At 62.8% G+C, this 226,652-nt stretch carries 202 protein-coding genes, 7 tRNA genes, 3 rRNA genes and 3 pseudogenes (2 of these 215 only partly in view); 115 read left to right on the top strand and 100 right to left on the bottom strand.

Annotation, left to right across the window (positions count from 1 at the left end; genetic code table 11):
• From quiC to PST29_RS26240, 3 genes are all read left to right on the top strand, one after another.
• A protein-coding gene (gene quiC, locus PST29_RS26250; protein ID WP_060844696.1) for a 3-dehydroshikimate dehydratase QuiC crosses the window boundary here: on the top strand, positions 1-1,465 show its 3' portion. Its footprint begins 446 nt before the window's first position; 1,465 of the gene's 1,911 nt are visible here — the last part of the coding sequence; the start codon falls outside the window, past its left edge; its stop codon occupies positions 1,463-1,465.
• 104 nt (positions 1,466-1,569) lie between these two features.
• Complete coding sequence (locus tag PST29_RS26245) at positions 1,570-2,247, top strand: TetR/AcrR family transcriptional regulator (protein WP_060844695.1); 678 nt, start codon at positions 1,570-1,572, stop codon at positions 2,245-2,247.
• Positions 2,248-2,346: 99 nt separating this feature from the next.
• On the top strand, positions 2,347-2,571 hold the full coding sequence (locus PST29_RS26240; RefSeq protein ID WP_060841204.1) for a hypothetical protein: 225 nt from the start codon (positions 2,347-2,349) through the stop codon (positions 2,569-2,571).
• Between the two features lie 121 nt (positions 2,572-2,692).
• On the opposite strand, the gene PST29_RS26235 is transcribed toward PST29_RS26240, so the two are convergent.
• Together PST29_RS26235 and aroQ are read right to left on the bottom strand one after the other, a co-directional pair.
• On the bottom strand, positions 2,693-3,547 hold the full coding sequence (locus PST29_RS26235; RefSeq protein WP_060844694.1) for a shikimate dehydrogenase: 855 nt from the start codon (positions 3,545-3,547) through the stop codon (positions 2,693-2,695).
• Positions 3,544-3,993: a type II 3-dehydroquinate dehydratase gene (gene aroQ / locus PST29_RS26230; protein ID WP_016967261.1), complete on the bottom strand. Its 450-nt coding sequence runs from the start codon at positions 3,991-3,993 to the stop codon at positions 3,544-3,546. The genes PST29_RS26235 and aroQ overlap by 4 nt, the downstream gene beginning before the upstream one ends.
• A 340-nt stretch (positions 3,994-4,333) precedes the next feature.
• On the opposite strand from aroQ, the gene PST29_RS26225 reads away from it, so the two are divergent.
• The 6 genes from PST29_RS26225 (at position 4,334) to PST29_RS26200 (ending at position 10,451) form a co-directional block, all read left to right on the top strand.
• Positions 4,334-4,756, top strand: coding sequence for a hypothetical protein (locus tag PST29_RS26225; protein WP_060844693.1), 423 nt, complete (start codon positions 4,334-4,336; stop codon positions 4,754-4,756).
• Positions 4,753-5,211 carry a DUF2442 domain-containing protein gene (locus PST29_RS26220; protein ID WP_060844692.1) on the top strand — a complete coding sequence of 153 codons (459 nt, stop codon included), beginning with the start codon at positions 4,753-4,755 and terminating at the stop codon, positions 5,209-5,211. Before PST29_RS26225 ends, PST29_RS26220 begins: the two co-directional genes overlap by 4 nt.
• Positions 5,212-5,321: 110 nt before the next feature.
• Positions 5,322-5,843: an RNA polymerase sigma factor gene (locus PST29_RS26215; protein WP_060841202.1), complete on the top strand. Its 522-nt coding sequence runs from the start codon at positions 5,322-5,324 to the stop codon at positions 5,841-5,843.
• A 63-nt stretch (positions 5,844-5,906) separates the two neighbouring features.
• The gene (locus PST29_RS26210) at positions 5,907-6,914 is read left to right on the top strand and encodes a FecR family protein (protein WP_060844691.1); all 1,008 of its coding nucleotides are present in this window, start codon (positions 5,907-5,909) and stop codon (positions 6,912-6,914) included.
• 131 nt (positions 6,915-7,045) lie between these two features.
• Positions 7,046-9,751, top strand: coding sequence for a TonB-dependent receptor (locus PST29_RS26205; RefSeq protein WP_060844690.1), 2,706 nt, complete (start codon positions 7,046-7,048; stop codon positions 9,749-9,751).
• Positions 9,752-9,833: 82 nt separating this feature from the next.
• Positions 9,834-10,451 (top strand): heme acquisition protein HasA, encoded by a 618-nt coding sequence (locus PST29_RS26200; RefSeq protein ID WP_060844689.1) that lies wholly within the window; start codon positions 9,834-9,836, stop codon positions 10,449-10,451.
• A gap of 236 nt (positions 10,452-10,687) precedes the next feature.
• Here PST29_RS26200 and trmA read toward each other — a convergent pair whose 3' ends face one another.
• Both trmA and PST29_RS26190 read right to left on the bottom strand, forming a co-directional pair.
• Entirely contained in the window at positions 10,688-11,767 is a 1,080-nt protein-coding gene (gene trmA, locus PST29_RS26195; RefSeq protein WP_060841198.1) for a tRNA (uridine(54)-C5)-methyltransferase TrmA, read from the bottom strand.
• Positions 11,764-13,056 carry an NCS2 family permease gene (locus PST29_RS26190; protein ID WP_060841197.1) on the bottom strand — a complete coding sequence of 431 codons (1,293 nt, stop codon included), beginning with the start codon at positions 13,054-13,056 and terminating at the stop codon, positions 11,764-11,766. The genes trmA and PST29_RS26190 overlap by 4 nt, the downstream gene beginning before the upstream one ends.
• A gap of 207 nt (positions 13,057-13,263) precedes the next feature.
• Here PST29_RS26190 and PST29_RS26185 point away from each other — a divergent pair, with 207 nt between their 5' ends.
• Together PST29_RS26185 and PST29_RS26180 are read left to right on the top strand one after the other, a co-directional pair.
• Complete coding sequence (locus PST29_RS26185; RefSeq protein WP_060841196.1) at positions 13,264-13,713, top strand: DUF4879 domain-containing protein; 450 nt, start codon at positions 13,264-13,266, stop codon at positions 13,711-13,713.
• A 62-nt stretch (positions 13,714-13,775) separates the two neighbouring features.
• A complete protein-coding gene (locus PST29_RS26180; RefSeq protein WP_060841195.1) occupies positions 13,776-14,327 on the top strand; it encodes a DJ-1 family glyoxalase III in 552 nt (183 codons plus the stop codon).
• Positions 14,328-14,330: 3 nt separating this feature from the next.
• Here PST29_RS26180 and PST29_RS26175 read toward each other — a convergent pair whose 3' ends face one another.
• Positions 14,331-14,621 (bottom strand): HigA family addiction module antitoxin, encoded by a 291-nt coding sequence (locus PST29_RS26175; RefSeq protein ID WP_016966170.1) that lies wholly within the window; start codon positions 14,619-14,621, stop codon positions 14,331-14,333.
• Between the two features lie 15 nt (positions 14,622-14,636).
• A complete protein-coding gene (locus PST29_RS26170; RefSeq protein ID WP_060841194.1) occupies positions 14,637-14,915 on the bottom strand; it encodes a type II toxin-antitoxin system RelE/ParE family toxin in 279 nt (92 codons plus the stop codon).
• A gap of 334 nt (positions 14,916-15,249) precedes the next feature.
• Between PST29_RS26170 and PST29_RS26165 the strand changes: the two genes are divergently transcribed.
• Positions 15,250-15,546 carry a hypothetical protein gene (locus PST29_RS26165; protein WP_060841193.1) on the top strand — a complete coding sequence of 99 codons (297 nt, stop codon included), beginning with the start codon at positions 15,250-15,252 and terminating at the stop codon, positions 15,544-15,546.
• A 34-nt stretch (positions 15,547-15,580) separates the two neighbouring features.
• Here PST29_RS26165 and PST29_RS26160 read toward each other — a convergent pair whose 3' ends face one another.
• Positions 15,581-16,819 (bottom strand): MFS transporter, encoded by a 1,239-nt coding sequence (locus PST29_RS26160; protein ID WP_060844688.1) that lies wholly within the window; start codon positions 16,817-16,819, stop codon positions 15,581-15,583.
• 573 nt (positions 16,820-17,392) lie between these two features.
• On the opposite strand from PST29_RS26160, the gene PST29_RS26155 reads away from it, so the two are divergent.
• The 3 genes from PST29_RS26155 (at position 17,393) to PST29_RS31335 (ending at position 20,086) form a co-directional block, all read left to right on the top strand.
• Positions 17,393-18,832, top strand: a complete 1,440-nt coding sequence (locus PST29_RS26155; RefSeq protein WP_011063588.1) for a cytochrome ubiquinol oxidase subunit I — start codon at positions 17,393-17,395, stop codon at positions 18,830-18,832.
• A 3-nt stretch (positions 18,833-18,835) separates the two neighbouring features.
• A complete protein-coding gene (gene cydB, locus PST29_RS26150) occupies positions 18,836-19,843 on the top strand; it encodes a cytochrome d ubiquinol oxidase subunit II (RefSeq protein WP_060841191.1) in 1,008 nt (335 codons plus the stop codon).
• A gap of 75 nt (positions 19,844-19,918) precedes the next feature.
• Entirely contained in the window at positions 19,919-20,086 is a 168-nt protein-coding gene (locus PST29_RS31335) for a DUF2474 domain-containing protein (protein ID WP_082729298.1), read from the top strand.
• Between the two features lie 66 nt (positions 20,087-20,152).
• Here the strand turns inward: PST29_RS31335 and PST29_RS26145 are convergent, their stop codons facing one another.
• Positions 20,153-21,277, bottom strand: a complete 1,125-nt coding sequence (locus tag PST29_RS26145; protein ID WP_060844687.1) for a methyltransferase — start codon at positions 21,275-21,277, stop codon at positions 20,153-20,155.
• Positions 21,278-21,491: 214 nt separating this feature from the next.
• On the opposite strand from PST29_RS26145, the gene PST29_RS26140 reads away from it, so the two are divergent.
• Positions 21,492-22,268 carry a ferredoxin--NADP reductase gene (locus tag PST29_RS26140; RefSeq protein ID WP_060841190.1) on the top strand — a complete coding sequence of 259 codons (777 nt, stop codon included), beginning with the start codon at positions 21,492-21,494 and terminating at the stop codon, positions 22,266-22,268.
• 49 nt (positions 22,269-22,317) lie between these two features.
• On the opposite strand, the gene mscL is transcribed toward PST29_RS26140, so the two are convergent.
• On the bottom strand, positions 22,318-22,731 hold the full coding sequence (mscL, locus tag PST29_RS26135) for a large-conductance mechanosensitive channel protein MscL (protein WP_060841189.1): 414 nt from the start codon (positions 22,729-22,731) through the stop codon (positions 22,318-22,320).
• Between the two features lie 287 nt (positions 22,732-23,018).
• Between mscL and PST29_RS26130 the strand changes: the two genes are divergently transcribed.
• The 4 genes from PST29_RS26130 (at position 23,019) to PST29_RS26115 (ending at position 27,363) form a co-directional block, all read left to right on the top strand.
• Positions 23,019-24,560, top strand: coding sequence for a catalase (locus PST29_RS26130; RefSeq protein WP_060844686.1), 1,542 nt, complete (start codon positions 23,019-23,021; stop codon positions 24,558-24,560).
• Between the two features lie 67 nt (positions 24,561-24,627).
• On the top strand, positions 24,628-25,188 hold the full coding sequence (locus tag PST29_RS26125) for an ankyrin repeat domain-containing protein (RefSeq protein WP_060841187.1): 561 nt from the start codon (positions 24,628-24,630) through the stop codon (positions 25,186-25,188).
• Between the two features lie 45 nt (positions 25,189-25,233).
• Positions 25,234-26,601, top strand: coding sequence for a DNA repair protein RadA (gene radA / locus PST29_RS26120; RefSeq protein ID WP_011063580.1), 1,368 nt, complete (start codon positions 25,234-25,236; stop codon positions 26,599-26,601).
• A 33-nt stretch (positions 26,602-26,634) separates the two neighbouring features.
• Positions 26,635-27,363: a hypothetical protein gene (locus PST29_RS26115; RefSeq protein WP_060844685.1), complete on the top strand. Its 729-nt coding sequence runs from the start codon at positions 26,635-26,637 to the stop codon at positions 27,361-27,363.
• A gap of 16 nt (positions 27,364-27,379) precedes the next feature.
• Here the strand turns inward: PST29_RS26115 and PST29_RS26110 are convergent, their stop codons facing one another.
• The gene (locus tag PST29_RS26110) at positions 27,380-27,748 is read right to left on the bottom strand and encodes a PilZ domain-containing protein (protein WP_060844684.1); all 369 of its coding nucleotides are present in this window, start codon (positions 27,746-27,748) and stop codon (positions 27,380-27,382) included.
• A 239-nt stretch (positions 27,749-27,987) separates the two neighbouring features.
• Here PST29_RS26110 and PST29_RS26105 point away from each other — a divergent pair, with 239 nt between their 5' ends.
• The 3 genes from PST29_RS26105 to yjiA all read left to right on the top strand — a co-directional run bounded on the left by PST29_RS26105 (position 27,988) and on the right by yjiA (position 31,352).
• The gene (locus PST29_RS26105; RefSeq protein WP_060841184.1) at positions 27,988-30,054 is read left to right on the top strand and encodes a carbon starvation CstA family protein; all 2,067 of its coding nucleotides are present in this window, start codon (positions 27,988-27,990) and stop codon (positions 30,052-30,054) included.
• Between the two features lie 15 nt (positions 30,055-30,069).
• Positions 30,070-30,267, top strand: coding sequence for a YbdD/YjiX family protein (locus PST29_RS26100; RefSeq protein ID WP_007937254.1), 198 nt, complete (start codon positions 30,070-30,072; stop codon positions 30,265-30,267).
• Positions 30,268-30,380: 113 nt separating this feature from the next.
• Positions 30,381-31,352: a GTPase gene (gene yjiA, locus PST29_RS26095; protein ID WP_060844683.1), complete on the top strand. Its 972-nt coding sequence runs from the start codon at positions 30,381-30,383 to the stop codon at positions 31,350-31,352.
• Between the two features lie 23 nt (positions 31,353-31,375).
• Here yjiA and PST29_RS26090 read toward each other — a convergent pair whose 3' ends face one another.
• From PST29_RS26090 to PST29_RS26070, 5 genes are all read right to left on the bottom strand, one after another.
• Positions 31,376-32,089 (bottom strand): GntR family transcriptional regulator, encoded by a 714-nt coding sequence (locus PST29_RS26090; protein ID WP_060844682.1) that lies wholly within the window; start codon positions 32,087-32,089, stop codon positions 31,376-31,378.
• A 37-nt stretch (positions 32,090-32,126) separates the two neighbouring features.
• On the bottom strand, positions 32,127-32,840 hold the full coding sequence (locus PST29_RS26085) for a FadR/GntR family transcriptional regulator (protein ID WP_060844681.1): 714 nt from the start codon (positions 32,838-32,840) through the stop codon (positions 32,127-32,129).
• Positions 32,841-32,919: 79 nt separating this feature from the next.
• Positions 32,920-34,233 carry a C4-dicarboxylate transporter DctA gene (locus tag PST29_RS26080; RefSeq protein WP_060841180.1) on the bottom strand — a complete coding sequence of 438 codons (1,314 nt, stop codon included), beginning with the start codon at positions 34,231-34,233 and terminating at the stop codon, positions 32,920-32,922.
• 353 nt (positions 34,234-34,586) lie between these two features.
• The gene (gene glyA, locus PST29_RS26075; protein WP_060841179.1) at positions 34,587-35,840 is read right to left on the bottom strand and encodes a serine hydroxymethyltransferase; all 1,254 of its coding nucleotides are present in this window, start codon (positions 35,838-35,840) and stop codon (positions 34,587-34,589) included.
• Between the two features lie 215 nt (positions 35,841-36,055).
• A complete protein-coding gene (locus PST29_RS26070) occupies positions 36,056-39,904 on the bottom strand; it encodes a sensor domain-containing protein (RefSeq protein ID WP_060841178.1) in 3,849 nt (1,282 codons plus the stop codon).
• A gap of 282 nt (positions 39,905-40,186) precedes the next feature.
• Here PST29_RS26070 and ettA point away from each other — a divergent pair, with 282 nt between their 5' ends.
• Positions 40,187-41,851: an energy-dependent translational throttle protein EttA gene (gene ettA / locus PST29_RS26065; RefSeq protein ID WP_060844680.1), complete on the top strand. Its 1,665-nt coding sequence runs from the start codon at positions 40,187-40,189 to the stop codon at positions 41,849-41,851.
• A 322-nt stretch (positions 41,852-42,173) separates the two neighbouring features.
• The gene (gene gdhA, locus PST29_RS26060; protein WP_060844679.1) at positions 42,174-43,511 is read left to right on the top strand and encodes an NADP-specific glutamate dehydrogenase; all 1,338 of its coding nucleotides are present in this window, start codon (positions 42,174-42,176) and stop codon (positions 43,509-43,511) included.
• Between the two features lie 6 nt (positions 43,512-43,517).
• On the opposite strand, the gene PST29_RS26055 is transcribed toward gdhA, so the two are convergent.
• The 4 genes from PST29_RS26055 to PST29_RS26040 all read right to left on the bottom strand — a co-directional run bounded on the left by PST29_RS26055 (position 43,518) and on the right by PST29_RS26040 (position 46,973).
• Positions 43,518-44,012, bottom strand: a complete 495-nt coding sequence (locus PST29_RS26055; protein WP_060841176.1) for a GreA/GreB family elongation factor — start codon at positions 44,010-44,012, stop codon at positions 43,518-43,520.
• Between the two features lie 70 nt (positions 44,013-44,082).
• Positions 44,083-44,439, bottom strand: coding sequence for a hypothetical protein (locus PST29_RS26050; RefSeq protein ID WP_060841175.1), 357 nt, complete (start codon positions 44,437-44,439; stop codon positions 44,083-44,085).
• Between the two features lie 99 nt (positions 44,440-44,538).
• On the bottom strand, positions 44,539-46,392 hold the full coding sequence (locus PST29_RS26045) for an Lnb N-terminal periplasmic domain-containing protein (protein ID WP_060844678.1): 1,854 nt from the start codon (positions 46,390-46,392) through the stop codon (positions 44,539-44,541).
• A 92-nt stretch (positions 46,393-46,484) separates the two neighbouring features.
• A complete protein-coding gene (locus tag PST29_RS26040) occupies positions 46,485-46,973 on the bottom strand; it encodes a DUF3015 domain-containing protein (RefSeq protein ID WP_016967017.1) in 489 nt (162 codons plus the stop codon).
• 276 nt (positions 46,974-47,249) lie between these two features.
• On the opposite strand from PST29_RS26040, the gene PST29_RS26035 reads away from it, so the two are divergent.
• Both PST29_RS26035 and PST29_RS26030 read left to right on the top strand, forming a co-directional pair.
• The gene (locus tag PST29_RS26035) at positions 47,250-49,688 is read left to right on the top strand and encodes a Lon protease family protein (protein WP_060841173.1); all 2,439 of its coding nucleotides are present in this window, start codon (positions 47,250-47,252) and stop codon (positions 49,686-49,688) included.
• A 213-nt stretch (positions 49,689-49,901) separates the two neighbouring features.
• Complete coding sequence (locus tag PST29_RS26030) at positions 49,902-50,225, top strand: PA4575 family protein (protein WP_060841172.1); 324 nt, start codon at positions 49,902-49,904, stop codon at positions 50,223-50,225.
• 21 nt (positions 50,226-50,246) lie between these two features.
• Here the strand turns inward: PST29_RS26030 and PST29_RS26025 are convergent, their stop codons facing one another.
• Positions 50,247-52,079 (bottom strand): hypothetical protein, encoded by a 1,833-nt coding sequence (locus PST29_RS26025; protein ID WP_060844677.1) that lies wholly within the window; start codon positions 52,077-52,079, stop codon positions 50,247-50,249.
• A gap of 162 nt (positions 52,080-52,241) precedes the next feature.
• Between PST29_RS26025 and PST29_RS26020 the strand changes: the two genes are divergently transcribed.
• The 3 genes from PST29_RS26020 to PST29_RS26010 all read left to right on the top strand — a co-directional run bounded on the left by PST29_RS26020 (position 52,242) and on the right by PST29_RS26010 (position 53,915).
• Complete coding sequence (locus PST29_RS26020) at positions 52,242-52,730, top strand: TIGR00645 family protein (protein ID WP_015637095.1); 489 nt, start codon at positions 52,242-52,244, stop codon at positions 52,728-52,730.
• A gap of 134 nt (positions 52,731-52,864) precedes the next feature.
• Positions 52,865-53,170, top strand: a complete 306-nt coding sequence (locus tag PST29_RS26015; protein WP_060841170.1) for a DUF6482 family protein — start codon at positions 52,865-52,867, stop codon at positions 53,168-53,170.
• Positions 53,171-53,297: 127 nt separating this feature from the next.
• Positions 53,298-53,915, top strand: a complete 618-nt coding sequence (locus tag PST29_RS26010) for an FKBP-type peptidyl-prolyl cis-trans isomerase (protein ID WP_044465159.1) — start codon at positions 53,298-53,300, stop codon at positions 53,913-53,915.
• 90 nt (positions 53,916-54,005) lie between these two features.
• On the opposite strand, the gene PST29_RS26005 is transcribed toward PST29_RS26010, so the two are convergent.
• The 3 genes from PST29_RS26005 to PST29_RS25995 form a co-directional block, all read right to left on the bottom strand.
• Positions 54,006-54,275, bottom strand: coding sequence for a PA4570 family protein (locus PST29_RS26005; RefSeq protein ID WP_016967029.1), 270 nt, complete (start codon positions 54,273-54,275; stop codon positions 54,006-54,008).
• A gap of 205 nt (positions 54,276-54,480) precedes the next feature.
• Positions 54,481-54,822, bottom strand: a complete 342-nt coding sequence (locus tag PST29_RS26000; protein ID WP_016967028.1) for a zinc ribbon domain-containing protein YjdM — start codon at positions 54,820-54,822, stop codon at positions 54,481-54,483.
• 114 nt (positions 54,823-54,936) lie between these two features.
• Positions 54,937-55,905: a polyprenyl synthetase family protein gene (locus PST29_RS25995; protein WP_060841169.1), complete on the bottom strand. Its 969-nt coding sequence runs from the start codon at positions 55,903-55,905 to the stop codon at positions 54,937-54,939.
• Between the two features lie 263 nt (positions 55,906-56,168).
• Between PST29_RS25995 and rplU the strand changes: the two genes are divergently transcribed.
• The 5 genes from rplU (at position 56,169) to PST29_RS25970 (ending at position 59,975) form a co-directional block, all read left to right on the top strand.
• Positions 56,169-56,480: a 50S ribosomal protein L21 gene (gene rplU / locus PST29_RS25990; protein ID WP_003228361.1), complete on the top strand. Its 312-nt coding sequence runs from the start codon at positions 56,169-56,171 to the stop codon at positions 56,478-56,480.
• A 35-nt stretch (positions 56,481-56,515) separates the two neighbouring features.
• Positions 56,516-56,773 (top strand): 50S ribosomal protein L27, encoded by a 258-nt coding sequence (rpmA, locus tag PST29_RS25985; protein ID WP_003228360.1) that lies wholly within the window; start codon positions 56,516-56,518, stop codon positions 56,771-56,773.
• A gap of 194 nt (positions 56,774-56,967) precedes the next feature.
• A complete protein-coding gene (cgtA, locus tag PST29_RS25980) occupies positions 56,968-58,191 on the top strand; it encodes an Obg family GTPase CgtA (RefSeq protein WP_016967026.1) in 1,224 nt (407 codons plus the stop codon).
• 184 nt (positions 58,192-58,375) lie between these two features.
• Positions 58,376-59,494 carry a glutamate 5-kinase gene (gene proB / locus PST29_RS25975; RefSeq protein ID WP_060841168.1) on the top strand — a complete coding sequence of 373 codons (1,119 nt, stop codon included), beginning with the start codon at positions 58,376-58,378 and terminating at the stop codon, positions 59,492-59,494.
• A 19-nt stretch (positions 59,495-59,513) separates the two neighbouring features.
• Positions 59,514-59,975 (top strand): CreA family protein, encoded by a 462-nt coding sequence (locus PST29_RS25970; protein WP_060841167.1) that lies wholly within the window; start codon positions 59,514-59,516, stop codon positions 59,973-59,975.
• A gap of 109 nt (positions 59,976-60,084) precedes the next feature.
• Here PST29_RS25970 and rpsT read toward each other — a convergent pair whose 3' ends face one another.
• Positions 60,085-60,363, bottom strand: a complete 279-nt coding sequence (gene rpsT / locus PST29_RS25965; RefSeq protein ID WP_016967023.1) for a 30S ribosomal protein S20 — start codon at positions 60,361-60,363, stop codon at positions 60,085-60,087.
• Between the two features lie 251 nt (positions 60,364-60,614).
• Here rpsT and murJ point away from each other — a divergent pair, with 251 nt between their 5' ends.
• From murJ to ispH, 6 genes are all read left to right on the top strand, one after another.
• The gene (gene murJ / locus PST29_RS25960) at positions 60,615-62,153 is read left to right on the top strand and encodes a murein biosynthesis integral membrane protein MurJ (protein ID WP_060841166.1); all 1,539 of its coding nucleotides are present in this window, start codon (positions 60,615-60,617) and stop codon (positions 62,151-62,153) included.
• 129 nt (positions 62,154-62,282) lie between these two features.
• Entirely contained in the window at positions 62,283-63,227 is a 945-nt protein-coding gene (gene ribF, locus PST29_RS25955) for a bifunctional riboflavin kinase/FAD synthetase (RefSeq protein WP_060844676.1), read from the top strand.
• Between the two features lie 13 nt (positions 63,228-63,240).
• On the top strand, positions 63,241-66,072 hold the full coding sequence (gene ileS / locus PST29_RS25950; protein WP_060844675.1) for an isoleucine--tRNA ligase: 2,832 nt from the start codon (positions 63,241-63,243) through the stop codon (positions 66,070-66,072).
• Positions 66,065-66,577, top strand: a complete 513-nt coding sequence (lspA, locus tag PST29_RS25945; RefSeq protein WP_016964296.1) for a signal peptidase II — start codon at positions 66,065-66,067, stop codon at positions 66,575-66,577. Before ileS ends, lspA begins: the two co-directional genes overlap by 8 nt.
• The gene (gene fkpB / locus PST29_RS25940) at positions 66,570-67,022 is read left to right on the top strand and encodes an FKBP-type peptidyl-prolyl cis-trans isomerase (RefSeq protein ID WP_060841163.1); all 453 of its coding nucleotides are present in this window, start codon (positions 66,570-66,572) and stop codon (positions 67,020-67,022) included. Before lspA ends, fkpB begins: the two co-directional genes overlap by 8 nt.
• A 103-nt stretch (positions 67,023-67,125) precedes the next feature.
• Positions 67,126-68,073 carry a 4-hydroxy-3-methylbut-2-enyl diphosphate reductase gene (gene ispH, locus PST29_RS25935; RefSeq protein WP_060844674.1) on the top strand — a complete coding sequence of 316 codons (948 nt, stop codon included), beginning with the start codon at positions 67,126-67,128 and terminating at the stop codon, positions 68,071-68,073.
• Here the strand turns inward: ispH and PST29_RS25930 are convergent, their stop codons facing one another.
• On the bottom strand, positions 68,074-68,598 hold the full coding sequence (locus PST29_RS25930; RefSeq protein ID WP_060841161.1) for a GspH/FimT family protein: 525 nt from the start codon (positions 68,596-68,598) through the stop codon (positions 68,074-68,076). It abuts the gene before it with no gap.
• Between the two features lie 401 nt (positions 68,599-68,999).
• On the opposite strand from PST29_RS25930, the gene pilV reads away from it, so the two are divergent.
• The 6 genes from pilV (at position 69,000) to thiO (ending at position 72,662) form a co-directional block, all read left to right on the top strand.
• Positions 69,000-69,443 carry a type IV pilus modification protein PilV gene (gene pilV / locus PST29_RS25925; protein WP_060844673.1) on the top strand — a complete coding sequence of 148 codons (444 nt, stop codon included), beginning with the start codon at positions 69,000-69,002 and terminating at the stop codon, positions 69,441-69,443.
• On the top strand, positions 69,440-70,150 hold the full coding sequence (locus PST29_RS25920) for a PilW family protein (protein WP_060841159.1): 711 nt from the start codon (positions 69,440-69,442) through the stop codon (positions 70,148-70,150). Before pilV ends, PST29_RS25920 begins: the two co-directional genes overlap by 4 nt.
• The gene (locus tag PST29_RS25915; RefSeq protein WP_232513182.1) at positions 70,150-70,632 is read left to right on the top strand and encodes a pilus assembly PilX family protein; all 483 of its coding nucleotides are present in this window, start codon (positions 70,150-70,152) and stop codon (positions 70,630-70,632) included. The genes PST29_RS25920 and PST29_RS25915 overlap by 1 nt, the downstream gene beginning before the upstream one ends.
• A gap of 175 nt (positions 70,633-70,807) precedes the next feature.
• Positions 70,808-71,089 carry a hypothetical protein gene (locus PST29_RS32015; RefSeq protein WP_148659676.1) on the top strand — a complete coding sequence of 94 codons (282 nt, stop codon included), beginning with the start codon at positions 70,808-70,810 and terminating at the stop codon, positions 71,087-71,089.
• A gap of 15 nt (positions 71,090-71,104) precedes the next feature.
• Positions 71,105-71,506 carry a type IV pilin protein gene (locus tag PST29_RS25905; RefSeq protein ID WP_060844670.1) on the top strand — a complete coding sequence of 134 codons (402 nt, stop codon included), beginning with the start codon at positions 71,105-71,107 and terminating at the stop codon, positions 71,504-71,506.
• Positions 71,507-71,561: 55 nt separating this feature from the next.
• Complete coding sequence (gene thiO / locus PST29_RS25900; protein WP_060841155.1) at positions 71,562-72,662, top strand: glycine oxidase ThiO; 1,101 nt, start codon at positions 71,562-71,564, stop codon at positions 72,660-72,662.
• Here the strand turns inward: thiO and PST29_RS25895 are convergent.
• The 3 genes from PST29_RS25895 to PST29_RS25885 form a co-directional block, all read right to left on the bottom strand.
• Positions 72,659-73,987, bottom strand: a complete 1,329-nt coding sequence (locus PST29_RS25895; protein ID WP_060844669.1) for a sigma-54-dependent transcriptional regulator — start codon at positions 73,985-73,987, stop codon at positions 72,659-72,661. The two genes, thiO and PST29_RS25895, sit on opposite strands and share 4 nt — an antisense overlap.
• Before the next feature lie 255 nt (positions 73,988-74,242).
• Positions 74,243-74,476, bottom strand: coding sequence for a PP0621 family protein (locus tag PST29_RS25890; RefSeq protein WP_060841153.1), 234 nt, complete (start codon positions 74,474-74,476; stop codon positions 74,243-74,245).
• 127 nt (positions 74,477-74,603) lie between these two features.
• The gene (locus PST29_RS25885) at positions 74,604-75,626 is read right to left on the bottom strand and encodes an outer membrane protein assembly factor BamD (protein WP_060841152.1); all 1,023 of its coding nucleotides are present in this window, start codon (positions 75,624-75,626) and stop codon (positions 74,604-74,606) included.
• Positions 75,627-75,776: 150 nt separating this feature from the next.
• Here PST29_RS25885 and rluD point away from each other — a divergent pair, with 150 nt between their 5' ends.
• From rluD to PST29_RS25850, 7 genes are all read left to right on the top strand, one after another.
• On the top strand, positions 75,777-76,739 hold the full coding sequence (gene rluD, locus PST29_RS25880; protein WP_016964308.1) for a 23S rRNA pseudouridine(1911/1915/1917) synthase RluD: 963 nt from the start codon (positions 75,777-75,779) through the stop codon (positions 76,737-76,739).
• Positions 76,736-77,461 carry a peptidoglycan editing factor PgeF gene (pgeF, locus tag PST29_RS25875; protein ID WP_060844668.1) on the top strand — a complete coding sequence of 242 codons (726 nt, stop codon included), beginning with the start codon at positions 76,736-76,738 and terminating at the stop codon, positions 77,459-77,461. Before rluD ends, pgeF begins: the two co-directional genes overlap by 4 nt.
• Before the next feature lie 130 nt (positions 77,462-77,591).
• Positions 77,592-80,156 (top strand): ATP-dependent chaperone ClpB, encoded by a 2,565-nt coding sequence (gene clpB / locus PST29_RS25870; RefSeq protein WP_060841150.1) that lies wholly within the window; start codon positions 77,592-77,594, stop codon positions 80,154-80,156.
• A gap of 295 nt (positions 80,157-80,451) precedes the next feature.
• Positions 80,452-80,527: transfer RNA gene (locus tag PST29_RS25865), tRNA-Asn, on the top strand.
• Positions 80,528-80,536: 9 nt separating this feature from the next.
• Positions 80,537-80,613, top strand: a tRNA-Pro gene (locus tag PST29_RS25860).
• Positions 80,614-80,618: 5 nt separating this feature from the next.
• Positions 80,619-80,694: transfer RNA gene (locus PST29_RS25855), tRNA-Lys, on the top strand.
• Positions 80,695-80,787: 93 nt separating this feature from the next.
• A tRNA-Pro gene (locus tag PST29_RS25850) sits at positions 80,788-80,864 on the top strand.
• A gap of 96 nt (positions 80,865-80,960) precedes the next feature.
• On the opposite strand, the gene PST29_RS25845 is transcribed toward PST29_RS25850, so the two are convergent.
• Entirely contained in the window at positions 80,961-84,611 is a 3,651-nt protein-coding gene (locus tag PST29_RS25845) for a transporter substrate-binding domain-containing protein (RefSeq protein WP_060845177.1), read from the bottom strand.
• Between the two features lie 122 nt (positions 84,612-84,733).
• Positions 84,734-85,909 (bottom strand): EAL domain-containing response regulator, encoded by a 1,176-nt coding sequence (locus PST29_RS25840; protein ID WP_060844667.1) that lies wholly within the window; start codon positions 85,907-85,909, stop codon positions 84,734-84,736.
• A 319-nt stretch (positions 85,910-86,228) separates the two neighbouring features.
• Between PST29_RS25840 and PST29_RS25835 the strand changes: the two genes are divergently transcribed.
• A complete protein-coding gene (locus PST29_RS25835; protein WP_060841148.1) occupies positions 86,229-86,858 on the top strand; it encodes a response regulator transcription factor in 630 nt (209 codons plus the stop codon).
• Between the two features lie 315 nt (positions 86,859-87,173).
• On the opposite strand, the pseudogene PST29_RS25830 reads toward PST29_RS25835, so the two are convergent.
• The 4 genes and pseudogenes from PST29_RS25830 to PST29_RS25815 all read right to left on the bottom strand — a co-directional run bounded on the left by PST29_RS25830 (position 87,174) and on the right by PST29_RS25815 (position 90,973).
• A pseudogene (locus tag PST29_RS25830) lies at positions 87,174-88,384 on the bottom strand (M24 family metallopeptidase).
• 238 nt (positions 88,385-88,622) lie between these two features.
• A complete protein-coding gene (locus PST29_RS25825) occupies positions 88,623-89,921 on the bottom strand; it encodes an NAD(P)/FAD-dependent oxidoreductase (protein WP_060841146.1) in 1,299 nt (432 codons plus the stop codon).
• Between the two features lie 60 nt (positions 89,922-89,981).
• Positions 89,982-90,155 (bottom strand): DUF3094 family protein, encoded by a 174-nt coding sequence (locus tag PST29_RS25820; protein WP_060841145.1) that lies wholly within the window; start codon positions 90,153-90,155, stop codon positions 89,982-89,984.
• A gap of 188 nt (positions 90,156-90,343) precedes the next feature.
• On the bottom strand, positions 90,344-90,973 hold the full coding sequence (locus tag PST29_RS25815) for a DUF1780 domain-containing protein (RefSeq protein WP_060841144.1): 630 nt from the start codon (positions 90,971-90,973) through the stop codon (positions 90,344-90,346).
• 146 nt (positions 90,974-91,119) lie between these two features.
• On the opposite strand from PST29_RS25815, the gene PST29_RS25810 reads away from it, so the two are divergent.
• From PST29_RS25810 to PST29_RS25800, 3 genes are all read left to right on the top strand, one after another.
• On the top strand, positions 91,120-91,587 hold the full coding sequence (locus PST29_RS25810) for a hypothetical protein (RefSeq protein WP_060844666.1): 468 nt from the start codon (positions 91,120-91,122) through the stop codon (positions 91,585-91,587).
• Positions 91,584-92,273 carry an energy-coupling factor ABC transporter permease gene (locus tag PST29_RS25805; RefSeq protein ID WP_016968160.1) on the top strand — a complete coding sequence of 230 codons (690 nt, stop codon included), beginning with the start codon at positions 91,584-91,586 and terminating at the stop codon, positions 92,271-92,273. The genes PST29_RS25810 and PST29_RS25805 overlap by 4 nt, the downstream gene beginning before the upstream one ends.
• A gap of 63 nt (positions 92,274-92,336) precedes the next feature.
• Complete coding sequence (locus PST29_RS25800) at positions 92,337-92,552, top strand: hypothetical protein (protein WP_016968161.1); 216 nt, start codon at positions 92,337-92,339, stop codon at positions 92,550-92,552.
• Positions 92,553-92,571: 19 nt separating this feature from the next.
• On the opposite strand, the gene yacG is transcribed toward PST29_RS25800, so the two are convergent.
• The 4 genes from yacG to PST29_RS25780 are packed head-to-tail and all read right to left on the bottom strand — an operon-like array spanning position 92,572 to position 95,484.
• Positions 92,572-92,775 (bottom strand): DNA gyrase inhibitor YacG, encoded by a 204-nt coding sequence (yacG, locus tag PST29_RS25795; protein WP_060841142.1) that lies wholly within the window; start codon positions 92,773-92,775, stop codon positions 92,572-92,574.
• Positions 92,772-93,395, bottom strand: a complete 624-nt coding sequence (gene coaE, locus PST29_RS25790; protein WP_060844665.1) for a dephospho-CoA kinase — start codon at positions 93,393-93,395, stop codon at positions 92,772-92,774. The genes yacG and coaE overlap by 4 nt, the downstream gene beginning before the upstream one ends.
• Positions 93,392-94,264, bottom strand: a complete 873-nt coding sequence (locus PST29_RS25785; RefSeq protein WP_060841140.1) for a prepilin peptidase — start codon at positions 94,262-94,264, stop codon at positions 93,392-93,394. The genes coaE and PST29_RS25785 overlap by 4 nt, the downstream gene beginning before the upstream one ends.
• A gap of 2 nt (positions 94,265-94,266) precedes the next feature.
• Complete coding sequence (locus tag PST29_RS25780) at positions 94,267-95,484, bottom strand: type II secretion system F family protein (RefSeq protein ID WP_060844664.1); 1,218 nt, start codon at positions 95,482-95,484, stop codon at positions 94,267-94,269.
• Positions 95,485-95,805: 321 nt separating this feature from the next.
• Here PST29_RS25780 and PST29_RS25775 point away from each other — a divergent pair, with 321 nt between their 5' ends.
• Positions 95,806-96,222, top strand: a complete 417-nt coding sequence (locus PST29_RS25775; protein ID WP_060844663.1) for a pilin — start codon at positions 95,806-95,808, stop codon at positions 96,220-96,222.
• A gap of 241 nt (positions 96,223-96,463) precedes the next feature.
• Positions 96,464-96,820: a BON domain-containing protein gene (locus PST29_RS25770; protein WP_060841137.1), complete on the top strand. Its 357-nt coding sequence runs from the start codon at positions 96,464-96,466 to the stop codon at positions 96,818-96,820.
• Positions 96,821-97,009: 189 nt separating this feature from the next.
• Here PST29_RS25770 and PST29_RS25765 read toward each other — a convergent pair whose 3' ends face one another.
• The 15 genes from PST29_RS25765 to dksA all read right to left on the bottom strand — a co-directional run bounded on the left by PST29_RS25765 (position 97,010) and on the right by dksA (position 118,443).
• The gene (locus tag PST29_RS25765; RefSeq protein ID WP_060844662.1) at positions 97,010-99,928 is read right to left on the bottom strand and encodes a DUF748 domain-containing protein; all 2,919 of its coding nucleotides are present in this window, start codon (positions 99,926-99,928) and stop codon (positions 97,010-97,012) included.
• Positions 99,929-100,033: 105 nt separating this feature from the next.
• Entirely contained in the window at positions 100,034-101,050 is a 1,017-nt protein-coding gene (locus PST29_RS25760) for a class I SAM-dependent rRNA methyltransferase (protein WP_060844661.1), read from the bottom strand.
• Positions 101,051-101,194: 144 nt separating this feature from the next.
• Positions 101,195-102,373 carry an acetyl-CoA C-acetyltransferase gene (locus tag PST29_RS25755; RefSeq protein ID WP_060844660.1) on the bottom strand — a complete coding sequence of 393 codons (1,179 nt, stop codon included), beginning with the start codon at positions 102,371-102,373 and terminating at the stop codon, positions 101,195-101,197.
• Between the two features lie 160 nt (positions 102,374-102,533).
• A complete protein-coding gene (locus PST29_RS25750; protein WP_060841133.1) occupies positions 102,534-103,400 on the bottom strand; it encodes an oxygenase MpaB family protein in 867 nt (288 codons plus the stop codon).
• Positions 103,401-103,452: 52 nt separating this feature from the next.
• Positions 103,453-105,390, bottom strand: coding sequence for an acetate--CoA ligase (acs, locus tag PST29_RS25745; RefSeq protein WP_060844659.1), 1,938 nt, complete (start codon positions 105,388-105,390; stop codon positions 103,453-103,455).
• A 117-nt stretch (positions 105,391-105,507) separates the two neighbouring features.
• Positions 105,508-107,172: a glucose-6-phosphate isomerase gene (gene pgi, locus PST29_RS25740; protein ID WP_060841131.1), complete on the bottom strand. Its 1,665-nt coding sequence runs from the start codon at positions 107,170-107,172 to the stop codon at positions 105,508-105,510.
• A gap of 470 nt (positions 107,173-107,642) precedes the next feature.
• Positions 107,643-108,503 (bottom strand): pantoate--beta-alanine ligase, encoded by an 861-nt coding sequence (gene panC / locus PST29_RS25735; RefSeq protein WP_060844658.1) that lies wholly within the window; start codon positions 108,501-108,503, stop codon positions 107,643-107,645.
• Positions 108,500-109,300, bottom strand: coding sequence for a 3-methyl-2-oxobutanoate hydroxymethyltransferase (panB, locus tag PST29_RS25730; RefSeq protein WP_060841129.1), 801 nt, complete (start codon positions 109,298-109,300; stop codon positions 108,500-108,502). The genes panC and panB overlap by 4 nt, the downstream gene beginning before the upstream one ends.
• A gap of 395 nt (positions 109,301-109,695) precedes the next feature.
• Entirely contained in the window at positions 109,696-110,175 is a 480-nt protein-coding gene (gene folK, locus PST29_RS25725; protein WP_060844657.1) for a 2-amino-4-hydroxy-6-hydroxymethyldihydropteridine diphosphokinase, read from the bottom strand.
• A 3-nt stretch (positions 110,176-110,178) separates the two neighbouring features.
• Positions 110,179-111,576 (bottom strand): polynucleotide adenylyltransferase PcnB, encoded by a 1,398-nt coding sequence (locus tag PST29_RS25720; protein ID WP_060841127.1) that lies wholly within the window; start codon positions 111,574-111,576, stop codon positions 110,179-110,181.
• 747 nt (positions 111,577-112,323) lie between these two features.
• The gene (locus PST29_RS25715; protein ID WP_060844656.1) at positions 112,324-113,751 is read right to left on the bottom strand and encodes a sigma-54-dependent transcriptional regulator; all 1,428 of its coding nucleotides are present in this window, start codon (positions 113,749-113,751) and stop codon (positions 112,324-112,326) included.
• 22 nt (positions 113,752-113,773) lie between these two features.
• Positions 113,774-116,728, bottom strand: coding sequence for a sensor histidine kinase (locus PST29_RS25710; protein ID WP_161799193.1), 2,955 nt, complete (start codon positions 116,726-116,728; stop codon positions 113,774-113,776).
• A complete protein-coding gene (locus tag PST29_RS32010; protein ID WP_003176118.1) occupies positions 116,712-116,888 on the bottom strand; it encodes a hypothetical protein in 177 nt (58 codons plus the stop codon). The genes PST29_RS25710 and PST29_RS32010 overlap by 17 nt, the downstream gene beginning before the upstream one ends.
• Before the next feature lie 77 nt (positions 116,889-116,965).
• On the bottom strand, positions 116,966-117,862 hold the full coding sequence (gene gluQRS / locus PST29_RS25705; protein WP_060844655.1) for a tRNA glutamyl-Q(34) synthetase GluQRS: 897 nt from the start codon (positions 117,860-117,862) through the stop codon (positions 116,966-116,968).
• Positions 117,863-118,002: 140 nt separating this feature from the next.
• Complete coding sequence (dksA, locus tag PST29_RS25700; RefSeq protein WP_011063504.1) at positions 118,003-118,443, bottom strand: RNA polymerase-binding protein DksA; 441 nt, start codon at positions 118,441-118,443, stop codon at positions 118,003-118,005.
• A 342-nt stretch (positions 118,444-118,785) separates the two neighbouring features.
• Between dksA and PST29_RS25695 the strand changes: the two genes are divergently transcribed.
• Together PST29_RS25695 and sfsA are read left to right on the top strand one after the other, a co-directional pair.
• Entirely contained in the window at positions 118,786-119,958 is a 1,173-nt protein-coding gene (locus tag PST29_RS25695) for a pyridoxal phosphate-dependent aminotransferase (protein WP_060841124.1), read from the top strand.
• A complete protein-coding gene (gene sfsA / locus PST29_RS25690; protein ID WP_060844654.1) occupies positions 119,958-120,671 on the top strand; it encodes a DNA/RNA nuclease SfsA in 714 nt (237 codons plus the stop codon). The genes PST29_RS25695 and sfsA overlap by 1 nt, the downstream gene beginning before the upstream one ends.
• Here sfsA and PST29_RS25685 read toward each other — a convergent pair.
• Positions 120,668-120,985, bottom strand: a complete 318-nt coding sequence (locus PST29_RS25685; RefSeq protein WP_060841122.1) for a Rieske (2Fe-2S) protein — start codon at positions 120,983-120,985, stop codon at positions 120,668-120,670. The two genes, sfsA and PST29_RS25685, sit on opposite strands and share 4 nt — an antisense overlap.
• Before the next feature lie 219 nt (positions 120,986-121,204).
• On the opposite strand from PST29_RS25685, the gene PST29_RS25680 reads away from it, so the two are divergent.
• From PST29_RS25680 to PST29_RS25665, 4 genes are read left to right on the top strand one after another with little or no spacing between them, the layout of a single operon-like run.
• Complete coding sequence (locus PST29_RS25680) at positions 121,205-122,080, top strand: heme/hemin ABC transporter substrate-binding protein (RefSeq protein WP_060841121.1); 876 nt, start codon at positions 121,205-121,207, stop codon at positions 122,078-122,080.
• Complete coding sequence (locus PST29_RS25675) at positions 122,077-123,114, top strand: FecCD family ABC transporter permease (RefSeq protein WP_060844653.1); 1,038 nt, start codon at positions 122,077-122,079, stop codon at positions 123,112-123,114. Before PST29_RS25680 ends, PST29_RS25675 begins: the two co-directional genes overlap by 4 nt.
• Entirely contained in the window at positions 123,114-123,881 is a 768-nt protein-coding gene (locus PST29_RS25670; RefSeq protein WP_060841119.1) for a heme ABC transporter ATP-binding protein, read from the top strand. Before PST29_RS25675 ends, PST29_RS25670 begins: the two co-directional genes overlap by 1 nt.
• A gap of 21 nt (positions 123,882-123,902) precedes the next feature.
• The gene (locus PST29_RS25665; RefSeq protein ID WP_060844652.1) at positions 123,903-124,769 is read left to right on the top strand and encodes a ChaN family lipoprotein; all 867 of its coding nucleotides are present in this window, start codon (positions 123,903-123,905) and stop codon (positions 124,767-124,769) included.
• A gap of 229 nt (positions 124,770-124,998) precedes the next feature.
• Here the strand turns inward: PST29_RS25665 and PST29_RS25660 are convergent, their stop codons facing one another.
• The 4 genes from PST29_RS25660 to PST29_RS25645 form a co-directional block, all read right to left on the bottom strand.
• The gene (locus tag PST29_RS25660; protein ID WP_060841117.1) at positions 124,999-125,805 is read right to left on the bottom strand and encodes a Crp/Fnr family transcriptional regulator; all 807 of its coding nucleotides are present in this window, start codon (positions 125,803-125,805) and stop codon (positions 124,999-125,001) included.
• 13 nt (positions 125,806-125,818) lie between these two features.
• A complete protein-coding gene (locus PST29_RS25655; RefSeq protein WP_016964849.1) occupies positions 125,819-126,091 on the bottom strand; it encodes a TfoX/Sxy family protein in 273 nt (90 codons plus the stop codon).
• 230 nt (positions 126,092-126,321) lie between these two features.
• Positions 126,322-126,666 (bottom strand): pentapeptide repeat-containing protein, encoded by a 345-nt coding sequence (locus tag PST29_RS25650; protein WP_060841116.1) that lies wholly within the window; start codon positions 126,664-126,666, stop codon positions 126,322-126,324.
• 92 nt (positions 126,667-126,758) lie between these two features.
• Complete coding sequence (locus PST29_RS25645) at positions 126,759-128,315, bottom strand: bifunctional aminoglycoside phosphotransferase/ATP-binding protein (RefSeq protein WP_060844651.1); 1,557 nt, start codon at positions 128,313-128,315, stop codon at positions 126,759-126,761.
• 115 nt (positions 128,316-128,430) lie between these two features.
• On the opposite strand from PST29_RS25645, the gene mrcB reads away from it, so the two are divergent.
• From mrcB to PST29_RS25560, 17 genes are all read left to right on the top strand, one after another.
• Complete coding sequence (gene mrcB, locus PST29_RS25640; protein WP_060841114.1) at positions 128,431-130,755, top strand: penicillin-binding protein 1B; 2,325 nt, start codon at positions 128,431-128,433, stop codon at positions 130,753-130,755.
• A 16-nt stretch (positions 130,756-130,771) separates the two neighbouring features.
• Positions 130,772-131,518, top strand: coding sequence for a tetratricopeptide repeat protein (locus PST29_RS25635; protein WP_047289227.1), 747 nt, complete (start codon positions 130,772-130,774; stop codon positions 131,516-131,518).
• Positions 131,518-131,853 carry a YqcC family protein gene (locus PST29_RS25630; RefSeq protein ID WP_060841113.1) on the top strand — a complete coding sequence of 112 codons (336 nt, stop codon included), beginning with the start codon at positions 131,518-131,520 and terminating at the stop codon, positions 131,851-131,853. Before PST29_RS25635 ends, PST29_RS25630 begins: the two co-directional genes overlap by 1 nt.
• Positions 131,854-132,401: 548 nt before the next feature.
• A complete protein-coding gene (locus tag PST29_RS25625) occupies positions 132,402-134,126 on the top strand; it encodes an acetolactate synthase 3 large subunit (protein WP_060842015.1) in 1,725 nt (574 codons plus the stop codon).
• A gap of 2 nt (positions 134,127-134,128) precedes the next feature.
• The gene (ilvN, locus tag PST29_RS25620) at positions 134,129-134,620 is read left to right on the top strand and encodes an acetolactate synthase small subunit (protein ID WP_016964842.1); all 492 of its coding nucleotides are present in this window, start codon (positions 134,129-134,131) and stop codon (positions 134,618-134,620) included.
• Positions 134,621-134,665: 45 nt separating this feature from the next.
• Positions 134,666-135,682, top strand: a complete 1,017-nt coding sequence (gene ilvC / locus PST29_RS25615; RefSeq protein ID WP_007959661.1) for a ketol-acid reductoisomerase — start codon at positions 134,666-134,668, stop codon at positions 135,680-135,682.
• A 146-nt stretch (positions 135,683-135,828) separates the two neighbouring features.
• On the top strand, positions 135,829-136,686 hold the full coding sequence (gene pssA, locus PST29_RS25610) for a CDP-diacylglycerol--serine O-phosphatidyltransferase (RefSeq protein ID WP_047306129.1): 858 nt from the start codon (positions 135,829-135,831) through the stop codon (positions 136,684-136,686).
• A 63-nt stretch (positions 136,687-136,749) separates the two neighbouring features.
• Positions 136,750-137,763: a protein-methionine-sulfoxide reductase catalytic subunit MsrP gene (gene msrP, locus PST29_RS25605; RefSeq protein ID WP_060844650.1), complete on the top strand. Its 1,014-nt coding sequence runs from the start codon at positions 136,750-136,752 to the stop codon at positions 137,761-137,763.
• Entirely contained in the window at positions 137,763-138,383 is a 621-nt protein-coding gene (gene msrQ / locus PST29_RS25600) for a protein-methionine-sulfoxide reductase heme-binding subunit MsrQ (protein WP_060841110.1), read from the top strand. Before msrP ends, msrQ begins: the two co-directional genes overlap by 1 nt.
• 543 nt (positions 138,384-138,926) lie before the next feature.
• Positions 138,927-140,465: ribosomal RNA gene (locus PST29_RS25595) — 16S ribosomal RNA — on the top strand.
• A gap of 123 nt (positions 140,466-140,588) precedes the next feature.
• Positions 140,589-140,665 (top strand) — tRNA-Ile (locus PST29_RS25590).
• Between the two features lie 10 nt (positions 140,666-140,675).
• A tRNA-Ala gene (locus PST29_RS25585) sits at positions 140,676-140,751 on the top strand.
• A 221-nt stretch (positions 140,752-140,972) separates the two neighbouring features.
• Positions 140,973-143,865: ribosomal RNA gene (locus PST29_RS25580) — 23S ribosomal RNA — on the top strand.
• A gap of 148 nt (positions 143,866-144,013) precedes the next feature.
• A 5S ribosomal RNA gene (gene rrf, locus PST29_RS25575) occupies positions 144,014-144,129 on the top strand.
• Together the 16S, 23S and 5S rRNA genes with 2 tRNA genes alongside form the textbook arrangement of a ribosomal RNA operon.
• A gap of 148 nt (positions 144,130-144,277) precedes the next feature.
• Positions 144,278-144,937, top strand: a complete 660-nt coding sequence (locus tag PST29_RS25570) for a paraquat-inducible protein A (RefSeq protein ID WP_060841109.1) — start codon at positions 144,278-144,280, stop codon at positions 144,935-144,937.
• Positions 144,924-145,547: a paraquat-inducible protein A gene (locus PST29_RS25565; RefSeq protein WP_060841108.1), complete on the top strand. Its 624-nt coding sequence runs from the start codon at positions 144,924-144,926 to the stop codon at positions 145,545-145,547. Before PST29_RS25570 ends, PST29_RS25565 begins: the two co-directional genes overlap by 14 nt.
• Complete coding sequence (locus tag PST29_RS25560) at positions 145,540-147,843, top strand: PqiB family protein (protein ID WP_060841107.1); 2,304 nt, start codon at positions 145,540-145,542, stop codon at positions 147,841-147,843. Before PST29_RS25565 ends, PST29_RS25560 begins: the two co-directional genes overlap by 8 nt.
• Positions 147,844-147,999: 156 nt before the next feature.
• Here PST29_RS25560 and mksF read toward each other — a convergent pair whose 3' ends face one another.
• From mksF to mksB, 3 genes are read right to left on the bottom strand one after another with little or no spacing between them, the layout of a single operon-like run.
• A complete protein-coding gene (gene mksF, locus PST29_RS25555; RefSeq protein ID WP_060844649.1) occupies positions 148,000-150,843 on the bottom strand; it encodes an Mks condensin complex protein MksF in 2,844 nt (947 codons plus the stop codon).
• A complete protein-coding gene (gene mksE, locus PST29_RS25550) occupies positions 150,840-151,547 on the bottom strand; it encodes an Mks condensin complex protein MksE (RefSeq protein WP_047285462.1) in 708 nt (235 codons plus the stop codon). Before mksE ends, mksF begins: the two co-directional genes overlap by 4 nt.
• Complete coding sequence (gene mksB, locus PST29_RS25545) at positions 151,537-152,814, bottom strand: Mks condensin complex protein MksB (protein WP_060844648.1); 1,278 nt, start codon at positions 152,812-152,814, stop codon at positions 151,537-151,539. Before mksB ends, mksE begins: the two co-directional genes overlap by 11 nt.
• 179 nt (positions 152,815-152,993) lie before the next feature.
• Between mksB and PST29_RS25540 the strand changes: the two genes are divergently transcribed.
• The gene (locus PST29_RS25540) at positions 152,994-153,791 is read left to right on the top strand and encodes an energy transducer TonB (protein ID WP_082729295.1); all 798 of its coding nucleotides are present in this window, start codon (positions 152,994-152,996) and stop codon (positions 153,789-153,791) included.
• Entirely contained in the window at positions 153,788-154,240 is a 453-nt protein-coding gene (gene rimI, locus PST29_RS25535) for a ribosomal protein S18-alanine N-acetyltransferase (RefSeq protein ID WP_016963566.1), read from the top strand. The genes PST29_RS25540 and rimI overlap by 4 nt, the downstream gene beginning before the upstream one ends.
• 120 nt (positions 154,241-154,360) lie before the next feature.
• Here the strand turns inward: rimI and PST29_RS25530 are convergent, their stop codons facing one another.
• Positions 154,361-154,693 carry a hypothetical protein gene (locus tag PST29_RS25530; RefSeq protein ID WP_060841103.1) on the bottom strand — a complete coding sequence of 111 codons (333 nt, stop codon included), beginning with the start codon at positions 154,691-154,693 and terminating at the stop codon, positions 154,361-154,363.
• Positions 154,694-154,845: 152 nt separating this feature from the next.
• On the opposite strand from PST29_RS25530, the gene can reads away from it, so the two are divergent.
• A complete protein-coding gene (can, locus tag PST29_RS25525) occupies positions 154,846-155,490 on the top strand; it encodes a carbonate dehydratase (protein WP_060841102.1) in 645 nt (214 codons plus the stop codon).
• Positions 155,491-155,536: 46 nt separating this feature from the next.
• Here can and PST29_RS25520 read toward each other — a convergent pair whose 3' ends face one another.
• From PST29_RS25520 to PST29_RS25500, 5 genes are all read right to left on the bottom strand, one after another.
• Entirely contained in the window at positions 155,537-156,709 is a 1,173-nt protein-coding gene (locus PST29_RS25520; RefSeq protein ID WP_060844646.1) for a hypothetical protein, read from the bottom strand.
• 109 nt (positions 156,710-156,818) lie between these two features.
• Positions 156,819-158,429: a J domain-containing protein gene (locus PST29_RS25515; protein WP_060844645.1), complete on the bottom strand. Its 1,611-nt coding sequence runs from the start codon at positions 158,427-158,429 to the stop codon at positions 156,819-156,821.
• Positions 158,430-158,440: 11 nt separating this feature from the next.
• On the bottom strand, positions 158,441-160,138 hold the full coding sequence (locus PST29_RS25510; RefSeq protein WP_060841099.1) for a molecular chaperone HscC: 1,698 nt from the start codon (positions 160,136-160,138) through the stop codon (positions 158,441-158,443).
• Between the two features lie 192 nt (positions 160,139-160,330).
• Entirely contained in the window at positions 160,331-162,031 is a 1,701-nt protein-coding gene (locus tag PST29_RS25505) for an acid phosphatase (RefSeq protein WP_060844644.1), read from the bottom strand.
• Positions 162,032-162,226: 195 nt separating this feature from the next.
• Positions 162,227-163,645 carry a short-chain fatty acid transporter gene (locus PST29_RS25500; protein WP_060844643.1) on the bottom strand — a complete coding sequence of 473 codons (1,419 nt, stop codon included), beginning with the start codon at positions 163,643-163,645 and terminating at the stop codon, positions 162,227-162,229.
• A 114-nt stretch (positions 163,646-163,759) separates the two neighbouring features.
• Between PST29_RS25500 and PST29_RS25495 the strand changes: the two genes are divergently transcribed.
• The 3 genes from PST29_RS25495 to PST29_RS25485 all read left to right on the top strand — a co-directional run bounded on the left by PST29_RS25495 (position 163,760) and on the right by PST29_RS25485 (position 166,100).
• Positions 163,760-164,017, top strand: a complete 258-nt coding sequence (locus PST29_RS25495) for a Pathogenicity locus (protein ID WP_060841096.1) — start codon at positions 163,760-163,762, stop codon at positions 164,015-164,017.
• A gap of 70 nt (positions 164,018-164,087) precedes the next feature.
• Positions 164,088-165,413: an MFS transporter gene (locus PST29_RS25490; RefSeq protein ID WP_060844642.1), complete on the top strand. Its 1,326-nt coding sequence runs from the start codon at positions 164,088-164,090 to the stop codon at positions 165,411-165,413.
• A 168-nt stretch (positions 165,414-165,581) separates the two neighbouring features.
• The gene (locus PST29_RS25485) at positions 165,582-166,100 is read left to right on the top strand and encodes a hypothetical protein (protein WP_060844641.1); all 519 of its coding nucleotides are present in this window, start codon (positions 165,582-165,584) and stop codon (positions 166,098-166,100) included.
• Between the two features lie 48 nt (positions 166,101-166,148).
• On the opposite strand, the gene PST29_RS25480 is transcribed toward PST29_RS25485, so the two are convergent.
• A complete protein-coding gene (locus tag PST29_RS25480) occupies positions 166,149-166,568 on the bottom strand; it encodes a lysozyme inhibitor LprI family protein (protein ID WP_060841093.1) in 420 nt (139 codons plus the stop codon).
• Positions 166,569-166,821: 253 nt separating this feature from the next.
• Here PST29_RS25480 and PST29_RS25475 point away from each other — a divergent pair, with 253 nt between their 5' ends.
• Positions 166,822-167,718: a cation diffusion facilitator family transporter gene (locus PST29_RS25475; RefSeq protein ID WP_060844640.1), complete on the top strand. Its 897-nt coding sequence runs from the start codon at positions 166,822-166,824 to the stop codon at positions 167,716-167,718.
• A gap of 52 nt (positions 167,719-167,770) precedes the next feature.
• Here PST29_RS25475 and PST29_RS25470 read toward each other — a convergent pair whose 3' ends face one another.
• Positions 167,771-168,445 (bottom strand): heavy metal response regulator transcription factor, encoded by a 675-nt coding sequence (locus tag PST29_RS25470; RefSeq protein WP_060841091.1) that lies wholly within the window; start codon positions 168,443-168,445, stop codon positions 167,771-167,773.
• A 385-nt stretch (positions 168,446-168,830) separates the two neighbouring features.
• On the opposite strand from PST29_RS25470, the gene PST29_RS25465 reads away from it, so the two are divergent.
• From PST29_RS25465 to PST29_RS25455, 3 genes are all read left to right on the top strand, one after another.
• A complete protein-coding gene (locus PST29_RS25465) occupies positions 168,831-170,081 on the top strand; it encodes a TolC family protein (protein ID WP_060841090.1) in 1,251 nt (416 codons plus the stop codon).
• A gap of 197 nt (positions 170,082-170,278) precedes the next feature.
• Positions 170,279-171,463, top strand: a complete 1,185-nt coding sequence (locus PST29_RS25460) for an efflux RND transporter periplasmic adaptor subunit (RefSeq protein ID WP_060844639.1) — start codon at positions 170,279-170,281, stop codon at positions 171,461-171,463.
• A 26-nt stretch (positions 171,464-171,489) separates the two neighbouring features.
• The gene (locus tag PST29_RS25455) at positions 171,490-174,627 is read left to right on the top strand and encodes a CusA/CzcA family heavy metal efflux RND transporter (RefSeq protein WP_060841088.1); all 3,138 of its coding nucleotides are present in this window, start codon (positions 171,490-171,492) and stop codon (positions 174,625-174,627) included.
• Between the two features lie 509 nt (positions 174,628-175,136).
• Here the strand turns inward: PST29_RS25455 and PST29_RS25450 are convergent.
• The 3 genes from PST29_RS25450 to PST29_RS25440 all read right to left on the bottom strand — a co-directional run bounded on the left by PST29_RS25450 (position 175,137) and on the right by PST29_RS25440 (position 177,663).
• The gene (locus tag PST29_RS25450; RefSeq protein WP_060844638.1) at positions 175,137-175,595 is read right to left on the bottom strand and encodes an REP-associated tyrosine transposase; all 459 of its coding nucleotides are present in this window, start codon (positions 175,593-175,595) and stop codon (positions 175,137-175,139) included.
• Between the two features lie 341 nt (positions 175,596-175,936).
• The gene (locus PST29_RS25445) at positions 175,937-176,158 is read right to left on the bottom strand and encodes a hypothetical protein (protein ID WP_060841087.1); all 222 of its coding nucleotides are present in this window, start codon (positions 176,156-176,158) and stop codon (positions 175,937-175,939) included.
• 176 nt (positions 176,159-176,334) lie between these two features.
• Positions 176,335-177,663 (bottom strand): OprD family porin, encoded by a 1,329-nt coding sequence (locus tag PST29_RS25440; protein WP_060844637.1) that lies wholly within the window; start codon positions 177,661-177,663, stop codon positions 176,335-176,337.
• A gap of 331 nt (positions 177,664-177,994) precedes the next feature.
• On the opposite strand from PST29_RS25440, the gene PST29_RS25435 reads away from it, so the two are divergent.
• Positions 177,995-178,327 carry a DUF2790 domain-containing protein gene (locus PST29_RS25435; protein ID WP_060844636.1) on the top strand — a complete coding sequence of 111 codons (333 nt, stop codon included), beginning with the start codon at positions 177,995-177,997 and terminating at the stop codon, positions 178,325-178,327.
• Positions 178,328-178,351: 24 nt separating this feature from the next.
• Here the strand turns inward: PST29_RS25435 and PST29_RS25430 are convergent, their stop codons facing one another.
• Complete coding sequence (locus tag PST29_RS25430) at positions 178,352-178,846, bottom strand: RidA family protein (RefSeq protein WP_060841084.1); 495 nt, start codon at positions 178,844-178,846, stop codon at positions 178,352-178,354.
• A 193-nt stretch (positions 178,847-179,039) separates the two neighbouring features.
• Here PST29_RS25430 and PST29_RS32930 point away from each other — a divergent pair.
• The 4 genes and pseudogenes from PST29_RS32930 to PST29_RS32915 all read left to right on the top strand — a co-directional run.
• Positions 179,040-179,831: pseudogene (locus PST29_RS32930) on the top strand (PAS domain-containing protein); the annotation flags it as partial.
• 114 nt (positions 179,832-179,945) lie between these two features.
• Complete coding sequence (locus PST29_RS32925) at positions 179,946-180,377, top strand: methyl-accepting chemotaxis protein (protein WP_442963176.1); 432 nt, start codon at positions 179,946-179,948, stop codon at positions 180,375-180,377.
• Positions 180,378-180,561: 184 nt separating this feature from the next.
• A pseudogene (locus PST29_RS32920) lies at positions 180,562-181,287 on the top strand (PAS domain-containing protein); the annotation flags it as partial.
• The gene (locus PST29_RS32915; protein WP_442963175.1) at positions 181,270-181,878 is read left to right on the top strand and encodes a methyl-accepting chemotaxis protein; all 609 of its coding nucleotides are present in this window, start codon (positions 181,270-181,272) and stop codon (positions 181,876-181,878) included. The pseudogene PST29_RS32920 and the gene PST29_RS32915, both read left to right, overlap by 18 nt.
• Before the next feature lie 47 nt (positions 181,879-181,925).
• Here PST29_RS32915 and PST29_RS25415 read toward each other — a convergent pair whose 3' ends face one another.
• The 3 genes from PST29_RS25415 to PST29_RS25405 form a co-directional block, all read right to left on the bottom strand.
• Positions 181,926-182,453 carry a GNAT family N-acetyltransferase gene (locus PST29_RS25415; RefSeq protein WP_060844634.1) on the bottom strand — a complete coding sequence of 176 codons (528 nt, stop codon included), beginning with the start codon at positions 182,451-182,453 and terminating at the stop codon, positions 181,926-181,928.
• A gap of 57 nt (positions 182,454-182,510) precedes the next feature.
• Positions 182,511-183,416: a LysR family transcriptional regulator gene (locus PST29_RS25410; RefSeq protein WP_060844633.1), complete on the bottom strand. Its 906-nt coding sequence runs from the start codon at positions 183,414-183,416 to the stop codon at positions 182,511-182,513.
• A 110-nt stretch (positions 183,417-183,526) separates the two neighbouring features.
• On the bottom strand, positions 183,527-184,300 hold the full coding sequence (locus tag PST29_RS25405) for an SDR family oxidoreductase (protein ID WP_060844632.1): 774 nt from the start codon (positions 184,298-184,300) through the stop codon (positions 183,527-183,529).
• Between the two features lie 163 nt (positions 184,301-184,463).
• On the opposite strand from PST29_RS25405, the gene PST29_RS25400 reads away from it, so the two are divergent.
• Positions 184,464-185,069, top strand: coding sequence for a flavin reductase family protein (locus tag PST29_RS25400; RefSeq protein WP_060841079.1), 606 nt, complete (start codon positions 184,464-184,466; stop codon positions 185,067-185,069).
• A gap of 33 nt (positions 185,070-185,102) precedes the next feature.
• On the top strand, positions 185,103-185,609 hold the full coding sequence (locus PST29_RS25395; RefSeq protein WP_060844631.1) for a YbaK/prolyl-tRNA synthetase associated domain-containing protein: 507 nt from the start codon (positions 185,103-185,105) through the stop codon (positions 185,607-185,609).
• Here PST29_RS25395 and PST29_RS25390 read toward each other — a convergent pair.
• Positions 185,599-186,483 (bottom strand): LysR family transcriptional regulator, encoded by an 885-nt coding sequence (locus PST29_RS25390; RefSeq protein ID WP_060841077.1) that lies wholly within the window; start codon positions 186,481-186,483, stop codon positions 185,599-185,601. The genes PST29_RS25395 and PST29_RS25390 overlap by 11 nt on opposite strands.
• A 97-nt stretch (positions 186,484-186,580) precedes the next feature.
• On the opposite strand from PST29_RS25390, the gene PST29_RS25385 reads away from it, so the two are divergent.
• Positions 186,581-187,987, top strand: coding sequence for an MFS transporter (locus PST29_RS25385; protein WP_060844630.1), 1,407 nt, complete (start codon positions 186,581-186,583; stop codon positions 187,985-187,987).
• Positions 187,988-187,994: 7 nt separating this feature from the next.
• On the opposite strand, the gene PST29_RS25380 is transcribed toward PST29_RS25385, so the two are convergent.
• On the bottom strand, positions 187,995-188,924 hold the full coding sequence (locus PST29_RS25380; protein ID WP_060841075.1) for a DMT family transporter: 930 nt from the start codon (positions 188,922-188,924) through the stop codon (positions 187,995-187,997).
• Positions 188,925-189,026: 102 nt separating this feature from the next.
• Here PST29_RS25380 and PST29_RS25375 point away from each other — a divergent pair, with 102 nt between their 5' ends.
• Positions 189,027-189,926 carry a LysR substrate-binding domain-containing protein gene (locus PST29_RS25375; protein ID WP_060844629.1) on the top strand — a complete coding sequence of 300 codons (900 nt, stop codon included), beginning with the start codon at positions 189,027-189,029 and terminating at the stop codon, positions 189,924-189,926.
• A 36-nt stretch (positions 189,927-189,962) separates the two neighbouring features.
• Here PST29_RS25375 and PST29_RS25370 read toward each other — a convergent pair whose 3' ends face one another.
• The 4 genes from PST29_RS25370 to PST29_RS25355 form a co-directional block, all read right to left on the bottom strand.
• A complete protein-coding gene (locus PST29_RS25370) occupies positions 189,963-192,197 on the bottom strand; it encodes an ATP-binding protein (RefSeq protein WP_060844628.1) in 2,235 nt (744 codons plus the stop codon).
• Positions 192,194-192,808 (bottom strand): biliverdin-producing heme oxygenase, encoded by a 615-nt coding sequence (locus PST29_RS25365; protein WP_060844627.1) that lies wholly within the window; start codon positions 192,806-192,808, stop codon positions 192,194-192,196. The genes PST29_RS25370 and PST29_RS25365 overlap by 4 nt, the downstream gene beginning before the upstream one ends.
• Positions 192,809-193,067: 259 nt before the next feature.
• Positions 193,068-193,454: a cupin domain-containing protein gene (locus tag PST29_RS25360; RefSeq protein WP_060841071.1), complete on the bottom strand. Its 387-nt coding sequence runs from the start codon at positions 193,452-193,454 to the stop codon at positions 193,068-193,070.
• An 80-nt stretch (positions 193,455-193,534) separates the two neighbouring features.
• A complete protein-coding gene (locus tag PST29_RS25355; protein WP_060844626.1) occupies positions 193,535-194,344 on the bottom strand; it encodes an AraC family transcriptional regulator in 810 nt (269 codons plus the stop codon).
• A 242-nt stretch (positions 194,345-194,586) separates the two neighbouring features.
• Here PST29_RS25355 and PST29_RS25350 point away from each other — a divergent pair, with 242 nt between their 5' ends.
• The 4 genes from PST29_RS25350 (at position 194,587) to PST29_RS25335 (ending at position 197,306) form a co-directional block, all read left to right on the top strand.
• Positions 194,587-195,228 carry a LysE family translocator gene (locus PST29_RS25350; protein WP_060844625.1) on the top strand — a complete coding sequence of 214 codons (642 nt, stop codon included), beginning with the start codon at positions 194,587-194,589 and terminating at the stop codon, positions 195,226-195,228.
• A 74-nt stretch (positions 195,229-195,302) separates the two neighbouring features.
• Positions 195,303-195,782, top strand: a complete 480-nt coding sequence (locus PST29_RS25345; protein ID WP_060841067.1) for a GNAT family N-acetyltransferase — start codon at positions 195,303-195,305, stop codon at positions 195,780-195,782.
• Positions 195,783-195,827: 45 nt separating this feature from the next.
• Positions 195,828-196,922, top strand: a complete 1,095-nt coding sequence (ddlA, locus tag PST29_RS25340) for a D-alanine--D-alanine ligase (RefSeq protein WP_060844624.1) — start codon at positions 195,828-195,830, stop codon at positions 196,920-196,922.
• A gap of 30 nt (positions 196,923-196,952) precedes the next feature.
• The gene (locus PST29_RS25335; RefSeq protein WP_060844623.1) at positions 196,953-197,306 is read left to right on the top strand and encodes a gamma-glutamylcyclotransferase family protein; all 354 of its coding nucleotides are present in this window, start codon (positions 196,953-196,955) and stop codon (positions 197,304-197,306) included.
• 9 nt (positions 197,307-197,315) lie between these two features.
• Here the strand turns inward: PST29_RS25335 and PST29_RS25330 are convergent, their stop codons facing one another.
• The 8 genes from PST29_RS25330 to PST29_RS25295 all read right to left on the bottom strand — a co-directional run bounded on the left by PST29_RS25330 (position 197,316) and on the right by PST29_RS25295 (position 202,030).
• A complete protein-coding gene (locus PST29_RS25330; protein ID WP_060841064.1) occupies positions 197,316-197,897 on the bottom strand; it encodes a DUF4234 domain-containing protein in 582 nt (193 codons plus the stop codon).
• A gap of 38 nt (positions 197,898-197,935) precedes the next feature.
• The gene (locus PST29_RS25325; protein ID WP_232513180.1) at positions 197,936-198,448 is read right to left on the bottom strand and encodes a GNAT family N-acetyltransferase; all 513 of its coding nucleotides are present in this window, start codon (positions 198,446-198,448) and stop codon (positions 197,936-197,938) included.
• Positions 198,445-199,161 carry a polyphenol oxidase family protein gene (locus tag PST29_RS25320; protein ID WP_060844622.1) on the bottom strand — a complete coding sequence of 239 codons (717 nt, stop codon included), beginning with the start codon at positions 199,159-199,161 and terminating at the stop codon, positions 198,445-198,447. Before PST29_RS25320 ends, PST29_RS25325 begins: the two co-directional genes overlap by 4 nt.
• Positions 199,162-199,294: 133 nt before the next feature.
• Positions 199,295-200,107 (bottom strand): MerR family transcriptional regulator, encoded by an 813-nt coding sequence (locus PST29_RS25315; protein ID WP_060844621.1) that lies wholly within the window; start codon positions 200,105-200,107, stop codon positions 199,295-199,297.
• Positions 200,108-200,185: 78 nt separating this feature from the next.
• Positions 200,186-200,557, bottom strand: a complete 372-nt coding sequence (locus tag PST29_RS25310; protein ID WP_060844620.1) for a helix-turn-helix domain-containing protein — start codon at positions 200,555-200,557, stop codon at positions 200,186-200,188.
• A gap of 5 nt (positions 200,558-200,562) precedes the next feature.
• A complete protein-coding gene (locus PST29_RS25305) occupies positions 200,563-200,865 on the bottom strand; it encodes a type II toxin-antitoxin system HigB family toxin (RefSeq protein ID WP_060844619.1) in 303 nt (100 codons plus the stop codon).
• Positions 200,866-200,980: 115 nt separating this feature from the next.
• Complete coding sequence (locus PST29_RS25300; protein ID WP_016967392.1) at positions 200,981-201,247, bottom strand: DUF3077 domain-containing protein; 267 nt, start codon at positions 201,245-201,247, stop codon at positions 200,981-200,983.
• A 465-nt stretch (positions 201,248-201,712) separates the two neighbouring features.
• Entirely contained in the window at positions 201,713-202,030 is a 318-nt protein-coding gene (locus tag PST29_RS25295; RefSeq protein WP_053153790.1) for a helix-turn-helix domain-containing protein, read from the bottom strand.
• Between the two features lie 774 nt (positions 202,031-202,804).
• Here PST29_RS25295 and PST29_RS25290 point away from each other — a divergent pair.
• Positions 202,805-203,248 carry a hypothetical protein gene (locus tag PST29_RS25290; protein ID WP_060844618.1) on the top strand — a complete coding sequence of 148 codons (444 nt, stop codon included), beginning with the start codon at positions 202,805-202,807 and terminating at the stop codon, positions 203,246-203,248.
• Positions 203,249-203,363: 115 nt separating this feature from the next.
• Here PST29_RS25290 and ggt read toward each other — a convergent pair whose 3' ends face one another.
• Positions 203,364-205,199, bottom strand: coding sequence for a gamma-glutamyltransferase (ggt, locus tag PST29_RS25285; RefSeq protein WP_060844617.1), 1,836 nt, complete (start codon positions 205,197-205,199; stop codon positions 203,364-203,366).
• Between the two features lie 247 nt (positions 205,200-205,446).
• Here ggt and PST29_RS25280 point away from each other — a divergent pair, with 247 nt between their 5' ends.
• The 4 genes from PST29_RS25280 to PST29_RS25265 all read left to right on the top strand — a co-directional run bounded on the left by PST29_RS25280 (position 205,447) and on the right by PST29_RS25265 (position 210,640).
• Positions 205,447-206,439 carry a cytochrome-c peroxidase gene (locus PST29_RS25280; RefSeq protein ID WP_060841055.1) on the top strand — a complete coding sequence of 331 codons (993 nt, stop codon included), beginning with the start codon at positions 205,447-205,449 and terminating at the stop codon, positions 206,437-206,439.
• Between the two features lie 144 nt (positions 206,440-206,583).
• Positions 206,584-207,096, top strand: a complete 513-nt coding sequence (locus PST29_RS25275; protein ID WP_060841054.1) for a sigma-70 family RNA polymerase sigma factor — start codon at positions 206,584-206,586, stop codon at positions 207,094-207,096.
• A gap of 2 nt (positions 207,097-207,098) precedes the next feature.
• Entirely contained in the window at positions 207,099-208,040 is a 942-nt protein-coding gene (locus PST29_RS25270) for a FecR domain-containing protein (RefSeq protein WP_231978981.1), read from the top strand.
• 119 nt (positions 208,041-208,159) lie between these two features.
• Entirely contained in the window at positions 208,160-210,640 is a 2,481-nt protein-coding gene (locus tag PST29_RS25265) for a TonB-dependent siderophore receptor (RefSeq protein ID WP_060844616.1), read from the top strand.
• A gap of 60 nt (positions 210,641-210,700) precedes the next feature.
• On the opposite strand, the gene PST29_RS25260 is transcribed toward PST29_RS25265, so the two are convergent.
• From PST29_RS25260 to PST29_RS25230, 7 genes are all read right to left on the bottom strand, one after another.
• Complete coding sequence (locus PST29_RS25260; protein WP_060844615.1) at positions 210,701-211,540, bottom strand: 5'-nucleotidase, lipoprotein e(P4) family; 840 nt, start codon at positions 211,538-211,540, stop codon at positions 210,701-210,703.
• 180 nt (positions 211,541-211,720) lie between these two features.
• Positions 211,721-211,797, bottom strand: a tRNA-Met gene (locus PST29_RS25255).
• A 69-nt stretch (positions 211,798-211,866) separates the two neighbouring features.
• Positions 211,867-213,339: an amidase gene (locus PST29_RS25250; protein ID WP_060844614.1), complete on the bottom strand. Its 1,473-nt coding sequence runs from the start codon at positions 213,337-213,339 to the stop codon at positions 211,867-211,869.
• A 70-nt stretch (positions 213,340-213,409) separates the two neighbouring features.
• Positions 213,410-214,444 (bottom strand): ABC transporter substrate-binding protein, encoded by a 1,035-nt coding sequence (locus PST29_RS25245; protein ID WP_060844613.1) that lies wholly within the window; start codon positions 214,442-214,444, stop codon positions 213,410-213,412.
• 27 nt (positions 214,445-214,471) lie between these two features.
• Entirely contained in the window at positions 214,472-215,281 is an 810-nt protein-coding gene (locus PST29_RS25240; RefSeq protein WP_060841048.1) for an ABC transporter permease, read from the bottom strand.
• Entirely contained in the window at positions 215,278-216,198 is a 921-nt protein-coding gene (locus PST29_RS25235) for an ABC transporter permease (RefSeq protein WP_060844612.1), read from the bottom strand. Before PST29_RS25235 ends, PST29_RS25240 begins: the two co-directional genes overlap by 4 nt.
• Positions 216,199-216,213: 15 nt before the next feature.
• Positions 216,214-217,332 (bottom strand): ABC transporter ATP-binding protein, encoded by a 1,119-nt coding sequence (locus tag PST29_RS25230; protein WP_060844611.1) that lies wholly within the window; start codon positions 217,330-217,332, stop codon positions 216,214-216,216.
• Positions 217,333-217,559: 227 nt separating this feature from the next.
• On the opposite strand from PST29_RS25230, the gene PST29_RS25225 reads away from it, so the two are divergent.
• A complete protein-coding gene (locus tag PST29_RS25225; protein WP_060844610.1) occupies positions 217,560-218,465 on the top strand; it encodes a LysR substrate-binding domain-containing protein in 906 nt (301 codons plus the stop codon).
• A gap of 12 nt (positions 218,466-218,477) precedes the next feature.
• On the opposite strand, the gene PST29_RS25220 is transcribed toward PST29_RS25225, so the two are convergent.
• Complete coding sequence (locus PST29_RS25220; RefSeq protein ID WP_442966414.1) at positions 218,478-220,013, bottom strand: methyl-accepting chemotaxis protein; 1,536 nt, start codon at positions 220,011-220,013, stop codon at positions 218,478-218,480.
• Positions 220,014-220,861: 848 nt separating this feature from the next.
• On the opposite strand from PST29_RS25220, the gene PST29_RS25215 reads away from it, so the two are divergent.
• A complete protein-coding gene (locus PST29_RS25215) occupies positions 220,862-222,079 on the top strand; it encodes an MFS transporter (protein WP_060844608.1) in 1,218 nt (405 codons plus the stop codon).
• 67 nt (positions 222,080-222,146) lie between these two features.
• On the opposite strand, the gene PST29_RS25210 is transcribed toward PST29_RS25215, so the two are convergent.
• Positions 222,147-223,037 (bottom strand): helix-turn-helix domain-containing protein, encoded by an 891-nt coding sequence (locus PST29_RS25210; protein WP_060844607.1) that lies wholly within the window; start codon positions 223,035-223,037, stop codon positions 222,147-222,149.
• Positions 223,038-223,229: 192 nt separating this feature from the next.
• Here PST29_RS25210 and pobA point away from each other — a divergent pair, with 192 nt between their 5' ends.
• Together pobA and PST29_RS25200 are read left to right on the top strand one after the other, a co-directional pair.
• On the top strand, positions 223,230-224,417 hold the full coding sequence (gene pobA / locus PST29_RS25205) for a 4-hydroxybenzoate 3-monooxygenase (protein WP_060841034.1): 1,188 nt from the start codon (positions 223,230-223,232) through the stop codon (positions 224,415-224,417).
• 202 nt (positions 224,418-224,619) lie between these two features.
• Positions 224,620-226,652, top strand: partial view of a TonB-dependent receptor domain-containing protein gene (locus PST29_RS25200; RefSeq protein ID WP_060844606.1) — the 5' portion only. 22 nt of this gene lie beyond the right edge of the window; 2,033 of the gene's 2,055 nt are visible here — the first part of the coding sequence; its start codon is at positions 224,620-224,622; the stop codon falls past the right edge of the window.

The following is a 226,652-nucleotide window of genomic DNA, read 5'->3' as shown; positions in this document are numbered from 1 at the left end:
GGACATCGTGCGCAGCGCCGATCACCCAAGTCTCGGGGTGCTGCTGGACAGCTTCCACACCCTGTCGCTCAAGGGCGACCCGGCGGCGATTGCCGAGATTCCCGGGGACAAGATCTTTTTCGTGCAGATGGCCGACGCGCCGATCCTGGCCATGGACGTGCTGGAGTGGAGCCGGCATTTTCGCTGCTTCCCCGGCCAGGGCGAGTTCGACTTGCCGGGCTTTCTGGCGCCGATCATCAAGAGCGGCTACACCGGGCCGCTGTCCCTGGAGATCTTCAACGACGGTTTTCGCGCCGCGCCGCCGCGGGCCAACGCCGCCGATGGCCTGCGTTCCCTGCTGTACCTGGAGGAGAAGACCCGCGAGCGCCTGCTGCAGGAAGCGCAGCCGGTTCCCAACCTGGACATCCTGTTCGCCCCGCCGGCAGTTGAAGCCTATGGCGGCACCGAGTTTCTCGAGTTCGCGGTGGACGATGCCCTGGGCGCCAAGCTGGGGAGCTGGCTGGAGCGCCTGGGTTTTGCCAAGGCCGGACAGCATCGTTCCAAGAACGTGAGCCTGATGCGCCAGGGCGATATCAACCTGATCCTCAACGCCGAGCCCTATTCCTTCGCCCACAGCTTCTTCGAGGCCCATGGCCCGTCGGTGTGTGCCACGGCCATCCGGGTCAAGGACAGTGCCAAGGCCCTGGCGCGGGCGGTGGCCTACAAGGGCCAGCCCTATCGCGGCCTGGTCGGTCCCAACGAGCTGGAGCTGGCAGCGGTGCGCGAGCCCGATGGCAGTCTGATCTACCTGGTGGACCTGCAGCAGGGTGGCCAGCACCTGTACGCCACCGATTTCAACTTGTACGAAGGGGTGCAGGCCAAGGGCGGCCTCAAGCGCATCGACCACATGGCCATGGCCCTGCCGGCGGACAGCCTCGACAGCTGGGCGCTGTTCTACAAGAGCCTGCTGGATTTCGAGGCCGATGACGAAGTGGTGCTGCCCGATCCTTATGGCCTGGTGAAAAGCCGGGCCCTGCGCAGCCGCTGCAGCTCGATCCGCTTGCCGCTGAACATCTCGGAAAACCGCAACACCGCGATCTCCCATGCGCTGTCCAGCTATCGCGGCTCGGGGGTGCATCACATCGCCTTTGATTGCGACGACATCTTCGCCGAGGTCAGCCGGGCCAAGCAGGCCGGGGTGCCGCTGCTGGACATTCCGCTCAACTACTACGACGACCTGGCCGCGCGCTTTGACTTCGACGATGAGTTCCTCAGCGAGCTGGCCTACTACAACGTCCTGTATGACCGCGATGCCCAGGGCGGTGAGCTGTTCCATGTCTACACCGAGGCCTTCGAAGGGCGCTTCTTCTTCGAGATCATCCAGCGCAAGAACGGCTACGCCGGTTATGGCGCGGCCAACGTGGCGGTGCGTCTGGCGGCCATGGCCAAGTCCCGCAGTGGCGCGGTGCGTCAGGCCAAGTTGTAGCGGATTGGTAACCGGAGGCGGCAAACCGCCGCCTCTGTGCTTTCTTTCGCGACAGGACGCGGCCCATAATCGCCCGCGTGTGCAGTGATGGCCGTGAGCCCAGAATGACAATGACCAGTGAACGCTCGATTGCGCCCGATGAGCCAGCTCTCGAACCGCGCAAGAGTCGCAAGAACAACCCGGAAAAGACCCGCGAGAACATCCTTCAAGAAGCCATTGTCGAGTTCGTCCAGCAGGGCCTGTCCGGCGCGCGGGTGGATGCGATCGCCGAGCGCATCCACACCTCCAAGCGCATGATCTATTACTACTTCGGCAGCAAGGAGCAGCTGTACGTCGAGGTGCTGGAGAAACTCTACGGCGATATCCGCAGCACCGAGAGCCGCCTGCACTTGGCGGAACTGGCGCCGCAGGAGGCGATTCGCCGGCTGGTGGAGTTCACCTTCGATCACCACGACCGCAATGTCGATTTCGTGCGTATCGTCAGCATCGAGAACATCCACAAGGGCGAGTACGTCAAGCAGTCCGGCGTGATCAAGGCGATGAACAACACCATCCTCCATGCGCTGGGCGAGATCCTCGAGCGTGGCGCGCAGGAAGGGGTGTTCCGCAGCGGCCTGGATCCGCTGGACGTGCATTTGCTGATCAGCTCGTTCTGTTTCTATCGGGTGTCGAACCGTCATACCTTTGGCGAGATCTTCCAGATCGACCTGCCGGACGAAGCCATCAAGCAACGGCACCGGGAAATGATCTGCGAGTCGGTGCTGCGCTACCTGCAAGCCTGACGCCACTGCCGGTAGGAGCTGGCTTGTCAGCGAAAGCGTCCGTAAGATCGCCATCGCCACCCCGGCTCCTACAACATCCCCCTCGACAAGGAAGGCACCATGGGCAACCCCGTTCCCACGCTGAAAATCATCCTGATCCTGATGATCGTCGTTGACTCGTTCTGGTTCGGCGAGCGCCTGCTGTCCCTGACCGGGTTCAGCGTATTCGACTGGCTGCCGAGCGCGCTGATCAATGTGGTGGGCCTGTTCGGCAGTCTGCTGATGATTCTCTTCAACGTGCTGCTGATCGGCCTGCTCTCGCGCCTGCAGCTCAAGCCCGAGTAGGCGCAGTACCTGTAGCCGCTACCCAAGGCTGCGAACGAGCCGCAGGCTCGCCAGCGTCCCGACGGATGCCGAGGCCCCGGCGAGGCCTGTCGCAGCCTGCGGCAGCGGCTACAGGCGCATTTCAGCCATTCATGCTCTGGAAGTGCGCCAGCATCCGTTGCGGGTCGGCGCTCCGGCCGCTGAACAGCTCGAACGCCTTGACCGCCTGGAACACTGCCATGGTGCCGCCGTCCAGGGTTCGGCAACCCAGGGCGCGGGCGTTGCGCAACAGCTCGGTTTCCAGTGGGAAGTAGACGATCTCGGCCACCCACAGGTCTGCCCGCAGCAGTTCCAGCGGCACCGGCATGCCCGGCAGCTTGGCCATGCCCATGGGCGTGGTGTTCACCAGGCCGTCGGCGCTGGCCAGGGTACTGGGCAGGTCGGTGCCTGCCTTGGCCCGACCGGCACCGAAGTGCTGGTTGAGGTTGTCCGCCAGACTCTGCGCCCGCTGGTTTTCCACATCGAAAATGCTCAGGTGTTCCACGCCCTCACTGAGCAGGGCGTGGGCCACTGCCGCGCCGGCGCCACCGGCCCCCATCTGCACCACGCGGCGTCTGGCCACGCCTGGCAGGCCACGGCGGAACCCTTCGGCAAAACCCAGGCAGTCGGTGTTGTGGCCGACCCGCTTGCCGTCCTTGAGCACCACGGTGTTGACCGCGCCAATGCCGCGAGCTTCCGGGGACAGCTCGTCGAGCAGCGGCAGGATGCTCTGCTTGCAGGGAAAGGTGATGTTCAGTCCGGTGAAGTTCATCCGTTCGGCGGCTTGGAGCAGGTCGGGCAGGGCGCTGCTGTCGAGCCCCAGTTGGTCCAGGTCGATCAGCCGGTACAGGTAGCGCAGGTTTTGCGCATCGCCTTCGTGTTCATGCAGGGCCGGGGTGCGCGAAGCCTGGATGCCGGCACCGATCAGTCCGGCGAGTACGCCTGTAGGGCCAGTCATAGACCTTGCTCCTTGAACCGCAGGCTGAAGTGTTCCAGCGCCAGGCGATAACCGTGGCTGCCGAAGCCGCACATCACCGCCAGGGCGATGCCCGAGACAAAGGAGTGATGGCGGAAGGGTTCGCGGGCGTGGACGTTGGACAGGTGCACTTCGATCACCGGCAGCTCACTGGCTACCAGGGCATCGCGGATCGCCACCGAGGTGTGGGTCCAGGCGGCAGGGTTGATCACGATGCCGGCGCAGCGGCCGCGGGCGGCGTGGATCCAGTCGAGCAATTCGCCTTCGTGGTTGGTCTGGCGAAATTCCACGGCCAGGCCGAATTCCTCGGCGGCACGGCCGCATAAGGCAGAGACATCGGCCAGGGTTTCGTGGCCGTAAGTCGCCGGTTCACGAGTGCCGAGCAGGTTCAGGTTCGGGCCGTTGAGCACCAGAACGATAGGACGCATGGGGGTAGATCTCCGTTGTTATTGTCAGCCTCGGGAGAAGGTACGAGGCGCTGGGGAGGTAAATTGTACTAACTGGTTAATTTGGTCAATTGATGGCCGAGAACCGAGGCCGGGAAGGTTGATTAAGTGTTCGATAATCGAACGCTGTTATGGGCGATGGCCGTGGCAAGGCCCTGTCCGGCAATAAATGCTGACGACTTTGCAGCGGCCGTATGGCTGCCCAGGCCCTCTCCGGGGCTAACCTCAAGCAGGTCACCTCCTGCTGCCCTTTCAGGCCAGTGGTCGGATTAATCATGGAAACATGAGTCTTTGGACTCAATAACCTAACGGATGGGTTAGCATGAAAGTGTTCGTTTACAAGGGCTATGCGGTCGTCGTCATGTTGCGTGACGAACATTGCCCACCCCATGTGCATGTGGATGGCGGTCGTTGGAGTGCCCGTTTTCGCTTCAGCTTCTGGCACAACGGCGTCGAGCTCTGGGACGTTGTCCCCCATGGTCGCCGCCCGGCGCTGGCAGTCCTTGAGGGTTTGCGCCAGGCCTTGACGCAACGGGTGCATCTGGCTCGGCGTATCGGGTGGAGCAAGCTGCGTACCTTGTGCCTTGAGCAGCAGTTGTGGGATTGGCAAGCGAACGCTGTGGTGGAACGTTCAAGCGCCGGCTGCAGGGTGTACCTGATCGAGTCGGCGCACTACGTGGAACAACGAAACCTGACGCGCCTGACCCTGGTGGGCGCGGCGCAAGGAGTGGAGATCGAACTATGAAAGTCATCAAAGCAGCGGTGCCGGTCGATGTGCCTTTGACCCAGGCGTTGCTGGATCAAGCGGTCGAACGCGGTGAAGCGCGTCATGACGCGGGTTTGCACGTCAGCACCTTGAGCTATGCCGCCGGGTGCCTGTGCCTGGGCTTTGCCGATGGCAGTTCGATTCATCTGCCGGTGGACAACTATCCGGAGCTGGCGGCGCTGAGCGACACCCAGTTGCAGCAACTGCAGCAGGGCTTTTCCGCCACGGCGGTGTGCCATGAGGCTGTTGACCTGCAGGTGTCGATTGTCGGGCTGCTGTCTGCCAGCGAGCCGCTGATGAAACTGGCGACCCAGTTGGTCGCGTCCCGCAACGGTCGGCAAAGCAGCGCGGCCAAGACTCGGGCGGCGCGCCTTAACGGCAAGAAGGGCGGCCGGCCGCGCAAGGTGGAGGCGCCGGCCCAGGCGCCGGAATGAGGTTGACCGGCGCCAGAGTGGATCGCCAATGAATATTGATATCAATTGAAAATCATTCTCGACTGATCTTAAGATGCCCGGCAATTTCCTTCATGTTCCAGGGAGTAGGTTTGTCGGACGTGGATCTCAAGGGACTGTTTCTCAAGCATGCCGCTGCCTTGCGTGGGTATCTGGCGCGCAAGGTACGGGACCCGCAGTTGGCCGCAGATCTGGTGCAGGAGAGTTTCCTGCGGCTGGCCGAGCATCGGCACGGCGAGCGGATCGACAACTCCCAGGGCTATCTCTACCGCACGGCGAACAACCTGCTGATCGACCATGTACGTCAGGAAGCGCGGCGCAAGACACAGACCGTGCCCCATGAAGTGCTGGCCGACATCGAGGATGAGGCGGCCGGGCTGGAGGCTCAGGCGATGGCGCAGCAACAGCGCAAGGCACTGAAACAGGCGATCACGGAACTGCCGCCGCGGACCCGGGAAATCTTTCGCCTGAACCGCATTGAAGGCATGACCCACGCCGAGGTGGCCCGGCACCTGAACATTTCCGACAGCTCGGTGCAAAAGCACCTGGCCCGGGCACTGGCCTATGTGATGCAACGCCTGCAGGCTACCGACGGTCGGCCGGTTGACCAGTGAGTTACGGTAAAAGTCGGGGTCAGACGTCACTGCTTATGTATAACGAGAAATCGAGATTCACACGTGAATAGCCAGGGTCCGCAAGAGCGCAGTATCACCGAGGCCGCTGCCGACTGGGCGGTGCGTTTGCAGGCGGGAGGGCTGAGCGCCGTCGAGCAGGCGCAGCTTGCCCAGTGGCAGGCCGCCGACCCGCGTCACCCCGAGGCCCTGGCGTTTGCCCGGCAGACCTGGGAGGCCCTGGGAGAGCTGCGCCTGGACCCGGAGCTGGCCGGCACGGCGCCGCCACGGCGTCAGGCAGGAAGGCCGGCGGCGCATCGAGCGCGTCGCCGGCGTCTGCTGCCACGAGTTGCCAGCGCGGCCGTGCTGGTGCTGGCGGTTGCCCTGGGCTGGCTGCAAGGGCCGCAGGTGCTGCTGTACCTGCAAGCCGACTACCTGACCGGAAAAGGCCAGGTGCGCAGCGTGCAACTGGCCGATGGCAGCAGCGTGGAACTGGATTCGGACAGCGCCATTGGCCTGGATTTCAGCGACGAGAAACGCCAGGTCCAGCTGTTGGCCGGTTCCGCGGTGTTTGATGTGGCGCCCATGGTCGGCGAGGAAAAGCGCCCCTTCATCGTACGCAGCGCCGGTGGCCAGACCCGGGCCCTGGGCACCCGTTTCGTGGTCGGTCGGGAGAGCGACCAGCAAGCCTGGGTCGGGGTGTTGCAGCACAGTGTCGCGGTGAGCCTGGATGCTCCGGCGCAGGGTGGCACTGGCGAGCAGGTTGTGCAGCAAGGGCAGAGCGTGCGCTATGACCCGCAGTCAGGCGTGGTCGCCCTCGATGGGCTCGACCTGCAACGGGCCACCAGTTGGCGGCGCGGTGTGCTGGTGTTCGATCGCCAGCCCCTGGGCGTGGTGGTGGAGCGTCTGAATCGCTATCGCCCCGGGCGGGTGGTGCTGGCCAACAGGGCCCTGGCCCAGCGGCAGGTCAGCGCGGTCTTCCGCCTGGACATGCTCGACGCCGCCCTGGTCACCCTGACCCAGGAGCTGCAGGTGCAACGTTTCGACCTGGCCGGCGTCAGCCTGATTTACTGAGGCCTGCGGGCCTCTTTCCCTATCCCTGAAAAATAATCGGAAAAAACCTTACTGAGTTTTCCGGCCTGGCACGTCTAGCTAATTGAGATGCATTCGCATAAGCAAAAATAGCCAGCGCAGGAATCAGGGACATGAGGGTAGGCCGTCGCACTGGAATTCACGCCGCAAGTCGGTTGGCCTTGGCCATCCACTTGGGCGTAGCAGGACTGTTGGCGGGAAGCGGCCTGCTGCACGCGGCGGAGCCTGTCGGAGCTGCCCGGCAGAGTACCCAGCAGCCACGCGAGCTGGATTTCGATATTCCCGCCCAGGCCCTGGGCAGTGCCGTGCTGCTGTTTGCCGAGCAGGCCGGGGTGCAAGTGCTGTTCGACAGCCTGCGCCTGCATGGCTTGCACAGTTCGCCACTCAAGGGGCGCTACGGCGCTGAGGACGGGCTGGCCCGCCTGCTGGGCAATGCCCCGGTGGAGTATCGCTTTAGCGGTGAGCGCCAGGTGACTCTGAGCCGGGTGGAAGCCGCGCGGGATGGCGCCCTGGCCCTGGCCCCCACCACGGTTTCCGCTGACCCTGAAGGTCGCCAGATCGACTGGGTATACAACGCGCCGCGCTCGGTGAGCATGGTCGGCCGCGAGCAACTGGATCGCAATCCACCGCGGCATGCCGCCGAGATGCTGGAGGAAACCTCCGGCGTGTACTCTGCCGTCAGCCAGCAGGACCCCGGCTTGTCGGTGAACATCCGCGGCCTGCAGGACTATGGCCGGGTCAACATGTCGGTGGACGGCATGCGCCAGAACTATCAGCAAAGCGGCCACCAGCAGCGCAACGGCACCCTCTATGTCGACCCCGAGCTGCTCTCCGAAGTGGTGGTGGAGAAGGGCGCGACCTCGACCATGGGCGGCGCCGGGGTGATCGGCGGGGTCGCCAACTTTCGCACCCTTGAGGCCCGCGACCTGCTCAAGCCCGGCCAGGAGCTTGGTGGCCGGATCCGCCTGACCACGGGCCTGGGCGGCCGCAGCAACGGCACTCACTTCATCGGCAGCTCCGCCTTCGCCATCGGCACCCAAGCCTGGGACATGCTGCTGGCCGCCAGTGAGCGGCATCTGGGCGACTACCGGCCGGGGACCCGTGGCGGCATCGGTGAATTGCGCACCGGCAGTTGGATGGACCCGTCGATCAATGACCGGGTGAAGCACTCCAAGGTGGCCTATTCCGCTTCGGTGATGCGCTCACGCCTGGCCAAACTGGGGCTCAACCTGCCCCAGGACCAGCGTCTGCAACTGAGCTACCTGAGCACCGAGGTGGCCTACGACGACGCCAACATGATGAATACCGAGAACCAGGAGCGGCTCTGGGAAAAGCTCGGCAGCAGCAAGGTGCATTCGCAGAACGTCGGCCTCGACTACAGCTACACCCCGGACAACCCGCTGATCGATTTCAAGGCCAAGCTCTACTACGTCGACAACAGCAACGACCAGAGCACCCTGACCCGCCGCAGCAGCCCGGGCTATTCGATCACCTACCAGACCGACACCTACGGTGCGCAAGCGCAGAACACCTCGACCTTTGCCCTGGGCGAGTTGTCCACGCTCAAGGCCAACTACGGCCTGGAGTTCTTCTATGACAAGGTCCGCCCCGACTCCAGCCAGCCGGTGCCCAAGGGTTCGGCGGTCAACGCCTCGCCGGCGGCGAGCATGACCCCCGAGGGCGACCGGGCCCTGGGCAGCCTGTTCACGCGGCTGGATTTCGACTACGACGGCTGGCTGAACCTCAATGCCGGGCTGCGCTACGACCGCTACCGCCTGCGGGGCGAGACCGGGATCAACACCCGCACCTTTGTCATCGGCAAGACGCCGCAGCAGGTCTCGGTGCCGGTGGCCTACGACATCGACAACCAGGAAGGGCGCTTCTCGCCGACCTTCGGCCTGTCGGTCAAGCCCGGGGTCGAGTGGCTGCAACTGTTCGCCAGCTATGGCAAGGGCTGGCGGCCCCCGGCGGTGACCGAAACCATGATCAGCGGCCGGCCCCACGGCGGCGGCTCGGAGAGCACCTTCCCCAACCCGTTTCTCAAGCCGGAGCGCTCCACCACCTGGGAAGCGGGGGTCAACGTCTTCAAGGAAAACCTCTGGTTCAACGATGACCGCCTGGGCATCAAGGTGGCCTACTTCGATACCCGGGTCGACGACTTCATCTATATGGCCATGGGCGTGCAGCCCCCCGGCTACGGTTCGCCCGGCATCGGCAACAGCGCTTACGTCAACGACCTCAGCAGTACCCGCTTCAAGGGCGTGGAATACCAGCTGGACTATGACGCCGGCCGCGCCTACGGCCAGCTGAACTACACCCACATGATCGGCGACAACGATTTCTGCACGAAAGTCGCCTGGCTGGGAGGCGTGACCCAGCCGGTGAAGAGCGGCACCGGGCGTGGCGCGATCGTCACCGGCATGCGCCCCGATGAGGCCGCCAACCAGGCCAGCCGCTGCAATGCCGCGATCCTCGGCTCGGCCGAACACATGCCCATGGACCGCGGCACCCTGACCCTGGGCGCGCGCTTTTTCGAACGCAAGCTGGATATCGGTGCCCGGGCCCGCTACAGCGCCGGCTACTCGATCGCCGGTTCCGCCACCGGCACCGTGAGCCAGACCGGCGTCTACCCGGCCGACTGGAAGCCCTACACCGTCTATGACCTGTATGGCAGCTACCGGGCCACTGAAGACTTGACCCTGCGCCTGGCCATGGAAAACGTCACCGACCGCGCCTACCTGGTGCCCCTCGGCGATGTCCTGGCCTTCACCCTCGGCCGCGGCCGGACCCTGCAGGGCAGCGTGGAATATCAGTTCTGAGCGCTTTTGCCCGTTGCCGGGCAAAACCGCAGCAGGCATTGGCGTGCTGCGGCCATGACCCACCTATGTATTGGAGTTTTGCATGAGCATTTCGATCTCTTACAGCGCTACCTACGGCGGTAATACTGTTGCGCAATACCTGACTGACTGGTCGGCCTACTTCGGTGACGTCAACCACCGCCCAGGCGAAGTGGTCGATGGCACCAACACCGGCGGCTTCAACCCGGGCCCGTTCGACGGCACCCAGTACGCGATCAAGAGCACCGCCAGCGACGCCGCCTTCGTCGCCGACGGCAACCTGCACTACACCCTGTTCAGCAACCCGAGCCATACCCTGTGGGGCTCGGTGGACACCATCTCCCTGGGCGACACCCTCGCCGGTGGTGCGGGCAGCAACTACCACCTGGTCAGCCAGGAAGTCAGCTTCAACAACCTGGGCCTCGACAGCCTGAAGGAAGAAGGGCGTGCAGGCGAAGTGCACAAGGTGGTCTACGGCCTGATGAGCGGTGACAGCTCGGCCCTGGCCGGCGAGATCGATGCCCTGCTCAAGGCCATCGACCCCAGCCTGTCGCTGAACTCGACCTTTGACGACCTGGCCGCGGCCGGCGTTGCCCACGCCACCCCGGCTGCCGCAGTCGCGACCGATATCAGTCTGGTGGGCGTACCGGGCTTGGCCCTGGACTGGGCCCTGGCCGCCTGAGTGTCGGCTTGATACACCGCCGTCGCCCACGTTTTACACAGCCAGGGGGCGGCGGTGGTCAATGCTGGGGCGCGTCAGGCCTGGCCTTGTAGGCGCTGGCTTGCCAGTGAAAGCACCCGCCAGCACGGCGCATGTCCCAGGGGGCCCATCGCCGGCAAGCCGGCTCCTGTGCAGGGGGCGGGCGGCAGAATGCAAACAGCCGTCGCGAGGACGGCTGTTGGTTGACGCAGGGCCGATCAGCGGCGGGTCAGCAGGACCCCGGATTCCATGTGGTGAGTCCAGGGGAACTGGTCGAACAGCGCGCAGCGGGTGATGCGGTGGCTGTCGTGCAGTTGGGCGATGTTGGCCGCCAGGGTCTCCGGGTTGCAGGAGATGTACAGGATGTTGTCGAAACGCCGGGTCAGTTCGCAGGTGTCCGGGTCCATGCCGGCCCGGGGCGGGTCGACGAACACGCTGCCGAATTCGTAGCTCTTCAGATCCACGCCTTGCAGGCGGCGGAACGGACGCACCTCGTTCAGGGCTTCGGTCAGCTCTTCGGCGGACAGACGCACCAGGGTGACGTTATCCACCGCGTTTTCGCTGAGGTTGCTCAGCGCGGCGTTGACCGAGGTCTTGCTGATTTCGGTGGCCAGCACCTTGCGCACCCGGGTGGCCAGGGGCAGGGTGAAGTTGCCGTTGCCGCAGTACAGCTCCAGCAGGTCGTCCTGGCGTTCGCCCAGGGCTTCATAGGCCCAGTTGAGCATCTTCTGGTTCACCGTGCCGTTGGGCTGGGTGAAGGCGCCCTCGGGCTGGCGGTAGCTGAAGGTACGCCCGCCGACGTCGAGCTTTTCCACCACGTAGTCCTGGCCGATGACTTCGCGCTTGCCCTTGGAGCGGCCGATCACGCTGACGTTGAGGTCGGCGGCCAATTGGCTCGCCGCCTTGTGCCAGTGCTCGTCCAGCGGGCGGTGGTAGCACAGGGTGATCATCGCGTCGCCCGCCAGGGTGGTGAGGAACTCCACCTGGAACAGCTTGTGGCTCAGGGGCGCGCTGGCTTGCCAGGCGGCCTTGAGCCGGGGCATCAACTGGTTGATGCGCTGGCTGGCGATGGGGAATTCCTCGATGAGGATCGGCGTGCGCTTGTCGTCCTGGGAGAACATCGCGTAGTGCCGCTCACCGGCTTCGCGCCACAGGCGGAATTCGGCACGCAGGCGGAAGTTCTGCAAGGGCGAGTCGAAGACCTGGGGCTCGGGCGCATCGAAAGGCGCCAGCAGGTCACGCAGGCGCGCGACCTTGTCGTTCAACTGGCTGTTGTAGCTTGCGGCGTCAAAAGTCATGCGGGGTAACCGAGCTTGATCACGAACAGGATCGACAGAATCACCAGGGGCGCGTTCAGCTCACGGGCGCGGCCCGACAGCAGTTTGATCACGGTCCAGGCGATAAAGCCGAAGGCAATGCCGTTGGCGATGGAGTAAGTGAAAGGCATGGCCAGGGCGGTGACCACCACGGGAGCGGCAACGGTGATGTCGTCCCAGTCGATTTCCGCCAGGCCCGAGGTCATCAGCACGGCGACGAACAGCAGGGCCGGCGCGGTGGCGAAGGCGGGCACGCTGGCCGCCAGTGGCGAGAAGAACAGCGCCAGCAGGAACATGATCGCCACCACGATGGCGGTCAGCCCGGTGCGGCCGCCGGCGCTCACGCCCGCAGCGGATTCGATGTAGCTGGTGGTGGTCGAGGTGCCCAGCAGGGAACCGGCCATGGCCGCGGTGCTGTCGGCGATCAGCGCCCGGCCCATTTTCGGCATGTGGCCGTCCTTGCCCATCAGGCCGGCGCGCTTGGCCACGCCGATCAGGGTGCCGGAGTTGTCGAACAGATCGACGAACAGGAAGGCGAAGATCACGCTGATCAGGCCGATGTCCAGGGCGCCCTTGATGTCCAGCTGCAGGAAGGTCGGGGCCAGGGACGGTGGCATCGAGGTCACGCCGCCGAACGGGGTGACGCCCATGAGAATGGAGACGAGGGTTACCGCGAGGATGCCGATCAGCACGGCGCCGCGCACTTTCAGGGCTTCCAGGGCCACGATCAGGGCAAAGCCCAGGGCTGCGAGGATCGGGGCCGGTTTGCTCAGGTCGCCCAGGCCCACCAGGGTCGACTTGTTGCCGATCACGATCTCGGCGTTATGCAGGGCGATCAGCGCCAGGAACAGGCCGATACCGGCGGCAATCGCCGAGCGCAGGGGCAGGGGGATGCTGTTGATGATCCATTCGCGGATCTTGAAGATCGACAGTATGAAAAACAGCACCGCCGAAATGAACACCGCACCCAGCGCCACTTGCCAGGTGTGGCCCATGTGCAGGACCACGGTGTAGGTGAAGAAGGCGTTCAGGCCCATGCCCGGTGCCAGGGCGATCGGGTAGTTGGCGATCAGGCCCATGACGGTGGAACCGATGGCCGCCGCCAGGCAGGTGGCAACGAAAATCGCGCCTTTGTCCATGCCCGTTTCGCCGAGGATGCTCGGGTTGACGAAAAGGATGTAGGCCATGGCCAGGAAGGTGGTGACGCCCGCAAGAATCTCGGTGCGCACGTTGGTGTTGTGTGCCTTGAGTTGAAACAGCCTTTCCAGCATGTCTGCTCCCCGTGGCGCCGCCGGGCGCCGTGAATGTATCGACTCCAACAGCAAAGCACAGACTTTATAAGGTGCCTGCGGATTTGCCCTGGGTCGGAAAAAGCCGCGCATCATACCAGCAGCGTGGGCCAATGGCTGCGATCGTCGGCGATGTTTTGCCCCGCTGGCAAGTAGCGCATACTGCGCCCTGCTTTCAAGGGAGGATTTATGCGCAGCACAGTGAAAATGATCGCGTTGGCGTTGGTGGGAGCAGCGGCCTGCTGGCTGACGACTCCGGCCGTGGCTCGCTCGGCGCCACCCTTGAGCCGGGTGGAGATTCTCAAGGTGCTGTCACCTTCCTGCGGCCTGGAGGACGTTTCCGACGGCCGTGAACGGACCCAGTGCGATCACAGCGGCCCAAACATCAAGGTCTATGTGCTGGAGATCGGCTACGGCCGCGAGCCCCATGTGACCCTGGACGGTTTTGAAGTCGACGGCACCCGTTCGGCCGTGTGCGAGGACGGTTCCAGCTATGTGCCTTGCGGTAACTCCGGAATCACCGTCGGCTACATCTATGTGTTCGACCTGGCGGGCAAGCAGGAAGGCACCTTCAGTTTCCGCAACACCTCGATCAACGCGCCGGGCAATACCCTCGGCGCGCAGATCTACATCAGGTAGCGGCGAACGGTTCGGGGCAAAGCTGACTAAGCTCTGAAGACGTTCCTTGTGGAGTCATCCCCATGACCTTCAGAGCCTTGGTCACCCTTGCCGAAGGCATCGATGATCTGCAAAGCGTGACCCTGATCGATGTCCTGCGCCGTGCCGAACTCGAAGTGCTGGCGGCCAGTGTCGAAAACCGGCGCATGCTCACCTGCGCCCGGGGCACCCGGCTCACCGCCGACGCCATGCTGGTGGATGTACTGGCCCAGCGCTTCGATCTGATCGTATTGCCTGGCGGCGCGGTGGGCGCCCAGCACCTGGCGAGCCACCAACCGCTGATGCAACTGGTCAAGGACCAGGCAGCAGCGGGGCGCCTGTTCGCCGGCATCGCCGAAGCGCCGGCCCTGGCCTTGCAGGCCTATGGCGTGCTGCGCCAGCGGCGCATGACCTGCCTGCCCAGTGCCAGCCATCAGCTGCTGGGCTGCAGCTTTGTCGACCAGCCGGTGGTGGTGGATGGCAACTGCATCACCGCCCAGGGTTCCGGCGCCGCCCTGGCGTTTGCCCTGGCCCTGGTGGAGGCGCTGTGCGGTCGCGCCAAGCGCGCCCAGGTGGCAGCAGAGTTGCTGGTATAGGGCTCAGCCGACATGGGCCGCGATAGGCTCGATCACCGGTTGCAACTCCTGCTCGGTGTGCCAGATGTCGTAATCGGCCTGCACCGCCAGCCAGACCTTGGCCTTGCCGATTCCGGCACGTTCCAGGCGGACCGCCAGTTCCGCGCGGATCGGCGCATGGCCGTTCAACACCTTGGACAGATGCGGGCGGGCATAGCCGATATGCCGGGCCAACTCCGTCACGCTGATGCCCAGCTCAGGCAGGACATCCAGGCGCAGGGTGTCACCGGGGTGGGGTGGGTTGTGAATGGGCATGATCCTGCCTCCTGTTCAGTGGTAGTCCAGATAATCGACCAGTTCGATATCCGAACCTACGAAACGAAAGATCACTCGCCAGTTGCCGGACACCACCAGGGACCAATAGCCGTGCAGGTCGCCCCTGAGTGGGTGCAGCCGCCAGCCCGGCAGGTTGAGGTCTGCCGGTTCGCTGGCGTGATCCATGAACGACAGCTGGCGGGCCAGCCGGCGTGCATGCTCAGCCCGTATTCCACGAGTCGATCCGGTTTCATAGAAGGCGCGCAGGCCTTTGTGCTGAAAGGACTTGATCATGGGGAGCGAGTGTAAGGCGATACCTTACACTCTTCGTAGCGGTTTTGTATTGCAGAGAATGATCAACACGCTGTTACGAGGTGGTTGCGTGCATTGATTGTTGTTGGAGAGGGCCGCCTACAGCGGCCTGACGGAGGGGCTCGAAAGCGGGTAACAAAGGTTAACAGGCCGCTCATTGCACCGTTCGCTCCAGCACTTCTATAGTTCGCGCCGTCGCTGCCAATTCAGTGAACGGGTTTGGTCACCCGAAATTAGAAGGCGCTTTGCATTCAAGTTCGGCGGGCGCTGGGTTGTTATTCAGCCCAGTGCATTCATGACCAAAAAGGATTTCTCGATGAATATTTCAATTGATACTCCTCGCTACCTCCCGCTCAAATCCAGCGCTGGCCTTCCAGGTGTTCTCTTCATCAACGCCAATGCGTCCCCTGAGGCGCTTCACGAGGCGGCCGAGCATCGTATGCGTACCGCTGCCAACCTGCTGGAAACCCTGTGCTGCCTGAACTTCAGCCACGGCGATGTGAAGGACATCCCGCACATCATCGAAGTGCTCTATGTACTGACCCAGGATGGTTGCGACCTGCTGGAGGCGGCGAAATGGCGTGTAGCCGCTGAGGCTCAGCCCGGTCATTGATAACTGAATCTGGCCGCGCCCGTCCGGCGCGGCTTCAGGCCTTGGCCTCTTCCACTCGCTCGATCATCCGATCGCGCTTGGCCAGAGTCGGGAACAGCTTGATCCAGACCCCGGTCACGACCAGCGTGCCGACCCCGCCCAGCACCACCGCCGGCACGGTGCCGAACCAGTGGGCGGTCAGCCCGGATTCGAATTCCCCCAGCTGGTTCGAAGCACCGATGAACAAGCCGTTCACCGCGCTGACCCGGCCGCGCATTTCGTCCGGGGTTTCCAGCTGCACGAAGGACGCGCGGATCACCATGCTGATCATGTCCGCCGCCCCCAGCACCACCAGCACCGCCAGGGAAAACCAGAACGAAGTCGAGAGGCCGAAGGCGATGGTGGCCACGCCGAATACGCCGACGGCGGTGAACATCACCCGCCCGACCTTGCGCTCGACGCTGAAACGCGCCAGCCACAGTGACATCAGTAGCGCGCCCACCGCCGGTGCCGAGCGCAGCAGCCCGAGGCCCCAGGGGCCGGTGAGCAGGATGTCCTTGGCGAACACCGGCAAGAGTGCGGTGGCACCGCCCAGCAGGACCGCGAACAGGTCCAGGGAGATGGCGCCGAGAATGTCCGGGCGGCTGCGGATGAAGCGGATGCCCGCCAGCAGCGAGTCGAGGGTGGCCTTGCCCTTGTTCAGCGGCGTCTGCCGCGCCGGCAGGTTGAGCATCAGCAGGCAGGCGATCAGGTACAGGACCACGGTGGGGCCGTAGACCCAGACGCTGCCGAAGGCATACAGCAACCCGCCCAGGGCCGGGGCGACGATGGTCGCCGACTGTTGCGCCGATTGTGCGGCGGCCACCGCCCGGGGAAACAGCGCCGCGGGCACGATGCTCGGCAGCAGGGCCTGGGTGGTGGGCATCTCGAAGGAGCGGGCGCCGCCGAGGAGGAAGGCCAGGATGAAGATCATTTCCCGGGTGACGCTGTCGGTCAGGCTGCCGACGGCCAGGGCCAGGGCGATCAAGGCTTGCAGCGACTGGCAGATCGCCGCTACCCGGCGCCGGTCGTAGCGATCGGCCACATGCCCGGTGTGCAGCATGAACAGCACGCGCGGGGCGAACTCCACCAGCCCCACCAGGCCCAGGTCGAGGACGTTGCCGGTTAGTTGGTAGAGGTTCCAGCCGATGGCCACGGTGAGCATCTGGAAACCGCTGGCGGTGAAGATCCGGGCCAGCCAGAAAGCGATGAACGGGCGATGGTGACGGAGCAACAGAGGCGTTTGGCTGGGCATCGGGCGGTCAATCTGAGCGGGAGTGCAACGAGGTTATCACCAAGATGTAACCAATGGTTGCGGTGCGCGGGAAAATCGTTAGCTGCGCATCTATCTTCTTTTTTGCTCCCATGCCGGGCCGCCAACCCTTGTAGCCGCTGCCGCAGGCTGCGAACGGCTCCGGAGGAGACGCCAGGATCTTGAATACGCCGCAGGTTCGACGGGCAATCGCCAGGCAAGGCCCTGCGTACCGAACGCGGCCCGGCCTTTCGCCGCGTCGCAGGCTCAGCAGCGGCTACAGGCGTTTTGCGTGGGAAAACGCCGGGAAAACCCCGAACTTGAGAGGGTGAGGCAAGCTGTCACGCGGCAAATAACCACAGAGTTGTGTGCCGAAAATAGGACTACTCTTTTAACGTTGCTTGACCCAGATCAAAACCTTTTCCAGTGGTTTGATGTGGCGGCCCAAGGGCCAGAATCCCTACGTTGCGATGGTTTAAAAAAGAACGAATCCGAATTCGCCGAACTCCATATCCGTGGGGGCAGTAGGCGCTGGCCCTTGGCCCGCAGCCGGTATTACCTGATAGAGGAAAGCTTATGTTCGGTTTAGAGGCGCTTGATCTCGCCCGAATTCAATTCGCGTTCACCATCTCGTTCCACATCCTGTTCCCGGCGATCACCATCGGCCTGGCGAGTTACCTGGCGGTACTCGAGGGCCTGTGGCTGAAAACCCGCGACGACACCTACCGTGATCTCTACCACTTCTGGTCGAAGATCTTCGCCGTCAACTTCGGCATGGGTGTGGTTTCCGGCCTGGTGATGGCTTACCAGTTCGGCACCAACTGGAGCCGTTTCTCGGACTTTGCCGGGTCGGTCACCGGCCCCTTGCTCACCTATGAAGTGCTCACGGCCTTCTTCCTGGAAGCCGGTTTCCTCGGTGTGATGCTGTTCGGCTGGAACAAGGTCGGGCGCAAGCTGCACTTCTTCTCCACGGTGATGGTGGCCATCGGTACCCTGATCTCGACCTTCTGGATCCTCTCGTCCAACAGCTGGATGCAGACTCCGCAAGGCTATGAAATCGTCAACGGCCAGGTGATCCCGGTGGACTGGCTGGCGGTGATCTTCAACCCGTCATTCCCCTATCGCCTGGCGCATATGGCGGTCGCCGCGTTCGTTGCCACGGCGTTCTTCGTCGGCTCGTCCGCAGCCTGGCACTTGCTGCGGGGCCGCGACAACCCGGCCATTCGTCGCATGCTGTCGATGGCGATGTGGATGGCCCTGATCGTGGCGCCGGTGCAGGCGGTGATCGGCGACTTCCACGGCCTCAACACCCTCAAGCATCAGCCGGCGAAAATTGCCGCGATCGAAGGCCACTGGGAAAACGTCGGCAACGAGCCGACCCCGCTGATCCTCTTCGGCTGGCCGGACATGAAGGCCGAGAAGACCCGTTTCGCGGTGGAAATCCCCTACCTGGGCAGCCTGATCCTCACCCACTCGCTGGACAAGCAGGTGCCGGCGCTCAAGGAGTTCCCGCCCGAGGACCGGCCCAACTCGACCATCGTCTTCTGGTCGTTCCGGATCATGGTCGGCCTGGGCATGCTGATGATCTTCACCGGCCTGTGGAGCCTCTGGCTGCGCAAGCGCGACACCCTCTACACCTCGCGCCCGTTCCTGTACCTGGCGTTGTGGATGGGCCCATCCGGGCTGATCGCGATCCTCGCGGGCTGGTTCACCACCGAGATCGGTCGTCAGCCGTGGGTGGTCTATGGCCTGATGCGCACGGCGGACGCCTCGTCCGGGCACAGCTTTGTGCAGATGAGCATCACCCTGGCGCTGTTCGTGGTGGTGTACTTCTCGCTGTTCGGCGTGGGTATCGGCTACATGATGCGCCTGGTGCGCAAAGGTCCGGTCACCAACGAAGGTGCCGAAACCAGCCACGGTGGTCCCGGGCAGAAACGTACCCCGGCCCGTCCGCTGTCCGCAGCCGACGATGACCACGACGCCGACCACGGCACCCGCCTGAACAAGGGGAACTGAGTCATGGGTATTGATCTTCCGCTGTTATGGGCCGTGATTATCATCTTCGGCATCATGATGTACGTGGTCATGGATGGCTTCGACCTGGGGATCGGGATTCTCTTCCCGTTCGTCAAGGACGAGCGCGACCGTGACGTGATGATGAACACCGTCGCCCCGGTCTGGGACGGCAACGAAACCTGGCTGGTGCTGGGGGGCGCGGCCTTGTTCGGCGCCTTCCCGCTGGCCTACTCGGTGGTGCTCTCGGCGCTCTACCTGCCGCTGATCCTGATGCTGGTGGGGTTGATCTTCCGCGGCGTGGCCTTTGAGTTCCGCTTCAAGGCCAAGGACGACAAGCGCCATATCTGGGACAAGGCCTTCATCGGCGGTTCGCTGGCGGCGACTTTCTTCCAGGGTGTGGCCCTGGGGGCGTTCATCGATGGCCTGCCGGTGGTCAACCGGCAGTTCGCCGGCGGCTCGCTGGACTGGCTGACGCCCTTCACCCTGTTCTGCGGCCTGGCGCTGGTGGTGGCCTATGCCTTGCTCGGCTGCACCTGGCTGATCATGAAGACCGAAGGCAAGCTGCAGCAGCAGATGCATGACATTGCTCGGCCCCTGGCCTATGTGGTGCTGGCGGTGATTGGCATCGTCAGTATCTGGACGCCGCTGGCCCACGCCGAGATCGCCGCGCGCTGGTTCACCCTGCCGAACCTGTTCTGGTTCCTGCCGGTGCCGATCCTGGTGCTGGTGACCATGTACGGCCTGCTGCGCGCCGTGGCCCGCAATGCCCACTACACCCCGTTCCTGCTGACCCTGGTGCTGATCTTCCTCGGCTACAGCGGCCTGGGCATCAGCCTGTGGCCGAACATCGTGCCGCCGTCGATCTCCATCTGGGACGCCGCCGCGCCGCCGCAGAGCCAGGGCTTCATGCTGGTGGGGACCTTGTTCATCATCCCGTTCATCCTGGGCTACACCTTCTGGAGCTACTACGTGTTCCGCGGCAAGGTCACCCACGAAGACGGTTACCACTAGGCAGGAGCCGGCTGCTGGCGCTTTCGCTGGCAAGCCGGGCCCTACGGGAATTCGGGTTAGGCAGGAGTTGCAATCATGAGCGGTAAACACTCTTTGCAGGAAATCGAACAGGCGGAAAAGAAACCGCTGTGGCAGCGCCTGGGCTGGCTGGCGATGATCTGGGGTGGCAGCGTACTGGCCCTGTTTGTGGTGGCCAGCCTGATGCGCCTGTTCATGAATGCTGCGGGCTTGACCACCCACTGATCATCCCATCCCGTTGCCTTGCGGCACGGTTTCAACCCTCCGCCTGCGGAGGGTTTTTTTTGCCTGTTACTTGCGTGCCTTGAGGATCACGAACTTGGGCGTCGCCGCCACTTGTTCGACGCCGCGGAACAGCCGCGCCAGCTTGCTGTGGTAGCCCAGGTGGCGGTTGCCGACGATATACAGCGCGCCGCCCACCACCAGCGCCTCCCGGGCCTGCTGGAACATGCGCCAGGCGAGGAAGTCGCCCACCACCTGCTGCTGGTGGAACGGCGGGTTGCACAGCACCACGTCCAGGGACTGCGGCGCCTGCCCGGCCAGGCCATCGCCGGCGCGCATCTCGGCTTCACGGTCACCGAGCAGCGCCTGCCAGTTCTCCCGGGCCGACTGCACGGCCATGAAGGACTCGTCCACCAGGGTGTAGTGGGCCTGGGGGTTGTCCAGGGCGCTGGCGATGGCCAGTACGCCGTTGCCACAGCCCAGGTCTGCGACCCGGGCGCTGCCGAGGTTCTGCGGCAGGTGCGGGAGGAAGGCGCGGGTGCCGATGTCCAGGCCTTCGCGGCAGAACACATTGGCGTGGTTGAGCAGCTCGATGGCCGGCTGCTCCAGGCGATAGCGGGTCGGGTAGGGCGACACCACCGCCGGCCTGGCTTCTGGCGTGGCGATCAGCAGGCGGGCCTTTTTCACCGCCAGGGAGGCCTGCACCGGGCCGATGTAGCGCTCCAGCAAGTCGCCGGCGGCGCGGGGCAGGTGCTTGATCATGGCCGCCGCCACGACCTGGGCGCCTGGGGCCAGTTGCCCTTGCAGGCGGATCAGTTGCTCTTCCAGCAGGGCCAGGGTCTTGGGCACGCGGATCAGCACCCGGTCGAAGGGGCCGTGCAACGGCTCGCTGGCCGGTATCACCCGCAGGGCGTCGAAGGGCAGGCCGTTGCGCGCCAGGTTCTTTTCCAGGGCCAGGGCGCCCAGGTACGAATCGCCGCTGCTGCTGACCTGGACCTTGCCCAGCAGGCTCGCGGCCAGGGCGCCAAAGCTGTCATTGAGGATCAGCACCCGGCTGTCGCTGGTCGGTTGCTGCTCGGCCAGGTGGTTGAGCAGGTATTCGTCCGCCGCGTCGAAGGCTTGCAGCGGCTCGTTCTGCTGTTCGGGCTGGCGGATCAGGTCGAGCTGGGCGAAGGGGCTTGCAAGCAGGGGCATGGGGCGGACTCTAGGTAATCGGTGAATGTCCCGGCGGTGGGGGCTGTCGCGCGCACGGGAACCCTCGAGCAGCGGCGGTGCGGGCCGTTCGAAGCGGGGCTAAATGGTACGTTTTTTTGCCGGGGATTGCCCGCGCTCTATGCCACTACAAACCGCCGGTGTTTCTGTCCGGCGCTTTGCGGGACACTAGAGCATCGCTTTTGTGGAGCCCGTCATGACCGCCAGTGAAGAAAAGTACACGCGCCAGACCCTGCTGGAGGTCCAGCCGTTGACCTCCAGCCTGTTTACCCTGCGCACCACCCGGGACGCGGGTTTTCGCTTTCGTGCCGGGCAGTTCGCCCGTCTCGGGGTGACCAAGGCCGATGGCAGTACGGTGTGGCGCGCCTATTCCATGGTGTCGTCGCCGTTCGATGAGTTTCTCGAGTTCTTTTCCATCGTGGTGCCTGGCGGCGAGTTCACCAGCGAACTGAGTCGCCTGGCAGTGGGGGACAGCCTGCTGGTGGATCGCCAGGCCTTTGGCTACCTGACCCTGGACCGTTTTGTCGACGGTCGCGACCTCTGGCTGCTATCCACCGGCACCGGGATTGCGCCGTTCCTGTCGATCCTGCAGGACTTCGAGGTGTGGGAGAAATTCGAGCGCATCATCCTGGTCTACAGCGTGCGCGAGGCCAAGGAGCTGGCCTATCAGCAGCTGCTCGCCGAGTTGCCCCAGCGTGAGTACCTGGCGGAAGTGGCCCACAAGCTGCAGTTCATCAGCACCGTGACCCGCGAGCAGCATCCGGGCAGCCTCAACGGGCGCATCACCCAACTGATCGAGAACGGCGAGCTGGAGCGTGCCGCCGGCGTGGCACTGACCCCCGAGCATTCGCGGGTGATGCTCTGCGGTAACCCGCAGATGATCGATGACACCCGTGCGCTGCTCAAGCAGCGGGGCATGAACCTGAGCCTGAGCCGACGGCCGGGGCAGGTGGCGGTGGAAACCTACTGGTAAGCAAAACGGCGCCTTGAGGGCGCCGTTCCTTGTAGTGCTGAAGCCTGTATCAGGGCTTGTTGTTCTGCGCCTTGAGCAGATCGCGGATCTCCCCCAGCAGTTCTTCTTCCTTGCTCGGTACCGGCGGCAGTGTCGGGGCCACGGCCTCTTCACGCTTCAGGCGGTTGATCACCTTGACGCCCATGAAGATGGCGAAGGCAATGATGATGAAGTCGATGATGCTCTGGATGAACTTGCCGTACGCCAACACCACCGCTGGCGTATCGCCCGCCGCGGCCTTGAGCGTGACTGCCAGATCCCCGAAGTTCACCCCACCGATCAGCAGGCCGATGGGGGGCATGACCACGTCGCCGACAAAGGACGAGACGATCTTGCCGAACGCAGCGCCAATGATGATACCCACGGCCATGTCGACCACATTGCCTTTGACCGCGAAGGCCTTGAACTCACTTAGCACGCCCATAGGTTATTCCTTGTTACAGATGAGGTTGGTTACGGCAGTGTAATTCAGCAAAAAGCATTTTGCCGACACAACTTTTAACAGCTTGCGGGCTTATTGACCGATAAACAGGCAAAGAGTTTATTCAAAGTGCCAGCAGATCGCGCGCGATATACCCCGCATCAGATGAGATAACCAGAACATTCTGTCAATCGAGTGGTTGCGGGCTTTCTATTTATCATTCAAATAGTTAGCCACTAGCCTCTAGCGAGCGCATCGGGATGCGCCTTATATAACTAGAGGAATTCAACATGACCGCTTCTCTTGGCCTTGGGAGTCTTTCCCAGCGACGCATACTGGGGGTGCTTGCCGCCAGTCTGGTTTCCCTTTCCGTACAGGCTGCCACGCTGACCCGCGACAATGGCGCGGCAGTGGGCGATAACCAGAATTCACAGACTGCAGGCGCCACCGGCCCGGTGTTGCTGCAAGATGTGCAACTGATCCAGAAGCTTCAGCGGTTCGATCGCGAGCGCATTCCAGAGCGTGTGGTACACGCCCGTGGTACCGGCGCCCACGGCACTTTCACCGTCACCGACAGCCTCAGCGACCTGACCCGTGCCAAGGTCTTTGCCGCCGGTGAGACCACTCCGGTATTTGTCCGTTTTTCCTCGGTGGTGCACGGCAACCACTCCCCGGAAACCTTGCGCGATCCACGGGGTTTCGCCACCAAGTTCTATACCGCAGAGGGTAACTGGGACCTGGTCGGCAACAACTTCCCGACGTTCTTCATTCGCGATGCCATCAAGTTCCCGGACATGGTGCATGCGTTCAAACCCGATCCGCGCACCAATCTGGATGATGATTCGCGACGTTTTGATTTCTTCTCTCATGTTCCCGAAGCCACTCGCACATTGACCGAGCTGTATTCCAACTCCGGAACTCCGGCCAGTTACCGGGAAATGGATGGTAATGGCGTGCACGCCTACAAGTTGATCAATGCCAAGGGCGAAGTGCATTACGTGAAGTTTCACTGGAAGAGCCTGCAAGGCCTGAAGAATCTCGATCCGAAACAAGTGGTCGAGGTCCAGGGGCGTGATTACAGCCATATGAGCAACGACTTGGTAACCCACATCAATAAAGGGGACTTTCCCAAGTGGGACTTGTATGTCCAGGTATTGAAACCCGAAGACTTGGCCAAGTTTGATTTCGACCCGCTGGACGCCACCAAGATCTGGCCGAATGTGCCCGAGCGCAAAGTCGGGCAGATGGTGTTGAACCGCAACCCCGCCAACGTGTTCCAGGAAACCGAGCAGGTGGCCATGGCCCCGTCCAACCTGGTGCCGGGAATCGAACCGTCGGAAGACCGTCTGCTGCAGGGCCGGGTGTTCTCCTACGCCGATACCCAGATGTACCGCCTGGGCGCCAACGCCCTGCAACTGCCGATCAACGCGCCGAAGAGCCCGGTGAACAACGGCAACCAGGACGGCGCCATGAACCTGGGCCACACCAGCACCGGGGTCAACTACCAGCCGAGCCGCCTGATGCCGCGTGAAGAGCCGCAAAGCGCGCGCTACAGCCAGATGGCGCTGTCGGGCAGCACCCAGCAGGCGAAGATCCAGCGTGAGCAGAACTTCAAGCAGGCCGGGGACCTGTATCGCTCCTTCAGCAAGAAAGAGCGCCAGGACCTGATCGATAGCTTCGGCGGCTCCCTGGCCACCACTGACGACGAGAGCAAGCACATCATCCTGTCGTTCCTTTATAAGGCCGACCCGGAGTACGGCAGCGGCGTGACCCGCGTGGCCAAGGGCGACCTGGCCCGGGTCAAGGCCCTGGCAGCCAAGTTGAGCGACTGATCGCGCCAGCTTCACCTCGTCACGCCCGTCCGGGCGTGACGTCTTTTCCCGACAGAGGAGTCGCGCCATGCGTCTTTTTATAGCGCTGTTGTCAGTGGCCTGGTCGTTTGTCGCCTATGCGCAGCCGGCGGCCGAACCAGCGGCGAGTGCCGACCCGGTGGCGGTCAAGGTTCAGCTGGAACACTACTATTTCGATGCCGCGCGCCGGGGCGACGTGGCAATGCTCGACACCTTCATCGAGGCCGGTTACGCCCTCGATACCCAGGATGAAAAGGGCTACACCGCGCTGATCCTGGCCGCCTATCACGGCCAGGGCCCGGCGGTGGAGCGCCTGCTGGCCGCCGGCGCCAATGCCTGTGCCCAGGACAAGCGCGGCAACACCGCATTGATGGGGGCGATCTTCAAGGGCGAGGTGCAGATTGCCCGGCGCCTGCTGGCCGCCGATTGCAGCCCCGACCAGCGCAACGGCGCGGGGCAGACCGCCGCCATGTATGCCGGGCTGTTCCAGCGGGAGGAATTGCTTCAGGCCCTGGCGGCCAAAGGCGCGGACCTGAATGCCGAGGATCCCCTGGGCAATAGCGCCACGCGGCTGGCCAGCGGGCAGATACGCACCGCGCCGCCGCGCTGATCCGTTCCAGCTGAGCTATCATCGCGGTTTTTGCCGGGGGTTCAGATGGCCAAGGCCAAGCGCATGTACGGCTGCACCGAGTGCGGCTCCACCTTTCCCAAATGGGCCGGGCAATGCGGTGAGTGCGGGGCCTGGAACACCCTGACCGAGACCATGATCGAAAGTGGCGGCGCCGCGGCACCTGCCGGGCGCACCGGCTGGGCCGGGCAGCAGGCGCAGATCAAGACCCTGGCGGAAGTCAGCGTCGAGGAAATCCCGCGTTTCTCCACCGCCTCCGGCGAACTCGACCGGGTGCTGGGCGGTGGCCTGGTGGACGGTTCGGTGGTGCTGATCGGCGGCGATCCGGGGATCGGCAAGTCGACCATCCTGCTGCAGACCCTGTGCAATATCGCCACGCGCATGCCGGCGCTCTACGTCACCGGCGAGGAATCCCAGCAGCAGGTGGCGATGCGCGCCCGGCGCCTGGGCCTGCCCCAGGATCAACTGCGGGTGATGACCGAAACCTGCATCGAAACCATCATCGCCACGGCCCGGGTGGAAAAGCCCAAGGTCATGGTGATCGACTCGATCCAGACGATTTTCACCGAGCAGCTGCAATCGGCCCCGGGCGGCGTGTCCCAGGTGCGCGAGAGCGCGGCCTTGCTGGTGCGCTACGCCAAGCAGAGCGGCACGGCGATCTTCCTGGTGGGCCACGTGACCAAGGAAGGCGCCCTGGCCGGGCCACGGGTGCTTGAGCACATGGTCGACACCGTGCTGTATTTCGAGGGGGAGTCCGACGGTCGCCTGCGTTTGCTGCGGGCGGTGAAGAACCGTTTCGGTGCGGTCAATGAACTGGGCGTGTTCGGCATGACCGACCGCGGTTTGAAGGAAGTCTCCAACCCTTCGGCGATTTTTCTCACCCGCGCCCAGGAAGAGGTGCCGGGCAGCGTGGTGATGGCCACCTGGGAAGGTACCCGGCCGATGCTGGTGGAAGTTCAGGCGCTGGTGGATGACAGCCACCTGGCCAACCCGCGCCGGGTGACCCTCGGCCTGGACCAGAACCGCCTGGCCATGCTGCTGGCGGTGTTGCATCGCCACGGCGGTATTCCGACCCACGATCAGGACGTGTTCCTCAACGTGGTGGGCGGGGTCAAGGTGCTGGAAACCGCGTCCGACCTGGCGCTGATGGCGGCGGTGATGTCGAGCCTGCGCAATCGTCCGCTGCCCCATGACTTGCTGGTGTTCGGCGAGGTGGGGCTGTCCGGCGAAGTGCGTCCGGTGCCCAGCGGTCAGGAGCGCTTGAAAGAGGCGGCCAAGCATGGCTTCAAGCGGGCCATCGTGCCCAAGGGCAACGCACCGAAGGAGGCACCGCCAGGCTTGAAGATCATTGCCGTTACCCGCCTGGAACAGGCGTTGGATGCGCTTTTCGAATAATCGGCACGGGACTCGCAGGGAAGGAGGCAGGGGATGGGCATGACAAGGTTGAAGCGCTGGATGCTGGGCGCGGGGCTGTTGGGCTGTTCGGCGCTGGCCATGGCCCAGCAGGCTGAAGTACCGGAAGGCTATCGGATCGCCCAGCAGGTGCTGGTGGGGGACGGCTCGGTGCTGGAAGTACTGGAGGATCTGCGTATCACCCCTGAGTTGCATGCCAACAGCTGGGGCAATGGCCTGGACGCCGACAGTCTGCTCCCGTCCGACGACGATCACCCGGTTGCGCCGTTGGGGGCGCTGGCGCGCCTGGTGTCCGATGGCGGCGAGGTGTTGGCGCAGAAGTCCCTGGACTACCCGATGGCCACGGTGGAAAAGGCTCCGCTGAACGGCCTGCCGTCGCCGGCGTTTTTCCTGACCATTGACCAGACCGCGCCCATGGGCAGCTACAGCGGTCCCCTCACTGAAGTACTGACGCCGGAACAGAGTCAGCTGGATCCGGTGCTGTGCCTGGGGGAGGGCGGCGAAAAGCAGCCGCTGGTGTTCGCCCAGACCGGCAAGGCCGCCTGGCAGATCGTGCCCTCGGACAAGGGCGGCACCGAAAGCATCCAGCAGGTGTCGTCGGCGTCGTCGATGGAGAACGAAGAGTTCATCACCACCTATCGCACCTTCCGTTATGTCGACGGCCAGTGGACCGTTGCCTCGCGGCAACAGGCGGGTTACTGGGACATGGAAAGCGAGTTTCCCGAACCGGCGCTGTTTCCCTGAACAGCAGTGGGGCCGATCAGATATCGATCAAGGCCCCGAGCTCCCGCTCCAGTTCCTCGGGGTCTGCCAGGTTCAGCTCGATCAGGCGCCTGAGGTGTTCGATGGACTCCAGGCCGATGTGCAGGCAGACGAATCCCAGCTGGCCATGATTGTCATGGGCCAGTTGCACGTCCATGCGCACATCGGCATCGGGCCCGAGGTGGATATCGGCTTCGAAGATGCGGTTGGGGTCGCCCAGCCAGGGTTCGGGGCGCTCGATCAGCAGGCCCTTGAGGGACAGGTCCAGCAGTTGCACCGGCCAGCGGTGGGTGCCCTGGCTCAGTTTGGTCTTCGCATCGAAGGCGATGCGCTTGAAGCGTCGACGGTCGGCGTATTGCTCGCTCATGGGCTGGCCCTCTGCATGGTGCACTGACTATAGACCGCGGTTTATGACTGTCGCCACAGGCGGCCTGCAAGCGTGCGACGGCGTTATCGGTCAGGCTGGCCTGAGTTGAAAAAGTTTCGAAAAAAAACCTGCTCATTCGTTAAAAGAAGGCTCTAGACCAACGTGGGGGGTGGTCTTTGAGAGCAGTAGCGCTACACTCGAAACGCTGTCTTTCTGTCCACCCTGGCTGGAATAAAAAAATGAAAAATAATAATAGCCTGCTGCGCCATGTCCCCTGGCTGCTGCTGGCAATCGTAGGAGCGTGCGCCCTCGGCGTAGTTGCATTGCGCCGCGGCGAGGCGATCAACGCCTTGTGGATTGTGGTGGCCGCGGTGGCCATCTATCTGGTGGCGTACCGGTATTACAGTCTGTTCATTGCCACTAACGTCATGCAGCTGGACCCGCGTCGGGCCACTCCGGCAGTGATCAACAACGACGGTCTGGACTATGTGCCGACCAACAAACATATTCTCTTCGGTCACCACTTCGCCGCCATTGCCGGCGCAGGCCCGCTGGTGGGGCCGGTCCTGGCGGCGCAGATGGGCTACCTGCCCGGCACGCTGTGGCTGATTGCCGGTGTGGTCCTGGCCGGTGCGGTGCAGGACTTCATGGTGCTGTTCCTGTCCACCCGGCGTAACGGCCGCTCCCTGGGCGACATGGTCCGTGAGGAGATGGGGCGTATCCCGGGAACCATCGCGCTGTTCGGCTGCTTCCTGATCATGATCATCATCCTCGCGGTGCTGGCGCTGATCGTGGTCAAGGCCCTGGCCGAGAGCCCGTGGGGCATCTTCACGGTCATGGCGACCATCCCGATCGCGGTGTTCATGGGCGTGTACATGCGCTACATCCGCCCGGGCCGCATTGGCGAGATTTCGCTGATCGGCGTGCTGCTGTTGCTGGGCTCCATCTGGCTGGGCGGCCAGGTGGCTGCCGATCCGGTGTGGGGCAAGATGTTCACCTTCACCGGTATCCAGATCACCTGGATGCTGATCGGCTACGGTTTCGTCGCCGCGGTACTGCCGGTGTGGCTGATCCTGGCTCCGCGGGACTACCTGTCGACCTTCCTCAAGATCGGCACCATCATCGCCCTGGCGATCGGCATCCTGATCACCATGCCCGAGCTGAAGATGCCGGCCCTGACCCAGTTCACCGATGGCACCGGCCCGGTGTGGAAAGGCGGCCTGTTCCCGTTCCTGTTCATCACCATCGCCTGTGGCGCGGTGTCGGGCTTCCATGCGCTGATCTCCTCGGGGACCACGCCGAAGCTTTTGGATAACGAAGCCAACGCCCGCTACATCGGCTACGGCGGCATGCTCATGGAGTCCTTCGTGGCGATCATGGCCATGGTCGCGGCCTCGGTGATCGAGCCGGGCGTGTACTTCGCCATGAACAGCCCGGCGGCCATTGTCGGCGGCGACGTGGTGGCCGTGGCGCAGACCGTCAGCAGCTGGGGGTTTGTGATCAGCCCGGAACAACTGCAGGCGGTGGCCAAGGACATCGGTGAAAACACCATCCTGGCCCGTGCCGGCGGTGCACCGACCCTGGCGGTGGGGATCGCGCAGATCCTTCACCACGTGCTGCCGGGTGAAAACACCATGGCGTTCTGGTACCACTTCGCGATCCTGTTCGAAGCGCTGTTCATCCTCACCGCGGTGGATGCCGGTACCCGTGCCGGTCGCTTCATGCTCCAGGACCTGCTGGGGTCCTTCGTTCCGGCGCTCAAGCGCACGGAATCCTGGACCGCCAACCTGATCGCCACCGCCGGTTGCGTGGCCCTGTGGGGCTACCTGCTGTACCAGGGCGTGATCGATCCGCTGGGCGGCATCAACACCTTGTGGCCACTGTTCGGCATCTCCAACCAGATGCTCGCCGGTATCGCCCTGATGCTCGGCACGGTGGTGCTGATCAAGATGAAGCGCCAGCGCTACATCTGGGTCACCCTGCTGCCGGCGGTCTGGCTGCTGATCTGCACCACCACCGCGGGCTTCATCAAGCTGTTCGACGCCAACCCGGCGATCGGCTTCCTGGCGCTGGCGAAGAAGTACAGCGATGCCCTGGCCAATGGTCAGATTCTCGCTCCGGCCAAGGACATCACCCAGATGCAGCACGTGATTTTCAACGCCTACACCAACGCGACCCTGACCGCCCTGTTCCTGCTGGTGGTGTTCAGCATCCTGTTCTACGCGCTCAAGGTCGGTGTTGCGGCCTGGGGCAGCAAGGAACGCACGGATAAAGAAGCGCCCTATCAGGCGGTGCCGGATGCGTAATCGAGGATTGCAAGCATGTTCAACGACCTGAGTCGCCTCGGTAAATACCTCGGGCAGGCCGCGCGCCTGATGGTCGGCATGCCCGACTACGACAACTACGTCGAGCATATGCAAACCAAGCACCCGGACAAGCCGGTGATGTCCTACGAGGCGTTCTTCCGGGAGCGCCAGGAGGCCCGCTACGGCGGCAAGGGCGGTCCGAAGTGCTGTTGAAACACAACGTTTGAGCCACACCCAGGCAGGAGCCGGCTTGCCGGCGATAGCGATTCTTCGGACGCCATCGCCGACACGCCGGCTCCTGCGTTTTTTGCGTGGGAGATCCTGTTTTGCAAAATCCTATTCCCGTCACCGTGCTCAGCGGTTTTCTCGGTGCCGGCAAGACCACCTTGCTGCGGCACCTGCTCAAGGCCGAGCACGGCTTGAAGATCGCCGTGATCGAGAACGAGTTCAGTGAGGCCGGCATCGACACCCAGTTGCTGGGGGAGCAGCCGGTCCAGGTCATGACCCTGTCCAACGGCTGCGTCTGCTGCACCATCCACACCGACCTGACCAAGGCCCTGTATCTGTTGCTGGAGCGTCTGGACAGCGGCGAGATCGCCTTCGACCGGCTGGTGATCGAGTGCACCGGCCTGGCCGATCCGGCGCCGGTGGCGCAAACCTTCTTCGTCGATGAAGAGTTGCGCGAGCGCTACATTCTCGACGGCATCATCACCCTGGTGGATGCCAAGCATGCCGAGTTCCACCTGACCCAGACCATCGCCCAGGCGCAGATCGGCTTTGCCGACCGGTTGCTGGTGAGCAAGCGCGACCTGGTGGATGAGCAGACCTTCGATGCCCTGAGCCAGCGCCTGACGCGGATCAACCGCCGGGCGCCGATCCGGGTGGTGGAGCACGGCCGGATCGACCTGGCCGAACTGCTGGATGTGCGCGGCTTCAATTTGAATGCTGATCTGGGGGGCGGCATCAGCCTGCGCCCGGTGAGCCAGGCACCCTCGGTGGACCGGATCTCCAGCCTGGTGCTGCGCACCGAGCAGGCCCTGGATCTGGATCGCCTCAGCGAGTTCATGAATGAGCTGCTGGAGGATCACGGCAAGCAGCTGCTGCGTTACAAGGGTGTGCTGAATGTGATCGACGAGCCGCGGCGCATGGTGTTCCAGGGCGTGCTCAAGCTCTATGGCTTCGATTGGGACACCGAGTGGGCCGAAGGCGAGGCGCGGGAGAGTGTGATGGTGTTCATTGCCGATGATCTGCCGGAAGAGAAGATCCGGCAGGGCTTCGACAGGATGCTGGGCCGCTGAAGCCTTCGCCGGCCAGCCGGCTCCTACCGCCGGGCCTCGGCGGGTGCCGTGCCTAGCAGGCGGCGCTCCAGGTGATCCAGGTGCCGGTGCATCAGGGCTTCGGACTGCTCGACGTCGGCCGCCTGCAGCGCGTCGATGAGCGTTGCGTGTTCTTGCCAGGCACAGCAGTGGCGAGCGCGACCTTCGAACTGGGCGATGGCCAGGGACGTCAGGGGCACCAGGCTGCCGAGAAACTGCGCCAGCGGGCCATTGCCCGCCACTTCTGCCAGTTGCAGGTGGAACTCCCCGGACAGGCGGATGGCCGGTCCGCGCTGGTCGCGCTCGATGGCTTCACGTTCCCGGGCGATCAATTGTCGCAGAGGTTGCAGTTGGCGCCGGGGTTGTTGGCAGGCCAGGCGCACCAGGGTGATTTCCGTCAGGCGCCGGGCATGCAGGATCTGCCGGGTTTGTTCCCGGTCCGGGGCGGCGACCTGGGGCCGGTGATTGGGCCGCAGGATGATCACTTGCTGATGGGACAAGCGTGCCAGGACCTGGCGGATGATGCTGCGGCTGACGCCGAAGGCCTGCCCCAGGCTGTCCTCGGTGAAGCGGCTGCCGGGGGCGATGCGCTGTTCGAGGATGGCATCGAAGATCTGCGGATAGACGTCATCGACCAGCAGTTTTTTTTCGCCGCACTGGCGCCGCGGCAGGCTGGCCACCAGGGTGAAGGGGTTGTTTTTCAGGGCGTAGCTGACCATGGCCTGTCTCCAGTCCAGTTGCTGACTCGGGGGTTGATTACGGGGCGTTGCTGCCCAGGTGATCGTCCGGAATGTTCAGTTCGATGCCCATGCGCTGGCCTTCCTGGAGAATGTGCCGACGCATCTCGGCGCTGGCCAGAGCGCTGTTCTTGTTGCGGATCGCCCGCACCACCGCTTCATTTTCTTCCAGGCGTTCGGCCAGGTGCTCCGGCGAGTTGCGCAGGATCTGCGCACTTTGCTTGAGGGCATTGCTGGTCTGTTGCACCACGTTCTGGAAGATCGGGTTGCTGGTCAGGGTGAACAGTTCCTCGTGGAAGGCGATGTAGGCATTGACCCCGGCCTCGCTGTCGCCGGCTTCCAGGGCCTCGCGCATGTCCATCAGGGTCAGGCGCAGCTGGCCGACTTCCTTGCTGCTGATGGATTGCGCCACCAGCCCGACGATGAAGGGTTCCAGGGTGTAGCGCAGTTGCAGCACGTCCTCGAGGCTGGCACCGGCCACGCCGCTCTCGGCTCCCTGGGCTTCGCCCTGGGGGGCATCCAGCACTACCACGCCTTTGCCTGGCATGGAGCGCACCAGGCCCAGAGTCTCCAGGACGATCACCGCTTCGCGCAGGCTGGGGCGGCTGATGCCCAATTGCTCGGCCAGTTCACGTTGCCCGGGCAGCATGTCGCCGGAGCGCCACTGGCCACGGGCGAGGGCGGCCCGGAGCTTTTCTACCACTGAATTCACAACCGTTGACGAGCTGATCACTGTTGACTCCATGAGCTATCGGTAGCGCGCCGTTGCCGCGCTGATGGTGGTGCCTGCCGTGGGCAGGCACCAGGCTGGATTAAAATTCCTGCTGGTGGGCAGCGGCCACCGGTTTGCGCGCCTGGAAGGTATAGCCCTGTTGACCACTGAGCACCTTGTTGGCCCGTTGCACGTCGATGTCCTTTTCCCAGCGAGCGATGGCCACGGTGGCCACGCAGTTGCCGATCAGGTTGGTCAGCGCGCGACCGATGCCCATGAACCAGTCCACCGCCAGCACCAGCACCAGGCCCACCACCGGGATCGCCGGGATCGCGGTCAGGGTCGCGGCCAGGATCACCAGGGCCGAACCAGGAATCCCGTGGGCGCCCTTGGAGGTGATCAGCGACACCAGGAGGATGGTCAACAGGTCCGACATGGATAACGGCGTGCCGGTGGCGTTGGCGATGAAGACAATGGCCAGGGTCAGGTAGATGGAGAAGCCGTCCAGGTTGAACGAGTAGCCGGTGGGAATCACCAGGCCCACGGTGGAGCTGCCGATGCCCAGGTGTTCCAGCTTGCGCATGATCTGTGGCAGCACCGCATCGGAGGAGGCGGTGCCGAGGACGATCAGCAATTCTTCGCGCAGGTATTTTAGGAAGGGCAGCATGCGCAGGCCGGACAGACGCATCACCAAGCCGAGGATCACCGCGACGAAGGCAAGGCAGGTCAGGTAGAACAGGCCCACCAGGCTGCCCAGGTGCTGCAGTGAATCCAGGCCGTACTTGCTGGTGGTGAAGGCGATGGCGCCGAACACGCCGATGGGCGCCAGGCGCACGATCATGCCCATGATGCGAAAGATCACGTGGCTCAGCTCGTTGATCAGCCGGGAAATGCCCGAGGCCGCTTCGCCCACCAGGTTCAGGGCGCTGCCGAACAGCACCGAGAACAGCAGCACCTGGAGAATGTTGTTCTCGGCAAAGGCGCCGATCACCGAGGTGGGGATCAGGTCCATGAGGAACTGGGTGGTGGTGTGCATGTGCTGGCCGCGCTGGGCGATATCGCCCATGTCGGCGGCGGACAGCTGTTCCAGGTGAATATTGGCGCCGCTGCCGATGCCGGTGCTGAAGGCCATGACCAGGCCGATCACCAGGGCGATGGTGGTAAGGATCTCGAAGTAGATCACCGACTTGAGGCCGATGCGTCCGACCTTCTTCAGATCGCCAGCGCCGGAGATACCGCTGACCACCACGCAGAACACGATCAGGCCGATGAGCATCTTGATCAGCTTGATGAAGCCATCGCCCAGTGGTTTGAGTTGTGAGGAGTATTCGGGGAGGGTGAGGCCGCAGACGATGCCAAGCATCAGTCCGAGCACAACCTGGAGGAAAATCGAACGCGAGCACCATCTGAGCATGGGGAGGAATCCTGGTCGGTGTCCTGTCTGCCGTGCGCATGGGGGGCGCAGCGGATGGAGGACTTAATTATTGTGGTCTTACCGGTATGTCCAGTGCAGGCGCAGTCTACGCTCGGCTTTTAGCGGTTTACAAGGGGGCTGACGCAAATTGGCATGACCGGTCTGACCAGTGGTTTTTCTTCCCCAAGTCACTGTAGCCGCTGCCGTAGGCTGCGATCGGCCGGAACGGCCGCCCGAGTATCTTGCGTTCGCAAGACCTCGCAGGCTCCTTTCAGCGCCTGGTGCGGCGGCCATCCAGGCACAAAAAAGCCCGGCGCTGGGCCGGGCTTTTTCTGTTGCGGTCTGCGGGCTGATTAAGCGCCGTATACCGGCAGCTTCTTGCAGATGGCCTTGACCTTCTCACGCACGGCGTCGATCACCGCTTCGTTGGAAAGGTCTGCCAGGATGTCGCAGATCCAGCCGGCCAGTTCCTTGCACTCGGCTTCCTTGAAGCCACGGGTGGTCACGGCCGGAGTACCGAAGCGCAGGCCGGAAGTGACGAACGGGGAACGTGGGTCGTTAGGCACGGAGTTCTTGTTCACGGTGATGAAGGCTTTGCCCAGAGCGGCGTCGGCGTCTTTACCGGAGATGTCCTGCTTGATCAGCGACAGCAGGAACAGGTGGTTCTTGGTGCCGCCGGAAACCACGTCGAAACCGCGTGCGATGAACACTTCGGCCATGGCCTGGGCGTTCTTCACCACTTGTTCCTGGTAGGCCTTGAACTCAGGCTGCAGCGCTTCCTTGAAGCAGATCGCTTTAGCGGCGATCACGTGCTCCAGCGGGCCGCCCTGGGCGCCCGGGAATACCGCGGAGTTCAGCTTCTTCTCGATGTCGGCGTTGGCGCGAGCCAGGATCAGGCCGCCACGTGGACCGCGCAGGGTCTTGTGGGTGGTGGTGGTCACGACGTCGGCGAACGGCACCGGGTTCGGGTAGACGCCAGCGGCGACCAGACCGGCCACGTGGGCCATGTCGACGAACAGGTAGGCGCCAACCTTGTCAGCGATTTCGCGGAAGCGCGGGAAGTCGAGGATCTGCGAGTAGGCGGAGAAACCGGCCACGATCATTTTCGGCTTGTGCTCGAGGGCCAGGCGCTCGACTTCGTCGTAGTCGATCAGGCCGTTGGCGTCGATGCCGTATTGAATGGCGTTGTACAGCTTGCCGGAGGAGGAAACGGCAGCACCGTGGGTCAGGTGACCGCCATGGGCCAGGCTCATGCCCAGGATGGTGTCGCCGCCTTGCAGCAGGGCCAGGTAGACCGCAGCGTTGGCCTGGGAGCCGGCGTGTGGCTGGACGTTGGCGTAGTCGGCGCCGAACAGCTCCTTGGCGCGATCAATGGCCAGTTGCTCAACCACGTCGACGTATTCGCAACCGCCGTAGTAGCGCTTGCCTGGGTAGCCTTCGGCGTATTTGTTGGTCAGTACCGAGCCTTGAGCTTCCATCACCGCTGGGCTGGTGTAGTTTTCCGAAGCGATCAGCTCAATGTGCTCTTCCTGACGCTGAGCTTCTTGCTCCATGGCGGCAAAGAGATCGGCGTCGTACTTGGCAATAGTCAAATCACGGCTGAACATGGCGGTCCTCAAGGATCGGGGGGCAGAAAGGGGAGGCATTCTAACCCAATGGGTTTTAGATGGCATATGAAAGGACATCATGTCGCACAGAAGCAGCGCTCAAGTGACGAAATGCAAGCTCCAAGCCGCAAGCCGCAAGCCGCAAGCCGCAAGCCGCAAGCCGGCAGCGGATCGCTTTTCTCTTGCCGCTTGCCGCTTGAAGCTTGCCACTGCCTTTAGTCGAACATGAACAGGGCGTCGTTGCTGAATTGCGCTTCGAAGCGATTGGCCGGCATCGGCCGGCCGAACAGGTAGCCCTGGACCTCGTCGCAGCCATGTTCGCGCAGGAACTCCAGCTGCTCGTGGGTTTCCACGCCCTCGGCGATCACCGCCAGGTTCAGGCTGTGGGCCATGGCGATGATGGCGCGGGCGATCTGCGCATCCTGCTCGCCGGATGGCAGGCCGTCGACGAAGGTGCGGTCGATCTTCAGCACGTCGATGGGGAACTGCTTGAGGTAGTTGAGTGAGGAATAGCCGGTACCGAAGTCGTCGACCGCGATGCTCAGGCCGAGATTCTTCAGGCCGTCGAGGATCTGCATCGCCTCGCTGACTTCGCGCATCAGGATGCTTTCGGTCAGTTCCAGTTCCAGGCACGCCGGCGGCAGGCCGGTGTCCTTGAGGATGGTGGCGATGCGCATGCCCAGCTGGCCGTCGGAGAACTGCCGCGCAGAGATGTTCACCGAGACCTTCGGCACCCGCACCTTGGCCTGGTGCCAGGCCTTGAGCTGGCGGCAGGCTTCGCTGATCACCCAGTCGCCGACATCCACCACCAGGCCCAGTTCTTCCAGCACCGGAATGAAATCCCCCGGCGGCACCAGGCCGCGCCGCGGATGCCGCCAGCGCAGCAGCGCCTCGGCGCCGGTCAGGCGCTTGCCGTCGCCGCTGAACTGCGGCTGGTAATAAAGCACGAACTCTTCCTGCTCCAGAGCGTGGCGCAGGTCGCTTTCCAGCTCCAGGCGCTCCAGGGCGCTGGCGTTCATGTCGGCTTGGTAGAACTGGAAGTTGTTCTTGCCGCGTTCCTTGGCGTGGTACATCGCGGTGTCGGCGTTCTTCATCAACTGGCTCAGTTCGTTGCCGTCCTGCGGACTCAGGGCAATCCCGATACTGGCGGTGACAAAGAACTCCCGGCCTTCGAGGACGAAGGGCTTGACCAGGCTGGCGAGGATCTTCTCGGCCACGTTGATGGCCCGGTTCAGGGCTATTTCGCGACTGGAACGGGGTTGCAGGAGCAGGGTGAACTCGTCGCCGCCCATGCGCGCCACGGTGTCGTCATCGTCGACGCAACCCAGCAAGCGAGTGGCCATTTCCTTGAGCATGCGATCCCCGGCGGCGTGGCCCAGGGAGTCGTTGATCGGCTTGAAGCGGTCCAGGTCGAGGAACATCAGCACCACCCAGGACTTTTGTCGCTCCGCCGATTGCAGCGCGGTGTGCAGGCGGTCCTGGAACAGGGTGCGGTTGGGCAGGTGGGTCAGGGCGTCGTAGTAGGCCAGGCGGTGAATCCGCTGTTCGCTGGCCTTGCGCTCGCTGATGTCGCTGAAGAAGCACACGTAGCTGGCCAGGTCGCCTTCGTCGTCGAGCACCGCGGTGATCCCGACCCAGGCCGGGTAGTGTTCGCCATTGCGGCGTTTTAGCCAGACTTCGCCTTCCCAGGTGCTGTGCTGGTGCAACTGCTTGAGCACGTAGCCCAGGTGGGCTTCCTGCTGCTCGTCGACGGTGAGCATGTTGGGCAACTGGTCGAGTACCTGGGACACGGCGTAGCCGCTGACCCGGCTGAAGGCTTCGTTGGCCTGCACGATGTAGCCGGCCGGGTCGGTGATCAGGATCGCCGAAGTCGAGTGCTCGAATACCGTGGCCGCCATGCGCAGGTCTTTTTCCGCCCGGCGCTGCTGGCTGATGTCGCGGCCGACCCCGAGCACGCCTTCGAAGGCGCCGTGCTCGTCCCACACCAGGACCAGGCGCAGTTCGATGGGGATCTTGCGGCCGTCGGCCCGCAGGCAGTCGAAGAGGAACAACTGGGTCTGCACCTGGCTGCGCAATTGCGCCAGTTGCTCGGGTTTGTCCAGGGCCTTGCTGACCCGGTCCATCAGGGCATAGATGCCGGTCAGTTGCTGCGGGTTGGCGATGGTCGACTGCCAGCCGTTCTGGAAGATCCACTCTACGTCGTAGCCCAGTACGGCATGCACCGAGGGGCTGACGTAGTTCAGCGAGAGCTTGCTGTCGGTGGAGAAGATCACGTCGCTGATGCTCTCGGCGAGCATGCGGTAGCGTTGCTCGCTGTCACGCAGCGATTCGCTGGCCTCGATCTGGTCGGTGATGTCCTTGGCCACGCCGATGATGCGCGTCACCTGGTCGTAGCGGTCCCGGGCCAGGGCCTGCTCGCGGATTTCGAAGCGCCGCCACTGGCCGCTGCGGTGGCGGAAGCGCAATTGGCATTGCAGGAGCTGGGCGTAGGCCGAGTGGCGCTGCTCCTGGCGCAGGCGGTGATAGAGGTCGGCGTCTTCCGGGTGCAGGAGAATTTCCCAGAAGTATTCGCCCATCTGGTGCAGTTCGGTCTTGTTGTAGCCCAGGGTCTGGCCCAGGTGGTGGTTGCTGAAGATCATCCGCTGGCTGATCACGTCCTGCACGTACAGGTGATCGGGCACGGTGCGCACCACGTCGGACCAGAACCCCTCGCGCTCCAGCAGCGACAGCTCGATCAGCTTGCGACTGGTGATGTCGCTGATGCTGAGGATCACCGCACTGTAGTCCTCGACGGCCTCTGGCAGGCGCAGGACCAGCCACAGGTGCTGGTCATTGCCCTGGGCGTCGCTGAGCTTGATTTCCAGTTCCAGCTGTTTCTGCTGGTTGACCACCGCTTCCAGCAATTGGCAGCCGATCGCGTTGCCGTTATTCGGGTTGCCTTCTATCAGCAGTTGCCAGGCCTGCTCGCTGGACTCGACGTTGAGCAGGCGCAGGGCCACCTGGTTGACTTCGGTGATGCGCAATTCACTGAGCAACTGCTGGCGATGATCCGGGTGGCTGGCTTGCCAGCGCTTGAGCTGGTCGCTGTTGTGCACATGGTGCTTGTCGAGCAGTTCCGGGAGCCCGGCGATATCCATGACGCACAGGGCCACGCCGGTGCCTTCGAAGATGTCCTGGTAGCGCCGCCGGCCTTCGTGCAACTGGCGCTGGCGCCGGCGCATGTTCAACAGGGCGATCACCGGCAGCAGGGAGAAGGCCAGGCCCAGCAGGCATTTGCCGATAAAGGCCGGCAGCAGCTCCTCGATCACGGCCTGCTGGTCGAACAGGCCGCGCAGTTGCCAGTCACTGTTGCTCAGGGGCACCAGCAGTACGCTGTCGGCCATTTCACCGGGATCCAGCATGCCCGGGGTCGGGGTGCTGTGCTCGTCGCGCTTGATCACCTGGCGGCTGAGACGGTTCTCGATCACCCAGGTGGGCTTGAAGCTTCCTTCGCTCTGGCGCACCAGGGTCTGCAGGAAGCTGGGCGCCAGGCGCAGAACCCAGTAACTGGGGGTGGCGCCGCTGGACTGGTGCAGCAGCACATGCACCACTGAACCGTCGGCGGGGTTGCTGTAGTAGTAGCGCTGCAAGTGGCTGCGCTGGATCAGTTCGGCGAGCCAGGGAGCGTCATGGCTGTCGCTGGCGCTGTCGCTGAGAATCTGTCCGGAGGCATCCAGCAAGGCAAAGCTGCGCACATCCGGCAGGGAACGCTGGAGCTTGTGTAGTAATTGCTGCTGTTGCTGGCTGTCCTGTGGCGATTCGACGATCGGTAGCAGATTGAGGGCGATCTGCGCATTGAGCGCCAGGTTCAGGCTCAGGTGGTCGGCCAGTTCGGCACTGTAGTCGATGGCGTGCTGGCGTTGGTCCTTGCGGGTTTGCTGCAGTTGGTCGAGCAGTTGCCAGAACAACAGAGCCAGGAGGAGCAGCACCAGCGTTGCCAGTGCGCCTTTGAGTGTGCCCCGCAAAGGATAGGCCGACGCGGAGGCTCTAGCGCGCGCGGGCTGTGGCGAAATAACGTTGGACAAGCTGTGATCCTGCGGTTTGGCTGGGCTGGCGCGACGTGCACTATAAGCCGGACGCCCGAAGGGCGGCTAGCATGCCTTGAGTTGTGGCAAAGTGCCAGTCCCGCTTGGCTGGACCTGGATCGTGCATTGAGGTAGTTTTGCCGGTTACGCGGGAGCGTTCCAGCTCCAGACAATCAGGCTTTTTCCGCCCGCCGGTATTGATCATGGTCAATGCCGGCGCTGCGCATGGCCTGGCCCGGGCCCGGCCCGTTCTATTCATCAGTCACTGACGCTAGGTTCACCATGGCTCAATACGTCTTCACCATGCATCGGCTGGGCAAAGTTGTTCCGCCGAAGCGGGAAATCCTGAAAAACATCTCCCTGTCTTTTTTCCCCGGCGCCAAGATCGGCGTGCTGGGCCTCAACGGTTCGGGCAAGTCCACACTGCTGAAAATCATGGCCGGCGTCGACACCGAGTTCGAAGGTGAAGCCCGTCCGATGCCGGACCTGAACATCGGCTACCTGCCTCAGGAACCACAGCTGGATCCAACCAAGACCGTGCGTGAAGTGGTCGAGGAAGCGGTGAGCGTGATCAAGGACGCCCAGGCACGCCTGGACGAAGTCTACGCCGCCTACGCCGAGCCGGATGCCGACTTCGACAAGCTGGCCGCCGAACAGGCCAAGCTGGAAGCCATCCTGCAAGCCAGCGACGGCCATAACCTGGAGCGCCAGCTGGAAGTGGCTGCCGACGCCCTGCGCCTGCCTGCCTGGGATGCCAAGGTCGAGCACCTGTCCGGTGGTGAGAAGCGTCGCGTGGCCCTGTGCCGCCTGCTGCTGTCGGCCCCCGACATGCTGCTGCTGGACGAACCGACCAACCACCTGGACGCCGACTCGGTGGCCTGGCTGGAGCATTTCCTCCACGACTTCCCGGGCACCGTGGTCGCGATCACGCACGACCGTTACTTCCTCGACAACGTCGCCGGCTGGATTCTCGAACTCGACCGCGGCGCGGGTATTCCATACGAGGGCAACTACTCGGGTTGGCTGGAAGCCAAGTCCGCGCGTCTGGCCCAGGAATCCAAGCAGCAGTCGGCCCATGAGAAGGCCATGAAGGAAGAGCTGGAGTGGGTGCGCAAAGGCGCCAAGGCCCGCCAGTCGAAATCCAAGGCACGTCTGCAACGCTTCGAGGAAATGCAGTCCCAGGAATTCCAGAAGCGCAGCGAAACCAACGAGATCTACATCCCGGCCGGTCCGCGCCTGGGTGACAAGGTCATCGAGTTCAAGAACGTCACCAAGGGCTATGGCGATCGCGTCCTGATCGACAACCTGTCGTTCTCCATGCCCAAAGGCGCCATCGTCGGCGTGATCGGCGGCAACGGTGCCGGTAAGTCGACCCTGTTCCGCATGATCATGGGCAAGGAAACCCCGGATTCGGGCAGCATCGAGATCGGCGAAACCGTGCAGCTCGCCTGCGTGGACCAGAGCCGCGAGGACCTGGACGGCAGCAAGACCGTGTTCCAGCAGATTTCCGACGGGGCCGACCAGATCCGCATCGGCAACTACGAGATCCCGTCGCGCACCTACGTCGGCCGTTTCAACTTCAAGGGCGGCGACCAGCAGAAGTTCGTCAAGGACCTCTCCGGGGGTGAGCGTGGCCGTCTGCACCTGGCCCTGACCCTGAAAGAGGGCGGCAACGTCCTGCTGCTCGACGAACCGTCCAACGACCTCGACGTTGAAACACTGCGTTCCCTGGAGGAAGCCCTGCTGGACTTCCCGGGCGCCGCCATTGTGATCTCCCACGACCGGTGGTTCCTGGACCGGGTGGCCACTCACATCCTGGCTTACGAAGACGATTCCCAAGCGGTGTTCTTCGAAGGCAACTACACCGAGTACGAAGCCGATCGCAAGAAGCGCCTGGGCGAAGCCGCAGCGCAACCGCACCGTGTGCGGCACAAGAAGCTGGCCTGACCGGCTTGCTGCTTGAAACAAACGGAGCCTTCGGGCTCCGTTTTTTTTGTTCGTCGGCAAGCCGGCCCCTACAAAAAAACGGCCGTTGCGCTGTGCGTCGACTGGCCGGTGAAGGGTTTTCTGCGGCTCCCCAAAAGCGTGCAGGCCTTGGAATTTGTGCCACCAAATCCGTGCACAAAACCCCTGAAAATCGTCGTCATTTATATCTAATGCACCATTTAAATTCATATCTGCGACATTTTGCGCTGTCGCGGTGCGAGTTGAATTGATAAAGTCCCGGGCAAATCTCCCCTTAACGACAATAAATTTGCCGAGACTTCCCATGATCGAATCCGTCGAAGACTTCCTCGCCCGCCTGAAAAAGCGCGACCCGGACCAGCCCGAGTTTCACCAGGCGGTGGAAGAGGTTCTGCGCAGCCTCTGGCCATTTCTCGAAGCCAATCCGCACTACCTGAGCTCCGGCATTCTCGAGCGCATCTGCGAGCCGGAACGCACCGTGGTGTTTCGTGTGTCCTGGGTCGACGATCAAGGCAAGGTCAGGGTCAACCGCGGCTTCCGCATCCAGATGAACAGCGCCATCGGCCCCTACAAGGGCGGCTTGCGCTTCCATCCGTCGGTCAACATGGGGGTGCTGAAATTCCTCGCCTTCGAGCAGACCTTCAAAAACTCTCTGACCTCCCTGCCCATGGGCGGCGGCAAGGGCGGCTCGGACTTCAACCCCAAAGGCAAGAGCGATGCCGAGGTCATGCGCTTCTGCCAGGCCTTCATGACCGAGCTGTATCGGCATATCGGCGCCGATGTGGACGTGCCGGCAGGCGACATCGGCGTTGGCGCCCGGGAGATCGGCTTTCTCTTTGGCCAGTACAAGCGCCTGAGCAACCAGTTCACTTCGGTGCTGACCGGCAAGGGCATCAGCTACGGCGGCAGCCTGATTCGTCCGGAAGCCACGGGGTTTGGCTGTGTGTACTTCGCCGAGGAAATGCTCAAGCGTCGCGGTGACCGGGTCGAAGGCAAGCGAGTGGCGATCTCCGGTTCCGGCAACGTCGCCCAGTACGCGGCCCGCAAGGTCATGGACCTGGGGGGCAAGGTGATCTCCCTGTCCGACTCCGAAGGCACCCTGTATTGCGAGTCCGGCCTGAGCGAGGAGCAGTGGCTGGCGGTGCTGGAACTGAAGAACGTGCAGCGTGGGCGGATCAGCGAGCTGGCGGCCCGCTTCGGCCTGGAGTTCCGCGCCGGCAAGACCCCGTGGGACCTGGCCTGCGATATCGCCCTGCCTTGCGCCACGCAGAACGAACTGGACGCCGAGGCTGCTCATGCCCTGCTGCGCAACGGCTGCACCTGTGTCGCCGAAGGCGCCAACATGCCGACCACGCTGGAGGCTGTGGATATCTTTATCGACGCGGGCATCCTGTTTGCCCCGGGCAAGGCCTCCAACGCCGGTGGCGTGGCGGTGAGCGGCCTGGAGATGTCGCAGAACGCCATGCGCCTGCTGTGGACCGCCGGTGAAGTGGACAGCAAGCTGCACGCCATCATGCAGTCGATCCACCATGCCTGCGTGCATTACGGCGAAGAAAATGGCCGGATCAACTACGTCAAGGGCGCGAACATCGCCGGCTTCGTCAAGGTGGCCGATGCCATGCTGGCCCAGGGCGTGGTCTGAGGCGTCTCAGGCCGGTTCGATACGGATGATCTCGATCAACTGATTGCCCGCCGGCCGTTGCCACAGCACCTCGTCACCGGGTTGTGCCCCCAGCAGGGCACGACCCAGGGGCGAGGCCCAGTTGATCAGACCCCGAGCCGCATCGGCTTGATCCTCCCCGACCAGTTGCACGCTTTGCTGATGATCCTGTTCATCGACGAAGGTCACGCGGCTGCCGATCTGGACCTTGTCGGTCGAAGTGGCTGCCGTCACCACCTGGGCGCTGTGCAGGCGCTGGGTGAAATAACGCAAGTCGCGCTCAAGTTCGGCCACCCGCTGCTTGTCGGCGGCATCCCCCAGGTCATTTTGCTCGGTGTGTTGGCTGTGTAGCAGGGCGACTCTGGCCTGCAATTCGGCAAAGCCCTGGGGCGTGACGTAGTTGGGCTGGGCGCTGATCTGGCGCTCCACGGGCTGCTCGGCCTGGGCAGCGGCCTGATCTTCATTGACGAAAGCGCGGCTCATGATGTTCTCCTTGAGTGGAGGGGAGGCCATGGTTGCAGGCTTTTAGGCCGGGCGGTTGCCTGAAAGCGACCTACTGCGAGCGATAGGCCCGGGCCGCGTCGCGGTCCTTTTCCTGTTGCCAGGCCCGTTCCCGCTCGTCCCAGTGCCGCGTTCGATAGTCGTTGCGGTCCTGATTCTCCAGCATCGCCTGGCATTGGCGGAAACCGTCGTCCCAGCCTTCGGCGTATTGCGGGTCCTTGAGGTAGCGCGGCACGTCCTTGCGGAACTCCCCGCGTATCGACCCCGCTGCCTGGCGTCCACTGACGCAGCCCGCGTCGAAGCCGTCGACAAAGGCCGGCGGATAGCCTTGCTTGAGCAAATACTCGTGGTTCGACTCACAACCACCGATCAGGGCCAGCGCCAGCACAGCCCAACCATAGCGCCACATCCAGAAACTCCCGGGCTTCACTTGAGTGAAGTCTAGAAGGGCAATTGTCGGCGAGGCGTGAAAACCTTGTCGCGAACCGCTTGAAGCTTGTGGCTGCTCTTAATAGTGATACCACTTGAGTTCGAGCATCACTTCGTTCACCGGAGTCGCCAGTTGGCTGAATTCCCGTTGCGCGCTCAAGCGCAGGCCGAGGTTGCGCGACAGTTCCCACTGCTGGTTGAGGCTCAGGCTGCGACGTACCTCGCCGTTGGTGAAGTAGTCGCCCTTGGCTTCGAGGCTGAAATTGCCCAGCGGGTTTTTCCACAGCAGTCCGGAGTTGAAGCCTGCCGCCGGGGCGATGAAACCGGCGAAATCGGCGTTGTGCTCGACCCGCACGGTGCCCAGGACAAAGCCCAGCGTGTCTTCGCCCAACTGCCAGGTGCCACCGGCACCACCGTTGACATGGCTGACCAGGGTTTCATCGTCGTGCTTGCCCGGCACCCGCTCCAGGCCGCCGGTGACCTGCCAGGACCAGGGCTGCAGCAGCTCGTTGCGCGGGGTCAGGGAGCGGATGGTGGCCAGGTCCAGCTGCTGCAGCTGCCAGTGGTTGCCTTCGTACTGGCGCAGTTTCATCTGCAGGATCTCGATCTGCGCCCCCAGGGGAAAGCCTTCGGCGTTGTCGTTCAGGTCGTGGTAGGCCATGCGCAGGCCGTATTCGGCGAAGGCCCGGTCGTCCCGGGTGCCGACGCCCAGTTGCCAGGTGCGGGACTGGTGGCCGTCTTCCGGCAGGCCCGGCCGTTGGATCTGCAGCTCGGGCGCCGGGTTCTGGTTGATCGCCCGCAGCAGTTCGAAGCTGCGCTGGGAACGCTCGGCATCACGCTCCAGGCCGTTGGCCCGATAGCGTTCGAGGCGGTAGGCGGCATCGACGATCAAGGCCTGGCGATCCCGGGGCAGGGCCTTGAATTCGCCTGTCTGCAATTGTTTCTGATCGGCGCTGACCTTGAGTACCCACTGCTGTTCGGCGTGGCTCAGGGGCTGGGCGCGGCTGAGCAACTCGCGTTCCCGGGAGGGGCGATAGTCGATCCGCTCCACCAGGCCGGCGTCCTTGACGGCCTTGACCGTGTCGGTGGGAATGGCCGTCAGGGGGAATTGGCCGGTCAGGCGCAGGCTGGGGCGAGCCACCTGCAGCAGCTCCAGCAGGCGGTAGGAGCAGTTCTCGTCGAAGAAGAAGTAGTCGAACTTGATCTGCTTGAGTTCCCAGACGTGTTCCACCATGCGTTCGGTTTCGGCTTGGGTCAGGTTCAGTCGGTATTCCCACAGGTCGCGGTTTTCCAGGCTGCGGTATTCCGAGAGCTTTTCCTGGTAGGGCACCAGGGCGAACAGCCCCGGGTAGCCGCCCATCAGGCCTTTCCAGGCGTACAGAATGCTGTTGTCGGAGCCTTCGATGTAGGCGCCGAAGTTGATCGCGTAGCTGAGCAGGGCGGTGTGGTTGCTCTGCACATCGGCCTGGTCGATGCGCAGCAGGGTGTGGCCGAACATCGACGAGGGGCTGTTCAGGTACGCGGCGGGAAAGATCATCACCGTGCTGTGAGGCGAGACGTCCTTGAACCACTGGGTGAATTCGGCGCAGTCCACCCGCGGCAAATCGTTCAGGCCCAGTTGTGCCTTGAGCCAGCGGGTGCGTGACGGGTAGACGCACTGGGCATGCCGGTCACCGGCGTCGGCCGGGGCATAGAGGGCTTTCAGGGTCGCGGCCAGCTCGGCATCGGGATGATGGGCACCGTCGGCCGCCAGGAAGAACTTCGGGTCGCTGACGTAACTGCGCCAGCCACCGAGCTTGGCGGTTTCGTAATGACCTATGGAAATCCAGAAGGGGTCATGGGCCAGTTGCTGCAAACGTTGAGGGTCGATCTGGGGCGCGGCATACAGCGGGGCGCAGACACAGAGCGCCAGGTAGGCAAGGCGTTTGAGCATGGTGGGCAACTTAAGTCGGAAATACAAAGACCCAAGATGGGCAAGGTCCGGAAAATAAAACCCGCTCCCCGGAGGAAGCGGGCGGGTCGAGCTTAAGCGGGAGTGGCGTATTTCGCCAGGCGCGCATCGTTCTTCAACACGGCCAGGGTATTGGTGTGCACATCTTCCGCGGTCACGTCAGCCTTGCTGAAGATCTGTTGGAAGTGTTCGTGGGTGACCGCGGCGAAATGCGCACGGTCTTCAGGTGCCACGCCGAGGACTACGGCATAGGTGGTCAGGGCTTCGCCTTGACCCTTGGCCATGTCTTCGGAGAGCTCGTTCATCATGCCGTTCATGGCGAACCAGGATTTGCCGCCATAGGTCAGCGATGCGTTGGTGGAGCAACCGTTGGTGCCGGAGGTCATGCCAAAGGTGGCGTTGCCGGAGGTGCCGTTGGTGGTGGAGGCCAGGAAGTGCGCCGGAGTGCCACGCTGGCCTTGGAACAGCATGTTGCCCCAGCCGCAATCCGGACCACCGGGCGCTTGAGCCATGGCGTTGAGGGATACAGCGGTGAAAAGAGTACCGAGAAGAATCCGTTTCATAGCGTTGTTCTCTTTGTGTGCATACCAATGGACGGGGGAGACTGGCCCGTGGGGGCACCAGTGGGCCGGTTATCTATCCAGCCGCGCAGTTTGGAGTTTAGGCAGGTTCCCCGGGTTCCGTGATTTTTTACAAACAGTGTCGGAAACAGCAGGTTTTATTTGTCGCGGGGGACAGTATCCGGCTTGTCTATGCTTTCCCCTGAGGCGCGCCTTGCCAGCCGGGCATACCCGGCGCCAGAATGCCGCCATCTGCCCCGCCTGATGTAAGGAAGCCCGATGCCTGATCCTGTTGCTGCCAGCCTGCGTCTCGCGCCTGAAGCGCTGACCCGCCCTTTCTCTGCTGAACAGTTCAGCTTCTCGACCACCAATGATTTGGAGCCCTTTCGCGGTGTGCTTGGCCAGGAACGTGCGGTCGAAGCCTTGCAGTTTGGCGTGGCCATGCCGCGCCCCGGTTACAACGTGTTTGTCATGGGCGAGCCGGGCACCGGCCGCTTCTCCTTCGTCAAGCGCTACCTGAAAGCCGAAGGCAAACGCCTGCAGACCCCGTCCGACTGGGTCTACGTCAACAATTTCGACGAGCCCAGGGAGCCCAGGGCGCTGGAGTTGCCCGCCGGTGCCGCCGGCAACTTCATCAGCGATATCAACGGCCTGATCGACAACCTGCTGGCGACCTTCCCGGCGGTTTTCGAGCATCCGTCCTATCAGCAGAAGAAGAGCGCCATCGACCGTGCCTTCAACCAGCGTTATGACCGTGCCCTGGATGTGATCGAGCGCCTGGCACTGGAAAAGGACGTGGCGCTGTATCGCGACAGCAGCAACATCGCCTTTACCCCGATGTTCGATGGCAAGGCCCTGGACGAGGCCGAGTTCGCTCAGTTGCCGGAGGCTGATCGCGAGCGCTTCCACGAGGACATTTCCGCGCTGGAAGAGCGTCTTAACGAAGAGCTGGCGAGCCTGCCGCAATGGAAGCGCGAGTCGAGCAACCAGCTGCGCCAGCTCAATGAGGAAACCATCACCCTGGCCTTGCAGCCCTTGCTCGCGCCGCTGTCCGAGAAGTACGCGGAAAACGCCGCGGTCTGTGGATACCTGCAGGCAATGCAGGTCTATCTGTTGAAGACGGTGGTCGAGCAGTTGGTGGACGACAGCAAGACCGACGCGGTGGCGCGCAAACTGCTGGAAGAGCAGTACTGCCCGAGCCTGGTGGTGGGTCACCCGGCCAGTGGTGGAGCGCCGGTGGTGTTCGAGCCTCACCCGACCTACGACAACCTGTTCGGCCGGATCGAGTACAGCACCGATCAGGGCGCGCTCTACACCACCTACCGACAATTGCGCCCCGGTGCCTTGCATCGGGCCAATGGCGGCTTCCTGATCCTGGAAGCCGAGAAGATGCTCAGCGAGCCCTTTGTCTGGGACGCCCTCAAGCGTGCCCTGCAGTCGCGCAAGCTGAAGATGGAATCGCCTCTGGGCGAAATGGGCCGCCTGGCCACCGTGACCCTGACGCCGCAGATGATCCCGTTGCAGGTCAAGGTCATCATCATCGGTGCCCGCCAGCTGTATTACACGCTGCAGGACCTGGATCCGGACTTCCAGGAGATGTTCCGGGTACTGGTGGATTTCGACGAAGACATTCCGATGGTGGACGAGAGCCTGGAGCAATTCGCCCAACTGCTCAAAACCCGCACCTCGGAGGAGGGCATGGCGCCGCTGACGGCCGATGCCGTGGCGCGGCTGGCCACCTACAGTGCGCGTCTGGCGGAACACCAGGGGCGCCTTTCGGCGCGGATCGGCGATCTGTTCCAGCTGGTCAGCGAGGCCGACTTCATCCGTCACCTGGCCTCGGACGAAATGACCGACGCCGGGCACATCGAACGGGCACTGAAAGCCAAGGCCACGCGTACCGGTCGGGTGTCGGCGCGGATTCTCGACGACATGCTGGCCGGGATCATCCTGATCGACACCGACGGCGCGGCCGTGGGCAAGTGCAACGGCCTGACGGTGCTGGAAGTCGGCGACTCGGCGTTCGGGGTGCCGGCGCGGATTTCCGCGACGGTGTATCCCGGCGGCAGCGGCATTGTCGACATCGAGCGTGAGGTCAATCTGGGCCAGCCGATTCACTCCAAGGGGGTGATGATCCTGACCGGTTACCTGGGCAGTCGCTATGCCCAGGAGTTCCCCCTGGCGATTTCCGCCAGCATTGCCCTGGAGCAGTCCTACGGTTACGTGGACGGTGACAGTGCTTCCCTGGGAGAGGCCTGCACCTTGATTTCGGCGCTGTCGAAAACTCCGCTCAAGCAGTGTTTCGCCATCACCGGCTCGATCAACCAGTTCGGCGAAGTGCAGGCGGTGGGTGGGGTCAACGAGAAGATCGAAGGTTTCTTCCGGCTGTGCGAGGCTCGCGGTCTGACCGGAGAGCAGGGGGCGATCATTCCCCAGGCCAACGTGGCCACCCTGATGCTCGATGAGAAAGTGCTGCAGGCAGTGCGTGCCGGGCAGTTCCATGTGTACGCGGTGCGTCAGGCCGACGAGGCCCTGAGCCTGCTGGTGGGTGAGCCGGCCGGTGAGCCGGATGCCGAAGGGCAGTTCCCCGAAGGCAGCGTCAATGCGCGGGTTGTGGAGCGCCTGCGGGTCATCGCCGAGATGATCAGTGAGGAAGACCTCAAGGAGGCGGAAAAGGAGTTGGCGCAAGAGGCGCTGAGCGAAACCAAGCCTGCGTGATGGCTGTCGATGGCGAGGGCAGTGTCCCTCGCTGTCGGCGTCGGGAGTCTGACGTCAATTTGACAAAATAGACCATTCGGCGCCTGTTGGATCGCTCAACTTTGTTTATCAGGCTTTTCTTCTATTCTCAGGGCAAGGAGAACGACAGTCGTCGCTGGATCGAAACAGTCCTCAATTGAAGGCTGAACAGTGGTTCTACCGAGGGTCGCCGCCATGTCGCGCAACCTTTGTCTCACCCGCCAATGCCTTGGCCTGGTTACCCGTATCGAATGCAGCGTCCGCCCACTGGCGGGGGACAACGGTATGTGGACTCTTCTCTTCGCCGCCGGAATGGCCGGTGAACAACCCTCGGCGATCAAGTCCCAGGGACCGTTCTGTGGCCCCGTGGTTGCCGAATCGATTCTCGACTCGATCGTTGAAAGCCTGACCACCCACGGCTATCAACTGGCCGACGATCCGCAGATCTGGTGCCTGCACCTCCAGGCCCAGCTACGTCAGATCAATGGCGAACGGGGACGCAGCGCCGGCGACTTCTAGTTCCAGCCCGAGCCCTGATCCTCAGGAAGCCGGTGGTGTCGACTCGCTTTTCTCCAGCTTGACCTCGAAGCCGTATTCCACGGTTTCGAGGTCGCTGCGGGTATAGGTCTCCAACTGGCTGGGCTGGCCGTAGAAGTAGTGCACGTCGAACAGTGCCGGACCGTCGGCCGACGCGGTGTGGCTGGTCGCGAGAATCTCCTTCAGGTACTGGCCGCTGTCGTCCTTGGCATAAAAGCGCCAGGCGTCCGCGGGGAAGAGCTTCTGGTCCACGATCAGGGCATTGCCCTTGAGTTCGAGCCCTTTGGGCAACTGCCGGGTGCTGATGCTGTCCTTCTTGATGCTGGCCAGGAATAGTGGAATGGAACCCACGGCGTAAGCCGGGGTTTCCGGGAACAGGTTGAGGTCGTAGGTGATGACGCCGCGCAGCGGGTCGATCTCGAAGGCCTCGTCGGGCAGTTCGATCGGTTCGCCACGCTGGCCCTTGTCGTTCTGGGTGAAGAAGGTCAGGGGCGTGTCGCCGGTGCTGAACTCCGAGCCCAGCAGTTCGTCATTGAAGGTCCGTGGGTGGCTGAACTCAATGCGCATTGCGCTGGCATCCTCCACCGATTGGCTGATGGTCACGGACTTCTTCAGTGTTTCCTCGTCGAGCTGAGCGCCCTTGAGGTAGTTGGCCGCCTGATCGTCATAGACCACCACCGGCATGGGCAGCGGCTGGACGTTCTTGTCGGTGGTGCTGCGGTCGAAACGATGCACCGGCAGGTCCAGGTCCTTGCGTGTGACGCTGGCCTGAGCGAAGTCGAGCACCGCCACCTCGAGCTTGTCCACCACGCCGTTGAAATACACCTTGGCGTAATGATTGGTGTGTTGTTGCTCGAAGGCTTTCTGTTCGTTCTCCAGTTGTTTCTCGAAGTCGTCGCTCCAGCTTTTCTGCTTCTGCATCTCGGCCAGTTGCTGTTGGTAAAAGGCAATTTGTGCCGCGCTCTCGTTGATCGAGCCGGAGCGGGAGAGGATCTGACCGGTGCTGTCCCGGGCTTGTGTCAACAGCGGGTTGAGCGAGGTGTCGTTGGCCTCTTCGGGGAGCGGGCTGCTGTTGTTCAGTTCGATTTCGGCGACGTTTTTCTCCAGCGACAGCAGGGTCAGGCGGATGTTGCCGTCTTGGCGCGGCTTGCCGATATCGGCCTTGGTCAGCTCGAAGGTGAGTACGCGACTGGGGGCGATCACTTCAAGCTTGCCCAGCAGGGAGACGGGTTGCGGCTGGTTCTTGTTGTCGACCTCCAGGCCCTCGATAAAGGGGTAGGTTACGGTCAGGTCGTCCGGGTTGGTCAGGTTGGAGCTTGACGGGCTCAGTTGAATCCCCGGATCGGTCTCCGACCATTCAGGTTGGAAGGGGACGACTTTCTTGTTGCTCAGGGTGACCGACTGCCACTCCAGGCCGTGGGGAAAGGGGAACTGCGCGGACAGGTCGAAGCTGAACGGAAACACCGGTTGCAGGTCGGTCAGGTAGTCCGAGCTGGAAGGCTTGCGCAACACGAACAGGCCATTGACGTAGGTATCCACCAAGGCTTGTGGCGTGGGGTAATGCTTGAGCAGGGCCAGGCTGTCCTCGCCGTATTCGGTGTCGATCGGCTTGCTGGCAAGCTTGCCTTGCGCGCGCTCCAGAAGCAGCAGCGAGCCCCCGAGATCGCTGATGGCTTCTTTGAGCTTGGGATCCTGGATAGCGTCCAGGGAGGCTTCGAACTGCCTGGTTCTCTCTTCGAGGCTGGCCTGCTTGTGTTCGTCGCTGGGTGAACAGCCGCCGCTGATCAGCAGAACCAGGCCAAGGCCGATGCTTGTCAAAGGCAATCGCAAATCCATTTTCCAGTCTTCCTGTCCAATGTCGGTGAGTGGTAGGAACGGTTCGACACTAGCAGAAAAAACGTGCGGAAAAACCCGTAGAAACGGGGATTGCCTGTGGTTTATGGGCATTTGGCGCGCTGATATACTCGCCGCCGTTTTTTACTCCGGGTGCGAGATTTAATGGAACGTTTTATCGAAAATGCAATGTATGCCTCACGCTGGCTGCTGGCGCCGATCTACTTCGGTTTGTCCCTGGGCCTGCTGGCGTTGGCATTGAAGTTCTTCCAGGAAGTCTTCCACGTCATTCCCAATGTATTTTCGATGGCTGAGTCGGACCTGATCCTGGTCCTGCTGTCGTTGATCGACATGGCGCTGGTGGGCGGTCTGCTGGTGATGGTGATGATCTCCGGCTATGAGAACTTCGTATCGCAGCTGGACATCGATGAAGACAAGGAAAAGCTCAGCTGGCTGGGCAAGATGGATTCTTCGTCGCTGAAGATGAAGGTGGCGGCTTCCATCGTGGCGATCTCCTCGATTCACCTGTTGCGGGTGTTCATGGACGCCAAGAACACTCCGACCGAGTACCTGCTGTGGTACGTGGTGATTCACATGACCTTCGTGATCTCGGCCTTTGCCATGGGTTACCTGGACAAGCTGACCAAGCACTGATTGCTCCTGCTGGATCAATAGCGGCCGCCCGTGCGTTGCAAAACGGACGGGCGGTGTTGTTTGTGGCTTGTGCTTTTCTTGACCGAGGAATATCCATGTAGGCGTCGGGGGTTTCCAATGCACGAGGTGCGCTTATGAACCTGCAGGAAATGAATGCCTACGCCATCGCCGGAAAAGTCGATGAATTGAACCTGATCTCCCTGGAAGGCGGGATCTATCTGCTCGAGGCGCGCATGCACGGGGCTGCTTACCCGCTCAGCGACGCCCAGGGCCAGATGTTTCATCTGCGTTCGGTAGAGCATGCCCGTGAGGTATTGCAGTCCTTTCCCAAGTTGCCTTTCAACCTGATTCACACTTCGGTGCACGATGAGATGTGCGGTTTGTCCGCCAGTGCCGAAGAAAGCCTGAAGGTACCGATCACTATGCGCTCCGCCTGGTAATGGCGGGGTTGCGCTGATTATCGCCGAACTTCTGTGCTAGTCTGCTCGCCCTTTTGATTCCGGGCGCTCCGGGAGGCCCTGTGTTTCTGCGGCCTTCCCTGAGCCGTCCGCACAGCGGAGCAGTGTCATGTCCGAAGTAAATCTGTCCACCGACGAAACCCGCGTCAGCTACGGTATTGGCCGTCAGCTGGGTGACCAGCTGCGCGACAACCCGCCACCGGGTGTGAGCCTGGACGCAATCCTGGCGGGCCTGACCGACGCATTCGCCGGTAAGCCAAGCCGTGTGGGTCAGGAAGAGATGTCCGCCAGCTTCAAGGTGATTCGCGAAATCATGCAGGCCGAAGCGGCTGCCAAGGCTGAAGCGGCTGCTGGTGCCGGCCTGGCTTTCCTGGCGGAAAACGCCAAGCGTGAAGGCATCACCACCCTGGCTTCCGGTCTGCAATTTGAAGTGCTGACCCAGGGCGACGGCGCCAAGCCATCCCGTGAAGACAGCGTGCGTACCCACTATCACGGCACCCTGATCGACGGCACCGTGTTCGACAGCTCCTACGAGCGCGGCCAGCCTGCCGAATTCCCGGTAGGTGGCGTGATCGCCGGCTGGACCGAAGCGCTGCAACTGATGAACGCCGGTAGCAAATGGCGTCTGTACGTGCCGAGCGAACTGGCTTACGGCGCACAAGGCGTGGGCAGCATCCCGCCGCACAGCGTTCTGGTGTTCGACGTCGAGCTGCTGGACGTTCTGTAACCCGTGTAGGGGCCAGATGGCTGGCAATGACGGCCGCGCACGCGCGGTCCGTTCATCCTCGGCCAGCTTGCCCCTTTCTCGGTTCTGGTTTCATAGACGGATTTTTGCGCCCAGGCTCTGGCCATCGGCGCCGGTTGGCCGCAAGGCTCTGGCGTAGCAGAACAAAAACAGGTTGCGCACCAACTCCTTGAGTACCAGCGGCTCGCTGGAGCTCAAACCGTTCAGGTCCAGATCTCCCTGGTCCTGCAGCTCGCTCAGGGCTTCCTCTTCCAGCACAGCACAGACTTCCCCGGTTTCCCGATGCAGGATTCGCAGGTAGGGGTGTGGGCGGTCCAGCCAGGCATCAATCAAATAAGTCATGGGTGTCATCTCCTTGAATGGGGTTCAATGAGAATAATTCTTATTCAATGAATAGCAAGTACCTATTGGCGGTTTCTGCTTTTTTCTGTGTGGAAATTGTTTTCGATCAAATCGGCTGGCTTTTCGCTAGCAGGTGTGTGGATCAAGCATGGAGGGGGGTATAGGTGGGAAACCCTCTCGCGGCAGGCGCGAGAGGGGGTAGGCGTCAGACCTTGCGGACGAACTCGGATTTGAGCTTCATCGGGCCGATGCCGTCGATCTTGCAGTCGATGTCGTGGTCGCCATCGCACAGGCGGATGTTCTTGACCTTGGTGCCAACCTTGACCACCAGGGAGGTGCCCTTGACCTTGAGGTCCTTGATCACGGTGATGGTGTCGCCGTCTTGCAGCACGTTGCCCACCGAATCTTTCTTCACGGCTTCATCGGAGGCGGCTTCGGCTTCGCCGCTGGCGGACCACTCGTGGGCGCACTCGGGGCAGATCAGCTGGGTGCCGTCCTCGTAGGTGTATTCGGAATTGCATTTTGGGCAGGGTGGCAAAGTGCTCACTTAAGCTCCTCAAAGTCAGGATGGCTAAAAAGCGCACATTGTATAGGGTTTTGTCGGGGAGGGGGCGCTGGGAAGTTGCGCCGGCTCCTGCGCATAGGCAGGAGCCGGTGCACTTTAGTGGGTGCGGGCGACGGCGAATTCGCTCAGTTCCACCAGAGCGTCGCGGTATTCGCTGGGTGGCAGGGCTTCCAGGCAAGTAATGGCGCGAGCCACGTAGTCGCGAGCCAGCTGTGCGGTGTAGTCCAGGGAGCCCGACGCCTCAACCGCGGCACGTATGCTTTCCAGGTCCTCGATACCGCCTTTCTGGATGGCCTGGCGCACCAGGGCAGCCTGTTCCGGGGTGCCTTCGCGCATGGTGTAGATCAGCGGCAGGGTCGGTTTGCCCTCCGCCAGGTCGTCACCGACGTTCTTGCCCAGGGTTTCGGCATCGCCACGGTAGTCCAGCAGGTCGTCCACCAGTTGGAAGGCCACGCCCAGGTGATCGCCAAAGGTGCGCAGGGCTTCGGACTGTTCCGGTGTCGCACCGGCCAGGGCGGCGGCGCTGTGGGTCGAGGCTTCGAAGAGCATCGCGGTCTTGCCGCGGATGACTTCCATATAGGTTTCTTCGGTGGTGCTGGCGTCACGCACCTTGGACAGTTGCAGCACTTCGCCTTCGGCGATGATCCGCGTGGCCTGGGACAGAATGCGCATGACCGGCATCGAGCCCAGTTCGACCATCATCTCGAAGGAGCGCGAGTACAGGAAATCGCCCACCAGCACGCTGGGAGCATTGCCCCACATGGCGTTGGCGGTGGAGCGGCCACGGCGCATGCCGGACATGTCGACCACATCGTCATGCAGCAGGGTGGCGGTGTGCAGGAACTCGATGGTGGCGGCCAGCAGGCGCAGGTCATCGCCTTCGCGGCCCAGGGCCTTGCCACATAGCAACACCAACAGCGGGCGCAGGCGCTTGCCTCCGGCCGAGGTGATGTAGTCGCCGATTTTCGAAACCAGCGGTACTCGGGAAGTCAACTGTTTCTTGATGATGCCGTCGACGGCGCTAAAATCGTCCGCCACCGCGCGGTAGAAAGCTTGGGGTTGCATCAGCGACAGGTGCTCCAGAAGGGTTGCGCGGCATGCTAGGACCCGCGTCCGCAGGTGTCAAGGCGCGCTCCCGGCGGTGCTTGGCGCCGCCTGAACGGCACTTGCATCGCTATTGTGCCTTGCGTACAATCGCGCACCCTGAACTTCCTGGGCAGCACCTGCCTTACGCAATTGCACTTGGGCCGTTCCAGCCCCATGCAGCCATGCCAGCCAATACCTCTTCTTATAAAGAGCTGGGTGAGCAGGATTATCGGAGAAATACCATGTACGCAGTAATCGTTACCGGCGGTAAGCAATACAAGGTCGCTGAAGGTGAATACCTGAAGATCGAAAAACTGGAAGTCGCCACTGGCGAATCCGTGACTTTTGACCGCGTTCTGTTGGTCGCCAACGGCGACGACGTGAACATCGGCGCACCTGTTGTTGCTGGCGCAACCGTCAAGGCTGAAGTGATCTCCCAAGGTCGTCACGATAAAGTCCGCATCATCAAGTTCCGTCGCCGTAAGCACCACATGAAGCGTATGGGCCACCGCCAGTGGTTCACCGAGATCAAAATCACCGGTATTCAGGCTTAATTTCAGCCTAATTCCTCACTAGGAGAATTGAACTCATGGCACACAAAAAAGCTGGTGGTAGTACCCGTAACGGTCGCGACTCAGAAGCCAAACGCCTTGGCGTGAAGATGTATGGCGGCCAGGTCATCAAGGCCGGCAACATCATCGTGCGTCAGCGCGGCACCCAATTCCACGCTGGCTACGGCGTTGGCATGGGTAAAGATCACACCCTGTTCGCGAAAATCGAAGGCGTGATCAAGTTCGAAGTAAAAGGCGCCTTCGGTCGTCGTTACGTGAGCGTTGTCGCGGCTTAATTGCGCGATCGCTGGAAAAGCCCTGTCTCGCGACGGGGCTTTTTCGTTTGTGGGATGAGTCTCTTGCAAAACTGTTTGTACGAGCTGGCAGCGTTGGATGTTTCGGTCGTTGATTGAGGTCGCTGCGCTCATTTTTGCAAGAGTCTTATGTCTTGGTTTCTTCAGCTCGCCCGTGCGGCGAGAGGCGTTTGATCATGAAGTTTGTTGATGAAGTTTCGATCCGAGTAAAAGCTGGCGACGGCGGCAATGGCTGCATGAGTTTCCGTCGGGAAAAATTCATCGAGAACGGTGGTCCCAACGGCGGTGATGGTGGTGACGGCGGCTCGATCTATATGGTTGCCGACGAAAACCTCAACACCCTGGTGGACTACCGTTACACCCGGCATTTCGATGCCGAGCGTGGCTCCAATGGTGGCAGCACCGACTGCACCGGCAAGAAGGGTGAGGATCTGGAGCTGCGGGTTCCGGTCGGCACCACCATCATCGATGCTGGCACCCAGGAGGTCATTGGTGACCTGACCAAGGCCGGTCAGCGCCTGATGGTGGTGCAGGGTGGCTGGCACGGTCTGGGTAACACCCGGTTCAAGTCCAGTACCAACCGTGCGCCGCGCCAGACCACTCCGGGCAAGCCGGGTGAGCAGCGCGATCTCAAGCTGGAGCTGAAGGTGCTGGCGGACGTCGGTCTGCTGGGCTTGCCGAATGCCGGCAAAAGTACCTTTATTCGCTCGGTTTCCGCGGCCAAGCCGAAGGTGGCCGATTATCCGTTCACCACGCTGGTGCCGAACCTGGGCGTGGTCAGTGTCGATCGCTGGAAGAGCTTCGTCATTGCCGATATTCCGGGTCTGATCGAAGGGGCTTCCGATGGCGCGGGACTGGGGATTCGCTTCCTCAAGCACTTGGCGCGCACGCGCATCCTGCTGCACCTGGTGGACATGGCGCCGCTGGATGAAAGCAGTCCGGCGGATGCGGCGGAGGTGATTGTCAACGAGCTGGTCAAGTTCAGCCCGTCCCTGGCCGAGCGCGAGCGCTGGCTGGTGCTGAACAAGAGCGACCAGATTCTTGAGGAAGAGCGTGAGGAGCGCGTCAAGGAGATCGTCGATCGCCTGCAGTGGACTGGCCCTGTCTACGTGATCTCGGCCATTTCCAAGGATGGCACCGAGCGTCTGAGTCGCGACATCATGCGTTACCTGGAGGATCGTGCTGATCGCCTGGCGGCCGACCCGGCCTACGCCGACGAGCTGGCCGAGCTGGATCAGCGTATCGAAGACGAGGCGCGCGCACAGTTGCAGGCGCTGGATGACCAGCGTGCTCTGCGTCGCAGTGGCGTCAAGAGCGTCCACGACATCGGTGACGATGATTGGGATGAAGAGGATGTGGATGACGAGGACGGTCCGGAAATCATCTACGTCCGCGACTGATCCTGTCGTCGCGGGCTGGTCCGCGAAGACGGTTTATCTGGCCTGGCGCGGTGTTATCATCGCTGCCAGCCAGCTCTCAAGGCGCCGCTCATTCGAGCGGCGTTTTGGTATCTGCAAGCTGTGAATACGAATAACCCCATGAGTGGCGCTCGGTCGCGCCGCTCGCTGGCAAAGGTTGAATAAGATGCGGAGCAAGGTGACGGGTGCGCAACGCTGGGTCGTGAAGATCGGTAGCGCGCTGCTGACGGCGGACGGCAAGGGGCTGGATCGCGCTGCAATGGGTGTATGGGTCGAGCAGATGGTGGCCTTGCATGAGGCCGGCGTCGAGTTGGTATTGGTTTCCTCGGGCGCTGTGGCGGCCGGGATGAGCCGCCTGGGCTGGACCGCACGACCGAGTGCGATGCATGAGTTGCAGGCGGCCGCTGCCATTGGCCAGATGGGGTTGGTGCAGGCCTGGGAATCGAGTTTTGCCGAGCATGGCCGGCATACCGCGCAGATTCTGCTGACCCATGACGATCTGTCGGATCGCAAGCGTTACCTCAATGCGCGCAGTACCCTGCGGGCGCTGGTGGAGCTCAAGGTGATTCCGGTGATCAATGAAAACGACACCGTGGTCACCGATGAAATCCGCTTTGGCGACAACGATACCCTGGCGGCGCTGGTTGCCAACCTGGTGGAGGCTGATCTGCTGGTGATTCTCACGGATCGCGATGGCATGTTCGACGCCGATCCGCGCAGCAATCCCGATGCTCAGTTGATTTACGAGGCGCGTGCCGATGATCCGGCGCTGGACGCCGTGGCTGGAGGTACCGGCGGCGCCCTGGGGCGTGGCGGCATGCAGACCAAGTTGCGGGCGGCGCGGCTGGCGGCGCGTTCCGGTGCGCACACCATCATTGTGGGTGGGCGTCTGGAGCGGGTGCTGGATCGCCTCAAGGCCGGCGAGCGCATAGGTACCTTGTTGTCGCCGGAGCGCGGCATGCTGGCGGCTCGCAAGCAGTGGCTGGCCGGGCATCTGCAGACCCGTGGCACCCTGGTGCTGGATGAAGGGGCGGTGTCGGCGCTCGCTCAGGGCAACAAGAGCTTGTTGCCGGTTGGGGTCAAGCAGGTCCAGGGCGGTTTCCGGCGTGGCGAAATGGTGGTTTGCGTGGCGCCCGACGGTCGTGAGATCGCCCGTGGCCTGGCCAACTATAGTGCGCTTGAGGCGCAGAAGATCATCGGTCAGCCTTCTGATGCAATTGTGGGTGTCCTGGGTTACATGGCTGAACCGGAACTGGTTCACCGCGACAACCTGATTCTGGTGTAAGCGATCTAAGGAAAAGCGAATGCGCGTAGCAAAAGGATTGTTGGGCTTGCTCTTGGCGATGCCGTTCATGGCTTCGGCCGAGGAAATTGGTCAGGTGTCCACGGTGTTCAAGTTTGTCGGGCCGAACGATCGCATCGTGGTCGAGGCCTTCGATGATCCCAAGGTGGACGGTGTGACGTGCTATCTGTCGCGAGCCAAGACCGGTGGCCTCAAGGGTGGCCTGGGTTTGGCGGAGGATCGTGCCGAGGCGTCCATCGCTTGTCGTCAGGTGGGGCCGATCGCGTTCAAGGGTGAGCTCAAGGATGGTGAGGAGGTCTTCAAGGAGCGTACTTCCCTGGTGTTCAAGACCATGCAAGTGGTGCGTTTTCTCGACAAGAAGCGCAACACCCTGGTGTATCTGGTCTACAGCGATCGGGTGATCGAGGGCAGTCCGCAGAATGCGGTGACGGCGATTCCTATCCTGCCTTGGCCGCATCAGTGAAATATTGAATCTTGGCGAGCCGGCTCCGGGTGGGGCTGGCTGGTCGAGGTGATAAATGGCAGGCAATAAAAAACCGACCCTTGGGTCGGTTTTTTAACAAGCGCGTCGCTTAGGCTGCAGCAGCAAGGTTCAGAGCCTTGATGTGGCCATTCAGACGACCTTTATGGCGAGCAGCTTTGTTCTTGTGGATGATGCCCTTATCGGCCATGCGGTCGATAACTGGCACGGCCAGAACATAAGCAGCTTGCGCTTTAGCGGCGTCTTTGGCGTCGATGGCCTTAACTACGTTCTTGATGTAGGTACGAACCATGGAACGCAGGCTGGCGTTGTGGCTGCGACGCTTCTCAGCCTGTTTTGCACGTTTTTTGGCGGAAGGTGTGTTGGCCACCGTCGAGCTCCTCGAAAGACTTTTTGGGAAATAGCAAACAAAATAGGCCGCGAATCATGCCGATGAGTTGAAGTCTTGTCAAGGGCGGGTGATACGTTCCGCTGAGTGGTCGATCTGAAGAGGCGGGATATTTATTTCCGGCGCTTGACCTGTAAACTCGCGAGCTTTGGCTCTGTGCTGTTGCGGCGCGGAGTATCGCATAAGTGGGCGTCTTTTCGCCTGCTGTTTATCTACAGGCAAACAACCTTTTCATGAACCTGCTCAAGTCATTGGCCGCGGTCAGCTCTATCACGATGCTTTCCCGGGTGCTGGGGTTTGTCCGCGATACCATCATCGCGCGCACCTTCGGCGCCGGGATGGCGACGGATGCTTTCTTCATCGCCTTCAAACTGCCCAACCTGCTGCGACGGATCTTTGCCGAGGGCGCCTTTTCCCAGGCCTTCGTACCGATCCTCGCGGAGTACAAGAGTCAGCAGGGCGAGGAGGCGACCCGCACCTTTATCGCCTATGTCTCGGGGTTGCTGACCCTGGTCCTGGCGCTGGTCACGGCCCTGGGCATCATTGCCGCGCCCTGGGTGATCTGGGCCACGGCGCCTGGTTTCGTCGATTCGCCGGAAAAATTCGCCCTGACCTCCGATCTGTTGCGGGTGACCTTTCCTTATATATTGCTGATTTCGCTGTCCTCGCTGGCCGGGGCGATTCTCAATACCTGGAATCGCTTCTCGGTGCCGGCCTTCGTGCCGACGCTGCTCAATGTCAGCATGATCATCTTCGCGCTGTTCCTGACCCCGTATTTCGATCCGCCCGTGATGGCGCTGGGTTGGGCGGTACTGGCCGGTGGCCTGGCGCAACTGCTCTACCAACTGCCGCACCTGAAGAAGATCGGCATGCTGGTGCTGCCACGCCTGAATCTGCGGGACACCGGTGTCTGGCGGGTGATGAAACAGATGCTGCCGGCGATTCTCGGGGTGTCCGTCAGTCAGATCTCGCTGATCATCAACACCATCTTTGCCTCGTTCCTGGTAGCCGGCTCCGTGTCCTGGATGTATTACGCCGACCGGCTCATGGAGCTGCCGTCCGGCGTGCTGGGGGTCGCCTTGGGGACCATTCTGCTGCCGACCCTGGCCAAGACCTACGCCAGCAAGGATCGTCATGAGTACTCGCGGATCCTCGATTGGGGGCTGCGCCTGTGTTTCATCCTGGTGCTGCCGTGCTCCCTGGCCCTGGGCATACTGGCCGAGCCGCTGACGGTCTCGCTGTTCCAATATGGCGAGTTCAGCGCCTTTGATGCCTCCATGACCCAGCGTGCGCTGGTGGCTTATGCCGTGGGTTTGCTGGGAATCATCGTGATCAAGGTGCTGGCGCCGGGCTTTTATGCGCAGCAGAACATCCGTACGCCAGTGAAAATCGCCATTTTCACCCTGGTCGTCACCCAGTTGCTCAACCTGGCGTTTATCGGCCCCTTGAAGCACGCCGGCCTGGCCCTGGCCATCAGTGCTGGAGCCTGTATCAACGCGGGCCTTTTGTTTTATCAGCTGCGCAAGCAGCAGATGTTCCAGCCGCAGCCGGGCTGGGGGCGCTTTGCGCTGAAGTTGCTGGTGGCCGTGGCGGTCATGTCCGGTGTGCTTCTGGGGTTGCTGCACTTCATGCCAGCCTGGGACCAGGGGCTTATGCTTGCGCGTTTCCTGCGTCTGGGGGTTCTGGTGGTGGCTGGCGTGGTGGCCTATTTCGGCATGCTGGCCCTGCTGGGCTTCCGTTTGCGCGACTTCAATCGCAAAGCCTTGAACTGATGACGCTTTAATGGTCGGGGCAGGGCGGGCACCGGTTTTGTCGGTTCGATCACTTTGGGTTACGGTGTTGCCTGTCGTCGGCCGCCGGGTGTGGTTATAATCGGCCACTTTATGAGCAAGAAGCGCGTTATGCAGCTGGTTCGAGGCCTCCACAATCTGCGCCCCCAGCATCGGGGCTGCGTCGCCACTATTGGCAACTTTGACGGTGTTCACCGTGGTCACCAGGCTATTCTGGGGCGACTGCGTGAGCGTGCGCTTGAGTTGGGCGTGCCCAGCTGCGTGGTGATCTTCGAGCCGCAGCCGCGGGAGTTTTTCTCCCCGGAGACCGCCCCGGCCCGCCTGGCCCGCTTGCGCGACAAGCTGCAGTTGCTGGCTCAGGCAGGTGTCGATCGGGTCCTGTGCCTGGCCTTCAACCAGCGCCTGAGCAAGCTCGGCGCCAGCGAGTTCGTCGAGCGGATCCTGGTGGACGGCCTGGGTGTGCAGCACCTGGAAGTGGGGGACGATTTCCGCTTCGGCTGCGACCGGGTTGGCGATTTCGAGTTCCTGCAACAGGCCGGAGCCACCCACGGATTTACCGTGGAAGCCGCGCAGACCGTTGAGCTGGATGGCTTGCGCGTCAGCAGCACCCAGGTCCGCAATGCCCTGGCCGCTGCCGACTTTGATCTGGCCGAGCGGCTGCTCGGTCGACCGTACCGGATTGCCGGACGGGTACTGCACGGGCAGAAGCTGGCGCGCCAGTTGGGTACGCCCACTGCCAACGTGCAATTGAAACGCCGCCGCGTGCCGCTGTCCGGGGTCTACCTGGTGAGCGTCGATATCGATGGCAAGGCTTGGCCCGGTGTCGCCAATATTGGCGTGCGGCCCACGGTTGCAGGTGATGGCAAGGCCCACCTGGAAGTTCATCTTTTAGATTTTGCCGGCGATCTGTATGACCGGCGTTTGACGGTGGTTTTCCACCATAAGCTGCGTGAAGAGCAGCGTTTCGCCTCCCTGGAGGCGTTGAAGACGGCGATCAATGCGGATGTTGCCGCCGCCCGTGCCCAAGTGGCACGTATCCATAGCGCCAATCGCTAATGAAGAGCCTTAAATGACCGACTATAAAGCCACGTTAAACCTTCCGGACACCGCCTTCCCAATGAAGGCCGGCCTGCCTCAGCGCGAACCACAGATTCTGCAGCGTTGGGACAGCATTGGCCTGTACGGAAAGTTGCGCGAGATTGGCAAGGATCGTCCCAAGTTCGTCCTGCACGACGGTCCTCCCTATGCCAACGGCTCGATTCACATCGGTCATGCGGTCAACAAGATTCTCAAGGACATGATCATCCGCTCGAAAACCCTGGCGGGTTTCGACGCGCCTTATGTTCCGGGTTGGGACTGCCACGGCCTGCCGATCGAGCACAAGGTCGAGGTGACTCACGGCAAGAACCTGTCTTCGGACCAGACTCGCGAGCTGTGCCGCGCCTACGCGTCGGAGCAGATCGAAGGGCAGAAGGCCGAGTTCATCCGCCTGGGCGTGCTGGGTGACTGGGCCAACCCGTACAAGACCATGAACTTCGCCAACGAGGCCGGGGAGATCCGTGCCCTGGCGGAAATGGTCAAGGGTGGTTTCGTGTTCAAGGGCCTGAAGCCGGTGAACTGGTGCTTCGACTGCGGTTCGGCCCTGGCCGAGGCGGAAGTCGAGTATCAGGACAAGAAGTCCGCCACCATCGACGTGGCCTTCCCGATTGCCGACGAAGCCAAGCTGGCTGGCGCCTTCGGCCTGGCCAAGCTGGCCAAGCCCGCCGCCATCGTGATCTGGACAACCACCCCGTGGACCATCCCGGCGAACCAGGCGCTGAACGTCCATCCGGAGTTCAACTACGCCCTGGTGGATGCCGGCGAGCGCCTGCTGGTCCTGGCCGAAGAACTGGTGGAGTCCTGCCTGGCTCGCTACAACCTGGAAGGCTCGGTGATCGCCACCGCCCCGGGTTCGGCCCTGGAACTGATCAATTTCCGTCACCCGTTCTATGATCGCCTGTCGCCGGTGTACCTGGCCGAGTACGTGGAACTGGGCGCCGGTACCGGCGTGGTTCACTCCTCGCCTGCCTACGGTGAAGACGACTTCGTGACCTGCAAGCGCTACGGCATGGTCAACGACGACATCCTCAACCCGGTACAGAGCAACGGTGTCTACGCGTCGTCGCTGGAGTTCTTCGGCGGCCAGTTCATCTGGAAGGCCAACCCGGCCATCGTCGACAAGCTGAGCGAAGTCGGCGCGCTGCTGCACACCGAAACCATCAGCCACAGCTACATGCACTGCTGGCGTCACAAGACCCCGCTGATCTATCGCGCCACCGCGCAATGGTTCGTCGGCATGGACAAGCAGCCGGAAGCCGGCGGCACCCTGCGTCAGCGCGCCCTGCAAGCCATCGAGGACACCCAGTTCGTCCCGGCCTGGGGCCAGGCGCGCCTGCACTCGATGATCGCCAACCGTCCGGACTGGTGCATCTCCCGCCAGCGCAACTGGGGCGTGCCGATTCCGTTCTTCCTGCACAAGGAAAGCGGCGAACTGCACCCACGTACCGTCGAGCTGATGGAAGAGGTGGCCAAGCGCGTCGAACAGCAAGGCATCGAAGCCTGGTTCAAGATGGACGCCACTGAACTGCTGGGCGACGAAGCCAGCCAGTACGACAAGATCAGCGACACCTTGGACGTCTGGTTCGATTCCGGCACCACCCACTGGCACGTGCTGCGCGGTTCGCACCCGATGGGCCATGAAAGCGGCCCGCGGGCCGACCTGTACCTGGAAGGTTCCGACCAGCACCGCGGCTGGTTCCACTCGTCCCTGCTCACCGGTTGCGCCATTGACAACCACGCGCCGTATCGCGAACTGCTGACCCACGGTTTCACCGTGGACGAGAACGGCCGCAAGATGTCCAAGTCCCTGGGCAACGTGATCGCCCCGCAGAAGGTCAACGACACCCTGGGCGCCGACATCATGCGCCTGTGGGTTTCGGCCACCGACTACTCCGGCGAGATGGCGGTTTCCGATCAGATCCTGCAGCGCAGCGCCGACGCCTACCGGCGTATCCGTAACACCGCGCGCTTCCTGCTCTCCAACCTGAGCGGCTTCAACCCGGCCACCGACCTGCTGCCGGCTGAAGACATGCTGGCCCTGGACCGTTGGGCCGTGGACCGTACCCTGCTGCTGCAGCGTGAGCTGGAACTGCACTACGGCGAATACCGCTTCTGGAACGTCTACTCCAAGGTGCACAACTTCTGCGTGCAGGAGCTGGGCGGCTTCTACCTGGACATCATCAAGGACCGCCAGTACACCACCGGCGCCAACAGCCAGGCCCGGCGTTCCTGCCAGACCGCGCTGTTCCACATCTCCGAAGCGCTGGTGCGCTGGATCGCGCCGATCCTGGCCTTTACCGCCGACGAGCTGTGGCAGTACCTGCCGGGCGAGCGCAACGAATCGGTGATGCTCAACACCTGGTACGAAGGCCTGAGCGAGTTGCCGGAAGGCTTCGAGCTGGACCGCGCCTTCTGGGAGCGGATCATGGCGGTCAAGGCCGCGGTCAACAAGGAACTGGAGAACCAGCGCGCTGCGAAAGCGGTGGGTGGCAACCTGCAGGCCGAAGTGACCCTGTACGCCGAGGATTCGCTGTCGGCCGATCTGGCCAAGCTGAGCAACGAACTGCGCTTCGTGCTGATCACCTCCACCGCCAGCGTCGCGCCTCTGGCCCAGGCCCCGGCCGACGCGGTGGAAACCGAAGTCAGCGGCCTCAAGCTGAAAGTGGTCAAGTCGAGCTTCGTCAAGTGCGCCCGTTGCTGGCACTGCCGCGAAGACGTTGGTGTGCATCCGGAGCATCCGGAAATCTGCGGGCGTTGCGTGGACAACATCAGCGGCGCAGGCGAGGTTCGTCACTATGCCTAACGCCGCAGGCCGTTTCGGCCGTCTGGGCTGGCTGTGGTTGAGCGTGCTGGTCCTGGTCATCGACCAGGTCAGCAAGCTGCACTTCGAAAGTTCGTTGAGCATGTACCAGCAGATCGTGGTGATCCCGGACTACTTCAGCTGGACCCTGGCCTACAACACCGGTGCGGCCTTCAGCTTTCTTGCGGACAGCTCCGGCTGGCAGCGCTGGCTGTTTGCCCTGATCGCGATTGTGGTCAGCGCGGTGCTGGTGGTCTGGCTCAAGCGTCTGGGGCGCAATGAAACCTGGCTGGCCATCGCCCTGGCCCTGGTACTGGGCGGGGCTCTGGGCAACCTGTACGACCGCATCGCCCTGGGTCACGTGATCGATTTCATCCTGGTGCACTGGCAGAACCGCTGGTACTTCCCGGCATTCAACTTCGCCGACAGCGCCATTACCGTCGGCGCGGTGATGCTGGCCCTGGATATGTTCAAGAGCAAGAAAACCGGAGAAGCCGTTCATGACTGAACAGGTATTGACTGAACAACGTATCGGTCAGAACACCGAAGTCACTTTGCACTTCGCATTGCGCCTGGAGAACGGCGACACCGTAGACAGCACCTTCGACAAGGCCCCCGCGACCTTCAAGGTCGGCGATGGCAACCTGCTACCCGGGTTCGAAGCAGCGCTGTTCGGCTTCAAGGCTGGTGACAAGCGCCATCTGACGATCGAGCCAGAAAACGCCTTCGGCCAGCCCAACCCGCAGAACGTGCAGATCATCCCGCGTTCGCAGTTCCAGGACATGGAGCTGTCGGAAGGCTTGCTGGTGATCTTCAATGACGCGGCGAACACTGAATTGCCCGGTGTGGTCAAAGCGTTCGATGACGCTCAGGTCACCGTCGACTTCAACCACCCGCTGGCCGGCAAGACCCTGACCTTTGATGTCGAGATCATCGACGTCAAAGCGCTTTAACAGCATCGCCGGCACGCTGCCTCCTATTCTGTAGGAGCCGGTTTGCCGGCGATCCGCTGTCTACAACGATCTAACTTCTTGCGCGCAAGACACGAGGCACAGCATGCAAATCAAACTCGCCAACCCCCGTGGCTTCTGCGCCGGTGTGGACCGGGCGATCGAAATCGTCAATCGCGCCCTGGAAGTCTTCGGGCCGCCGATCTACGTCCGGCATGAAGTGGTACACAACAAATTTGTCGTCGAAGACCTGCGCGATCGCGGAGCGATCTTCGTCGAAGAGCTGGACCAGGTGCCGGATGACGTCATTGTCATCTTCAGCGCCCACGGTGTTTCCCAGGCGGTGCGCAGCGAAGCCGCCGGTCGGGGCCTCAAGGTGTTCGATGCCACCTGCCCACTGGTGACCAAGGTGCATATCGAAGTGGCGCGCTACAGCCGCGACGGTCGTGAATGCATCCTGATCGGCCACGCCGGCCACCCGGAAGTCGAAGGCACCATGGGCCAGTACGATGCTGGCAATGGAGGCGCCATCTACCTGGTAGAAGACGAGAAGGACGTGGCCGAGCTGCAGGTGCGCAACCCCGAGCGCCTGGCCTTCGTGACCCAGACCACCTTGTCCATGGATGACACCAGCCGGGTGATCGACGCTCTGCGTGCGCGCTTCCCGGCCATTGGCGGGCCGCGCAAGGACGACATCTGCTATGCCACGCAAAACCGCCAGGACGCGGTCAAGCAACTGGCCGACGAATGCGACGTGGTACTGGTGGTAGGCAGCCCTAACAGCTCCAACTCCAACCGCCTGCGCGAGCTGGCCGAGCGCATGGCCACCCCGGCCTACCTGATCGACGGTGCCGAGGATCTGCAACGCAGTTGGTTCGACGGGGTCGAGCGGATTGGCATCACCGCCGGTGCTTCGGCGCCGGAGGTTCTGGTGCGTGGGGTGATCCAGCAGTTGCAAGCCTGGGGCGCCACGGGGGCCGACGAGCTGGCGGGACGCGAAGAGAACATCACCTTCTCCATGCCCAAGGAACTGCGGGTTCGCTCCCTGCTCTGATCAGCCTGCTGTCGCACACAAGGCCTGCTCGGCGGCATCGCTGCGCAGGCTGACCCGCCCGCTGCGTGACAGCACCACCTGATGACGGCTGTGCTCCCGGTCTGCCTGGCAGATGTGCAGGGTGCCGGCCTGGAAGGCGCCACTGGGCAGCAACGGGTTGCCCAATGGGCTGAAACGCACGTAATGCTGCACCGGGCGATTGCCCACAATCAGGACCTGCCCACCGCTGCGCCGCTCGATCAGCAGCGGATTCTCCGAATCCTCCGGCCCCTTGCCACTGATATCCAGAATGATGCGCCAGCCCCGGCTCCAGTCGTTGTCCAGGCCATGGATCAGCGCGGTGCGTTGATGCAGGATTGCCGCCGCCCGGGCATTGCGCAGGCCGCTGGCAAGCATCTGCGCGGAGTCCTGCTGGCGATTGGAGCGCAGCAGCTCACTGAGGGCGGCGCTGGACAGTGGCAGCAACAGCGCCAGCACCGCCAGCGCGCTCAGCAGTTCGATCAGGCTGAAACCCTTCTCATGCATGCGCTATTCCTCCCTGGAACGCCCGATTTCACGCGATAGGTACCCGCCCTTGAGCCAAAGGGCCACAGTGCCAGTCTCCGACCGGCCAGGCGTTGAACTGTTATAGCCGAGGACTTTGCCAAGGCTTGCCATGAATTTGCGTACAAAGGGTTTCAGCTAGCGGCAACCACACATCGCGCTGTGTGTTGTCGCTTGCGGCACATGCTGTGTGGGGGCGCAGGGCAATGTATTGCGGGGTGTTCCAGTCAGCGGCCTGGGGGCGACGCCGAGGCTAACCTCTGGAGGCGGCCGCATCGATTTGCGCCGTCCTGGCGCGGCTCGCCGAACTTGAGGGGCCGTCGCCTGCGGCGAGTGACCGGTGCCTGTCTCAATCGAGGTGGGAGTCATGGAGGACATTACGGATGAACCGGTGGCATGCACAGGACGGCATGTCCTTGATCGAGGTGCTGGTGGCGCTGTCGATTCTGGCGCTGGGCCTGTTGGGAGCGGCGGCGCTGCAGATCAGGGCGCTGCAGCATACCGACAGTGCGCGAATGAGCACTCAGGCCAGCTTTATCGCCTACGACATGCTCGATCGCATTCGGGCCAACGCATCTGCCGATTACACCCTTGGTACTCCCTCTGAGGGCAACACGGGCACGGTGCGGGATCAGGACCTGGTGGACTTTGCCGGCAACGTCGCCAGCTTTGGCGGGCCCGGCGCCAAGGGGCGCACCAGTGTCAACCAGCAGGTCTACACCGTTCGCATCACCTGGGACGACTCCCGTGCCGCGGGCCGGGTTGCCAGCCAGCGCAGCCTGGAAATCAGCAGCCGAGTGGCGGTGGGGCCGGGAGGCACGCCGTGAAGCGAGGCAACTGCGGTTTTGCGCTGGTGGAGATGATGCTGGCGCTGCTCTTGGGGCTGGTGCTGGTGTTGGCCGCAACCCAGGTATTTATCGCGGCAAAACACACCTACCTCAGCCAGAGCGCCGCGGCCTACTTGCAGGAGGATGGGCGGTTTGTCCTGAGCAAGATGCTCCAGGAAATTCGCATGGCGGGGCTGGCAGGGTGTTTGCGGGACGTCGACGACGCGAGTATCGCCACGGAATTTTCTCGTTACCGGGCCACCCCGATTCAGTGGGACAGTGCCGAGCACAAGCTGACCCTGATCACCGCGGATGTCGGTGAGGATGGCGGGGCGCCGACCTGGAGCCTGGTCACCGACTGCCAGCGCAGCGCGGTGGCCTATTCGGGGGCTCATCCAGGAGGTGTCGGGCAGCAGGTGTTTGCCTTGCGACGAGTGTTCTACAGCTACAAGAACCATCAACTGTTGTTCGGCAGTGGCCTGGGCAAGCAGCAGGCGGTGCTGTTGGACAACGTCGAAGCCTTTGATGTCGGGTTCGGCGTGGCCCGCTCCGCAACGGATAGCGGGGTTGCTCGCTACAGCCCGCATCCGGGGGATCCGGCGCGGATCCGCAGCGTGCGATTGCGCCTGACCCTGGCCGATCCCGACGCTCGGGTCGGCCCGCAGAGCTACACGGTGGTGGCGGCCTTGCGCAACAGGTTGCCCTGATGAGGTACCCGGCAGGATTCAAGCCCGACGGCGAACGGGGCATGGCGTTGTTGGTGAGCCTGGTGTTTCTGCTGGTGCTGAGCCTGATCGGCCTGTCATCCCTGCAGAACGCCACCTTGCAGGAAAAGATGGCCGCCAGTCTGCTGCTGCACAATCGGGCTTTCCAGGCTGCGGAGGCGGCGCTGCGCCTGGGGGAAGGCGCGGTCCGCCGGGGTGATGACTCTTTGCCGCTGTGCGCGGATCCTGTGCGGTGTGCACCTCCCGCTGAATCGACGGTGGTCAGCGGTGCCGGCTTCAATGAGGCTTCGGCGGTGACCTGGGTCGCCACCGGCGAGGGTTTTTATGCGGTGCAGAACCTGGGGATTGTCCGGAATGCACTCGGCCTGCCCCCCGACACCTCGGCCACTCTGTACCGAGTGACTGCAGTAGGGCTGGCGGGGCAGGCGCGCAGCGTGCTGGAGAGCATTTATGCCAAGTACTGATTCCGAGATGCTGCGGTGCCGGTGGCCGTTGGTGTTTGCGCTCGTGCTGCTGGGCAATGGGGGGCAGGTTGTCGCAAGCGACGTTCAGTCGCCGGTCAGGGTGGCTGATCAGGTTCCGGAGCCCTCTGGCCTATTCGGTTCGTGGTCCTTGAGTGCTGGGTGGCTCGAGACTGGCGTGTGTGGCTCAGGCCAAGCCTGCGGGAAATTGATCGAGTTGCAGGCGTTCAGCGGTAAGATGCTCGACGCCGCGCCGCTGGACGCCGACGGTGCTGGAGTCGTGACGGATCAGGAAGCCTTCTCCACGGGCACCGGGTTCGTCGATGGGTTCCCCGGCCGCGCGGGCGTTTCCAGCCATCAGCCCCGCAAGATCGTCAGCGCCCCTGGCGGCGCCAGCAGCTCCCTGGAGCAAAGGTCCAGCGGTGGCAGCCGGCGCATCCTGTGGCGACAAATTCAGTAAGCGAGATTCTTGACCATGCGCAGATCCAACCAAGGTTTTACCCTGATCGAAATCATGATCGTGATTGCGATCATAGGTCTGGTCCTGACCTTGAGCCTTCCCAGCATCACCGAATACCTGAAGAAGCCCCATCGCAGCGAAATCGCGGCGTTGCTCACCGAGCAGGCACAGCAGCTCGAACGCCACTTTTCCAAAGCCGGGGTCTACAGCAACGCCCCGGACCTGAGTGCCGGCAACGATTACTACAGCATCGCCCCGACCCTGACCGACACCGGCTTCTCGCTGACCGCATCGCCCAAGGCCGATACGCTGATGGCGGGGGACAAATGCGGCAGCTTCAGCATCGATCAAACCGGCGCCATCAGCGTCACAGGTCAAGCCGAAGTGCTGACGGCCAAGGACTGCTGGGGGCGTTGATCACGGGTTTCGGGGGCTGCGGCGCCCACTGTCTTTCTCTTGAATGGATCTGACTATGGTTGAACAACAGCAAGTGCTGGTGGTGGGCGGCGGGGTGATCGGTCTGCTCACGGCCTTCAATCTGGCGTCCCGGGGCCAGCGGGTACGACTTGTGGAGCGCTCGGACCTGGGGCGCGAGTCGTCCTGGGCCGGTGGCGGGATCGTTTCGCCGCTGTATCCCTGGCGCTACAGTCCGGCGGTCACGGCCCTGGCCCACTGGTCCCAGGATTTTTATCCACAGCTGGCGCAGCAACTGCTGAACGCCACCGGGGTCGATCCCGAGGTCCATACCACCGGGCTCTATTGGCTGGACCTCGAAGACCAGGCCCTGGCGCTGGAGTGGGCGCAACGCGAAGGCCGTCCCCTGAGTGCCGTGGACATCTCGGCGGTGCATGACGGAGTCCCGGTGCTGGGTGCCGGCTACCAGCGGGCGATCTACATGGCCAATGTGGCCAATGTGCGCAACCCGCGTCTGGTCAAATCCCTCAAGGCGGCTTTGCAGGCCTTGCCCAATGTGCGCATTGACGAGCAATGCGCGGTCAGTGGTTTTATCCACGACGGCCAGCGAGTGGCAGGGGTGCATAGCTCGCTCGGAGAGATTCGTGCCGACCAGGTGGTGCTTTGCGCTGGTGCCTGGAGTGGCGAGTTGCTCGGTAGCCTGGGGCTGGAGCTGCCCGTGGAGCCGGTTAAGGGGCAGATGATCCTCTACAAGTGCGCTGCCGATTTCCTCTCCTGCATGGTTCTGGCCAAGGGGCGTTATGCCATTCCACGACGGGACGGCCATATCCTGGTGGGCAGCACCCTGGAGCATGAGGGCTTCGACAAGACCCCGACCGCCTCGGCACTGGAAAGCCTCAAGGCCTCGGCCGTCGAGCTGATCCCTGCCCTGGCGGATGCCGAAGTGGTGGGGCATTGGGCTGGGCTGCGACCCGGCTCTCCCGAGGGGATTCCCTATATCGGACCGGTTCCCGGGTTTGCCGGCCTGTGGCTCAACTGCGGGCATTACCGCAACGGTCTGGTGCTGGCACCGGCTTCCTGCCAGTTGTTCTGCGACCTGTTGCTGGGGCATGCACCGATCATCGATCCGGCGCCCTATGCCCCTGAGGGGCGGGTCTAGTCCAGTCCTAGCTTCTTCATGCGATAGCGCATCGAACGCAGCGACAGGCTCAACCGCCGGGCCGCCTCCGTGCGGTTCCAGCGGGTTTGCTCCAGGGTCTGGAGCAGCAACTGGCGCTCCACCTGCTGCAGGTGCCGCGCCAGATCGAGATTGAGGGCGGGCCCCGGCGGGAGCTCGTCCTCAGGTTCGGGGACCGGTAAATTCAGGTCTGCCACTTCGATCCACGGACTCTCGCAAAGGGCCTGGGCCCGTTCCAGCAGGTTCTCCAGTTCACGCACATTGCCGGGGAAGCCGTAGCGCTCCAGGGCTTGCAGTGCTTGTGGGCGCAACTGTGGGGCTGGCCGGCCACTGCTGGCGGCCAGACGCTGGAGGATGTGCCGGGCCAGTAGCCCGATATCGTCCCGACGTTCGCGCAGGGCGGGAACCCGCAACTCGATGACATTCAGCCGATAAAACAGGTCCTGGCGAAAGCGTCCGGCTTGCACTTCGCTTTTCAGATCCTTGTGGGTCGCACAGAGGATTCGTACATCCACCGCCTGTTCTTCCTGAGCGCCTACTGAGCGCACGGACTTTTCCTGCAGGGTTCGCAGCAGTTTCACCTGCATGACCAGCGGCAGGTCGGCGATCTCGTCGAGGAACAGGGTGCCGCCATGAGCGGCCCGGAACAGTCCGGGCTGATCCATCAGGGCGCCGCTGAAGCTGCCCTTGCGGTGACCGAAAAACTCGCTCTCCATCAGTTCGCCGGGAATCGCTCCGCAGTTGACCGGGACAAAGGGCTGTGCGGCTCTGGGGCCTGACTGGTGGATCAATCGGGCCACTCGTTCCTTGCCGCTGCCGGACTCGCCGCTGATGTAGAGCGGCGCGAGGCTGGCGGCCAGTTTGGCAATATGCCGGCGCAGGATGACCATGGGCGGCGAATCCCCCGGCAGTTGCTCAGAGAAGCGAGTCGCCACACCCGAGTGTTGTCGTTTCAGGGCGGTGGCCACCCAGTCCCGCAGGCGCTTGAGGTCCAGAGGCTTTGGCAGCAGGTCGCAGGTTTCGGCATCCAGGGCGCTGGTTGGCGCGCAGGCCTCGTGGCTGAGCAGGGCCACCGGCAGTTGGGGATGGTGCCGGCGAATATGCTGCAGCAGCTCCAGGCCGCTGCCGTCCGGCAGGTGCAGGTCGGTCAGGCACAGGTCGAAATGCTCCCGGGCCAGGTGGCTGCGGGCTTCCTGCAGGCTGCGGGCGCTTTGGGTGTGCAGGCGCATGCGGCCCAGGGTGATCTCCAGCACAGAGCGGATTTCCCTGGTCTCATCGACCACCAGCGCTCTGTGCTGTGGATTCATGGCGGTGGCCGTCTTTCTCCGGGAGTGAGCAGCGGGCGACAGCGCTCGTGCTGTAGGCGAGAGATGAAGTCTAGGCCCGCGGGGAGGCGCGCGCAGGGGCTTGGGCGACGGTTATTTTGTCGCCAGTTGTGTGGGTTGGCGCCCCGAGTCCGGGGCTGGCAGGGCGAGGGGAAAGCAAGGGCCTTCGGTGCTGGCGCAAGGGCTCAAGGTGCGCGTGTCGGGAATGGCTACGCGCTTGAGCCCATGTCGCAGCTGTCAGCGGTCCTGGCGGCCAGGGCCTTGCTCCAGATGTGCCTGGCTGCAGTACCACTGTTGCGACAGGCTCAGCGCCCGATCCTGAGGCAGGTGCACGCCGCAGTGGGCACAGCGCACCATTGGTGTAGTGGCCGGTTCGTGGGGGCTGCGGGGTGTGGCCGCGGGGCGCTTGAACTTGCGCCAGAACCATACCGCAGCGGCAATCAGGGCGATCCAGAACAGTAGACGAAGCATGGTGACCCGCTTTGTGGGGGGAGAGAGGCGGCAGTTTAGCCAAGCGCCTGGCAGGCGCACAGGCCCAAGAAGTGTCAGGCATGAAAAAGGGAGACTTGAAGTCTCCCTTTATTTGCTGCGCTGACTGTCAGTCGAACACGCCGAAGGTCATGTAGCTGAACCAGGAACGGTCGCTGTTGTTGCCGGCGGCCTCGTGCTTTTCTTCCTCGATCGCATCGCCGTTGCTGTCTTTGGGCTTGAGCTCCGACGGGATCGCGTCCTTGGCGTCCTGGTACTGCTTCATCACGTCCTGGTTGGCGCGGGTTTCTCCCGGCGGCAGCGGTGGGCGGGACTCGATCAGGCCCAGGGTGGCCTTGCTCAGCCACGAACGGTTGTCGGCTTCCGCCACGCGCGGTACGAACTGGCCGTCCACCAGGCTTGGGTGATTCGGGTAGTTGAGCTTCAGGGTTTCCAGGCTGGTTGCAGCCAGCTCGTCCAGGTGCAGGCGCTGGTAGGCCTCGGTCATCACCGCCAGGCCGTCACCCACGGAAGGGGTTTCCTGGAAGTTTTCCACGACGTAGCGGCCACGGTTGGCGGCGGCGACGTAGGCCTGGCGGGTCAGGTAGTAGTCGGCCACGTGGATTTCGTAGGCGGCCAGCAGGTTGCGCAGGTAGATCATGCGCTGCTTGGCGTCCGGGGCGTAGCGGCTGTTGGGGAAGCGGCTGGTGAGCTGGGCGAACTCGTTGTAGGAGTCGCGGGCGGCACCCGGGTCACGCTTGGTCATGTCCAGTGGCAGGAAGCGCGCCAGCAGGCCGACGTCCTGGTCGAAGGAGGTCAGGCCCTTGAGGTAGTAGGCGTAGTCCACGTTCGGGTGCTGGGGATGCAGGCGAATGAAGCGCTCGGCAGCGGACTTGGCGGCTTCCGGCTCGGCATTCTTGTAGTTGGCGTAGATCAGCTCGAGCTGTGCCTGATCGGCGTAGCGACCAAAGGGATAGCGCGATTCCAGGGCCTTGAGCTTGGCTGTGGCGCTGGTATAGCTGTGGTTGTCCAGGTCGGTCTGCGCCTGCTGGTACAACTCGACTTCGCTCAGGTTTTCGTCAACGACTTCCTTCGATGAGCAAGCAGCGGTCAGTGCGAGGATGGCGATCAGCAGCAGGTGTTTCACTTGCATGGCGGCTTGCGTCCCTATGACGGCCGCTGTCTTGGGCGGGGCCGTCCTGTTATGATGAGCGCCCCGTTGAAAGCCTCGGGGCAAAAGACGCCGTATTTAACCACAAGCGCGCAGCCGAAACCAAAGGCTGTGCCGACGCCCAGTCCGAGCATGTCCGATAAAATTGAACTTCGCGCAGAGGTGCCGTCCGAACTGGGCGGTCAACGCCTCGATCAAGTCGCCGCCCAACTATTCGCTGAGCATTCGCGCTCGCGCCTTTCCGCCTGGATCAAAGACGGCCGCCTGACTGTGGACGGAGCGGTGATCCGCCCGCGGGACATCGTGCACGGCGGTGCCGTACTCGAGCTGACCGCCGAGCAGGAGGCCCAGGGCGAGTGGATCGCCCAGGACATCGAGCTGGACATCGTCTATGAGGACGACGACATCCTGGTGATCAACAAGCCCGCGGGCCTGGTGGTGCACCCGGCTGCCGGCCATGCTGATGGCACCTTGCTCAACGCCTTGCTGCATCACGTTCCCGACATTATCAATGTGCCTCGGGCCGGTATCGTCCACCGCCTGGACAAGGACACCACCGGTCTGATGGTGGTGGCCAAGACTATCCAGGCCCAGACCCAGCTGGTGGCCCAGTTGCAGAGCCGCAGCGTCAGCCGCATCTATGAATGCATCGTGATCGGTGTGGTCACCGCCGGGGGCAAGATTAACGCGCCCATCGGCCGTCACGGCCAGCAGCGTCAGCGTATGGCGGTGATGGAAGGCGGCAAGCAGGCCGTCAGCCACTATCGGGTACTGGAGCGTTTCCGTTCCCACACCCACGTGCGGGTCAAGCTGGAGACCGGTCGTACCCACCAGATCCGGGTGCACATGGCCCATATCAACTTCCCGTTGGTGGGCGACCCGGCCTATGGCGGTCGTTTCCGCATTCCGCCGGCGGCCAGCCAGACCATGGTCGAGTCGCTGAAAAACTTCCCTCGCCAGGCCCTGCATGCCCGTTTCCTGGAACTGGATCATCCGACCACCGGTGAACGCATGAGCTGGGAGTCGCCATTGCCGGATGACTTCGTCTGGCTGTTGTCGCTGCTCAAGCAAGACCGTGAGGCGTTCGTCGGATGAGTGACTGGCTGCTGCCTGACTGGCCCGCGCCGGCCGGGGTCAGAGCCTGTGTCACCACCCGCAGCGGCGGCGTCAGCCTGGCGCCGTTCGACAGCCTGAATCTGGGCGATCACGTTGAAGACCAACCTGAAGCGGTGACCGAAAACCGACGGCGCCTGACCGAGCGTTTCGACATTGCTCCGGCCTGGTTGCAACAGGTGCACGGGATTGCCGTGGCCCACGCTGATCCGTCGGTGGTGGCAACGGCCGATGCCAGTTGGTCGGCGACTCCGGGCATCGCCTGTGCGGTGATGACTGCCGATTGTCTGCCGGCGCTGTTCTGCAACCGAAGCGGAACCCGGGTTGCGGCGGCTCATGCCGGTTGGCGCGGGCTGGCGGCCGGTGTGCTGGAAGCCACCCTCGACAGCCTGGATGCCGCACCCGCCGAAGTGCTGGTATGGCTGGGGCCGGCCATTGGCCCGGAGCGTTTTGAGGTCGGGGCTGAAGTGCGCGAAGCCTTCGTCAGCCAGTTGGCTGCTACCGAGCAAGCCTTTGTACCAAGCGTCAATGCCGGCCGCTTCATGGCCGACATCTACCAGCTGGCGCGCCTGCGCCTGGCGGCTCGGGGGGTAACGGCGGTCTATGGTGGCGGCTACTGCACCGTGACCGACCCACGCTTCTTTTCTTACCGACGCAGCCCGCGTACCGGACGTTTTGCCTCCCTTATCTGGCTAGAGCGCTAGACTCATCTGACTTGCGTCAAGCTGCTGGCGCTTGAATCTCCCAGAATCGACCGCATCTAGAGAAACATCTGGCAGGTTTCTCTATTTAGGTGTGTCCATCGCTCCGGCCTGCTCAAAAGGAAGGTGACTAATGCGTATAGACCGATTAACCAGCAAGCTTCAGCTGGCCTTATCCGATTCTCAATCTCTGGCGGTTGGCCTGGATCATCCGGCCATCGAGCCAGCGCACCTGATGCAGGCGCTGCTTGAACAGCAGGGCGGTTCGATCAAGCCCTTGCTGATGCAAGTGGGCTTCGACGTCAACAGCCTGCGCAAGGAACTGAGCAAAGAGCTCGATAAACTGCCGAAAATCCAGAACCCCACTGGCGACGTCAACATGTCCCAGGATCTGGCGCGCCTGCTCAACCAGGCCGATCGCCTGGCGCAGCAGAAAGGCGATCAGTTCATTTCCAGTGAACTGGTGCTGCTGGCGGCCATGGATGAAAACAGCAAGCTCGGCAAACTGCTGCTGGGCCAGGGCGTGAGCAAGAAGGCTCTGGAGAACGCCATCAACAACCTGCGCGGCGGCGAGGCGGTAAATGACGCCAACGTCGAGGAGTCGCGTCAGGCCCTGGATAAATACACCGTTGACCTGACCAAGCGCGCCGAGGAAGGCAAGCTCGATCCGGTGATTGGCCGTGACGATGAAATTCGCCGGACCATCCAGGTGCTGCAGCGTCGTACCAAGAACAACCCGGTGCTGATCGGTGAGCCCGGCGTGGGCAAGACGGCCATCGCCGAAGGCCTGGCCCAGCGGATCATCAATGGTGAGGTGCCCGATGGCCTGAAAGGCAAGCGCCTGCTGTCCCTGGACATGGGGGCCCTGATTGCCGGTGCCAAGTACCGCGGCGAGTTCGAAGAGCGCCTGAAATCCCTGCTCAATGAGCTGTCGAAGCAGGAAGGCCAGATCATTCTGTTCATCGACGAGCTGCATACCATGGTCGGCGCCGGCAAGGGCGAAGGCTCCATGGATGCGGGCAACATGCTCAAGCCGGCGTTGGCCCGTGGTGAGCTGCACTGCGTGGGTGCCACCACGCTCAACGAGTACCGCCAATATATAGAGAAGGATGCGGCCCTCGAACGGCGCTTCCAGAAAGTGCTGGTGGACGAGCCGAGCGAGGAAGACACCATCGCTATCCTGCGTGGCCTGAAAGAGCGCTACGAGGTGCACCACAAGGTGGCGATCACTGACGGTGCGATCATCGCCGCGGCCAAGCTCAGCCATCGTTACATCACTGACCGGCAACTGCCGGACAAGGCCATCGACCTGATCGATGAGGCCGCCAGCCGCATCCGCATGGAGATCGACTCCAAGCCGGAAGTGCTGGATCGCCTGGAGCGGCGCCTGATTCAGCTCAAGGTTGAATCCCAGGCCCTGAAGAAAGAAGACGATGAGGCCGCGATCAAGCGCCTGGAAAAACTCCAGGAAGAGATCGTCCGCCTGGAGCGTGAGTACGCTGACCTGGAAGAAGTCTGGACCTCGGAGAAAGCCGAAGTGCAGGGTTCCGCACAGATTCAGCAGAAGATCGAGCAGTCGCGTCAGGAACTGGAAGCGGCCCGACGTAAAGGCGACCTCAATCGCATGGCCGAACTGCAGTACGGGGTGATCCCGGATCTGGAGCGCAGCCTGCAGATGGTCGATCAGCACGGCCACAGTGAGAATCAGTTGCTGCGCAGCAAGGTCACCGAGGAAGAAATTGCCGAAGTGGTGTCCAAGTGGACCGGCATCCCGGTGTCGAAAATGCTCGAAGGCGAGCGTGACAAGCTGTTGAAGATGGAAAGCCTGCTGCATCAGCGGGTGATCGGCCAGAACGAGGCCGTGGTCGCGGTATCCAACGCGGTACGCCGCTCTCGGGCCGGGTTGTCCGATCCGAACCGTCCCAGCGGCTCGTTCATGTTTCTCGGCCCGACCGGGGTCGGCAAGACCGAACTGTGCAAGGCCCTGGCGGAATTTCTCTTCGACACCGAAGAGGCCATGGTGCGGATCGACATGTCCGAGTTCATGGAGAAACATTCCGTGGCTCGCCTGATCGGTGCGCCACCGGGCTATGTCGGTTACGAAGAGGGCGGCTATCTGACCGAAGCCGTGCGTCGCAAGCCGTACTCGGTGATCCTGCTGGACGAAGTCGAGAAGGCGCACCCGGATGTGTTCAACATCCTGCTGCAGGTGCTCGAAGATGGTCGCCTGACGGACAGCCACGGACGTACTGTGGACTTCCGCAACACGGTGATCGTCATGACCTCCAACCTGGGCTCGGCACAGATCCAGGAGCTGGTGGGGGACCGTGAAGCACAGCGGGCAGCGGTGATGGATGCAGTGTCCACTCACTTCCGGCCGGAATTCATCAACCGTGTCGACGAAGTGGTGATCTTCGAGCCTCTGGCGCGGGATCAGATCGCGGGCATCACGCAGATCCAGCTGGGGCGCCTGCGCAGCCGTCTGGCGGAGCGCGAGCTGAGCCTGGTGCTGAGCGACGAAGCCTTGGACAAGCTGATCGCCGTGGGTTACGACCCGGTGTATGGCGCGCGGCCGTTGAAGCGGGCCATTCAGCGCTGGATCGAGAACCCGTTGGCCCAGTTGATCCTGTCCGGTGGTTTCTTGCCGGGCGCTACAGTTACCGCCTCGGTGCAGGACGACGAAATCGTCTTTGCCTGAACCTTGGGTGGCCGCTGAGTAAAAAGGCCTCGCCTGGCGAGGCCTTTTTTTTCACTAGGGTGTTGAACTGTAAGGAAAAGGCTTGTAAAGTGCGCCCCGCAGTCAGTCACCCCCCTAGGTTTTTTCTGATGTAGAAGAAACCGGCAATGAAGTCGCAAATCATTGTCTTAAAAGCAATTTAAGGGGTTGACAGGTAGTTTGAAGATTGTAAAATAGCGCGCCTCAGAGGCATGAACGTAGCGATACGGACAAGCCGAAGAGGATGAAGTAAAAGTTGTAACTTGAAATATGTAGTTCCGTGATAGCTCAGTCGGTAGAGCAAATGACTGTTAATCATTGGGTCCCAGGTTCGAGTCCTGGTCACGGAGCCAATTTCAAACCGGGGTATAGCGCAGTCCGGTAGCGCGCCTGCTTTGGGAGCAGGATGTCAGGAGTTCGAATCCCCTTACCCCGACCATTTTTGGGTCGTTAGCTCAGTTGGTAGAGCAGTTGGCTTTTAACCAATTGGTCGTAGGTTCGAATCCCACACGACCCACCATTTTTGAGACCAGTTCGCTGGAATCGAATCTTAAGATCAGACGCCAAAAGCTCTGTTCGCAGAAGGCGCCTTTTAAAGGTGCCTTTTTTTTACCGGGGTATAGCGCAGTCCGGTAGCGCGCCTGCTTTGGGAGCAGGATGTCGGGAGTTCGAATCCCCCTACCCCGACCATATTCACGAAGAAGGGCACCTCTTGAGGTGCCCTTTTTCGTTTGTCTGCAAAAATGTCGTGCCCCGGGGCGGCAAGCCATGCTACGCCCCTTGTGCTCATTCGACGGGCAACGCCTCCCAGACCCTGCGCTGTTCCAGCAGACGCCGCTCCAGGGTCACGATTGCCTGTTTCACCTGCTCTACGCACTCCCTGACCGTCTCCAGAGCCAGCTCCGGGCTCAGGCAGGCGTCTTCCAGCTGGCGACAGCTCTCGACCAATTGTTCGCCCTTGACCACTCGCGCAGCGCCCTTGATGCGGTGCGCCAGCTCTGCCAGTTCCACGGTGGCCTGTTCCTCGAGCAAGGTGTCGAGGCTCTGCATGTCCATGCGATTGTTGCTCAGCAACTCACTGAGAATGTGGTGCAGCATCGTCGGCTCGCTGCCCACCAGGGTGTGCAAGGACTCCAGATCGAATACCCGGGAGGAGCGGGGGCTGGCGGGCTTCGAACTGGCGAGGCTTTCCTGCTCGCCCTCATCGGCCTGCCCCATGGCCAGCAGGCGTTCTTCCAGCTCGTCCAGGCTGATGGGCTTGATCAGGCAGTCGTTCATTCCCGCCTGGATGCAGCGTTCCACCTCCTCCTGCTGAGCGTCAGCGGTCAGGCCGATGATCATCATCGGCTCCGCGGCATTGTCCCGTTCATCCTGGCGAATCGCCCGGGTCATCTCGGCCCCGTTCATGATGGGCATGTGGCAGTCGGTGATGATCACGTCGAAGTCCTGCTCACGCCAGATGTGCAGGGCCTCCAGACCGTTTTCCGCCTCGAACACGTCATGTCCGAGGAAGCACAGTTGCTGCTGCAGGACCTGGCGGTTCACCGGATGATCGTCCACCACCAGGATCTGCAAGCGGTACATGTGACGCTTGTTGACCGGGGGCAGGCGCTCGGCTGCGGCCACGCGCTCCAGTGTCTGCAGACGCAACTCCACATTCACCCGGGTGCCGTGTCCCACAGCGCTGCTCATCGATACCTGGCCCCCCATCATTTCGCACAGGGAACGGCAGATCACCAGGCCCAGGCCTGTGCCTTCTATGTTCTGCACATTGCGCTCCACCTGGGCAAAAGGCTGGAACAGACGCTGCTGGCTGCAGGGCGAGATGCCGATCCCCGAGTCTTCGACACAGAGCCGTACCCGCAGCACTGCGTGGTCCAGCAGATCGCCGCTGATGCTCACCTTGATAAAACCGGCCTCGGTGAATTTGATGGCGTTGCTCACCAGATTGGACAGGATCTGCTTGAAACGCAGGCCGTCCACCAGTACGTCGCCGTTGATGCTGGAATCGATCTCGAGGATCAGGCTCAGGCATTTCTGTCGGGCCAGTCCTTCGAACACCCGCGCCACCGACTCCACCAGTTCGCGCAGATTGGCCCGTTTGGGCGAGAGACTCAGGCGCCCCGACTCGATACGGGCGATATCCAGAATGTCGCCGATCAGCTCCAGCAGGCTGTGCGCCGAGCTGTAGGCAATTTCAATGCTGGAGCGTTCGATCCGGTCGCTGTCGGCGCGTTTGAGCGCCAGCTCGAGAATGCCGATGATCGCGTTCATCGGCGTGCGGATCTCATGGCTCATGGTGGCCAGGAACGTGGTCTTGGCCCGGCTGGCCTCGTCCGCGAGGTTCTTGGCTTCCTTCAGCTCCTGGACCAGATGCCGATGCTTGGTGATGTCCAGCCAGCCGCAGATCACGCCCTTGGTGACGCCATTGGCATCCTTGAATGGCTGAATCCAGTGTTCGATCCAGACCTCCTTGCCCTGCAGCTTCACCGCATAGACCGATGTGATGGTCTGGCCGTCGTTGATTGCCTGCAGGTAGTTCTGATGCAGATCGGGTTGCGCCGCGAAGTGCTCGGGCGGCAGTTGCTGCACGGTGCGGTTCAGCACCTCTTCGGCGCTGAGCCCGACGCTCTCCAGGTAACTGCGGTTGCAGGACAGCATGTTGCCGTCGACATCGCGGATATAGAGCGCAGGCGGCATGTTTTCCGCCAGCGTTTCGATAAAGCGCAATTGGTCGTTGAGGGTTTGCTCGGCCTTGACCCGGCGACGCAGGTAGAAGACCCAGGCCAGTGACAGCAGGAGCAGCAGTGAGGCCCCGGCGATGATCTCGGCGATCATCAAGGCATAGTCGCGCCAGGTTTGGCTGCTCATCCCCGGGGGCGAGCGCCAGTGGCTGGCGATGGCGTTCAGGTCGTCCGCCGGGAGGCTGAGCAGGGCCTTGTCGAGGATGGACTGCAGCTCCGGGTCGCTGCGGCGCAAGGCAAAGTTGGCAGTGGCCTGGGTGGTGTGAATCAGGTCGGAGACGGCCAGGCGGTTCTGAAACAGACGGACAATGTAGTAACGCGAGGCCGGTAGGGACACCACCGCAGCATCGGCAGCGCCTTCATAGACCTTGTTCATGGCATCCAGCGAGGCACCGGCTTCGATTATCCGGGTTTGCGGATAGAGCTCGCGCACCTGTTGCAGCGTGACATGGCCGCTCGGTATGGCCAGGCGCTTGCCGATCAGTGCTCCGGCGAGCAGTGCCTTGCCGTTCTTGTCGGTTTGGGTGACGAGGACGAAGGGGCTGCTGAGAAAGGGCCGGGTGAAGCGCAGATTGTTCTCGCGTTGTGCGCTGGCGGTCATGATGGCCAGGTCCGCTTCCGATTTACGCAGGGCTTCAATCTGTTCCGGGTAGCCGCCGTTGCGGGCGGTCACCTGGAAACGCAGGCCGGTACGTTGGGCAATCAGCTCCAGCAGTTCGGCGGTGACTCCGGAGAAAATGCCGTTGGCGTCGAAAAAGGCCACGGGTGCCAGGTCATCGTTGATCACCAGGCGGACCACCGGATTGCGGGCGATCCAGCGCGACTCCTCCGGCGTCAGCACCACCTTCTCGTCCGAGGGAATGAAGCCGCTGCCGACCCAGCGGCGACTGAGGCTGGTGAGTTTTTCCCGGCCAATGGCTTCGATGCACTGGTCGACGATGCGCAGCAGGCGCTGGTTGTCCTCCTTGAGGGCAAAGCCATAGCCACCTTCGGAAAACGCAGCGAAACGTTCGAACTTGAGGTAGCTGTAGTAGGCGCGGTTGATGCGGAAGTAGGCACTGAGCACGTCGTCCAGGTACAGATCGGCATGGCCGAAGGCCGCCGCGGCGATGGCTTCGTCGGGGTTGGGGTAGATCATCGCGTGGGCGAGCGGAAAGCGTGACAGCAGTTCGGCGCTGTGCTCCTGAGGGACGGCTACCCGCAGCCCGGCCAGGTTGGCGGACACAGGCTTCAGGTCGTCGTTGCGCCTGAACAGCGCCAGGCGACCCTCGGCGAAGGGGCGGCTGAACCTGATGCTGTCGGCAGTGGCTGGCGCGGAACTGTAGCTGCCCAGCAGATCGATGTTGGCCGTCTGCAAGGCCTGCAAGGCGGCGTCCCGGGTGGCAAACGGCACGACCTTGATGCGTATCCCGAGCATCTGCCCGATCAGGGCGCTGACGTCGGCGGAAATGCCTTCGTAGTAGTTGTCGTTGTAGCTGACATTGAACGGTGCCGACTCGGTGGCGACGGCGCCGATTTTCAACTCCGACTTGTGACGCAGCCAATGCCAGTCTTCATCCTCCAGGGCCAGATCGTGGTGATCGAGGTGAACCGTGCTGTGCAGGGTATTGGGCAATGTCGGGGGCTCGGCCGCTGCCGGTTGCACAGCGGTGAGCGCCAAGCAGAAAAACAGCCAGATAAATCGTGAATGCATGATCGCGTCGAAAGTAGGAGGGCAGGAGGACTTGAGCCGGGAGTCGTAGCGCAAGGCGCGTCGGGCGGACGGTACATGAAGCAGGGTCATGGGTCGCCACCTTGATCGGCCGTCATGAGGGGCTAGCGGCTGCAATAGGCGATGAAATGATTTTCCGGCATGGGCCGCGCGAACAGAAAACCCTGGGCGGTCTCGCACCCCAGTGCCAGCAAGCGCTCCTGCTGCTCGCGGGTTTCCACCCCTTCGATGATCAATGACATGCCCAGCGAGCGAGCCAGCGCCACGGTGTAGCTGATGACCGCATTGCTCCTGGGTTGGTGCCCCATCTTGCGCACGAAGGCTCCATCGAGCTTGATCTGACTGAAGGGCAGTTCACACAGGCGATCCAGGCTGGCGTAGCCGGCGCCGAAATCGTCCATGGCCAGGCCGCAACCCATCACTCGCAGGCGCACCAGGTTTTCCAGACTGATGGCGGGAGCGCTGACCAGACTGCTCTCCGTGATCTCGAAAGTGATGCAGGCGCACGGCACCTGAAACAGCGTGAGCAACGAGGCAATGGATTCGGTCAGGGTCTGGGACGTCAGTTGCGAGGGGGGCAGGTTGAAGGAAAATCCCAGGGCGGTTCCTTTCTCCGCCAGTTTGCGACGCAGGGCCAGGCCTTGATCGAGCAGTTGCCAGAACAGGCGGTCCAGCAGGTGGTGGTGTTCCATGAGACACAGAAAGTGCGAGGGCGGCAGGACGCCTAGCTGGGGGTGGTTCCAGCGAGCCAGAACTTCCACCCCCAGTAGAGACGCGTCTTCGAGGGCGACTTTGGGCTGGTAATAGGGCTCGAATTCACCGTTGTCCAGGCCTCGAAGGACATCCTTCAGGGCCGGTAGCCTGGATTGTTCCAGCGGCCTGACCAGTCCGGGACGCTGGGACGGATAGCGTTTGAGCAAAGTGGTCAGCCGCTCCAGATCGAAGGGCTTGCCCAGGTCACCCAGGAAGTTGAAGCCCAGGTGCTTGATCATGGACGCGGTGGTGTGCCGCAAAATCGAATCGATCTGGCTGCAGAGAATGACCGAGTGCAGCTTGCCGCTGTGACTGGCGTTACGCAGGAAGGCCAGGCCGTCCATGCCGGACATCTTCAAGTCGCAGATGGCGATGTCCATCTTCTCGCTGTTCTCCAGCAGCGCCAGGGCCTCGCGGCCGCTGGCGGCCTGATGCACCTGCCCCGACATCACCTTTTTCAAGGCCGTCACGGTGACCAGGCGCTGCAGCGGTTCATCTTCCAGAACCAGAACATTCAAATGTTGCATTTCCGGCTCGCGTCATTATTTGTCGAGCATCTTGCTTAACAATCTGGATCGGGAGCCATAAGGCAAATCCCCACGTGTGATGAGAAATTTCCTAGTGAAAAATCAGACTGTCTGATTCCTTTGAGAGAAGTGATTAACCTCTTGTATCGTCCCTTGTTTGTCAGGAGTCTGAAATTTACTGGGCATCGCGCAGGCAACGCCTCTGTGGCAACAGTGGTTACCCAAATACGAACGTCGCATCTGATCGGGGTGCGATTGCGTTTATCTTCCGAGCGACAAGGCCGGCCCCAAGGCCAGGTTTTTAAGGTGAAGTGACAACATGCACAGCGTATTGATAGTTGACGATCATCCTGTTGTCCGGCTCGCCGTTAAGGTCTTGCTGGAAAAAAACAACATGCGGGTTGTGGCCGAAACAGACAATGGACTGGATGCGCTGGAACTGGTTCGTGAACATGAGCCGGCGGTGGTGATCCTCGATATCGGTATTCCCAAGTTGGACGGCCTCAAGGTGCTGTCACGGATCAAGGCCTTGGGCATATCCACCGAAGTGCTGGTGCTGACCTCGCAGTCCGTCGAGAGCTTCTGCAGGCGCTGCATTCAGTTGGGCGCGCGTGGGTTCGTCAACAAGGAGGAGGACCTGAGTAATCTGGTCGTGGCCATTAATGCGGTGTTGGCCGGCTATACCTTTTACCCGTCCCTGGCCGTGGATGTATCCATTCCTGCCGCGGAACAACAGACCGAGAGTGAACAGATAGGCTCGTTGACCGATCGGGAAATGATCGTGCTGCAGTATCTGGCCCAGGGTTATTCGAACAAGGCCATTGGTGAAAAACTGTTCTTGAGCAACAAGACCGTCAGTACTTACAAAACCCGTTTATTGCAGAAACTAGGCTTGGGTTCACAAGTCAGTCTGGCGGAGTTTGCCAAGCGCAATGCGTTGATTCCCTGAATTGAATCCGGCCGGCCAGTTGTAGTTTGCTCACTGGTTTGCCTGAGTCTCGATCCTTGAAGACGAGCGACACAATAGTGCGTTCTTTGTACATGACTTCAGATGTGCCGGGATCGTTCTCCGGATGGTTTACAGCACGATCTACCGAACTTCGTGGCCCATCTTGCATGGGCCACTGATACTTCCTGGTGTTTGAGAGGGTTCTTGTTGCAGGTGCCTCAGCACCCTGCCAGGTGGGGCAATGGAGCTTGCAGGCGCGACGGCGCATCGGGCCCACGGTGGTGATCCGTGTTGCCCCGGTCCAGGGGCGCAGGTTCAGGCGCCGATGATGTTGTGCCCTGGCCCAAAGGGCAGAGCGGTGATGTTTTCCGCCCCCTGGGCATTGACGATCAGGATGTCGTGCTCCCGATAGCCGCCAGCACCAGGCAGGCCCTGAGGCAGCCGGATCATCGGTTCCATGGACACCACCATGTCCGGCTCCAGCACGGTGTCCACGTCCTCGCGAAACTCCAGGCCGGTTTCCCGGCCGTAGTAGTGGTTGAGGATGCCGAACGAGTGGCCGTAGCCGAAGGTGCGGTATTGCAGAAGGTCGTGCTCCAGGTAGATCTGGTTCAACTGCCGGGCAATCTCGCTGCAGCGGGCGCCGGGCCTGATCAGTTGCAACCCGGCCTGGTGCACCTTGACGTTGATTTCCCAGAGCCGCAGATGGGCATCGGGACAGTGGCCGAGGAACAGCGTGCGCTCCAGCGCGGTGTAGTAGCCGGCGATCATCGGGAAGCAATTGAGGCTGAGAATCTCCCCCGGCCTGACCCGGCGCGACGTCACCGGGTTGTGGGCGCCGTCCGTGTTGATTTCGGATTGAAACCAGGTCCAGGTGTCCATCAGTTCGGCGGCGGGAAAGGTGCGGGCGATTTCCCGCACCATGGCCTGGGTGGCGTGCAGCGCCACTTCGTACTCCGCCACCTGATCGTGCAGCGCCTCGATCGCGGCGGCGCCGCCAATGTCGGCGATGCGCGCGCCCTGGCGGATCAGCGCTTGTTCCTCGGCGGACTTGAGCATGCGCAGGTTCATGCAGGGTCCGGCGATGTCCAGCAGTTGCGCCTGTGGATAACGTTCGGCCAGGGCCCGGTAATGGGGCAGGCTCAACTGATCGAACTCCAGCCCCAATCGCGAAGCTCGGGGCAGGGCCTGTTTGACCGCGACGAGGAAGTTGCCCCGTTGCCAGTCGGTGTAGATCACTTGAGCGTCACAGATCGCCCGGCGCCCCGGTTGACCGCCGTCGATGTTGGCGCTGATCAGCACCGTGCGCTCCTGGGTCACCGCCAGTGCGTACTGACGGCCGAAGGAGCAGTACAGGTAATCGGCGTAGTAGTTGATGTTGTGGTACGAGGTGAACAGCACCGCGTCCAGGCCTTCCTGGGCCATGTGAGTCCGCAGGGCACTCAGGCGCCGGGCGTATTCCGCGGCAGAGAAAGTGGAGGGGGCTTTTCGCCATTGCGCAACTCAAGCGTCTGGGGCATCTGCATGGCATGGGTCCTTGCTGCTATGAACGATGCGTGGCGCCACACTCGGGTGGGCCGGGACACGGCATTGCAGCAGATCGCGCAGTAGCGGGCATGTGCAGTACCGACCCCGGGTTGGCTGCAAGCGCTGTTTTGACCGCGCGCCGCCCCAGGAGCCAGGGCGCTGGCGATCCAGGCGAGCAGCGTCGAAGACAGGCCCCCCGCTACATTGCGTAGCGGGGGGCCAGGGACACGCGGGGACTCAGTGCAGCTTCAAGCGTGGGTCGGTGCCGCGTCCGATGCGGCTGCCGAGCATCAGCATCGCCGTGCGGAAGACTCCGTACAACGCCATCTGATGCATGCGGTACAGCGAGATGTAGAACATCCGCGCCAGCCAGCCTTCGAGCATCACACTGCCGGTGAGATTGCCCATCAGGTTGCCCACCGCCGAGAAGCGTGACAGCGAGATCAGCGAGCCGTAGTCGGTGTACTTGTAGGTCGGCAGGTCCTTGCCTTCGATGCGCAGCTTCAGCGACTTGGCCAGCAAAGACGCTTGCTGGTGCGCAGCCTGGGCCCTGGGCGGCACGTTGCGGTCGCTGCCCGGTTGCGGGCAGGCGGCGCAGTCACCGAAGGCGAAGATGTTCTCGTCGCGGGTGGTCTGCAAGGTGGGCAGGACCTGAAGCTGGTTGATGCGGTTGGTTTCCAGACCGTCGATGTCCTTGAGAAAACCCGGCGCGCGAATGCCTGCCGCCCAGACCTTGAGGCTGGCGGGAATGGTCTGGCCGTCGGCGGTGATCAGGCTCTCGGCGGTCACTTCGCTGACCGCGGCATTGGTCAGAACCTTGACCCCGAGTTTCTCCAGGGTCTTGTGCACCGGGCCGCTGATGCGCTCGGGCAGGGCCGGGAGTACCCGTGGTCCGGCTTCGATCAGGGTGATGTGCATGTTCTCCGGCTGGATACGATCCAGGCCATAGGCCGCCAGCTCATGGGCCGCGTTATGCAGTTCGGCGGCCAGTTCCACGCCGGTGGCTCCGGCGCCGACTATGGCCACGCTGATCTGTTCCACGGCATCGGTCTGCCCGGCGTGAGCCCGCAGGTAGTGGTTGAGCAACTGCTGGTGGAAGCGTTCGGCCTGCTTGCGGGTGTCGAGGAACAGGCAATGCTGGGCCGCGCCCTGGGTGCCGAAGTCGTTGGTGGTGCTGCCCACGGCAATCACCAGGGTGTCGTAGCCCAGTTCCCGGGCTGGCAGCAGTTCCACGCCGGCTTCGTCATAGGTTGCCGCCAGCTGGATTCTCTTGCTTTGACGATCGAGCCCGCTCATGCGCCCCAGCTGGAACTCGAAGTGGTTCCATTTGGCTTGGGCGACGTAGTTGAGTTCGTCTTCGGAGGAGTTCAGCGAGCCGGCGGCCACTTCGTGCAGCAGGGGTTTCCAGATATGGGTCAGGTTGGCGTCCACCAGCATCACACTGGCGGTGCCGCGCTTGCCCAGAGTCTTACCCAGGCGGGTCGCCAACTCCAGGCCGCCGGCGCCGCCGCCAACGATGACAATACGATGAGTCATGGGGATATCTCGCAAGGCTAAAAGAAATCGGTGCAGTCAACCGAGCGAGCGCGAAGCGGCTCATAGCGTCAGGTAACTGATAAAACGGCTCAACAGGCCGAGGGCGACGGTCACCGCAACCACCACCACGAGGAGCGTCCACGGCCGGAAGGGCCGGCGCTCGACTCGGTGCTGGGGCAGTTGCAGATATTCTTCGACATGGCGTTGGTCGTCGGGGTTCAGGCGGCTGCTCATAAAGGGCCTCGTCAGGTAGACGTCGCAACACAGGGGAATGTTACAGCGCGATGCAATCGGGCATGAGTCGAGCATAGCCGCTGCCGTGCGGGGGTCGATGACGAGGTCCCGGCGTTGGCAGGCAGGACGCTTTTTTACCATTGCCGGGGGGTAATGCGCCATGCCCACGCATGGCGGATTGACGACCGTTACAAACTGATGCCGACGTCGAAGAGGATGCTGCGCCCCAGATTGCTGCGCAGGAACTCCGGTGCATCGGGATGGGCAAACAGCACCCGGGCGAAGGTCGGCCCCACCAGGGACAGTGAACGCCAGCCCTGGCGCAGGTATTCGGTGGGCGGCGGGAAGTGGCTGTTCAGATCCAGCACCTCACGCTTCAGGGCGGCGAAGGCAATGATGTCCAGCTCGCCGAGGTTCATCCCGCGTTCCTTGTAGTTGTGAGCTTTCTTGCGCAGGGTTGGCCCCAGGCGCAGCAACAGTTCGTTGGCCGGGATGCGTTTGGGCTTGGCTTCGCGGCGCACCAGCTGGCTCAGGGAAAATGCACTGCGCCGCCGCTGCAGTTCATCGCGCCATTCGTCGTTGAGACGGCGGCCCTCATCGAGGACGAAGAACACCTCGAAGCTGGCCTCGCGAAACAACACATCTGGCGGCTCTTGGCCGGCGGCGGTGAATTCGTCATTGCGATAGGGAATGTTCAAGCCTTGCAGCAGGCGCTGGCAGACCCAACGCTCACGCTCCCATTTGCGGGCATTGGACAGGAACGCGTTGGCTTGTTCGGCCTGGATGGTAAGCAGGCGCAAAAAATCTGAGTCATCCATAACTTCAAGCTTAGCGCCCAAATATGACCTTTAGCAGCAGGCTTCCGGAAAAACCTTGGTCAGGGGGCCGCAGGCGCGCTTGCTGGAGCCCGGCCAAGGGCGGTGTAGACTGTTCGCCGTCCTCCCCCTCGATTTAGGAGTGTGCAGTGAAACCCTGGTCAATTCTGTTGCTGAGCCTGTTGCCTCTGTGGGCCCAGGCCCTGGAAATCGGTGAGCGTCTGGCCCCCTGGACCTTGCTGGATCAATTCGATCAAGCCTACAGCCTCGACTCCCAGGCGCGGTTCCTGCTGGTGGCTCGCAGTATGGAGGCGGCCAAGGTGGTGAACGGCGCGCTCAAGGACAAGCCCAAGGATTATCTGCAGGCGCGTCATGGGGTGTTTGTCGCGGATATCCAGCGCATGCCGGCGCTGATCGCCAAGATGTTCGCGGTGCCTGCCATGCGTGATTATCCCTACCGAGTGATGCTCGATCGGGAAGGGCGCGTGGCCTCGCGTTACCCCGCTGCCGAGGACAAGGTCCTGTGGCTGCAATTGCAGGATGGCCAACTGGTGTCCCGGCATGAGTTCGCCACGGTCGAGCAATTGAAGGCAGCGCTGGAGAACGTCCAGCCATGATCAGCGCGGCGCTGCTGTCGCCGGAAAGCCTGAGCATCGGGTGGCTCCTGTATGTCCCGGTGCTGGCCTGGGCGGTGTTGCGAGCGCCGTGGGTCGAGCTGTTCACCGACAGCCGCCGTCAGCATCTGTTGTTCGGTACGGTATTTGCCCTGTTTCTGCTGTGGCTGGTGCGTCGGGACTTCGACACCGGCGTGTCCTATCACTTCATCGGCATGACCGCGGTGACCCTGCTGCTGGATTGGCCATTGGCGATCGTGGGGGGCTTGATCGCGCAACTGGGGCTGCTGGCCCTGGGCCGCCAGGATCTGGCGGCATTGGGGGTCAACGGGGTCTTGCTGATCCTGCTGCCGGTGGCGGTTACGGAAGCCTGCGCCTGGCTGGTGGAACGGGCCCAGCCGCGCAACCCCTTCGTCTATATCTTTTGTTCGGGCTTCTTTGCCGCGGCCTTGTCGGCGCTGCTGTGCCTGCTCTGCGCGCTGGGCCTGTTGTGGTTCGACGAGCGTTTCGCCATGCCCGAGTGGCTGGAGGATTTCGTCGGTTACCTGTGGCTGATCATCTTTCCCGAGGCGTTCATCAACGGCATGGTGATCAGTGCCCTGGTGGTGTTTTGCCCGGAATGGCTGGAAACCTTCAATCGCACCCGCTACCTCTCGGCGCCCTGGAAAGACGAGGATCCGCGCTCTTGATCCATATCAACGCCGAGCCTGGGGCCCCGCTGCATGCTCGGCAAAAATCCCAGGAGTGCGGTCATGAGTGTCTATCAGTGGGCCCGGCAGGAAGTGCGCGACAGCCTGCACAGCGCCCAGCAGGAAGGGTTTGAACCGGGCTTGAGTCTGCGAGCGCTGCTTAGCGCGGTGGTGCAGCAGAGCAAGAGCGTGCGCAGCATCGAGGATCTGGCAGACGAACTGCAGTTCCTCGCGGAGAACCTCGACGACGATCAGGACTACAGTTTCATGCGGCCCTGACCGGCGTCGGCTTGAGCACTCAGTGTGCGCGGGGCGGCAGTTCTTCCGAGAACAGTTCGTCCTCGGCATCCGGACTCACCGGAATCTTGTGTTCCTCGGCGGCCCAGGCCCCCAGGTCAATCAGTTTGCAACGGTCGGAACAGAATGGCCGATTGGTGTTGGCCGCGGTCCATTCCACGGGGGCGCCACAGGTTGGGCATTCGACGGTCAGGGGTTGGCTCATGACTGGCCTCCACGCAAAGTTAAGTAAAAGTGATGCAGGCGCTCGACTTCGCTGCGCAACCAGGCCTGGTCGCGGTCGTTGACCAGTACATCGTCGGCGTGACGCAGGCGCTCCTCCCGGCTGGCCTGGGCCTGGAGAATCGCCCGGACCTGCTGTTCGCTGGTCCGGTCCCGTTGCAGGGTGCGTTCAATCTGCAACTGTTGCGGCACATCGATCACCAGGATCCGCTGGGTCATCCGTGACTGGCCCGACTCGATCAACAGCGGTGACACCAGAATCGCATAGGGCGATTCGGCGCGAGCCAGATGCTTGGCAATCTCCTCGGCGATCAGCGGATGCAGCAGCGCTTCCAGCCAGCGCCGTTGCTCGGGGATCTCGAAGATCAACGTGCGCAACGCGGCGCGATCCAGTTGGCCATCGGCCTGTAGCACGCCCTGGCCAAAGTGGCGGGCAATCTGTTCCAGGGCCGGGCGCCCGGGTTCCACCACCCAGCGTGCGGCGTGATCGGCATCGATCACATGCACGCCCAGGTCGATGAAATGCTGGGCGGCGGCGCTTTTGCCACTGCCGATGCCGCCGGTCAGGCCAAGAATCCAGGGTGTGTGAGGGGAGCGAGTCATTGGAAGCCGACAGCCTGCAGATAGAAGTCGGTCATTTGACCACCCCAGAGCAAGGCAATCCAGCCGGCAATGGCCAGAAAAGGGCCAAAGGGGATCGGCGTCGAGGTTTTGGCCCGGTTCAGGCGCAGCATGAGGGTGCCGATGATGGCGCCCACCAGTGAGGAGAGGAGCAGGGTCAGCGGCAGCACCTGCCATCCGCCCCAGGCTCCCAGCATCGCCAGCAGCTTGAAGTCGCCGTGCCCCATGCCGTCCTTGCCGGTCAGCAGCTTGAACAGCCAGAACACCGACCACAGGCTCAGGTAGCCGAGTACCGCCCCCCACAGGGCATCGCCCAGGCTGACCAGCAGCCCGAAGCTGTTGGCGATCAGTCCCAGCCACAGCAACGGCAACACCAGCACGTCGGGCAGCAGCTGGTGATCGGCATCGATCAGACTCATGGCGATCAGCCCCCAGCTGAGGATCAGCAACAGGCCCGCCTGCCAGCCGAAGCCGAAGTGCCAGGCAACGAAGGCCGAGATCAACCCGCAGGCCAGCTCGGTCAGCGGGTAGCGGGGGCTGATGGCGGCCTTGCAATGGCGGCAACGGCCCCGCAGGCACAGATAGCTGAGCAGGGGAATGTTCTCCCAGGGGCGGATTGGCTGTGTGCAATGCGGACACTGGGAATGGGGCAGCAGCAGGTTATAGGGCGCCCCTGCCGGCTCCGGGGGCAGCCCCAGCACTTCGTGGGCCTGGGCGCGCCAGTCGCGCTCGAGCATCTTCGGCAGGCGCCACACCAGCACATTGAGGAAGCTGCCGACCAGCAGCCCCAGTATCAGGGCGGCCAACACGAAAGCCAGGGGGTAGAGGGTCAGGACTTCAGTCAAGGACATGTTCAGATCGCTGTACCGAGTTGAAAGACAGGCAGGTACATGGCCACCACCAGGGCGCCGACGATACTGCCCAGAAGCACCATGATCAACGGCTCCATGAGACGGGTCAGGCTGTCCACCAGGTGGTCCACCTCGACTTCATAGTGGGTCGCGACCTTTTCCAGCAAGTGGTCCAGGGTTCCGGACTCTTCACCGATGGCGGTCATCTGGACCGCCATGCCGGGGAAGACCCCGCTGGCGCGCATGGCAAAGTGCAATTGCATGCCGCTGGCCACCTGTTGGCGAATGCGCTCCACCGCTTGCTTGAAGACCCGATTGCCACTGGTTCCGGCCACCGAGTCCAGAGCCTGCACCAGGGGCACCCCGGCAGCGAAAGTGGTTGCCAGGGTTCGGGCATAGCGCGCCACGGCGGATTTTTGCAGCAAGGGGCCGGTCAGGGGCAAGCGCAGCAGCCCCACATCCACCGTGTCCCGCAGGCGTGCCGAGCGTCGATAGGCCTGGATCAGGCCGACACCGACCAGCAGGCTGGCGGCGAGCAAGAGTCCGCCGTGGCGCTGGAGCACCTGGGAGAGGTTGATCACCCATTGAGTGAGCGGCGGCAACTCGGCGTCGAACCCGGCGAACAGGCTCTGGAACTGGGGAACCACTTTGAGCAACAGGATGCTGCTGACGACGACTGCCACGCCGATCACCGCCAGCGGATAGACCATGGCTTGCTTTACCCGGGTCTTGAGGTTTTCGCTCTTTTCCTTGTGGGTCGCGACACGTTCCAGCAGCGTGTCCAGGGCCCCGGCCTGCTCGCCGGCATCCACCAGGTTGCAGTACAGGGCATCAAAGTGGCGTGGATGCCGGCGCAGTGCGCTCGCCAGGCTGGAACCGGCCTCGATTTCGCGCTTGAGGCTGGCCAGCAGATGGCGCATCAGGGGCTGTTCAAAGCCTTCGGCAATGATGTCGAAGGCCTGCAGCAGCGGCACCCCGGCCTGCATCAACGTGGCCAGTTGGCGAGTGAACAGGGCGATCTCCCGGGGGCTGATCCCTTGGCCCAGTCGAGGCCAGGCACTTGGCTTGCGGCGCACCCGGGTCGGGGTGATGCCCTGCTTGCGCAACCGGGCCCTGATCAGTCCCGGGTTGGCAGCGCTCAGTTCGCCGTGCATCACCTGGCCCTGGCCGTCGATGCCATGCCAGAGATAGACACTCGTCGTGGGAGCTTTTGCCGCCATGCTTCGATCCTTGGGCAGTGGAGGAGTCTGGTCAGGAGGGTCATCGAACGGCTGATCGATGATCCGCGACCGCGGATGTGGCCTGGGCGCAAACGCGGTTGGGACGCTCCGGCCGGCGGCACCTGTTGAAGCCTAGCTGCCGGGTGCCTGTCGGACAGGGTCACGAGCTGACGAAATTTGTCAGTTTGTGCGACTTCTTGCGCTCAAGGCCAAGGGCTATCACCTCTGCAGGCCGCGGATTCCGTGGGTCGGGCCCTGGCACAGGGAATGCTTCAAGTCTTGCTGACGATCCACAGAGCATCATTGCCAGGAGGCACATCCATGAAACATCAATCCGCTTTTACCCTGATCGAATTACTGGTGGTGGTGGCCATCATTGGCGTTCTCGCCATGGTGGCGATGCCGCTGTACGCCCAGTATCAGGCCCGGGCCAAGGTAATTGCCGCGTTGGCCGAGGTCTCGGCGCTCAAGGTGAATGTCGAGGACCTGCTGAACCAGGGGACCGACCCGACCCTGGCCTTGATTGGAGGCTCGGCCCATACCTCCAACTGCCGGATGAGCGTCGGTGGCACAGCGGCCTCCGGTGAAGGGAGCATTGGCTGCACCATCCTCAATGCGCCGGGAGCGGTGCTGAACAAGACCCTGCTGCTGACCCGCTCCGCAGCTTCCGGATGGACTTGCAGCACCACGGTGGAGGCCGATTATGCGCCCAAGGGCTGCATGGCGCAGGACGCTTGAAGCCTGACCTGGCGTTTCCGCGCGGGCCGCTCGGATTGCTCCGGGAAAAAACCGCAACTTGCATGCAGATTGTCGAGCCGTCGTGCATTTTGCATGCTGCCGATTTTTCGATTTTTCTGTAAGTTATTGTTTTATAACGAATAATTATGATCTTCAGACTTGGCACAGCACCTGCAACATCTCCAGTAACCCTGCTGCCAGGACTCGGAGCAGGCTTTCTAAAAGAACAGGAGTTATTCGTATGAAGAAGTTTGCTATCGCTGCTGCAACTGCTACCGCTCTGACCCTGACCATGGCTAACGCAGCTTTTGCGCAGACTACTCAAGGCACCCAGTCGCCCATGGTTGTGGCTGCCGGTGAAGTGACCAAGGCCAAAGAGGCGACTTCCGATACCTGGATCACTACCAAAGTGAAAAGCGATCTGGTTACCGAGAAAGGCATTCCTGGCACCGACATCAAGGTCGAAACCAACAAGGGCGTGGTGTCGCTGTCGTCCACCGTCGCGATCACCGAAGCGCAGAAGGCCACTGCCGTGGCAATCACCAAGAAAATCAAAGGCGTCAAGGCAGTCTCCGCTGACGGCCTGAAAGCCGAGTAAGACTCCAGCTTCTCGCCTGGACAGGGAGAGGAAGCGGCAGACGCGCCCAATGGCAAGGCTGCCGCTTCTTTCATGAGTTCATGCGGAAGATCACAAGGATGTGATCATTACAGGCCCCGGCACTGCGTGTCGGGGCCTGTTCTATTGTGGGGGGCTGGTTGTGGACCCGACGGCGTCGCCGGGCGCAACTTATTCGCTGTCCAGATGCAGCGGCGTGATCACCTTGCCGTCGCTCTCGGCCTGGCCCAGGTTGGCATCGATGAAGTAAACGCGGTCGTCGGCCAACTGGCCCTTGTCCACCAGGAAGTCCTTGATGCTGCTGGCCCGTTCCTGGCCCAGCTGGCGCAGCAGAACGTCGCTGCCGCTCCAGAACTTGATCAGGCCTTCACGCAGCTTGGCGCTGCGTTCGTCGCGGCTGAGCTGCGCCCATTCCGCCGGAGGCTGCTGCTTCAGGCGGGTACGGTAGATGCCTTCCAGCAACGGTGCCTTCTCGCCTTCGGGAACCTGCAGCAGGGACGCCTGGGCCGGAACCTTGTCGCCGCGGCGCTGGAGGATCTTGTAGTAGTTGTACTGGTATTCCCGCTCCAGGCGCTGCTCGGCGATCAATGGACCGTCGCTGCTCTGGGCGCTGGTGCCTTCGATTTCCAGGCGCAGGGTCGGACGTTCCTTGAGGGCCTTGGCCAGGGTGGTCAGGGCCGATTCCGACTCTTTGCTCAGCTCGCTGGAACCGGGGGCGAAGGAAACGTTGCTCAAGTCTTCCGAACCGCCACCGGAGATCAGGCCGCCGATGAACTTGAAGGGCGCTTCGGCCGCGCGCAGCACCAGATTGCGCAAGGTCTGCCAGACGATCGGCATGACGCTGAACTGCGGGTTGTTCAAGTCGCCGGAGATCGGCAATTCGATGGAGATCTTGCCGTCGGTGTCCTTGAGCAAGGCTACGGCCAGGCGGATCGGCAGGTCCACGGCATCCGGGCTGTCGACCTTCTCGCCCAACTGCAACTGCTCGACCACCAGCTTGTTCTCGGCCTTGAGCTGGCCCTTGGTGATCATGTAGTGCAGGTCGAGGTTGAGCCGGCCCTTGCGAATGCGGAAGCCCGCGAACTTGCCGGAGTAGGGGGTCAGGGTGGTCAACTCCACCCGTTTGAAACTGGTGGCGATATCCAGGGCGGCCATTGGATCGAACGGGTTGACGCTGCCCTTGATGGTCACTGGCGCGTAGCGGTCGACCTTGCCCTTGACGTCGACTTCCGCCGGTTTGGCCTGCCGGCTGTCGATGGTGCCGACATGCCCGTTGAGTTGCTGGATGGCAGTGGCGAAGTTGGGCGTCAGGCTCAGGTCGGCGAAGTTGGCCGAACCGTCATTGATGGCGATTTCACCAATGTGGATGCCCAGCGGCTTGCTGGAGCCGGGGGCGGATTTGCCCGAGGGTTTTCCGCCCGCGCCTGCCGGTTGTGGAATCAGCAGGTCGTCGATATTGGTGGTGCGGTCATCGTTGATGATGAAGCGCGCATAGGGCTGCATCAGGTTGACCCGGCTGATGCTCAGACTGTCACCGTGCTGATAGTTCAGGCCTTCGACCACCACCTGCTTCCACTTGACGAAGTCGCGGGTCTTGAGGGTGTCCAGGGTGTGCAGTTGGTCCACTTCGGCGCGGCCGGTGATGCTGAAAGTCAGCGGCTCGACTTTCTTCAGGTCCACGGCCAGGTCGCTGCCAAGCATGCCGCTCCGCAATTCCAGGCGAATGAAGGGGCTGATGTAGGACTGGGCGATCCGCAGGTCGATGTCCTTGGTCTGCACCTTGAGCTTGGCGGTGATGGGGTTGAGATTGACCTCGCCGCTGGCGGTGACCTTGCCTTGCTTGCCCAGGCCGGTATCGAGCTTGAGGCTGAAAGGCGACTGGTTGAGGCTGTCGAAGTTCTTCAGGTCGAGGTTCAGTGGGCCCACATCCAGGGCCACGGCCGGCTTGGCCTTGCGGTCGGCCAGGTGCACCTGGTAATTGCGCAGCTCTACGTCCTTGAGCAGCACCTGCCAGGGCTTGCCGGGTGGTGCAGGCTCCTTGGGGGAATCGGCGGCGGCCGGTTGTGGCTTGGGCGCCGGCTTGGCGGGTTGGCTGGCAAACAGTTTCTGCCAGTCGAGCTGGCCATCGGCTTCAAGGGCGGCCCAGGTTTCCAGCTTCTGGCTGCGGATCTTGCCGACAATCACCTGCTGCTTGGCCAGGTCCACGGTGGTTTCGCTGACCTCCAGCCGCTCCAGGCGCGCCAGTGGCCGCCCATCCGGAGCCTTGATGGCGAAGGGCGCGACACTGATGGACGTGTTGTCCAGCAGCAGCTCTGTTTCCTTGGCCAGGCTGAATGTGTAATGGGTGCTGAGGTTGACCACCCCGTCTTCGAGGACCAGTGGCACTGCGTCGCGCACGTAGGGCCACCAGGCTTTCATCTTGCCGTCGCTGACCTTCAGGGTGCCTTGGGACGTCAGCGGGATGACGCTGAAGTTGCCGCGCCAGTCGATCTGTCCGCCTTCTGGCCCAGTGGCGACCAGGGTCATGTCGGCGCTGTCGTCCGGCAGGGTGCTGAGGTTCTTCAGTTCGAAATCGAGCTTGTTGTAGATGAACTCGATGGGTTCGCTGGGGCGCAGGTCCCGAAAGTGCAGGTAGCCGCCGGCCAGCTTGATGCGCTCGATGCGCACCGGAAACGGTTTGGCGTTGGGATCGCTCGGGGTCGGCTCGCTGGCGGGCAGCTTGAACAGAGCCAGGAGGTTGAGCTTGCCGTCCTTGTCAAAGAGGATTTCGGTTTTGGGCTGGTCCAGCTCGACATCTGCCAGATGCAGTGCGCGGGTCCACAGGCTGTCCAGTTGCAGGTTGGCGTAGAGGCGTTCGAAGGCCACCTGCTCCTTGCCCGGCTCGCCAATGTTCAGGCCCCAGACGGTCAGCTCCAGGCTGAAGGGGTTGAGTTCGATGCGTTGGATATGGGCCGGGGTCGTGGCGTAGTTGGCCAGTTGCTGATTGGCCACCCGCAAGGCGATGCCCGGCAGAATCAGAAAGCCCAGCAGACTGTAAAGGGCGAGAGCGGTCAACAAGGCGCAAAGAGCGCGAATCAATCCTTTGGTCATGCGAGGCTTCATCTATCTGAATCGGAAGTGCCTTGGAGTATGGCACGCGTTTACGGTTCCGAAACCCATCCAGTCTTCAGGAATATTCAGATTTCCTGCGCTCGATCAAAGTTGCAGGATCAGGGTTTTCAACGGCGGCTGGCCGTCATGGGAAGGGAAGTCCGCGGCAGGTGCCAGGTCCTGGCAATCGCGCACCGGGCGCCCGGCCTTTTCGGCACAGCGCAACACTTGCTCGCGCCATTGCGACATCGGCACCTTGGCCAGATTGTTACAGCAGATCAACACACCGTCTTCGGCCGTGGCCAGCAGCGCGGGCTTCAGCAGGCTCTGGTAGTCGCGCAGCAGGTCGACGGTGCCGAACGCACTCTTGGCCCAGGCCGGCGGGTCCAGCAGCACCAGGTCATATTGGCGTTGCTCCAGACGGGGGTAGCCAGGCAGTTTCTGTCCGCGTCGCTGGCTGATGGGCAGGCCCGCCAACTGGCGGATCGCCGGGAAGTAGTCCGACTGCACGAACTGCATGTCGGGCAGATGCGGGTTGAGCCGGCCGTTCTCCCGCCCCACCGCCAGGTTGCCTTCGGCGAAGTCCAGGTTGCACACCTCCCGGGCACCACCGGCTGCGGCGCTGAGGCCGACGCCGCAGGTATAGGCAAACAGATTGAGTACGCTCTTTCCGGCGCTGTGCTGCTTGACCCAACCGCGGGCGTTGCGCAGATCGAGAAACAGCAATGGGTCTTGTCCGGCATGGCGACCACGGACCCGGTAATTCAGCCCCCACTCGTGTCCGATCAGGTCTTGCAGGGCCGGCTCTTCGGCGCGGTACACGCTGTCTTCGCGATCGATGCGCGAGTTGCCTCGGGAGCGGTCGTTGTAGACCAGCAGGGTCGACAGGTTCAGCTGCTGATTGATGGTGTCGCGCAATTGCAGCAGGTCGTCGCGTTCCAGCGTCTGGTGAAAGCTTTGCACCAGCAGTTGGGGGCCGTAGCGGTCGATGGCCAGGCCTCCCGCGCCTTCCTGGCTGCCATGGAACAGACGGTAGCAGTCGGTGCCTTGCTGATGCAGCTCGGCGAGCAGTTCCTGGCGGTGAACGAGGGCGGCGCGCAGCGCCTGATTCAAGGAAGACATGCAGGGCGCCTTGGAGGAGAGGAGTAAGGCGCCGCAGTCTACCAGCGTCCCGCCTTCTGTAGGAGCCGGCTTGCTGGCGAAGACGCACTTACGAACGCCTTCGCTGGCAAGCCCGCCACAGGGGGCGGGGGGAGGGGCGCGGGGTTAGCGTTCGATGGCCAGTGCCACGCCCTGGCCGCCGCCGATGCACAGGGTCGCCAGGCCTTTCTTGGCATCGCGCTTGAGCATTTCATGCAGCAGGGTCACCAGCACCCGGCAGCCCGACGCGCCAATCGGGTGGCCGATGGCAATCGCGCCGCCGTTGACGTTGACCTTGCTCGCATCCCATTCCAGCTCCTTGCCGACCGACAGCGATTGCGCGGCGAAGGCTTCGTTGGCTTCGATCAGGTCCAGCTGGTCCAGGGTCCAGCCGGCCTTGTCCAGGCAGCGGCGGGTGGCCGACACCGGGCCGATGCCCATGATCGCCGGGTCGACCCCGGCGTTGGCGTAGGCGGCGATCCGGGCCAGTACCGGCAGGCCAAGGGCCCGGGCCTTGCTGGCGCTCATCAGCATGACCGCGGCGGCGCCATCGTTCAGCGACGAGGCGTTGCCGGCGGTCACCGTGCCGTCTTTCTTGAACGCCGGCTTGAGCTTGGCCAGGGCCTCGGCGGTGGTGCCGGGGCGCGGTTGTTCGTCGGTGGCGAAACTCAGCGGCTCGCCCTTGCGCTGGGGAATCAGGATCGGGGTGATCTCGTCGACAAAACGCCCGGCCTCGATGGCGGCCACGGCTTTTTGCTGGGACGCGGCGGCGAAGGCGTCCTGGGCTTCACGGCTGATGGCGTATTTGTCCACCAGGTTCTCGGCGGTGATGCCCATGTGGTAGTCGTTGAAGGCGTCCCACAGGCCGTCGCTGATCATGGTATCGATCATCGGGCTGTGCCCCATGCGCAGGCCGGTGCGGGCGCCGGGCAGCACGTAGTTGGACAGGCTCATGTTTTCCTGGCCGCCGGCGATCATCACCTCGGCATCGCCGCAGCGGATGGCCTGGGCGGCCAGGTGCAGGGCCTTGAGGCCCGAGCCGCAGACCTTGTTCAGGGTCATGGCAGGCACGGCGTGGGGCAGGCCGGCCTTGATCGCGGCCTGGCGCGCGGGGTTCTGCCCGGCGCCGGCGGTGAGTACCTGGCCCATGATCACTTCGTCGACCTGGGCCGGGTCGATGCCGGTCTGGGCCAGCAGCTGGCGGATCACCGCGGCGCCCAGGTCAACGGCGGGAATGCCCGCCAAGGCGCCCTGGAAACTGCCCACGGCGGTACGGGTGGCGGCAACGATGACGACGTCTTGCATGCTCGAATCCTCTGGTTAGGGGGGAGGGGCCCGTGAAGGTGCGGGCTCGTGGAGCGACCGGCGCAGGCGCCTGAAATTGGGGAAATCATGGTTGCACACAAGTCCTGGGACCGGCCAATCGCGAACCGGCCGGTCGGGTTGTGCTTGAGCGGTCGTGTTTCTACAGGCCCATGCGCCGTTTTGCCCGGTGCACCGAACTGTCGCGCACCGCCCAGCGCAGCATCGGCGTACTGCGTTTGACACTGGCGCGAATCAACTGGCGCTGCAGTGGGTTCTGATTGACCTTGAGCATGGCGCTGGCCCAGTCCGGCAACAGGTCGATACCGGCCTGCATCATCAGTGAGCCAAAGGGCTTGGCCAGTCGGCTGGGGGCGGGGGCGGCCTGGAGCAGACGCAGCACTTCGTGGCTGCGCTCGTCGCACAGCAGCTGTGGACGCATGGCTTGCAGGTAATCGGCGACTGCCCGCCGTGAGCGGGGCACGTCCCGGGCTCCGAGGCGTTCGGCAATCAGGGCGATCTCGTCGTAGTAGCGATCCTGGTCAGCCCCGGACAGGCGAGGGTTGAGGTAGCGCAGGTGCGCGGCGAGAAAACTGCTGACTTCCGCCACATGCACCCAGGTCAGCAGGTCCGGATCGCTGGCGGCATAAGGACGGCCATCCGGGGCGGTGCCGACGATGTGCAGGTGGATGTTGCGCACTTTGTCGATCAGCCACTCGGCGTCCTGACGGGAGCCAAAGGTGGTGCCGGAAATGAACTGCCCGGTGCGGCGCAGGCGACCGATCATGTCCTGGCGAAAATTCGAATGGTCCCAGACTCCGGCCAGGGCCAGGGGATGCAGGGCCTGCAACAGCAGGGCGCTGATGCCGCCGATCAGCATGCTGCTGAAGTCGGCGTGCACCTGCCAACTGACCGATCCCGGCCCGAACAGGCCGGGGTCGCCCTTGGGGTTTTCCAGATCCAGTTGGCCCAGCGAGAGGCCGGACAGGCTCATGACCTGGCTTTCGATACGGCTGCGAATGAATTCCATGACAGCTCGGTGCGGAGAGTGAAAAAAGGGCGCGGCCTTGGCCGCGCCGGTCTCAAGCGTTCAGGCGCTTGTCGATCAGGCCTTCCACCACGCTGGGGTCCGCCAGGGTCGAAGTGTCGCCCAGGGTGTCCAGCTCGTTGCAGGCGATCTTGCGCAGGATACGCCGCATGATCTTGCCCGAGCGAGTTTTCGGCAGGGCCGGGGCCCACTGGATCAGCTCCGGTTTGGCAAAGCTGCCGATCTCGCGGCTGACCAGGGCCAGCAGTTCCTTCTTCAGTTCCTCGCTGGGTTCGACACCCTGCATGGGCGTGACGAAGGCGTAGATCCCCTGGCCCTTGAGGTCGTGGGGGTAACCGACCACGGCGGCCTCGGCGATGCTGTCGTGGAGCACCAGCGCGCTTTCCACTTCGGCGGTGCCGATGCGGTGCCCGGAGACGTTGATCACGTCGTCGATGCGTCCGGTGATCCAGTAGCTGCCATCCTCGTCGCGCCGGGCGCCGTCGCCGGTGAAGTAGTAGCCGGGGTAAGGCGCGAAGTAGGTTTCGACCATGCGCTTGGGATCGCCGTAGACGCCGCGGATCTGCGCCGGCCAGCTGGCCTTGATCGCCAGGATGCCGCTGCCGACGCCCTGGATCTCCTTGCCCTGGTCGTCCAGCAGCACCGGTTGTACGCCGAACATCGGGGTCGAGGCGCAGCCGGGTTTGACCTGTCGGGCGCTGACCAGGGGGCTGAGCATGATGCCGCCGGTTTCGGTCTGCCACCAGGTATCGACAATCGGGCAGCGCTGCTCGCCCACGACATTGAAATACCACTCCCAGGCTTCCGGGTTGATCGGCTCGCCGACGCTGCCCAAGAGCCGCAGGCTGCTGCGGGAGGTGCGCTGCACGGGGTCGCTGCCTTCGCGCATCAGCGCCCGCAAGGCGGTGGGGGCGGTGTAGAAGATGTTGACCTGGTGCTTGTCCACCACCTCCCAGAAACGCGAGGTGCTGGGGTAGTTGGGTACGCCTTCGAAGATTAGCGTGGTCGCACCGTTGGCCAGGGGGCCATAGAGGATGTAGCTGTGGCCGGTGACCCAGCCGACGTCGGCGGTGCACCAGAAGATCTCGCCATCACGGTAGTCCAGCACGTACTTGAAGGTCATGGCCGCCTGCAGCAGATAGCCGCCGGTGGTGTGCAGCACGCCCTTGGGTTTGCCGGTGCTGCCGGAGGTGTAGAGGATGAACAGCGGATCTTCGGCGTCCATCGGTTCGGCGGGGCACTGGTCGCTGGCCGCGGCCACGGCCTGTTCGTAGTGGATGTCGCGACCTTCTACCCAGTTCACCGAGCTGCCGGTGCGTTCGACCACCACCACGCTGCTGACATCGGGGCAACTGAGCAGGGCCTTGTCGACGTTGTTCTTCAGCGGGACCCATTTGCCGCCACGCACGCCTTCATCGGCGGTGATCACGGTGCGGCAGTCGGCATTGAGAATCCGGTCGCGCAGAGCCTCCGGTGAGAAGCCGCCGAACACCACCGAATGCACGGCGCCGATCCGGGTGCAGGCAAGCATGGCGTAGGCTACTTCGGGAATCATCGGCATGTAGATGCACACCCGGTCGCCTTTCTTCACGCCACGGCTTTTCAGCACGTTGGCCAGGCGGCAGACATGCTCGTGAAGTGCTTTGTAGGTGATGCGCTTGGAGTCGGCGGGGTTGTCGCCTTCCCAGATGATGGCGGCCTGATCGCCGCGTTTTTCCAGATGACGATCGATGCAGTTGTAGCTGACGTTGAGCTGGCCGCCGCTGAACCAACTGGCCTCGCCGGTGCGCATGTCATGCCTGTGCACGCTGTCCCACGGGCTGCTCCAGTGCAGGAAGCGCTTGGCCTGCTCGGCCCAGAACTGGTCCGAATGTTCTATGGATTGACGGTAGAGGTGCTGGTAGTCGTCCTGACTCATTTGTGCCGCCCGGCGGACGGCATCGGCTTTGGGAAAAGTGCTGATATCGAACATGACGGTTCCTTATTCTTGTTTTGCGACAAGTCATAAGGTTGCGCACAAGTGTCAGGAAGGTTCAAGAGGGGCCCGGACGGGAGCCGGCGTGGCGGCTCCCGGGGCAGGAAAGGCTGATCAGCCGCGGTGACGACCGCGGAAGTAGTTGATCAGGCCTTGGGTCGAGGCGTCGTCGGCCAGGGTTTCATCGCTGCCGACCAGACGGTTGTAGACGCCTTTGCCCAGCTCCTTGCCGAGCTCTACGCCCCACTGGTCGAAGGCGTTGATGCCCCAGACCACGCTTTGCACGAAGACCTTGTGTTCGTACAGCGCCACCAGGGCGCCCAGGCGCCGCGGGCTGATGCGCTCGACCACCAGGGTGTTGCTCGGGCGGTTGCCGGGGATGACTTTGTGCGGCGCCAGCCTGGCCACGTCGGCTTCGCTCAGGCCCTTATCGCGCAATTCGCTCTCGGCTTCGGCACGGGTCTTGCCCAGCATCAGTGCCTGGCTCTGGGACAGGCAGTTGGCGTACAGCCATTGATGGTGGTCGGCCACCGGGTTGAAGCTGACGATCGGCACGATGAAGTCGGCCGGAATCAGCTGGGTGCCCTGGTGCAGCAACTGGTGATAGGCGTGCTGGCCGTTGCAACCGACGCCGCCCCAGATCACCGGGCCCGTGTCGGTGGCCACCGGCGTGCCGTCCTGGCGCACACTCTTGCCGTTGGACTCCATGTCCAACTGCTGCAGGTGCTTGGTGATGTTGCGCAGGTAGTGGTCGTACGGCAGGATCGCGTGGCTTTGCGCGCCCCAGAAGTTGCCGTACCACACCCCCAGCAGGGCCAGCAGCACCGGCATGTTCTGTTCGAACGGCGCGCTCTGGAAATGCTGGTCCATGGTGTAGGCACCGGACAGCAGTTCCTTGAAGTTGGACATGCCGATGGCCAGGGCGATCGGCAGGCCGATGGCGGACCACAGCGAGTAGCGCCCGCCGACCCAATCCCACATCGGGAAGATGTTCTCTTCGCGAATCCCGAAGGCCACCGCGGCGGCGTTGTTGCTCGACACGGCGATGAAGTGGCGATGCAGTTCGGCTTCGGAGCCGCCTTGCGCCAGATACCAGGCCCGCGCTGCTTGGGCGTTCTTCAGGGTTTCGAGGGTATTGAAGGACTTGGATGAGACGATGAACAGCGTGGTTTCCGCGCGGATCTTCGCCGAAAGCTCATGGAACTCACTGCCGTCGATGTTCGCCAGGTAGTGGCAGCGCACGCCTTTCTGGGCGTAGGACAGCAGGGCTTCGGATACCAGTTCCGGGCCGAGGAAGGAGCCGCCGATGCCGATGTTCACCACGTCGGTGATGGGCTTCTCGGTGTAGCCGCGCCACAGGCCGTCGTGGATGCGCCCCACCAGCTCGGTGATCTGGTTCAGTACCTTGTGCACTTCCGGCATCACGTTGACGCCGTTCACCGACAGTTTGTCGCCAACCGGACGGCGCAGCGCGGTGTGCAGGGCCGGACGGCCTTCGGAGGCGTTGACCAGCTCGCCGGTGAGCATGGACTTGATGGCATCGGCCAGGCCGACTTCCTTGGCCAGGTTCACCAGCAGGTCGCGGGTCTGGCTGGTGATCAGGTTCTTCGAGTAATCGAGAAACAGTCCGCAGCTGCTCAGGGTGAATTGGCTGAAGCGCTGTGGATCGGCATTGAACGCCTCGCGCATGCTGAAATCCTGCATGGCTTGGCGGTGGTCTTTCAACGCTTGCCAGGCGGGCAGAGCGGTAACGTCGTGAGGAGTGCGGTAGTACGCCATCGCTGCGGTTTTCCTTTTGCTTGAACTGCCTTTTGGACACTGAAAAGCCTGGAACGTCCTGCATGGTCCCGAGGACCTCGTTCGCTCAGCCCTGTGCTGATTCGATTAATCACCCAGGGCGATAACAGTAACCCCGGCGTGCTGTTCTGTCTTGGCTTTGTCCGACTTGTGGCCGGTACTATTTTGTACTTGCGCAGCCAATCAGGGCGGCAAAGGGGTTTTCAGTGGGAATAATAGGGGGTGAATCGGCTGGCCTGGGCCGGGAGCCCGGTTCTGGCAAGGTCCAGTGCATCACCGGGGGAGTATCCGCAACCGGGGCGGTTGAAGCTTGAGCCGCCCGGTTGCACCTTGGGCAAGATGGCATGCATGGACATTCCTCGGTCGGGTCCTCGAACGGGGCTTGCAGTATTGGCTGCAGGCCCCAGCCGGCGGCAGTTTGCCCGAAGGTTGGGGTTCGGGCAATCAGGTGCTTATGCCGGTGTATCGAGGTCCAGATGCAGGTTGTCGATCAGACGGGTGGAGCCCAGATACGCTGCGACCAGAATCACCACATCGCGGTCTTCGGCGGTGGCGGGACGCAGGTTTTTCGCGTGACGGATTTCCAGGTAGTCCCGGCGCAGGCCGGCGGCTTCCAGTTGCTGCTGTTGCTCGGCCAGCAGCTTCGGATAATCGCGTTCGCCACCGCGGATGGCCTGGGCAATCTGCTGCAGGCTCCGGTACAGCGCCGGGGCAATGGCACGCTGTTCCGGGCTCAGGTAACCGTTGCGCGAGGACAGCGCCAGGCCGTCATCGGCGCGTACGGTCGGTTCACCGATGATCTGGATCGGCATGTTCAGGTCATGCACCAGGGCGCGAATGACGGCCAGTTGCTGGTAGTCCTTCTGGCCGAATACCGCCAGATCGGGCTGGACCATGTTGAACAGCTTGCTGACCACCGTGGCCACGCCCTCGAAATGGCCGGGACGGCTGGCACCGCACAGGCCCTCGGACAGTTGCGGCACGCTGACCCGGGTCTGTCCGGCCATGCCGTCGGGATACATTTCTTCGACGCTGGGGGCGAACAACAGATGGCAGCCGGCTTCGAGCAGTTTTTCCTGATCGGCAGCCAGGGTCCGCGGGTACTTGTCCAGGTCTTCGCCGGCGCCGAATTGCAGCGGGTTGACGAAGATGCTGGCCACCACGAAATCCACGCGCTGAGCGGCCTTGGCCACTAGCGCGGCGTGGCCGCTGTGCAGGTTGCCCATGGTGGGCACGAAGCCGATCCGCTTGCCGTCGCTGCGGGCGCGAGCGACCGCTGCGCGCAATTCGCGCACGGTTTTAACTGTATTCATGCGGAGAACCCGTGTTCGGCGCCTGGAAAGGTAACGGCTTTGACTTCTGCGACGTAGGCGCTCAAGGCCGCCTGGATGCTGTCTTGGCCAGCCATGAAGTTTTTCACGAACTTGGGCGAGCGACCGCTGAGGGACAGGCCCAGCATGTCGTGGAGCACCAGCACCTGGCCGTCGGTGGCGCTGCCGGCACCGATGCCGATCACCGGGATCTTCACCGCCTGGGTGATTTCCGCCGCCAGCTCGCTGGGCACGCATTCCAGCAGCAACATGGCCGCACCGGCCTGCTCCAGGGCAATGGCGTCGGCACGCATCTGCCGCGCCTGGCTCTCGTTGCGCCCCTGGACCTTGTAGCCGCCCAGGACATTCACGGTCTGTGGCGTCAGCCCCATGTGCACGCACACCGGAACACCGCGTTCGTTCAGCAGGCGTACCGATTCGGCCAGCCAGGCCGCGCCTTCGATCTTGACCATGTGCGCGCCGGCCTGCATCAGCTGGGCGGAACTGCTCAGTGCCTGTTCGGGGGTGGCGTAGGACATGAAAGGCAGGTCGGCGAGGATCAGTGCCCCGTTGTTGCCGCGTTTGACCGCTGCGACGTGATAGGCCATGTCGGCGTTGCTGACGGGCAGGGTGCTGTCGTGCCCTTGCAACACCATGCCCAGGGAGTCGCCTACCAGCAGGACTTCGACACCGGCCTCACAGCAGGTGTGGGCGAAGGTCGCGTCATAGCAGGTCAGCATGGTGATTTTTTCACCTTTCTGCTTGAGGCTTTGCAGGGTGGTCAGAGTGATGTCTGGCATGAAAAGGGGTCCTCATTTCAGGCGCTTTGGAAACTACTGCGAGTAACGCGCGTGATTCTTCGTTTTTCAGGCGCACGGTCTTTTGTCGTGCTTATACAGCCTGGTTCCAAGCGATTTGAAAGTGCGGCCGGGACTCGTCTTGGCGCTCTTGCGCACATCATTCTGTGCCCAGAAGGTGCTCTGTACCAGCGGGTGCCACCGCCGTTGCACAAGCGCCTTGGCCTAACGTTTCCTGGGGTCGCCGCGAACAAGCCTCGCTTGAATTGCGCCCTTTAACGCCGGGATGGCGGCAACGGGACGCCTATAGTCGTGATGAGGACTCGGGAAGTCAATTAGATGTGTTACCGCCTTGTTACGCCGCGAGTGTTACCGCCGTTACTGATCCGTTTCAGCCTTCAGGCCAGGCGTTCCAGGCCGACAAATGGGCAGGCGGCGAGCAGTGCCTTGAGGCTGCGCCCGTCGGCCAGCCGTAACTCGGCAGGGGCCAGTTCCGCCAGGGGATAGAGGACAAAGGGACGGGCGTGCATGTGGTAATGAGGCACTTTGAGACGGGGTTCGTCGAGCAGACGGTCACCGAACAGGAGGATGTCCAGGTCCAGGGTGCGTGGCCCCCAGCGCTCGTTGCGCTCGCGCCCCTGCTGGTTTTCGATCGCCTGCAGGGCATCGAGCAGCGCCAGGGGTTCGAGGTTGCTGTCCAGCGCCGCCACGGCATTGGTGTAGCGCGGTTGGCCCGGAAGCAGGGAGTCGCTTTGATAGAAGGCCGAGACGCCGCGCAGTTGGCTGTCGGGCAACTGCGCCAGGGCCTCGACGGCGCTGCGCAGTTGCTCTTCAGGGGCAGCCAGGTTGCTGCCCATGCCGATGTAGATACGTTCCATCCACTATTCGCCCGAAGCGTTGGAGCCGCCGGCACGCTTGCGCTTGGCGCCGCTGCTGCGCCGGCGTTTGCGAGGGGCACCGCTGGCATCTTCCTTGCCGCTCAGTTCGCGGATCATGTCCCGACGTTCGGCATCATTGGCGTCCTGGTAATCGGTCCACCATTCACCCAGGCCATCGGTCTGCTCACCGGCGCTTTCCCGCAGCAGCAGGAAGTCATAGCCGGCACGGAAACGCGGGTTATCCAGCAGCAGGTCGGCGCGCTTGCCGCTGCGGCGCGGCAAGCGCTCTTGCATGTCCCAGATCTCGCGGATCGGCATGGTGAAGCGCTTGGGAATGGCAATGCGCTGGCACTGTTCGGCGATCAGCTCGTGAGCCGCTTCCTGCATGGCCGGGATCGGCGGCATGCCACGTTCCTGCAGGCGCAGCACCCGGGCCGGCAGGGCGGGCCAGAGCAGGGCGGCGAACAGGAAGGCTGGGGTCACCGGCTTGTTCTGCTTGATCCGCAAGTCGGTGTTGATCAGGGCTTCGCTGATCAGCGTGTGGGTGTAGGTCGGGTTGTATTCCAGGGCTTCGGCGCTGGCCGGGAACAACGGATCGAACAGTTGCAGGTCCACCAGCATTTCGAAGGTGTCGGCAGCGTAGCCGGAGAGGAACAGCTTGAGCACTTCCTCGAACAGGCGCGCCGAGGGGATCTCCCGCAGCATGGGCGCCAGTTCACGGATCGGCGTCGCGGTGTGCTTTTCGATTCCGAAGTTCAGTTTTGCCGCGAAGCGCACGGCCCGCAGCATCCGCACCGGGTCTTCCTGGTAGCGCTGGCGAGGATCGCCGATCAGGCGGATCAGGTTGTTGCGAATGTCGTGTACGCCATTGGCGTAGTCGAGGATGCGCTCGCTGACCGGATCGTAGTACAGGGCATTGATGGTGAAGTCACGGCGTTGCGCATCTTCTTCCAGGGTGCCGTAGACGTTGTCCCGCAGGATTCGCCCGCTTTCGTTGCGGGAGGATTGGTTGCTGTCCTCCTCGTCGTCGTTCTGCGGGTGGTTGGCGCGGAAGGTCGCGACCTCGATGATTTCGCGACCGAAGTGAATGTGCACCAACTTGAAACGACGGCCAATGATCCGCGCGTTACGAAACTCGGCCTTGACCTGTTCCGGTGTGGCACTGGTGGCGACGTCGAAGTCCTTGGGGGTGATGTTGAGCAGCATGTCGCGCACGCAGCCACCCACCAGGTAAGCCTGGTAGCCGGCGTTCTGCAGGCGCTCGACGATATTCACCGCATACCGGCTGAATTGGGCACGTTGCAGCGAATGTTGGCTGCTATTGAGCACTTCAGGGGTGCTGCGTTGGTGTTGCGTACGACGCAAGGGAGAACGGAATGACTGGAACAGCTTCTTCAGCATGGGATGCACTGTTTGAAGGAATGTTCGGCCAAAACGAAGAATGACCGCATGATGGGCCGGGATTCTAGCATTTAGTCGAAGGATGGTGTAGGAAGCTGCCGCGACTTGTGTAGGTCTGGCCAAAACCGCGTGTTACTGGGGCGGCGAGGGTTGCGTCGGGGGGGGGGAATACGAATTGCACAAACCACAAGGGGAGCCGAAGCTCCCCCAGAATAGTTGCGTGCTCTATTTTTATTATTGGTTTTGGGCTTCTTGTTTTTGTTGATCGCCCTCGTCACCTGGTTTACCCAGTGTGACGCTCCCAATCGGGAGCCAAGAGCAAACGGATTGCTTTGATCGCTGAGTTGCAATGACCTTTCGATCCAACCAGTTCAGGCTCTGCCTTAGGGCAGTTTTTGTTGTTCTCGGCCTGGTTGTGGGGCAAGCCCCAAATACAACGCCTCTCCAAAAGAATCAGTTAGCTGCGCCTCCGCCGTGTTGTTTTTATTGTGCGTGAGTCGATTCGTCTTATTTTTATTGTCTTGTGCATTGCTTGTTATTGTTCTTGTACCAAACATATAGCAGGTGCCGTGCCAACTTTTGCGATCCCCAGTAAAACAAGGGGTTAGGAGCCTCTGGCACTGTTATTCAGACGAAAAAAAACCGGGGCTTCGTTACCTTTAGCCCCGGCTTTTGTTACGTCCAATGATGTGGGTAACAGTTTTTTGCATTTTGTCGAATGTCACCCGCACATTCGACAGCCTCGGTTCAGCTTTCGCTGGCGACCCCGCTCTTGCGGCGCGGGATGCCCAGACGCTGGCGCCGCTCCCACAGGCATTTGCGGCTGACCCCAAGCTTGCGTGCCAGCTCGGTCTCGGTCATGTGGTCCTGGTGCTCAAGAACGAAATGCTGGAAGTAGTCCTCCAGGGACAGGTCTTCCGTAGGTTCGTGGCTGGTGTTACCCGGTTGTGGCGCCAGGCCGACGAAGTCGTCGTCTTCCAGGTCGCTCAATTCGATATCGATGCCCAGCAGGTCAGCTGAGATCTCCGGGCTTTCGCACAAGATCACCGCACGCTCGACTGCGTTCTCCAGCTCACGCACGTTCCCCGGCCAGGAGTAATGACGGATCGCCTGTTCGGCGTCGGCGGCGAACCTCAGGTCCGAACGACCGATGCGCGCACTCTGTCGAGCCAGGAAGGCGTTGGCGATTTCATTGACGTCGGCCCCCCGCTCGCGCAGGGCTGGCAGTTTCAAGGCGATCACGTGCAGGCGGTAGTACAGGTCTTCACGGAACTGGCCGATTTTCGACAGGCTCTTCAGGTCGCGGTGAGTCGCTGCTATCAGGCGCACGTCGACTTTTTGCGACTGCACCGAACCTACCCGGCGGATCTCGCCTTCCTGCAGGACGCGCAGCAGGCGGGCCTGGGCTTCCAACGGCAGCTCACCGATTTCGTCAAGGAAGAGGGTGCCGCCGTCTGCCGCTTCCACCAGGCCGGCACGACCGGCACTGGCGCCGGTGAAGGCGCCTTTCTCGTGGCCGAACAGTTCGGATTCGATCAGGGTTTCCGGGATGGCGGCGCAGTTCACCGAGATCATCGGCGCCTTGGCGCGCTTGGACAGGTTGTGCAGCGCCCGGGCCACCAGCTCTTTGCCGGTGCCGGATTCGCCCTGGATCAGGACATTGGAGTCTGTCGGCGCGACCTTGCGGATCTTGCTGTACATGTCCTGCATGGGCGGACAGGAACCGATGATGCCGATTTCACCGTTGCTGTTGCCGGCAACGGCCTTGTCCGCGGTCGCCCCGGCCTTGCCCGCTGGGCGATCTGGCGCTGCGTTCTCGGCGCTTTGCCGATCCCGAAGGATTCGCGCCACGGCCTGGAGCATCTCATCGTGGTCGAAAGGCTTGGCGATATAGTCCACCGCGCCCATCTTCATCGAGTCCACGGCTGAGCGCAGGCTGGCGTAGCTGGTCATGATCAGCACCGGAGTGCCCTGGCCGAGCTTGATCAGTTCGGTGCCCGGAGCACCCGGCAGGCGCAGGTCACTGACGATCAGATCGAACGTGGGGATGCTGAAGCGTTCCTGGGCTTCCTGCACTGAGCCGGCTTCGCTGACCTGATACTGGTTGCGTTCCAACAGACGGCGCAGGGCGGAGCGGATAATGGTTTCGTCTTCGACGATCAGAATATGCGGCATTGATTCAATTCTCTCGACGGTCTCAGTTCACAGCGGACGTCGCTTCGACATGACGCGGCAAGGTCACCCGGATACGGGTGCCGCGCTGGCTTTGTAGATCGGCCGGGCTGTCGATGGTGATTTGTCCATAATGCTCTTCAACGATGGAATAGACCAGTGCAAGGCCCAGTCCGGTGCCTTCTCCAGGGTCCTTGGTGGTGAAAAACGGTTCGAACAACCGGTCCATGATGTTCTTGGGAATGCCGCTGCCTTCGTCCTCCACGATCAGGTCGACCGTGTGCTCGAAAGCCTCGCTCTTGACGCGTACCGCGCTGCCGGGAGGGGAGGCGTCGCGGGCGTTGGAAAGCAGGTTGATCAGCACCTGGGCGAGGCGTTGAGGATCGCCATCGACCCAGTGGTCGGGATCGCACAGATTGAAGAACTGCACTTCGAAATTGCGTCGGTTCAGGGCCAGCAGGCCAATGGCATCCTGAGCGACTTCGGCCAGGCACACGGCTTCGTCGTTGTGCTGGTGGCTGCCGGCGTGGGCGAAGCTCATCAACGACTGCACGATGCGCGAGATGCGTTTGGTCTGTTCGAGAATCTGCTCGCTGATCTCCGTCAGTTCGCCGTCCTCCTCGCGCTCTTCCCGCAGGTTCTGCGCCAGGCAGGCAATGCCGGTGATCGGGTTGCCGATCTCGTGAGCGACCCCGGCGGCCAGGCGCCCGATGCTGGCCAGGCGCTCGGAGTGCACCAGTTTGTCTTCCAGGGTCTGGGTTTCGGTGAGGTCTTCCACCAGCAGCACCAGGCCGCTGTTGCCCGGGGCCAGGGGCTCGTCGATGGCCGCCTTGTGCAGGTTCAGCCAGCGGGTCTGGCCATCGAGGGCCAGGTGCTGCTTGTGCAAGTGTTCGTCCGGCAGATTGATGAAACCTTGCAGCAAATCCTTCCATGGGTTGGCGATGGTGCTCAGGCGCGACCCCACCACGTGTTGCGCAGGAATGCCGGTCAGCTCCTCCATGGCCTTGTTCCACATCAGGATTTCTTGGTCCTTGGCCAGGGAGCAGACACCCATCGGCAGTTCCTGCAGGGTTTGCCGGTGGTAGCGACGCAGGGCATCGAGTTCGGCTGCCAGGCCGGTCAGGCGCGAGTGATAGTCCTCCAGCCGGCTTTCGATGAAGTGGATGTCCTCGGTGACGTAGTTTTCTCCGCCGGCCTTGTAGGGCAGGAAGGTCTCTACCATGTCCTGGGCAACACTTGGTCCCATCAGCCCAGAGAGGTTGGCTTCGATGCGGTCCCGCAGGCGCCGCAAGGCGTAAGGCCGACGCTCGTCGAAGGGCAGGTAGAGGTCGCGCAGGGCCTGTTCCACTTCCTTTTGCGCGGCCTTGGCTCCCAGCGGCTTGGCCAGTTGGGTGGCGAATTCCTGGGGCGAGGCGGCATGCAGTTCCCGTCGTTGCGGGCGCCGCACGTTGTCCACGGCGCAGGCTTCGGCGGCGCTGGCTTCCTCGCTGCTGGCGTTGGTGAACAGCGAGATCAGGGTGAACATCAGCACGTTGGCGGCCAGCGAAGCGATGGCTGCCATGTGCCAGCTGGTGTCGTCGAGGACGTAGATCATGTTCAGCAGCGGGATATAGAACCCCTGCAGGTTGCCGATCAACGGCAGCAGCATGGTCACCAGCCACACCAGGATCCCGGCCAGTAGCCCGGCGATGAAACCACGCCGGTTGGCGGTCGGCCAGTACAGCACCGACAGCACGCCCGGCAGAAATTGCAGGGTGGCGACGAAGGCGACGATTCCCAGATTGGCCAGGTCCTGCTCGGCCCCCAGCAGCAGATAGAAGGCATAGCCGGCCATGATGATGGCGACGATCAGGGCGCGGCGGGTCCATTTCAGCCAACGATAGATGTTGCCTTCCGCCGGCGGCTGATAGAGCGGCAGCACCAGATGGTTCAGGGCCATCCCCGACAAGGCCAGGGTGGTGACGATGATCAGGCCGCTGGCTGCGGAAAGGCCACCGACATAGGCCAGCAGGGCCAGGGCCGGGCTGTTGGCGGCAATGCCGATGCCCAGGGTGAAGTATTCCGGATTGGTGGTGGCGCCGAGTTTGAGTCCGGCCCAGAGAATCAGCGGCACCGCCAGGCTCATCAGCAGCAGGAACAGCGGCAGGCCCCAGCTGGCGCTGACCAGGGCGCGGGGGTTGAGGTTTTCGGTAAAGGTCATGTGGTACATGTGCGGCATGACGATGGCCGAGGCGAAGAACACCAGCAGCAGAGTGCGCCATGGACCTTCTTGCAGGGGCGTATGCAGCGCGGCGAGGGCGGTCTGGTTCTGCAGCAGCCAGAGCTCCAGCTGTTGCGGCCCATCGAAGACCCCGTACAACGCATAGAGGCCGACGCCGCCGATGGCGATCAGTTTGATCACCGATTCAAAGGCGATGGCGAACACCAGGCCTTCGTGCTTTTCCCGGGTCGCGATGTGCCGGGAGCCGAAGAAAATCGTGAACAGGGTGATCAGCGCGCAGAAGCTCAGCGCCACGCGGTGCTGCACCGGCTCATGGGTGAGGATGCCGATGGAGTCGGCCACCGCCTGGATCTGCAGAGCCAGCAGGGGCAGGACCCCCACCAGCATGAAGATGGTGGTCAGGGCGCCGGCCCAGGTGCTGCGAAAACGGAAGGCGAACAGATCCGCCAGGGATGACAGCTGGTAGGTGCGAGTGATCTTGAGGATCGGATAGAGCAGCACCGGCGCCAGCAGGAAGGCACCGGACACCCCCAGGTAGCTGGAGAGAAAGCCGTAGCCGTATTGATAGGCCAGGCCCACTGTGCCGTAGAAGGCCCAGGCGCTGGCATAGACCCCCAGCGACAGGGTGTAGGTCAACGGGTGGCGAATGATCGAGCGCGGAATCATGCCGCGCTCACTGATCCAGGCCACCCCGAACAGCACCAGCAAGTAGGCGGCGCTGATCAGGATCATCTGGGTCAGGCTAAAGCTCATCGGCATCTTTTTGGCTCTGCAGGATGAAGGTCACGACGATCAGAATCAGCCAGAGCAGATACGGGCGATACCAGGCGCCAGTAGCATCGATCCACCAATCCATGATGGCGGGGGAAAACAGATAGATCCCCACTACCAGGAGCAGGACCAAGCGATAGATGTACATCTCGGCCTCTCTTTATTGTGTGCGTGCCCGAAAACGTGCGGCGATGGTAACGGATGGGCGCCAGGCTGCAAGGGGCGTCAGCTCAATTGCGCTTCCGGCAGGCTCGGCGTGCGGGGAATCAAGCTGGCATCCCAGTGCGCGATGCCCCAGCGCATGATCTCGGCCACGCTGGCATCGGCCAGTTCGCTTGGCGGTTTCTGCCCCAGGGCCCGCAGCGCCCGCAACAGCAAGGGCGGCGCCTGATCTTCGGTCAGTGGCGGCGAGCGGTAGGACTTGCCCAGTTTGTGGCCGTCCGGCTGAGTGATCAGTGGCACATGCAGGTAGCGCGGCTGGGACAGCCCCAGCAACTCCTGCAGGTACAACTGACGCGGTGTGGAGTCCAGCAGGTCCGAACCGCGGACGATGTCGGTGACGCCTTGCCACGCATCATCCAGCACCACGGCCAATTGATAAGCATAGAGGCCATCCCGGCGCTGGATCACGAAGTCCCCCACATCCCGGCCCAGGTGCTGGTGGTACTCGCCCTGGACCCGGTCGGTGAAGCGGTACTCCAGCTCCGGAACGCGCAGGCGGATCGCTGCATGCTCCCGGGCATGGCCGAGGTTGCGACACAGGCCCGGGTAGATGCCGTGGTAGGGCTCCAGCTGTTTGCGTGAGCAGGTGCAGGCATAGGCCAGCCCCTGGTTGAACAAGCGATTGAGAACCTCGGCATAGGCCGCGTGGCGCTCGCTCTGACGGACCATGTCGCCGTCCCATTCGAAGCCGTAGCTTTCCAGGGCCTTGAGGATCGCCGCCTGGGCGCCGGGCTCTTCCCGGGGCGGGTCGAGGTCGTCCATGCGCACCAGCCAGCGGCCGCCGACGGCGCGGGCATCCAGGTAGGACGCCAGGGCCGCCACCAGCGAACCGAAGTGCAGGTAGCCACTGGGGGTGGGGGCGAAGCGCCCGATGTACGAGGAGGATGTGCAGGCAGTCATGGAGCGGATGTTACTTCGTCTGGCCCCCGGGCGACGATGTCTTCGGGGGGGAGCGCTTTCGCGAGCGGGCTCGCTCCTGCAGGGAGCGGCGGAAACGAAAACGGAGCGTGGGTACGCTCCGTTTCAGGTTCAGTCGGCGATTATTTGCCGACCTGTTTTTCCTTGATTTCCGCCAGGGTCTTGCAGTCGACGCACATGTCGGCGGTTGGGCGGGCTTCCAGACGGCGAATGCCAATCTCGACGCCGCAGGATTCGCACCAGCCGTATTCTTCGTCTTCGATCAGTTGCAGGGTCTTGTCGATCTTCTTGATTAACTTGCGCTCGCGATCACGGGCGCGCAGTTCAAGGCTGAACTCTTCTTCCTGGCTGGCACGGTCAGCCGGATCGGGGAAGTTGGCCGCTTCGTCTTTCATGTGATCAACAGTGCGGTCGACTTCCTGCATCAAGTCCTGTTTCCACTTGTTCAGGATCTTGGTGAAGTGTTCGCGCATGGGCTTGCCCATGTACTCTTCGCCCGCAGTTTCAACATAAGGTTCAAAACCGCTGATCGATTGAATCTGTTGCTTTGCTTGGGTGGGCATGAATGGACCGCCTCTACTCTTGTAATCCATTGCGCAGGATTGCTCCATCTCCGACACTTGCCGGCCCTGCGGCTGCAAGCGGGCGAACTTACCAGATCAAACCAGAGCGCGCTACTCCCGGTTGTCGAGCCTATGTCGTGTATCGCTCATGGATACGGGAAAAGTCTGACACGGCCTGTTGAACGGTTCGTTCAATCATTGATTTTAGTCAAATCTGCGGGTTCTGTTGGCGCCGGTTGGCTAAGGTAGCAGACCGCGTGAACGGCTCCGGGTTCTCCCTGGCTTCTCTGGATGGGTAGAATCGGACTTTTTGCTTCCCCACCTTGTAATGAAGGAAGGCTAATGGCTCTGCCCTACAGTGCGCGCAGTCGCGCTATCGAACCTTTCCATGTCATGGCCCTGCTGGCTCGCGCCAATGAGCTGCAAGCGGCGGGACACGATGTGATTCACCTGGAGATCGGCGAGCCGGACTTCACCACCGCCGAACCGATCATCAAGGCCGGGCAGGCCGCGCTGAGTGCCGGCAAGACCCGCTACACCGCGGCCCGGGGCATTCCCGAGCTGCGCGGGGCCATCTCCGGGTTCTACCAGCAGCGTTATGGCCTGGATATCGACCCCGAGCGGATCATGATCACCCCCGGAGGCTCCGGCGCCCTGTTGCTGGCCAGCAGCCTGTTGGTCGACCCGGGCAAGCACTGGCTGCTGGCAGACCCGGGTTATCCGTGCAACCGGCATTTTTTGCGCCTGGTGGAAGGCGCCGCGCAACTTGTGCCGGTAGGTCCGGACGTGCGTTATCAACTGACGCCGGATCTGGTGGAGCGCTATTGGGACCAGGACAGTGTCGGAGCCCTGGTGGCGTCTCCGGCGAACCCCACCGGGACCATTCTCAGTCGCGATGAGCTGGCGGGCCTGTCCGCGGCGATCAAGGCGCGCAATGGGCATCTGGTGGTGGATGAGATCTATCACGGCCTGACCTACGGCACGGACGCGGCCAGTGTTCTTGAAGTCGATGACAGTGCGTTTGTGCTGAACAGTTTTTCCAAGTATTTCGGCATGACCGGCTGGCGCCTGGGGTGGCTGGTGGCACCACCGGCGGCGGTGGGCGAGTTGGAGAAGCTGGCGCAGAACCTCTACATCAGTGCACCCAGCATGGCCCAGTACGCGGCCCTGGCCTGTTTCGAGCCGGAAACCATCAGCCTGCTGGAGGAGCGTCGCGCCGAGTTCGGACGCCGTCGGGACTTCCTGCTCCCGGCCTTGCGCGAGCTGGGCTTCGGTATTGCCGTGGAGCCGGAAGGAGCGTTCTACCTGTACGCCGACATCAGCGCCTTTGGTGGGGATGCCTTTGCCTTCTGTCGGCACTTCCTGGAAACCGAGCACCTGGCCTTCACTCCGGGTCTGGATTTTGGACGTCATCAGGCCGGTCACCATGTGCGCTTTGCCTACACCCAGAACCTGGCGCGCCTGCAAGAAGCCGTGGCGCGCATCGCCCGTGGCCTGCAGAGCTGGCAAGGCTGATGCGCTTCGAACCGGCCCTGGAGGACGGGCGTCTGTTGCGGCGCTACAAGCGTTTCCTGGCGGACATCGAAACCGCAACCGGCGAGTTGCTGACCATCCACTGCCCCAATACCGGCTCGATGTTCAATTGCATGGTCGAGGGCGGGCAGGTGTGGTTCAGCCGCTCCAATGATCCCAAGCGCAAGCTGCCGGGAACTTGGGAAATCAGTGAAACCCCGCAGGGGCGACTGGCCTGCGTCAATACCGGACGGGCCAATGGGCTGGTCGAGGAAGCGCTGCGCGCCGGGCTGATCAGCGAGTTGCAGGGCTTTACCGGCCTTAAGCGCGAGGTGCCCTATGGGCAGGAGAACAGCCGCATCGACTTTCGTCTGGATTACCCTCATGGCCCGGCCTATGTCGAGGTCAAGAGTGTCACCCTGGGATTCGACGGTTCGCCAGTGGCGGCGTTTCCCGATGCGGTGACCCAGCGCGGTGCCAAGCACTTGCGTGAGCTGGCGAGCCTGGCCCGGGAGGGGGTACGGGCGGTGTTGCTGTACTGCGTCAATCTGTCGGGCATCGAAGCCGTGCGTCCGGCCGAGGAGATTGATCCGGGTTATGCCGCCGCATTGCGTGAAGCGGTGGCGGCCGGTGTCGAGGTACTGGCGTACGGCGTGCGCCTGACCGCGCAGGAAGTCTGTATCGACCGGCGCCTGGACGTGCGGTTGCAGGGCTAGATATCGACCCAGATACCCTGGCTGTCTTCCCGGCAGCCGATGGCCTGCAGAAACTGGCCGGCGCAAGGGCCGGCCACGCATTCGCCGCTTTCAATCAGAAACAGTGCGCCATGGGTGGCGCACTGGATCAGGCTGGCGCTGGGGTCGAGAAACTGCTCGGGCTGCCACTCCAGGGGAACGCCGCGGTGCGGGCAGCGGTTGGCATAAACGTAAGCCTGGCCTGCTCGACGCACGGCAAACAGCTTCAAGCCCTCTAACTGGAAACCGCGGCTGCCGGCCTCGGCCAGCTCAGTCCCGGCGCAAAGAAATTTCATGGCTATCCTCTTGGTCCTAAGGCTCTGGGCCCGGGCTGTCACAGTTTTTGGCCGACGCTGGGATGAAACATGTCGGCGCTTGACGGCTAAATGAAAACAATTATCAAATGGCCGCCTCGCCCGGCACGGCGTGCTTGCTCCTTTCGATGCCAGCTCTGTCTGGCATGTCACATGGACAGTCGCTTCGCGGGCCTCACTGCTATCAAAGGAAATCTACTTATGCGCCTGAGTGCCAGCGCCCTCGCGTTCTGGGTCGCACTGCTGGTGAGCCCGTGGGCCGCCGCCGAGGAGTTGCCGCAGCGTTGGGTCAGTGCCGGGGGCGCCTTGTCCGAGTGGGTGGCGGCCCTGGGGGCGGAGCCGAAGCTGGTAGGGGTCGATACCACCAGCCAGCACCCGGAGTCGCTCAAGGCTTTGCCGAGCATCGGCTATCAACGGCAGCTGTCGGCGGAAGGCATTCTCAGTCTGCGCCCGGATATTCTGGTGGGTACTGAAGAAATGGGTCCGCCGCCGGTGCTGGCGCAGATTCGCAGTGCCGGGGTCAAGGTCGAGCTGTTTTCTGCTCAGGCCGACCTGCCGACCCTGCAGCGCACCCTGCGTCAGTTGGGGCAACTCCTGGGGCGCGAGGATCAGGCCGGGCAATTGTTCAGCACCTATCAGCAACGTCTTGAACAGCAGCGGGCCTGGATCGCACGAGTGCAGGAGCAGCAGGCGGCGCCTGGAGTGCTGTTGCTACTGGGGCACGCGGGAGGCAAGCCGCTGATCGCCGGCAAGGACACGGCCGCGGACTGGCTGTTGCAACAGGCCGGCGCGCGCAACCTGGCGACCCATAGCGGTTACAAGCCGTTTTCGGCGGAATCCCTGGCGGGACTGAATCCTCAGGTGCTGGTGTTCTCCGACCGCAGCCTGAGTGGCGATGCGGCCCGCGTTGCGTTGTTCAAGGAAAGTCCGGTGTTGGCCTCCACTGCCGCGGCCAAGGCGGGGCGGGTGGTGGAGCTGGATCCGACCTTGCTGGTGGGCGGCCTGGGGCCGCGTCTGCCGGATAGTCTGAAACGCCTGGCAGCGGCCTTCTATCCTCAGGCCAAGCCGGCCCCATGAACCGCCTGGTCAAACCTCGAACGCTGTTTCTCGGGCTTGGCGCCCTGTGTGTATTGGCGATCTGGCTGTCCCTGGCGCTGGGGCCGGTCAGCCTGCCCTTGATCGATACCTTGCGTGCTGCCTTGCGCCTGCTCGGGCTACCCATCGATGGGCAGGGGCTGGAGCAGGCAGAGTTGATCCTTGGACAGATCCGCTTGCCACGGACCTTGCTCGGTCTGGCGGTAGGCGGGGTGCTGGCGCTGTCCGGCGTGGCCATGCAGGGGCTGTTTCGCAACCCCTTGGCCGATCCCGGCTTGGTGGGTGTATCCAGTGGGGCGGCGTTGGGGGCGGCGATCGCCATTGTCGGCGGCTCGATGTTCGGCGGCGTGCCGGAATCTGTTGCGCCCTACCTGCTCTCGCTCTGTGCCTTTCTCGGCGGGCTCGGGGTAACGGCACTGGTCTATCGCCTGGGCCGGCGCAATGGCCAGACTCACGTGGCGACCATGCTGCTGGCGGGGATCGCCCTGACTGCCCTGGCCAGTTCGGCGGTGGGCTTGTTCACCTACCTGGCCGATGACGCGACCTTGCGTACCTTGACCTTCTGGAACCTCGGCAGTCTCAACGGTGCCAGTTATCAGCGCCTGTGGCCGTTGCTGCTGGTGACGGTGCTGGTGGCCCTTTGGTTGCCTCGCAGGGCCAAGGCGTTGAATGCGCTGCTGCTGGGCGAATCGGAAGCCAGGCACCTGGGCATCGATGTTGAAGGGCTCAAGCGGGAGCTGGTGTTCTGCACCGCCTTGGGCGTGGGTGCCGCGGTGGCTGCGGCAGGCATGATCGGTTTCGTTGGCCTGGTGGTGCCCCATCTGGTGCGTCTGTTGTCGGGACCGGATCACCGTACCCTGCTTCCGGCATCGATCCTGGCGGGGGCCAGTCTGTTGCTGCTGGCCGATCTGGTGGCGCGCCTGGCGCTGGCGCCGGCCGAGTTGCCCATTGGCATCGTCACCGCCTTTATCGGCGCACCGTTCTTTCTCTACCTCTTGCTGCGAGGGCGTGCCTGATGTTGCGAGTCGAGAACCTGCATGTGCGGCGCGGGGGCAAAGAGGTGCTGGTGGGGATCGATCTGCAGCTGCTGCCCGGGCAAGTGCTGGGGGTGCTGGGCCCCAATGGTGCCGGTAAAAGCAGCCTGCTTGGGGCCTTGAGCGGCGAGCTGACGGCGCATCAGGGACGGGTGTTGCTGGATGAACGGGAGATGGCGCAATGGCAGGGGGCGGCACGGGCGCAACGTCTGGCGGTATTGCCCCAGGCGTCGAGTCTGGATTTTGCCTTTCGGGTCGAGGAAGTGGTGGCGCTGGGACGCCTGCCCCATCACAGCGGCCGTGCGCAGGATGCACAGATCGTCGACGCTGCCCTGGAGGCCGCCGATGTGGCTCATCTGCGAGGGCGCAGCTACCTGGCGTTGTCGGGGGGCGAACGCCAGCGGGTGCACCTGGCGCGGGTCCTGGCGCAATTGTGGCCAGGACAGGCCGGGCATCATTTGCTGCTGGACGAACCGACTTCGGCCCTCGACCCGTTGCACCAGCACGTCACCTTGCAGGCCATCCGGGCATTTGCCGATCGGGGCGTTGCGGTGCTGATCATTCTCCATGACCTGAATCTGGCGGCGCGTTACTGTGATCGGGTGTTGCTGCTGGAGGGCGGGCACCCCCATTCCCTGGGCGTGCCGGCCGAAGTGCTGCGACCCGAGCCGCTGAAGGCGGTCTTTGGCCTGGAGGTTCTGGTACAGAAACACCCTGAGCGTGGGCACCCGCTGATCATTGCCCGTTGACCCGTCACCCGGAGAACCTTGATGCGTAGACTGCCGCTTGTGCTGTCAGCCCTGTTGCTCGCGGCCTGTCACGGCAGCCCGGAGCCAGTGCCGCCGCCCGTGGTGCCGGACCCGGGCAGCATCCTAGATCTGCGCACGGGGCAGGCGCTGAGTCCGGAGGAATTGGTCGAGCGCCTGGCGCGAGCGCCCCGGCTGATTGTCGGCGAGCAGCACGACAATGCCGATCATCACGTTTTGCAACTCTGGCTGCTGCGCTCGCTGGCCAGGGAACGCCCTCAGGGCAGCCTGTTGCTGGAAATGCTCAATCCCGATCAGCAGCTCCGCGTCGATGAGGTCAAGCGTGAGGCGGCCGGGCAGCGCTTGCCTGATGACCTGATCAAGGCGTTGGCCTGGCAACCGGGTTGGGATTGGGGGCTGTATGGGCCGGTGGTGGGCTATGCCCTGAGACAGCCTTATCCCTTGCTGGCAGCCAATCTGGATCGTCAGGAAATACGCCGGGTCTATACCCAGGCGCCGGTTCTCGGTGGCATGCAGAGCAATGCCTTGTCCGTGACCCAGGCGTTATCGGAGCAGATTCGTCAGTCCCACTGTGGCTTGCTGCCGGAGACCCAGGTGCCGGCAATGTTGGCGGTGCAGCAGCAACGGGATCGGCGCATGGCCGAGCGATTGCTGGCGGCGCCGGTGCCGGCCATGTTGCTGGCGGGGGCCTTTCATGGGCGCCGTGACCTTGGGGTGCCCCTGCACATGGCTGATCTGGACCAGCGTCGGCCAGTCGTGGTGTTGCTCCTGGCGGAGCGGGGGAGCAGGGTGCCCGCTGCCGCGGCGGACTATGTCTGGTACACACCGCCTCAGCCAGCCAAGGATTATTGCGCGCAACTGAAGCCCTGATCGGCGGTACTGTTTCACGGGCAAAAAAAGACCCGGCAAGAGCCGGGTCAAATAACCGTGATTAGCCTGATGAGGAGATAATCTGAGAGTCCGAACCACTGGTCTTCCAGGTTATCGACTGATCTCGCGACCAGTTGTGATAATCATAACGATTCTCATTTCGAAGTCAACCAGGCTTTTCCAGTTCCTGCGCATTTTTGTCAAACGCTCGTTTGGATTCTCGGTGAGGCTATCCCTGGACCTGGCTGTTCAAGGCCATGAGGCGGGTCACTTCCTTGTTCAGCAGGTCAATGCGGCGGGCCATGCTTTCGATCAGGCTGTGGGCAATGCGCGGATTGCTCTGGGTCAGGCTGAGAAAGTGCTCCTTGGGGATCAGCATGATCGTGCTCGGTTCATTTGCAATGACGCTGGCACTGCGCTTTTCTCCGGTGAAGACCGCCATGGCGCCGAAGATTTCATCCTTGGGCACGTCGCCCACTTTGTGCCCGTCGACAAAGGCTTCGGCATGGCCTTCGAGAATCACGAACACGTGATCGGCGTCATCCCCCTGGGTTATCAGCACTTCTCCCGGCTCCACCCGCTTGAAGCCGTTGTTGCTGCGCAACTCCGGCGGCTTCAGGCGGGCTATGGCATCGCAGAGCAGGGCGGTCTGGCCGATCAGGTACTGCAGCAGCCATTCCGAGCGCTGTTCGTCAGCGTAGATATGACGGAACACCTCGGTCCGCAGATAGGGCGTCAGGCTCAGTGGCACATCGCAGCTCAGTTGGCACTGCGGGTGCTCGATGCCTCGACGTAGCCCTACCAGGTCACCTTCATGCAGGTAGAACAGCGGGCGCTGTTCAACGCTGGCCTGGATCACGCCCCTGTCCAGCAGGAACAACTGATGTTCGGGCAAGAGTCCCGACAGATCCGCCGCAGGTTCAATTTCCAGCGTTGCGCCGCAGGGAGAAAGGCCCTCCAGCAACTGGGCCGGGATACTTTGCAGTCGGTTGATCAAGGCATCGGCGTAGGCCGGTTGTTCCCCCATCAGATACATAAGGTTCTGCCAGTCAGTTCTTGTGACGCGAGGATATGGCGTCCAATTGCTTGTTCAGCGCCTCCTTGCGTTCGGCCGGAAGCTCGTTCCAGTGCATGTCCATCAACGCGCCTTCGATGGCGTACAGCAGCACTTTCGAGGCCCGAAAACCCCGGGTGCGCACAGCCCTGTATGCGTCCACCGCGCCCAGGCGGCGCAGGTCCGATGCGCTGTGGATGCCCACTGCATGCAGCCACTGTGCCGATGTCTTGCCAAGGTTCTTCAGGTGTTGCAGTTCATCATTCATTAAGCCTCCTGGCGATGGCCGAATGGTGAGTGGGCAGCCTCACAGGAGTGTAGCGCTCAGCAGAAAATGCGCTGTTCGTTGGTCGGGTTTGGCGCAAATGCTTCTAAGGCAGGGCGGTCAAGGCGCGACGGGCAAGTGCATGCGGACCTTGCGCGGGGGGAGGGAAACAGAGGTGATGATCCACAGCCCGGCGCACAGCAGGGCGCCGGACAGAACGATCGCAGGAGACTTTAGCGGGTGTTGTAGCGCAGTCGGGTGCCGAAGTTGACCGACATGAGGATTTCATCGGCTGTCAGTTCGACCGGGAAGTAGGCGCCGGAGATCTGTGCGTGGGCCAGGCTGGCGCCTTCCATGGTGGCATTGCGCAGGTCCAGGCCGCGCAGATCGGCGGAACGGAAGTAGGCGTCAGTGAAGTCGATGCCCTGGGCGTTCAGCTGTCGCAGGTCGAGGCCGCGGAAGTCGCCGCCGCGCATGTCGATGGGGTGATCCTTTGGACGCTCGCGGTTGAAGCCGACGATGTCGTCTTTATGCAGCAGGGCGTAAAGCGGAGTATCCAGAAGTTTCGGTTGGCTCATGGCGACGTCACCAGTGTTGGATTTATGACGCCAGTATAGTGCCACTGTTTTTCAGCCGTGAAGTCTTTGCACTTCACGGCTGAAATTAGTGCTTACAGGCCGGGCAGACGCTGGCGGATGTTGGCAACCAGGGCATCCAGGCTGCCGCTTTCGTTGGTTTCAATGCGCTTGCTGCGCAGCAGTTCTTCGTCGGTCAGGGCCTCGCGAGTGGCTTGCTGGGTCGCAATCACCTCAAGGGTCGCATCGGACGGATCGTTCCGATCGGCCTGGCGTTGCGCCAGCCAGCTCGCAATCACGGCATCTGGCGCATTGCAGTCGATGATCAGGCAAGGCGTGCCGGTGGCTTCGGCGACCTTGGCCGCGGCGTCCCGCTGGGCGCGCTTGAGGTAGGTGGCATCGATCACCACCGGGAAGCCGGCGCGCAGGATGGTTTCGGCGATTTCATGCAGGCGCGCGTAGGTGGCGCTGCTGGCCTCAGCGCTGTAGATGCCGGCGTGGGGATCGTTGGGTACCTGCTGCTCGCCGAACAGACGCTTGCGCTCGACGTCGGAGCGCAGGCGGACGGCGCCCAGGGCTTCCACCAGACGCATGGCCACACCGCTTTTGCCCACCGCCGAGACGCCCGAGGTAATGGCCAGGAAACGCGATGGAATGGTGCTGTAGCTTTCCGCCAGATTGGCGTAGTTGCGGTATTGACGCAGGGTGGTGGCGCGCTGCACGGGAGTGGCCTCGGCAGGCAGGCTGAACAGGCTGACCTTGGCCCGCACCAGGGCGCGATAGGCTTTGTAGAAATTGAGCAGTTCCAGGCCTTGGTAGTCGCCGGTCAGTTCCAGGTACTGGCTGATGAAGCGCCGTGCCAGGCTTTTCAGGCCGCGGTCTTCCAGGTCCATGGCGAGGAAGCCGGTGTCGGCATAGACATCGGTGAAGCGGAAGGGCTCGTTGAATTCGATGCAGTCGAAGATCACCACCTTGCCATCGATCAGGGTGGCGTTGCCCAGGTGGATATCACCGTGGCACTCACGGATGAAGCCTTCGCTCTTGCGTTGCGCCAGCAGCGGCTTGAGGCGCTCGAAGCTGGTTTCCGCCCAGGCTTCCAGGGCTTCCAGTTGCAGCAGGTCGGCCTTGTCGCTGAGAAACGGACGGATCTGTTCGAAATTCTGGCGCACGGGCGCCATCACGCTTTCTGGTGTGCCGGCTTCGTGTGCTGCCGGGACTTTCGGGGCGCTGAGATGGAATTGGGCGATCTGTTGCGCCATCTCGTCAATGTGCGCTGTGGTCAGTTCGCTGTTGGCCTGCAAGGTGCTGAGCAGCTGGCTTTGTGGGAACTGGCGCATTTTCAGGGCGTATTCGATGACCGGACCGCTGCCGCCCAGCTCCGGGGCTTCGGCGCTGCCGGTGATCGGCAGGACTTCCAGGTACAGGTCCTGGGTCAGACGCTGGTTCAGGCGCAGCTCTTCGCCACAGAAGTGCTCGCGGGACTCGAGGCTGGTGAAGTCGAGGAAGCCGAAATTGACCGGCTTCTTCACTTTATAGGCAAAGGGGCCGGTGAGCAGTACCCAGGAGATGTGGGTTTCGATGACCTGAAACCCTTCAACGGGATGAGGATACAGAGCGGGGTTTTGCAGGGCGGCGATCAGTGACTGGCTCACAGGCGATCCTTCAGAGTCGGGAAAATCGAGGGCGTCATTATGGCGGTTGGCAGGGGTAACGCAAACCTCGGGTGGCGCATGTTGAGGATGAATAAAGTGCGTATAATCCGCCGCCATGACTCGTACCCGATCCCCCCGTTCCGCTAAAAAAACTCCCTCTGGTGGCCTGCGCCCCTGGCTGGGCTGGGCGCTCAAGCTCAGCCTGGTTGGTCTGGTGGTGCTCGCCGGCTTTGCGGTTTACCTCGATGCCGTGGTGCAGGAAAAGTTCTCCGGCAAGCGCTGGACCATTCCGGCCAAGGTCTATGCCCGGCCGCTTGAGCTGTTCGTCGGACAAAAACTCAGCAAGGAAGACTTCCTGACGGAACTCGATGCCTTGGGCTACCGCCGCGAAAGTGTGGCCAACGGTCCCGGCGCGGCGGCGGTCAGTGGCAATACCGTCGACTTGAACACCCGTGGCTTCCAGTTCTACGAGGGGCTGGAGCAGGCGCAACCAGTCCGTGTGCGTTTCTCTGGCGACTATGTGGCGGAGCTTTCCGGCAGTAAGGGGGCCAAGCTGGCGGTGGTCCGGCTGGAGCCGTTGCTGATCGGTGGCCTGTACCCGAAAAACCTTGAAGATCGAATCCTGATCAAGATCGACCAGGTCCCGCCCTATCTGCTGGAAACCCTGGTGGCGGTGGAAGACCGTGATTTCTACTCGCACTTTGGCGTGTCGCCGAAGTCGATTGCCCGCGCGATCTGGGTCAATACCTCGTCGGGTCAGATGCGTCAGGGCGGTAGTACCCTGACTCAGCAGTTGGTGAAGAATTTCTTCCTGACCAACGAACGCAGCCTGTCGCGCAAGCTCAACGAAGCGATGATGGCGCTGTTGCTGGAGCTGCATTACGACAAGCGGGAGATTCTCGAGGCCTATCTCAACGAGGTGTTTGTCGGTCAGGACGGTCAGCGTGCGGTGCACGGTTTCGGTCTGGCCAGTCAATTCTTCTTCAGCCAGCCGCTGTCCGAGCTCAAGTTGCATCAGGTGGCGCTGCTGGTGGGCATGGTCAAGGGGCCTTCCTACTACAACCCGCGTCGTTACCCGGAGCGAGCCCTGGAGCGGCGCAATCTGGTGCTCGATTTGCTGGCGCAGCAGGGCGTGGCGACACCCGAGCAGGTGGAAGCGGCGAAGAAGATGCCGCTTGGCGTGACCAAGCGCGGCAGCCTGGCGGACAGTTCGTTCCCCGGTTTCTTGGACTTGGTCAAGCGCCAGTTGCGTGAAGACTACCGCGACGAAGACTTGACCGAGGAAGGCCTGCGAATCTTCACCAGTTTCGATCCAATCCTGCAGATGAAGGCGGAAGCCTCGGTCAACGACACCTTCAAGCGCCTGGCCGGGCGCAAGGGCGCGGAAGACGTTGAGGCGGCGATGGTGGTGACCAATCCGGAAACCGGCGAGGTTCAGGCCATGATCGGCAGTCGACAAGCCAGTTTCGCCGGCTTCAACCGGGCATTGGACGCGGTGCGTCCGATCGGCTCATTGATCAAGCCGGCGGTTTACCTGACGGCCCTGGAGAAACCCAGCCAGTACACCCTGACCAGTTGGCTCTCCGATGAGGCGTTTTCGGTGAAAGGCGCCGATGGCCAGGTATGGAAGCCGCAGAACTACGATCGACGTTCGCATGGCACGGTTTTCCTGTACCAGGGGCTGGCTCATTCCTACAACTTGTCCACTGCCCGACTCGGTCTGGAAGTGGGGGTGCCCAACGTTCTGAAAACCCTTGGGCGCTTGGGCGTGACCCGCGAGTTCCCGGCGTTTCCGTCGATGCTGCTCGGTGCCGGTGGCCTGAGCCCGATGGAAGTGGCGACCATGTACCAGACCTTGGCCAACGGCGGCTTCAATACGCCGATGCGCGGGATCCGCAGCGTGTTGACGGCCGAGGGCGAGCCGCTCAAGCGTTATCCGTTCCAGATCCAGCAGCGCTTCGATGCCGGTTCGATCTACCTGATTCAGAGCGCGATGCAGCGCGTGATGCGCGAAGGCACGGGCAGCTCGGTGTACAACGTGTTGCCCAAGACCCTGGCGCTGGCGGGCAAGACCGGTACCAGTAATGACTCTCGCGACAGCTGGTTCGCCGGCTTCAGCCAGGATTTGTTGGCGGTCGTCTGGCTGGGGCGTGACGATAACGGCAAGACGCCGTTCACCGGTGCCACGGGCGCCCTGCAGGTCTGGACCAGTTTCATGCGCAAGGCCGATCCGCTGCCGCTGGATATGCCGCAGCCGGACAACGTGGTTCAGGCCTGGGTCGATTCACGTACCGGGCAGGGCTCCGATGCCAACTGTCCGGGTGCTGTGCAGATGCCGTATATTCGCGGCAGCGAACCGCCTCCCGGTGCTTCTTGCGGTGGTGAAACCCCGGCAGGTAGCGATTCGGTGATGGATTGGGTCAAGGGCTGGATGAACTAAGCGATGAGGGTTTGACGTGAACAAGTGGTGGGTTCCAGCTATTACAGCTCTGGCGTTGCTCAATGGTTGCGCCAGCGTGCAGCGCGGCTCCATTCCCGTCGTGGACTCCGGTACTGCCGTGTCCAACAGCGAGCGGATTTCCGCTTCCGGCGGCTTTCGCCAGACGACCATCAAGCGTCCGGCGCAAGCTCAGGCTCAGGCCATCCCGGAAGATTCCGGGGTGGTGGTGATGGTCCCAGGTGGTGGCGCGACCGCGTCGGCACCGATCAGCAGCTCGCCGATAACGCCGGGACCTGTGACGTCCGGGCCTATCACGCCGGGGCCGGTGGAGGGTGGTGCTTATCAGTCGGCACCGATCAATCAGGGCACCTACAACATGCCTTCGACGCCGAGCGGGATTCCGTCGGCTCGGGCCGGTGGTCTGTCGGCCGATGAACAGTTGGACGGGCCTGTGCTGGCGCTGTTGACCACGGCTCAGCAGCAGCAATCCAGTGGCGATTTGAATGGTGCTTCCTCCAGCCTGGAGCGTGCACAGCGTGTCGCGCCGCGCGAGCCCCAGGTGCTCTACCGTCTGGCGCAGGTGCGCATGGCTCAGGGCGATGCCCCGCAAGCCGAGCAGTTTGCCCGTCGCGGTCTGAGCTTTGCCAACGGTCGTCCCGACCTTCAGGCGAGTTTGTGGGAGTTGATCGCCCAGGCTCGGGAGAAGCAGGGTGATGCAGCGGGCGCCGCTCAGGCGCGGCAGAAAGCCCGGGTCTCGCTGTGATGGATGTGCGTTTTCCCAGAATCGCCGAGCAGTTGCTGCTGATCGAGCGTGAGTTGCGCGTGCAGGGATTGTGGGACGAGGTGGCACCCAGTGCCGAGGCTCTGGCCAGTACTCAGCCTTTTGCCGTGGATACGCTGGATTTCGAGCAGTGGCTGCAGTGGATCTTCCTGCCGCGCATGAAGGTGATCCTGGAGCAGGATCTGCCGCTGCCCAATGCCTCCGGTATCCAGGAGATGGCCGAAATGGTGTTCTCCACTCGCCCGATGCAGGGGCGCGATCTGCAGTTGCGAATGCTGCTCAAGGAATTCGATCAGCTCATCGCGGCCACCCGTTGAGTCCACGACTGCCAGGTACGCCTGGCAGTCGCCTCCCGCTGCCTGGCAGCGTCCTCCCTCCTTCTTCCTGGCGCCTTCTTGCCGTTCTGCCGGCAGCCTTGACCTGTGCCTGTCTATAGGTCGATCACCAAAGTCAAGGTTCGCATTTCTGAGTTGCTTGCCGAAGATTGCGCAATTGAAGTGCAGGTCGTGGTCGTTTTTGGGTTTTTTCTTGCGTTCTCATGCGCTTAGTTCGAATTAACTACATAGACGACTTGACTTGAAGAGGACGAAACAGAAGAATCCAAAGTCCGCTGTAGAGGGACTGCCAGAAGCAGACCCACTCAGCAGATCATGAGGCGCACATCCGCGCCGAAGTGCTACACCCGCAACGCGTTACCTCGCGCTGGGTGGGAAAACCCCGCAACACTTTGGGGCGCTCCCAATACTTGCTCAGTCAGTGCTGACGTAGTCGGCGACCACCGTCGCTCATGCTCTGCTGAGAAGTAAACCTATTAAGACCCGCTCCCTTTTGAGGGCGGTATTCTGGCGTTTTAGAGGTGAACAACGTGGAGCTTTTATCTGGCGGTGAGATGCTCGTCCGCTTTTTGCGTGACGAAGGCGTCAAATATATCTACGGGTACCCGGGTGGTGCTCTCCTTCATGTTTACGATGCCCTGTTCAAAGAACCGGAAGTGACCCACATCCTGGTTCGTCACGAACAAGCGGCAACCCATATGGCTGACGGTTATGCCCGTGCCACCGGTAAAGCCGGCGTGGTACTGGTGACTTCCGGCCCGGGCGCGACCAATGCCATTACCGGTATTGCCACCGCCTATATGGACTCGATTCCGATGGTGATCATTTCCGGTCAGGTGCCTAGCACCATGGTCGGCACCGACGCGTTCCAGGAAACCGACATGATCGGTATCTCCCGGCCGATCGTGAAGCACAGCTTCATGATCAAGCACGCTTCGGAAATCCCGGAAGTCATGAAGAAGGCGTTCTACCTGGCGCAATCCGGTCGTCCTGGTCCGGTGGTGGTCGATATCCCCAAGGACATGACCAACCCGGCTGAAAAGTTCGAATACGTTTTTCCCAAGAAAGCCAAGCTGCGCTCCTACAGCCCAGCTGTTCGCGGTCACTCCGGGCAAATCCGCAAGGCGGCAGAAATGCTCCTGGCGGCCAAGCGTCCTGTGCTCTATGCGGGCGGCGGCGTGATCCTGGGCGGCGGTTCCGCACCGCTGACCGAACTGGCCAAGATGCTCAATCTGCCAGTGACCAATACCCTGATGGGCCTGGGTGCATACCCTGGTACCGATCGGCAGTTCGTCGGCATGCTTGGCATGCACGGCAGCTACACCGCCAACCTGACCATGCACCACGCTGACGTGATCCTGGCCGTTGGTGCGCGCTTCGACGACCGGGTTATCAACGGTGCGCCGAAGTTCTGTCCGAACGCCAAGATCATCCATGTGGACATCGACCCGGCTTCCATCTCCAAGACCATCAAGGCCGATGTGCCTATCGTGGGTCCAGTGGAGAGCGTGCTGACCGAAATGGTCGCGGCACTCAAGGAAATCGGCGACACCCCGAACAAGGACACGGTCGCCAGCTGGTGGAAGCAGATCGACGAGTGGCGTGGTGATCGCGGCCTGTTCCCTTACGACAAGGGCGACGGCAGCATCATCAAGCCGCAAACGGTGATCGAGACCCTGTGTGAAGTGACCAAGGGCGATGCCTTTGTCACCTCTGACGTGGGCCAGCACCAGATGTTCGCGGCGCAGTATTACAAGTTCAACAAGCCCAATCGCTGGATCAACTCCGGCGGCCTGGGCACCATGGGCTTCGGTTTCCCGGCGGCCATGGGGGTCAAGTTGAGCTTCCCTGATAATGATGTTGCCTGTGTCACCGGCGAAGGCAGTATCCAGATGAATATCCAGGAACTGTCCACCTGCCTGCAGTACGGTCTGCCGGTCAAGATCGTCAACCTGAACAATGGTGTGCTGGGTATGGTGCGCCAATGGCAGGACATGAGCTACGGCAGCCGCCACTCGCACTCCTACATGGAATCGCTGCCTGACTTCGTCAAGCTGGTCGAGGCCTACGGTCACGTGGGCATGCGTATCACGGACCTGAAGGATTTGAAGCCGAAGATGGAAGAAGCGTTCGCCATGAAGGATCGCCTGGTATTCCTCGATATCCAGGTCGATACCAGCGAGCACGTCTATCCGATGCAGATCAAAGACGGCTCTATGCGCGATATGTGGCTGAGCAAGACGGAGCGTACTTAATCATGCGGCACATCATTTCCTTGCTTCTGGAAAACGAACCGGGCGCTTTGTCTCGTGTAGTCGGTCTGTTCTCGCAGCGGAACTACAACATTGAAAGCTTGACCGTGGCACCGACCGAAGACCCGACCCTGTCGCGTCTGACCCTCACCACGGTTGGTCATGATGAGATCATCGAGCAGATCACCAAGAACCTGAACAAGTTGATCGAGGTGGTGAAGCTGGTGGACCTTTCGGAAAGTGCTCACATCGAGCGCGAACTGATGTTGGTCAAGATCAAGGCCACCGGCGCCCAGCGCGCCGAGGTCAAGCGCACTACCGATATTTACCGTGGGCAGATCGTTGATGTCAGCGCCAGCGTGTATACCGTTCAACTGACCGGTACCAGCGACAAGCTCGACAGCTTCATTCAATCGATCGGCACCGCGTCGATTCTGGAAACCGTACGCAGTGGTGTCACCGGGATTGCCCGTGGCGACAAAGTACTGAGCATCTAACTCAAATTAGCGAATGGCCGGAACGGCCTGATATAGGGGAAATTCATGAAAGTTTTCTACGATAAAGACTGCGACCTGTCGATCATCCAGGGCAAGAAAGTTGCCATCATCGGTTACGGTTCCCAGGGCCACGCTCAAGCTTGCAACCTGAAAGACTCCGGCGTTGACGTAACTGTCGGCCTGCGCAAAGGTTCCGCTACCGTTGCCAAGGCTGAGGCTCATGGCCTGAAAGTGACCGACGTTGCTGCAGCCGTTGCCGGCGCCGACCTGGTCATGATCCTGACCCCGGACGAGTTCCAGTCCCAGCTGTACAAGAACGAGATCGAGCCGAACATCAAGAAAGGCGCCACCCTGGCCTTCTCCCACGGCTTCGCGATCCACTACAACCAGGTTGTTCCACGTGCCGACCTCGACGTGATCATGATCGCGCCGAAGGCTCCGGGTCACACCGTACGTTCCGAGTTCGTCAAGGGCGGCGGTATTCCTGACCTGATCGCTATCTACCAGGACGCGTCCGGCAACGCCAAGAACGTAGCCCTGTCCTACGCGGCTGGCGTGGGCGGCGGTCGTACCGGCATCATCGAAACCACCTTCAAGGACGAGACTGAAACCGACCTGTTCGGCGAGCAGGCTGTTCTGTGCGGCGGTACCGTTGAACTGGTCAAGGCCGGTTTCGAAACTCTGGTTGAAGCTGGCTACGCGCCGGAAATGGCCTATTTCGAGTGCCTGCACGAACTGAAACTGATCGTTGACCTCATGTACGAAGGCGGTATCGCCAACATGAACTACTCGATCTCCAACAACGCCGAGTACGGCGAGTACGTGACCGGCCCTGAAGTCATCAACGCCGAATCCCGTCAAGCCATGCGCAATGCTCTGAAGCGCATCCAGGACGGCGAATACGCGAAGATGTTCATCAGCGAAGGTGCCACCGGCTACCCATCGATGACCGCCAAGCGTCGTAACAATGCCGCTCACGGTATCGAGATCATCGGTGAGCAACTGCGTTCGATGATGCCGTGGATCGGTGCCAACAAGATCGTCGACAAAGCCAAGAACTAAGTTCAAGTCTTGTCAGGAAAAACGCGGCCTAGGCCGCGTTTTTTCGTTTGGACGGGTAGGTTCTGGTATAAAGCTGGATCCTTTGTGGCCCAATCGCGGCCCAGGGTATCTGTCGAAACTTTTCACACCGTTGCAAGGTATTGTCCATGAGCGAACGTCCCGAAGAGCCAAACCAGGCCTCTGACGCCGAAAGCCTGCTACCGATCGATGAGCATGTCGAAGAAGGGCATGACGCTGAAGGCCGTAAAGTCCGGCATCGTGGTATCTATCTTCTGCCGAATCTGTTCACCACTGCGAACCTGTTCGCGGGGTTCTATTCCATCATCAGCTCCATGAGTGCCCAGAGCGCCTTGAGTGCCGGGGACACAGCGGGGGCGAGCAAGTACTTTGCCTTTGCCGCCATTGCGATCTTTGTCGCCATGGTCCTTGACGGCCTGGACGGGCGCGTAGCCCGTATGACCAATACCCAGAGTGCCTTTGGCGCCGAGTACGATTCGCTGTCGGATATGGTGGCGTTTGGCGTTGCCCCGGCATTGCTGGCCTTTGGCTGGGCCTTGGGCGACATGGGCAAGGTTGGCTGGATGGTCGCCTTCATCTATGTGGCGGGCGCGGCATTGCGTCTGGCGCGTTTCAACACTCAGGTGGGAACCGCCGACAAGCGATATTTCATCGGTCTGGCCAGTCCTGCGGCGGCGGGGGTGGTGGCGGGAATCGTCTGGGCTTTCAGCGATTACGGCATTCAGGGATCGAAGATGTCGTTCTTGGTGGCGTTGATGGTCGCGGCTGCAGGCATGCTGATGGTCAGCAACATCAAGTACAACAGCTTCAAGGACCTGGACCTGAAGGGTCGGGTGCCTTTTGTGGCGATTCTGGCCGTAGTGCTGGTGTTTGCCGTGGTGTTCAGCGATCCACCACGTATCCTGCTGTTGGTGTTCCTCGCCTATGCGGCTTCGGGCCCGATCCAGTACCTGTTGCACCTGCGGCGTCGCAAAAGCGTCGAGTGATGTAATTTCCTCCATACTCCGCAGTCTATTGGTACATCTGTCCTCCAATGCTGCGGAGTTGCCATGTTATTCAAATTCCCCAAAGCGTCTGACTGCCATGAGTCGGATGTCACGCCAGAATCTCTTTATCTCTCTCGACGCAGTTTGCTGGGCGGTGCGGTAGCAGGCCTGGCCTTCGCCGGTTTGCCCCGTTGGGCGGCTGCGCAGGATGCGACGCGTTATGCCGATGTGGAGCCGGGCCGTGCGCCGGCGTGGTTCTCCGACAAATTGGCGAGCACTCATTGGCAAGCCGTAACCGTCAAGGATGAGGCGATCACACCGTTCAAGGACGCGACTCACTACAACAACTTCTATGAGTTCGGTACTGACAAGGGTGATCCAGCGGTGAACGCGGGGGCGCTCAAGACCGAGCCATGGAGTGTGGTCGTGGACGGTGAGGTCGCCAAGCCTGGGCGCTATGCCCTTGAAGACTTCATGAAGCCTTACTCGTTGGAGGAGCGTATTTATCGACTGCGCTGCGTCGAGGCGTGGTCGATGGTGATTCCCTGGATAGGCTTCCCTATCTCCGCGCTGCTCAAGCAAGTGGAGCCAACCAGCAAGGCCAAGTTCATTCGTTTTGAAACGCTGCAGGATCCTAAGAGCATGCCGGGACAGCGTTCCGGTTTTGCCTTGATCGACTGGCCCTATGTTGAAGGCTTGCGTCTTGATGAGGCGATGAATCCGTTGGCGATTCTGGCGGTAGGGATGTATGGGCGTGAGCTGCCCAATCAGAATGGTGCGCCATTGCGCCTGGTGGTTCCCTGGAAATATGGCTTCAAAAGTGTGAAGTCCATTGTGCGTATCAGCTTGGTGGACGAGCAGCCAAAGACTACCTGGCAGAGTATTGCTGCCAATGAATATGGTTTTTACGCAAATGTGAACCCGACAGTTGATCATCCTCGATGGACTCAGGCGCGAGAGCGGCGTTTGCCCAGCAGCCTGTTCAGTCCAAATGTGCGGGAAACACAGATGTTCAATGGCTACTCGGAAGAGGTCGCTTCCTTATATAGCGGCATGGATCTGCGGAAGAACTACTGATGCGTTATTCGTTCTGGCGTATTGGAGTCTTTATTGCTGCGGCTATCTGGCCACTGTATTGGCTGTATGAGGCTTGGGGCTCGGTTCTCGGGCCTGATCCAGGCAAGGTGCTGGTTGATCGCCTGGGATTGGGCACGTTGGTGCTGCTGTTGATTACCTTGGCCATGACTCCCATGCAGAAGCTCACTGGCTGGCCGGGCTGGATTGCCGTGCGTCGACAACTGGGGCTGTGGTGCTTTGCCTATGTAGTGCTGCACTTGAGTGCCTATGGGGTATTCATTCTGGGGTTGGACTGGTCCCAGTTGGGAGTGGAGTTGCGCAAGCGGCCCTATATCTTTGTTGGAAGCCTGGGGTTTGTGCTTCTTTTGGTATTGGCGCTGACATCCAATCGCTACAGTCAGCGTCGTCTGGGAGCGCGTTGGAAAAAGCTGCATCGCCTGGTTTATCTCATCCTGGGGCTTGGGCTTCTGCATATGCTCTGGATCGTTCGGGCAGATCTGAAGGAATGGGCGGTTTACGCGTCTATAGGTGCGCTGCTGTTGGTGCTGCGAGTGCCGGCAGTGATGCGCCGTATTCCCCGCCTAATGGCTAAAAAACAACCGTCTGCAACAAAAACGTAATTAAAGGTTGACGGCAGATTCTACAGGTCTATAATTCGCCCCACTTCCGGCGCAGTCGAAACGGAAAACTCCTTGAAATTCAACGAGTTACGCGGTTTTCGGCAGCGGTTACGCTTCAGTTTATCGAAGCCAGAAGCAGTTAGTAAGGCAGTGTGTTTTCGCCTTATTAACGATTCGATCGTCTCGGTCGAAAGCGGTTGAAAAGAGGTGTTGACAGCAGCGTGTAACGCTGTAGAATCCGCCTCCCGCTAACGAGAGATCGAAGCGCAAGTGGTTGAAGTTGTTGAGGAAATCTTCAAAAACTTCTTAAAAAATCACTTGACAGCAAATGAGGCTGCTGTAGAATGCGCGCCTCGGTTGAGACGAAAGATCTTAACCAACCGCTCTTTAACAACTGAATCAAGCAATTCGTGTGGGTGCTTGTGAAGTCAGACTGATAGTCAAAAAGATTATCAGCATCACAAGTTACTCCGCGAGAAATCAAAGATGTAACCAACGATTGCTGAGCCAAGTTTAGGGTTTTCTCAAAACCCAAAGATGTTTGAACTGAAGAGTTTGATCATGGCTCAGATTGAACGCTGGCGGCAGGCCTAACACATGCAAGTCGAGCGGCAGCACGGGTACTTGTACCTGGTGGCGAGCGGCGGACGGGTGAGTAATGCCTAGGAATCTGCCTGGTAGTGGGGGATAACGTCCGGAAACGGGCGCTAATACCGCATACGTCCTACGGGAGAAAGTGGGGGATCTTCGGACCTCACGCTATCAGATGAGCCTAGGTCGGATTAGCTAGTTGGTGAGGTAATGGCTCACCAAGGCTACGATCCGTAACTGGTCTGAGAGGATGATCAGTCACACTGGAACTGAGACACGGTCCAGACTCCTACGGGAGGCAGCAGTGGGGAATATTGGACAATGGGCGAAAGCCTGATCCAGCCATGCCGCGTGTGTGAAGAAGGTCTTCGGATTGTAAAGCACTTTAAGTTGGGAGGAAGGGTACTTACCTAATACGTGAGTATTTTGACGTTACCGACAGAATAAGCACCGGCTAACTCTGTGCCAGCAGCCGCGGTAATACAGAGGGTGCAAGCGTTAATCGGAATTACTGGGCGTAAAGCGCGCGTAGGTGGTTTGTTAAGTTGGATGTGAAAGCCCCGGGCTCAACCTGGGAACTGCATCCAAAACTGGCAAGCTAGAGTATGGTAGAGGGTGGTGGAATTTCCTGTGTAGCGGTGAAATGCGTAGATATAGGAAGGAACACCAGTGGCGAAGGCGACCACCTGGACTGATACTGACACTGAGGTGCGAAAGCGTGGGGAGCAAACAGGATTAGATACCCTGGTAGTCCACGCCGTAAACGATGTCAACTAGCCGTTGGGAGCCTTGAGCTCTTAGTGGCGCAGCTAACGCATTAAGTTGACCGCCTGGGGAGTACGGCCGCAAGGTTAAAACTCAAATGAATTGACGGGGGCCCGCACAAGCGGTGGAGCATGTGGTTTAATTCGAAGCAACGCGAAGAACCTTACCAGGCCTTGACATCCAATGAACTTTCCAGAGATGGATTGGTGCCTTCGGGAACATTGAGACAGGTGCTGCATGGCTGTCGTCAGCTCGTGTCGTGAGATGTTGGGTTAAGTCCCGTAACGAGCGCAACCCTTGTCCTTAGTTACCAGCACGTTATGGTGGGCACTCTAAGGAGACTGCCGGTGACAAACCGGAGGAAGGTGGGGATGACGTCAAGTCATCATGGCCCTTACGGCCTGGGCTACACACGTGCTACAATGGTCGGTACAAAGGGTTGCCAAGCCGCGAGGTGGAGCTAATCCCATAAAACCGATCGTAGTCCGGATCGCAGTCTGCAACTCGACTGCGTGAAGTCGGAATCGCTAGTAATCGCGAATCAGAATGTCGCGGTGAATACGTTCCCGGGCCTTGTACACACCGCCCGTCACACCATGGGAGTGGGTTGCACCAGAAGTAGCTAGTCTAACCTTCGGGGGGACGGTTACCACGGTGTGATTCATGACTGGGGTGAAGTCGTAACAAGGTAGCCGTAGGGGAACCTGCGGCTGGATCACCTCCTTAATCGACGACATCAGCTGCTTCATAAGCTCCCACACGAATTGCTTGATTCATTGAAGAAGACGATAGAAGCAGCTTTAAGCTCCAAGCTGATAGCTCCAAGCTAACAGTTACAAGCTCGAAATTGGGTCTGTAGCTCAGTTGGTTAGAGCGCACCCCTGATAAGGGTGAGGTCGGCAGTTCGAATCTGCCCAGACCCACCAATTTTGTTATGGGGCCATAGCTCAGCTGGGAGAGCGCCTGCCTTGCACGCAGGAGGTCAGCGGTTCGATCCCGCTTGGCTCCACCATAAACTGCTTCTGAAAGCTTAGAAATGAGCATTCACATTGAATGTTGATTTCTAGTCTTTTGATTAGATCGTTCTTTAAAAATTTGGGTATGTGATAGAAAGATAGACTGAACGTTACTTTCACTGGTAACGGATCAGGCTAAGGTAAAATTTGTGAGTTAAATTGCAAATTTTCGGCGAATGTCGTCTTCATAGTATAACCAGATTGCTTGGGGTTATATGGTCAAGTGAAGAAGCGCATACGGTGGATGCCTTGGCAGTCAGAGGCGATGAAAGACGTGGTAGCCTGCGATAAGCTTCGGGGAGTCGGCAAACAGACTTTGATCCGGAGATCTCTGAATGGGGGAACCCAGCCATCATAAGATGGTTATCTTGTACTGAATACATAGGTGCAAGAGGCGAACCAGGGGAACTGAAACATCTAAGTACCCTGAGGAAAAGAAATCAACCGAGATTCCCTTAGTAGTGGCGAGCGAACGGGGACTAGCCCTTAAGTGGCTTTGAGATTAGCGGAACGCTCTGGAAAGTGCGGCCATAGTGGGTGATAGCCCTGTACGCGAAAATCTCTTAGTCATGAAATCGAGTAGGACGGGGCACGAGAAACCTTGTCTGAATATGGGGGGACCATCCTCCAAGGCTAAATACTACTGACTGACCGATAGTGAACTAGTACCGTGAGGGAAAGGCGAAAAGAACCCCGGAGAGGGGAGTGAAATAGATCCTGAAACCGTATGCGTACAAGCAGTGGGAGCAGACTTTGTTCTGTGACTGCGTACCTTTTGTATAATGGGTCAGCGACTTATTTTCAGTGGCGAGCTTAACCGAATAGGGGAGGCGTAGCGAAAGCGAGTCTTAATAGGGCGTCTAGTCGCTGGGAATAGACCCGAAACCGGGCGATCTATCCATGGGCAGGTTGAAGGTTAGGTAACACTGACTGGAGGACCGAACCGACTACCGTTGAAAAGTTAGCGGATGACCTGTGGATCGGAGTGAAAGGCTAATCAAGCTCGGAGATAGCTGGTTCTCCTCGAAAGCTATTTAGGTAGCGCCTCATGTATCACTGTAGGGGGTAGAGCACTGTTTCGGCTAGGGGGTCATCCCGACTTACCAAACCGATGCAAACTCCGAATACCTACAAGTGCCGAGCATGGGAGACACACGGCGGGTGCTAACGTCCGTCGTGAAAAGGGAAACAACCCAGACCGTCAGCTAAGGTCCCAAAGTTATGGTTAAGTGGGAAACGATGTGGGAAGGCTTAGACAGCTAGGAGGTTGGCTTAGAAGCAGCCACCCTTTAAAGAAAGCGTAATAGCTCACTAGTCGAGTCGGCCTGCGCGGAAGATGTAACGGGGCTCAAACCATACACCGAAGCTACGGGTATCACGTAAGTGATGCGGTAGAGGAGCGTTCTGTAAGCCTGTGAAGGTGAGTTGAGAAAGCTTGCTGGAGGTATCAGAAGTGCGAATGCTGACATGAGTAACGACAATGGGTGTGAAAAACACCCACGCCGAAAGACCAAGGTTTCCTGCGCAACGTTAATCGACGCAGGGTTAGTCGGTCCCTAAGGCGAGGCTGAAAAGCGTAGTCGATGGAAAACAGGTTAATATTCCTGTACTTCTAGTTATTGCGATGGAGGGACGGAGAAGGCTAGGCCAGCTTGGCGTTGGTTGTCCAAGTTTAAGGTGGTAGGCTGGAATCTTAGGTAAATCCGGGGTTCTAAGGCCGAGAGCTGATGACGAGTTACCTTTTAGGTGACGAAGTGGTTGATGCCATGCTTCCAAGAAAAGCTTCTAAGCTTCAGATAACTAGGAACCGTACCCCAAACCGACACAGGTGGTTGGGTAGAGAATACCAAGGCGCTTGAGAGAACTCGGGTGAAGGAACTAGGCAAAATGGCACCGTAACTTCGGGAGAAGGTGCGCCGGTGAGGGTGAAGGACTTGCTCCGTAAGCTCATGCCGGTCGAAGATACCAGGCCGCTGCGACTGTTTATTAAAAACACAGCACTCTGCAAACACGAAAGTGGACGTATAGGGTGTGACGCCTGCCCGGTGCCGGAAGGTTAATTGATGGGGTTAGCTAACGCGAAGCTCTTGATCGAAGCCCCGGTAAACGGCGGCCGTAACTATAACGGTCCTAAGGTAGCGAAATTCCTTGTCGGGTAAGTTCCGACCTGCACGAATGGCGTAACGATGGCGGCGCTGTCTCCACCCGAGACTCAGTGAAATTGAAATCGCTGTGAAGATGCAGTGTATCCGCGGCTAGACGGAAAGACCCCGTGAACCTTTACTATAGCTTTGCACTGGACTTTGAATTTGCTTGTGTAGGATAGGTGGGAGGCTTTGAAGCGTGAACGCCAGTTTGCGTGGAGCCATCCTTGAAATACCACCCTGGCAACTTTGAGGTTCTAACTCAGGTCCGTTATCCGGATCGAGGACAGTGTATGGTGGGTAGTTTGACTGGGGCGGTCTCCTCCTAAAGAGTAACGGAGGAGTACGAAGGTGCGCTCAGACCGGTCGGAAATCGGTCGTAGAGTATAAAGGCAAAAGCGCGCTTGACTGCGAGACAGACACGTCGAGCAGGTACGAAAGTAGGTCTTAGTGATCCGGTGGTTCTGTATGGAAGGGCCATCGCTCAACGGATAAAAGGTACTCCGGGGATAACAGGCTGATACCGCCCAAGAGTTCATATCGACGGCGGTGTTTGGCACCTCGATGTCGGCTCATCACATCCTGGGGCTGAAGCCGGTCCCAAGGGTATGGCTGTTCGCCATTTAAAGTGGTACGCGAGCTGGGTTTAGAACGTCGTGAGACAGTTCGGTCCCTATCTGCCGTGGACGTTTGAGATTTGAGAGGGGCTGCTCCTAGTACGAGAGGACCGGAGTGGACGAACCTCTGGTGTTCCGGTTGTCACGCCAGTGGCATTGCCGGGTAGCTATGTTCGGAAAAGATAACCGCTGAAAGCATCTAAGCGGGAAACTTGCCTCAAGATGAGATCTCACTGGGATCTTGAATCCCCTAAAGGGCCGTCGAAGACTACGACGTTGATAGGTTGGGTGTGTAAGCGCTGTGAGGCGTTGAGCTAACCAATACTAATTGCCCGTGAGGCTTGACCATATAACACCCAAGCAATTTGCTTAAGAAGCGAGTTGCGGTGTGTGAAGACGAAACGAACCGAAAGTTTGCACCGCTCACAAAGCACACAAACCTATTACATACCCATTCGCTGGCACGTTGCATAAGCAACGGACTGGCTACCGAATTTCTTGACGACCATAGAGCGTTGGAACCACCTGATCCCATCCCGAACTCAGAAGTGAAACGATGCATCGCCGATGGTAGTGTGGGGTTTCCCCATGTGAGAGTAGGTCATCGTCAAGATTAAATTCCGAAACCCCAATTGCGAAAGCAGTTGGGGTTTTGTTTTTGCGCGTGGAAAAATTGCTCTTATTCGCAAACAAATTTGCACAGTTATTTTCGAATTGGAACACTAGAATAGCTGCTACTTTCTCCACTTCCAGAGCCTTCTATGCCAGATCCGGTTGACGCCCCCGGGTTGTCAGAATTACCACTGGACGACCTGGTTGCCTGCCATGAGTGCGATCTGCTGATGCGCAAGCCAGCGCTTGCTCTCGGCGAGAAGGCTCAATGCCCGCGTTGTGGCTATGAGCTCTACGCACACCGGCACAATGTCGTTGAGCGTAGCCTGGCTCTGGTGATCGCCGCCTTGTTGCTCTACATACCGGCGAACTTTCTTCCCATCATGCAGCTCAATCTATTGGGACAGTCTTCCGAAGATACCGTCTGGAGCGGCGTGCAAGGCCTGTTCGATACCGGTATGGAAGGCGTGGCACTGGTGGTGTTCCTGTGCAGCATGGGCATCCCCCTGATCAAGTTGATTTGCCAGCTCCTGGTCCTGTTGAGTATTCGCTGGGACTTCGGGCGCAGCTATGGCCTGCTGCTCTACCGCATTTATCACCACCTGCGTGATTGGGGAATGCTCGAGGTCTACCTGATGGGGGTGCTGGTGGCCATCGTCAAATTGGCTGACATGGCCTCCATCACCGTGGGCCTGGGCCTGGTGTGTTTCATCAGTCTGTTATTGGTGCAGGTCTGGCTGGAGGTGGTGATGTCGCCTCACCAGATCTGGCAAGCGTTATCGGGGGAGGATGTGCATGCGGGCGATTGATGCAGGCATTCTGATTTGTAGCGAATGTCACGAATTGAACCGGCAGGAAGCCGACAGCGACGAGCAGACCTGCACTCGTTGCGGAGCCCTGGTCCATCCCCGCCGTCCCAACAGCATCCTGCGTACCTGGGCGCTGCTGCTCACCGCCGCCATTCTCTATGTTCCGGCCAATCTGCTGCCGATCATGACGGTCAGCTCACTGGGCCAGGGCGACCCCAGCACCATCATGTCGGGGGTTATCCAACTGGTGCAGCACGGCATGTTTCCCATTGCCGCGGTTGTATTTGTCGCCAGTATCCTGGTGCCCACCTTCAAGCTGGTGGGCATTGCTCTGTTGTTGTTCTCGGTGCAGCGCCACCAGCCACTGTCGGCACGGCAACGGATCATCATGTACCGCTTTATCGAGTTCATCGGTCGCTGGTCGATGCTGGATATCTTTGTCATCGCCATCCTGGTGGCGGTGGTCAACTTTGGACGGCTGGCCAGCATCGAAGCCAATCTCGGAGCGGTCGCCTTTGCCAGTGTGGTGATTCTGACCATGCTGGCCGCAGTAACTTTCGATCCCCGACTGATCTGGGATAACACGGAGTCGGACGACGACCATGAGTGATTTGCCTACCGCCAAAACCCGCCCGGCCTCCAATTGGTCAGCCATCTGGGTGCTGCCCCTGATTGCCCTGATCATCGGTGGCTGGCTGGGCTGGCGTGCCTACAGCCAGACCGGTATCGAGATCCAGTTGCGCTTTGAAAGCGGCGAAGGGATCCAGGCCAACAAGACCGAGGTGGTCTACAAAGGCATGCCCGTGGGCAAGGTCAAGACCCTGGCCCTGGACGATGAGGGCAACTCCAAGGGCGTGATCGCCACGGTCGAGATGAACAAGGACGTCGAACAGTACCTGAAGACCAACACCCGCTTCTGGCTGGTCAAGCCCAGTGTCAGCCTGGCCGGCATCACCGGATTGGAAACCCTGGTTTCCGGCAACTACATCGCGGTCAATCCCGGCGATGGCGAGCCTGCGCGCAAATTCAAGGCCCTGGCCGAAGAGCCGCCGTTATCGGACGCCAAGCCCGGCCTGCACCTGACCATCAAGGCCGAACGCCTCGGCTCGTTGAACCGCGGCAGCCCGGTGTTCTACAAGCAGATCCAGGTCGGACAGATCAAAAGCTTCCTGCTTTCCGAAGACCAGAACACGGTCGAGCTCAAGGTCTATATCGAGCCCACCTACGCCAACCTGGTGCGCAAACACACGCGTTTCTGGAACGCCAGCGGCATCAGCATCGACGCCAACCTGTCCGGGGTCAAAGTGCGCAGCGAGTCCCTGTCCAGCATCGTCGCCGGCGGTATCGCCTTTGCCACGCCGGAAAACCGCAAGGACAGCCCGCCTACCGACCCAAGCCTGCCGTTCCGGCTCTATGAGGATTTCGACGCCGCCCAGGCCGGGATCCGGGTCAAGGTCAAGCTCACCGATTTCGAAGGGCTGCAAGCCGGACGTACCCCGGTGATGTACAAGGGCATCCAGGTGGGCAGCCTGAAAGCGCTGAAGGTCGACTCCGATCTCACCAGCGCCACCGCCGAGCTGACCCTCGATCCGCTGGCCGAGGACTATCTGGTCCAGGGCACCCAGTTCTGGACCGTCAAACCCTCCATCTCCCTGGCCGGCATCACCGGCCTGGAGGCGCTGGTCAAAGGCAACTACATCGCCATTCGCCCCGGCGACAAGGGCGCTGCGCCCCAGCGCGAGTTCGAGGCCCGGGCCAAGGCCCCGCCTCTGGACCTTCGAGCCCCGGGCCTGCACATGGTGCTGTTCACCGACAACCTTGGCTCCCTGGATGTGGGCAGCCCGATCCTCTACAAGCAGGTCAAGGTCGGCTCGGTGCAGAGCTATCAGTTCTCTCACACCCGCAAGCAAGTGGTGATCGGCGTCCATATCGAGAAAGAGTACGAGTCGCTGGTCAACGGTTCGACCCGTTTCTGGAACGTCAGCGGCATCACCCTCACGGGCGGTCTCACTGGCGGCATCCAGATCAAGAGCGAGTCGCTGCAAAGCCTGATGGCCGGCGGTATCGCCTTCGAGACGCCGCTGCCCAACGTGCCGCTGAAAAAGCGCATTCCGCGTTTCCGTCTGTTCGCCAACCAGGAAGAAGCGGCGCAGCGCGGCATCCTGGTCAACATCAAGGTCGATCGCGCCGATGGGCTGCGTGCCGGCACGCCGGTGCGCTTCAAGGGCCTGGATGTGGGCAAGCTGGAGGAAGTGACCCTCAGCGCCGACCTGCAATCAGTGATGCTCAAGGCGCGCATCACCGAAGTGCCCGAGCGTATCGCCCGGGTCGGCAGCCAGTTCTGGGTGGTCAAGCCGGAACTGGGGCTGATGAAGACCTCCAACCTGGAAACCCTGGTTACCGGTCAATACATCGAGGTCCAGCCCGCCGCAAAGAACCAGGGTGTGCAAACCAGTTTCGTCGCCTTGCCGCAGCCGCCGGAGGCCAGCGTTGCTGAGGCGGGTCTGAGCCTGGTACTGAGCGCGGCGCGCCGTGGTTCGCTGAAAGTGGGGGTGCCGGTGACCTACCGCGAAGTGACGGTGGGCAAGGTGACCGGCTACGAGCTGGGCCAGACGGCTGACCGGGTACTGATCCACATCCTCATCGAACCCAAGTACGCGCCGCTGATTCGCGGTGGTACGCGCTTCTGGAACAGCAGCGGATTTGGTGTGGACTTTGGCCTGTTCAAGGGCGCCACAGTGCGTACCGAGTCCCTGGAAACCCTGATCCAGGGCGGTATTGCCTTCGCCACCCCGGATGGCGAGCGCATGGGCAACCCGGCCCGCCCCCAGCAGACCTTCCCGCTATTCGACAAGTTCGAGGATGAATGGCTGACCTGGGCGCCCAAGATCCCCCTCGGCAAATAACCCTCTCGTAGGAGCCGGCTTGCCGGCGAAGAGGTCCTCAAGTCCGGCGTTCTTCCAGAGGACGCCTTCGCTGGCAAGCCAGCTCCTACAAAAGCTATCCAATAAAAAAGGCCGCGCTCCCAAGAGCGCGGCCTTTTACGTTGCAGCGTTACCCAGTCAGACTTCGTCCAGTTCCGCTTCTGCTTCGGGTTCCACGTTCAGAGTCGCCTTGACCTGATCGTGACGGCGGATGAACTTCCAGTCCGCCTCGTCGATGTAGATGCCGTTTGGCCCGCTGCCGCCTTCCAGGTCGATGGCCACCTGGGCCGACACCTGCGGCTTCACACTGGCCAGGATCGGCACGAAGCCCAGCTGCAGGCTGGTTTCCAGCAGCGCCGCCTGGTTGCGTTCGTCGATGTCCGCCGCTTCGTCGAGGTAGTAAGGCAGACGGATACGCCCGGCCTGGTCGCGGTCCATCAAGTGCAGCAACAGGTACATGTTGGTCAGCGCCTTGATGGTCATGGTGGTGCCGTTGGACGCCGCGCCATCGATGTCGGTGTGGATCACCGGCTGGCCATTGACCTTGGTGATCTCGAACGCCAGCTCGAACAGGTCCTTCAGGCCCAACTGGTTGTGGTTGGCCGCTACCAGCCGCGCCAGGTACTCCTTGGCCTCTTCGTTCTTGTTGTCCTGCTCGGCGCTCTGGCTCAGGTCGAACACCGACAGGGTCTCGCCTTCCTCGTACTGGCCGGCGCTGTGGATGATCTGGTCGATGTGCTTGAGGGCTTCCTTGTTCGGCGCCAGGACGATGCGGAAGCTCTGCAGGTTGGACACCTGGCGCTTGTTGATCTCGCGGTTGAACAGCGCCAGCTGGTGTTCCAGGCTGTCGTAGTCACTGCGGATATTGCGCAGGGTCCGGGCGATATCGGTCACCGCCGCGCGGCGCGCCTTGCCCAGGGTCAGGGCTTCGTCGGTGCGGTGGGCATAGGCGTTGATCAGCAGTTGCAGGCGGCGCTCGACGTCATCCTCGCTGTCGAACTTGGCCACGCCCTTCAGGCGCACTTGGGCATACAGCGCCTCGATCTGCCCGTCGACCCGCTGCAGGCCCTGCCAGCTGTCCTGGTAGTCGTTGAGCAGTGGCAGCAGGTTGTCCATGGAGTCGTCCACCGGGTCCATGAACGGCGTGCCGAACGGCAGGTCTGCCGGCAGCAGCTGACGGCGGCGCAGGGCGTCGTCGAGGGTGCGCTGCTTGGCTTCCATGTCGGCGATCTGCCGGCCCACCAGTTGCAGCTTGGCGGACAGTTGCTGGACGCGTTCGGTGAAGGCATCGCTGGAGCGCTTGAGTTCGTCCTGGGCGGCTTCCATCTGCGCCAGCTGTTCCAGTTTCTCGCCTTCCTCGGCGCTCAGGGTCTGGGCACGGCGGAAGTCTTCCAGGGCCTTCTGCGCATCCAGTACCTGCTGGTACAGGGCTTCGGTCTGGGTCTTGCTCGCGGCGCGGTCGGCGGCCACGGCGGCCTGGGTCTTGAGCTGCTTGAGTTCTTTTTCCAGACGCTCTTTCTGATCCCGCAGGGCGGCGCGGTCGGCCAGGGCCTGCAAGGCTGGCGGCTCGATGTGGGAGATGTCGATGGTCAACCCCGGCACTTCGAAACGCTCGCCCTTGAAGCCGTCGAGGATCAGTTCCACCGACTTCACCCACTCGCCGTTGTCGTCCAGGGCGATGCCATGCTCGCCCAGGGGCAGGCTGAACAGCGCGCTGTTGAACAGGCGCATCAGGCGCTCCACGTCCTGCTGGGAGAACTCCTCGCGCAGGCGGGCATAGCTGTTGTTGTCAGCGTGATCGAGTTGCTGCTTGACCGACTTCAGGCGCTTTTCCAGGTCCCGCAGGCGTTCTTCCAGGTCTTCGGCGGAGAACTGCCGGGACTGGGCCAGGGCGCCGGCCAGTTCATCGTGGGCATCCTTGGCCGCCAGCAGTTGCTGTTCCAGGACCTTGACGTCATCCACCAGGGCGAAGCGGTGCTTGAGCACCGACAACTCACCGAGCCAGCGCTGGGTGCCGGTGATTTCCCGTTCCAGGCGCATCATTTCCTGGGTGCTGCTGCGCTGGTCGTTCTGCAGCGCGTCCTGCTCATTACGGTAGTGCTCGGCCTGTATGGTCAGCTCTTCCTTGCGCGCGCCGGCGTAGTCCGACCAGGTGCCCAGCAGCGAATCCAGCAGCGGCGACAGGCGGTGCAGCTTGCCCCGCAGAATGTCCCGCTGCTTTACGCCGTTGGCCAGGGCTTCCACCAGAGGGCCGGCGGCCACCAGGGAGTTGTAGTCCTGCTCCATACGCCGCACATCGCGGAAGGCTTCGTCGCAGGCGGCGATGTAGTCGACGCTGCCGGAGCGCAGGCTGTGCTCGAAGGCATCGAGGAACAGCTGCTTGAGCTTGGCCGCGGTGATTTCGCGCATGTGCAGCAGGTTGATGAACAGCGCGCGGAAGGTTTTCAGGCTCTGTTCGCTGGTGGAGCGCAGCGGGATCAGGGTCAGGTCCAGGGGGATCGAGGTGTGGCCGCCCACCAGCAGGCGCCGCAGTTCATCGGGCTTGAGCTCATAGGCCTTCAGGCCCTGGCGCTCCAGGTTGGTGAACAGCTCTTTCTGCCGCAGGCAGGTGTCGTCCTTCTGGTAATGCGCCAGGTCCAGCTGGCCGGCGTAGGCGAAGAACTGGTGGCCGAAGCCGCCGCCCGGGCCGCGACCGACCACGCCAATCACGTGAGGACCGTGGGGCAGCGAGACTTCCACCAGGATGTAGCTGGTGTCGGAGGCGAAGTAGAAGCGCCGGGACTGTTCCAGGCTGTACTTGCCGAAGCTCATGTCCGACATGCGCGCCAGAATCGGGAATTGCAGGGCGTTGATCGACGCCGACTTGCCCAGGTTGTTGGCCCCGTAGACCGACAGCGGCTCTTCCAGGGGGAACAGGCCCAGGCTGTAGCCGGCGGTGTTCAGTAGGGCAAAGCGGCGGATGCCGTAGCGTTCCTTGCTCATGCGTCGAGCTCCTGTTCTTCGGCGATGGCCCGGGCCAGCGCGTCTTCTTCACTTTCTTCGGACTCGTCGAATTCGCTCAGGTCCAGCGGGTCATCGGTCTGCAGCAGTTTTTCGTCGCTGTCGTCGTCCACCAGTACCGGGGTCGGCAGCGGCAGCACGCTGTGCAGGCTGGCAGCCAGGTCGCGGTCCTGCTGCACCGACAGGCAGACATCGAGGAAACGGTGCATCGGCGGCAGGAAGCGGTAGATGCCCGGCTCCTCGGCGGCGAAACCCAGCTGGGTCATGCGGCGCATGATTTTCTCTTCCAGCTCTTCCTGGGTCTGCACTTCGGCCTGGATGAACAGGTCACGGTATTTCTCCAGCAGCGACGGCAGTTCGTCACGGCCGAGGCTGCCGCCATCGAGCACGGCGATCGGGTCGCGGCCCTGGTCGGCCAGGTGCTCCACCAGGATGAAGGTGAACAGTGCCAGGCGCTGGGCGGTCTTGTTCACCTGGGCGGCGGCGTTGTCCGGCACGAAGTAGTAGAAACCCCGGGTGTCGCACACCAGCTCGAAGCCCAGGGCCTTGAACAGGGTGCGGTACTGGTCCTGGAAGTTCGACAGCTGAGCGTACAGCTCCGGGTCGCGGCGGCTGACGTGGTAACCCTTGAACAGCTCGCGGAAGATCGGCGCCAGCTGGGACAGTTCGGAAAGATCAAGATGCATTGGCGTTGCTCGCAGAATGCTCGGCGGCGTCATCGCGGGCCGAGAGCAGGGCGAAGGAGCGCAGGCTGACCTGATGCTCCAGGGTGTGGTAGTCGCGGCGTTCGAGGCGCTCGCGCTTGAAGCGTTTTTCCCGCGACAGGCGCGAGAACCAGTACAGCAGTTCGTCGGTGGCGCCATCCGGCTCCTGGTCCAGCAGCCAGCTCATCAGGTCCGGCATCGGCAGGGCGTCTTCGCAGCGTTCGAGCATTTCCCGAACCGTGCGCGGCGCCTTGGGGGCCAGGCCCTTGTGGGTCTTGTGGGCCTTGGGGAAGCGCGCCGGCTTGGGCTCGAAGCGGGCCAGGGCGTAGACATAGGCTTCCACCTGGCCGGAGCTGCCGAGGAAGGTGCTCTGCGGGCGGGTGAACATCGGCATCGCCGCCTGGGGCACCGCGTCGATGCCCTTGCGCCGGATCGCCGCCAGGGCCAGGGCCGCGCCACGGGTCACGGCGTTGTGCCGGCGGGCTTCCTCACGCAGCGGCAACAGCAGTTCCCGGGCGTGGCGCAGGGTCAGCTGGGCGCTGGTCTGCATTTCCAGGATCCGCGCGTGGGTGCGCAGCAGCATGTCGTCGTCCACCAGGTGGCCCAGGCGCTGCTGCTCGGTGAGCAGGCGCAGCAGGACGTTCTCCACCTTGCGCACGCCTTGTTCGAAGGCGCCGTCGGCGTTCACCAGCTGGATCATCGGTTCGACGTATTCGTCCCAGGTGGCCAGCACCTCGGCGTAGCGCTGGCGCAGGGGAATCTGCCGGTCGCTGGTCTTGGCCCGTTCGGCCACGGCCACCAGGGCCTGTTCGTCGTTGGCGAGCTTCTTCAGGACATCGCGCACGCGCATGTCCAGCAGCCGCAGTTGGCGCGCCAGGTCGTTGCCGTCGCGCACGTCGAAGGCGTCCTGGATGTACCCGGCCAGACGCTCCAGGTGGCGCAGGTAGGCTTCGATCTCCAGGCACAGGCCCAGGCGGTGCTCACGGCGCAGGTAGGCGAGGAAGTCGTGGATCTGTGCATTGAGCTCGAAACGGTTCGGGCTTTTCGCCACCGGGACCAGGATGTCCAGGCGTATCCATACGTCCAGCAGGTGGGTGATGTCCTGGGGCGTGCTGTCCAGTTGTTGGGTAGCCAGCTGTGAACGCAGTTCGGCAAGACTCAGGGTGCCTTGGTCGAAGTGCTCGCACAGCGGCTCCAGAAGTGCCCAGTGTTCGGCGAGGGCGCGCAAGACGCGCTTGGGTTCGATCATCGGAATGGCCGGCTGGTTGGCAATGAAAAGCGGCGATTGTACTGCATCAGGGGGCCGACGATTCACCCCCGGGCCCAGGTATGAGACGGACTGTCGCTTTTGCGCGCAATCAACAGCAGGCGATCTTTGGCGAAGGACGGTAGAATCCCCCACCTCAGTTATCCACAAGTGGCCGACCTTTGCTTATCGAGTCCCGTCGTCGCGCTTATCTGTCCGCCATGCAGGTGGTCAGCTGGCTGCCGCGCAGCGAATTGCCCTTTGCCGCCCCTTCGCGTCCCGAGTTGCTGGCCTTGCCGGAACCCGAGGTGCAGGCCCCGCCTGCCCCTGTGGTCGAGGCCAAGGCCCCGGCGGCGGCTGCAAGGACCGTCGAACGGCCGAAAATCGAGGTGCCGCGTCCGTCCACCGCGCCTGCAAAGACAGCCAGCAAGCCAGTGGCCGAGGGCGAAGAAGCCCCGGCCCCGGTGGTCAAGGCGCCGGTGGTACCGCCGCCGCGTTTTGCCTTGCAGTTGCTGCGGGCCGGCCGTTGCCTGCTGCTGGTGGAGTTACCCACAGGCGAAGCCTTCCAGAGCCGCGACCCGGCCTACTTGCTGCTCAAGGACATGCTGCGCGCCGCCGGCCTGCCGGACAGCCCGCAGATCCTCGCCGAGCCGGTGCGCTGGCCGATGCTGACCCGGGGCAACCTCGACCAGGGGCCGGAAGCCGCCCGGGATTTCGTCCAGGCCTTTGTCGGCGTGCGCATCGAAGAGGAGCCCTGCGTCTGCCTGTGGCTGATCGGTCTGCCGGCCGTACGTTTCGCCGGGGAAGCCAACGCCGAATCCTACAACCGTGAACTGCAGGTCGAAGGCCTGGGGTCGGCCTGGGCCTTGCCCGGCCTGGAACTATTAATGGAAGAGCCACAGCGTAAGGCTGATGTCTGGCAAGCCATGCGTCGGCTGATGGCGCGCTGGAAACACACTGATGAGCAGAATGACCGATGAGTGACGCGTTGACCTTCCGTCTGGCCACCGAGGCGGACCTGGATGCCATCCTGAAAATCGAATATGCCGCGTTCAGTCACCCCTGGACCCGGGGCATTTTCATGGATGCCTTCAAGTCCTACGAAGTCTGGCTGATGTTCGAAGGCAGCCAGCAAGTGGGCCACGGGGTCATCCAGGTGATCATCGACGAAGCCCATCTGCTGAACATCACCGTCAAGCCGGAAAGCCAGGGCCGCGGCCTGGGCCTGCGGCTGCTGGAAGAGCTGATGAAGCGCGCCTACCAGAAGAATGCCCGGGAGTGCTTCCTCGAAGTTCGCTCCAGCAACCAGACCGCCTATCGGCTGTATGAGCGTTACGGCTTCAATGAAGTGGGCCGGCGCCGCGACTATTACCCGGCCGTGGGTGGCCGCGAAGATGCCCTGGTGATGGCCTGCACCCTGGTCGACTGAACCTTGAAACGGCACGTGCTGTAGGCGACGGCGCCATTCCCGGCGCTGCATGGCTTGCGGGCCTCTTCGCCAGCAAGCCGGCTCCTGCGGGAGAGGGCGTCATTAAATGTGGCGCCGAGCTCAGGGTTTGCCGTCCAGCGGGTCGCGACGTGCCAGTTCGGCTTCATCCAGACCGCTGCCACCGCCAATGTCCGTGGCATCGACAATACTCAAGTCCCAGTCGGCGGGTTTATCGGCCCCGACTTCCCGGGCAGAACGGGCCCCATCCTCGCGGATCAGGGTTTCCGGGCTCAGGTCGTCGTCGCTGGAGCCGTCGCTGGTGAGGCCGGTGCTGCTTGCGGGGCCGGGTTCGTCGTCATCGAAATGCAACTCCTCCATGGACCCCATGCGATCTTGATCATCGTCGATCGGCTCGGGCTGGGGCGCGCTGAAGGGGCGTCGTGATTCGGTCATGGCGATTGCTCATACTTTTAGGGGCTTGCAGGGTGGACCCACAGCCCCGGCGAAGATTCCCCGGCAGGGATAACCGGTATCTGCAGTCATTGGCGTGACCCCGACGGGCACTCGTCTGTCAAAGCTGCGCATCATTCTTGAGGCTTCACAGCATGAACGAACTACAAGATCTGATTGATAACAACGCGCGTTGGGCCGAAGCGATCAAGCAGGAAGACCCGGAATTCTTCTCCAAGCTGGCCCGCCAGCAGACTCCGGAGTACCTGTGGATCGGCTGCTCGGACGCCCGGGTGCCGGCCAACGAGATCGTCGGCATGTTGCCGGGCGACCTGTTTGTGCACCGTAACGTGGCCAACGTCGTGCTGCACACCGACCTCAATTGCCTGTCGGTGATCCAGTACGCGGTGGATGTACTCAAGGTCAAACACATCCTGGTCACCGGCCACTATGGTTGCGGCGGCGTGCGCGCCTCGATGCAGGATCGCCAGTTTGGCCTGATCGATGGCTGGCTGCGTTCGATTCGTGACCTGTACTACGAGCACCGCGAGGCGCTGGCGCAACTGGCCACTGAAGAAGAACAGGTCGACCGCCTGTGCGAGCTGAACGTGATCCAGCAAGTGGCCAACGTCGGCCACACCAGCATCGTGCAGAACGCCTGGCATCGCGGGCAGAGCCTGTCGATCCACGGTTGCATCTACGGGATCAAGGACGGTCGCTGGAAGAGCCTGAACGCGACCATCAGTGGTTTCGAACAGCTGCCACCGCAATATCGCCTGCGTCCCCTCGGCGCGGTCTGAACGCGCCCTGGCCGCTGCGTGAAGGCGCAGCGGCCAGCGGCGGACTTCAGAGGTGCGGCACCTCGGTGCTTGGCGCCGGTGCCGGGGCCTTGAGCTGGTTGAGCTGGGTCTTGACCGGTGCACTGGTGCACTTGGCCGCGGCCTGCTGCTCGGTCAGCTTGCGTACCGAGGTGTAGAACAGCTCGCAGGTCTGCTCTTTCTGGGTCACCTGCCAGGTCTGGGTGCAACTGCTGAGCAGGGTGCTCGGATCTGTTCCCGGCTTGCTGCCCATGCCGGCCTGCCAGCAGGCCGCGCTCAAGTCCTGCCCCATGACTTTCAACCCGGCGGCGTCGGCCTTGGCTTCGTCGTTGTCATAGTTGGCCGGGTCCGCCGCGTACCAGATGTAGCTCGGGTGGTTGGCACCCAGGACCGGCACCTTCACCCCTTCGCTGGGGCTGATCTGCGCCAGGCCCAGCACATTCACCGTCACCCCGTATTGCTGCTTGAGCCAGTTACGCACCGGCGCCCCGAAAGCCACCATCGGCAGGGCCGCGCCGCTGGCGTTCTGGCTGACCTGCTTGACCATGCTGGTCTGGTAGCTGTTGAAGTAGCCGTACACCCCTTCCAGGCTCTTGCCGGCGCTGGAGGGCGCGGCGATCGGCGCGATATCGACGATGGTCTGGTAGGCCGGGGTCTGCTCGGCGGCGATGCCGTTGACGGTTAGCAGCGAAGCCCAGCGGTCGGTGGTGGCCGACTCCAGGTAGTCCTGGTAGTGGGTCAGCGAATAATCCGGCGGGAAGTGCAGCAGCTCCACGCTCTTGCGGTTTTCCAGGGCCATGCCCAGGGGCAGGAACAGGTACCAGCTGAAATCCCAGTGACCGTCCTTATTGAGCTGGCTGGCGCCCTTGTAGGCCAGGTCGCCGGCATCCAGCAGGGCGCTCAGGGGCTTGGCGTAGCCGTCCGGTACTCCGCTGATGGAGGCCAGGACCTTGTCGCCGGCGGTCTTGACGCTGACTTTTGCAGCGCTATAGCCGTCACGCTGCACGCTCTGGGTCAGGTAGTGAGCCACCGTCTCCTCCAGGGTCCAGTTGCGATAGCAGATCACGTTGCAGTTGTTGGGGTAGGCGAAGAGTTGGGTGACGCGCTGGGGGCTGCCCAGGTCGACCTCGACATCGGCCATGACGCTGGTGCTCAACGCGGCGGCCGCCAGGGCCAGGGAGATTCCTGCGAATTTGAACATGCTCAGATCCTTTTCAGCGTGAACCCCTCCACGGGGGCTGTTCATACTGAAACACCGCCGTGGATAGAGAAAGACAGCGGATAAAAAATCTGCCCCCCTTGTGCAGGCCTCAGCCCGGTATCAGCCGGGTCAGCGGGAAGGCCGGGTAGAACACCTGGCAAGCCCGGATGACAGCCACCATCAGCACCAGGAAAACCGGTTGCCAGGGACTGAAATGCGACCAGTGCAAGACGCTCAGCCAGGGATGCTTGAGCCTGAATGCTTCGCTGACATGGCCGATGCGCTTGTGGTGCAGGACGCCGATCAGGGTAAAGCCCAGGTACGTCAGCATCCCCAGCAGGCCGAGCAGGCTGGCGAACAGCGCCAGCAAGGCCAGGAAAGGCACACCGTGGCGCAGCAGTCTTCGATAAGGAGGCCTGTGCAGCTGTTTCGGTAGCAGGCGTTCGCTCAGCCACAGGTCCAGATCCAAGAAGCGCAGCGCCACGGCGTTCCAGGCGCACAGTGCCGACAATCCGAGCACCGCCACCAGCCAGCCGCACAAGGCCGCCATGATGGCCGCCAGCACCGGCGGGTCGTGGCGTTCCTGAATGAAAAAGAGGGTGAACGCCAGCGCGATGCCGGCCCAGGCCCGCACCCATGTTTCCCCTGTGGTGGAGGGTTGGGGCATGAATTTCTGCCAATAGAACACGTCACTCTGGGGCAGGCGCTCGATCAGTTGCGGAAAGCGCCAGGTCAGGGTCTGCGCCAGCTGCTGGCAGGCTTGCCATTCATTCTGGGTAAAACCGCGGGTGAGATTGCGCTGCTGGCGCGGGGACAGCGGCTTGGCGAGCAGTTGCGCCGCCAGTACCTCAGGTGCCCAGCTGTGTTCCTGCTGCAGCTTGTTTTGCAGGTCCTGGTAGAAGGTTTCCTGCTGACAGCGCTGGACCAACTGGTGCCAGATCCAGGCCGGCTCCGGGATGGCGCCCCGTTGTTCATCCCAGCCGAACGCCTGGCACACCCGTTCGAACAGGGGCACGCTCCACTGTTGCTCGTTGAGCAGCATCAGCACCGTGCTTTGCCATTGCAGGCGGTGATCGAAAATCTGCAGCCACAGCTGTTCGCTGTAGTGGGTCAACTGCGCGAGGAACGCCCGTTCCTGGTTGGCTTGCAGCGGCTCTTCCAGGGTCTGGCGGTAATGGTCCAGCAGGGCATCGACCAGCGAGCACTGTTGCGCGTCGCTCATCGACAGGCTTTGCCAGGGCGTCAGCCATTCCAGATGTTGAACCGCCCACTCAACCAGGGGCGCGCGTTGTTGGGGGTGGCTGCAACAGTGCTCCAGCAGCCGGTTCTGGAAGTCCTGGGCGCAGCGTTGAGCCTGAGCTTGCGTCCAGCGTTGCGGCAGGTTCTCCAGGGTCAGGCCCTTGAGCAGGGCCTGTGCCGGCGTTGGCGCGACAGCGGCTGTTGGCTGCGGCACCAGGGACGGGCTCATCTCAACCAGCCCCGACCAGGCCTGCAGGTTGTCCCCAGGCAGAGCCGCGGCGACGGGCTCGGGACAACCGTCGTCGGCTTCGTCCTCCCGCCAGCGAGCCAGTTGCAGCGCCCGCTCATAAGCCTCGCGCAGGCGCTGGAAGCCTTCGGCATCCTCATCGGGGCGGGTGCTTTTCAGGCGTTTGGCATAGCTGCGCTTGATGCTGCGCTCATCGGCATCGTCCGGCAGTTCCAGCAGGGCCCAACAATCCATGTCGCCGCTCCTCAGTGCCAGTGGCCGTTTTCCAGTCTCTGCAGCTGTTCACTGAGCTGGTTGCGCACTTCGCGGATCTTGCGCTCGTCCTGGGTGTCCAGCACTTGCTGGAACTGCCCGGCCCAGTAGCCGATCTGTTCGCGCAACTCCCCCAGGCTTTCCTGATACAGGCGTTCCAGGCGGGCACTGAGCAAGGTGTTGACCTGCTGGTCGCGGGGATGAACCTTGAGTTGCTCCAGGGCCTTGAGCCGCTCCTGGATTTCTTCCGGGGTCAGCACGCCGGGGTTGTTCTCGATCACCAGGGAACGGCTTTCACCGGTCAGGGGAATGCTCACCTGGGCTTCCAGCAGGCCGTTGATGTCGTAGGTGAAACGCACGTCCAGCGAGACTTCGCCGGCCGGGCGCTTGGGCACCTGCATTTCCAGCTGGCCGAGGGCGACGTTGTCGCGCACCAGGCGGCTCTCGCCCTGGAAGATCTTCAGCAGCACCTGCTCCTGGTTGTCGTGCAAGGTTTGCACGGTCTTGACCCGGCTCACCGGCACCACGCTGTTACGCTCGATGATCGGCAGGTAATGCCCGCCCTCGATCTGGTTGCCGTACTGCTGGGAGGTTTCGATGCCCAGGGTGTAGGAGCAGACGTCGGTCAGCACCACTTCCTCCAGGGCCGCAGAGCGTGCCTTGAGGGCGGCCTGGACCGCCGCGCCCTGGGCCACCACTTCGTCGGGGTCGAGGCTGATGGACGGAAAGCGCCCGAACAGCCCCGCCGCCAGCTTGCGCACCAGGGGCATGCGGGTGGCGCCGCCCACCAGGAGGATTTCATCCAGGTCGCTGACGCGGATCCGCGCATCGCGCAGGGCCCGCTCGATGGGAGCCCGCAGGCGTTCCAGCAGGGGCGTGTAGAGGGTCGCCAGCTGCGCCTGGGTGATGGTCTGGGTCCATTGCCGGCCATCGACGCGCAGGCTGAACTCGGCGCTGGGCTCCTGGCCCAGGGCACGGCGCACCCGTTCGGCTTCGCGGCGCAGGGCCTGGAGCACGCTCTGGCGCTCGGGAAAGTCCGCCGCCCGGCCTTGCTGTTCGATGAAGTGCTCCAGCAGCAGGCTGTCGAAATCCTCGCCGCCGAGGAAGTTGTCGCCGGCGCTGGCGCGGACTTCCATGACCCCGTCGAACAGCTCCAGGATCGACACGTCGAAGGTGCCGCCACCGAGGTCGAAGACCAGGAACGAGGTTTCCTTGTCGCGCTGGTGCAGGCCGTAGGCCAGGGCCGCGGCGGTGGGTTCGTTGATCAGCTTTTCCACCTTCAGCCCGGCCAGCTCGCCGGCGATCCGCGTGGCCTTGCGCTGGGCGTCGCTGAAATAGGCCGGCACGCTGATCACCGCTTCTTCCACCGGCTCGCCGTAGCAGCGCTCGACGTCCTCCTTGAGGCTCTTGAGCACCAGGGCCGAGAGTTCTTCCGGGCGAAACAGACGATCCCCCAGGCGCACTTCGGTGGCGCTGCCCATGTAGCGCTTGAACAGTGCGGTGGTCAGGTGCGGGTGGGTGTGCAGGCGCTCCTTGGCGGCTTGCCCCACCAGGACCCGGCCCTCATCGTCCAGACCCACCACGCTGGGGGTCAGGAGCTGGCCCAGGGCGTTGGGCACCAGCTCGCTGGCGGTGTCGCGCCAGACCGCCACCAGACTGTTGGTGGTCCCCAGGTCGATGCCTACGATCATGACGACGAACTCCCTTTCCAATCGGAAAACTGATGAAACAAATAAGTGGCGCGCAGGATATTACCCGCCGGGTGGATGGGTAAAGTGCGTGATGTCACATGGCTATTATTGGCGCCGTTGCCGCAGAGCCGAAGCCGGTCTTGAGCTTCGGTCCTGCGGGGGCTGGCGGGCCCGTTGCGGGCCCCGCCGGGGTCAGACGTTGAAGTGCAGGGCGTTGGTCAGGTCGCCCATGGGCTTCTGGCCCCGGGCGATCATGGCCTCGTCGCGTTCCTTGATGCCGTCCAGGGTCTCCAGCTGGAACACCCGGGTGATCAGCCGCAGGATCGAGGCGGTGTCATACACCGTGTGATCCACCGTGCCCTTGCGGGCGAACGGCGACACCACCAGTGCCGGAATCCGCGTGCCCGGGCCCCAGCGATCGCCCTGGGGCGGCGCCACGTGGTCCCACCAGCCGCCGTTCTCGTCGACGGTGACGATCACCACCATGTTTTTCCATTGCGGGCTCTCGCGCAGCACTTTCAGCGCCCGGTCGATGTGCCGGTCGCCGGCGGCCACATCGGCATAGCCGGCGTGCAGGTTGAGGTTGCCCTGGGGCTTGTAGAAGGTCACCGCCGGCAGCTTGCCGGCCTCGGCATCGGCGAAGAACTTGTTGGTGCTCGACTCATCCCCCAGGCCGCCGTCACGCAGGCGCTTGGCGCGCTCAGCCGGATTCTCCGGGCCCTGGCGCACGAAGTAGTTGAACGGCTGGTGGTGGTACTGGAAGTTGGGGATCTTGGGAATCCCGCCGGAGTCCTTGAACTGCTCCAGGGTCGCCTGCCAGGCGCCGCCGTACCAGGCCCAGTCGACGTTCTTCTTCGACAGCTTGTCGCCGATGTGCTCGTGGGTCTGGGGCACCAGCACGCTGGGCAGGTCGGGCTTGGCGTAGTCCGGGCGCTCCGGGTCGCGGATCCAGGTCGGCCAGTAGGGCGGGGCCATGGTGTTGACCGCGTAGCCGTCCGGGGTCAGGGCGCTGGGGCCGAACTGCGGGGCGCCGTCCAGGGCGCTGGCCGGGGATTTGTCCAGGGGCTTGAGGCGGGTGCCCTTGGGGTCGTCGCCCTGCAAGGTGGCGATCTGCGACTTGGCCACCGAGTTGGCGGCGTCCGGGTAGAACGGCACCTTGGCGCTGATCAGGTACTGGTGGTTGAGGAACGAGCCGCCGAAGGCACCCTGGAAGAAGTTGTCGCAGAGCACGAACTCCCGGGCCACATCCCACAGGCGCAGGGAATAGCGGGTCTGGGCGTAGTGGCCCATGGTCAGGGCGCCGGAGTCGGCCCAGGCCACGAAACCATCGTTCTTGCCGCCGTTGATCTGCATCTGGTTCTGGTAGAACAGGTGCCACAGGTCGCGGGTCACCAGGCCCAGGGGCAGGTCCTCGCCACTGGGGCCCTTGAGGGCGAACGGCGCGTTGGGCAGGTTTTCCTGGAACTGGGTTTCCACCGGGTAGGTGACGCCGTCCAGGGTTTGCGGGCCAACCTGGAGGATGCCGCCCCAGACCGGTGGCAGTTTCGACAGCAGGCTGCCGTCACGGTCGCGCTGCTGGAACGCCTCGGGCTTGAGCGCCGACAAGGGCTTCTCCACCCCGGGGAAATTGGCGAATAGGTTGTTGAAGCTGCGGTTCTCGGCGAACAGCACCACCACGTTCTTCACCTGCTCGCGCAGCGCCTTGTCCAGTTCCGCCGGAGACAGCGGCCGTTCCTGCGGTTTGCTCGTCGGCTCGTCGGACTTGGCGCAGGCGCTCAGGGTGGCACCGACCCCAAGAACGGCAACGCCGCCGAGGAAGCGGCGGCGGCTGGTATCGGTGGGCTGGTCGGCGGTGGTTTCGGGGAGGTCGCGCTGATCGGTATCGTCGCTCATGTCGGGTCCTTGCTCGTCGATCTGAGAATTCGTTACAAAGTATTTCGGTCGCACGGTAGCAATCGAATATGACGCAAAGGCTACAGGAAAGCTGCAGGAGCCTGCTGGCAAGAGCCTGGAAAAATCTGAGATCCAGGCTCGGGGAGAATGATCCACAGGCCCGCTGCGGTAGTGCGCAGCGGGCCTGTGGACAGCTCAGGGCATGACCGGCGGCAGGTACGCCAGGGTGGTGCCCAGGGCCCAGAGCAGCACCAGCACCAGGGGCGCATGCACCAGCAGCTGGACGAAGGAAAAACCGATCAGGTCGCGGGCCTTCAGGCCCAGCACCCCCAGCAACGGCAGCATGTAGAAGGGGTTGATCAGGTTCGGCAAGGCCTCGGCGGCGTTGTAGATCTGCACCGCCCAGCCCAGGTGGTACTGCAGGTCATTGGCCACTTGCATCACATAGGGCGCCTCGATGATCCACTTGCCGCCGCCGGAGGGAATGAAGAAGCCCAGCACCGCCGAGTACAGGCCTATCAACAGGGCGTAGGTGTCGTGGGAGGCGATCTGCACGAAGAAGGTCGAGATGTGGTGGGCCAGGGTCTGGCCGTCCACGCCCTTGACCACCGTCATCAGCGCGGCGATCGAGCCGTACAGCGGGAACTGGATCAGCACCCCGGTGGTGGTGGGCACCGCCCGGGCCACGGCGTCGAGAAAGCTGCGTGGGCGCCAGTGCAACAGCGCGCCGGTCATCAGGAACAGGAAGTTGTAGGTGTTGAGCCCGGAGATCGCGGTGATCGCCGGCTTGGTGGCGAACTCGTGGTACAGCCAGCCGGCGGCCAGCAGCGCCAGGAGAATGGTCAGCAGCGGGCTGTACTCCAGCCACTCGCCGGGGCGGGTCCGCGGTTGTGGCTTGGGCATGCTGAAGCTCGGGTCGACCCCGCAGGCCTGGGCATCCCGGGCGCTATTGGGCCCCGGTGCGGTGGCGTAGGCGACGATCAGCGAGACGACGATCAGGGCCAGCAGCAACACCCCCGACTGCCAGAGAAAGAGGGTCTGGGTGAAAGGAATCACCCCGGTGATGGCCAGGATCGACGGCGGCAGGCTGCCCGGGTTGGCCTGCAACTGCGCGGCCGAAGACGACAGCCCCAGCGCCCACACCGCGCCCAGGCCCAGGTAGGCGGCAGCGCCGGCGGCGCGGTAGTCCATGCGCAGTTCGCTGCGTCGCGCCAGGGCCCGTACCAGAAGCCCGCCGAACACCAGGGACAGGCCCCAGTTGAGCAAGGAGGCGACCATGGAAATCAGCGCCACCCAGGCCACGGCCGAACGGCCGTTCCTGGGAAGGCGCGCCAGCTTGTCGATCAGCTTCACCGCCGGCGGCGAGCTGGCCACCACGTAACCGCCGATGACCACGAAGGCCATCTGCATGGTGAAGGGGATCAGGCTCCAGAAGCCGTCGCCAAAGGCCATGGCGGCGTCGGTGGGCTTGGCACCCATGGCCAGGGTGGCCAGGGCGACGATGATCACCGCCAGCGCGGCGAACACCCAGGAGTCGGGAAACCAGCGTTCGGCCCAGTTCGAACAGCGCAGGGCGAAGCGGGCGGAGCGGCTATCTTGAATATCAGCGGCCACGTGAGTACCTTGGGTTTCTTATGTTTATAAGGAGGTCGGCCGCCCCAGGCTGAGGCGGCCGAGAACTGTGCAAGAATGCGGCAATTGCCACGGACTGCAAAGGATTCAACCGACATGTCATTTTCCCCCGAAGAACGCGCCGCACTGCTCAAGGTCAAGGGTGTTGGCCCGACGGTGGTCGGTCGCCTGGAACAACTGGGCATCACCTCCCTGGCCCAGTTGGCCGCCGCCGATGCCCTGGACATCGTGACCCAGGCCTCGGCCCTGGTCGGTTCCAGTTGCTGGAAAAACAGCCCTCAGGCCCGCTCCGCGATCCAGGCGGCCATCGCCATGGCCAAGGGCGCACCTATGGCCCAGGTCGCCAACGACTGATGGTTGTCCCTCGGGACGATTGCATAGACCATGTGCAGCCTTGCTGATTGCCACCCTCCGAGTTGCTTTTATGACCCCTTCCACCGAGTCGTCGCCGGCGCGCTTTTCCCGCGCCGACTACAAGACCCTGGGCCTGGCCGCCCTGGGCGGAGCCCTGGAAATCTACGATTTCATCATCTTCGTATTTTTCGCCCTGACCCTGAGCCAGCTGTTCTTCCCCCCGGAAATGCCCGAGTGGCTGCGCCTGCTGCAAAGCTTCGGGATCTTCGTCACCGGCTACCTGGCCCGGCCCCTGGGCGGCATTCTCATGGCGCATTTCGCCGACCGCCTGGGGCGCAAGAAGGTCTTCAGCCTGAGCATCCTGATGATGGCGCTGCCCTGCCTGCTGATCGGCAGCATGCCGACCTATGCCCAGATCGGCTATTTCGCGCCCTTGCTGTTGCTGGCGCTGCGGGTGCTGCAGGGCGCGGCGGTGGGCGGTGAGGTGCCCAGCGCCTGGGTGTTCGTCGCCGAGCACGCGCCCCGGGCCCATCGCGGCTATGCCCTGGGGTTTCTCCAGGCCGGGCTGACCTTCGGCTACCTGTTGGGCGCACTGACCGCGACCCTGCTGGCGCGGGTCTTCAGCCCCGAGGAAATCCTCGACCACGCCTGGCGCTATCCCTTCCTGCTGGGCGGGGTGTTTGGCGTGATCGGCGTCTGGCTGCGCCGCTGGCTGAGCGAAACCCCGGTGTTCATGGCGTTGCAGGAGCAGCGCGAGAGCGCCGCCGAGCTGCCCCTGCGCACCGTGCTGCGCGAGCACCGGCTGGCGATCCTGCCGGCGCTGATCCTGACCTGCGTGCTGACCTCGGCGGTGGTGGTGTTCGTGGTCATCACCCCGACCATGATGCAGAAGAGCTTCGGCATGAGCGCCAGCCACACCTTTGCCCTGAGCAGCCTGGGCATTGTCTTCCTCAACATCGGCTGCGTGCTGGCGGGGCTGATCGTCGACCGCCTGGGCGCCTGGCGCACGGTGATGCTCTACAGCCTGCTGCTGCCTTTGGGTATCGCCGTGCTCTACGGTTGCCTGATCAGCGGTGGCACCTGGATCGGCCTGGCCTACGCCATTGCCGGCCTGGGTTGCGGCGTGGTGGGGGCGGTGCCGTCGGTGATGGTCAGCCTGTTTCCCCCGCGGATTCGCGTGTCGGGGATCTCCTTCACCTACAACATCGCCTACGCCCTCTGGGCCAGTACCACTCCGTTGCTGCTGATCGCCCTGATGCCCTGGAGCCCGTGGATCTGCGTGATCTATTGCGCGCTGATGGGCGCGGTGGGCGTGATCAGTGCCGGTTACTTCGGCGGACGCGTGGGCGAGGAGCGGCTGCTGGCGGGTGGCGCCTGCGCCGTGGATCAGCATTAGGACTTTTCTTCATCGGCCCGTGAACAGGCGAAACAGCGAGCTAGAGCCTTCGCCAAAAGGTCGGTGAATCCACCCTGAAAACGGGCTGAAAAATGGCTTTCAGCCCTCGGTTTTTTCCCGCTACTCTCTCGGAAAACGCGGCCCGCGCCAGGGTTTCCGGGAGCTGTCTTGATTCGTTCGACGCTGTGTTCCTTGCGAAATTTCTCTGCCCTCGACCCGCTGCTGCAGGCGGCGCTGGTGAGCTTTGTGCTGGGGCTGGTGTTTGTCCTGATCGAGGCCTGGAGCAGTACCCTGGTGGACTATGGCCTGGAAGGCGCCAGCCCCGACAGCCTCAGTGCCCGGGTGGTCGCGGTGGAGGCGGGGGCGCTGCTGGTCGAAGACCTCGATAGCGGCGAACGCCAACGCTTGCGCTTGAGCCCCGAGCTGACCCGGCTCCAGGTGCCGCTCACACAACTGTCCGGACAGCCCCTGCTGCTGAGCCACCTGCGGGGTTACCTGCTGGGTTGTACCCGCGACGATCAGCCCTGGTGCGTCGCTCAGTGTGACAGCGCCGAGCTGTGCCAGCAGCGCCTGCGTGAGCGCGAATCCTGCCTGGGCATGCTGGGTTGTGCCTGGCTCGCCAGCCTGGTGTGCCTGCTTGCCCATGGCGTTGGCCGGCGCCCGTTCTACCGGCGTTCGCGGCCCTGATGGCGCTTTTGCCGGGCCTGGCAGCGTTGCGCATGCCCCGGCAGGCGGCTATTGGGGCAGCAGTTGCTCCAGGTAGCGGGAGCGTTCGTTGCTCAGGCGGGTCACGCAACGGTTGATCAGGGTGACGTGGGCCGGTTTGCCCGGCGCCACTTCGAAGGCCTCCAGCACGCAGGTGCTGTCGCGGTACTTGATCCAGGCCCGTTGCGCGTTCTTCAACTTGCCAAGGTATTCCTGCTCTTGCAGCAGGCTCCTGGGATACAGGTTGTGAACCCGCTCCAAAAGCGCCTGATAGCTCTGATTGAGGGCGTTGTCGGCCCGTTCCTTGTCCTGCTGGGCGCAGCGGTCGACCTGTTCGCTGAGCTCGATGTGGCTGCAGTCCAGCGGGGCGGCCCGGGCTGCAGACGATCCGCCGCCCACCCCGAGCAGCAGGGTCACAGCGAGGCCGAAGATCCAGGGCTGATGATGCATGGCGGTCCCTTCGCGCTGAGAGTGAAGCGGGCATTCTACAGCGCCGCGGTCGATGCAGAAGAGCGCGGCCGCCGCGCCGAGGCTTGTGCTGCCGGGGCCGGGCTCGGGCTTCGGTGCCGGGCCTGCTGGGTACAGCCCGGCCGCAGATGTCCGGCGGATGAGCGCAAGATGACAATTCGCTTATCCAGCCGCGGCCCCGCGGACAATCGAACTATCATCAGGCCGACGCTTTTCAGCCACAGGAGCATGTTCCATGGGCGCAGGACACCAACACGGCCAGGCGCGGGCCGGGCATGAGCGCAAGTTGTGGATGGCCCTGGGGCTGACCGCCAGCTTCATGCTCGCCGAAGTCATCGGCGCCTTTGTCACCGGCAGCCTGGCGCTGTTGTCGGATGCCGCGCACATGCTCACCGACACCCTGGCCCTGGCCATCTCCCTGGTGGCGATCCAGGTCGCCAAGCGTCCGGCAGACCGCAAGCGCACGTTCGGCTACGCGCGTTTCGAAATCCTCGCGGCAGCCTTCAATGCCCTGCTGCTGTTCGTGGTGGCGTTCTACATCCTGTTCGAGGCCTGGCAACGCGTGCAGGCCCCGGCCGAGATCCAGTCCACGGGGATGCTGGTGATCGCCGTGCTGGGGCTGATCGTCAACTTGATCGCCATGGGCCTGCTGGCCTCGGCCAGCAGCCAGAGCCTCAACGTCAAGGGCGCGTACCTGGAGGTCTGGAGCGACATGCTCGGTTCGCTGGGGGTGATTGGCGCGGCCCTGGTGATCATGTTCACCGGCTGGGGCTGGGTCGACTCCCTGGTGGCGGCGGCCATTGGCTTCTGGGTGCTGCCGCGGACCTGGACCCTGCTCAGGGAGAGCATGAACGTGCTGCTGCAAGGCGTGCCGGACGGGGTCGACATCGAGCAGGTGGAGCAAGCCATTCGCGGCGTGCCGGGGATCGGCGATGTGCACGACCTGCATATCTGGGCCCTGACCAGCGGCAAGAACGTGCTCAGCGCCCATCTGGTGGCGCACCTGCCGGGACGGGACGAGCAGGCGATCCTGGCCGAGGTCACCGAGCTGCTGCAGGAGCGCTTCGACATTGCCCACGTCACCTTGCAGGTCGAGCAGGCGGGGTTTCACCAGCAGGTGCATGAACATTGAAGGAACAGTGCATGCGCAGGAGCCGGCGCACCGGCGAACCCGGCCTCGCGCCTCAGTCGCGTTCTTCGAGGACGTAACCCACGCCGCGCAAGGTGTGGATCAGCTTGCGTTCGAACGGGTCGTCGATCTTCGCCCGCAGGCGGCGGATCGAGACTTCCACCACATTGGTGTCGCAGTCGAAGTTCATGTCCCAGACAAAGGAGATGATCTGGGTTCGCGACAGCACCACTCCGCTCTGGCGCATCAGCAGGTGCAGCAGGGCGAACTCCTTGGTGGTCAGGTCGATGCGCTGTTTGCCGCGAAAGGCCCGGTGGCGGCTCTGATCCAGCTCCAGGTCGGCGACGCGCAACACATCCGGCACCGGTTTCTGTTCGCTGCGGCGCATCAGGGTGCGGACCCGGGCCAGCAACTCGGGAAACTCGAACGGCTTGACCAGGTAATCATCGGCGCCCAGGTCCAGGCCGCGGATCTTGTCCGCCAGCCGGCCCTGGGCGGTCAGCATCATGACCCGGGTGTTGCTGTTCTGGCGGATCTGGGACAGCACTCCCCAGCCGTCGATCTGCGGCAGGTTGACGTCGAGAATCACCAGGTCGTAGGCGTGCTGACGGGTCAGGTGCAGGCCATCCGCGCCGGTATTGGCGCAATCGACCACATAGCCGCTTTCGGTCAGCCCCTGATGCAGGTACTCGGCAGTTTTGAGTTCGTCTTCGATAACCAGGATTCGCATGCGGGTGAGGTTCTCGGTGAATAACAGGCAGTAAGGAAAGTTGCTGGAAACGGCGCTGAAGATGGGTAGCGAGTGTGCTCGGTCCCCTGCACCTGGAAGGATCTGAAAGTTGATTGGCGAATGTTTTAAAAAGGGCAGTGCACTCGCTTTCAGTGTCCGGATATTAATACAGAACCTTGAGCCAGAGCCTTGGCTAACGGATTTGTAATCTTTGCGCCACCCTGCTGATAACCGGTGAAAGTTACCCTGAGTTGAACTTGAAACTCTTTCTGCCAATGGGCGCAGTGTTGCAGTTTCATATCGACCGGGGGGCTCTTTGTATATCCCGCGATATGTTCCGCGCCGCTTCGCAGAAACTTTGCCTCACCAGGGGCCGGAACCTGTTATGCCAACTTTCCCGAGAACACCCGCCCGGGCTGCGCCGACCTGCCGCTGGATGCTGTGGCTGGTCCTGGCAGCCGCGCCGCTGAGCGTTGCCCAGGCTGCCGTCCTGAGCCTGGACAGCGCCCTGGCCAAGGCCTTTGCCAACAACCCCGAACTGGCCGCCGCGCGCTGGGAGATCGACATCGCCCAGGGCGCCCGGCAGCAGGCCGGGCTGCTGCCCAACCCGGTGCTCTCGGTGGACGCCGAGGACACCCGCCGGGACTCGCGCACCACCTCGGTCAAGCTCAGCCAGGCGCTGGAGCTGGGGGGCAAGCGTGGTGCCCGGGTGGAGGTGGCCAGTCGTGGCCAGGAGCTGGCCGCCCTGGAGCTGGAGCGGCGCGGCAATCAGCTGCGGGCCGATGTTCTGCAGGCTTACTACGCCGCGCTGCGGGCCCAGGAGCGCACACAACTGGCCGGGCGCTCGCTGGCCCTGGCCGAACGCGGGGTGAGCGTGGCCCAGGGGCGGGTCAATGCCGGCAAGGCCTCGCCGGTGGAAGCCACCCGGGCCCAGGTGCAACTGGCCGAGGTTCGTCTGGAGCTCAGCCGTGGGCAGATGGAGCAGGACACTGCCTATCAGCAGCTGGCCAGTATCACCGGCAGCGCCGCCACGGACTTCTCGGCGGTGCAGGAGCCTGAACGGGCGCCGAGCACGCTGCCGGCCTCGGCGCAGTTGTTGAGCCGCTTGCCGGAGACTGCGGAGTTGCGCCTGGCGGAGCAGGAAATCGTTCAGCGCGAAGCGTCCCTGGGGCTGGAGAGGGCCCAGCGCATTCCCGATCTGGACGTCAGCATCGGCAGCCAGTACGACGCCGGGGCCCGTGAGCGGGTCAACCTGGTGGGCCTGTCCATGCCGTTGCCGCTGTTCAACCGCAACCAGGGCAACCTGCTCTCCGCCGCGCGCCGCGCCGATCAGGCCCGGGACCTGCGCAACGCCACGGAACTGCGCCTGCGCAGTGAAACCCGCCAGGCTCTGGAGCAATGGAACACCGCCAGGGGCGAAGTGCAGGCCTTCAACCAGACCATCCTGCCCGCCGCCCAGCGCGCGGTGGACAGCGCCACCCGGGGCTTCGAAATGGGCAAGTTCAGTTTCCTCGAAGTGCTGGACGCCCAGCGCACGTTGATCGGTGCCCGCAGCCAGTACCTCGCCGCCGTGGCGCAAACCACCGATGCCCGGGTGCGGATCGAACGCATCTACGGCGACCTCAGCCGCTGGTGAAAGCCGGGCTGCGGGGCCTGGTCTGCCTGCTTGCCCTGCTGGTCAGCGATTGCAGCAGCGTGCCCGGGACGCCACCTGAGGAGCCGCCCCGGCACTGGTGTGTCCATGAATGGCATCGGGCCCTCGACGACATTTTCTTTTCGCCTACCTCGTAAGGCGCTTCGTGCGCTGCCGAACCTCGATTCTCAGGAGTACCCATGGATAAGAAACGCAGCCTGATAGTGGCCATTACCGCGGTGGTGGGGCTGGGAGCGGTGGCCCTGCTGTTGCCGGGCCTGTCCTCCCCCGCGGCGCCTGCCGACGCCAAGCGTGCGGATGCGGCCGAGCCGGCCGGACACGGCGCCGAGGAGCCCGAAGGTCACCTGGAACTCAGCGCCGAGCAGATCCAGGCCGCCGGGATCGAGCTGGCCGAAGCCGGTCCGCGGCAGCTCAAGCGGGTGCTGAGCCTGCCGGGGGAAATCCGTTTCGACGAGGATCGCACCTCCCACATCGTGCCCCGGGCCGCCGGGGTCGTGGAGTCGGTGCAGGTCAATCTGGGGCAGTCGGTCAAGCGCGGCGAGCTGCTGGCGGTGATCGCCAGCCAGCAGGTGTCCGACCAGCGCAGCGAGCTGGCGGCCGCCGGGCGGCGGGTCGAACTGGCCCGTACCACCTTCGAGCGCGAGCGGCAGTTGTGGATCGACCAGATCTCCGCCGAACAGGATTACCTGCTGGCCCGGCAGAACCTGCAAGAAGCGCAAATCGCCCTCAACAACGCCCGACAGAAGATGAATGCCCTGAGTGGCAGCGCCCAGCTGGCGGGGGGCAACCGCTATGAAATGCGCGCGCCCTTTGATGGCGTGGTGGTGGAAAAGCACCTCAGCGTCGGCGAGGTGGTGAGCGAGAACAGTGCGGCCTTCACCCTCTCGGACCTGTCCCGGGTCTGGGCCACCTTCGGTGTGTTCCCCAAGGATCTGGGCAAGGTCCGGGTCGGCCAGCCGGTGAGTGTCAGCTCCAGCGAACTGGGGACCCAGGTCCAGGGACAGGTGGCCTACGTCGGCAGCCTGCTGGGGGAGCAGACCCGGACCGCCACGGTGCGGGCGACCCTGGCCAACCCGAATGACGCCTGGCGTCCGGGGCTGTTCGTCGCGGTGCAGGTGGCCACCGAAGCCTTCGAGGCGCCGGTCAGCGTGCCGCTGAGCGCGATCCAGACCGTGGAAGACCGGCCGTCGGTGTTTGTCCGGGTGGCCGAGGGCTTCCAGGCCACGCCGGTGGTCACCGGCGCCGCCGATGACGGTTTCGTCGAGGTCCGCGAAGGGCTGGCGGCCGGAGCCCGGGTGGCCACCCGCGGCAGTTTCACCCTCAAGTCCGAACTGGGCAAAGGCGCGGCCGACCACGGCCATTGATCGGTCACAGCAGAGAGTGCTTTCCCATGTTTGAACGCATCATTCAATTTGCCATCGAGCAACGCATCATCGTTCTTCTGGCGGTGCTGCTGATGGCCGGCGTCGGCATCGCCAGCTACCAGAAACTGCCGATCGACGCGGTGCCCGACATCACCAACGTCCAGGTGCAGATCAACTCGGCGGCGCCGGGTTTTTCGCCCCTGGAAACCGAACAGCGCATCACCTTTCCCATCGAAACCGCCATGGCCGGCCTGCCGGGCTTGCAGCAGACCCGTTCGCTGTCGCGTTCGGGCCTGTCCCAGGTCACGGTGATCTTCAAGGACGGCACCGATCTGTTCTTCGCCCGGCAACTGGTCAACGAGCGGCTGCAGGTGGCTCGCGAGCAATTGCCTCAAGGCGTGGAGGCGGTGATGGGGCCGATCTCCACCGGCCTCGGGGAAATCTTCCTGTGGACCGTGGAAGCCGAGGACGGCGCGCGCAAGGAGGACGGCACGCCCTACACCCCCACCGACCTGCGGGTGATCCAGGACTGGATCATCAAGCCGCAGTTGCGCAACGTGCAGGGCGTGGCCGAGATCAACACCATCGGCGGCTTCGCCAAGGAGTACCAGATCGCCCCCGATCCCAAGCGCCTGGCGGCTTACCGGCTGACCCTGAATGATCTGGTAACGGCCCTGGAGCGCAACAACGCCAACGTCGGCGCCGGCTACATCGAGCGCAGCGGCGAGCAGTTGCTGATTCGCGCGCCGGGACAACTGGCGTCCATCGAGGACATCGCCAACATCGTCATCAGCAGCAGCGACGGCACGCCGATCCGCGTGCGCAACGTCGCCGAGGTGCAGATCGGCCGCGAACTGCGCACCGGCGCCGCCACCGAAAACGGCCGCGAAGTGGTGCTGGGCACGGTGTTCATGCTGATCGGCGAGAACAGCCGCAGCGTGTCCCAGGCGGTGGCGAAAAAGCTCGAAGAGATCAACCGTTCGCTGCCCGCAGGGGTGGTGGCGGTCACGGTCTACGACCGCACCAACCTGGTGGAAAAAGCCATCGCCACGGTGAAGAAGAATCTCTTCGAAGGCGCGCTGCTGGTGATCGTGATTCTGTTCCTGTTCCTGGGCAATATTCGCGCCGCGCTGATCACCGCCCTGGTGATTCCGCTGTCGATGCTGTTCACCTTCACCGGCATGTTCAGCAACAAGGTCAGCGCCAACCTGATGAGCCTCGGCGCCCTGGACTTCGGCATCATCGTCGACGGCGCGGTGGTGATCGTGGAGAACGCCATCCGCCGCCTGGCCCACGCCCAGCAGCACCACGGGCGCATGCTGACCCGCTCCGAGCGCCTGCACGAAGTCTTTGCCGCAGCCAAGGAAGCGCGGCGGGCGCTGATCTTCGGCCAACTGATCATCATGGTGGTGTACCTGCCGATCTTTGCCCTGACCGGGGTGGCCGGGAAAATGTTCCATCCCATGGCCTTCACCGTGGTCATGGCGTTGCTGGGGGCGATGATTCTCTCGGTGACCTTCGTCCCGGCGGCCATCGCGCTGTTCGTCACCGGCAAGGTCAAGGAAGAGGAAAACCTGCTGGTGCGCAGCGCCAAGCGGGGCTACGCGCCGGTGCTGGACTGGGTCATGGGCCATCGTGCGGCGACCTTCGCCCTGGCTGCGGCGATCCTGCTGGGCAGCGCTGTGCTGGCCAGTCGCATGGGCAGCGAATTCATCCCCAGCCTCAGCGAAGGTGACTTCGCCCAGCAGGCCCTGCGGGTGCCCGGCACCAGCCTCACGCAGTCGGTGGACATGCAGCAGCGCCTGGAGAAAACCCTGCTGGCGCAAGTGCCGGAGATCGAGCGGGTGTTTGCCCGCACCGGCACCGCTGAGATCGCCTCGGACCCGATGCCGCCGAATATTTCCGACAGCTACGTGATGCTCAAGCCCAAGGCCCAGTGGCCCGATCCGGGCAAGTCCCGCGAGGCCCTGATCGCCGATATCCAGCGCGCCAGCGCTCGGGTGCCGGGCAGTGCCTACGAGCTGTCGCAGCCGATCCAGCTGCGCTTTAACGAGCTGATTTCCGGGGTGCGCAGCGATGTTGCGGTCAAGGTGTTCGGCGACGACATGAACGTGCTGAACAAGACCGCCAATGACATCGCCGCGGCGTTGCAAGGCTTGTCCGGCGCCTCGGAAGTCAAGGTTGAACAGACCTCGGGGTTGCCGGTGCTGACCATCAATATCGACCGCGACAAGGCCGCACGTTTCGGCCTGAACGTGGGCGATGTGCAAGACACCATCGCGGTGGCGGTGGGCGGGCGTCAGGCCGGCACCCTGTACGAAGGCGACCGGCGTTTCGACATGGTGGTGCGTCTGTCCGATCAACTGCGTACCGACATCGATGGCCTGTCGCGGCTGCTGATCCCGATACCGGCGAGCGCGGGCACGGGCAACGGGCAGATCGGGTTCATTGCCCTGTCGGAAGTGGCCAGCCTCGATCTGGTCCTGGGGCCCAATCAGGTCAGCCGCGAGAACGGCAAGCGCCTGGTGATCGTCAGCGCCAACGTGCGCGGCCGCGACATCGGCTCCTTCGTCGAGGAGGCCACGGCCTTGATTGCCGGCAAGGTCAAGGTGCCCGCGGGATACTGGACCACCTGGGGCGGCCAGTTCGAGCAGTTGCAGGAGGCTTCCCAGCGCCTGCAAGTGGTGGTGCCGGTGGCGCTGCTGCTGGTGTTCGGCCTGTTGTTCATGATGTTCAACAACCTCAAGGATGGCCTGCTGGTGTTCACCGGCATTCCCTTTGCCCTGACCGGCGGGATCATGGCCCTGTGGCTGCGGGACATTCCGCTGTCGATCTCGGCGGGAGTCGGGTTCATTGCCCTGTCCGGTGTCGCGGTGCTCAACGGCCTGGTGATGATCGCCTTTATCCGCAACCTGCGGGAGGAAGGCCGTTCGTTGTCCGTGGCGATTCATGAAGGCGCGCTGACCCGCCTGCGCCCGGTGCTGATGACCGCGCTGGTGGCGTCCCTGGGGTTCATCCCCATGGCCCTGGCCACCGGCACCGGCGCCGAAGTGCAGCGACCCCTGGCCACCGTGGTGATTGGCGGCATCCTGTCGTCCACCATCCTCACCTTGCTGGTCTTGCCGGCGCTGTACCAATGGGCGCACCGCAGGGAAGAGGACTGATCGCGCGCTGCTTCTGGTAACCGCTGCCGCAGGTTGCGAACGGGCCGGGAGGGCGCGGGGCTCTTGAGGCTGCTGCGGGTTCGGCGGGAGATTGTCAGGCAAGGTCCTGCGGACCTTTGCGCAGCTTCGCCGTGGCTCAGCAGCGGCTACAGGGCCGGTGGCGATCGGGGGGTGTGTAGCCGCTGCCGCAGGCTGCGAACGGGCTGGGCGGCACTCCGTCGAAGGGCGCGGGGCTCTTGAGGCTGCTGTGGGTTTGGCGGGAGATTGTCAGGCAAGGTCCTGCGGACCTTTGCGCAGCTTCGCCGTGGCTCAGCAGCGGCTACAGGGGCGGTGGCGATCGGGGATTTGTGTAGCCGCTGCCGCAGGCTGCGAACGGGCTGGGCGGCACTCCGTCGAAGGGCGCGGGGCTCTTGAGGCTGCTGTGGGTTTGGCGGGAGATTGTCAGGCAAGGTCCTGCGGACCTTTGCGCAGCTTCGCCGCGGCTCAGCAGCGGCTACAGGGTGTGTGGGTTAGAGCCAGGCGGCATCCCAGAGGGGGTAGTCGCCTACGCGCTCGACCAGTCCTGCGCGAACCGGGTTGTAGATGATGTAGCGGGCAAGCGCCTTGAGGTCTGCTTCGCGACGGATGGCCTGTTCGTAATACCCTTTTTGCCACAGCCGACCGCGTCGGTTCAGGCGTTGGTTGATGGTGCGTCCGCTACGGGATTTGAGCCGGCACAGGGCTTCTTCCAGCGAGCATTTCTGCAGTTGGAACAACCAGTGAATGTGATCAGGCATGACCACCCAGGCCAGTGAATGGGTAAGGCCCGCTTCGTGCTGTTCCCTCAGTTGGTCGACCACCAGCCGCCCCAGGCAAAAGTCGCTGAACACTCGGCACCGTCGTTCGGTCACGGCGGTCACGCTGTAGATCCTGCCGATCTGCGAGCGCCGCCCCTTGAACAGGCGATAACCATTGGATCGGAATTGCATTACCCGGCTCTCCCTGTGCTGGAATGATCCCTTCACGCTAGTCCCGGCTCGGCCTGTTAACAGATGTATCCCGTTAACACTTATGTCTCTCCTGCATCCTTGTAGCCGCTGCTGAGCCAAGGCGAGCTGCGCCAAGGTCCGCAGGACCTTCAGCGATCCTCACAAGCAGCGCCTGCTTCGCGGTCGTTCGCCGCCTGCGGCAGCGGCTACAGGTGCCAGTCCTGCGGCAATTCCTGGGCAAAAAAAAGCGCCCCATGCGGGACGCTAAAAATTCATCTCTTTCCAAAGGAGCATCAGAAAAAACGCTTCAAGAGATGAATGTGCTCTGTGGGCAACGGCGCTCAGATGTCTTGTGCGGCCGCGTTGGACGATGACGCATCACCGGGGGCTTTGCCGGTGCCGTCGGTGCTGGCGGTTTCCTGGTTGGCATCGCCGTGAATCTGTTCCTGGCTGGCCAGGAAACCTTCACGAACCTGTTGCGGACGTTCGCCGCCGTCGGCCGCTAGGGCGGTGAAGCTGGTGCTGGCCAGAAGGCCGATCAACAACAATTGGGTTGGGCGCATGGATGGACTCCTGACAAGCTCTCGAGCCGGGGAAAGTCCGGCGGATTTGAGTGTGTCCGGGAGTATAGGGAGGCCAACCTAACGAGAAGGTGAGGCCGATATTACAGTTCTGAAAGGCGCGAGTCTGTGAAGAAGTTTTAACACCGGGCAGGCCGCAACCTGCCCGGCCAGACGCTTTAGAGCAGGGCCAGCGGGTACTCGACGATCAGCCGGAATTCCTCCAGGTCGGATTCGAACTGGCTGGAGCGGATGGTCGCCTGGCGGATGCGCAGGGACAGGTCCTTGAGCGTGCCGTCCTGGAACACGTACTTGGCTTCGATGTCCCGTTCCCAGCGACGTTGATCGGTCAGCGGATCACCCGCCGCGTCGCGGCGCATGTACACCGCGTTGGCGTGGCTGTAGTCGGCGTCGCGGCCTCGGGCGTAGCGGGTCATGAAGGACAGCCCAGGAATACCGAAGGTCTGCATGTCGAGGTCGTAGCGGACCATCCACGAGCGTTCCTTGGGCGAGTTGAAGTCGCTGTACTGGATCGAGTTGTCGAGAAAGATCGAGTCCGACTGGCGCAGGTAGTCGAAGTCGTCATTGCCGTTGTTGCGCTGGTGCGACAGGGCCAGGGTGTGGGCGCCGTAGGTGGCGCCGACCTTGGCGCTCCAGATGTTGTTGTCGAACTCGCCCAGCAGTTTCTTGCCCTCGTCCACGGCCTTGTAATAGTTGAAGCCGCTGAACAGGGTCAGGTCGTCGGACACCGGGTAGTTCACCGCCGTGCCGAAGTAGTACTGATCCCAGGCGTCTTTCAAGCGGCTGCTGTAGAGGCTGAAACTGAGGTTGGGGTTGAGCTTGTAGTCGCCACCGAAGTAGCCGACCCAGGGCGAGTCGACCTTGCCGGCGTAGAAGGTGGCAAAGCCGTCGCGCATGCCGCTGCTGTCGGGCTGGCTCATGGCGTGCAGGCGCCCGCCTTGCAGGTTGAGACCGTCGAGGCTGGTGTTTTCCAGGGTCACCCCGCGAAAGCTTTCCGGCAGCAGGCGCGAGTCGCCGTAGTGCACCACCGGGGTCTTGGGGAACACGTCGCCGACTTTCAGCACGGTGTCCAGGGCCCGCAGTTTCACCGCACCGCCGGCCTTGCCGTAGCCGTCGGCGGGCTCGTTGTCGTGGTTCACCGGCAGCATGCCGAAGGAGCCACGGCCGCCGCTGCGCCCGCTGCCGGAGTCGAGCTTGAGGCCATACATGGCGAAGGCGTCGATACCGAAGCCGACCGTGCCCTGGGTGAAACCGGATTCGAACTGGCCGATCAGGCCCTGGGCCCAGGCTTCGGAATAACCGTTGCCGGTGGGGCTGGACTGGCCTTTGCGATCGTCGCGGTTGAAGTAGTAATTGCGCAGCAGCAAGTCGAGGCGGCTGCCTTCGACAAAGCCTTCGGGGCGTTCCTCGGCGGCCACGGCGGCCACGGGACAAAGCCCCAGAACCGCGGCGAGCACGGACAGGGACAAGGGGGGATTGATACGCATGGGGTCGCTCCTGAGTGTTGGCAGCTATCAACTTTTATATCGCCAGAGGCGTTCTTATTGGGCTCGACCAACAGGCGTGGTTACGCCCTGAAAGTCGCCGTCGATAGTTGCAAACGGCAGATAACGGCGCGGTGACCCGCTGATTACAATTGTGCAAGAAAGGCTAGTCGACAGGCGTCGGCGGCGGCCCTGAAACCCCGATGAACCGGGGGTTCGATGGCGCACCGGGGCCGCGCGGGCAGGTGCATTACAGATAAGTAATGTGCCCGCGATCATCCTGAAAGGGTCGGTTGCTTATCCTCGTCGCTGTCAACTGGACGAGGAAACTGTCATGAAAACTGTCAACCTGAGTATCGCCGCGCTGCTGTTGTCCCTCTCTTCCCTGGCCTTGGCCGAAGGTGGTGGCGACCGCACCTTTGCCCGGGCCATGGTGGAGAACCAGAAGGACATGGAGCGCTATGCGGCGAGTCAGGGCAAGCCGGCGCCGGTGGTGCAGAACTACCGCTACGGCATGGATCTGGATATCGCCAAGGTGGTCAGCGTCACCCCACCGATCAAGTCCTGCAACGTGGTGCCTTCGCGCATGACCTACGAAGACTCCGCCGGCCAGCTCAAGACCATCGAGTATCAGGTCATGGGTCAGTGCCGCAACAACGGCAGCTGATCCATGGGCGGGCTGGCGCGGCCTTCAGTCGTTGCCGGGTTCGGGGTGCAGGGCGACGATCATGTCGACTTCCACCGAGGCATTTTTCGGCAATTGATAGACCCCCACCGATGTGCGGGTGTGCACCCCGGCGTCGGCGAAGATCGAATAGAGCACCTCCGAGGCGCCGTCCGCCACCTCGCTCTGCTGGGTGAAGTCCGCCGCGCTCTGCACGTAGACGTTGATCCGCAGGATGCGCCGGATCCGTTGCAGGTCGCCGAGCATCTGCTTGAGGACCGCCAGGGCCCGCAGGGTACAGATCTGTGCCCCGTGGCGGGCCTGCTCCAGGCTGGTTTCGGCGCCCACCCGGCCGACCACCATCACCTGGTCGTCGATACGCGGGATCTGTCCGCTGACGTACACCTCATCGCCATTGCGCACCGCCGGCACATAGTTGCCGCCAATGCGCATCTCGCCCTCGAAACTGTGTCCGACTCGTGCAGCCTCTTGCTGAAAAAGCGCCTTGCGTGATGCGTCCATAGTCCAACTCCGTCGATCGCCTGGGATTTCCCGATGCCGACTATACGCGCTCCAGGGCGCCGGTAAATCCTCGCTCAAAGTCCCGCAGGCAGGGGCTTTGCCCGCGCTTGAATTATTTTTGTCGGACAAGCCCGGGCTGCTATTAAGAAAAGACTTTCAGGGCCGATGTTAGGCCCACAGCAGCCTATTTTTTATGTCCTCCCGGTGCCTCCCCATGTTCAATAAACGCTTGAAGCAAGAGCTGGCGGCTCTTCGTGAAGAACTCTCGAGCCTTCAGCAAGTGAAGGAAAGTCTTGAAAGCGAGATGCTCGTGATCAATTTGAGCGCCGATGGACGGATTCAATCGGTCAACCACAACTTCGCCCAGGAAATGCTCTACAAGAGCGGCGACCTGCTGGGGCGGTCCCTGGAAGACATCGTTCCGGCCCACGTCAAGCACGACGAATTTCACCAGCGCTTCAAGGCGACCCTGGCCCGGGGCGAGCACTTTGCCGGGGCGGTGCGCCTGCTGCGGGGCAACGGCGAGGAGGCCTGGCTGCGCTCGATCTCCCAGCCGGTCCACGACTCCGAGGGGCGGATCAAGTACTTCGCGATCTTCTCCAGCGACCTGACCCGCACCATCGAGGCTTCCCGGGAGCACGAGAACCTGATCGGCGCCCTGATGCGCTCCACCGCACTGATCGAGTTCGACCTCAATGGCCATGTGCTGACGGCCAATGAGCGCTTTCTCTCCGGCATGGGCTACAGCCTGGCGCAGATCAAGGGCAAGCATCACCGCATGTTCTGTGAGCCCGAGGAGTACAACAGCGCGGCCTACCAGGCGTTCTGGAAACGCCTGAATGCCGGGGAATTCATCGCCGACCGTTTCAAGCGCATCGATGCCCATGGCCGGACAGTCTGGCTGGAGGCGTCCTACAACCCGGTGCTGGACGCCAACAACAAGCTCTACAAGATTGTGAAGTTCGCCACCGTGATCACCGACCAGGTGAATCAGGAACTGGCGGTGGCCGAAGCGGCCAACATTGCCTACAGCACCTCGTTGCAGACCGACAACAGCGCCCAGCGCGGCACCACCGTGGTCACCGAGGCGGTGAACGTGATGCGCGATCTGGCCAAGCACATGCAGGACGCCGGCGAGGGCATCGGCGCCCTGAACGAGCAGTCCCTGGTGATCGGCAGCATCGTCAAGACCATCAGCGGGATTGCCGAGCAGACCAACCTGTTGGCCCTCAACGCGGCGATCGAGGCGGCCCGGGCCGGTGAGCAGGGGCGCGGTTTCGCCGTGGTCGCCGACGAGGTCCGGCAACTGGCTTCGCGTACCAGCAAGGCCACCGAGGAAATCGTCGGCGTGGTCCGGCAGAACCAGGACATGGCCCGTGACGCAGTGGAACTGATGGCCGAAGGCAAGCTGCAGGCCGAGCAGGGCCTGGCCCTGGCGGCGGAGGCCGGCACGGTGATCGTCGAGATCCAGGACGGCGCGCAGAAGGTGGTGAGCGCGGTGGGGCAGTTCGCCAATCAACTGTCCAGCTGAGCCTGGGGCCCCGGTGACGGGGCCCGCTCATTGGGACGGTATGGCTCGGCAGCAGGAATTCTGAGGAGCTTTCCTAGAGAGTCTTAGGAAAATTCTGAAAGGGCGGGCAGGGCGTGGAGAAAGGTCAGCCAGCGCCGATGGCAAGAGGGATCGTTGTATTCACTCTTAGTCTGTCGGTGTATCCATGTTCAATAAACGTCTGAAACAACAGCTTGCCTCACTGAGCGACGAGCTGAGCGCTCTGCAGCAATTCAAGGCCTGCCTGGAAACCCAGGTGCTCAGCATCGAACTGGACAGCGAGGGGGTGATCCGTCGGGTCAACCAGAACTTCACGCGGACCCTGGGCCTGGATGGCCAACAGCTCTGCGGGCAACCCCTGGAGCAGATAGTGTCGAGCCATGCGCAGGCGGTGCAGCTGTATCGCTCTCTCAGGGCAGCCCTGGGACGCAACGAAGGCTACATCGGCCAACTGCGCTTGCAACGTGGCGACGGCCGCGATGCCTGGTTGCATACCTGTGTCCAGCCGATACACGACCAGGCCGGGCATCTCGACCACTTCTCGCTGATCTGCACCGACCAGAGCGCCGCGGTGCAAAGCGCCTGCGAGCATGAAAACCTGATGGCGGCGTTGCTGCGCTCCACCGCGGTGATCGAGTTCGACCTGCAAGGCCGGGTGTTGACCGCCAACCCGCGGTTTCTGGCGTGCATGGGTTACCGCCTCGATGAAGTTCAGGGGCAGAACCACCGTCTGTTCTGTGATCCCGAGGAGTATGAGGGGCCGTCGTATCAGGCGTTCTGGGCGCGCTTGAACGCCGGTGAATATGTCGCCGACCGCTTCAAGCGAATCGACAGCCAGGGCCGGGTGGTGTGGCTCGACGCCTCTTACAACCCGGTGCTGGATGCCAACGGCCACCTATACAAAGTGGTGAAGTTCGCCACCGTGATCACCGAGCAGGTGAACCAGGAACGCTCGGTGGCCGAGGCCGCCGACATCGCCTACAGCATCTCCCGGCAAACCGATACCAGTGCCCAGCGCGGCTCGGCGGTGGTCACCGAGACCCTGGACGTGATGCGTGACCTGGCCAAGTGCATGCAAGAGGCCGGTGACGGTATCGAAGCCCTGAACGAGCAGTCCCTGGTGATTGGCAGCATCGTCAAGACCATCAGCGGGATTGCCGAGCAGACCAACCTGCTGGCCCTCAACGCGGCGATCGAGGCGGCCCGGGCCGGTGAGCAGGGGCGCGGCTTCGCCGTGGTCGCCGACGAGGTCCGGCAACTGGCCTCGCGTACCAGCAACGCCACCGACGAGATCGTCGGCGTGGTCCGGCACAACCAGGACATGGCCCGCTCGGCGGTGGAGCTGATGGCCGAAGGTCGGCAGCAGGCCGAACAGGGCCTGACCCTGGCGGCGGAGGCCGGCACGGTGATCGTCGAGATCCAGGACGGGGCGCAGAAAGTGGTGGACGCGGTGGGGCAGTTCGCCAGTCAGCTGTCCACCTGAGTGGCGTGCCGCAGGTTCAGGCTCCGCGCCCGTGGGCGCGGACCGGCTCAGCGCGGCAAGGGGGCGTGGCACTCGTAGTGCAAGCGGTCGAACCACTGTCCGTGCAGCAGGAAGCTGCGGCGTGAATGGCCGTAGCAGGAGAATCCGGACGTCTCCAGGACCCTGACCGAGCCGAGGTTTTCCGGGCGGGCGTTGGCTTCGATGCGGCTCAACTGCAACTCGCCGAAGGCCCGTTGCAGCACCTGCGCCACCGCCGCCCGGGCGATACCTCGGCCGTTGAATTTGGCGCCCACGCGATAGCCCAGCTCGGCGCAATTGAAGTAGGGGCGCTGCACCCGGTGCAGGTTGATGCGCCCCACCAGTTGTGAATCCTGTCGAATCAGAAACTGATAGCCGCGATCCGCGGCAGCGTCCTGTTGGGCCTGGGCGATGGCCTCGGCGACCCCTTCGGCGCAGTAGTACGCCGCCGGGCGGGCGTTGATCGAGGCTTCGAAAAAGGCGCGGTTTTCTTGTTCAAACGCCAGCAGTTCCTGCCAGTCGTCCAGTTGTGGTGCACACAGGTGCAGGTGGCTCATGGTCCGGGGATCTCAATCCGTTGAAGGCGCTTTCATCTCACGATTGCCTTGTGCGCATCAAGCCTGCAGATGCGGATCGATCAATTCGGCGAACCATTCGATGAACACGTTCAGCCGGCGCGAACGGTGGCGACGGTCGGGGTACAGCGCGCAGATGTCCATCGGCGCCACCGGCAACTGCTGGAGCACCTGCACCAGCTCGCCGCGATCGAGCAGGTGCTGCACGTCGAAACGCGGCACCTGGATCAGCCCCAGGCCCTGGCGACAGCAGGCGATGTAGTTCTCGACGTTGTTGACGATCACCCGGCTGGGCAGCCTCAGAAGGTGCTCGCGACCTTGCAGCAGGTACTCCCAGGGCTGTTCGCGACCGGTGTCCGGGGAGGCGTAACCGATCATCCATTGGCCGTTCTGCAAGTCCTGGGGGGTGTGGGGCTCGCCGTGTTCGGCGAGGTAGGCGGGGCTGGCGCAATTGATCATGGCCAGTTGCCCCAGGGGGCGGGCGATCAGGCTGCTGTCCGCCAGGCTGCCGACGCGGATCGCACAGTCGATGCCTTCCTGGACCAGATCGATGCTGCGATCGCTGGCGCCCAGGGCCAGTTGCAGGTCGGGGTACTGCGTCAGCCACTGGGGCAGGGCGGGCACGATCAGGCGCCGGGCGATGCGGCTGGGCACGTCGATATTCAAGCGCCCGCTGACATCCACCAGACGATGGTGGAACAGCTGGTTGAGCTCCGAGGCATCCGCCAGCAGGCGTCGTGCCCGCTCCAGGAGGATGGTGCCATCGGCGGTCAACTGCACCTGGCGGGTGGTTCGGTGCAGCAGCCGGGTGCCGAGGCCGTTCTCCAGTTGCTGCACAGCGGAAGAGACAGTGGCCCGTGGCAGTTCCAGGGCATGGGCGGCCTTGATGAAACTGCCCATGTCGGCCACCTGGATGAACACGCGGTATTGCTCAAGCTTATCCATCGTATGAACGATCCTGGTTCGGGGGACGCCTGACGGCGGTGGAACGCTGCATCGTCCGAGGCGATCGATGCAGCGTCCCGGCAGGCCAATTTACCCCTTGGGCGCCAGGATTACTTGGTGGTGTAGCCGCCGTTGATCAGTAAGGTCTGGCCGGTGATCCACCAGCCCTCGGTCACCAGATGGCGAATGAACGGCACCACGTCCTCGATATCGGTGAGCCCGGTCTTGCTCGACGGCGACAGGGCCGCTGCGCTCTTGTGGTAGGCCACGGCGTCGGCGCCTTCGGCAGGGTAGAAAAACGGCGTGTCCATGGGGCCCGGCCCCACCGCAGTCACCGAGATGCCCCGGGCGCCGAACTCCTTGGCCGCGGCCCGGGTGAAGTGTTCCACCGGTGCCTTGGAACCGCCGTAGGCGGCATAGAACGGGGTGAAGGCCCCCAGCAGCGACGTCACCAGGGTCACCAGCTTGCCGTTGTCCTCCAGGTGCTTGCCGGCTTCCTTGATGAAGAAGAACGCGCTCTTGGCATTGACCGCGAACATCTGGTCGTACTCGTCTTCGCTGATTTCGATGATGGGTTTCTTCAGCACCTTGCCCACGGTGTTGATGGCGATGTCGATCTTGCCGAAGCGTGCCTTGACCTCGCTGAACAGACGCTCCACCGCACCGGCGCGGGTGAGGTCGGCCTGCCAGGCGTGGGCGTCGACCCCCAGGGCCCCGAGTGCCTCCAGGGTGCTCTGGGCATCGGCCTGACTGGCATCGCTGTTGTAGTGCACGGCCACGGCCTTGGCACCGTGGCTGGCCAGATCCCGGGCAAGCAGGCCACCGAGGTTTTTCACCCCGCCGGCGATCAGCACGACTTTGTTGTTCAGGGAATGATCGGCCATGGCATGGCTCCTTCGACGATTGCGGTGAAGGCTGAGTCTAGTGGCTGCCATGGGATTGATAAGCCGTCGACGCCTGGACGGACTGTCCAGAAAAACCGCCCAATTCCTGTGGCTGCACAGGTGGCGGATAGGTCTACAATCGGACTTTTTTCAGGAGCCTGCCATGCCTGCATTTCGTCATCCGGTGCCATTGGAAAAAGCCTACCGCCTGCTCAATCACGGTCCGACCGTGCTGGTCAGCGCCGCCCACGGCGGGCAGCGCAATATCATGGCGGCGGCCTGGGCCATGCCCCTGGATTTCGAGCCGCCGAAAGTCGCCGTGGTGCTCGACAAGTCCACCTGGACCCGGCAACTGCTGGAAGCCTCGGGCACCTTTGTCCTCAACGTGCCCTGCGCCGCCCAGGTGGACATTGTGCAGACCCTGGGCAACAGCTCCGGGCTGGAGCTGCAGCAGGCCGGCAGCGACAAGTTCGCCGCCTATGGCTTGTCCACCTTCACCGGTCAGGCCCTGGAGGCGCCCCTGCTGGAAGGCTGCGTGGCCTGGCTGGAATGCCGGCTTTTACCCGAGCCGCACAATCACCAGCAGTACGACCTGTTCCTCGGGGAAGTGATCGCCGCTCAGGCCGATACCCGGGTGTTCAGCCAAGGGCGCTGGCACTTCGACGGCCAGGATCGGCTGCGCACCCTGCACCATGTGGCGGGCGGGCATTTCCTGACCATCGGCGGCGCGCTCGACGGTCGTCAACTGCCCCAGTCCGGCGACGCCTGAGGCGAGCCGCCGCCACTTTTTCAAGGATTGAACATGCACGAAGTTTTCCAGCGTCTGGTGAGCCTGATGGACAGCCAACAGGCCCGTTATCGGGTGATCCTGCACCCGGCCGAAGGGCAATCGGCGCGGGTCGCCGAGATCCGTGGCACCGAGCCGGGGCAGGGGGCCAAGGCCATGCTGTGCAGCCTCAAGGGCACGAGCGATGTGTATGGGCTGGTGATTCTCTCTGGCGACCAGAAGCTCGACATGAAGAAGGTCGGTGCGGTACTGGGGGGCAAGAAGGCCCAGCTGGTCCCGGCGGAGCTGGCCAGGGAACTGACCGGTTGCGTGATCGGCGCCATTCCTCCGCTGAGTTTCGATCCGCGCATTGCCCTGATCGTCGACCCGCCACTGATCGAGCGCTACGCCGAAATCGCCTTCAATGCCGGACGCCTGGATGCCTCCATGGTTCTTGATACCCAGGACTACCTGAGGATCGCCCGGCCGCTGCTGTTGAGCGTGACCCAGGAGACCGAGGGCGTGCAGGCTCCTACCAGCTGACCCGGCCCAGGGCGTCGGCAAAGGCGGTGAGCTTCGGCGAACACTGGCGCGAAGGGGGATACACCAGCGACAGCTGCCGACTGCGCCCGGCCTGCGCGTGCAGCACCGGCAGCAACAGGCCCGCATCCAGGGCATCGCGCACGGCGAACTCCATCAACTGGGCAATGCCGAACCCACCGAGCACCGCATCCACCAGGGCATCGCCGATGTCGAAGATCAGCCGCCCCTGCACCGCCAGGTCCAGGGGCTTGCCCTGGTCCATGAACTGCCAGTCCACCAGCCGGCCGCTGCGCAGATTGCGCACCGTCAGGCAGTTGTGCTGTTGCAGGTCCGCCAGCTGCCGCGGCGTGCCGTGGCGTTCCAGGTAGGCCGGTGCCGCCACGGTGACCCAGCGCAGGGGCGCCAGGGGCCGGGCGATCAGGCGCTGATCCTGGATCAGCCCGGTGCGCAGCACCGCGTCAAACCCTTCGTCGATGAGGTCCACCACCCGGTCGGTCATCACCGCCTCGATGCTCAGTTCGGGATGCTGGGCCGTCAGCTCGCCAATCACCGGCATCACCACCTTGCGCCCGAACAGCGACGGCGTGCTGATCTTCAACATCCCGCTGGGCGAGTCGCGGCGGTCCAGCAGCAGGTGCTCGGCATGGGCCAGCTCTGCCAGTAAAGGCGCTGCCCGCTCCACCAGCATCTGCCCGTCCGGGGTCAGGCTGACACTGCGGGTGTTGCGTTGCAGCAGGCGCACGCCGAGCTGTTGCTCCAGGCGCGATATGGCGCGGGACAGGCCGGACTGGGTCAGCCCCAGGTCACCGGCGGCGCGGGTAAAGCTGCGGGTTTCGGCGACCCGGACCAACAGCCGAAGGGCGTTCAGATCCATGATTAAAGTCATTACTGAAAGAGTGAGGGTCGTATTTATCATTTAAAGCGCATCGATGACACTGGCCGCCGCTTATTTCCACACAAGGATTCTCGCGATGTCCGCGACCCCGTTAGCCAAGCCGTCGGGCTGGATGCTGTCACTGCTGGCCACCGCGCAGCTGATCATTGCCCTGGACGCCACCATCGTCTTCGTGGCGTTGCCGGAAATCGGCCTTCGCCTGGGCTTCTCCGCCCAGCAATTGCAATGGGTGGTCAGCGCCTACAGCGTGGCGTTTGGTGGGTTCCTGCTGCTGGGCGGACGCGCGGCGGACCTGCTGGGCAAGCGGCGTTTCTACATCGTCGGGCAGTCGCTGTATGCCCTGGCATCCCTGGCCGGCGGCCTGGGTGGCAGCGCGCTGTTGCTGGTGCTGTCGCGGGCGGTACAGGGCGTCGGCGGGGCGATGCTATTCCCCGCGACCCTGGCCCTGATCAATACCTGGTACGCCGAAGGGCCGGCGCGCAACCGGGCCTTCGCGGTGTGGAGCGCGGCCTCGGCGGCGGGTCTGGCCCTCGGTGCCTTGCTCGGTGGGGTGCTGACCCAGTACTGGGGCTGGGAAGCGGTGTTCCTGGTCAACGTGCCCCTGGCCGGTGCCTGCGCCTTGCTGGCCCGGCGCTGGATTCCCGCCGACCCGCCACGCCAGCGCAGCCGCCAGTTCGACCTGCGCGGCGCGCTGACCGTGACCCTGGGCGGCACCCTGCTGGTGTTTTCCATCGTCCAGGGCCCGGAGTGGGGCTGGAGCGCACCGGGGACCCTGGGTTGCCTGGCGTTGTCCCTGGCCTTGCTCGGGCTGTTCGTGCGCCTGGAACAACGCTGCCGCGACCCGCTGATGCCGCTGCGCCTGCTGGGTTATCCACAGCTGCGCATGGCCATGCTGATTACCGCGCTGTTCATGAGCAGTTTCGGCGTGCAGTACTACTTTCTCAGCCTGTATTTCCAGCAGGTCTATCAGTTCAGCGTGCTGCAGAGCGGGTTGGCGTTCCTGCCCTCGACCCTGCTGTGCACGCTGGGCATCTGGGTCGCAGAACGGGCGCTGCTGCGCGTGGGCCTGCGGGCGACCCTGGTCAGCGGCCTGCTGGCGGGGGCCGTGGGCATTGCCATGATCTACCTGGCCTTGCCCGGCAGCCGCGGTTTTGTCGGGCTGCTGCCGGGCATCGTGGTGATGAGCATCGGCCAGGGCATGACCTGGACTTCAATGTGGGTTTCGGCCGGGCAGGGCATTGCCGCCGCCGAGCAGGGGGTGGCGGCGGGCGTGGCCTCCACCAGTCAGCAGATCGGCGGGGCCCTGGGGCTGGCGTTGCTGGTGTCGCTGGCCAACACCTTGAGCCCGACCGGCAATCAGGCCCATGGCATTGAACTCGCCACCGCCGCCAGTGCCTTGCTGGCCTTGCTCGGAGCCTTGCTGGCGCTGCGCTTGCCTCGGGTGCCGGCGGCCTTGCCCGCCGGTTCGGTGGCCCAGGGCTGAGGCCGGTTCAGTGGGGCCGGGGCAGGTGGCGGCGCACCGCCCACAGCACCCCGGCCAGCAACAGCAGGGCCGCCGAGCTTTGCAGCAGGCTCGGCAGGTGCTGCAGGCTGATGAAGCCGTAGAGCAGGGCGAACAGGGTTTCGAAGACGATCAACTGGCCGCTCAGGGTCAGCGGCAGGCGCCGGGTCGAGGCATTCCACATGCGATTGCCGAACCAGGAGCCGAGCACCGCACTGGACAGGCTCAGGCCCCAGAACAGCAGCCAGCGCTGCTCTCCGGCCTCGACCTGAGTGCCGGGCAGGGCAAGGCCGTCCGCCAGCAGCCAGACCAGGGCGCTCATCAGCCCGGTGGTGATGCCCCACAGGGTCGACCACTGGCTGCTGTTGAAGCGGCTGCCTTTGAGGTAACGGGCGTTGTCGGTGGCGAACCAGGTCCAGCACAGCAGGGCGCCGAAGGCGCAGAGCAGGCCCAGGGCCCGTTGCCCCAGTTCCACGCTGCCGCTGTCGGCGGTGAGCAGGGTGTCCAGGTTGATGCAGCAGATGCCGGTGAACACCAGCAGCAGCGGCCAGCGCAGTCGGCGCAGGGGCAGGGCGTCGGCATCGCCGCGTCCGGCCAGGGTGATGGTCAGTGGTAACAGGCCGACGATCAGCGCAGTGCTGGCCACCCCGGCCCATTGGATGGCGCTGGCCAGCAGCATGAAGTAGACCAGGTTGCCGGTCAGCGCCAGCTTCACCAGCAACGCCACGTCACCCCAGGTCAGGCGCTGCACGAGCTCCCGGGCCTGAGGCACAGCCAGGAGCAGGGAGAATGCACCGTACAGGCTGAAGCGCGCACAGCTGAGCATCAGCGGACTGAACTCCGGCAACAGGCTGGGCGCCACAATGGCCAGGCCCCAGACCGCACCGGCCAAGGCTGCATAAGCAACTCCGCGTTTCATGCACACACTCGCAGCAATTCATCAAAGCGCGCAGCCTAGTCATTGCTGACCGAACGGACAAAGGATATATAGGCACCTACCTATTCTTCTGGGGAATGCCTGATGAGTCGTTTCGCGCGCCATTTGCCGCCGTTGGAAACCCTGGTGACCTTCGAGGCGGTGGGGCGCAACGCCAGCTTCACCCGCGCCGCCACCGAGCTGTGCCTGACCCAGAGCGCGGTGAGCAAGCAGATCCGTGCCCTGGAGCTGTCGCTGAAGACCGAGTTGTTCGAGCGCCAGGCCCGGGGGGTGAAACTCACCGCCAGCGGCGCTTCGCTATTTGCCGAGGTCAGCACCCAACTGGAAGCCTTGCTGCGCAGCGTCAGCCGCCTGCGGGCCGGGCGCGACGCCAATACCATCACCGTGCAATGCACCCACGCGGTGGCGCAGTTCTGGCTGTTTCCGCGCTTGCTGGCGTTCAACAAGCAGCACCCGGACATCACCGTGAGCATCCACGCCAACAACGACATGGACGAATCCAGCGTGGCCGAGCACGACTTGGCCATTCTGTATGGCGCCGGGCACTGGTCCTCCCTGGCGGCCAAGCCGCTATTCGCCGAGATCGTCTATCCCATCGCCAGCCAACAGCTGGTGTTGCCGGCCATTGGCGAGCTGGCGCAACTGGCCGAGCTGCCCTTGATCCAGCTGGACGCCTCGGCCTGGAACTGCATCGACTGGCGCGACTGGTTCCGCCATTTCGGCCTGGACTACAGCGCGCCGCCGGGCGCCATGGGCTTCAACCAACTGACCCTGATGTTCAGTGCGGTGCAGCAGGGCATGGGCGTGGGCCTGGGCTGGGATTTCATGGCCAGCGAGCGGGTGGCCCGGGGCGAGTTGCAGCGGGTTGGCCAGTGGGCGTTTCGCACCGGTCAGGCGGATTTTCTGGTGCACCCGCGGCACAAGCGCCTGTCTGTCAGCGGCCAGTTGTTTCGCGACTGGTTGGTGGCGCAGGCGAGTGAATGAAGGGCCGGGGCGGCGTGGCCGCCCCGGGGGCACGCTTCAGAGGGTGGCGCGGGGCACGCTGAAGCGGAACTCGCTGCCCTTGCCCGGTTCGCTGTGGGCCTCGATCTTGCCGCCGTGGGCCTGGATGATGCCCTGGGTGATGTACAGCCCAAGGCCGGTGCCATTGGGGTTGCCTTCCTTCATGGTCCAGTAGCGGTCGAAGATGAACGGCAACTGGTCGGCGGGAATGCCTTCCCCGCTGTCGCGGACGCTGAAGACGATCTGCTCGCCGTCGGACATCGCCACCACCCCGACCTTGCCCTGCATGGGGGTGAACTTGATGGCGTTGCCCACCAGGTTCGACAGCACCTGGAACAGCCGCTCGGGGTCGGCATGGATGGTCAGCTCCGGCTCGGCGTGAAAGCTGATGTCGATGGCCTTGTCCAGGGCCAGGGGCGCCAGCAGCGAATAGGCCTCTTCGAAGATCTGGCTGACCTCCAGCGGCTGTGGCGCGATGCTGTAGCGCCCGGCTTCGATCTTCGAGGTGTCCAGCAAGTCCTCCAGCAGGTTGTTCATGCGGCTGGCGGCCTGTTGCATGGTGTCGATGGCCGAGGAAATGCGCCGTGAAGTGTGCGGGCCGTCGGAGCTGAAGGCCTTCTGCATCATGCCGCAGAGCATGGAGATCACCGTCATCGGGTTGCGCAGGTCGTGGGACACCACCGCCACCAGTTCATCCCGGGCGCGCACCGCCTGTTGTTCCCGCAGCACCTGGCGCGCCAGGTCGTGTTCCAGGGCCGAGCGGCGCAGGTCGTTGGCGGCGAAGCGGTCGCCGTGGCTCCACTTGCTGGAGATCCCGGCCATTTCCACCTTCCAGATCTCGAACGAGGTGCGCGGCCGCAGGCGCAGGCCGGCGTCCGAGTTCTCCAGGTCCAGGGGCTTTTCCGGGTTGCCGCTCCAGTGGATGTTTTCCTTCACCTCCGGGCGGAACCACAGCACGCCGTTATCCACAGGCTTGGGCAGGCTCATGGCCAGGACACCGCTGGCCACCTGTTGATAACTCGCCGCCGGCGGATACAGGCTGGCCAGGTGATGACTGGCGAACACCGCTTGCCCGGTGCCTTTGAGCCAGCGGTACAGGGCACGGATGTCGTCCTGGGGCGGGCAGTTACCGAAGCAGTGCAGCTGTTTGTCCTCGATGATCGCCACGCCGCCGGCCTGGGTCAGGTCCAGCAGCCGTTGTGGCGCCTGGGCCAGGCCGTCGAAGACGCTGCCGGGGGCGTCGCGCATGGCCTGGTCGAGGCTGGCCAGGGCGGCGACTTTCTCTTCCCGCTGCCGGCTCAGGTCCAGGGCTTCCATGGCGCTGATCTGCAACGACAGCACCTGGCCAATGGTCTGGCAGGCCATGCGCAGTTCGTGGGGCACCAGCAGCGGCTGGCGGTTGCCGCAGCTGATCAGGCCCCAGAGCTGATCGTCCTTGAGCAGGGAAATGCTCATGGACGACAGCACGCCCATGTTCTTCATGTACTGGCAGTGAATCGGCGACACGCTGCGCAGGGTGGCAAAGCTCAGGTCCAGGGGCTGCTGGGTGTCCGGGCGCAGGGGCGGCAGCAGCGGCACCGGCTGGTAGTCGGCGTTGGGAATGATCCGCAGCCAGTTGCTGCGGTACAGCTCGCGGGCCTGCTGGGGAATGTCCGAGGCGGGGAAGAACAGGCCGTTGAACACCTCCATGTCGGGGCGAGTGGCTTCGGCGATCACCTGGCCGTGGCCTTCCTCCTCGAAGCGGTAGATCAGCACCCGGTCGTAGCCGGTCATGGCCTGGATCTCGCTGACGCTGATGGCGTACAGCTCGTGTAGGGTCCTGGCCGCTTGCAGGCGCCGCAGCAGACGCCCGAGGTTGTCGTTCTGCGCCGTGAGTGGTCGGGGCTGATCGGGCTGGATCTCCAGCTCCAGCATCAGCACCCCCTGGTGGCGATGCAGCAGGCCTTCGAAGCGTCGGCCATTGAGCGACAGGTACAGCGCTGGGGCATCGGCCAGCCGCTCCAGTTGCAGCACCTCACGGATGCGTTGGCCGTCCGCGGCCCCCAGCAATTGCTCCAGGGGCTGTCCCGCCAGCGATTCGGCGGGCTGGCCCAGCAGCGCCTCGACGTTGGCACTGATCTGCCGGATGTGCAGTTGCGGTTCGTCCAGGGTCAGCAACACGCCGTGGGGCTGGATCGCCCCCGGGGAACGGATCGGCTCGTTGGCGCAGTTGGCCAGCAACTGTTCGAAGGTTTGGGCGTCTTGGGGGGTCATAGCAGCACCTCGCGGCGGTCGAGCCAGCGTTCGAAACAGGCAAATGTGGATTGCGCGGCGCTGACCAGGTGTTGGCGTGTGCTCGCGTCTTCGGGCATGCGCCCCAGGTAGTCGAGAAAGTCCTTCCAGCGCCGCCCGGTGGCAGCGCCATAGACATCCAGAAAGGCGCCGCCGTTGTCGGCGTCCAGATCCAGGCGCCGGGCCATTTCCCGGCGCAGGATCTGTCCGCCCAGGGTCGCGCCTTCCAGTACGTAGAGCACGCCCAGGCAGGCCCCGGCGCTGGCCAGGGGCGGCAGCTGCTCACAGCGGGGCAGGGCCTGGATGCTGGCGGCGTCCAAGCCCAGGGCGCGCAGATCAGCGAACAGGGTCGGGGTCTTCAGGCGCTGCATCGGGTCGTAGCCCGGCGGGATCAGGCCGCTGTCATGCAGGGCCGCCTCCAGGGGCTGATAGAAACCGTAATAGGCCTGGATCAGGCGTCGATACCAGGGCGCATCAAGCCGCTCACAGAAGAACGGCAGGCGTTGCTCCAGGGCAACGTGCAAGGTCGCGGTGCCGGTGCGCAGGTCTTGAAGCAGGGTGGGGGTGGTGCTGGCGTGGTGCGGTGTCGGCATGCAGGGATCAGGGGTCGCAACAGGTAGTGGACGCGCCATGGGCGTCATCAAAGGCCGGGACCAGGCTGGCATCCCCGCGATAGAGCCATCGCACAGAAAAAATCGGAGCGTCACTTTACCCGTGCTGGTTCCCTCGACGTAGGGTTTTTGGTACGCCGTCGGTCGGTCAGCAGCGAAGATGGAGTGGCGTGTCAAAGCGTCTGACCTCGCCGGTGCGGTGGAAATTCCCTTTTCCACCTTTTGCAGATTCAGGCCAGGGTCAGATCCAGACGTCGTTCTGTGCCGTGCGTTCGCCGCCTTGATCGCCGGTATTGAGCACGCCCTTGGGCTCGATCAGCAGCAGTTTGACTTCCTGCTCGGCCCAGGGCTTGTGCTCGACGCCCTTGGGCACCACGAACATCTCGCCGCTGCCGATGGACACCCGGCCGTCACGAAAGTCGATGTACAGCTGGCCGTCGAGGACGATGAAGGTTTCGTCGGTGTCGGCGTGGCTGTGCCAGACGAACTCCCCTTGCAGCTTGGAGATCTTGAACTGGTAGTCATTCATCTCGGCGATCACCTTGGGGGTCCAGTGTTCGCTGAACAGGCCGAGCTTGTGCTGGAAATTGATGCTCTGGTAGGCGTTTTGCGTGGTTGGGTTTGGCATGTTGCGGTCCACATCAGTGATGAATGAGCACTGAGGGTAAACAGCCGGCGGGGTTGGTTTCTTGAACGATCGTGTGTGGCTCAGCGGCCGAGCATCTTCAGCCAGCGCGCCGGAGGCAGGCCGTAAGCCTGGCGGAACTGCCGGGTCATGTGGCTCTGGTCGGAAAACCCGGCGATCAGCGCCGCTTGGGTCAGGGACTGGCCCTGGACCAGCAGGGCGCGGACCAGGTCCAGGCGGCGCATGCTCAGGTAGCGATAGGGGCTGGTGCCGAACAGCAGGCGAAAGTCCCGGGACAGGCTCCAGCGGTCGCGCCCGCTGTGGGCCTCCAGTTCGTCCAGGGTCAGGGTCCGGTCCAGGGCACTGTGGATGTACTCCCTGGCCCGTTCCGCGGCGACATAGTCCAGGCGCTGGCGGGGGCGGGCGACGCCGGACACGCTGTTCAGGGCGTGGGCCAGGTCGAACAGGGCGTCTTCCTGCTCCAGCGGATCCAGGGGGTTGTCGAGTCCGCGCAGCAAGGCGTCGGTGGCGGCGGACAGCCGCGGATCGTTGGACAGGCCACCGGCAATGAACGGCAGGGGCCGGCCACCGAGGATCTGCTGGATCAGCGCGGGTTCGACATACAGCATGCGGTAGTGGAAGCCGTCGTGGGTGCCGGCTTCGCCGTCGTGGGCTTCATCGGGGTGCAGGACCATGGTCGCGCCGGGCAGGCTGTGGCGCCAGCCACCGCGGTACTGGAAGCTCTGCACCCCGCGCAGGGTCCGGCCGATGGCGTAGGTGTCGTGGCGGTGCATGTCATAGCCATGGCCGGCGAAATACGCCTCGATGCGCTCCAGGCCCCGGGCGGGCGGCGCGCGGTGAACCCAGTCGGTGACAGCGGTGGGTTTGGCCATGGAACGGTCCTGATGGATGAAGCCGAGGGCGGTACGTTAACTCAGGGGCGCGCTGGCTGTCTTGCCCCTTGGCTCACGCCGTGGCAGTTCTACCGGAAGAAGGGGGGCCTTGCAGGATGGATCAGGCGCAGCGCGGCGGCCGACGGCTTGAGCAGGATTGCGAGGCCAATCGGCGGTTGCCTGGGCAGGCGCGAGTGGAGTAGCGTCGTTCACCCGGATCCCCTTCATGGCCACCTGCGCTCATGCACGTCTCATACCTGGTTTACCTCGCCCCGCTGTTGTCGCTGGCCCTGCTCTGGAGCGCGGCGGTGATCACCCCAGGACCGAACTTTTTCACCACAGCACAACTGGCGGCGAGCTGCTCGCGGCGCCATGGCCTGTTTTCCTCCCTGGGGGTGGCCAGCGGCACCGTGCTCTGGGGGCTGGCGGGAGGCTTGGGCATCAAGTCGCTGTTCAGCGCGGCGCCGGCGCTGTTCGTGTTGTTCAAGGTCGCCGGTGGCTGTTACCTGATCTACCTGGGACTCAAGCAGTTCAAGCGCAAACCGGCCCTGGATAATCCAACCGCCAATGGCGCGGTCCATGCTGAGCGCAGCCTGTTCTCGGCCTACCGGCTGGGCTTTCTCGGCAACATGACCAACCCCAAGTCGGCGCTGTTCGTGGCCACCATCTTTGCCACGTCGATGCCGGCCTCCCCGCCACCTCTGCTGCTGGGACTGGCGGTGCTGACCATGGCCGGCCTGTCGCTGTCCTGGTACTGCTGCGTGGCGCTGTTTTTCGCCAGCAGCCGGGTGGCCGGGTTCTACGCCCGGGCCCGTCGCTGGCTGGACCGTCTGGCTGGTGGTTGTTATGTGCTGTTTGGCGGGCATCTGCTGGCCAACCGTTGAGCGGCCGGCGCCTTGCGCTGGCCAGGATACGCCCCCCAACAAGGACGACCCGTCCCCGTATCAGGAGACTGAACATGGCTGTTGTTTTTCGCCCGGTAGCAGAGGCGGACATTGCGCGGATCTGCAGTTTCGTGGGCAATCCCCAGGAGTTGTATTTCTTCTTTCCTGCCGCCACCTGGCCGCTGACCCACGAACAGCTGCGCGACTCCATCGCCCAGCGCAGCGACTCTACAGTGATCGAGTTGGATGGGCAGGTGGTGGGCTTTGCCAACTTCTATCGCTGGGCCAGTGGCGGCACCTGCACCATCGGCAATGTCATCGTCGACCCAGAGGTGCGCGGCGCGGGCCTGGGAGCGCAACTGATCGGGCAGATGATCCATATCGCTCGCAGCAAGCACCAGGCCAGCGAGGTGACGCTGTCCTGCTTCAACAGCAATGTGGCGGGCTTGCTGTTCTATCCGAAGCTGGGTTTTGTGCCGTTCGCCATCGAAGAGCGCAAGAACAAGGAGCAGGAGCGGGTGGCGTTGATCCATTTGCGCTACAGCCCCAGCTGAAACCAAGAGAACCGTCAGCGAACATTTTTTTAACGGAAACCATTCATGAGCAAGTTGCGGGTCGGAATTATTTTTGGTGGCCGTTCGGCCGAACACGAAGTGTCGCTGCAGTCGGCGCGCAATATCGTCGATGCTCTGGATCGCACGCGCTTCGAGCCGGTGCTGATCGGCATCGACAAGCAGGGGCACTGGCACCTCAACGACACCTCGAACTTTTTGATCAACCAGGAAAACCCGGCGCTGATCGCCCTCAACCAGTCCAACCGCGAGCTGGCGGTGGTGCCGGGCAAGGCCAGCCAGCAATTGGTGGAAACCAGCAGCCAGGAGCTGTTGGGGCATGTGGATGTGATCTTCCCGATCGTCCACGGCACCCTGGGTGAGGACGGTTGCCTGCAGGGTCTGCTGCGCATGGCCGACCTGCCTTTTGTCGGCTCCGATGTGCTGGGTTCGGCGGTGTGCATGGACAAGGACATCAGCAAGCGCCTGCTGCGCGATGCCGGGCTGGCGGTGACGCCGTTCATCACCCTGACCCGGGCCAGCCGCAGCCGCTACGGTTTTGTCCAGGCCCGGGAGGCGCTCGGCCTGCCGCTGTTCGTCAAGCCGGCGAACCAGGGCTCCTCGGTGGGGGTGAGCAAGGTCGACAACGAGGCCGATTACGACGCCGCGGTGGAGCTGGCCCTGGGGTTTGATCACAAGGTGCTGGTGGAGTCCGCGGTGCGCGGGCGGGAAATCGAATGCGCGGTGCTGGGCAATGACCAGCCGATCGCCAGTGGCTGCGGCGAGATCGTGGTCGGCAACGGTTTCTATTCCTACGACAGCAAGTACATCGACGCAGACGCGGCCCAGGTGCTGGTGCCGGCGGACATCAGCGTCGAGCACAGCGAACGTATCCGCGCCCTGGCCATCGAGGCGTTCCAGGTCTTGGGCTGCTCCGGGCTGGCCCGGGTCGATGTGTTTCTCACCGACGACGGTGAAGTGCTGATCAACGAAATCAACTCGCTGCCCGGGTTCACCCGCATCAGCATGTACCCCAAGCTATGGCAGGCCGCCGGCATGCGTTACAGCGAGCTGGTGAGCCGCCTGATCGAGCTGGCGCTGGAGCGCCATGCCGAGCGGCAAGGTCTGAAAATCAACCGCTGAAGCGGATCATCGTGTTTAAGGACGTGACGAATGAGTTCGGCAACAGAAGCTTCGGTCTACCTTTTTTCCTACGGCACCCTGCAAGACAAGGCGGTACAGCTGGCCAACTTTGGCCGTGAGTTGAGTGGCAGCACCGATGCCATGCTCGGCTATGAACAGAGCTGGGTGGAAATCACCGATCCCGAGGTATTGGCCGCCAGTGGCAAGACCCATCACCCGATCCTGCGCCCGGGGGCGGCGGACAGCGCGCCGATTGCCGGCACGGTGTTTCAGATTACCCCCGAGGAACTGGCAGCGGCCGACCGCTATGAAGTCGCCGACTACCAGCGGGTCAGCGTGACCCTGGCCTCGGGGATCCAGGCCTGGGTCTACGTCAGCGCCTGAGTTCCTGACTCACTCCGGCGGCAGCATCACCCCGAGACAGGCCAACACCAGCACCACGGCCCCGAGCGCGCAGAGCACATAGTTGAGCGGGGTGAAACGGGCGTTGCTGCGGCCTTCGGGGTCGCCGGCGGCGGCATTCAGGCCGCGCTGGCCCAGCCAGGTGACCCACGCCAGCACCGGTAGCAGCGCCAGGCTGGCGATGTCGGTTACCGGGTAGCCGATGTTCTTGCGTGACAGCGCATCCACCACGTTGTTGACGATCAGCCCCACCACAAACAGGGTCGCCAGTTCACCGGGTCGCCAGTCATGGCTGCGGCCGTCGCGCTTGAGCTGTGCATCGGCTTCGCGGTACAGCGCATGGGTGAAGAAAATCGCGAAGAACGCCCGGGCCACCGGCCACAACTCCTGGCCGCTGGCGTGCCTGAACTGATGCCAGTTCTTATAGGCCCAGTACAGCTGGTAGATACCGAAGGTGAGGATGTACAGGGTCAGGAACTTGACCTTGGACACCACATAGAAGGGTTGTGGCGCCGTGTGCGCCGAAGGGGCGACCAGATCCGCCTGGGGCGGGGCATAGAGATTGTCAGACACGGGCACTCCTTGGGTTGGGTCTGAGGCGGGAGGCAACGTTAGCTCAGGTAGCTGGCCAAGCACCAGTACGGTCTCGATGGCCGACGAGGGCCGGGTTCAGGCCTGGGGGGATCTGCGGGCCGAACGTAGTGAATATCCCATTCACTTTCGCCTACCTGAACAAAACCCAGGCGTCGATAAAATCGATTTGAGTCACTGCCGCGCAACGCATCCAGGTGGATGGGCAATTGTTCTCTGGTGGAACGCTGTAAAAGCGGCTCCAGGGCCTGGGCACCGATGCCCCGCCCCTGGAATTGCGGCATGACGTACAGGTGCTGCAGTCGCAGATGATCCTCGTGTGATTCGCTCTGGATAAAGCCCACGGGCTGTCCGTCACTGAGGATGAAGTGGCAGCGCTCGGCCGCGAAGCTTGCGGCAAAACGCTCCCGGGCCCGCTGTGGGTCGAAGCGACCCAGGCGCTCAAGGCTCTCGCGCATGGCCGCGATGCGCATCTGGATCAGGGTTTCCAGGTCGGTCAGAGAGGTCGGGAGTAGCGCAAAGCCGAGGCTCATGTCCGGCCGATCCAGGAGTACTGGAAGGCCTTGGCTTCACCCCGATGCATGCGTCGGCGATAGCTGGCCAGGGTCGGGGTCGAGCAGTAGGTGCACAGCTCGCTGATTTCGATCTGCTCGTCCTCGATGCCGGCGGCCTGCAGCAGGTACACGGCATAGCGGCTCAGGTCGAACCACAGGGAGTCGGCCTGGGTCGGTTGTGGCGGGGGAATTTGCGGGGGCAGCCGCGGGGCCGGCTGCTGGCGACTCCAGGGCGCTTGCGCAGCGGGCCACAGCGGATCCTGAGTGGCGGACAGGGTGTCGATGAAGTCGGCACTGACTTCATAGCAGCAGGGTTTGATCGACGGGCCGATGGCCACTCGCAATTGCCGTGGGGCGATGCCCTTGTTGGCGAAGTGTTGCAGCACATTGGCGATGATCCCGCCGTGCAGGCCTTTCCAGCCACCATGCACCGCCGCCACCCAGGAGCCGTCGTCGCTGCTGATCAGCAACGGCAGGCAGTCGGCGGTGACCACCGCGATGGGCCGGCTGGAATGGGTGAGGACTGCATCGCCGCGAATGATCCCGCTGGGCAGGGTGGTGCTGGCGTGCACCACCTCGCCACTGTGGACCTGCGAGCAGAAGAACAGGTTGGCCGGCAGGGCAGCGCCCAGGGTCGAAAACTCATGACGGATGCCGGGTATCTGGTTCAACACAGCTGCCTGGAAACTCATCGGGCCTTCGCTCGGTAACCTGGGAATGGCTGCAGAGCATAGCGGTATCCGAGGCACTTTTGCTGACAGGCCGCGCTGCAAAGGCAGCGCCAGACCAGCGGTTGCCTGTGGGGCGGCCCGCCTTGCGGATGTTTCAGGCCTTGAGCGGGATGTACAGCTCCACCACGCTGTCCGGGTGCATGGGCCCCAGGAAACGTTCGCCGGTGTATTCGAACTCCACCGCTTCGATCGGCATCAGCCCGGCGGCGGGCAGCCATTCGCTGTAGGCGGCGCGAAAGGTTTCCGGCAGGGTGGCCACGGTGCCGTGATGCTCGACCCGGGCGTAGTGGCGGGCGGGGATGTCCAGCTCGACCATGCCCGGCACCAGGGGCGCATCGGCGGCCACCGGCAAGCCGGCGACATAGCGCCACTGGCCGTCTTCCAGGGGCTGGCAGATGCCGTAGGTGCCCACCGGCTCGGCCAGGCGCTGGATTTCCTGCTCCCGGGGTTCGAAGCGTTGCCAGAGCTCGGCGATGGAGCCCGGGTCGTCCTGCTGCCAGGCCATGCCGATGATCCGTTGCCGGGCCAGGAACACCTTTTGCGGCGTCTGCGGGGCAGGGATCTGGCGCTGTGGCTGGGCCAGGTAGCGTTGCAGGTGACCGAGCACCTTCTGGCTGCGGGCAATCTCGCTTTCCAGCTGCCGGGCATGCTCCTGCAACGACTGCTGCATGTGCAGCACGCTGCCCAGGCCGCCCTGGTCCGCCAGCGTGCGGATGTCTTCCAGGGACATGCCCAGTTGCCGCAGCCAGACGATGCGGCCCAGGGTCACGATCTGTTCCGGGCTGTAGTAGCGGTAGCCGTTGTCCCGGCCGGTGAGGGCCGGGGTGAACAGGCCGATGCTGTCGTAATGGCGCAGGGTCTTGGTGGTGAGGCCGTGGCAGCGGGCCATTTGTCCGATGGTGAGCATGGAGCGTCCTTGGTGGTGTTGGGTTGCCAGGCAGGTTGGGCCTTTACCCAAGGGCAAGCTCAAGCCCGGCAGTGATGCTCAGGACGACTTGTTCGGCTTGATCAGGCTTTCGGCAGGGATGCCGAACAGTTGGTGCAGTTTCCAGATCATGGGCAGGGTCAGCGCGCGCTTGCCGTTGAGCACCTCGTAGACGCGGTTGGTGCGGCCGATGGCTGGTGCCAGGTCGGCGGCGGACAAGCCGGACTGTTCCATGCGGAACTTGATCGCCTCGATCGGGTTGGGCAGGTCCAGGGGAAACTGCTTGGCTTCGTACGCCTCGATCAGGGTGATCATCACGTCGAAGTAATCGCCTTCAGGCGTCCCGGGTTGCGGTTCGTTGTCGAACAGGGGCGAGACGCTTTGCAGCGCGGCGCGGTAGTCCTGGTCGGTGTGGATAGGGCGGATGTTCATCTGGGTTACTCCATGTCTACGCTGTCGGCATCAATGGCGTCGTACTGCCGGTGGGTGCCTACGAACTGGATGTACAGCGCGCCGAAACGATAGGCCACGGCAACGACCAGTCGATACTCGTTGCCCTTGATGTTGAAGACCACCCTGCGGCTTTTGAGAATGCTCGCGTTGCGATATTGGTCCTTGATTTGCGCAGGGTTGGACCACTCGGCATTCCTTGCTTCATCGACCCAAGCCAGTAAAGGCTGCTCTGCATCCGGGTACTTCTCCCAGAAGGCCTTCAACTGACTGACTGCAATAATTCTCATGGCGCGATCCTAGTCCCGTGCTGGGACTTAAACAAGTCGCTGAGTGCGTCAGGCGACGTACGGGCAGATCGCTGGATCTGCCCGCGCAGGCGACGTCGGCTCAGGGACGATCAGGTCATGCAGAGAGCGTGGCGTGCACGTCGTCCATCAGTGCCTTACCCATCTCTGCCAGGTAGTGTGCCGCCCAAGCATAGCGGTCGCACCGCGGCTCCATGGCCGCCTCCAGGGTGAATTGCTTTGCCAGATGCAACAGCGCCGAGGCGTGCTCCAGGGCATCGCTGATCGGCACGTCGGCATTCACCCGAAACAGCGGATGCGGGTGTTCGCCGCACTGGGAAAAGCGGATTTCACCGAGGGTGGTCAGGGGCGATTGAGTGGTCATCGGGCACCTCCGGTTTTGTGTGACGGGAGGTGTTGGGGAAACAGATTGCAGAAGCAGTTCATGGTCACGACTCCTTGATTCGAAGGACCGTCACCGTCTGCCGCCAAGCAGATCAGGGTGGCGGATTGCGCAGGATTGGCGGACCGGGAATCAAGGAACCGGCGAACCCGAAGGTTCTCCCACGCAACCCGCCATAACGCAGGTATGCGGGCGCAAAAAAAGCGCCTGCATGATTGGTGGGGGCGCTGTTGCGCCTCGATTCTATCAGGCCGCCAAGCCTGATCGCTGATTTTGCAGCGACGGTCGAACCATAGGTTGGAGTAGGGGGAGTCGCAACGGCATTACTGCGACATTTTGTGAACCGCCCCTGTAGCCGCTGCCGCAGGCTGCGAACGACCGGAACGGTCGCGGCGATCTCCCTGGCGCCGAAGGCCCTTCGGTCCTTGTCGCAGCCTGCGGCAGCGGCTACAGAGGTTGTGCCAGCACCTCACGAAATACATCGGGCCTGAGCATCGCGATATGCAGCAATGAACGGGCCGCTCCGGAAGGCGAGCGCCGACCTTGCTCCCACTCTTGAAGGGTCCTTACCGACACGCCAAGCAGTTGGGCAAACTTGGGTTGTGACAACCCGGTTTTACCGCGGGCTTCGGCGGCCTTGGTGAGCGGAATGCTGTGGGTATTGCCGTGACGGCCGGCTTTGACATCGATGATCGCGTCCAGAAGCTCCTGGCCGATATTGCGCTTGGCATCACGTGCCAATAGTTCTTCTTCAGTAAGGGGCATGATTCATCTCCTTCGCGATTCTGCGCAGAACAGGCGCTGGAATGTTTTCGGTAGCGCCTTTGCCATAGATCACCAACGCAACCAGGGCTCCGCATGCGAGCTGGGTGGTATAGATGACCCGCACCGAGCCACTTTTCCACGTCCATCAATGCTCCATCTGATTTTCCTGCAACCGCCAGAACCCGGAATGACAACGCCGGACTCCGGGTCGTTGGCAAGAAACGTCATGAACGCTCCACGCTCTTCTTCGGACCAGTAATCGGGCCAGAGTCTGGAAAACAGCGGAGATTCTATGATCGTCAGCATGCGGGAGGATTCTACGTCTTTGACGTACCTTGCGGCAATGGTGGGTGCTAGGAGATGACTCCTGAAAGATTAAGAACGTGGAGTTGCAACGCCAATGAGCGGAGTCCTGATTTCCAGTCAGCCCATTCGCTTTCTTGTGTGTGATCCATGCCTTCGATGTCACCTTTTGTATTACCTGAAGCCCTGAGATGTCTGCTCAGGTCGACTCCATGATCCAGTGTTGCTGACTCAACTCCAAAGATCTGGTCAGACACATGACAGTTGCAAAAACATGCATGCCGCGCCGTTCTCCATTTCTGCCAATGCACTCGGATATTACTGAATCAATACTGACTGGTAGCTAATGAGTGTTTATGGAGCCACTCTTTGCTCGCTCAGAAAATCAACGGTATAGCCTTCGCCAAATACTGATGGATTTCTTGGTGCAAAGCAGTGCTTAACCTCAATTGCAATGGAGTGGTCCGCGCAATGCGTATTGATTTCAAGCTGGTTGGTATGTTGTTGGTGTTGCAGGTGCTGGCCATTTTGATGATGGACATTTACAGCCTGTTTCACGTGGCGCTTTACAACGGGCTAGGTGCCTTGATTGCGGCATTTTTTATCCGGCGCCATAAAACATTGTTGATCTCGCCACGAGGCCAACTGACAACGTTGTTGTTCTGTTCGGTCACAGGAGCAATTGCGTTCGCTTTGATGTACACGGTAAAGCTCTATTTGACGCTAGTGTTTGTTGGCGTCACCGGATCACCCTTTGACACGCCGGTTGTCAGTCTGGGTTGGGTTTTTCTCGAGTGCGGTGCAATCGCCTGGCTTTCGATTGTGGTGGTACTTGCTCTATTCGATATTGCGGTACGCGATGCTGCGCTGATGAAACCGTCGGCAGATTTGGATAATTTGAAGAATGATCGGTAGTCGCTCGATAAAGTTGTGACTGATTTTTCTCAAGGCGATGGGGCATTAGCGTCATACATTCATTTTTAAATAGGACCTGCTGTGCTGCAGGCCCTGTCGCTTGCTTTGCTATGAATCAATCCCCAAGCGCTTCCCCTTCGCGCCGTGGATCGGCGCCGCCGGCCCAGGAGGCCTTGCCCTGGGCATCACGCACACGAACGATGGCCTGGGTGCCGCTGGTCATGTCGATCTCGTTGACCTCATGTCCCCGAGCTTGCAGTGCCTGCTTTAGGGCCGGGCTGAACTGGCCTTTCTCCAGTTCGGTGGGGCCGTTGCGGCTGCCAAAGTTGGGCAGGCCGACGGCGGTTTGCGGGTCGAGGTTCCAGTCGAGCATGCCCACCAGCGACTTGGCCACGTACTCGATGATCTGCGAGCCGCCCGGGGAGCCGACGCTGGCCAGCAGTTCGCCGCTGGCGCGGTCGAAGACCAGGGTCGGGGCCATGGACGAGCGCGGGCGCTTGCCCGGTTCGACGCGGTTGGCCACCTTCTGGCCGTTTTCCTCGGGGATGAAGGAGAAGTCGGTCAGCTGGTTGTTGAGCATGAAGCCCTGGACCATCAGGTGCGAACCAAAGGCCGCTTCCACCGTGGTGGTCATGGACACCGCGCCCCCTAAGTCATCCACCGCCACCACTTGTGAGGTGGAAATGCGCATGGGCGAACGGTCCGGGGCGTAGGCCACCTGGATGCCCCGGGGCTGGCCCGGCTCGGCCTTGCCCAGGCTGCGCTCGCTGATCAGGGCGGCGCGCCGGGCCAGGTAGTCCGGGGCGATCAGGCCGGCCACCGGCACGGGCACAAAGTCGCTGTCGGCCACGTACAGGCCGCGGTCGGCGTAGGCCAGGCGCTCGGCTTCGGCGATCAGGTGCACCGCTTGCGGCGCAGGCTCAAGGCCGGCCGGCAGGTTGGTTTGCTGCGGCTTGAGGTTGGCCAGGGCATAGCGCGGGTCGCGTTGTTCCAGGGCTTGCAGGGTACCGAGGATCTGCGCCACCGCTACACCGCCGGAAGAGGGTGGCGGCATGCCGCACACCTGCCAGCGCTTGTAGTCGCTGCACAGCGGCGCGCGTTCCTTGGCGCGGTAGCCTTGCAGGTCATTGAGCGACAGGCTGCCGGGGTTGGCGTGGCCCTGGACCTTGGCGACGATTTCTGCGGCCACCGGGCCTGTGTACAGGGCGTCCGGGCCTTCCTGGGCGATGCGCTTGAGCACCGCGGCCAGCTGTGGATTCTTCAGTAAGGTGCCCACGGCTTTCGGCGTGCCGTCGGCATTGAGGAAGTACGCGGCCATGTCCGGCGAGCGCGCCAGGAACGGGTCGGCGCTGATCATGGTGTGCAGCCGTGGCGAGATAGCGAAGCCTTGTTCGGCCAGGCGGATCGCCGGCTCGAACAGCTGCGCCCAGGGCAGGCGCCCGTGTTTCCGGTGGGCCATTTCCAGGGCCCGCAGTACGCCTGGGGTGCCCACCGAGCGGCCGCCGATCTGCGCCTGGGGGAAGGGCATCGGCTTACCGTCCGCCTGCAGGAAGAGTGTATCGGTGGCGCCAGCGGGTGCGGTTTCCCGGCCGTCATAGGTGCGCACGGCCTTGCCGTCCCAGAGCACGATCATCGCGCCGCCGCCAATCCCCGAGGACTGCGGCTCCACCAGGGTCAGCACCGCTTGCATGGCAATCGCCGCATCAATGGCCGAGCCACCTTTACGCAGCATCTCGCGCCCGGCCTCGGCGGCCAGCGGGTTGGCGGCGGCCGCCATGTGTTTGTCGGCGTGCCGGGTCTGCATGTCGGTGCGGTACCCCGAAGCGATTTCCGGAGCGGCAGGCAGGGCAGTGGAAGAGGGCGGGTTGTTACAGGCGCTGAGGCTGAGGGCGGCGGCCAGCAGGCCGAGGCTGAGGAGTCGGGGGTGACGGGGAGGGAAGATCGAGAACACGCGTTGAGCTCCGTTCACTGGGAAATGAGGTGTCGTCCGTGGAGGGGAATGTACAGCAGTGGCGCCGACAGCAGGGCCGGCAGGTGGCCATGACCGTGCGCTGGGCCAGTGGCAAGGCGCTGCTCAGCGGCCCTGTACATAGGGTCGCAGGCAGGCGTGCACCCGGCCACCGATTGATCTGAGTCAGGGCGGCTGGGGGAGGTTGGGCACATGGTGCAGCAAACCATAAGCCTGATGAGAGGACGCCATGCACGGTTGTAAGTGGTTACTTGTGTTCGGATTGCTGTTGGGGGGCGAGGTACGGGGGGAGACGCCGAGCGAGCCGATCCTGCCGGTACAACCGGCGAAGATCACCGATGTGGCCAAGGTGGAGTTGGGCAAGCAGTTGTTCTTCGACCCGCGCCTGTCCAAATCCGGTTTCATCTCCTGCAACTCCTGCCACAACCTGAGCATGGGCGGCAGCGACAACCTGCCCACCTCCATCGGTCACAACTGGCACCAGGGGCCGATCAACTCGCCCACGGTGCTCAACTCCGGCCTGAGCTTTGCGCAGTACTGGGATGGCCGCGCGGCCACGCTGCAGGAGCAGGCCAGCGGTCCGATCACCAACCCGGGGGAGATGGGCTTTACCCATGAACTGGCGGTGGAGGTGCTGCGCTCCATTCCCCAGTACCGGGCATCGTTCAAGCGCGTGTATGGCAACGATGAGATCAGCTTCGACGACGCCACCAACGCCATTGCCGCCTTCGAAGCCACCTTGGTGACGCCCAATGCGCCGTTCGACCGCTGGCTCAAGGGCGACAAGGCGGCCATCAGCCCCACCGCGCTCAAGGGCTACCAACTGTTCAAGTCCATCGGCTGCGTGGCCTGCCACAACGGCGAAGCGGTGGGCGGTGGCTCGTTCCAGAAAATGGGCATGATCGAGCCCTACGTCACCCAGAACCCGGCCCAGGGCGTGGCCGGGCTGACCGGCAAGGACGCCGACCGCATGCTGTTCAAGGTGCCGACCTTGCGCAACGTGGCGCTGACCTATCCCTACTTCCACGACGGCGCCTACTGGACGCTGGAAGAGGCGGTGGACGTGATGGCCCGGCTGCAGCTGGGGCGCAAGCTGGGCACTGAGGAGGTCGGCCAGATCGTGGCCTTCCTTGAGACCCTGACCGGCGATCAACCGGACTTCAAGCTGCCGATCCTGCCGCCGTCATCGGCGCAGACACCGCGTCCGCAGCCGTTCAACTGACCTGGGTGGAAAAACCGCAGCGTGCTGCGGTTTTTCCACCCAGGTCAGGCATGCGGCATTCAGGTCTGCCGGGAAGGGCGCTCTGTTGTCATGAAAAAACGGCTGGATAATAATGAGAGATATTATCATTAGCGGCGGTCAATCATGGACGCAGGGGTCAAGGCTTCAATATCGCTGGAGATCGAAGATCTGTATGGCGCCCACCACGGCTGGTTGAAGGGCTGGTTGCGCAGCCGCACCGGCAACTGTGCCGATGCCGCAGACCTGGCCCAGGACACCTTCGTGCGGATGCTGTCGCTGCGCCAGTTGCCGGCACTGCGAGAGCCCCGTCATTACCTGGCGACCATCGCCCGCGGCCTGCTGATCGACAAGGCGCGCCGCAGAGTTCTGGAACAGGCCTATCTGGAGGCTTTGGCGGCACGTCCGGAGCCCCAGGATATTTCACCTGAAACCCATCATTTGATCATCGAGTCATTGCTGGCCATCGATGCCTTGCTCGATGGACTGGGCACGCGCACCCGACAGATTTTCCTCATGGTGCAGCTGGACGGCCTGAGCTATGTGCAGGTCGGGCGGCAGTTGGGGGTGTCGGTGACCACCGTCAAGAATCATCTGGGCAAGGCACTGCTGCAATGCATACAACTGATGGACGATTGAACGTGCCGTCGCCTCCTCCCCTGGACAAGGCCCACCTGCAGGCAGCGGTGGACTGGTACCTGGTCCTCAACGATCAACAGGTCAGCGCGGCGCAGCAACAGGCCTGGCAGCAGTGGCTTGGCGCCGATGCGCAACATGCGCGAGCCTGGGCCCGGGTGCAAAGGCTGCAACAGCAGTTGCGTGGGGTCCCGCAGGATATTGCCTTGCCGGTCTTGTCGGAAATGGGCATCCAGCGCCGCCAGGGCCTCAAGGTACTGCTGCTGATGGCTGGCGGCTCGGCGTTGCTGGGCGGCTATCGGCTGTCTCCCTACAGCGCCGACTTCGCCACGCGCACCGGCCAACGCCGGGAAGAGCTGCTGGCCGACGGCACGCGGCTGCACCTCAATACCGATACCCGGGTCGACGTTGCCTACAGCCATGAAGAACGGCTGATCTTCCTGCGTCAGGGCGAGATCCAGGTCACCACGGCCGCAGACCGGGCCCCGGCGCGTCCTTTGCTGGTGGTAACTGCCCATGGCCGCATCCGGGCCCTGGGCACCCGTTTCGATGTGCGCCTGGAGCCGGCCTTCAGCCAAGTATCGGTTCAGCAACATGCGGTGGAGGTGCGCCTGAACGATGATCCGCAACATGCCCGGAGGGTCGCCGAAGGCCAGGCGCTGACCTTCGGCTCCGGGCAGATGGGTGCCCTGCGGGTGGCGGACAATGCCGAGAGTGCCTGGGTCCGGGGCCAGTTGGTGGCGCTTGACTGGCGACTGGCGGATTTCATCCGTGAGCTGGGTCGTTACCGCCCTGGCTACCTGGGGTGTGCGGATGAAGTTGCGCAACTGCGCATCAGCGGGGCCTTCCGCCTGGATGATATCGATGGGGTGCTGGCCAACCTGCCATTGTCGTTGCCGGTGAGGGTGCGCCGGTTTTCCAGGTACTGGGTGCGTGTGCAAGCGTGACGGGCGAATGGTCGCTTGAAGAAAAATCGTCAATGCGCCTTGCCGATTCCGCCTGGCGTTCGGCTCATCAGTAGAGCGGTCAATCAGCCGCCTTTACTGCTATGGCATAGGACGCGTACATGAGCCACCGGAGTCGTTTCACCCAGGCCGCCTTGCGGCGCAGTTTCAATCGCAAGGCGTTGAGCATCACCCTTGGCACGCTGCTGGCGGCCACCTGTGTTGCGCCGTTGGCCCTGGCCCAGGAGGCGGTGGGCGAAGCGCAGGAATTCAACATTGCGCCAGGGGCACTGGGTACTGCGCTCAGCGAGTTTGCCGCGGCCAGCGGGGTTACCCTGTCCTTTGGCTCCAGTCAGACCCAGGGGCTCCTTACCCAGGGGCTCAAGGGCCATTATTCCTTCAGTCAGGGCGTGGCGCAGTTGCTGGCCGGCAGTGGCTTGCAGCTGCGCCAGGAAGGCCCGGCGCGCTATACCCTGGTCAAGTTGCCGACGGGGGCGGTGCTGCATCTGGGGCCGACCCAGATCACCGGCGTGTCTCTGGGTACCACCACCGAAGACACCGGTTCCTACACCACCGGTGCCATGCAGACGGCCACCAAGCTGGCCCTGTCGATTCGCGAGACTCCACAGTCGGTGACCGTGGTCACCCGCCAGCGCATGGACGATCAGAACATGCAAAGCCTGGAGGATGTGCTCAAGAGCACCCCGGGCATTTCCATCACCAAGGACGGACCCCAGCGGCCGATTTTCTATTCGCGGGGTTTTGAAGTACAGAACCTCATGGTCGATGGCCTGGCCAACGACATGTCGCATTATCTGAGCCGGGACATGAGCACTGCGGCCGACACTGCGATCTTCGATCGGGTCGAAGTCATGCGTGGCGCCGCTGGCCTGATGCAGGGGACGGGCAGCCCCTCGGCGGCGATCAACATGGTACGCAAGCGGCCCACTGCCGCACCGCGTCTGAGCATCACTGCCAGTGCCGGCAGTTGGGACAATTACCGCAGCGAAATCGATGCTTCCAGTGCCCTCAATGACAGTGGCACGTTGCGCGGGCGCCTGGTGACTGCCTACCAGAGCAAGAACAGTTTCCAGGACGTGGCCGATGCCGAGCGTTCGGTGTTCTACGGCATTGTCGAGGCTGACTTGAATGACAACACCACGCTGACCGTGGGCGCTACCAATCAGGCGTCGCACACCACCACGACCTGGGGCGGGCTGCCTGCGGCGATTGACGGCCGGCACCTGCCCCTGTCGCGCTCGGCCTATTTGGGCAGTGACTGGGAGTACTGGGACCAGAACAACGTCACGGCCTTTGGTCGCCTGGAGTACCGCTTCGACAACGCCTGGAAATTGTTGCTGTCGGCCAGCAAGTCCTGGTCCGACTTGCAGATGCTCGGTTCGATGACCGAGCGTTTCGGCGCCGATTTCGACGAGTTCGGCCAGTACGTCGGTCAGTACCACTACAAGGATCAGCAAGGCAGCTACGACCTCTTCGCTTCCGGGCCGTTTGCCCTGTTCGGGCGTGAGCATGAGCTGGTGGTGGGGGCCAGTCAGCGTGAGCTGGCCTTTCGCGGCAAGGGCAATTTCCAGGACAACGAGACGCGGACCAACATCTACCGTCCCGATCCCCATAGCGTGCCCAAGCCGCAGATGGACCTGGATTACTGGCGCCAGGAGCGCAACTCCGAGCTGAAAAGCTTCTACCTCACCTCACGTTTCAGCCTCGCCGAGCCCCTGACCCTGATTCTGGGCGGACGCCTGGACTGGTACGACTACGATGTGGATACGCGCTTTGCCGGGGTGCGCACCGCCTCCAGCACCGACTACAAGGTCACCCGCAACCTCACCCGCTATGCCGGCATGGTCTACGACCTTGACGCCCATCACTCGGTGTATGTCAGCTACACCGATGTCTTTAGCCCACAAGCGGAAGTGGACAGCTCCGGTGGCTTGATCAAGCCCGTAGTCGGCAAGAACTACGAGACGGGCATCAAGGGCGAATACTTCGAGGGGGCCCTGACCGCCAGCGCTGCGGTGTTCAGGATCGACCAGGTCAATCGCGCCAAGCAGGTGGTCAGCGCTCAGTGCTCCAGCCTGCAGTGCTACGAAGCCAGCGGCGAGGTGCGCAGCGAAGGTATCGAGCTTGAGGTCAACGGTAAGCTGGCGCCGGGTTGGGAGTTGGGGGCGGGCTACACCTATGCCCAGGCCAAGTATCGCAAGGACAGCAACGAGGACAATGTTGGCCGCCTGTTCGACACCGATATTCCACGTCACGTGTTCAAGGCCTTTACCACTTACCAACTGCCGGGAGACTTGCATCGTTGGACTGTGGGCGGGGGGCTCTATAGCCAGAACCGGATCTACAACAAGGATGTGAATTTCTACGACTCGGGCACGCCGATGTACGTCGAACAGAAAGGCTATGCCCTGGTGGACCTGATGACTCGCTATCAGGCGTCCGAACACCTTGAGTTTCGGCTTAACCTGAACAACGTCTTCGACAAGAAGTACTACCAGAGCATCAGCACCAATACCTACTACGGCAATGACATCTATGGTGAACCGCGCAATGCCATGGTGACGGTGCGATGGTCGCTGTAGCGGGTCATGGCTCGAAGGGAGCCATGACCACCCCTGTGCGGGGGCTGTGGTGTTGCGTGGTTAGTCTTTCACCTGCCAGGCGTTAGCTCCGGCCGCCGCCTTGAACTTGGCGCGGTTTTCCGGCGTGGCCGGCGGTTCGGAATCACCGAAGATTGCTTTCAACCAATGGCCGTCGGTGGGGTTGGGGAAGAGGATGAACTTGCGCCCGAACTGTTCCTTGTCCTCGGTCATCAGGCTGCTGCGCTGTTTGACGTCGGCTACGTAGTACTTGCGTTTGAAGTCGTTGAGGTTGTCGCCCAGCATCAGCACCACGTTGTGGTCCTTGGCGATTTCCTGCTGCCGTGGCTCCTTGTTGGAGCTGTCGCGGTACACCGTCAGGTGCTGTTCATCGGCGTAGGGCAACTGGTTCTTGCGCAGGTTGGCCAGGGCGTAGTCGTAGGTCTTTTCGCCTTGGTCGCGGCTGGTGACGTAGAACACCTCGACGCCTTTGGACTGGGCGTACTTGAGGAATTCCACGGCGCCCGGAGTGGCCACCGGGCCATTGTCCGCGACCCACTTGTCCCAGGCCTCGTCGTCGAAGAACTCTTTCCCAGAATTGATCATGTAGCCCCAGTAGCTGTTGCTGCTGAGCACGGTGTCGTCGACGTCGCTGATGATCGCCAGCGGCCGGTCCCCGGCCTTGTGCTCCTGCAGGGCACGGTCCAGTTGCAGGCGGGCGATGTTGAAGCCCTGGTAGTACAGCGCCTCGAATTCGGCGGCGGTCTGCTTCCAGGCCACGGCGGCGGTCAACAGGTTGGAAGGCGGGGTAGGGGCCTGTTCGGCGAAGGCTGGAGTACAGGCGATTGCCAGAAGCGAGAACAGCCAGGGGGCGACTGAAGTTGCGTGGTTTTTTATTGTCATTATCGAGCCCTTGAAGTGAGGATGGCGCAGCTCTCACACACACTGCCGGAGTGTTCTATCCCAGCCAGTGGCGGTGCTCAATGCGGGTGTCGCGTTTGTGGATCAATGCGGCGTAATCCCCGGTACTTTTTCGCGGGCATAAAAAAACGGCTTACCTTGCGGTAAGCCGTTTTTAGTACTTGGTGGCTACACAGGGACTTGAACCCCGGACCCCAGCATTATGAATGCTATGCTCTAACCAACTGAGCTATGTAGCCAAGTGGCGCGCATTATTCGCTCGGAACGACGATGCGTCAAGCGTTTTTATAAAAAAATTATCTACGCTATCAACCGTTTATCCCTTCCCCCCCCGAAATCAGTGGCGATGGGCAGCGCTGGAACCAGCGGCTGGCCTGTTCGTAGGCGTGTGCCAGTTGCAGGACGGCGAAGTCGGCCTGGTGCTTGCCGATGATCTGCAGGCCCATGGGCAGGCCGTCGGCGTTGAAGCCGGCCTGCACGCTGGCCACCGGGCAGCCGGACAAGGTGCCGGGAATCACCACCTCCATCCAGCGGTGATAGGTGTCCATGGCCGCGCCTTCGATGCTGCACGGCCAAGGGGTGTGCTTGTCGAAGGGGAAGACCTGGGCGCTGGGCAGCAGCAGGTAGTCGAAGCGCTCGAACAGTCGGGAGAGGGCGCGGTACCAGTCGCTGCGGATCACCGAGGCGTCGAAGACCTGGCTGGCGGACAGCTTGAGGCCGTTCTCCACTTCCCAGATGGCTTCTGCCTTGAGCTGTGAACGCTTGTGCGGGTCGGCATAGGCGCTGCCCAGGGACCCGGCGACCATCCAGTGGCGCAAGGTGCGCCAGCTGCTCCACAGGCGCTCGGGGGCGAAGTCCGGGCTGGCCGGTTCGACGCTGCAGCCCAGGCTGCGGAAATCGCCCAAGGCCTTTTCACAGAGTTCCAGCACACCTTTTTCCATCGGCAGGTAACCGTTGAAGTCCCCCAGCCAACCCAGGCGCGTGCCCTTGAAGTCGCGCTCCAGTGGCGCGGCGAAGCCCTGGCCCGATTCGGCGATGGACAGCGGCGCCCGCGCATCGCCGCCGGCCTGCACCGACAGCAGCAGCGCTGCGTCGCGCACGCTGCGGGCCATGGGGCCTTCGTAGCCGAGCTGGTCGATGAACAGGTCGCTGCTGTCGTCGAAGGGCACCCGGCCCTGGGACGGGCGGAAACCGAAGATGTTGTTGAAGGCCGCCGGGTTGCGCAGCGAGCCCATCATGTCGCTGCCGTCGGCCACCGGCACCAGGTGCAGGGCCAGCGCCGCGGCGGCGCCGCCACTGCTGCCGCCGGCGGTCTTGCTTGGGTCATAGGCACAGCCGGTGGCGCCGAACAGCGGGTTGTAGGTCTGCGAGCCGAGGCCGAACTCCGGGGTGTTGCTCTTGCCGATAATGATCGCCCCGGCGGCCTTGATCCGTTCCACCATGATGCCGTCGCGCTCGGGGATGAAATCCCGGTACAGCGGCGAGCCCAGGGTGGTGCGGATGCCCTGGGTCAGGGACAGGTCCTTGATCGCGTGGGGCAGGCCGTGCATCCAGCCGCGATAGTCGCCACGGGCCAGTTCGGCGTCACGCTGGTCGGCCTGGGCCAGCAGGCTGTCGGCCGGTTGCAGGCTGACCAGGGCATTGACCAGGGGGTTGTAGCGCTCGATGTGGGCAAGGTAGGTCTGCATCACTTCCCGGCAGGAAACCTGACGCAGGCGGATACGCTCGGCGAGTTCATGGGCCTGGAGCAGGACCAGCTCGCTGGGGGGATTGGCGATCATGGCAGGGGCCTTTCAAACGGCTTTAGAAACGCCCCGGCATCCAGGCCGGGGCGGCAGAAGTCAACGCAGGTCAGCGCATCAGGTTGGTCCACAGGCGGTCGGCGAGGCGGATCGCGCCTTCGCCGCAGGTCTGGCTGAAAACCACTTTGGTGCCCTCGGGGATGTGCAGCTCGGGGGCATCCTTCAACCCTGCGTCGAGGAAGGGTTCGACGCCCTTGATCGGGCTCTGGTGCTTGAGGAAGTTCTGGGTCATGGCGGCGTTCTCAGGCTGGCTGAGGAAGGCGATGAAGGCCTTGGCGTTCGCCGGGTGCTTGCTGCCCTTGGGGATGACCATGTTGTCCACCCAGGCCAGCACGCCTTCTTTCGGGTAGAGGTATTTCAGGCTGGGCTTCATCTCCCGGGCGCGCATCGACGAGCCGCCCCAGAACATCGACATGTCGATTTCCCCGGCCGCGAGGTTCTCGCGGATCGCCCCGGCCTTGGAGCTGTAGGTCTTGACGTAGGGCTTCTGCGTCTTGAGCAGGCCCAGGATCTGCTGCATCTGCTTGGGGTCTTCGCTGCACAGCGGAATGTTCAGGTACAGGCTGGCCATGTCGATCACTTCGCTCACCGAGTCGAACATGTTGATCCGCCCCTGCAGCTCTGCCGGCGGCTCGTAGAGCACCTTGTAGCTGTCGCTCGGGCCTTTGTAGCGTTCGCCGTCGAGCACCACGCTGGTGGTGCCCCAGATGAAGGGCACCGAGTAGGCGCCTTCAGGGTCCCAGGTGGGCTTTTTCAGGTTGTCGACCACGCCGGCGTAGTAGGGCTGCTGGGCCGGATCGAAGCGCTCCAGCAACTGCTCCTGGATCAGGATCGGAATGAACTGGTGGGACGGGATCGCCACGTCATAACCGGTGCCGCCCTGCTTCAGCTTGGCCAGCAGGGTTTCGTTGGAGTCGTAGGAGTCCACCGTGACCTCGATGCCGGTCTGCTTCTGGAACTTGGCGAGAATCTCCGGCGAAAAGTAGCCGCTCCAGCTCACGACGTTGAGTTTCTCGGCGGCCTGTACCGCCAGTGGCAGGCTCAGCAGCAGCGAGGTTCCCAGACTTGCGATCAACTTGCTCATGGCATTTCCCCAAGGTCAGTGGACGGTTCAAGGGTGTTTCTTGCTCAACAGGTAAGAGAGGCTGACGAACAGCACCGAGACGCCGAGGATCAGCGTCGACACGGCGTTGACGTCGGGTGTCACGCCCATGCGCAACAGGCCGAAGATGAAGATCGGCAGGGTGGTGGTGCCCGCCTGGGACACCATCATCGAGATCACGAAGTTATCCAGGGAGACGATGAAGGCCAGCATCAGCCCGGAGACGATCCCCGGCATCAGCAGCGGCAGGGTCACCTTGCGAAAGGTGCGCCAGGGGCCGGCGTACAGATCCGCCGCGGCATGCTCCAGGGACAGGTCCATGTCGTTGAGGCGGGCGCGGATCGGCAAGTAGGCGAAGGGGATGCAGAACACCGTGTGGGCGATGATCAGGTTGCCGTAGCCCAGGGACAGCCCCAGAGTGGAGAACAGCGCCAGGGTGGCCACGCCGACGACGATTTCCGGCAGCACCAGGGGCAGCATGATGGCGCCCATGGACAGTTGCAGGCCCTTGAACTTCGCTCCGCGTGAGGTGCCCAAGGCGGCCAGGGTGGCAATCGCCGTGGCCGCCATGCTGGCGCACACGGCGATCAGCAGGCTGTTGCCCGCCGCCTGGCGCAGGGCCTGGTTGGCGAAGGCCGCGCGGTACCAGTCGAGGCTGAAGCCGCTCCACACCGTGGCCGACTGGTTGGCGTTGAAGGAGAACACCACCAGCACCAGGATCGGCGCGTAGAGGTACAGGTAGAACAGGAAACTGAAGCCGCCGAAGCCGGGAAAGTCCTGGACGCCTGGGCCGTTGCGTTTGAACAGGCGGATCATCATGCGCCCTCCTGAAGGGTTCGCTGGCGTTGGGCGCGCAGGGCGTAGACGGTCAGCACCAGCATCACCGCGGCCATCAGCACCAGCGACAGGGCGGCGCCGAAAGGCCAGTTACGGGCGTCGCTGAACTGGCGGAAGATCAGGTTGCCGAGCATCATCCGGGTGCCGCCGCCCAGCAGTTCCGGGGCGATCATCGCCCCCAGGCAGGGCACGAAGGTCAGGATCGCCCCGGCGAAGATCCCCGGCTTGGCGATCGGCAGCACCACCTTGCGCAAGGTGCGCCAGCGTCCGGCGTAGAGGTCCTGGGCGGCTTCCAGCAGGCGGATGTCCATCTTTTCCAGGGTGGCGTAGATCGGCAGCACCACGAAGGGCGCGTAGGTGTAGACCAGCCCCAGCAGCACCGCGCCGTCGGTGTACAGCAACTGCAACGGTTCGTGGATCAGCCCCAGGTCCATCAGGCTGTTGTTGATCACCCCGGTATTGCGCAGCAGCAGGATCCAGGCGTAGGTGCGGATCAGCAGGTTGGCCCAGAACGGCACGGTGATCAGGAAGATCAGCAGGCCCCGGCGCTGCACCGGCTGCATGGCCAGCCACACTGCCACCGGAAAGCCGATCAGCAGGGTGATCAGGGTGGTCAGCCCGGCGATGCCGATCGAGCGCAGGGCAATCAGCAGGTAGGAGTCGGTGAAGGCCAGGCTGTCATCCAGTTGCCGTTCGAACAGCAGGGCGGCGTAGGCGTCGCTGCTAAAAACCTGGTTCACCCCGCCGTAGGGGTTGGCTTCCATCAGCGAATAGCCGATGACAATGAGGATCGGCACGATCAGGAACAGGCCGATGGCAATCAGCGCCGGGCTGACTCCGAGAACGCTGCGCAGGGCCTTGCGCCGTTCCAGGTGCTGGGAAATCGATGAGGCGTGCATGGCGAATCCTCGTGGTCAATCCAGCAGGACGCTGGCGCTGCCGCGTTCGAACAGCAGCCCGGCATGGCTGCCCACGCTCAGGCGCGGATGCTGTTCGAGGCTGTTGGGCGTGCGCACGGTCAGACGCGTGCCGTCGCCGAGGCTGACCTGGTATTGCAGGTCGGTGCCCAGGTAGATCTGCGCCTCGATGCGGCACGCCAGGGCCCCCTCCACGGCTTCGCTGCGCAGGTGCAGGCGCTCCGGGCGCACGGACAGGGTGACCTGCTGGCCGACCTTGACCCCGCTGCACGGTTGCGCCGGCAGGGCTTCTCCGGCGGGCCCGCTGAACCAGGCCAGGCCGGCCTCGATACGCTTGACCTGGGCCTGGATGAAGTTGGTTTCACCGATGAAGTCGGCGACGAAGCGATTGCGTGGCTGCTCGTAGATCTCTTCCGGGCGGCCCACTTGCTGCACTTCGCCTTCGGACAGGACGGCGATGCGGTCGGACAGGGTCAGGGCTTCTTCCTGGTCATGGGTGACGAAGATGAAGGTGATGCCGGTCTTGGCCTGGATCGCCTTGAGTTCTTCGCGCATGGCCTGGCGCAGCTTGAGGTCCAGGGCCGACAGCGGTTCGTCCAGCAACAGCACCTTGGGATGGGGCGCCAGGGCCCGGGCTAGGGCGATGCGTTGCTGCTGGCCGCCGGAGAGCTGGTTGGGCTTGCGCCCGGCGAAGCGCTCCATCTGCACCAGGGCCAGCATCTCGCGCACCCGTTCGGCGATCTGCGCCTTGCTCAGCACCTGGCCCATGGGCCGCGACTCCAGGCCGAAGGCCAGGTTCTCGGCCAGGGTCATGTGGGGGAACAGCGCGTAATGCTGGAACACGGTGTTCACCGGACGCTCGAAGGGCGGCCGCTCGGCGATGTTCTCGCCGTAGAGGAGGATCTCGCCCTGGGTCGGGAATTCGAAGCCGGCGATCATCCGCAAGAGCGTGGTCTTGCCGCAGCCGGAGGGCCCCAGGAGGGTGAAGAATTCGTTGTCGCGGATGTCCAGGTCGATGTGCTTCAGGGCCACCGGGCCGCTGTGTGGATCGCCGTAGACCTTGCGCACCGAGCGGATGGACACCGCCAGTGTTTGCAGCGAATGCAGGGCATTCATGCCTTACCTCCGATTCCCCCATGGGCTGTCGTGCAGGCCATGGATATTGTTTTTCTTAGGGCAGGATCGAGATGTGTTCGGATGCGTGGGAAGCCTGTTTTTAGCGGCTTTTCGCGGGTTCTTATGGTTCTGCTGGGGCTGATTATCAGTGAGGGGTTGCGGGGGCGAAACATCAATTTTAACATACCAGCTGTTAAATAATTTAATAGCAAGGGGCGGGCTAAACCATGGCCGAACAGCGTTTGCCACCGTTGAATGCGGTGCGGGCTTTTGATGCCGCGGCCCGCCTGGGCAGCTATGTCGAAGCCTCCAGGTCGCTGCATGTCACCCAGCCGGCCATCGGCCGTCATGTGAAGCTGCTGGAGGACTGGCTCGGCGTGCAGTTGTTCGAACGCACCTCGCGCGGGGTGGTCCTGACCCCGGCGGGGGAGAAGTACCACCGCAAGATTGCCGCGGCCCTGCAGTTGATCATCGAGGCCGGGCGCGAAGCCCAGCCCAGGACCGCCGAGCGCTGGCTGCGGATCATGGTGGTGCCGGGGTTTGCCAAGCGCTGGCTGACCCCGCGCCTGGAGGCGCTGCGCCATGTGCGCCCGGGCCTGAAGTTCGCCATCGAACCGAATTCGACCTTCACCGAAGTCGACGCCAAGAGTGCCGACCTGGGGATCGCCTACGGCCTGGACGGGCAGTACCCCGAATCGCGGGTCAGCCTGATCTGCCCCCGGGTGTTCCCCATCTGCACCCCGGCCTACCTGGCCAGCATCGAGGCGATCCGCGAGCCGGCGGACCTGGCCCGCCACGCGCTGATCCACTTCGATGACGGCGAGTGGTGGAACCTGTGGTTCGCCGCCAATGGCCTGGATATCCACCTCACGTCCGACCTGATCTACGTGAACAACGACCACGCCCTGTCGGTGGCCGAAAGCGGCGGCGGCATTGCCCTGGCCAATGAAGTGCTGGTGCGCGAGGAGCTCAAGGCCGGCACCCTGGTGCGGGTGCTGGACGATCAGGTGAAGCTGGAAAGCTACCGCGTACTGACCCCGGACGCTGAATGGTCCGAGGACGTGGAATGGTTTATCCAATGGCTCAAGGCCGAGCTCGAGGCGGACTTCCCCGAGGCTCGGCTGAAGGCTTGAGGACCTTCGGCGTCAGGCCAGTTGGAAGCGCCCGGTGTTGACGCTCAGGGCCCGACTGCCCTGGTTCAAGCTGTCCGCGGCCAGGTTCACTGCCCGGGCCCCCTCCAGCAGGCGCACCGCCGCCTGATCCACGTGCTGGATGTTGCTGCTGACTTCATCGGCGGTGCAGGCCTGTTCTTCCACGGCGGTGGCGATCTGCGCCAGGGTGTCGCTGACCCCTTGCACTGCATCGGCGATCTCCACCAGGCGCAGGCCCAGGCCGGTCACCGACTGGGCGTCGCTCTGGGCCTGGCCGCAAGCGGCCTCCATCAGGCTCACCGCTTCATTCACCGTGCTGCGCAGGCTGTCCACGGTGGCGGCGATCTGCGCCGTGGACGACTGGGTGCGTTGCGACAGGCTGCGCACTTCGTCGGCGACCACGGCAAAGCCCCGGCCCTGCTCCCCGGCGCGCGCCGCTTCGATGGCGGCGTTCAGCGCCAGCAGGTTGGTCTGCTCGGCCACGCCGCGAATGGTGTCCACCACCAGCTGGATCTGCTGCCCTTGCTCGCTGACCCGGCCCAGGGCGGCCGCGGTGTCGTTCAGGCGCTGGTTGAGTTGCTGGATGCTGGCGGTGGTGCGCTGGCTGTCTTGGCTGCTGTCGCTGGCGATGCGTCGGGTCTGCTGGGCACTGTCGGAGGCCTGTTCGCAGCTCTGTGCGACCCCCTGGGACGTGGCGGCCAGTTGCGTGGCGGCGGCGGCAATCTGGCTGATCTGCTGTTGCTGGGCCTCGACTTCGCTCAGGGCGCCACTGGCGTGCTGGTTGAGGCTGCGCACCGCATCCCCCAGTTGCAGGGTTTCGTGATCCACCCCTTGCAGGCTGCCACGCAGTTGCACCACGGCCACGTTCAGCGCGGTGCTGATCAGCGCCAGCTCATCGCGGCCCTGTACCTGCACTTGCAGGCACAGATTGCCATCGCGCAGGGCTTCGGCCAGCAGGGTGATGCCGCTGGCGCTGCGGCGGATCGAGGCTTGCAGGCAGACGAACAGGTACAGCGCGGCGAGCACCAGGCAGCCCAGCACCGTGGCCACCAGGATCAGCTGGCGCAGGGCCGAACCCTGGTAGTGCTCCAGTCGACTGTCGAGGGCGCCGAGGGAGTCCTGGCGCAAGCTCGCCAGCTGGCCCAGCAGGGCATCGAGGCCTTGTTCGAAGGGTTCCGGCTTGAGGTTGATGTTGCCGGCGAACAGGCCGTCGTCCAGCACTTTCAACTGTTCATCCAGCTGCTTCAGGCTGTCGTGATAGCGCCCGGCCCAGGCTTGCAGTTCGCTGGGCAGGCGGGCTTCCAGCAGGCTGCCGGTCTTGCTCAGTTGTTCTCGGGCATCGCCGATGCGGCTGCGCAAGTCCCGCAGTTGCAGACGGCTTTGCAGGGTGAACTGGCCCGATACCACCGAGGCTTGGCCAACCGCCGCCAGGCGCCCGACCCGCTCGATCAGGTCCGGGGCATGCTGGGTGGCAATCTGCGTCAACAGGTAGGTCTCCAGCCAGGGGGCCAGGGTCAGGCGGCTGTCCATGGCGATCTGCTCACGCAGCGCCTGCAGGGCGCCGAGGGCTGAAGTGAAGCGTTCGTAGCCGTCCGGCCACCAGCCGACACTGGCCAGGCTTTTCGAGTCCAGCCCTTGCAGGCTGCCTTGCAGCGCCCGGTAGCGAGCGAGGGTGTCGTCCTCGGCGCCGGCCTGGTGCAGGGCATTGCCCAGCTCTTCGCTGGCCTGGAGCAGGCCGGGCTGGACCGCATCGAACGCCGCCACCGCGGCGAGGGTCGCTGGCGTCGGCTGGCGGTTGGTCTCGGTGGCGCGCCAGCGGGCGGCCCGATCACGCTGCGCGGTCAGCAGGTTGTCCAGGGTATCCAGGGCTTGCAGTTGGCGGATCCCGGAACGTTCGGTGGCCATCAGGCCTAGCCTGTCGCGGTAGTCCTGGCCGATCATCCACAGACTGCCCAGCAGCGGCAGGATGAACAGCAGAAACAACAGCTGGAATTTGCGAGCGAAGCCAAAACGCCCCAACAACGCCATGCCCGGTGCCAGAAATAGATGCATGCACTACTGCTCCTTTGGGCACCACGCACCATTGGCGTGCGGTCGAGGCGGCTGGCCCGGACCCTGTGCCCTCGTAAAATCGCCTCGGAAAGTGTGCAACCGGCGCCAGGATCCTGCCGGCGCTGTAGCGTTACTTCCCATTTTCGCCACCCTGGGTAAGGGCGTCGGGTTGGTGTGGCGGCAGGAGCAAGATTCAGACCATGGCGATGGGCTATCAGTCGGCTGGGCAAAGTCGTTAGCAAGCTAATGGGATGGCGCGAGCGCACTGAAAAATGGCACATTGGCGCACCTGCCCCTGTGCACCCACCCGTTGTACGGAAAATCCTATGGCTAGCAGCAACCCTCAGACCGTCGCAACGACGGCCTCTCCTGCTTCGCAAAGCAGCCCCCTGGTCCTGCGCATCATCGGTGCGGTGGCCCTGGCCCATTTGATCAACGACCTGATCCAGGCGGTGTTGCCGGCGATCTACCCGATGCTCAAGAGCAACTATGGCCTGAGCTTCACCCAGGTCGGCCTGATCACCCTGACCTTCCAGCTCACGGCCTCGCTGTTGCAGCCCTGGGTCGGCTTTTACACCGATCGGCGGCCGCTGCCGTTCCTGTTGCCGGCGGGCATGATCTGCACCCTGATCGGCATCCTGATGATGTCCCAGGTCGGCAGCTTTGCCCTGATCCTGCTGGCGGCCGCGTTGATCGGCATCGGCTCCTCGACCTTCCACCCGGAAGCCTCGCGGGTCGCCCGGCTGGCGTCCGGCGGACGCTACGGCCTGGCGCAGTCGAGCTTTCAGGTCGGCGGCAATGCCGGCACCGCCTTCGGCCCCTTGCTGGCCGCGGCCATCATCATTCCCTACGGCCAGGGCAATGTGGCCTGGTTCGGCCTGTTCGCGCTGTTTGCCCTGGTGGTGCTCTACGCCATCAGCCGCTGGTACGCCAACCACCTGCGCCTGCACAAGCTCAAGCAGGGGCAGGCAGCCACGCACGGCCTGTCGAGGAAGCGGGTGATCGGCGCCCTGGTGGTCCTTGGGCTGCTGGTGTTCTCCAAGTATTTCTACATGGCCAGTTTCACCAGCTACTTCACCTTCTACCTGATCGAGAAGTTCGACCTGTCGGTGGCCAGCTCGCAACTGCACCTGTTCCTGTTCCTTGGCGCGGTGGCGGCGGGGACCTTCTTCGGCGGGCCGATCGGCGACAAGATCGGGCGCAAGGCGGTGATCTGGTTCTCGATCCTCGGGGTGGCACCGTTCACCCTGTTGCTGCCCCATGTCGACCTGTTCTGGACCAGCGTCCTCAGCGTGGTGATCGGCTTCATCCTGGCCTCGGCGTTCTCCGCCATCGTGGTCTACGCCCAGGAACTGGTGCCGGGCAACGTCGGCATGATCGCCGGGGTGTTCTTCGGCCTGATGTTCGGCTTTGGCGGGATCGGCGCGGCGCTGCTGGGGCACCTGGCGGACATCCATGGCATCGAGTACGTGTATTACCTGTGCTCGTTCCTGCCGCTGTTCGGGGTGTTGGCGATCTTCCTGCCGCGTACCCGCAAAGCCTGAGCGCTTTACCGGCGCTGAAACAGCAACGCCCGAGGCACTGGCCTCGGGCGTTTTTTTTGCGCCGGCCTCAGGGCACTGGTGGGGCTTGCCCGGCACTCTGGCGAAAGGCATTGGGCGACTGGCCGCTGAGGCGCTTGAAGAAGCGCGAGAAGTAGGTCGGGTCGCTGAACCCCAGGTTGTCCGACAGCTGGCTGATGCTGATGTTGGTGTAGATCAGCCCGCGCTTGGCTTCCAGCATCAGGCGCTGGTGGAGCATCTGCAGCGCGCTCTGCCCGGCCAGTTCCCGGCACAGGGTGTTGAGGTGCACGCTGGACAGGCCGATGCGATGGGCCAGGGATTCCACCGTGGGGTGTTCCTGATAGTGGCGCTCCACCAGCTTGATGAAATGCCCCAACAACTGCTGATTGCGCTCGCCGCGGTTGCTCGGCGGGGTGTTCTGTTGGCCACGGCGACTGATCCACACCACCAGCACGTTGACCAGCGAATGCAGCAACAGGTCGCGGGCCGCGGCGCTGCCTTCGTATTCATCCATCAGCGCCTTGAACAGGGTGTTGAGGCTGTGGCGGTCACGGCCCACCGGGTAGCAGGCGCAAGACGCGAGCACGGCCAGGGGCGCGCCCAGTTGCGCTTCCAGTTGGGCCACTAGAGGCGCGCCCAGGGTCAGCACGTAACCCTGGATGTTTTCCGAGAACTGAAAGCCGTGGACCATCAGCGGCGGCACCACCTGGATCGATGCTTCGCGCACGTCCTGGCGCCGTCCCTCGACTTCCACCAGGGCCTGGCCGCGCTGCACATAGAGCAACTGGTAGAGGTCGGCGTGACGGTGCGGCTTGATCTCCCAATGGTGCAGGCTGCTGCGCTTGGGAATGGATTCGCAGTGCAGCAGGTCCGGGGTCGGCCAGGCCTGGTTTTCCCCATAGAGCTTGAACACCGGGATGCTGGAGCGGCTGGCTTTCATCGGAGGCGACCTGTCGCGACGGGGTGGCTGGAGTGCTCGATAATCGAACGCTGTTTGCAAAAGTGCATTTTTACGTCGGTTTATCACCATTTACTGCGATTTTTGTCGGCAAAAATGCAGGGGTACAACAATAACCATAAATTCCGGATTTCGCCTGCACGGTGACTGGAATGCCCTTGAGAGACGACAACAATGAAAACTCAGGTTGCGATTATCGGCGCTGGACCTTCCGGCCTTCTGCTGGGCCAACTGCTGCACAAGGCCGGCATCGACACGGTGATTGTCGAGCGCCAGACCCCGGATTACGTGCTCGGCCGCATCCGCGCCGGGGTGCTCGAACAGGGCACCGTGGACATGCTGCGCGAGGCCGGTGTGGCCCAGCGCATGGACGCCGAAGGCCTGGTCCACGAAGGGGTGGAACTGTTAATGGGCGGCAAGCGCGTGCGCATCGACCTCAAGGCCCTGACCGGTGGCAAGACGGTGATGGTCTACGGCCAGACCGAAGTCACCCGTGATCTGATGGAGGCCCGCGCTGCCTGCGGGGCGCCGATCATCTACTCCGCGGACAAGGTGCAGCCCCATGACATGAAGGGCGCACAGCCCTACCTCACCTACGAAAAGGACGGCCAGCAGCACCGCATCGATTGCGACTACATCGCCGGCTGCGACGGTTTTCATGGCGTGGCGCGCAAGAGCATTCCCGAGCAGGTGCTGACTCACTACGAGCGCGAGTACCCCTTCGGCTGGCTGGGCCTGTTGTCCGATACGCCGCCGGTCAACCACGAGCTGATCTACGGCCAGCATGAGCGCGGCTTTGTGCTCTGCAGCCAGCGCTCCCTGACCCGCAGCCGTTACTACCTGCAGGTGCCGCTGAGCGACAAGGTCGAGGACTGGTCCGACGAACGCTTCTGGAACGAGCTCAAGGCCCGTCTGCCGACGGAGGTGGCGGCGGATCTGGTGACCGGGCCGGCGCTGGAGAAAAGCATCGCGCCGCTGCGCAGCTACGTGGTGGAGCCGATGCAGTACGGCAAGCTGTTCCTGGTCGGCGATGCCGCGCACATTGTCCCGCCCACTGGCGCCAAGGGCCTGAACCTGGCGGCCTCCGACGTGTGCTACCTGTACCGGATCCTGGTCAAGGTCTACCGCGAAGGGCGTACCGAACTGCTGGACAAGTACTCCGAGCTGGCCTTGCGCCGGGTGTGGAAGGGCGAGCGTTTCAGCTGGTTCATGACCAACCTGCTGCACGATTTCGGCGAGCAGCAGGACGCCTGGGACCACAAGATGCAGGAGGCCGATCGCGAGTATTTCCTCAATTCCCACGCGGGCCTGGTGAACATTGCCGAGAACTATGTGGGCCTGCCTTACGAAGACGTCTGCTGAGCCTTCGGCGGTGTCGGCATCGGCCTTGTCATCGCTCGCGAAAGGGGGTGGTGGCGGGGCCGTGTTTGCACAGGGGCAGGGGCCGAAAGGTATCGGTCGAGAAACATTCCTGTTTCTAAATGATATTTATTAGCATTACACTTCGATCCCCTCTCCCTTGATGCACCACCAAGGTGCATTGAATCGACAAGGATCGTTTGTCATGAAAGTCAGCTCCTGCCTGTTCCATTCGCTTCTGCTCAGCGCCGGTGTCGGCCTGTTGCCTCCGCTGGCGCAGGCCGGCGCGACGCCAGAAGAGACCAAGCCGGCGCCGTTGGAACTGGACACTGCGTTTGTCACCGCTACCGGCGGCGCCACGGACCTCAAGGATGCTCCGGCCAGCGTCAGCGTCATTACCCGTGAGGAAATCGAGCGCCAGCCGGTCTACGACCTCAACACCCTGCTGCGCCGGGTGCCGGGCGTGACCGGTGGTTTCGGCCCGGTGGGCGAGCAGTCGAAGATCAAGCTGCGGGGCCTGGACGACAAGTACACGCTGATTCTGGTGGACGGTAAACGGGTCGGCAGCTCCGCCGACCTGAGTTATCGCCGCGACCTGGCGCGCCAGGACCTGAACTGGATCTCGCCGAACATGATCGAGCGCATCGAGATCGTGCGGGGGCCGATGTCATCGTTGTATGGCTCGGACGCCATGGGCGGAGTGATCAACATCATCACGCGCAAGGTCTCGCGCACCTGGACCGGTTCGGCCAGCACCAACATCACCGTGCCCAAGGACTCCGACCGGGGCCAGGCCACCCAGTACAGCGTGAATGCGGCGGGCCCGTTGACCGAGTCCCTGGGCCTGCGCCTGGGCGCCAACGTGACGCGGCGGGCGGCGGATGAGGTCGCGGCGCGGCGCGATGCCCAGGGCGATTTCATGTACGACGACGGCGCCGGCGGCTCCAAGGACCAGAGCGTCAATGCCCTGCTGGACTGGCAGATCAACGAAGCGCAGAGCCTGTCCTTCGAGGCGGTGCATGGCGTTGAGCATGCCTGGTCATCGAAGAAGACCTTTGGTGATTGGGACGAAACCATTGGTGGCGCCTTCGGCCCCAGCCGCCTGACCCGCGACAGCTACATCCTGTCCCATAGCGGCGACTGGAGTTTCGGCACCTCCAAGCTCGATGCCTACCTGAACAAGTACCGCAACGACCTGGATGTGGGTAAGGCCAACTCCGAAGAAAAGATCGTCGAAGGCAGCCTCAACATGCCCTTCGAACTGCTGGTGGACCAGCGCCTGACGCTGGGCGGGCAATGGAAGCGTGAGGAACTGACCAACACCAACACCCTTGGTACCGTGCCCGTGGATTACCAGGGCACGCCGGTCAATGGCTCGACCTTGAAGGGCGATTATTCGGCGGCCTTTATCGAGGATGAACTGTTCCTGCTGGACAACCTGTCCCTGACCCTGGGCAACCGCTTCGACCACAGCGACAAGTACGGCAACCACAACAGTCCGCGGGCTTACGTGGTCTATCACCCGCATCCGGACTGGACCGTGCGCGGCGGTGTGTCCAAGGGCTTTCGTGCGCCGAGCCTGAAGGAAGGCAGTGCGGGTGCGGCGACGGAGTCCGGAGGCCGTGGTTGTGGTTCGTTGCGTCCGTTGGGTTATGGCGGCGGCAGTTGCTGGATGGCGGGCAACCCGAACCTGACACCGGAAACCAGCACCAACAAGGAAATTGGCCTGTCGTTCGATCATGACGGCTGGGAGGCCGGCCTGACCTACTTCCACACCGACTTCACCGACAAGATCGAATACGGCCCGCTGGGCCAGTACCAGGGCCGCTGGTGGACCATGCTGGAAAACGTCGACAAGGCCCGCACCCGTGGTTGGGAAGGCACCGCCCGGGTGCCGCTGGGTGATTCCGTGACGTGGCGCACCAACGCCACCTACATGCTGGAAAGCCGGAACTTGAGCACCGGCGAAGATCTGATCAGCTCACCCAAACTGTCGGCATTCAGCGCGCTGGACTGGCAGATCAACGACCGTTTGAGCACCGAACTGTCGGCGCAGCACGTTGGCAAGCAGCGGGGTTTGGGCAATGACTTCGTGCAGTCCTACACCACCTACGACCTGACGGCGAATTTGGCGGTGACCCAGTGGCTGACCCTGAACGGCGGGGTACAGAACCTGATGGACAAGGACCTGCGGGACGGATCGACCAATTTCTACGTGCCTGGACGGGCGTTCTTCGC

Origin of the sequence: Pseudomonas sp. St29 (assembly GCF_001547915.1) — a bacterium.
Classification (GTDB): Bacteria; Pseudomonadota; Gammaproteobacteria; order Pseudomonadales; family Pseudomonadaceae; genus Aquipseudomonas.
The sequence above is the reverse complement of the archived record's forward strand: the minus strand, read 5'-3'. Positions and strand labels throughout refer to the sequence as shown.

Excerpts from the sequence above, each read along its gene's own strand:
- mksE (WP_047285462.1), bottom strand. The coding sequence starts at position 151,547 with ATGCATCTTGATCTTTCCGAACTGTCCCAGCTGGCGCCGATCTTCCGC.
- mscL (WP_060841189.1), bottom strand. The coding sequence starts at position 22,731 with ATGGGCGTGCTAAGTGAGTTCAAGGCCTTCGCGGTCAAAGGCAATGTG.
- PST29_RS25370 (WP_060844628.1), bottom strand. The coding sequence starts at position 192,197 with ATGACCCCCCAAGACGCCCAAACCTTCGAACAGTTGCTGGCCAACTGC.
- PST29_RS25895 (WP_060844669.1), bottom strand. The coding sequence starts at position 73,987 with ATGAATCCACAGCACAGAGCGCTGGTGGTCGATGAGACCAGGGAAATC.
- lspA (WP_016964296.1), top strand. The coding sequence starts at position 66,065 with ATGCCTAACGCCGCAGGCCGTTTCGGCCGTCTGGGCTGGCTGTGGTTG.
- PST29_RS25235 (WP_060844612.1), bottom strand. The coding sequence starts at position 216,198 with ATGCACGCCTCATCGATTTCCCAGCACCTGGAACGGCGCAAGGCCCTG.
- PST29_RS25280 (WP_060841055.1), top strand. The coding sequence starts at position 205,447 with ATGCACGGTTGTAAGTGGTTACTTGTGTTCGGATTGCTGTTGGGGGGC.
- folK (WP_060844657.1), bottom strand. The coding sequence starts at position 110,175 with ATGGAACGTATCTACATCGGCATGGGCAGCAACCTGGCTGCCCCTGAA.
- proB (WP_060841168.1), top strand. The coding sequence starts at position 58,376 with ATGCGGAGCAAGGTGACGGGTGCGCAACGCTGGGTCGTGAAGATCGGT.
- PST29_RS25715 (WP_060844656.1), bottom strand. The coding sequence starts at position 113,751 with ATGCCGCATATTCTGATCGTCGAAGACGAAACCATTATCCGCTCCGCC.
- PST29_RS25565 (WP_060841108.1), top strand. The coding sequence starts at position 144,924 with ATGCGGGCGATTGATGCAGGCATTCTGATTTGTAGCGAATGTCACGAA.
- PST29_RS25240 (WP_060841048.1), bottom strand. The coding sequence starts at position 215,281 with ATGATGATCCGCCTGTTCAAACGCAACGGCCCAGGCGTCCAGGACTTT.
- rluD (WP_016964308.1), top strand. The coding sequence starts at position 75,777 with ATGTCCGATAAAATTGAACTTCGCGCAGAGGTGCCGTCCGAACTGGGC.
- coaE (WP_060844665.1), bottom strand. The coding sequence starts at position 93,395 with ATGACTCGCTCCCCTCACACACCCTGGATTCTTGGCCTGACCGGCGGC.
- PST29_RS25505 (WP_060844644.1), bottom strand. The coding sequence starts at position 162,031 with ATGAGCGACGATACCGATCAGCGCGACCTCCCCGAAACCACCGCCGAC.
- PST29_RS25560 (WP_060841107.1), top strand. The coding sequence starts at position 145,540 with ATGAGTGATTTGCCTACCGCCAAAACCCGCCCGGCCTCCAATTGGTCA.
- PST29_RS26155 (WP_011063588.1), top strand. The coding sequence starts at position 17,393 with ATGTTCGGTTTAGAGGCGCTTGATCTCGCCCGAATTCAATTCGCGTTC.
- PST29_RS25310 (WP_060844620.1), bottom strand. The coding sequence starts at position 200,557 with ATGAACATCCGCCCTATCCACACCGACCAGGACTACCGCGCCGCGCTG.
- PST29_RS26010 (WP_044465159.1), top strand. The coding sequence starts at position 53,298 with ATGTCCGAAGTAAATCTGTCCACCGACGAAACCCGCGTCAGCTACGGT.
- PST29_RS25755 (WP_060844660.1), bottom strand. The coding sequence starts at position 102,373 with ATGCAAGACGTCGTCATCGTTGCCGCCACCCGTACCGCCGTGGGCAGT.
- PST29_RS25995 (WP_060841169.1), bottom strand. The coding sequence starts at position 55,905 with ATGCAACCCCAAGCTTTCTACCGCGCGGTGGCGGACGATTTTAGCGCC.
- msrQ (WP_060841110.1), top strand. The coding sequence starts at position 137,763 with ATGCGTTATTCGTTCTGGCGTATTGGAGTCTTTATTGCTGCGGCTATC.
- PST29_RS25265 (WP_060844616.1), top strand. The coding sequence starts at position 208,160 with ATGAGCCACCGGAGTCGTTTCACCCAGGCCGCCTTGCGGCGCAGTTTC.
- PST29_RS26165 (WP_060841193.1), top strand. The coding sequence starts at position 15,250 with ATGAATATTTCAATTGATACTCCTCGCTACCTCCCGCTCAAATCCAGC.
- PST29_RS26050 (WP_060841175.1), bottom strand. The coding sequence starts at position 44,439 with ATGTGGCGCTATGGTTGGGCTGTGCTGGCGCTGGCCCTGATCGGTGGT.
- mksB (WP_060844648.1), bottom strand. The coding sequence starts at position 152,814 with ATGATCGAACCCAAGCGCGTCTTGCGCGCCCTCGCCGAACACTGGGCA.
- PST29_RS25390 (WP_060841077.1), bottom strand. The coding sequence starts at position 186,483 with ATGGATCTGAACGCCCTTCGGCTGTTGGTCCGGGTCGCCGAAACCCGC.
- PST29_RS25245 (WP_060844613.1), bottom strand. The coding sequence starts at position 214,444 with ATGAGCAAGTTGATCGCAAGTCTGGGAACCTCGCTGCTGCTGAGCCTG.
- PST29_RS26030 (WP_060841172.1), top strand. The coding sequence starts at position 49,902 with ATGTCGCGCAACCTTTGTCTCACCCGCCAATGCCTTGGCCTGGTTACC.
- PST29_RS26235 (WP_060844694.1), bottom strand. The coding sequence starts at position 3,547 with ATGACTGGCCCTACAGGCGTACTCGCCGGACTGATCGGTGCCGGCATC.
- PST29_RS25520 (WP_060844646.1), bottom strand. The coding sequence starts at position 156,709 with ATGTTCAAATTCGCAGGAATCTCCCTGGCCCTGGCGGCCGCCGCGTTG.
- PST29_RS25300 (WP_016967392.1), bottom strand. The coding sequence starts at position 201,247 with ATGACCACTCAATCGCCCCTGACCACCCTCGGTGAAATCCGCTTTTCC.
- msrP (WP_060844650.1), top strand. The coding sequence starts at position 136,750 with ATGTTATTCAAATTCCCCAAAGCGTCTGACTGCCATGAGTCGGATGTC.
- PST29_RS32925 (WP_442963176.1), top strand. The coding sequence starts at position 179,946 with ATGCGCGATCTGGCCAAGCACATGCAGGACGCCGGCGAGGGCATCGGC.
- PST29_RS25225 (WP_060844610.1), top strand. The coding sequence starts at position 217,560 with ATGGCCGAACAGCGTTTGCCACCGTTGAATGCGGTGCGGGCTTTTGAT.
- PST29_RS25345 (WP_060841067.1), top strand. The coding sequence starts at position 195,303 with ATGGCTGTTGTTTTTCGCCCGGTAGCAGAGGCGGACATTGCGCGGATC.
- PST29_RS25325 (WP_232513180.1), bottom strand. The coding sequence starts at position 198,448 with ATGAGCCTCGGCTTTGCGCTACTCCCGACCTCTCTGACCGACCTGGAA.
- PST29_RS25915 (WP_232513182.1), top strand. The coding sequence starts at position 70,150 with ATGAGGTACCCGGCAGGATTCAAGCCCGACGGCGAACGGGGCATGGCG.
- PST29_RS25805 (WP_016968160.1), top strand. The coding sequence starts at position 91,584 with ATGATCAGCGCGGCGCTGCTGTCGCCGGAAAGCCTGAGCATCGGGTGG.
- PST29_RS26045 (WP_060844678.1), bottom strand. The coding sequence starts at position 46,392 with ATGCTCAAACGCCTTGCCTACCTGGCGCTCTGTGTCTGCGCCCCGCTG.
- PST29_RS25530 (WP_060841103.1), bottom strand. The coding sequence starts at position 154,693 with ATGACCGAATCACGACGCCCCTTCAGCGCGCCCCAGCCCGAGCCGATC.
- PST29_RS25815 (WP_060841144.1), bottom strand. The coding sequence starts at position 90,973 with ATGGATGACTCAGATTTTTTGCGCCTGCTTACCATCCAGGCCGAACAA.
- PST29_RS25750 (WP_060841133.1), bottom strand. The coding sequence starts at position 103,400 with ATGGAATTCATTCGCAGCCGTATCGAAAGCCAGGTCATGAGCCTGTCC.
- PST29_RS26175 (WP_016966170.1), bottom strand. The coding sequence starts at position 14,621 with ATGCCCATTCACAACCCACCCCACCCCGGTGACACCCTGCGCCTGGAT.
- pssA (WP_047306129.1), top strand. The coding sequence starts at position 135,829 with ATGAGCGAACGTCCCGAAGAGCCAAACCAGGCCTCTGACGCCGAAAGC.
- PST29_RS26025 (WP_060844677.1), bottom strand. The coding sequence starts at position 52,079 with ATGGATTTGCGATTGCCTTTGACAAGCATCGGCCTTGGCCTGGTTCTG.
- ileS (WP_060844675.1), top strand. The coding sequence starts at position 63,241 with ATGACCGACTATAAAGCCACGTTAAACCTTCCGGACACCGCCTTCCCA.
- PST29_RS25400 (WP_060841079.1), top strand. The coding sequence starts at position 184,464 with ATGCCTGCATTTCGTCATCCGGTGCCATTGGAAAAAGCCTACCGCCTG.
- PST29_RS25460 (WP_060844639.1), top strand. The coding sequence starts at position 170,279 with ATGGATAAGAAACGCAGCCTGATAGTGGCCATTACCGCGGTGGTGGGG.
- trmA (WP_060841198.1), bottom strand. The coding sequence starts at position 11,767 with ATGACTTTTGACGCCGCAAGCTACAACAGCCAGTTGAACGACAAGGTC.
- pgi (WP_060841131.1), bottom strand. The coding sequence starts at position 107,172 with ATGGCGTACTACCGCACTCCTCACGACGTTACCGCTCTGCCCGCCTGG.
- PST29_RS25220 (WP_442966414.1), bottom strand. The coding sequence starts at position 220,013 with ATGGACAGCCGCCTGACCCTGGCCCCCTGGCTGGAGACCTACCTGTTG.
- PST29_RS25490 (WP_060844642.1), top strand. The coding sequence starts at position 164,088 with ATGACCCCTTCCACCGAGTCGTCGCCGGCGCGCTTTTCCCGCGCCGAC.
- PST29_RS25290 (WP_060844618.1), top strand. The coding sequence starts at position 202,805 with ATGCGTATTGATTTCAAGCTGGTTGGTATGTTGTTGGTGTTGCAGGTG.
- PST29_RS25275 (WP_060841054.1), top strand. The coding sequence starts at position 206,584 with ATGGACGCAGGGGTCAAGGCTTCAATATCGCTGGAGATCGAAGATCTG.
- PST29_RS25820 (WP_060841145.1), bottom strand. The coding sequence starts at position 90,155 with ATGAGCAGCCGCCTGAACCCCGACGACCAACGCCATGTCGAAGAATAT.
- aroQ (WP_016967261.1), bottom strand. The coding sequence starts at position 3,993 with ATGCGTCCTATCGTTCTGGTGCTCAACGGCCCGAACCTGAACCTGCTC.
- panB (WP_060841129.1), bottom strand. The coding sequence starts at position 109,300 with ATGCCAGACATCACTCTGACCACCCTGCAAAGCCTCAAGCAGAAAGGT.
- PST29_RS25685 (WP_060841122.1), bottom strand. The coding sequence starts at position 120,985 with ATGAAATTTCTTTGCGCCGGGACTGAGCTGGCCGAGGCCGGCAGCCGC.
- radA (WP_011063580.1), top strand. The coding sequence starts at position 25,234 with ATGGCCAAGGCCAAGCGCATGTACGGCTGCACCGAGTGCGGCTCCACC.
- PST29_RS25660 (WP_060841117.1), bottom strand. The coding sequence starts at position 125,805 with ATGTATCTGATGGGGGAACAACCGGCCTACGCCGATGCCTTGATCAAC.
- PST29_RS26170 (WP_060841194.1), bottom strand. The coding sequence starts at position 14,915 with ATGATCAAGTCCTTTCAGCACAAAGGCCTGCGCGCCTTCTATGAAACC.
- PST29_RS26020 (WP_015637095.1), top strand. The coding sequence starts at position 52,242 with ATGGAACGTTTTATCGAAAATGCAATGTATGCCTCACGCTGGCTGCTG.
- PST29_RS25515 (WP_060844645.1), bottom strand. The coding sequence starts at position 158,429 with ATGGATTGTTGGGCCCTGCTGGAACTGCCGGACGATGCCGATGAGCGC.
- PST29_RS26090 (WP_060844682.1), bottom strand. The coding sequence starts at position 32,089 with ATGGTCAGCTACGCCCTGAAAAACAACCCCTTCACCCTGGTGGCCAGC.
- PST29_RS25495 (WP_060841096.1), top strand. The coding sequence starts at position 163,760 with ATGTCATTTTCCCCCGAAGAACGCGCCGCACTGCTCAAGGTCAAGGGT.
- cydB (WP_060841191.1), top strand. The coding sequence starts at position 18,836 with ATGGGTATTGATCTTCCGCTGTTATGGGCCGTGATTATCATCTTCGGC.
- PST29_RS25295 (WP_053153790.1), bottom strand. The coding sequence starts at position 202,030 with ATGCCCCTTACTGAAGAAGAACTATTGGCACGTGATGCCAAGCGCAAT.
- PST29_RS25905 (WP_060844670.1), top strand. The coding sequence starts at position 71,105 with ATGCGCAGATCCAACCAAGGTTTTACCCTGATCGAAATCATGATCGTG.
- PST29_RS26035 (WP_060841173.1), top strand. The coding sequence starts at position 47,250 with ATGCCTGATCCTGTTGCTGCCAGCCTGCGTCTCGCGCCTGAAGCGCTG.
- PST29_RS26055 (WP_060841176.1), bottom strand. The coding sequence starts at position 44,012 with ATGAGCCGCGCTTTCGTCAATGAAGATCAGGCCGCTGCCCAGGCCGAG.
- PST29_RS25655 (WP_016964849.1), bottom strand. The coding sequence starts at position 126,091 with ATGAATGATGAACTGCAACACCTGAAGAACCTTGGCAAGACATCGGCA.
- ribF (WP_060844676.1), top strand. The coding sequence starts at position 62,283 with ATGCAGCTGGTTCGAGGCCTCCACAATCTGCGCCCCCAGCATCGGGGC.
- PST29_RS25480 (WP_060841093.1), bottom strand. The coding sequence starts at position 166,568 with ATGCATCATCAGCCCTGGATCTTCGGCCTCGCTGTGACCCTGCTGCTC.
- PST29_RS25355 (WP_060844626.1), bottom strand. The coding sequence starts at position 194,344 with ATGGCCAAACCCACCGCTGTCACCGACTGGGTTCACCGCGCGCCGCCC.
- panC (WP_060844658.1), bottom strand. The coding sequence starts at position 108,503 with ATGAATACAGTTAAAACCGTGCGCGAATTGCGCGCAGCGGTCGCTCGC.
- PST29_RS25430 (WP_060841084.1), bottom strand. The coding sequence starts at position 178,846 with ATGGACGCATCACGCAAGGCGCTTTTTCAGCAAGAGGCTGCACGAGTC.
- glyA (WP_060841179.1), bottom strand. The coding sequence starts at position 35,840 with ATGTTCAGCCGTGATTTGACTATTGCCAAGTACGACGCCGATCTCTTT.
- PST29_RS26100 (WP_007937254.1), top strand. The coding sequence starts at position 30,070 with ATGTTCAACGACCTGAGTCGCCTCGGTAAATACCTCGGGCAGGCCGCG.
- PST29_RS25650 (WP_060841116.1), bottom strand. The coding sequence starts at position 126,666 with ATGAGCCAACCGAAACTTCTGGATACTCCGCTTTACGCCCTGCTGCAT.
- PST29_RS26015 (WP_060841170.1), top strand. The coding sequence starts at position 52,865 with ATGAACCTGCAGGAAATGAATGCCTACGCCATCGCCGGAAAAGTCGAT.
- ilvN (WP_016964842.1), top strand. The coding sequence starts at position 134,129 with ATGCGGCACATCATTTCCTTGCTTCTGGAAAACGAACCGGGCGCTTTG.
- PST29_RS26115 (WP_060844685.1), top strand. The coding sequence starts at position 26,635 with ATGGGCATGACAAGGTTGAAGCGCTGGATGCTGGGCGCGGGGCTGTTG.
- PST29_RS25885 (WP_060841152.1), bottom strand. The coding sequence starts at position 75,626 with ATGCAAGTGAAACACCTGCTGCTGATCGCCATCCTCGCACTGACCGCT.
- PST29_RS26245 (WP_060844695.1), top strand. The coding sequence starts at position 1,570 with ATGACAATGACCAGTGAACGCTCGATTGCGCCCGATGAGCCAGCTCTC.
- PST29_RS26140 (WP_060841190.1), top strand. The coding sequence starts at position 21,492 with ATGACCGCCAGTGAAGAAAAGTACACGCGCCAGACCCTGCTGGAGGTC.
- PST29_RS25775 (WP_060844663.1), top strand. The coding sequence starts at position 95,806 with ATGAAACATCAATCCGCTTTTACCCTGATCGAATTACTGGTGGTGGTG.
- yacG (WP_060841142.1), bottom strand. The coding sequence starts at position 92,775 with ATGAGCCAACCCCTGACCGTCGAATGCCCAACCTGTGGCGCCCCCGTG.
- PST29_RS25445 (WP_060841087.1), bottom strand. The coding sequence starts at position 176,158 with ATGCGCCCAACCCAATTGTTGTTGATCGGCCTTCTGGCCAGCACCAGC.
- PST29_RS26080 (WP_060841180.1), bottom strand. The coding sequence starts at position 34,233 with ATGCTCAGATGGTGCTCGCGTTCGATTTTCCTCCAGGTTGTGCTCGGA.
- PST29_RS25440 (WP_060844637.1), bottom strand. The coding sequence starts at position 177,663 with ATGCGTATCAATCCCCCCTTGTCCCTGTCCGTGCTCGCCGCGGTTCTG.
- gdhA (WP_060844679.1), top strand. The coding sequence starts at position 42,174 with ATGATCGAATCCGTCGAAGACTTCCTCGCCCGCCTGAAAAAGCGCGAC.
- PST29_RS26180 (WP_060841195.1), top strand. The coding sequence starts at position 13,776 with ATGACCTTCAGAGCCTTGGTCACCCTTGCCGAAGGCATCGATGATCTG.
- dksA (WP_011063504.1), bottom strand. The coding sequence starts at position 118,443 with ATGCCCACCCAAGCAAAGCAACAGATTCAATCGATCAGCGGTTTTGAA.
- ispH (WP_060844674.1), top strand. The coding sequence starts at position 67,126 with ATGCAAATCAAACTCGCCAACCCCCGTGGCTTCTGCGCCGGTGTGGAC.
- PST29_RS26160 (WP_060844688.1), bottom strand. The coding sequence starts at position 16,819 with ATGCCCAGCCAAACGCCTCTGTTGCTCCGTCACCATCGCCCGTTCATC.
- PST29_RS25800 (WP_016968161.1), top strand. The coding sequence starts at position 92,337 with ATGAGTGTCTATCAGTGGGCCCGGCAGGAAGTGCGCGACAGCCTGCAC.
- PST29_RS25825 (WP_060841146.1), bottom strand. The coding sequence starts at position 89,921 with ATGACTCATCGTATTGTCATCGTTGGCGGCGGCGCCGGCGGCCTGGAG.
- rplU (WP_003228361.1), top strand. The coding sequence starts at position 56,169 with ATGTACGCAGTAATCGTTACCGGCGGTAAGCAATACAAGGTCGCTGAA.
- mrcB (WP_060841114.1), top strand. The coding sequence starts at position 128,431 with ATGACTCGTACCCGATCCCCCCGTTCCGCTAAAAAAACTCCCTCTGGT.
- PST29_RS25710 (WP_161799193.1), bottom strand. The coding sequence starts at position 116,728 with ATGCCGATGAGCTTTAGCCTGACCCAGATGATCCTGATCAGCGCCGCC.
- PST29_RS25760 (WP_060844661.1), bottom strand. The coding sequence starts at position 101,050 with ATGTCTTCCTTGAATCAGGCGCTGCGCGCCGCCCTCGTTCACCGCCAG.
- pilV (WP_060844673.1), top strand. The coding sequence starts at position 69,000 with ATGAACCGGTGGCATGCACAGGACGGCATGTCCTTGATCGAGGTGCTG.
- mksF (WP_060844649.1), bottom strand. The coding sequence starts at position 150,843 with ATGAGCAAGGAACGCTACGGCATCCGCCGCTTTGCCCTACTGAACACC.
- PST29_RS26125 (WP_060841187.1), top strand. The coding sequence starts at position 24,628 with ATGCGTCTTTTTATAGCGCTGTTGTCAGTGGCCTGGTCGTTTGTCGCC.
- PST29_RS25230 (WP_060844611.1), bottom strand. The coding sequence starts at position 217,332 with ATGAATGCCCTGCATTCGCTGCAAACACTGGCGGTGTCCATCCGCTCG.
- PST29_RS25410 (WP_060844633.1), bottom strand. The coding sequence starts at position 183,416 with ATGGATAAGCTTGAGCAATACCGCGTGTTCATCCAGGTGGCCGACATG.
- PST29_RS25350 (WP_060844625.1), top strand. The coding sequence starts at position 194,587 with ATGCACGTCTCATACCTGGTTTACCTCGCCCCGCTGTTGTCGCTGGCC.
- PST29_RS25450 (WP_060844638.1), bottom strand. The coding sequence starts at position 175,595 with ATGCAATTCCGATCCAATGGTTATCGCCTGTTCAAGGGGCGGCGCTCG.
- PST29_RS25840 (WP_060844667.1), bottom strand. The coding sequence starts at position 85,909 with ATGCAACATTTGAATGTTCTGGTTCTGGAAGATGAACCGCTGCAGCGC.
- rpmA (WP_003228360.1), top strand. The coding sequence starts at position 56,516 with ATGGCACACAAAAAAGCTGGTGGTAGTACCCGTAACGGTCGCGACTCA.
- PST29_RS25770 (WP_060841137.1), top strand. The coding sequence starts at position 96,464 with ATGAAGAAGTTTGCTATCGCTGCTGCAACTGCTACCGCTCTGACCCTG.
- PST29_RS25465 (WP_060841090.1), top strand. The coding sequence starts at position 168,831 with ATGCCAACTTTCCCGAGAACACCCGCCCGGGCTGCGCCGACCTGCCGC.
- can (WP_060841102.1), top strand. The coding sequence starts at position 154,846 with ATGAACGAACTACAAGATCTGATTGATAACAACGCGCGTTGGGCCGAA.
- PST29_RS25395 (WP_060844631.1), top strand. The coding sequence starts at position 185,103 with ATGCACGAAGTTTTCCAGCGTCTGGTGAGCCTGATGGACAGCCAACAG.
- PST29_RS25675 (WP_060844653.1), top strand. The coding sequence starts at position 122,077 with ATGAACCGCCTGGTCAAACCTCGAACGCTGTTTCTCGGGCTTGGCGCC.
- PST29_RS26205 (WP_060844690.1), top strand. The coding sequence starts at position 7,046 with ATGAGGGTAGGCCGTCGCACTGGAATTCACGCCGCAAGTCGGTTGGCC.
- PST29_RS25250 (WP_060844614.1), bottom strand. The coding sequence starts at position 213,339 with ATGATCGCCAATCCCCCCAGCGAGCTGGTCCTGCTCCAGGCCCATGAA.
- PST29_RS25930 (WP_060841161.1), bottom strand. The coding sequence starts at position 68,598 with ATGCATGAGAAGGGTTTCAGCCTGATCGAACTGCTGAGCGCGCTGGCG.
- PST29_RS26190 (WP_060841197.1), bottom strand. The coding sequence starts at position 13,056 with ATGCTGGAAAGGCTGTTTCAACTCAAGGCACACAACACCAACGTGCGC.
- PST29_RS26200 (WP_060844689.1), top strand. The coding sequence starts at position 9,834 with ATGAGCATTTCGATCTCTTACAGCGCTACCTACGGCGGTAATACTGTT.
- PST29_RS25415 (WP_060844634.1), bottom strand. The coding sequence starts at position 182,453 with ATGAGCCACCTGCACCTGTGTGCACCACAACTGGACGACTGGCAGGAA.
- PST29_RS26145 (WP_060844687.1), bottom strand. The coding sequence starts at position 21,277 with ATGCCCCTGCTTGCAAGCCCCTTCGCCCAGCTCGACCTGATCCGCCAG.
- PST29_RS26040 (WP_016967017.1), bottom strand. The coding sequence starts at position 46,973 with ATGAAACGGATTCTTCTCGGTACTCTTTTCACCGCTGTATCCCTCAAC.
- pobA (WP_060841034.1), top strand. The coding sequence starts at position 223,230 with ATGAAAACTCAGGTTGCGATTATCGGCGCTGGACCTTCCGGCCTTCTG.
- PST29_RS25785 (WP_060841140.1), bottom strand. The coding sequence starts at position 94,264 with ATGTCCTTGACTGAAGTCCTGACCCTCTACCCCCTGGCTTTCGTGTTG.
- PST29_RS25470 (WP_060841091.1), bottom strand. The coding sequence starts at position 168,445 with ATGCGAATCCTGGTTATCGAAGACGAACTCAAAACTGCCGAGTACCTG.
- acs (WP_060844659.1), bottom strand. The coding sequence starts at position 105,390 with ATGTTCGATATCAGCACTTTTCCCAAAGCCGATGCCGTCCGCCGGGCG.
- PST29_RS25385 (WP_060844630.1), top strand. The coding sequence starts at position 186,581 with ATGTCCGCGACCCCGTTAGCCAAGCCGTCGGGCTGGATGCTGTCACTG.
- PST29_RS25405 (WP_060844632.1), bottom strand. The coding sequence starts at position 184,300 with ATGGCCGATCATTCCCTGAACAACAAAGTCGTGCTGATCGCCGGCGGG.
- PST29_RS25305 (WP_060844619.1), bottom strand. The coding sequence starts at position 200,865 with ATGAGAATTATTGCAGTCAGTCAGTTGAAGGCCTTCTGGGAGAAGTAC.
- PST29_RS25475 (WP_060844640.1), top strand. The coding sequence starts at position 166,822 with ATGGGCGCAGGACACCAACACGGCCAGGCGCGGGCCGGGCATGAGCGC.
- PST29_RS25720 (WP_060841127.1), bottom strand. The coding sequence starts at position 111,576 with ATGCTGAAGAAGCTGTTCCAGTCATTCCGTTCTCCCTTGCGTCGTACG.
- ilvC (WP_007959661.1), top strand. The coding sequence starts at position 134,666 with ATGAAAGTTTTCTACGATAAAGACTGCGACCTGTCGATCATCCAGGGC.
- PST29_RS32010 (WP_003176118.1), bottom strand. The coding sequence starts at position 116,888 with ATGTACATCTATCGCTTGGTCCTGCTCCTGGTAGTGGGGATCTATCTG.
- PST29_RS25695 (WP_060841124.1), top strand. The coding sequence starts at position 118,786 with ATGGCTCTGCCCTACAGTGCGCGCAGTCGCGCTATCGAACCTTTCCAT.
- PST29_RS26240 (WP_060841204.1), top strand. The coding sequence starts at position 2,347 with ATGGGCAACCCCGTTCCCACGCTGAAAATCATCCTGATCCTGATGATC.
- PST29_RS25260 (WP_060844615.1), bottom strand. The coding sequence starts at position 211,540 with ATGACAATAAAAAACCACGCAACTTCAGTCGCCCCCTGGCTGTTCTCG.
- PST29_RS25765 (WP_060844662.1), bottom strand. The coding sequence starts at position 99,928 with ATGACCAAAGGATTGATTCGCGCTCTTTGCGCCTTGTTGACCGCTCTC.
- PST29_RS25210 (WP_060844607.1), bottom strand. The coding sequence starts at position 223,037 with ATGAAAGCCAGCCGCTCCAGCATCCCGGTGTTCAAGCTCTATGGGGAA.
- PST29_RS25215 (WP_060844608.1), top strand. The coding sequence starts at position 220,862 with ATGGCTAGCAGCAACCCTCAGACCGTCGCAACGACGGCCTCTCCTGCT.
- cgtA (WP_016967026.1), top strand. The coding sequence starts at position 56,968 with ATGAAGTTTGTTGATGAAGTTTCGATCCGAGTAAAAGCTGGCGACGGC.
- PST29_RS25375 (WP_060844629.1), top strand. The coding sequence starts at position 189,027 with ATGAGTCGTTTCGCGCGCCATTTGCCGCCGTTGGAAACCCTGGTGACC.
- ettA (WP_060844680.1), top strand. The coding sequence starts at position 40,187 with ATGGCTCAATACGTCTTCACCATGCATCGGCTGGGCAAAGTTGTTCCG.
- clpB (WP_060841150.1), top strand. The coding sequence starts at position 77,592 with ATGCGTATAGACCGATTAACCAGCAAGCTTCAGCTGGCCTTATCCGAT.
- PST29_RS25320 (WP_060844622.1), bottom strand. The coding sequence starts at position 199,161 with ATGAGTTTCCAGGCAGCTGTGTTGAACCAGATACCCGGCATCCGTCAT.
- pgeF (WP_060844668.1), top strand. The coding sequence starts at position 76,736 with ATGAGTGACTGGCTGCTGCCTGACTGGCCCGCGCCGGCCGGGGTCAGA.
- PST29_RS31335 (WP_082729298.1), top strand. The coding sequence starts at position 19,919 with ATGAGCGGTAAACACTCTTTGCAGGAAATCGAACAGGCGGAAAAGAAA.
- thiO (WP_060841155.1), top strand. The coding sequence starts at position 71,562 with ATGGTTGAACAACAGCAAGTGCTGGTGGTGGGCGGCGGGGTGATCGGT.
- PST29_RS25630 (WP_060841113.1), top strand. The coding sequence starts at position 131,518 with ATGGATGTGCGTTTTCCCAGAATCGCCGAGCAGTTGCTGCTGATCGAG.
- PST29_RS25365 (WP_060844627.1), bottom strand. The coding sequence starts at position 192,808 with ATGCCGACACCGCACCACGCCAGCACCACCCCCACCCTGCTTCAAGAC.
- PST29_RS25455 (WP_060841088.1), top strand. The coding sequence starts at position 171,490 with ATGTTTGAACGCATCATTCAATTTGCCATCGAGCAACGCATCATCGTT.
- PST29_RS26005 (WP_016967029.1), bottom strand. The coding sequence starts at position 54,275 with ATGACTTATTTGATTGATGCCTGGCTGGACCGCCCACACCCCTACCTG.
- rimI (WP_016963566.1), top strand. The coding sequence starts at position 153,788 with ATGAGTGACGCGTTGACCTTCCGTCTGGCCACCGAGGCGGACCTGGAT.
- PST29_RS25680 (WP_060841121.1), top strand. The coding sequence starts at position 121,205 with ATGCGCCTGAGTGCCAGCGCCCTCGCGTTCTGGGTCGCACTGCTGGTG.
- PST29_RS25315 (WP_060844621.1), bottom strand. The coding sequence starts at position 200,107 with ATGCTCACCATCGGACAAATGGCCCGCTGCCACGGCCTCACCACCAAG.
- murJ (WP_060841166.1), top strand. The coding sequence starts at position 60,615 with ATGAACCTGCTCAAGTCATTGGCCGCGGTCAGCTCTATCACGATGCTT.
- PST29_RS25665 (WP_060844652.1), top strand. The coding sequence starts at position 123,903 with ATGCGTAGACTGCCGCTTGTGCTGTCAGCCCTGTTGCTCGCGGCCTGT.
- gluQRS (WP_060844655.1), bottom strand. The coding sequence starts at position 117,862 with ATGACTGCCTGCACATCCTCCTCGTACATCGGGCGCTTCGCCCCCACC.
- PST29_RS25380 (WP_060841075.1), bottom strand. The coding sequence starts at position 188,924 with ATGAAACGCGGAGTTGCTTATGCAGCCTTGGCCGGTGCGGTCTGGGGC.
- PST29_RS26185 (WP_060841196.1), top strand. The coding sequence starts at position 13,264 with ATGCGCAGCACAGTGAAAATGATCGCGTTGGCGTTGGTGGGAGCAGCG.
- PST29_RS25570 (WP_060841109.1), top strand. The coding sequence starts at position 144,278 with ATGCCAGATCCGGTTGACGCCCCCGGGTTGTCAGAATTACCACTGGAC.
- PST29_RS25335 (WP_060844623.1), top strand. The coding sequence starts at position 196,953 with ATGAGTTCGGCAACAGAAGCTTCGGTCTACCTTTTTTCCTACGGCACC.
- PST29_RS25670 (WP_060841119.1), top strand. The coding sequence starts at position 123,114 with ATGTTGCGAGTCGAGAACCTGCATGTGCGGCGCGGGGGCAAAGAGGTG.
- PST29_RS25510 (WP_060841099.1), bottom strand. The coding sequence starts at position 160,138 with ATGATCGTAGGCATCGACCTGGGGACCACCAACAGTCTGGTGGCGGTC.
- PST29_RS26225 (WP_060844693.1), top strand. The coding sequence starts at position 4,334 with ATGAAAGTGTTCGTTTACAAGGGCTATGCGGTCGTCGTCATGTTGCGT.
- PST29_RS25890 (WP_060841153.1), bottom strand. The coding sequence starts at position 74,476 with ATGCTTCGTCTACTGTTCTGGATCGCCCTGATTGCCGCTGCGGTATGG.
- PST29_RS26110 (WP_060844684.1), bottom strand. The coding sequence starts at position 27,748 with ATGAGCGAGCAATACGCCGACCGTCGACGCTTCAAGCGCATCGCCTTC.
- PST29_RS25435 (WP_060844636.1), top strand. The coding sequence starts at position 177,995 with ATGAAAACTGTCAACCTGAGTATCGCCGCGCTGCTGTTGTCCCTCTCT.
- PST29_RS26105 (WP_060841184.1), top strand. The coding sequence starts at position 27,988 with ATGAAAAATAATAATAGCCTGCTGCGCCATGTCCCCTGGCTGCTGCTG.
- PST29_RS25780 (WP_060844664.1), bottom strand. The coding sequence starts at position 95,484 with ATGGCGGCAAAAGCTCCCACGACGAGTGTCTATCTCTGGCATGGCATC.
- PST29_RS25835 (WP_060841148.1), top strand. The coding sequence starts at position 86,229 with ATGCACAGCGTATTGATAGTTGACGATCATCCTGTTGTCCGGCTCGCC.
- sfsA (WP_060844654.1), top strand. The coding sequence starts at position 119,958 with ATGCGCTTCGAACCGGCCCTGGAGGACGGGCGTCTGTTGCGGCGCTAC.
- PST29_RS25970 (WP_060841167.1), top strand. The coding sequence starts at position 59,514 with ATGCGCGTAGCAAAAGGATTGTTGGGCTTGCTCTTGGCGATGCCGTTC.
- PST29_RS26130 (WP_060844686.1), top strand. The coding sequence starts at position 23,019 with ATGACCGCTTCTCTTGGCCTTGGGAGTCTTTCCCAGCGACGCATACTG.
- fkpB (WP_060841163.1), top strand. The coding sequence starts at position 66,570 with ATGACTGAACAGGTATTGACTGAACAACGTATCGGTCAGAACACCGAA.
- ddlA (WP_060844624.1), top strand. The coding sequence starts at position 195,828 with ATGAGCAAGTTGCGGGTCGGAATTATTTTTGGTGGCCGTTCGGCCGAA.
- PST29_RS26220 (WP_060844692.1), top strand. The coding sequence starts at position 4,753 with ATGAAAGTCATCAAAGCAGCGGTGCCGGTCGATGTGCCTTTGACCCAG.
- PST29_RS25845 (WP_060845177.1), bottom strand. The coding sequence starts at position 84,611 with ATGCATTCACGATTTATCTGGCTGTTTTTCTGCTTGGCGCTCACCGCT.
- PST29_RS25360 (WP_060841071.1), bottom strand. The coding sequence starts at position 193,454 with ATGCCAAACCCAACCACGCAAAACGCCTACCAGAGCATCAATTTCCAG.